173 protein-coding genes, 2 tRNA genes, 1 other RNA gene, 1 pseudogene and 1 riboswitch (2 of these 178 cut by a window edge) are annotated in these 230,686 nt (G+C 34.1%); of the genes and pseudogenes, 90 read left to right on the top strand and 87 right to left on the bottom strand.

From position 1 onward, the window contains the following. From ACNRYB_RS21975 to ACNRYB_RS21950, 6 genes are all read left to right on the top strand, one after another. Nucleotides 1-1,160, top strand: the 3' portion of a protein-coding gene (locus ACNRYB_RS21975; RefSeq protein WP_473728756.1) for a PKD-like family lipoprotein. 361 nt of this gene lie to the left of the window's left edge; the window shows 1,160 of its 1,521 coding nt (coding positions 362-1,521); its start codon lies beyond the left edge, outside the window; its stop codon occupies nucleotides 1,158-1,160. 66 nt (nucleotides 1,161-1,226) lie between these two features. After that, on the top strand, nucleotides 1,227-2,099 hold the full coding sequence (locus tag ACNRYB_RS21970; protein WP_473728755.1) for a thioredoxin family protein: 873 nt from the start codon (nucleotides 1,227-1,229) through the stop codon (nucleotides 2,097-2,099). Nucleotides 2,100-2,104: 5 nt separating this feature from the next. Beyond that, the gene (locus ACNRYB_RS21965) at nucleotides 2,105-3,577 is read left to right on the top strand and encodes an aspartyl protease family protein (RefSeq protein ID WP_473728754.1); all 1,473 of its coding nucleotides are present in this window, start codon (nucleotides 2,105-2,107) and stop codon (nucleotides 3,575-3,577) included. 27 nt (nucleotides 3,578-3,604) lie between these two features. Beyond that, entirely contained in the window at nucleotides 3,605-4,987 is a 1,383-nt protein-coding gene (locus tag ACNRYB_RS21960; protein ID WP_473728753.1) for a TlpA family protein disulfide reductase, read from the top strand. An 11-nt stretch (nucleotides 4,988-4,998) separates the two neighbouring features. Next, complete coding sequence (locus ACNRYB_RS21955) at nucleotides 4,999-7,815, top strand: M16 family metallopeptidase (protein ID WP_473728752.1); 2,817 nt, start codon at nucleotides 4,999-5,001, stop codon at nucleotides 7,813-7,815. A 146-nt stretch (nucleotides 7,816-7,961) separates the two neighbouring features. Next, the gene (locus ACNRYB_RS21950) at nucleotides 7,962-10,007 is read left to right on the top strand and encodes a protein-disulfide reductase DsbD family protein (protein WP_473728751.1); all 2,046 of its coding nucleotides are present in this window, start codon (nucleotides 7,962-7,964) and stop codon (nucleotides 10,005-10,007) included. A gap of 445 nt (nucleotides 10,008-10,452) precedes the next feature. Here the strand turns inward: ACNRYB_RS21950 and ACNRYB_RS21945 are convergent, their stop codons facing one another. After that, nucleotides 10,453-10,911: a DUF1810 domain-containing protein gene (locus ACNRYB_RS21945; RefSeq protein ID WP_473728750.1), complete on the bottom strand. Its 459-nt coding sequence runs from the start codon at nucleotides 10,909-10,911 to the stop codon at nucleotides 10,453-10,455. Nucleotides 10,912-11,263: 352 nt separating this feature from the next. Here ACNRYB_RS21945 and ACNRYB_RS21940 point away from each other — a divergent pair, with 352 nt between their 5' ends. The 22 genes and pseudogenes from ACNRYB_RS21940 to ku form a co-directional block, all read left to right on the top strand. Next, nucleotides 11,264-11,668, top strand: a complete 405-nt coding sequence (locus ACNRYB_RS21940; protein ID WP_111363002.1) for a hypothetical protein — start codon at nucleotides 11,264-11,266, stop codon at nucleotides 11,666-11,668. A gap of 100 nt (nucleotides 11,669-11,768) precedes the next feature. Further along, complete coding sequence (locus ACNRYB_RS21935) at nucleotides 11,769-13,424, top strand: peptidase domain-containing ABC transporter (RefSeq protein ID WP_473728749.1); 1,656 nt, start codon at nucleotides 11,769-11,771, stop codon at nucleotides 13,422-13,424. Between the two features lie 2 nt (nucleotides 13,425-13,426). Then, on the top strand, nucleotides 13,427-14,779 hold the full coding sequence (locus ACNRYB_RS21930) for an HlyD family secretion protein (RefSeq protein WP_343707362.1): 1,353 nt from the start codon (nucleotides 13,427-13,429) through the stop codon (nucleotides 14,777-14,779). 1 nt (nucleotide 14,780) lies between these two features. After that, nucleotides 14,781-16,178: a TolC family protein gene (locus tag ACNRYB_RS21925; protein ID WP_129745396.1), complete on the top strand. Its 1,398-nt coding sequence runs from the start codon at nucleotides 14,781-14,783 to the stop codon at nucleotides 16,176-16,178. Between the two features lie 226 nt (nucleotides 16,179-16,404). Next, the gene (locus tag ACNRYB_RS21920) at nucleotides 16,405-17,208 is read left to right on the top strand and encodes a DUF2490 domain-containing protein (protein ID WP_473728748.1); all 804 of its coding nucleotides are present in this window, start codon (nucleotides 16,405-16,407) and stop codon (nucleotides 17,206-17,208) included. Between the two features lie 155 nt (nucleotides 17,209-17,363). Next, nucleotides 17,364-18,596, top strand: coding sequence for an ROK family transcriptional regulator (locus tag ACNRYB_RS21915; RefSeq protein ID WP_129745400.1), 1,233 nt, complete (start codon nucleotides 17,364-17,366; stop codon nucleotides 18,594-18,596). Between the two features lie 327 nt (nucleotides 18,597-18,923). Then, nucleotides 18,924-22,358: a SusC/RagA family TonB-linked outer membrane protein gene (locus ACNRYB_RS21910; protein WP_473728747.1), complete on the top strand. Its 3,435-nt coding sequence runs from the start codon at nucleotides 18,924-18,926 to the stop codon at nucleotides 22,356-22,358. 18 nt (nucleotides 22,359-22,376) lie between these two features. Continuing rightward, entirely contained in the window at nucleotides 22,377-23,837 is a 1,461-nt protein-coding gene (locus ACNRYB_RS21905; protein ID WP_473728746.1) for a RagB/SusD family nutrient uptake outer membrane protein, read from the top strand. A 100-nt stretch (nucleotides 23,838-23,937) separates the two neighbouring features. Further along, on the top strand, nucleotides 23,938-24,858 hold the full coding sequence (locus tag ACNRYB_RS21900; RefSeq protein WP_473728745.1) for a dihydrodipicolinate synthase family protein: 921 nt from the start codon (nucleotides 23,938-23,940) through the stop codon (nucleotides 24,856-24,858). Nucleotides 24,859-24,889: 31 nt separating this feature from the next. Continuing rightward, nucleotides 24,890-26,050 carry a galactose oxidase gene (locus ACNRYB_RS21895; RefSeq protein WP_473728744.1) on the top strand — a complete coding sequence of 387 codons (1,161 nt, stop codon included), beginning with the start codon at nucleotides 24,890-24,892 and terminating at the stop codon, nucleotides 26,048-26,050. A gap of 115 nt (nucleotides 26,051-26,165) precedes the next feature. Continuing rightward, entirely contained in the window at nucleotides 26,166-27,401 is a 1,236-nt protein-coding gene (locus ACNRYB_RS21890) for an MFS transporter (RefSeq protein ID WP_473728743.1), read from the top strand. Nucleotides 27,402-27,524: 123 nt separating this feature from the next. Continuing rightward, on the top strand, nucleotides 27,525-29,630 hold the full coding sequence (locus tag ACNRYB_RS21885; protein WP_473728742.1) for a GDSL-type esterase/lipase family protein: 2,106 nt from the start codon (nucleotides 27,525-27,527) through the stop codon (nucleotides 29,628-29,630). 117 nt (nucleotides 29,631-29,747) lie between these two features. Further along, entirely contained in the window at nucleotides 29,748-30,935 is a 1,188-nt protein-coding gene (locus tag ACNRYB_RS21880) for an AGE family epimerase/isomerase (protein WP_473728741.1), read from the top strand. A gap of 91 nt (nucleotides 30,936-31,026) precedes the next feature. Beyond that, nucleotides 31,027-34,236, top strand: a complete 3,210-nt coding sequence (locus ACNRYB_RS21875) for a LamG-like jellyroll fold domain-containing protein (protein WP_473728740.1) — start codon at nucleotides 31,027-31,029, stop codon at nucleotides 34,234-34,236. Nucleotides 34,237-34,244: 8 nt separating this feature from the next. Continuing rightward, nucleotides 34,245-35,363 (top strand): N-acetylglucosamine-6-phosphate deacetylase, encoded by a 1,119-nt coding sequence (gene nagA, locus ACNRYB_RS21870; protein ID WP_129745418.1) that lies wholly within the window; start codon nucleotides 34,245-34,247, stop codon nucleotides 35,361-35,363. A gap of 20 nt (nucleotides 35,364-35,383) precedes the next feature. Continuing rightward, a complete protein-coding gene (locus ACNRYB_RS21865) occupies nucleotides 35,384-36,292 on the top strand; it encodes a DMT family transporter (RefSeq protein ID WP_343707350.1) in 909 nt (302 codons plus the stop codon). A gap of 179 nt (nucleotides 36,293-36,471) precedes the next feature. Next, on the top strand, nucleotides 36,472-37,689 hold the full coding sequence (locus tag ACNRYB_RS21860) for a hypothetical protein (protein ID WP_473728739.1): 1,218 nt from the start codon (nucleotides 36,472-36,474) through the stop codon (nucleotides 37,687-37,689). Further along, nucleotides 37,680-38,708 carry an NHL repeat-containing protein gene (locus ACNRYB_RS21855; RefSeq protein WP_473728738.1) on the top strand — a complete coding sequence of 343 codons (1,029 nt, stop codon included), beginning with the start codon at nucleotides 37,680-37,682 and terminating at the stop codon, nucleotides 38,706-38,708. The genes ACNRYB_RS21860 and ACNRYB_RS21855 overlap by 10 nt, the downstream gene beginning before the upstream one ends. Nucleotides 38,709-39,052: 344 nt before the next feature. Beyond that, complete coding sequence (metN, locus tag ACNRYB_RS21850) at nucleotides 39,053-40,084, top strand: methionine ABC transporter ATP-binding protein MetN (protein WP_343707347.1); 1,032 nt, start codon at nucleotides 39,053-39,055, stop codon at nucleotides 40,082-40,084. After that, nucleotides 40,077-40,730, top strand: a complete 654-nt coding sequence (locus ACNRYB_RS21845; protein WP_473728737.1) for a methionine ABC transporter permease MetI — start codon at nucleotides 40,077-40,079, stop codon at nucleotides 40,728-40,730. Before metN ends, ACNRYB_RS21845 begins: the two co-directional genes overlap by 8 nt. Nucleotides 40,731-40,774: 44 nt before the next feature. Beyond that, entirely contained in the window at nucleotides 40,775-41,587 is an 813-nt protein-coding gene (metQ, locus tag ACNRYB_RS21840; protein ID WP_263521806.1) for a methionine ABC transporter substrate-binding lipoprotein MetQ, read from the top strand. 263 nt (nucleotides 41,588-41,850) lie between these two features. Next, nucleotides 41,851-42,543: pseudogene (ku, locus tag ACNRYB_RS21835) on the top strand (non-homologous end joining protein Ku); the annotation flags it as partial. 83 nt (nucleotides 42,544-42,626) lie between these two features. On the opposite strand, the gene ligD reads toward ku, so the two are convergent. Further along, on the bottom strand, nucleotides 42,627-45,188 hold the full coding sequence (gene ligD, locus ACNRYB_RS21830) for a DNA ligase D (RefSeq protein WP_473728736.1): 2,562 nt from the start codon (nucleotides 45,186-45,188) through the stop codon (nucleotides 42,627-42,629). Further along, on the bottom strand, nucleotides 45,175-45,657 hold the full coding sequence (locus tag ACNRYB_RS21825) for a hypothetical protein (protein ID WP_129745433.1): 483 nt from the start codon (nucleotides 45,655-45,657) through the stop codon (nucleotides 45,175-45,177). Before ACNRYB_RS21825 ends, ligD begins: the two co-directional genes overlap by 14 nt. 270 nt (nucleotides 45,658-45,927) lie before the next feature. Between ACNRYB_RS21825 and ACNRYB_RS21820 the strand changes: the two genes are divergently transcribed. Beyond that, complete coding sequence (locus ACNRYB_RS21820) at nucleotides 45,928-48,069, top strand: catalase (RefSeq protein WP_473728735.1); 2,142 nt, start codon at nucleotides 45,928-45,930, stop codon at nucleotides 48,067-48,069. A 53-nt stretch (nucleotides 48,070-48,122) separates the two neighbouring features. Here the strand turns inward: ACNRYB_RS21820 and ACNRYB_RS21815 are convergent, their stop codons facing one another. The 8 genes from ACNRYB_RS21815 to ACNRYB_RS21780 all read right to left on the bottom strand — a co-directional run bounded on the left by ACNRYB_RS21815 (nucleotide 48,123) and on the right by ACNRYB_RS21780 (nucleotide 64,155). Then, the gene (locus tag ACNRYB_RS21815) at nucleotides 48,123-49,613 is read right to left on the bottom strand and encodes an aminotransferase-like domain-containing protein (RefSeq protein ID WP_343707341.1); all 1,491 of its coding nucleotides are present in this window, start codon (nucleotides 49,611-49,613) and stop codon (nucleotides 48,123-48,125) included. 654 nt (nucleotides 49,614-50,267) lie between these two features. Then, nucleotides 50,268-51,539 carry an acyltransferase family protein gene (locus ACNRYB_RS21810; RefSeq protein ID WP_473728734.1) on the bottom strand — a complete coding sequence of 424 codons (1,272 nt, stop codon included), beginning with the start codon at nucleotides 51,537-51,539 and terminating at the stop codon, nucleotides 50,268-50,270. Nucleotides 51,540-51,613: 74 nt separating this feature from the next. Further along, nucleotides 51,614-54,610 carry a glycoside hydrolase family 3 N-terminal domain-containing protein gene (locus ACNRYB_RS21805; protein WP_473728733.1) on the bottom strand — a complete coding sequence of 999 codons (2,997 nt, stop codon included), beginning with the start codon at nucleotides 54,608-54,610 and terminating at the stop codon, nucleotides 51,614-51,616. Nucleotides 54,611-54,684: 74 nt separating this feature from the next. Beyond that, a complete protein-coding gene (locus tag ACNRYB_RS21800; RefSeq protein WP_473728732.1) occupies nucleotides 54,685-56,193 on the bottom strand; it encodes a sodium:solute symporter in 1,509 nt (502 codons plus the stop codon). Nucleotides 56,194-56,531: 338 nt separating this feature from the next. Continuing rightward, nucleotides 56,532-57,359 (bottom strand): N-acetylmuramic acid 6-phosphate etherase, encoded by an 828-nt coding sequence (murQ, locus tag ACNRYB_RS21795; RefSeq protein WP_129745446.1) that lies wholly within the window; start codon nucleotides 57,357-57,359, stop codon nucleotides 56,532-56,534. A gap of 300 nt (nucleotides 57,360-57,659) precedes the next feature. Then, a complete protein-coding gene (locus tag ACNRYB_RS21790) occupies nucleotides 57,660-58,862 on the bottom strand; it encodes an exo-beta-N-acetylmuramidase NamZ family protein (RefSeq protein ID WP_129745448.1) in 1,203 nt (400 codons plus the stop codon). Between the two features lie 241 nt (nucleotides 58,863-59,103). After that, a complete protein-coding gene (locus tag ACNRYB_RS21785; protein WP_129745449.1) occupies nucleotides 59,104-60,837 on the bottom strand; it encodes a RagB/SusD family nutrient uptake outer membrane protein in 1,734 nt (577 codons plus the stop codon). A gap of 33 nt (nucleotides 60,838-60,870) precedes the next feature. Next, a complete protein-coding gene (locus tag ACNRYB_RS21780) occupies nucleotides 60,871-64,155 on the bottom strand; it encodes a SusC/RagA family TonB-linked outer membrane protein (RefSeq protein WP_473728731.1) in 3,285 nt (1,094 codons plus the stop codon). A 225-nt stretch (nucleotides 64,156-64,380) separates the two neighbouring features. Between ACNRYB_RS21780 and ACNRYB_RS21775 the strand changes: the two genes are divergently transcribed. From ACNRYB_RS21775 to ACNRYB_RS21735, 9 genes are all read left to right on the top strand, one after another. Beyond that, nucleotides 64,381-65,154: a DeoR/GlpR family DNA-binding transcription regulator gene (locus tag ACNRYB_RS21775; protein ID WP_473728730.1), complete on the top strand. Its 774-nt coding sequence runs from the start codon at nucleotides 64,381-64,383 to the stop codon at nucleotides 65,152-65,154. A 328-nt stretch (nucleotides 65,155-65,482) separates the two neighbouring features. Beyond that, a complete protein-coding gene (locus tag ACNRYB_RS21770; protein ID WP_473728729.1) occupies nucleotides 65,483-68,398 on the top strand; it encodes an FAD-binding and (Fe-S)-binding domain-containing protein in 2,916 nt (971 codons plus the stop codon). 57 nt (nucleotides 68,399-68,455) lie between these two features. After that, complete coding sequence (locus ACNRYB_RS21765) at nucleotides 68,456-69,283, top strand: alpha/beta hydrolase (protein ID WP_473728728.1); 828 nt, start codon at nucleotides 68,456-68,458, stop codon at nucleotides 69,281-69,283. A gap of 171 nt (nucleotides 69,284-69,454) precedes the next feature. Next, entirely contained in the window at nucleotides 69,455-71,290 is a 1,836-nt protein-coding gene (locus ACNRYB_RS21760) for an outer membrane protein assembly factor BamB family protein (protein ID WP_473728727.1), read from the top strand. A 153-nt stretch (nucleotides 71,291-71,443) separates the two neighbouring features. Next, nucleotides 71,444-72,925 (top strand): glycoside hydrolase family 10-like protein, encoded by a 1,482-nt coding sequence (locus tag ACNRYB_RS21755; protein WP_473728726.1) that lies wholly within the window; start codon nucleotides 71,444-71,446, stop codon nucleotides 72,923-72,925. Between the two features lie 13 nt (nucleotides 72,926-72,938). After that, nucleotides 72,939-75,440: a beta-N-acetylhexosaminidase gene (locus tag ACNRYB_RS21750; protein ID WP_473728725.1), complete on the top strand. Its 2,502-nt coding sequence runs from the start codon at nucleotides 72,939-72,941 to the stop codon at nucleotides 75,438-75,440. Nucleotides 75,441-75,444: 4 nt separating this feature from the next. After that, nucleotides 75,445-76,749 (top strand): serine hydrolase domain-containing protein, encoded by a 1,305-nt coding sequence (locus ACNRYB_RS21745; protein WP_473728724.1) that lies wholly within the window; start codon nucleotides 75,445-75,447, stop codon nucleotides 76,747-76,749. A gap of 448 nt (nucleotides 76,750-77,197) precedes the next feature. Beyond that, nucleotides 77,198-79,060 (top strand): TonB-dependent receptor plug domain-containing protein, encoded by a 1,863-nt coding sequence (locus ACNRYB_RS21740; protein WP_473728723.1) that lies wholly within the window; start codon nucleotides 77,198-77,200, stop codon nucleotides 79,058-79,060. 251 nt (nucleotides 79,061-79,311) lie between these two features. After that, on the top strand, nucleotides 79,312-79,578 hold the full coding sequence (locus tag ACNRYB_RS21735; RefSeq protein WP_129745466.1) for a hypothetical protein: 267 nt from the start codon (nucleotides 79,312-79,314) through the stop codon (nucleotides 79,576-79,578). A 155-nt stretch (nucleotides 79,579-79,733) separates the two neighbouring features. On the opposite strand, the gene ACNRYB_RS21730 is transcribed toward ACNRYB_RS21735, so the two are convergent. After that, complete coding sequence (locus ACNRYB_RS21730; RefSeq protein WP_473728722.1) at nucleotides 79,734-81,314, bottom strand: FAD-dependent oxidoreductase; 1,581 nt, start codon at nucleotides 81,312-81,314, stop codon at nucleotides 79,734-79,736. Between the two features lie 187 nt (nucleotides 81,315-81,501). On the opposite strand from ACNRYB_RS21730, the gene ACNRYB_RS21725 reads away from it, so the two are divergent. The 13 genes from ACNRYB_RS21725 (at nucleotide 81,502) to ACNRYB_RS21665 (ending at nucleotide 97,914) form a co-directional block, all read left to right on the top strand. Next, nucleotides 81,502-81,792, top strand: a complete 291-nt coding sequence (locus ACNRYB_RS21725) for a hypothetical protein (RefSeq protein WP_343707323.1) — start codon at nucleotides 81,502-81,504, stop codon at nucleotides 81,790-81,792. Nucleotides 81,793-81,897: 105 nt separating this feature from the next. After that, nucleotides 81,898-82,101: a hypothetical protein gene (locus tag ACNRYB_RS21720; RefSeq protein ID WP_343707322.1), complete on the top strand. Its 204-nt coding sequence runs from the start codon at nucleotides 81,898-81,900 to the stop codon at nucleotides 82,099-82,101. Nucleotides 82,102-82,316: 215 nt separating this feature from the next. Continuing rightward, a complete protein-coding gene (locus tag ACNRYB_RS21715; RefSeq protein WP_473728721.1) occupies nucleotides 82,317-84,989 on the top strand; it encodes a PAS domain S-box protein in 2,673 nt (890 codons plus the stop codon). Between the two features lie 2 nt (nucleotides 84,990-84,991). Then, on the top strand, nucleotides 84,992-85,441 hold the full coding sequence (locus ACNRYB_RS21710; protein ID WP_129745476.1) for a response regulator: 450 nt from the start codon (nucleotides 84,992-84,994) through the stop codon (nucleotides 85,439-85,441). Between the two features lie 211 nt (nucleotides 85,442-85,652). Further along, nucleotides 85,653-85,753: riboswitch (SAM riboswitch) on the top strand. Between the two features lie 240 nt (nucleotides 85,754-85,993). Further along, nucleotides 85,994-86,983 carry a redoxin domain-containing protein gene (locus ACNRYB_RS21705; protein WP_473728720.1) on the top strand — a complete coding sequence of 330 codons (990 nt, stop codon included), beginning with the start codon at nucleotides 85,994-85,996 and terminating at the stop codon, nucleotides 86,981-86,983. A 94-nt stretch (nucleotides 86,984-87,077) separates the two neighbouring features. Beyond that, nucleotides 87,078-88,550: an aminotransferase class V-fold PLP-dependent enzyme gene (locus ACNRYB_RS21700; protein WP_473728719.1), complete on the top strand. Its 1,473-nt coding sequence runs from the start codon at nucleotides 87,078-87,080 to the stop codon at nucleotides 88,548-88,550. 604 nt (nucleotides 88,551-89,154) lie between these two features. Beyond that, entirely contained in the window at nucleotides 89,155-90,459 is a 1,305-nt protein-coding gene (locus ACNRYB_RS21695) for a TolC family protein (RefSeq protein WP_473728718.1), read from the top strand. A gap of 11 nt (nucleotides 90,460-90,470) precedes the next feature. After that, nucleotides 90,471-91,535: an HlyD family secretion protein gene (locus tag ACNRYB_RS21690; RefSeq protein ID WP_473728717.1), complete on the top strand. Its 1,065-nt coding sequence runs from the start codon at nucleotides 90,471-90,473 to the stop codon at nucleotides 91,533-91,535. Between the two features lie 3 nt (nucleotides 91,536-91,538). Beyond that, nucleotides 91,539-93,107, top strand: a complete 1,569-nt coding sequence (locus ACNRYB_RS21685; protein WP_473728716.1) for an efflux MFS transporter permease — start codon at nucleotides 91,539-91,541, stop codon at nucleotides 93,105-93,107. Between the two features lie 248 nt (nucleotides 93,108-93,355). Beyond that, on the top strand, nucleotides 93,356-94,060 hold the full coding sequence (locus tag ACNRYB_RS21680; RefSeq protein ID WP_473728715.1) for an ion channel: 705 nt from the start codon (nucleotides 93,356-93,358) through the stop codon (nucleotides 94,058-94,060). A 55-nt stretch (nucleotides 94,061-94,115) separates the two neighbouring features. Beyond that, on the top strand, nucleotides 94,116-95,207 hold the full coding sequence (locus ACNRYB_RS21675; RefSeq protein WP_473728714.1) for an AI-2E family transporter: 1,092 nt from the start codon (nucleotides 94,116-94,118) through the stop codon (nucleotides 95,205-95,207). A 261-nt stretch (nucleotides 95,208-95,468) separates the two neighbouring features. Further along, nucleotides 95,469-96,689 carry a DUF763 domain-containing protein gene (locus ACNRYB_RS21670; RefSeq protein ID WP_473728713.1) on the top strand — a complete coding sequence of 407 codons (1,221 nt, stop codon included), beginning with the start codon at nucleotides 95,469-95,471 and terminating at the stop codon, nucleotides 96,687-96,689. Between the two features lie 46 nt (nucleotides 96,690-96,735). After that, complete coding sequence (locus tag ACNRYB_RS21665; protein ID WP_473728712.1) at nucleotides 96,736-97,914, top strand: MFS transporter; 1,179 nt, start codon at nucleotides 96,736-96,738, stop codon at nucleotides 97,912-97,914. A gap of 12 nt (nucleotides 97,915-97,926) precedes the next feature. On the opposite strand, the gene ACNRYB_RS21660 is transcribed toward ACNRYB_RS21665, so the two are convergent. Continuing rightward, entirely contained in the window at nucleotides 97,927-98,391 is a 465-nt protein-coding gene (locus tag ACNRYB_RS21660) for a hypothetical protein (protein ID WP_473728711.1), read from the bottom strand. 11 nt (nucleotides 98,392-98,402) lie between these two features. Further along, nucleotides 98,403-98,693: a hypothetical protein gene (locus tag ACNRYB_RS21655; protein WP_473728710.1), complete on the bottom strand. Its 291-nt coding sequence runs from the start codon at nucleotides 98,691-98,693 to the stop codon at nucleotides 98,403-98,405. A 348-nt stretch (nucleotides 98,694-99,041) separates the two neighbouring features. Between ACNRYB_RS21655 and ACNRYB_RS21650 the strand changes: the two genes are divergently transcribed. The 6 genes from ACNRYB_RS21650 (at nucleotide 99,042) to ACNRYB_RS21625 (ending at nucleotide 109,115) form a co-directional block, all read left to right on the top strand. Beyond that, complete coding sequence (locus ACNRYB_RS21650; RefSeq protein ID WP_473728709.1) at nucleotides 99,042-99,608, top strand: RNA polymerase sigma factor; 567 nt, start codon at nucleotides 99,042-99,044, stop codon at nucleotides 99,606-99,608. A 200-nt stretch (nucleotides 99,609-99,808) separates the two neighbouring features. Next, a complete protein-coding gene (locus tag ACNRYB_RS21645) occupies nucleotides 99,809-100,960 on the top strand; it encodes a FecR family protein (RefSeq protein ID WP_473728708.1) in 1,152 nt (383 codons plus the stop codon). A gap of 136 nt (nucleotides 100,961-101,096) precedes the next feature. Further along, nucleotides 101,097-104,729, top strand: a complete 3,633-nt coding sequence (locus ACNRYB_RS21640) for a SusC/RagA family TonB-linked outer membrane protein (RefSeq protein WP_473728707.1) — start codon at nucleotides 101,097-101,099, stop codon at nucleotides 104,727-104,729. Nucleotides 104,730-104,731: 2 nt separating this feature from the next. After that, nucleotides 104,732-106,156: a RagB/SusD family nutrient uptake outer membrane protein gene (locus ACNRYB_RS21635; protein ID WP_343707303.1), complete on the top strand. Its 1,425-nt coding sequence runs from the start codon at nucleotides 104,732-104,734 to the stop codon at nucleotides 106,154-106,156. 5 nt (nucleotides 106,157-106,161) lie between these two features. Further along, entirely contained in the window at nucleotides 106,162-108,597 is a 2,436-nt protein-coding gene (locus tag ACNRYB_RS21630) for a zinc-dependent metalloprotease (RefSeq protein WP_473728706.1), read from the top strand. Next, nucleotides 108,594-109,115 carry a DUF3347 domain-containing protein gene (locus ACNRYB_RS21625; protein WP_473728705.1) on the top strand — a complete coding sequence of 174 codons (522 nt, stop codon included), beginning with the start codon at nucleotides 108,594-108,596 and terminating at the stop codon, nucleotides 109,113-109,115. Before ACNRYB_RS21630 ends, ACNRYB_RS21625 begins: the two co-directional genes overlap by 4 nt. Nucleotides 109,116-109,264: 149 nt before the next feature. On the opposite strand, the gene ssrA is transcribed toward ACNRYB_RS21625, so the two are convergent. Both ssrA and ACNRYB_RS21615 read right to left on the bottom strand, forming a co-directional pair. Further along, nucleotides 109,265-109,662: a transfer-messenger RNA gene (gene ssrA, locus ACNRYB_RS21620) on the bottom strand. A gap of 272 nt (nucleotides 109,663-109,934) precedes the next feature. Beyond that, nucleotides 109,935-111,137, bottom strand: a complete 1,203-nt coding sequence (locus ACNRYB_RS21615; protein WP_473728704.1) for a serine hydrolase domain-containing protein — start codon at nucleotides 111,135-111,137, stop codon at nucleotides 109,935-109,937. Between the two features lie 241 nt (nucleotides 111,138-111,378). Between ACNRYB_RS21615 and ACNRYB_RS21610 the strand changes: the two genes are divergently transcribed. Further along, nucleotides 111,379-112,581 carry an NAD(P)-dependent oxidoreductase gene (locus ACNRYB_RS21610; RefSeq protein WP_473728703.1) on the top strand — a complete coding sequence of 401 codons (1,203 nt, stop codon included), beginning with the start codon at nucleotides 111,379-111,381 and terminating at the stop codon, nucleotides 112,579-112,581. A 156-nt stretch (nucleotides 112,582-112,737) separates the two neighbouring features. On the opposite strand, the gene fumC is transcribed toward ACNRYB_RS21610, so the two are convergent. Beyond that, nucleotides 112,738-114,123 carry a class II fumarate hydratase gene (gene fumC, locus ACNRYB_RS21605; protein ID WP_473728702.1) on the bottom strand — a complete coding sequence of 462 codons (1,386 nt, stop codon included), beginning with the start codon at nucleotides 114,121-114,123 and terminating at the stop codon, nucleotides 112,738-112,740. A gap of 219 nt (nucleotides 114,124-114,342) precedes the next feature. Here fumC and ACNRYB_RS21600 point away from each other — a divergent pair, with 219 nt between their 5' ends. Next, the gene (locus ACNRYB_RS21600; RefSeq protein WP_008468464.1) at nucleotides 114,343-114,516 is read left to right on the top strand and encodes a hypothetical protein; all 174 of its coding nucleotides are present in this window, start codon (nucleotides 114,343-114,345) and stop codon (nucleotides 114,514-114,516) included. Between the two features lie 221 nt (nucleotides 114,517-114,737). Here ACNRYB_RS21600 and ACNRYB_RS21595 read toward each other — a convergent pair whose 3' ends face one another. Both ACNRYB_RS21595 and arsC read right to left on the bottom strand, forming a co-directional pair. Then, nucleotides 114,738-117,188 (bottom strand): TonB-dependent receptor, encoded by a 2,451-nt coding sequence (locus ACNRYB_RS21595; RefSeq protein ID WP_473728701.1) that lies wholly within the window; start codon nucleotides 117,186-117,188, stop codon nucleotides 114,738-114,740. Between the two features lie 91 nt (nucleotides 117,189-117,279). Continuing rightward, entirely contained in the window at nucleotides 117,280-117,624 is a 345-nt protein-coding gene (gene arsC, locus ACNRYB_RS21590; protein WP_129745517.1) for an arsenate reductase (glutaredoxin), read from the bottom strand. Between the two features lie 114 nt (nucleotides 117,625-117,738). On the opposite strand from arsC, the gene ACNRYB_RS21585 reads away from it, so the two are divergent. Together ACNRYB_RS21585 and ACNRYB_RS21580 are read left to right on the top strand one after the other, a co-directional pair. After that, nucleotides 117,739-118,671 carry a CPBP family intramembrane glutamic endopeptidase gene (locus tag ACNRYB_RS21585; protein WP_129745519.1) on the top strand — a complete coding sequence of 311 codons (933 nt, stop codon included), beginning with the start codon at nucleotides 117,739-117,741 and terminating at the stop codon, nucleotides 118,669-118,671. Nucleotides 118,672-118,675: 4 nt separating this feature from the next. Beyond that, entirely contained in the window at nucleotides 118,676-119,719 is a 1,044-nt protein-coding gene (locus ACNRYB_RS21580) for an AMP-binding protein (RefSeq protein ID WP_473728700.1), read from the top strand. A 383-nt stretch (nucleotides 119,720-120,102) separates the two neighbouring features. On the opposite strand, the gene ACNRYB_RS21575 is transcribed toward ACNRYB_RS21580, so the two are convergent. The 4 genes from ACNRYB_RS21575 to ACNRYB_RS21560 all read right to left on the bottom strand — a co-directional run bounded on the left by ACNRYB_RS21575 (nucleotide 120,103) and on the right by ACNRYB_RS21560 (nucleotide 125,409). Further along, nucleotides 120,103-121,317 carry an RsmB/NOP family class I SAM-dependent RNA methyltransferase gene (locus ACNRYB_RS21575; protein ID WP_129745523.1) on the bottom strand — a complete coding sequence of 405 codons (1,215 nt, stop codon included), beginning with the start codon at nucleotides 121,315-121,317 and terminating at the stop codon, nucleotides 120,103-120,105. A 136-nt stretch (nucleotides 121,318-121,453) separates the two neighbouring features. Then, complete coding sequence (locus ACNRYB_RS21570) at nucleotides 121,454-123,427, bottom strand: KUP/HAK/KT family potassium transporter (protein ID WP_129745525.1); 1,974 nt, start codon at nucleotides 123,425-123,427, stop codon at nucleotides 121,454-121,456. 133 nt (nucleotides 123,428-123,560) lie between these two features. Next, a complete protein-coding gene (locus ACNRYB_RS21565; RefSeq protein ID WP_473728699.1) occupies nucleotides 123,561-124,859 on the bottom strand; it encodes a hypothetical protein in 1,299 nt (432 codons plus the stop codon). A gap of 109 nt (nucleotides 124,860-124,968) precedes the next feature. After that, a complete protein-coding gene (locus ACNRYB_RS21560) occupies nucleotides 124,969-125,409 on the bottom strand; it encodes a hypothetical protein (RefSeq protein WP_473728698.1) in 441 nt (146 codons plus the stop codon). 121 nt (nucleotides 125,410-125,530) lie between these two features. Here ACNRYB_RS21560 and ACNRYB_RS21555 point away from each other — a divergent pair, with 121 nt between their 5' ends. Then, nucleotides 125,531-126,592: a WD40/YVTN/BNR-like repeat-containing protein gene (locus tag ACNRYB_RS21555; protein WP_473728697.1), complete on the top strand. Its 1,062-nt coding sequence runs from the start codon at nucleotides 125,531-125,533 to the stop codon at nucleotides 126,590-126,592. 71 nt (nucleotides 126,593-126,663) lie between these two features. Here ACNRYB_RS21555 and ACNRYB_RS21550 read toward each other — a convergent pair whose 3' ends face one another. The 4 genes from ACNRYB_RS21550 to ACNRYB_RS21535 form a co-directional block, all read right to left on the bottom strand. Further along, on the bottom strand, nucleotides 126,664-127,122 hold the full coding sequence (locus tag ACNRYB_RS21550) for a sensor of ECF-type sigma factor (protein ID WP_129745533.1): 459 nt from the start codon (nucleotides 127,120-127,122) through the stop codon (nucleotides 126,664-126,666). Between the two features lie 31 nt (nucleotides 127,123-127,153). After that, complete coding sequence (locus ACNRYB_RS21545; protein ID WP_129745535.1) at nucleotides 127,154-127,573, bottom strand: hypothetical protein; 420 nt, start codon at nucleotides 127,571-127,573, stop codon at nucleotides 127,154-127,156. A 33-nt stretch (nucleotides 127,574-127,606) separates the two neighbouring features. Beyond that, a complete protein-coding gene (locus ACNRYB_RS21540) occupies nucleotides 127,607-128,149 on the bottom strand; it encodes an RNA polymerase sigma factor (RefSeq protein ID WP_473728696.1) in 543 nt (180 codons plus the stop codon). A gap of 79 nt (nucleotides 128,150-128,228) precedes the next feature. Further along, nucleotides 128,229-129,422 carry an SRPBCC family protein gene (locus ACNRYB_RS21535; RefSeq protein ID WP_473728695.1) on the bottom strand — a complete coding sequence of 398 codons (1,194 nt, stop codon included), beginning with the start codon at nucleotides 129,420-129,422 and terminating at the stop codon, nucleotides 128,229-128,231. Nucleotides 129,423-129,841: 419 nt separating this feature from the next. Here ACNRYB_RS21535 and ACNRYB_RS21530 point away from each other — a divergent pair, with 419 nt between their 5' ends. Then, nucleotides 129,842-130,222 carry a pyrophosphohydrolase domain-containing protein gene (locus ACNRYB_RS21530; RefSeq protein WP_057116704.1) on the top strand — a complete coding sequence of 127 codons (381 nt, stop codon included), beginning with the start codon at nucleotides 129,842-129,844 and terminating at the stop codon, nucleotides 130,220-130,222. A 240-nt stretch (nucleotides 130,223-130,462) separates the two neighbouring features. On the opposite strand, the gene ACNRYB_RS21525 is transcribed toward ACNRYB_RS21530, so the two are convergent. Further along, nucleotides 130,463-131,533, bottom strand: a complete 1,071-nt coding sequence (locus ACNRYB_RS21525; RefSeq protein WP_473728694.1) for a branched-chain amino acid aminotransferase — start codon at nucleotides 131,531-131,533, stop codon at nucleotides 130,463-130,465. A gap of 309 nt (nucleotides 131,534-131,842) precedes the next feature. Here ACNRYB_RS21525 and mnmC2 point away from each other — a divergent pair, with 309 nt between their 5' ends. After that, complete coding sequence (gene mnmC2, locus ACNRYB_RS21520) at nucleotides 131,843-132,505, top strand: tRNA (5-methylaminomethyl-2-thiouridine)(34)-methyltransferase MnmC2 (protein ID WP_473728693.1); 663 nt, start codon at nucleotides 131,843-131,845, stop codon at nucleotides 132,503-132,505. Nucleotides 132,506-132,671: 166 nt separating this feature from the next. Continuing rightward, nucleotides 132,672-132,869 (top strand): hypothetical protein, encoded by a 198-nt coding sequence (locus ACNRYB_RS21515; protein ID WP_008468486.1) that lies wholly within the window; start codon nucleotides 132,672-132,674, stop codon nucleotides 132,867-132,869. 31 nt (nucleotides 132,870-132,900) lie between these two features. On the opposite strand, the gene ACNRYB_RS21510 is transcribed toward ACNRYB_RS21515, so the two are convergent. Then, nucleotides 132,901-133,845, bottom strand: coding sequence for a LysR substrate-binding domain-containing protein (locus ACNRYB_RS21510; protein WP_202003428.1), 945 nt, complete (start codon nucleotides 133,843-133,845; stop codon nucleotides 132,901-132,903). A 107-nt stretch (nucleotides 133,846-133,952) separates the two neighbouring features. Between ACNRYB_RS21510 and ACNRYB_RS21505 the strand changes: the two genes are divergently transcribed. The 4 genes from ACNRYB_RS21505 to can all read left to right on the top strand — a co-directional run bounded on the left by ACNRYB_RS21505 (nucleotide 133,953) and on the right by can (nucleotide 137,315). Further along, nucleotides 133,953-134,432: a Dps family protein gene (locus ACNRYB_RS21505; RefSeq protein WP_129745547.1), complete on the top strand. Its 480-nt coding sequence runs from the start codon at nucleotides 133,953-133,955 to the stop codon at nucleotides 134,430-134,432. Between the two features lie 122 nt (nucleotides 134,433-134,554). Beyond that, nucleotides 134,555-134,836 (top strand): hypothetical protein, encoded by a 282-nt coding sequence (locus ACNRYB_RS21500; RefSeq protein ID WP_473728692.1) that lies wholly within the window; start codon nucleotides 134,555-134,557, stop codon nucleotides 134,834-134,836. 82 nt (nucleotides 134,837-134,918) lie between these two features. Further along, nucleotides 134,919-136,565, top strand: a complete 1,647-nt coding sequence (locus ACNRYB_RS21495; protein WP_473728691.1) for a SulP family inorganic anion transporter — start codon at nucleotides 134,919-134,921, stop codon at nucleotides 136,563-136,565. Between the two features lie 114 nt (nucleotides 136,566-136,679). Next, nucleotides 136,680-137,315, top strand: coding sequence for a carbonate dehydratase (can, locus tag ACNRYB_RS21490; RefSeq protein WP_109194404.1), 636 nt, complete (start codon nucleotides 136,680-136,682; stop codon nucleotides 137,313-137,315). A 47-nt stretch (nucleotides 137,316-137,362) separates the two neighbouring features. On the opposite strand, the gene ACNRYB_RS21485 is transcribed toward can, so the two are convergent. Continuing rightward, on the bottom strand, nucleotides 137,363-138,565 hold the full coding sequence (locus tag ACNRYB_RS21485; protein ID WP_473728690.1) for an LETM1-related biofilm-associated protein: 1,203 nt from the start codon (nucleotides 138,563-138,565) through the stop codon (nucleotides 137,363-137,365). A gap of 109 nt (nucleotides 138,566-138,674) precedes the next feature. Continuing rightward, nucleotides 138,675-139,202 carry a superoxide dismutase family protein gene (locus ACNRYB_RS21480; RefSeq protein ID WP_008468500.1) on the bottom strand — a complete coding sequence of 176 codons (528 nt, stop codon included), beginning with the start codon at nucleotides 139,200-139,202 and terminating at the stop codon, nucleotides 138,675-138,677. Between the two features lie 213 nt (nucleotides 139,203-139,415). On the opposite strand from ACNRYB_RS21480, the gene ACNRYB_RS21475 reads away from it, so the two are divergent. From ACNRYB_RS21475 to ACNRYB_RS21460, 4 genes are all read left to right on the top strand, one after another. Beyond that, nucleotides 139,416-139,844 (top strand): META domain-containing protein, encoded by a 429-nt coding sequence (locus ACNRYB_RS21475; protein WP_473728689.1) that lies wholly within the window; start codon nucleotides 139,416-139,418, stop codon nucleotides 139,842-139,844. A gap of 4 nt (nucleotides 139,845-139,848) precedes the next feature. Further along, a complete protein-coding gene (locus ACNRYB_RS21470; protein WP_129745561.1) occupies nucleotides 139,849-140,367 on the top strand; it encodes a DUF4251 domain-containing protein in 519 nt (172 codons plus the stop codon). Nucleotides 140,368-140,408: 41 nt separating this feature from the next. Beyond that, nucleotides 140,409-141,323: a transporter gene (locus ACNRYB_RS21465; RefSeq protein WP_473728688.1), complete on the top strand. Its 915-nt coding sequence runs from the start codon at nucleotides 140,409-140,411 to the stop codon at nucleotides 141,321-141,323. Between the two features lie 82 nt (nucleotides 141,324-141,405). Next, nucleotides 141,406-141,897, top strand: a complete 492-nt coding sequence (locus ACNRYB_RS21460) for a hypothetical protein (protein ID WP_473728687.1) — start codon at nucleotides 141,406-141,408, stop codon at nucleotides 141,895-141,897. Between the two features lie 49 nt (nucleotides 141,898-141,946). Here ACNRYB_RS21460 and ACNRYB_RS21455 read toward each other — a convergent pair whose 3' ends face one another. From ACNRYB_RS21455 to ACNRYB_RS21420, 8 genes are all read right to left on the bottom strand, one after another. Continuing rightward, entirely contained in the window at nucleotides 141,947-143,041 is a 1,095-nt protein-coding gene (locus ACNRYB_RS21455; protein WP_473728686.1) for a glycoside hydrolase family 18 protein, read from the bottom strand. A 231-nt stretch (nucleotides 143,042-143,272) separates the two neighbouring features. Beyond that, nucleotides 143,273-145,078, bottom strand: a complete 1,806-nt coding sequence (locus ACNRYB_RS21450; RefSeq protein ID WP_473728685.1) for an acyl-CoA dehydrogenase family protein — start codon at nucleotides 145,076-145,078, stop codon at nucleotides 143,273-143,275. Nucleotides 145,079-145,126: 48 nt separating this feature from the next. Beyond that, nucleotides 145,127-145,477 (bottom strand): four helix bundle protein, encoded by a 351-nt coding sequence (locus tag ACNRYB_RS21445; protein WP_066033968.1) that lies wholly within the window; start codon nucleotides 145,475-145,477, stop codon nucleotides 145,127-145,129. A 128-nt stretch (nucleotides 145,478-145,605) separates the two neighbouring features. Further along, complete coding sequence (locus tag ACNRYB_RS21440; RefSeq protein ID WP_091133258.1) at nucleotides 145,606-146,787, bottom strand: thiolase family protein; 1,182 nt, start codon at nucleotides 146,785-146,787, stop codon at nucleotides 145,606-145,608. Nucleotides 146,788-146,890: 103 nt separating this feature from the next. After that, nucleotides 146,891-149,281 carry a 3-hydroxyacyl-CoA dehydrogenase NAD-binding domain-containing protein gene (locus tag ACNRYB_RS21435; RefSeq protein ID WP_473728684.1) on the bottom strand — a complete coding sequence of 797 codons (2,391 nt, stop codon included), beginning with the start codon at nucleotides 149,279-149,281 and terminating at the stop codon, nucleotides 146,891-146,893. Nucleotides 149,282-149,328: 47 nt separating this feature from the next. Then, a complete protein-coding gene (locus ACNRYB_RS21430; protein ID WP_008468520.1) occupies nucleotides 149,329-149,787 on the bottom strand; it encodes a MarR family winged helix-turn-helix transcriptional regulator in 459 nt (152 codons plus the stop codon). A gap of 221 nt (nucleotides 149,788-150,008) precedes the next feature. Further along, on the bottom strand, nucleotides 150,009-151,046 hold the full coding sequence (locus tag ACNRYB_RS21425; RefSeq protein WP_473728683.1) for a helix-turn-helix transcriptional regulator: 1,038 nt from the start codon (nucleotides 151,044-151,046) through the stop codon (nucleotides 150,009-150,011). A gap of 148 nt (nucleotides 151,047-151,194) precedes the next feature. Beyond that, on the bottom strand, nucleotides 151,195-151,809 hold the full coding sequence (locus ACNRYB_RS21420) for an HD domain-containing protein (RefSeq protein ID WP_473728682.1): 615 nt from the start codon (nucleotides 151,807-151,809) through the stop codon (nucleotides 151,195-151,197). Nucleotides 151,810-152,093: 284 nt separating this feature from the next. Here ACNRYB_RS21420 and ACNRYB_RS21415 point away from each other — a divergent pair. The 8 genes from ACNRYB_RS21415 to ACNRYB_RS21380 all read left to right on the top strand — a co-directional run bounded on the left by ACNRYB_RS21415 (nucleotide 152,094) and on the right by ACNRYB_RS21380 (nucleotide 164,445). Then, nucleotides 152,094-152,210 (top strand) — tRNA-OTHER (locus tag ACNRYB_RS21415). Between the two features lie 255 nt (nucleotides 152,211-152,465). Next, nucleotides 152,466-154,706 carry a hypothetical protein gene (locus tag ACNRYB_RS21410; protein WP_473728681.1) on the top strand — a complete coding sequence of 747 codons (2,241 nt, stop codon included), beginning with the start codon at nucleotides 152,466-152,468 and terminating at the stop codon, nucleotides 154,704-154,706. Nucleotides 154,707-154,931: 225 nt separating this feature from the next. Next, on the top strand, nucleotides 154,932-156,353 hold the full coding sequence (locus tag ACNRYB_RS21405) for an RtcB family protein (protein WP_473728680.1): 1,422 nt from the start codon (nucleotides 154,932-154,934) through the stop codon (nucleotides 156,351-156,353). Between the two features lie 263 nt (nucleotides 156,354-156,616). Next, nucleotides 156,617-157,414: a TatD family hydrolase gene (locus ACNRYB_RS21400; protein WP_473728679.1), complete on the top strand. Its 798-nt coding sequence runs from the start codon at nucleotides 156,617-156,619 to the stop codon at nucleotides 157,412-157,414. A 285-nt stretch (nucleotides 157,415-157,699) separates the two neighbouring features. Further along, nucleotides 157,700-161,227 carry an SIR2 family NAD-dependent protein deacylase gene (locus ACNRYB_RS21395; protein WP_473728678.1) on the top strand — a complete coding sequence of 1,176 codons (3,528 nt, stop codon included), beginning with the start codon at nucleotides 157,700-157,702 and terminating at the stop codon, nucleotides 161,225-161,227. A 255-nt stretch (nucleotides 161,228-161,482) separates the two neighbouring features. Continuing rightward, nucleotides 161,483-161,752 carry a hypothetical protein gene (locus tag ACNRYB_RS21390; protein ID WP_473728677.1) on the top strand — a complete coding sequence of 90 codons (270 nt, stop codon included), beginning with the start codon at nucleotides 161,483-161,485 and terminating at the stop codon, nucleotides 161,750-161,752. A gap of 1,331 nt (nucleotides 161,753-163,083) precedes the next feature. Beyond that, on the top strand, nucleotides 163,084-163,587 hold the full coding sequence (locus ACNRYB_RS21385; RefSeq protein ID WP_008468549.1) for a hypothetical protein: 504 nt from the start codon (nucleotides 163,084-163,086) through the stop codon (nucleotides 163,585-163,587). Nucleotides 163,588-163,899: 312 nt separating this feature from the next. Continuing rightward, nucleotides 163,900-164,445, top strand: coding sequence for a 3'-5' exonuclease (locus ACNRYB_RS21380; RefSeq protein WP_473728676.1), 546 nt, complete (start codon nucleotides 163,900-163,902; stop codon nucleotides 164,443-164,445). Nucleotides 164,446-164,451: 6 nt separating this feature from the next. Here ACNRYB_RS21380 and ACNRYB_RS21375 read toward each other — a convergent pair whose 3' ends face one another. The 7 genes from ACNRYB_RS21375 to ACNRYB_RS21345 form a co-directional block, all read right to left on the bottom strand. Next, complete coding sequence (locus ACNRYB_RS21375; RefSeq protein ID WP_473728675.1) at nucleotides 164,452-165,366, bottom strand: phytanoyl-CoA dioxygenase family protein; 915 nt, start codon at nucleotides 165,364-165,366, stop codon at nucleotides 164,452-164,454. A 141-nt stretch (nucleotides 165,367-165,507) separates the two neighbouring features. Continuing rightward, the gene (locus ACNRYB_RS21370; protein WP_473728674.1) at nucleotides 165,508-167,286 is read right to left on the bottom strand and encodes an AMP-dependent synthetase/ligase; all 1,779 of its coding nucleotides are present in this window, start codon (nucleotides 167,284-167,286) and stop codon (nucleotides 165,508-165,510) included. A gap of 178 nt (nucleotides 167,287-167,464) precedes the next feature. Continuing rightward, nucleotides 167,465-167,899, bottom strand: a complete 435-nt coding sequence (locus ACNRYB_RS21365) for a hypothetical protein (protein WP_473728673.1) — start codon at nucleotides 167,897-167,899, stop codon at nucleotides 167,465-167,467. A gap of 144 nt (nucleotides 167,900-168,043) precedes the next feature. After that, nucleotides 168,044-170,446 carry a TonB-dependent receptor domain-containing protein gene (locus ACNRYB_RS21360; protein WP_473728672.1) on the bottom strand — a complete coding sequence of 801 codons (2,403 nt, stop codon included), beginning with the start codon at nucleotides 170,444-170,446 and terminating at the stop codon, nucleotides 168,044-168,046. 282 nt (nucleotides 170,447-170,728) lie between these two features. Further along, complete coding sequence (purL, locus tag ACNRYB_RS21355) at nucleotides 170,729-174,382, bottom strand: phosphoribosylformylglycinamidine synthase (RefSeq protein WP_473728671.1); 3,654 nt, start codon at nucleotides 174,380-174,382, stop codon at nucleotides 170,729-170,731. A 386-nt stretch (nucleotides 174,383-174,768) separates the two neighbouring features. Next, nucleotides 174,769-176,613, bottom strand: coding sequence for an endonuclease (locus ACNRYB_RS21350; RefSeq protein ID WP_473728670.1), 1,845 nt, complete (start codon nucleotides 176,611-176,613; stop codon nucleotides 174,769-174,771). Nucleotides 176,614-176,934: 321 nt separating this feature from the next. Continuing rightward, nucleotides 176,935-178,443, bottom strand: a complete 1,509-nt coding sequence (locus ACNRYB_RS21345; protein ID WP_473728669.1) for a hypothetical protein — start codon at nucleotides 178,441-178,443, stop codon at nucleotides 176,935-176,937. 249 nt (nucleotides 178,444-178,692) lie between these two features. Between ACNRYB_RS21345 and ACNRYB_RS21340 the strand changes: the two genes are divergently transcribed. The 4 genes from ACNRYB_RS21340 (at nucleotide 178,693) to ACNRYB_RS21325 (ending at nucleotide 181,230) form a co-directional block, all read left to right on the top strand. Then, nucleotides 178,693-179,124 (top strand): PaaI family thioesterase, encoded by a 432-nt coding sequence (locus ACNRYB_RS21340; RefSeq protein ID WP_012026684.1) that lies wholly within the window; start codon nucleotides 178,693-178,695, stop codon nucleotides 179,122-179,124. A gap of 3 nt (nucleotides 179,125-179,127) precedes the next feature. After that, nucleotides 179,128-180,207: a chorismate-binding protein gene (locus ACNRYB_RS21335; RefSeq protein ID WP_473728668.1), complete on the top strand. Its 1,080-nt coding sequence runs from the start codon at nucleotides 179,128-179,130 to the stop codon at nucleotides 180,205-180,207. 153 nt (nucleotides 180,208-180,360) lie between these two features. Further along, on the top strand, nucleotides 180,361-181,077 hold the full coding sequence (gene bshB1 / locus ACNRYB_RS21330; protein WP_473728667.1) for a bacillithiol biosynthesis deacetylase BshB1: 717 nt from the start codon (nucleotides 180,361-180,363) through the stop codon (nucleotides 181,075-181,077). A gap of 79 nt (nucleotides 181,078-181,156) precedes the next feature. Beyond that, nucleotides 181,157-181,230: transfer RNA gene (locus ACNRYB_RS21325), tRNA-His, on the top strand. Between the two features lie 448 nt (nucleotides 181,231-181,678). Here the strand turns inward: ACNRYB_RS21325 and ypfJ are convergent. The 8 genes from ypfJ to ACNRYB_RS21285 form a co-directional block, all read right to left on the bottom strand. Continuing rightward, entirely contained in the window at nucleotides 181,679-182,533 is an 855-nt protein-coding gene (gene ypfJ / locus ACNRYB_RS21320) for a KPN_02809 family neutral zinc metallopeptidase (RefSeq protein ID WP_119792196.1), read from the bottom strand. 141 nt (nucleotides 182,534-182,674) lie between these two features. Further along, nucleotides 182,675-186,733, bottom strand: coding sequence for a PAS domain S-box protein (locus ACNRYB_RS21315; protein WP_473728666.1), 4,059 nt, complete (start codon nucleotides 186,731-186,733; stop codon nucleotides 182,675-182,677). Between the two features lie 90 nt (nucleotides 186,734-186,823). Continuing rightward, the gene (locus ACNRYB_RS21310) at nucleotides 186,824-187,621 is read right to left on the bottom strand and encodes a hypothetical protein (protein WP_473728665.1); all 798 of its coding nucleotides are present in this window, start codon (nucleotides 187,619-187,621) and stop codon (nucleotides 186,824-186,826) included. A 120-nt stretch (nucleotides 187,622-187,741) separates the two neighbouring features. After that, nucleotides 187,742-189,070: an aldehyde dehydrogenase gene (locus tag ACNRYB_RS21305; protein WP_473728664.1), complete on the bottom strand. Its 1,329-nt coding sequence runs from the start codon at nucleotides 189,068-189,070 to the stop codon at nucleotides 187,742-187,744. Nucleotides 189,071-189,145: 75 nt separating this feature from the next. Further along, the gene (locus ACNRYB_RS21300; protein WP_473728663.1) at nucleotides 189,146-189,835 is read right to left on the bottom strand and encodes an RluA family pseudouridine synthase; all 690 of its coding nucleotides are present in this window, start codon (nucleotides 189,833-189,835) and stop codon (nucleotides 189,146-189,148) included. Nucleotides 189,836-190,022: 187 nt separating this feature from the next. Continuing rightward, nucleotides 190,023-190,841: a 3-methyl-2-oxobutanoate hydroxymethyltransferase gene (gene panB, locus ACNRYB_RS21295; protein WP_066033997.1), complete on the bottom strand. Its 819-nt coding sequence runs from the start codon at nucleotides 190,839-190,841 to the stop codon at nucleotides 190,023-190,025. Between the two features lie 50 nt (nucleotides 190,842-190,891). Next, complete coding sequence (locus ACNRYB_RS21290) at nucleotides 190,892-192,085, bottom strand: SH3 domain-containing protein (protein WP_473728662.1); 1,194 nt, start codon at nucleotides 192,083-192,085, stop codon at nucleotides 190,892-190,894. 108 nt (nucleotides 192,086-192,193) lie between these two features. Further along, nucleotides 192,194-193,621, bottom strand: coding sequence for an L-serine ammonia-lyase (locus tag ACNRYB_RS21285; protein ID WP_473728661.1), 1,428 nt, complete (start codon nucleotides 193,619-193,621; stop codon nucleotides 192,194-192,196). 296 nt (nucleotides 193,622-193,917) lie between these two features. On the opposite strand from ACNRYB_RS21285, the gene ACNRYB_RS21280 reads away from it, so the two are divergent. From ACNRYB_RS21280 to ACNRYB_RS21270, 3 genes are read left to right on the top strand one after another with little or no spacing between them, the layout of a single operon-like run. After that, the gene (locus tag ACNRYB_RS21280; protein WP_129745611.1) at nucleotides 193,918-196,065 is read left to right on the top strand and encodes a cation:proton antiporter; all 2,148 of its coding nucleotides are present in this window, start codon (nucleotides 193,918-193,920) and stop codon (nucleotides 196,063-196,065) included. Nucleotides 196,066-196,080: 15 nt separating this feature from the next. Beyond that, complete coding sequence (locus tag ACNRYB_RS21275; RefSeq protein WP_473728660.1) at nucleotides 196,081-196,512, top strand: SMI1/KNR4 family protein; 432 nt, start codon at nucleotides 196,081-196,083, stop codon at nucleotides 196,510-196,512. 11 nt (nucleotides 196,513-196,523) lie between these two features. After that, complete coding sequence (locus ACNRYB_RS21270; protein WP_473728659.1) at nucleotides 196,524-196,886, top strand: VOC family protein; 363 nt, start codon at nucleotides 196,524-196,526, stop codon at nucleotides 196,884-196,886. Nucleotides 196,887-196,993: 107 nt separating this feature from the next. Here ACNRYB_RS21270 and ACNRYB_RS21265 read toward each other — a convergent pair whose 3' ends face one another. The 33 genes from ACNRYB_RS21265 to truA all read right to left on the bottom strand — a co-directional run bounded on the left by ACNRYB_RS21265 (nucleotide 196,994) and on the right by truA (nucleotide 227,902). Continuing rightward, complete coding sequence (locus ACNRYB_RS21265; protein ID WP_473728658.1) at nucleotides 196,994-197,677, bottom strand: 2'-5' RNA ligase family protein; 684 nt, start codon at nucleotides 197,675-197,677, stop codon at nucleotides 196,994-196,996. 9 nt (nucleotides 197,678-197,686) lie between these two features. Further along, nucleotides 197,687-198,586 carry a TlpA family protein disulfide reductase gene (locus tag ACNRYB_RS21260; RefSeq protein ID WP_129745615.1) on the bottom strand — a complete coding sequence of 300 codons (900 nt, stop codon included), beginning with the start codon at nucleotides 198,584-198,586 and terminating at the stop codon, nucleotides 197,687-197,689. A 42-nt stretch (nucleotides 198,587-198,628) separates the two neighbouring features. Then, nucleotides 198,629-198,997: an iron chaperone gene (locus ACNRYB_RS21255; protein WP_129745616.1), complete on the bottom strand. Its 369-nt coding sequence runs from the start codon at nucleotides 198,995-198,997 to the stop codon at nucleotides 198,629-198,631. Nucleotides 198,998-199,261: 264 nt separating this feature from the next. Then, the gene (locus ACNRYB_RS21250; protein WP_473728657.1) at nucleotides 199,262-199,729 is read right to left on the bottom strand and encodes an SRPBCC family protein; all 468 of its coding nucleotides are present in this window, start codon (nucleotides 199,727-199,729) and stop codon (nucleotides 199,262-199,264) included. Between the two features lie 124 nt (nucleotides 199,730-199,853). Continuing rightward, nucleotides 199,854-200,435 (bottom strand): LOG family protein, encoded by a 582-nt coding sequence (locus tag ACNRYB_RS21245; protein ID WP_473728656.1) that lies wholly within the window; start codon nucleotides 200,433-200,435, stop codon nucleotides 199,854-199,856. Between the two features lie 89 nt (nucleotides 200,436-200,524). Then, nucleotides 200,525-201,052 (bottom strand): GNAT family N-acetyltransferase, encoded by a 528-nt coding sequence (locus ACNRYB_RS21240; RefSeq protein ID WP_473728655.1) that lies wholly within the window; start codon nucleotides 201,050-201,052, stop codon nucleotides 200,525-200,527. 105 nt (nucleotides 201,053-201,157) lie between these two features. After that, entirely contained in the window at nucleotides 201,158-202,282 is a 1,125-nt protein-coding gene (locus tag ACNRYB_RS21235) for a lactonase family protein (RefSeq protein WP_473728654.1), read from the bottom strand. A 120-nt stretch (nucleotides 202,283-202,402) separates the two neighbouring features. Beyond that, nucleotides 202,403-203,506, bottom strand: a complete 1,104-nt coding sequence (locus ACNRYB_RS21230; RefSeq protein WP_473728653.1) for an MBL fold metallo-hydrolase — start codon at nucleotides 203,504-203,506, stop codon at nucleotides 202,403-202,405. Nucleotide 203,507: 1 nt separating this feature from the next. Continuing rightward, nucleotides 203,508-203,930: a DUF1801 domain-containing protein gene (locus ACNRYB_RS21225; protein WP_473728652.1), complete on the bottom strand. Its 423-nt coding sequence runs from the start codon at nucleotides 203,928-203,930 to the stop codon at nucleotides 203,508-203,510. Further along, complete coding sequence (locus ACNRYB_RS21220; protein WP_473728651.1) at nucleotides 203,917-204,969, bottom strand: serine hydrolase domain-containing protein; 1,053 nt, start codon at nucleotides 204,967-204,969, stop codon at nucleotides 203,917-203,919. The genes ACNRYB_RS21225 and ACNRYB_RS21220 overlap by 14 nt, the downstream gene beginning before the upstream one ends. Nucleotides 204,970-205,085: 116 nt before the next feature. Continuing rightward, nucleotides 205,086-205,454, bottom strand: coding sequence for a nuclear transport factor 2 family protein (locus ACNRYB_RS21215; protein WP_129745623.1), 369 nt, complete (start codon nucleotides 205,452-205,454; stop codon nucleotides 205,086-205,088). A 79-nt stretch (nucleotides 205,455-205,533) separates the two neighbouring features. Beyond that, complete coding sequence (locus ACNRYB_RS21210) at nucleotides 205,534-205,746, bottom strand: ArsR family transcriptional regulator (RefSeq protein WP_129745624.1); 213 nt, start codon at nucleotides 205,744-205,746, stop codon at nucleotides 205,534-205,536. Nucleotides 205,747-205,753: 7 nt separating this feature from the next. Then, nucleotides 205,754-206,170: a hypothetical protein gene (locus tag ACNRYB_RS21205; RefSeq protein WP_129745625.1), complete on the bottom strand. Its 417-nt coding sequence runs from the start codon at nucleotides 206,168-206,170 to the stop codon at nucleotides 205,754-205,756. Nucleotides 206,171-206,205: 35 nt separating this feature from the next. Continuing rightward, entirely contained in the window at nucleotides 206,206-206,694 is a 489-nt protein-coding gene (locus ACNRYB_RS21200; RefSeq protein WP_129745626.1) for an SRPBCC family protein, read from the bottom strand. A gap of 101 nt (nucleotides 206,695-206,795) precedes the next feature. Further along, on the bottom strand, nucleotides 206,796-207,239 hold the full coding sequence (locus ACNRYB_RS21195) for a hypothetical protein (protein WP_129745627.1): 444 nt from the start codon (nucleotides 207,237-207,239) through the stop codon (nucleotides 206,796-206,798). Nucleotides 207,240-207,262: 23 nt separating this feature from the next. Next, nucleotides 207,263-207,856, bottom strand: a complete 594-nt coding sequence (locus ACNRYB_RS21190; protein WP_473728650.1) for an NAD(P)H-dependent oxidoreductase — start codon at nucleotides 207,854-207,856, stop codon at nucleotides 207,263-207,265. 78 nt (nucleotides 207,857-207,934) lie between these two features. Further along, nucleotides 207,935-208,141 (bottom strand): helix-turn-helix domain-containing protein, encoded by a 207-nt coding sequence (locus tag ACNRYB_RS21185; protein ID WP_008468622.1) that lies wholly within the window; start codon nucleotides 208,139-208,141, stop codon nucleotides 207,935-207,937. Nucleotides 208,142-208,151: 10 nt separating this feature from the next. Next, entirely contained in the window at nucleotides 208,152-208,694 is a 543-nt protein-coding gene (locus ACNRYB_RS21180; RefSeq protein ID WP_129745629.1) for a DUF2975 domain-containing protein, read from the bottom strand. A gap of 205 nt (nucleotides 208,695-208,899) precedes the next feature. After that, on the bottom strand, nucleotides 208,900-209,283 hold the full coding sequence (locus ACNRYB_RS21175; protein WP_129745630.1) for a YdeI/OmpD-associated family protein: 384 nt from the start codon (nucleotides 209,281-209,283) through the stop codon (nucleotides 208,900-208,902). Nucleotides 209,284-209,392: 109 nt separating this feature from the next. After that, a complete protein-coding gene (locus ACNRYB_RS21170; RefSeq protein ID WP_207214053.1) occupies nucleotides 209,393-210,124 on the bottom strand; it encodes a DUF2625 domain-containing protein in 732 nt (243 codons plus the stop codon). A gap of 12 nt (nucleotides 210,125-210,136) precedes the next feature. After that, nucleotides 210,137-210,535, bottom strand: a complete 399-nt coding sequence (locus ACNRYB_RS21165) for a DUF1801 domain-containing protein (RefSeq protein ID WP_129745632.1) — start codon at nucleotides 210,533-210,535, stop codon at nucleotides 210,137-210,139. Between the two features lie 17 nt (nucleotides 210,536-210,552). Beyond that, nucleotides 210,553-210,987 (bottom strand): GNAT family N-acetyltransferase, encoded by a 435-nt coding sequence (locus tag ACNRYB_RS21160; protein ID WP_129745633.1) that lies wholly within the window; start codon nucleotides 210,985-210,987, stop codon nucleotides 210,553-210,555. A 94-nt stretch (nucleotides 210,988-211,081) separates the two neighbouring features. Then, nucleotides 211,082-211,588 carry a TPM domain-containing protein gene (locus ACNRYB_RS21155; protein ID WP_129745634.1) on the bottom strand — a complete coding sequence of 169 codons (507 nt, stop codon included), beginning with the start codon at nucleotides 211,586-211,588 and terminating at the stop codon, nucleotides 211,082-211,084. Between the two features lie 152 nt (nucleotides 211,589-211,740). Further along, on the bottom strand, nucleotides 211,741-212,490 hold the full coding sequence (locus ACNRYB_RS21150; protein ID WP_473728649.1) for a YegJ family protein: 750 nt from the start codon (nucleotides 212,488-212,490) through the stop codon (nucleotides 211,741-211,743). Between the two features lie 164 nt (nucleotides 212,491-212,654). Further along, nucleotides 212,655-214,043, bottom strand: coding sequence for a dihydrolipoyl dehydrogenase (gene lpdA, locus ACNRYB_RS21145; RefSeq protein ID WP_073416603.1), 1,389 nt, complete (start codon nucleotides 214,041-214,043; stop codon nucleotides 212,655-212,657). A gap of 536 nt (nucleotides 214,044-214,579) precedes the next feature. Continuing rightward, a complete protein-coding gene (locus ACNRYB_RS21140; protein WP_343707197.1) occupies nucleotides 214,580-215,164 on the bottom strand; it encodes an NUMOD4 domain-containing protein in 585 nt (194 codons plus the stop codon). A gap of 225 nt (nucleotides 215,165-215,389) precedes the next feature. Continuing rightward, nucleotides 215,390-216,154: a LytR/AlgR family response regulator transcription factor gene (locus ACNRYB_RS21135; RefSeq protein WP_473728648.1), complete on the bottom strand. Its 765-nt coding sequence runs from the start codon at nucleotides 216,152-216,154 to the stop codon at nucleotides 215,390-215,392. Nucleotides 216,155-216,302: 148 nt separating this feature from the next. Then, the gene (locus ACNRYB_RS21130; protein WP_473728647.1) at nucleotides 216,303-217,622 is read right to left on the bottom strand and encodes a RagB/SusD family nutrient uptake outer membrane protein; all 1,320 of its coding nucleotides are present in this window, start codon (nucleotides 217,620-217,622) and stop codon (nucleotides 216,303-216,305) included. Nucleotides 217,623-217,635: 13 nt separating this feature from the next. After that, nucleotides 217,636-220,974: a SusC/RagA family TonB-linked outer membrane protein gene (locus tag ACNRYB_RS21125; RefSeq protein WP_473728646.1), complete on the bottom strand. Its 3,339-nt coding sequence runs from the start codon at nucleotides 220,972-220,974 to the stop codon at nucleotides 217,636-217,638. Nucleotides 220,975-220,990: 16 nt separating this feature from the next. Further along, nucleotides 220,991-223,588 (bottom strand): zinc-dependent metalloprotease, encoded by a 2,598-nt coding sequence (locus ACNRYB_RS21120; RefSeq protein WP_473728645.1) that lies wholly within the window; start codon nucleotides 223,586-223,588, stop codon nucleotides 220,991-220,993. A gap of 86 nt (nucleotides 223,589-223,674) precedes the next feature. Next, complete coding sequence (locus tag ACNRYB_RS21115; protein WP_473728644.1) at nucleotides 223,675-225,246, bottom strand: sensor histidine kinase; 1,572 nt, start codon at nucleotides 225,244-225,246, stop codon at nucleotides 223,675-223,677. A 16-nt stretch (nucleotides 225,247-225,262) separates the two neighbouring features. Further along, nucleotides 225,263-227,017: an ABC transporter ATP-binding protein gene (locus ACNRYB_RS21110; protein WP_473728643.1), complete on the bottom strand. Its 1,755-nt coding sequence runs from the start codon at nucleotides 227,015-227,017 to the stop codon at nucleotides 225,263-225,265. 150 nt (nucleotides 227,018-227,167) lie between these two features. Continuing rightward, nucleotides 227,168-227,902: a tRNA pseudouridine(38-40) synthase TruA gene (gene truA / locus ACNRYB_RS21105; RefSeq protein ID WP_473728642.1), complete on the bottom strand. Its 735-nt coding sequence runs from the start codon at nucleotides 227,900-227,902 to the stop codon at nucleotides 227,168-227,170. A gap of 502 nt (nucleotides 227,903-228,404) precedes the next feature. On the opposite strand from truA, the gene ACNRYB_RS21100 reads away from it, so the two are divergent. Then, nucleotides 228,405-230,318 (top strand): SPFH domain-containing protein, encoded by a 1,914-nt coding sequence (locus ACNRYB_RS21100; protein ID WP_473728641.1) that lies wholly within the window; start codon nucleotides 228,405-228,407, stop codon nucleotides 230,316-230,318. A 180-nt stretch (nucleotides 230,319-230,498) separates the two neighbouring features. After that, nucleotides 230,499-230,686, top strand: partial view of a metallophosphoesterase family protein gene (locus ACNRYB_RS21095; RefSeq protein WP_473728640.1) — the 5' portion only. It continues 307 nt past the right edge of the window; only the first 188 of its 495 coding nucleotides appear in the window; it begins with the start codon at nucleotides 230,499-230,501; its stop codon lies beyond the right edge, outside the window.

Genomic DNA, 230,686 nt, shown 5'->3' with positions numbered 1-230,686 from the left:
AGTTTTTAATTACTGACAAAGTTACTGGAGTTACAAAGAAACAGGACTATTTTACATTAAATGTAGTTTCGGCTATTTATGAAGGCTGGCTTGTGGTAGGTGATGTTGATGGAAAAGCAAGATTAGATATGGTTTCTATACTACCAAACGGAACGACACGTGTTATTACAGATGTTTTAGACGCTGCAGGTTCAGCTCTAAAATTAAGTGGTAAAGCTGTCGATGTAGAATGTTTTGGCTCAGCCCTTGCCACTTCTACTGCTTATGGAATTTATGTAACCTCTACAGAAACTGGTACAGCAAGATTAGAACCAGACTCTTTTGCTTGGACACAATCTCAAAATATTGCGTACGAAAGTGTTGGTGGTGCTTTTGATACCAATTTTGGTGTTGATTTTATGAAATCTGCTGGCCCTGCAGAAAACATTATTTACAGCAAAGGAAATGTGTATAGTTACATAAAAGTGCAGCAAGTTAGATATGGTTTGCCAAACAATATCTTGGATACAGAAACAAAACCTTTTTATGCGGCGCCTTTTATAGCGGAGAATCAGGGATACGGTGGTCCTCCAGTTTTATTTGATAAAGATTTGCGTCGTTTTGTTCGTATGAATGTAGTAAAAGGAAATTGTTCTATAATGCCTCCAGTTGTTGGTTCTCCAACTGTTTTGGATTGGAACAATACCAATTGCGATCTAGTGTTTATGACTACATCAGCTTACAATTCCTATGAAAATTTTGCGGTCTTAAGAAATATTACAACAGGTAAATTTCATTTGTTGAGATTTAATAAAGCTTTTGCGCAAACGTATTATAAAGAAATCTTGAATGCTCCAGATTTTGATAAAGCGACCAAATTTGCTGTAAGTCCAGATTCTGGTTATTTGTTTTATGCAGTTGGAGGAAAACTATATGAGTATGATAATGGAACTCAGTCTGCAAAATTAATGCTGGACAAAGGAAGTGAAGAAATCACTTATCTGGATTGTAATGCAAGAGCCAATAAATTATACAATAAAAAATTAATTGTTGGAAGTTACAATGGTTCAGTAGGAAAACTAGAATTATTTACTGTTCCTCCTGTAAATGGAGATTTGGTACTTGATTATAGTTATTCAGGATTGTGTAAAATTGTTGATGTTGCATACCGTGCTAGATAATTAAAGATTGATAACTCAAAGCCGAATGAATTTTTAAAATTCATTCGGCTGAATAACCCACATTTTATGAAACGATTTATTAAAATCGCAAGCGCAGTTTTGCTGCTTGCCTGTCCATCTATTGCCTTAAAAGCACAAGCGCAATCCACTCAAGAAAGTTGGGAACAAGCTAAAAAACAGGCGCAAACAGAGAAAAAAATAATCTTTGTCGATTTGTATTTCACAGGATGCATGCCATGCGCACAAATGGATAAAGAAGTATTTCCTGATCCGAAAGTTGCGGCAATTTTAAGCGCTGATTTTGTCACTTTCAAATCAGATATTTTGAAAGAAGAAATCGGTAAAAAGTTATGCATGAAATATGGCGTTACTGGTTTTCCAACTTTTTTATTGATGAATTCTGAAGGGAAAATTATTGATATCGAATCAGGATTTAAAAGCGTAGAACAGCTGACAGCTTTGCTTCAAAGCGCTAAAGATTCAGCTAAAAAAGGAATTTTCAAAAAATACACTGCGCAAATTCAAGAAAAAGACTATCCTGATTTTTATAAAGACGCTTATTTGAACGGAAAAAGAAATGTTTCTTTTGAAACTGCCGATGCTTATTTAAAAGCGCAGCCTTCGTTAACGGCCGAAGTTCCCTTTGTTATCATAAGTGGTTTAAGAATTGGACGCCAATACGATGATTTTTATTTAAAAAATGTAAAACAGTTGTATAAAGATTATGGTTCTGGAAGTGTTTCAAATCATGTATTTACGATTCTACAGCGCAAGAAAAAAGAGTTTGAAAAAACGAATGATTTAGCTTCTTTCAAAAAACTTATAGAAGAAATGAAACCATTTTATTCAACAGAAGAATACACAAAATATGAAGGCATTTTATTGAAAGATTTTGGAGTAGAAAAAGTGGTAGTTAATCCGTCGGCTTCACACAAGTAATCGAAATGAAAAAGATAGTATTCTTTTTAATATTGATTTCTGGTTGTGCGATTCATGCTCAAAACAGCATTCAGAAATCTATTAAAACTTTCGAAAAAGCTTTTCAGAATAAAAGTTATGCGGAGATTAAAGATCTTTTGGCGCCGCAATTTACTGTTGGCGTTGGAGATTCTTCTTCAAACGAATTTTATTTGAACGGAATTTTCAAAGCATTTCCGGCTTTAGATTCTATTCAGGTTGGAAAATCTGTGGCGATTAAAAATGAAACTTTTGTCTTGGTAGATTTTTGTTTTAATGGAAAAGAAAAAAAGCCGTCTCAAATTGTTTTCAATTCAGAAAATAAAATGTTGTACGTGACTTTTTTCGATGGTTTATATAAAGTGGATCGACATGCAGCAGTAAAAGAAGTAGCGAGCATTCCGTTTGAAATTATCGAAAACGGAATCGCCATTAAAATAAAACTGAACAAAGCCGATCGCGAATTTTTAATGCTTTTTGATACTGGCGCGGACGGAATGGCGCTCAATCCGGACAGCGCCTACAAAGCTGGTGTTGTAGTAACCAAAAGCAAATCGGCTTCTGTAGTTGGCGGAAGTCAGCAAGTGCAGTATTCGGCAGATAACACCATTTATATTGGCGATCAAGTTCTAAAGAATCAAGGTTTGGTTATTTTTCCAAAACATGGAGTTTACGACGGATTATTTGGTGCAAACTTGTTGAGAAATTTTATCACGTCGGTCAATTTTGATACGATGACGATTGACTTGTACAATTTTGGAAATTTTAATTATTTGGGAAAAGCAAAACCACTGGTTTTTGATTATAAATCGGGACTTCCGGTAGTAAAAATGAATCTGACTTTTGAAGATAAAAAAACAGTCGAAGGCAGTTTCACTTTTGATACTGGGGCTGGTTACGATCTTATAGCTTACGGACCTTTCAATCATAAAAACAATCTAGAAGCAAGTCTAAAAACCGAATACAACTCTGTCAATTTCAGTTTAGGAAAACAAACCAAAATTGTCGGCGGCGCCATTCCAAATGTTGCAATCAACGGAAACAATTTTCCAAACGTAACAATTGCTTTGCAGGAATATGACGAAGCCAATAAAAACTGGGCTTTCGCCGATGGTTCTCTTGGAATTGATCTGATCAAGCGATTCAATTTTACAATCAATTTATTAGATAAAACGGTTTATCTGGAACCTAACAAAAATTTCAAAAAGACGTCTTCTTTCTTTTTAAGCGGACTTGATTTGGATTTTGACGAAAACCAAAACCTTCTGATAAAGAGAATTATAGATCAGGAAAATGAGGATTTGAAAAAAGTCAAAATTGGAGCAAAAGTTACACAGATTAACGATTTTGAAGCTAAAGATTTATTAAGTCCTGAAAATCTTAAAAAGCTAAAAGAAACTAAAGAAAGCAAAGATTTTATTATAGAACAAGGCGATCAATCTATGAGAATTTCAATTTAAAACTATCAACCAAAAAACAAAGAAACAATGAAAAAACACATTTTTTATTTCATTTTGACCTTCATCACGGTTCAAATGAGTTTTGCTGCAAACCTTTCAGAATATGCAGTTATTAGAGGAACAATCGCGATTCCAGATTTAAAAACAAAAGAAATTACGCTTTACAATGTCGAAGATGGAAAGCCAGTCGTTGCTGCTACCGCAAAAGTCAATTCGTTGGGGGAATTCGGCTTTATGACACCAGTTTCAGCTGCTGGCTTTTATTATGTAGATTACGGGCAATTTAAAAGCAGAAACCAGTTAATTCGTTTGTATTTAGAACCTAAACTAGACTTAAATCTGGTAATCAATAAAACAAATTACGTTTTAAGCGGAAAGAATATCGGAGAAAATGCTTTGGTGCAAAAAGCAAATGAAATCTACAACGAATTTGCACCATTTGCACGTTTGGGTGAAAATGTATCGTATGTAGAATTTTATCCGTTCATTGATAAAGGTCTTGCTAAAGCAGATGAATTTTCAAAATCAATTAAAACCAAAGATGCGAATTTCAATAAACTATTAAAATTGGCCGTCGCAACAGATGTTGAAGAACTGACGTATACTTTTTTCAGAATGCCAAGATCTGTGTTTCCAGACAAAGACGATCGTCCGGCAGTGATTAAAACTTGGATGGCAGACAAGAAGTTTACAGATCCAGATTTGTTAAAATTAGCGAATGGAGTTTCTTTGATGACCAATTATTTTTTCTATGTAAGCATTAATGGCAGTGAAAAACCAAAACGTTTAGATTTAACAGAATCAATTACTCATATTACAGATCCAGCTTTAAAAGACGCGTATCTTCGTGAAGAAGTGGCAACTTCAAGAATGAAAATTGAAGAATACGAAAAAATTGCACCAAGCATTAAACCTTTTATGATTTCTGACGCGAGTAAAGCATTTTTATTAGAATATGAAAAAGTATTGCATAAAAATGTGGGTCAAAAAGGGTTGGATTTTACTTATAAAGACATCAACGATAAACCAGTTTCGTTTTCAGATTTTAAAGGTAAATTTGTGTACATCGATTTGTGGGCGACTTGGTGCGGACCTTGTAAAGCAGAGATTCCACACATGAAAAAAATCGAGGAAGATTATCACGGAAAAAATATCGTTTTTGTAAGTCTTTCATTGGATAAACCAAAAGACGCACAAAAATGGAAAGATTTTGTTACTAAAGAACAATTAAAAGGGATTCAGTTAATGGCAGACAAAGATTTTGGTTCTGATGTAGCTAAAAATTACGATGTAAATGCGATTCCGAGATTTTTATTGTTTGATACAAAAGGAAATATTATCAATGCCGATGCGCTTCGTCCGTCAAATCCAGAGTTGAGAGTGCAACTGGATAAATTATTGAAAGGTTAATTAATAGCTTTATGAAATACAGCAAAAAAATATCAGTTTTACTTCTTTTTATCGGAAGTTTGACTTTCGCGCAAGCGCAAAACTTTAAAGCAACAGATCCAATTGCAGTCAACCAAAAAATAAAAAAAGGAGTTCTGCCAAACGGAATGACGTATTATATTTATCCGACAGAGGTCAATAAAAATACGGCAAGCTATTATATCATTCAGAATGTAGGTTCGATTTTAGAAAACGATCAGCAAAAAGGTCTGGCGCATTTCCTAGAACACATGGCGTTTAACGGAACGAAAAATTTTGAAGGAAAAGGAATCCTGAATACGCTTCAAAAACAAGGAGCCGTTTTCGGAAAAAATATCAATGCGTACACAAGCACAGACGAAACCGTTTACAACTTAGACAATATTCCGTCAAAAGATGGCGGAGTTGTCGATACCTGTTTATTGGTTTTGCACGATTGGTCAAATTTTTTATCGCTGACGAATGATGAAATTGATGCCGAACGCGGTGTAATTACCGAAGAATGGCGTACAAGACAAAACGCAAGAGCGAGAATTTACAATCAATTAGCGCCTTATTATTACAACAATTCACTTTATGCAGAACGTATGCCAATTGGTGATATGGATATTGTAAAGAACTTTAAATATCAAGTTCTAAAAGATTTTTATAAAGATTGGTATCGTCCAGATTTGCAAGCAATCGCAATTGTTGGAGATATTAATGCTGATGAAATCGAAGCAAAAATCAAAAAACTTTTTGCAGATATTCCGACACCTGTGAATCCTAAAAAGCGTTTTGAAATTGCTATTCCAGAAAAAGTAGAACCAACTTTTAAACTGGCTTTAGATAAAGAAATTTCGGCTTCAAATATTAGTTATATGATTCGTCATACGGCCGAAAAATCAACGAATGATTATGCAGAATTAGAGAAATCGACACAAAGAAGTCTTGCTTTTTCTATCTTAAATAATCGTTTGGCAGAAATGGCGCAGAAACAAGAATGCCCTTTTAAAAGTGCATCAATCGGATATCAAAACTATACGCGTTTGAATGATATGTGGATTTTGAACGTTTCTCCGAAACCAGAAAAACAAGCTGAAGCTTTTGCGATGGTAATGAACGAATGGGTTCGTGCGTATAAATTTGGTTTTTCTAAAGGAGAAATCGAAAGAGCCATTACAGAAAATATCTCGAGTTATGAAAACTATTTAGACAAACTAAATGAGATTCCGCATAAACAAGTTATCGGAATGGTAAAAGACGATTATTTGAATCACGAAGTAATTGCCGACCCAAAAGCAGAATTTGAAATGGTAAAAAGCATTTTGAAAAATGTGGACACGAAAATTCTTCAAGAGCAAATCAGTAAATTATATACAGCGCAAAATCGTGTGGTAGCGGTTACAGGTGTAGAAAACGAAAATAATTTAACGCAAGAAAAAGCTTTTGATATTATTCAGAAAGCAGAAAACGATGCATCGTTACAGCCTTATGTGGATACTTTTGAAGGAAAAACACTTTTAGGAAACCTAAAAATTAATTCTGGAAAAATTGTTTCGGAGAAAAAAGAAACTGCAATCGATGCAACCACTTTTGTCTTGAGCAATGGCGTAAAAGTGCATTACAAATTTGCCGATAAAAACAAAAAAGAAGTGGAGCTTAAAGCTGAAAGTTTTGGAGGAACTTCATTGTACGAACCGCAAGATCTTCCGTCAATTGGGCGTACTACAACTTTAGCAATGATGTCTGGAGTTGGCGAACTTTCGAATGTTGATTTAGATAAAGTTTTAAAAGGAAAAATTGCCAATTCTTCTGTAAGCATTAGTTCGCTTAAAGAAACCGTTTCAGGTTCTGCAAACGTAAAAGATATTGAAACGATGATGCAATTGGTTCATTTGCGTTTTGTACAGCCAAGATTTGATAATCAGATGTATGCGCTGTTAAAGCAAAGATTACAAAATTCGCTTAAAAATAGAGCAAATGATATCAATGCAAAAATGGACGACAGTTTAACAGCTGTGGTTTATGGAAAAAACAACCCAAGAGTACAGCCATTCAATCAAAAATATATCGACGATTTATCTTTTGATAAAATGAAAGCTTTCTATCTGGATCGTTTTGCAGATGTTTCAAATTTTGAATTTTATATTGTTGGAGATGTTTCGCCAGAAGTTTTAAAACCATTATTAGAAAAATATATCGCTAGTATAAATGGAATTAAACGTAAGGAAAAATTCAAAACACAAGTTCCGAAATGGACATCAAATAAAATTGATAAAGATGTTTTCATCAAAATGGAAACTCCAAAAAGTTCTGTTCGAATTGCATTTTCTAAAGAGTACGCTTTTAATCAAAAAAATAGGATTCTAACTTCTTATTTGGCTGATATATTAACCTTGCGTTATACTGAAAGTCTGCGTGAAAAAGAAGGAGGAACTTACGGCGCGCATGTAAATGCAAATGTTGATAAACTTCCAATTTCTAAAGTAAATCTTCAGGTTAATTTTGATTGCGATGCGGATAAAGTCGAACATTTGCTGCCAATTGTCTATCAGGAAATTGATAAAATCAAGAAAGGAGAAATTGCTGCTGAAGACATTGAGAAAACAAGAACAAATTATTTAAAATCGAGAGAAGACAGCAAAAACTTCAACAGTTATAGCATGAACTTGATTTATAATTATTTTGAGAATGCTTACGATATGAATGATCCTGCAACTTACATTGACATTGTAAAAAGCATTACTGCAAAAGACATTCAAGAATTTGCCAATTCATTTTTGAACAAAGCAGATTCGTATGAAGTCGTTTTCAAACCATTAAAATAATCTGACCCAATTTTTATTTAATAGAGTTTAATTTGTATTTCCCTATCAAATAGTTATTTTGAATTAGTAAGCAATTTAGTTTGTATAGCGGATTACTTGGAGGGTTGTTTTTTGCTATTCAACCCTCTTTCTAAAGATTTTTACCCATGAAAAAGAATATTTTTTTACTGGGCTTTTTCCTGCTGTTTTCCATATTCGTAAAGGCTCAGATATACAATCCCATAAAATGGAAAACCAGTGTCGAGAAAATTTCTGATACTGAATACGAATTGCAGGCAAAAGCCATTATAGAATCGGGCTGGCATTTATACAGTCAGGAAGTTTCTGACGGAGGACCGATTCCAACTCATTTTAATTTTATAAAAAGCGCAGATTTTCAGTTAACTGATGCTGTAAAAGAAGAAAAAGGAAAAACGGTTAACGATCCTGTTTTCAAGATGCAGATTAAGTTTTTTGAAAAAGAAACCACTTTTAGACAACGCGTTAAAATACTTTCAGCAAAACCTTTCAAAATCAAAGCTGAGGTTGAATTTATGGTTTGCAATGATGAAAATTGTCTTCCGCCAAGTTCAGACGAATTGGAGTTTACTGTTAGCCCTTCCGCGAAAGCGAAAACTTTAATAGAAGCTGCTGTAAAAGAAGAAACAAAAACAGAAACAATAGATTCTTCGGTTACTGAAATAAAAGAAAAAACAGAAGAAATTGTTCCTGCAGAAATTGTAAATACGCCTAAAAAAGAAATTAAAAAAAGTGAGCCGAAAACCGAATCGAGAAGTTTATGGACGATTTTTTTATTGTCGTTTTTCTCTGGATTTGCTGCATTGCTAACGCCTTGTGTTTTTCCGATGATTCCGATGACGGTGAGTTTTTTTACCAAACAAAGTAAAACCAAATCGCAAGGAATTAGAAAAGCCGTTTTTTACGGAATCGCCATTATTGCCATTTATATTTTTTTGGGAGCCGTTGTAACTTGGGCTTTTGGAGCAGATTCGCTTAATGCGCTTTCTACAAACGTTTGGTTTAATCTGATTTTTTTTGTGCTTTTAATGATTTTTGCTTTTTCGTTTTTAGGAGCTTTCGAAATCATGCTTCCAAATGCATGGGCAAACAAAGTCGATTCGCAAGCTGATAGAGGCGGAATTGTCGGAATATTATTTATGGCTTTGGCTTTGGCAATCGTATCATTTTCGTGCACAGGACCAATCGTAGGAACTTTATTGGTAGAAGCGGCTTCGCGAGGCGGAATTGCACCTTTTGTCGGAATGTTTGGTTTTTCTCTGGCTTTGGCTTTGCCATTTACATTATTTGCCGCTTTTCCGGGCTGGCTGAATTCGCTTCCAAAATCAGGCGGATGGTTAAATTCTGTAAAAGTATTTTTAGGATTTTTGGAAATGGCTTTGGCGTTTAAATTTTTATCTAATGCCGATTTGGTTCTGCAATTGCATTGGCTGGAAAGAGAAACTTTTCTAGCAATTTGGATTGCCATTTTCGGAACGCTTGCTTTTTATTTGTTCGGAAAAATTCAGCTGCCGCATGATAGTCCGGTTTCGAATATTAGTGTTGGCAGATTAGGATTGGGCGTTTTAGTTTTGGCTTTTACCATTTATCTAATTCCGGGCATTTGGGGCGCTCCGCTTAAAATGATCAGTGGTTTTCCTCCGCCAATGCATTATAGTGAAATTCCGAACGGATTGAATAATTCCGCTTCAAAAGAAATAACTCAAAATCTTCCAGAAGGAGCAGAGCTTGGGCCTCATAATATTATGGCTTTTACCGATTATGATTTAGGAATGAAATATGCCAAAAAAATAGGAAAACCTGTTATGATAGATTTTACAGGTCATGCCTGCATAAACTGCCGAAAAATGGAAGATAATGTTTGGTCTGATGAAAAGGTTCAGAAAATCTTAAAAGGCGATTTGGTTTTAATTTCACTTTATGTAGATGATAAAAGAGAACTGAATGCGAGCGAGCAGATTACTTCTCAGATAACTGGTAAAAAATTAAAATATATAGGTCAGAAATGGAGCGAATTCCAAACGCTCACGTATAAAACTAATGCACAGCCATTTTATGTTTTGGTAGATCATAATGGAGAAACGCTCAACGAAACTTCAGCTTATAATCCAGATATCGAAGAATATTTGAATTGGTTGAAAAAAGGCGTTTCAAATTTTGAGAAAAGTTCGTAATCATAATTTCTACCTTTATTTTATATTTATATGTTCCGTAGGAATATTTCATCGGTAGAAAAATATATTATGATCGATATTTAACGTTCCTAAGGAACGTAAACGTAATTGTTCTTTATTACCGACGAGACATTCCTACGGAATGATTACATATGATTTTATAAAAAAAAGCGGTTATTTCAATTTGAAATAACCGCTTTTTTTAGAGTTCTAAGAATATTAAGAAAGCACTGTGTCTGGCAGAAGAGTTTTTTTTGCCACAGATTAAATTGATTTTCACAGATTTTTTTTAGTTGCCACGAATTACACGAATTAACGCGAATCGGTTTTAATTCGAAGCTAAAAAATAATCTTTTTAATCCTTGAAATCTGTGGCAGAAAAAATCAAATTGTCTGCATGCAATTTTAATTCGTGACAATTTGTGAAATCCGTGGCAAAAAAATATTAAGAAAGCACTGTGTCTGGCAGAACACTAGTTTTTTGTGTAAAATTTAATGTCAGTTGATCCAAATGACCATAGAAAAAAGTATCTAAAACTTCCTGAAAAACAGGATGCGCATTTTCTACCTGCACAAATAAGCTCATAGAAGAATGCAGTTTTCTTGCGCCAAGTTCTCCTAAAATACCTTCAGCAGATTTCTTTTTTAAGGTAAGGAGAAGTTTAGAAATCTCAATTAAATGTTTCGATAAAATAGGATGATTTAAAAATTCAGTTGCTTCTTTAAGATCAGCAACGGCATAATAATCAGAAAGAGCACTTTTACCAAGTCCTTTGATCTGCGGAAAAATAAACCACATCCAATGTGTTTCTTTTTTACCTCTTTTTATTTCAGATAATGCGGTCAGATAAAGTTTATTTTGCGCATCTAAAAATCGGGTCAAATCATTTTTTGCGTAAGTCATCTCTTGATTCTGTATTAAATGGTTTGTAAATCTAATTTGTTTAATCGGTAACACAGGTAATATATTTTTTAAAGAATTGTATCAAATTTTCGAATACCAAAAGTAGGATGCCTGTAGCGTTTTGAGTTATAGAATTGTAGTTGGTCTTTACATAATTCCGATAGCCTGTAAGAATGCCTTGTTAATATAATTTTAAAGTTTTGAATGATTCTAAATTCTAATGTTATTTTAATGTTCCAGAAAAAAATTGGCTCTAACTTGCGCGCTCAGAAAAAATGTAATAAACGCCTTAAATCACTGGGATCTTGAATCAAAATAATGTGATTTAGTTAAACTTTCTGCCTTTTAGAGTATGTTGAATAAAATTAAAAATAGCTTTTTATGTAAATGCCTTCAGGCGTTACTAGTCGGCTATTTTCTAATTAGCAGTTTAAACATTTCTAATAGTGTTGGAAGAATCTTAAGCGATAACGCTGAAACTTATACCGTAAAAGGCATTACCTGCAACTTCTTGAAAAAAATCTTCAAATGTGATGGAGTTCCAGAAGAACTGGAAGACTACAAAACAAAAGATACTAAAACAGCCAAATTAGCAAAAGGAATTCCTTTAATGGAATATTTAGTTTCATCAGAATCACTGATGCCTAATTTTTATTTTTTAATAGAATCTGAAGGGAAAAAATATATCGATAATACAATCTTCTCATTTGGGTTTCATGGTAAAATAGATATACCGCCTCCTCGGTTAAATTCATAAATACTTGTTTTTTAAGGATTAGGATAAAATCTTAATCTATAAATGCGGTTTTTGCCGTATATTTATTCTATGTAATAATCTTGTATTTATACTTACATTCATGACACCATTCAAACGATTTTACAACTTATTGCAGCTAGATAAGCGCGATGTGTATCAAATTATCTTCTATGCTGCGTTTGCAGGGTTAGTAAATCTTTCTCTGCCTTTGGGAATCCAAGCCATTATTAATTTTATTCAAAGCGGACAGCTGAGCGTTTCCTGGATCGTTCTAGTGATTCTAGTTACGGTTGGAGTAGGTTTCGGAGGAATTCTGACCATCCTTCAGCTGCGTATTGTCGAGAATTTGCAACAGCGAATTTTTGTACGCTCTTCATTTGAATTTGCCTACAGAATGCCTTTAATTAAATTTAAAGAAATGTACTCAGAGTATGCTCCAGAAAAAGCCAATCGCTTTTTTGATACGCTGATGGTACAAAAAGGCACGGCAAAACTTTTATTAGATTTCTGTACAGCATTCCTTCAAGTCGGTCTGGGAATCATTTTATTAGTGCTTTACCATTCTTTCTTCATGGTTATCGGACTTCTTTTTATTGTCATATTATATGTCATTTTTAAATTTTCGTACAGAGACGGTTTAGAAACCAGTTTGAACGAATCGAAATTTAAATATAAAGTGGCGGCGTGGCTTCAGGAAATTGCACGCAATAGAGAAAGTTTCCGCAGAAAAGGCGCTTTCGAATATGCTTTGGACAGAAATGATGGCTACGTAACCAACTACGTCAATTACCGCGAAAAGCACTTTCAGGTAATGAAAAAACAATATATTCAGCTTACTATTTTTAAGGTAATTGTTACTGCTGCCTTATTATCTATCGGTGGTTTTCTGGTAATTCACCACCAAATGAACATAGGGCAGTTCGTAGCAGCTGAAATCGTAATTGTATTATTGATCAACTCAGTAGAAAAAATCATTTTCGGACTGGAATCTTTCTATGACGTTTTGACTTCTGTTGAAAAAATCGGTCAAGTGACTGATATGGAGACTTCTTGCATTCCTGAGACTTCTGACAAAACAGAAAAAGGAATCAATATTGAGACAGAAAGCATTAGTTACAATTACCCAGGACACAATAAAAAATCGCTTAAGAATATCAATTTGAAAATTTCTCAAGGCGAAAAAATTATTCTTACCGGAACAAATGGTGCAGGAAAAAGTACTTTACTGAGACTTCTTTCGGGTGTTTTAGAGCCAGAAAGCGGTGCTATGTATGTTACAGATAATTACATGAATCGCCTTAACGAAGATACCTACAGAGCGCAAGCGGGAACATACTTGCAGGGCGATACGCTTTTTGCAGGGACTATTCGTGAAAATATAGTTTTTGGAAACGAGGAACTAAATAGTGATGATTTAAAATGGGCTTTAGATAATGTTGGTCTTACGCCGTACATTAAAACTTTTGAGAACGGACTGGAGAATCAAATTCATCCAGGAGGTCGTGAACTTTCTGCTTCTGATGTTCAAAAAATTCTTTTGGCAAGAAGTATTGTGGGTAAACCAAATATCTTATTCTTAGAAGATCCAGTTGATAAAATGGACGAAATTACTTCGAGTAAAATTGTTGATTTTTTACTTTCTGATGAAAACGATTGGACAGTTATTGTTACTTCTAAAAATGATGTTTGGAAAAGCAAATGCAGTCGTATGATTACGATTGATGACGGAAAAATTATTAACGACATAAAGCTTTAATCATGCTCAACTTATCTAAAGACAATAACGTACTTATAACGCCGGGCAAATACAAATCGATTACAAGTGTTGCTCGCAGACCACATTACGAAATTTTAAACAAAGTCATAATCGGGTTTTTAATATTTTCGGTATTATGCCTTTTTTTACCTTGGACTCAAAATATTTCGGGAACAGGTTCTGTCACCACTTTAAAACCAGATCAAAGACCGCAAACGGTTCATAATGCCATTGCAGGACGTATTGAAAAATGGTTTGTAAAAGAAGGTGATTATGTAAAAAAAGGAGATACCATACTTTACATTTCGGAGATTAAAGAAGATTATCTGGATCCTAATTTGGTTGACAATACCAAACAGCAAGTAGATGCCAAAAAAATGGCTGTAGAATCGTATGGCGATAAAGTAAATTCTCTTGATGTTCAGGCACAATCGCTTAATACAGAAAGACAATTGAAACTGCAGCAGGCGCAAAACAAAATTCGCCAAGCACAACTTAAAATAAAAAGCGACAGTATGGATTTAGTTGCGGTAAAAACACAGCTTCGAATTGCAAAAACACAGTTTGACCGTTCGACTGCTTTAAACAAAGAAGGATTAAAACCGCTTACAGATGTCGAGCAGAAAAGATTAAAACTGCAAGAATCGGAAGCGTATGTGATTACGCAGGAAAATAAATTGCTAAGCAGTAAAAACGAGTTGATAAACGCAAAAGTAGAAATTAATAGGATTACTGCTGAGTATGCTGAAAAGATTTCGAAATCAAGAAGTGATAAGTTTACAGCTTTAAGCACACAATACGACACAGAAGCTCAGGTTAATAAACTGGAAAATCAATATACCAATTACAGACTTAGAAATGGGTTGTATTACATTACAGCGCCACAAAGCGGTTATGTAAACCGTGCTTTATTGGCTGGTCTTGGAGAAACTATCAAAGAAGGAACTCCAGTTGTAAGCATCATGCCGTCTAAATATGATATTGCGGTTGAAACGTATGTAGATCCAATCGATTTACCATTGGTTCACAGAGGCGCAAAAGTTCGTGTTTGGTTTGATGGTTGGCCTAGAATCGTATTCTCAGGATGGCCAGGCTTATCTTACGGAACTTATGGCGGAAAAGTGGTAGCGATAGAAAACTTCATTAGTCCGAATGGGAAATACAGAATTTTAGTTTCGCCAGATGGAGAAGACCGTCATTGGCCAAAAGAATTGAGTATTGGTGCTGGGGCACAAAGTATTGCATTATTAGAAACCGTTTCGGTTTGGTACGAGATTTGGCGAAATCTAAATGGTTTCCCACCAAATTATTATAACTCAGGAGAAAAAGAAGCAAAAGGAAAGGAGAAAAAGTAAAATGAGAAATCTTGTAAAATTGTTTTCTTTCTTAATACTATTTTGTTTTTCTACAGTACGCAGCCAGAATTTTAATCAAGAGGAGCTTACTTTTGTTGAATACTTGGGATATGTAAAAAAATATCATCCGCTGGTAAAACAAGCCAATCTTGAAGTGACAAATGCTCAAGCAAAATTGATGTTGGCGCGTGGCGGATTTGACCCAAAAATTGAAGTAGATTACAATAAGAAAGAATTTAAAGGCACAGAATACTATTCGTTATTAAACAGCAGTTTCAAAATTCCGACTTGGTACGGGATTGAGGTAAAAGCTGGTTTTGATGATACAAATGGGGAATATTATAATCCGCAGAACAAGACTCCAGAAGCAGGTTTAACTTCGCTTGGAATTAACGTTGCTTTGGGACAGGGAATGTTCATTAACCAGAGAATGGCTGATGTTCGCGAAGGAAAACTTAATGTGAAACTAAGCGATGCACAGCGTAAATTGAGAGCAATTGAAGTTTTATACCAAGCAAGTGAGGCTTATTTTGAATGGAGAAAAAGCTATAACGAAGCCGAATTATATAAAAATTATTTAGGTTTTGCGAGCACTCGTTTTCAAGGAGTTAAAAAACTAATTGCAGCTGGTGATGCTCCTGCAATTGATAGTGTTGAAGCTAAAATTACAGTACGAAACAGAGAACTGAATGTTGAGAACGGAAATTTAAAATTAGCGAAAGCAAAATTGAAACTAGCTAATTTTTTATGGATTGAAAATGTTCCTGTTGAGTTGGGAGATTTAGTAAAACCAGAGCAAAATCTAATTCAGACCATTGAGGAAACTTTAAGAACAGATGCTATGATGGTTGATGTTGAATCGTTAGACTCGCATCCGAAAATTCAGTCTTTGGAAACGAAAATGGATATTCTGGAAGTCAATCGCCAATTGAAAGCCAATTCGTTGCTTCCAAAAATAAATGTAGGTTACAACTATATTTCAGAACCTAATTATTGGAATAATTTCAACGCTGATGATTATAAGTTTAATATCGATTTCAGTTTCCCGATTTTTTTAAGAAAAGAACGCGGAAGCTTAAAAATGGCAAAACTGAAAATTCAGGATATGCAGTTTGATATTGGTCAGCAGCGATTAGAACTTAAAAATAAAATCAAAGCACAGCAAACGGAAATTGCTTCTTTAAGAAAACAGAAAGTTGTAATTGATAATCTTGTAAAAGATTATATGACAATGCTGAATTCAGAAGAGAAATTATTTTCGTTTGGAGAAAGTTCGATTTTCTTAATCAATTCAAGAGAAAATAATTTGGTTAGCGCTAAATTGTCGCAAATAAGTTTAGAGAATCAGTTTTATCTCTCGAATGCCGAATTGTACAAAATATTGGCCAATCCAGATTAATTTAAAAAAATATGTAGCCTGTACCTGTCTGCATTATATTAGTTTTCAGAATTTAAATTTTAAAAAGCTTTAGATATTTTTCTAAAGCTTTTTTGTTTTTGGAAAATATTAAAAAGCGGTTTCATGTTATAATATGAAACCGCTTTTTTGAATCGCTAAATGCTTCTTTCTTTAAATTTGATAGAGTTTTTCTATTTCGCGGCCCTTAATTTAATATTGACCGAATATGAATTTATTTAAAAGAAGTTTTCTCTTATTCTGTTGCATCTTCTTATCACAGATTCTGAAAGCACAGGATGCGCCTTATACAATGGGATTTATTCCTGCATCTATAAGCGAAGTTGACGTTGCATTTCCGTTAATAGAAAAATGGCATTTGAGCGGACAGGCAGATTTGCAGCTTGTTACTCAAGGCGCTTACACAAACGGAAATCCGTTTGAATACACACAGCGTAAAGTAATAAGACCTTGGATTATATATTCTGGTTTTAAAAACATGAAACTTTGGTTAGGATACGCGCACAATCAGAAATATGCCATTGAAGAAGCGGGCAATTACAAAACCTTAGAAAACAGAATCATTGTTATGGGAACGTATACCCAAGAAATGCCGAAAGGATCTCTCTTTGAACAAGTGCGTTTTGAAACTAAATTTTTTGATGATAGAAACGGAAATCCACAGACGATTCCTAGATTAAGAGCCCGTTTTGGAGTCAATCATTATTTGAGGCAAAGTAAAGAGAAGCCAATTTTTCTGGCACCAAATATTGGGTATTATACTGAATTGATGCTGAAGTTTGCTTCTAAAGATTATGCCGAAGAAAATTTTGATATTTTCAGATTATCGGTTTATTATACTGCCGGAATTACACCAAATATTCACTTCTTAGCAGGCGTAATCGGGCAAATGCAATTACGAACAAACGGAACTCAGTTTGATGTTTACTACGGACCAATGGTTTCAGTAAAATATAGTGTAAAACCTAAAGAACGCGAAACTTTTGATAGCGTTGATGGCGGGGCGGATTAATTGCTTGTGTCTCTTTGATTTTTTTAGGCAATCTTTCTTTTGCAGATTTTTAAAAACTCTTTTTAATATTTTAAAATAATTTAATATTAAAAGCTTAATTTTTATGCTGATTTAAAAAATAATTTAAATTTGTTGTGAACCAAATAAGGAAAGCAATGAGTTTAAAAGATTTATTAGATAATAGTAAAGACAAAAGTTTATCCGAACAAAAATGGCATTTGCTTAGGCAGTCTATTATAAAACGTCTACTATCAGGCGGAAATTCGACTATTGCAGAATTGAGCGCCGAACTGCAGTCCAGTGTGCCTACAGTAACCAAAGCAGTCAACGAATTATTGACCGAAGGCTATGTTGTTGATTTAGGAAAAATAACAAATAGTGGAGGGAGAAGGCCTTCGTTGTTTAGTATAAATCCAACATGCGCCTACTTTTTAGGTGTTGAAGTTGGTTTAACAAGTATGTCTATTGGCCTTCAAAATATAAAGAATGAACTGGTAAGTATTGAGCTAGGAACTTCTTTTGCTTTAGAAAACACACAAGAATCACTTCTCAAATTCTGTAATTTAATTAATTCCTTTATCGAAGATAGCTCTGTCGAAAAGAGAATGATTGTAGGAGTCTGCATCAACTTTTCTGGGCGTATTAACTCGATGGAAGGTTTTAGTTATAATTATTTCTTTAGCGAAAACCGACCTCTAACGGAAATTATATCGGAACAATTGAATCTTCCTGTTCACTTAGAAAATGATACTCGTGCAATGGCTTTTGGCGAATATTGCGAAGGAGTTGTTGACGACGAACAAAACATCATTTTTGTCAATTACAGTTGGGGAGTTGCAATTGGAATGATTACAGATGGAAAACTTTATTACGGAAAATCAGGATATTCGGGGGAGTTTGGACATAGTACGATTTTTAATAATGAAATTATGTGCCAATGCGGAAAACTAGGCTGTTTGGAAACCGAAATCTCAGGTTGGTCTTTAATTAATCAATTTAAAGAGGCAATAAAAGACGGTAAGCAATCTAAAGTAGTCTTGGATGAAAATTCACCTGTCTTACAGCATCATGCAATTATTTCTGGAGCTGTAAATTTGGAAGATACACTTTGCGTAGATCTTGTAACACAGCAAAGTGAAAAAATGGGACGTTACTTGTCTATCTTATTAAACATATTCAACCCTGATCTTTTAGTCATTGGAGGAGATTTCGCACAACTTGGCGATTATGCACTTCTGCCAATACAATCTGCTTTAAAAAAATATTCGCTTGGTTTAGTAAACCGTGATATGAAGCTCAAAAAGTCTGCATTAGGGCGCCGAGCGGGTGTTATTGGCGCTTGCTGTGTGATCAAAGAAAAGCTATTATTTCCTTTGATTAATAATTGATTTAAGAATTGTACTTATAGTTATTAAAATAATTTAATAACTAATATTGTTATTTTAAAATATTTTATATCTTTACAAAATAATAATAAAATATTTAAATAAAGTTTACATCTAATGTTTAGCGATTAGCTGTCAAAAAAAAACTTTAGAATTAAGATTTGATGTTCAAAACCAAACTAACCATTTGGATAAAAATATTGTTTTTTGATCATAAAAAAAGCCAGTCAATGCTGTGAACATTGCTGGCTTGTTCTTCATAAGAACGGTGATTTAGGAATAAATAAATTGACCTTAACAAAGTTTTATTAACCAAACCATTACAAAAGTATGAAATTATTGCCTAAAAGTAAGCCTAAAAATTTTAGGTTTACTCCTAAACACGTAAAAGTTATTAAACTTACGTCTACGTTACTTTTAGCTTTTACTATGCAATTAGCATCTGCTAAAACAGAAAAAAGTGTTGTGTTTACGGATAAAAATGTAAAAAAGAACAACCCAGTTCAGAAGAAAGTTACTGGAAGAGTGACTAACGAAAAAGGAGAATCTCTTCCAGGTGTAAATATTGTTGCAAAAGGAACCAGTGTAAGTACTCAAACCGATTTTGACGGAAATTTTGCTTTTGAAGTTCCTGATAACGCTACCACTTTAATCGTAACATATATTGGATTACAAGATCAGGAAGTTGCTATTACAGGAAGTCCATTAAATATTGTCTTAAAAGAGATAGGACAGCAAATGAATGAGGTAATCGTAGTAGGATATGGAGCTCAAAACAGAAGAACTTTAAGTACAGCAGTTTCTAAATTAGATAAAAAAGTACTAGAAAATGTACCTTACTCAAACGTTACGCAGTCTTTACAAGGAAGCGTTACAGGTTTGGTGGTTAAAACTTCATCAGGACAGCCAGGAAAAGCTTCAAATGTAATTGTTCGTGGAGGTACTTCAATTGATAATCCGTCGGGAGCAACTCCTTTATATATTGTTGATGGGGTAATCAGAAGTCAGATTGATGATATTAACTCTTTGGATATCGCTTCACTTCAGGTGCTTAAAGATGCTGCAGCAACTTCTATTTATGGTGCACGAGCTTCTAATGGTGTAATCATTGTAACCACAAATACAGGTAAGGCAGGAAAATTAAAAGTTACTTATAATGTTTCAACTCAAAACAGTAGAATTGGCAAAAAATACAATTTTATGGATGGAGGCGATTACATTAAAATGCAGCGCCTTGGATTATATAATGCAGCCGAACTTGCTGGTCTTTCTACAACAACGGGTATCGCGCGTTTAGGGCAATTGACTGGTGCAACACCTGCAGGTACAGGGAATAATCTAGAGAATAATACTCCGTTTGCTACTTTATTAAAATCTAATTTATCTGCAGAAACCATAAGTACGCTTCAGGCAAAGGGTTGGCAGGAAATCGCAGATCCTTTAAATGCGAACAATACTATTATGTATAAGAGCACCGATTGGAATGATATTTTATTTCAGGATGCCATAACGCAAAGCCATACACTTGGATTTAGTGGAGGAACAGACACTGGCGTATTCGATTTGAGTTTAGGATATTTAAAAGGTGATGGTATTACGATATTCACAGGATACCAAAGGTTTACAAGTAAATTAAACGCTTCTTTAAAAGTGGCAGATAATTTTACAATTAATGGTCGTGTTTTATTTTCTAAAGCAAGCAACAATCAGGTTGTGGCAAACAGTGTGGTTTTCAATAGATATTTAGGAAACTCGCCAACTACAAAACTATATTTAGAAGACGGAACTTTAGCTCCAGGACAAAATAACATTAACGGAAATCCATTGTACCAGATGGGGAAAGTTAAAGGGAAAAATGAAAACGATAAGCTTCAGATGGGCGTAGATGGTGAATTAAGACTTGCAAAAGATTTTACTTTCACACCAGCTATTTCGTTATACAGCGAAAATCAAAATGATAATACTTTTCAGCAGGCATTTTTAAGCGGAAGCAGTGGTTTGGTTGATAATACAAGAACTGCAACAAGATTGAGCAATCAAACGTATCAAGTGCAATACGAAGGTGTTTTTGCTTATAAAAAAGGATGGGATAATATTGGTGATTTTGATGCCAAATTGGGAGTTTCAAAATACGATAGAACTATTAAATATTTTAACGCCTCAGGAAAAGGAAGCCCTTCAGATTTAGCGCAGACTTTAGATTCGTCTCCAATTCCGGTTTCTGTTTACAGCAACAATACAAAATTGGTTTTAAATAGTGTTTTTGGGCGTGTTAATTACGATTATAAAAACAGATATTTTGCAACAGCTTCATTTCGTTATGACGGTTCTTCAAGTTTAGGACCAGACAATAGATATGGATTTTTTCCTGGGATTTCGGCAGGATGGAATATGCAGGAAGAGAAATTCTGGGCTAACACAATGCCAAAATTCTTTTCTTCTCTTAAACTTCGTGGAAGTTATGGTGTAAACGGAAACTTAGGAACTTTAGGTGATTTCCAGGCTGGAGGATTATATGCAGGAACTACAAACGGACTTCCAAATAGTTATAATGGACAATCGGCTATTATCAACTCTCAAATTGCAAACCCAGGTTTAAAATGGGAACAATCTGAAACGATAAACGGTGGTTTTGATATCGGATTGAATGAAGATAAAATTAGAATCATCGGAGATTTCTACAACAAATTGACATCAGACTTATTGACGAATCTGACATTGCCTTCAAATAGTGGTTTCTCAACTGTTTTGACCAATTTAGGAGGATTAAGAAGTAAAGGTTTTGAGCTGGAAGTACAGGCAAATATTTACAATCAAAATGATTGGAAAGTAAATGTTGGAGCAAACGTGTCGCACAATACCAATACAATCGAAAAACTTCCATTTAATGGAAATGGAAACAATAGAATTGGAGGAACAGAGATTTGGGATAAGAAAAGCGGGAAATATGTTTATGTAGGCGGTTTGCAAGAAGGACAGAAAATAGGAAATTTCTACGCTCACAAACAGCTATACATTCTTTCGACTCAGGCTGAAGCAGATGCTTACAATGCAAAAGTCCATGATACTTATGTTACTAAAACTGCTGCAAATGGCGGTAATCCTGAAGGGAAAAAATTTGCAGGAGATGCGGTTTTTGAAGATACAGACAATAACGGAATCATTGATAGTCGAGACAGACAATATATGGGGAATATGTTCCCGACATTCGTAGGAGGTTTCAATTTTGATACTTCGTACAAAGGTTTCTCTTTAACAGTTAGAACAGATTATTCTTTAGGAGCAACTATTTACAACGAAGCAAGAGCACGTTTCCTAGGTCAGTTTCAAGGTAACTACGGATTATTGGCAGAAAGCGCGCAAGCATGGCAGAAAGAAGGAGATATCACAGATGTTCCTCGCTACCGTTGGGCAGACCAAACAAACCAGAACAACTTATTCAGATCTGAAGCAAGTGGAGCGGCTTACAATACCAACATGTTTCAAGGTAACAGCCGTTACTACGAAAGCGGAGATTATTTATGCATAAGAGAAATTACGTTCAGTTATAGTTTTCCAAAAACACTTATCGAAAAAGCAAGTTTAACATCACTTCGTCTGTACGTTACAGGAAGTAATTTATACTACTTCACAAAATACAAAGGATTAAGCCCAGAGGTACAAGGTATTGACGGAGGATCTAGTTTAGGATTAAACGCAGCTGGTTCTACAGGAACTTACCCAGTGCCTAGAAACATTATTCTTGGTTTAAATATCAGTTTGTAAATTTTTAATTAAAAAATCATGAAAAAGAAATTTCTTTTATACACAATACTTTTTTCAAGTCTCGCTCTTTTTAATTCTTGTCAGGATGATTTAGAATTAACATCTGATAGTGTTATTACGGCCGATAGTTTCTGGAAAACAGAAGATGATGCCAAAGCAGGGGTAAACGGAATGTATGTTAACTTTAGAATCCAAACACAGCAAAATTATTATTTGCTGGGTGGAGCAAGAAGTGCTGAAATCACGGGAGGAGTTCAGTCTCCTTTAACATTGGCAAATTATTACAACAACAACCTTACGCCACAAAATATAGATGTAGATTGGGCTGGTTTATATACAGTAATTCATTCGGCAAATTTGGTTTTAAAATATGTACCGCAAATTACATTTAGTCCATCAACAGTAAAAGAACAGAAAAGATATATTGCTCAAGCGTACACAATGCGAGCGTTATGTTACTTCATTATGGCACGCTCGTGGGGAGGTGTGCCAATTGTAACAGAACCAACAGAAAATACCAATCAGTCGCAATATATAATTCCGCGAAATACGATTGAAGAAACATTTACATTTATAAAATCAGATATTGATAAGGCAATCGCCAATTTTCCAGATTCAAATAATAATAAAACGCAATTGGCTCTTCCGTCAGTTTACGCCTTAAAAGCAGAGGTGAATTTATGGACAGCAAAACAATTAAACGGAGGAACAGCAGATTTAAATACAGCTTTAACAGCAATAAATGCAATTCCGGGAACACCGACTTTAATGCCTAGTTTCAAAGATGTTTTTGCTTTTGATAAAAAAGGGAATGCCGAAGTGCTTTTTGCAGTTCGTTATTCATTAGCCGATTTAACATCATCGTTATTAGATAACTGGAATCAGTTTATGTTTGTTGGGCCAAGTGATTTTGCACCATTAACATCAGCCCAAGCAACAGCAGTTTTCGGCACATTAGGAACAGGTTCAGGAAATGCTGGTATTTCGAGAGTACAGCCAGACATTACAAGATTCAATTTTGCAGCTACAGATACCAGAAAAGACGCGACGTATTTAACTTTATATAACGGTACAACTCCAGTAGTTACAGGTTTGGTAAAATACAACGGAACTGTAGACGGAACAATCAGAAGATTTGTGAGTGATATTATTATTTACCGTTGGGCGGATATTTTATTAATGAAAGCAGAGATTAAAAATGCTTTAGGTCAGGATCCAACCACAGAAATGAATCAGGTAATGAAAAGAGCAGATGCATCGGCTTCATTTACAAATGATACTCCGGCAGCAAATGACGATGTGATTTTAAGAGAGCGTTTAAAAGAAATGGCCTTTGAAGGAAAATCATGGTGGGACATTGTTCGTTTTAATAAAACAAGCATAGTTCCGTCAATGGCAGGAAAACAAGTATTGTTTCCAATTTCTCAAAATACAATCAATTTCAATCCTAAAATTGTTCAGAACCCAGGGTACAATTAATCTAAAAAAGACAAAAAATAAATAAAACTAAAAGTTTAAAAATCAGACTGGAAATGTGAAAAATTTTCAGTCTGATAAAACTAAAATTAAAACAAAAGTCATGAAAATCGAACATTTACAAGGTCTTATTTCTGCTCCATTTACTCCATTTGACGAAAGCGGAAAATTGGATGTAAGCTTGATTCCAGCTTATTATACTTTTCTAAAAAGAAATGGCGTAACAGGAGCATTTATAATTGGCTCTACCGGCGAAGGGGTTTCTATGTCATTAGAAGAGAAAAAAACGGTTGCAAAAGCTTGGGCAGACTGCTCCAATCATGATGCTGACTTTAAAGTAATGGTTTTCTTGGGCGGAACTTGCTTAACAGATTGTATCGAGCTGGCAAAATATTCGTATGAAATTGGCTTATATGCAGTTTCAATCACAGCTCCGTTTTACTTTAAACCTGGAAACGTTGACACGCTTGCAGAAATTTGTATCAAAGTAGGAGAAAGTGTTCCAAACATGCCTTTGTATTATTACCATATTCCAGTTTTAACCGGAGTTAATATTCCGATGTTTGATTTGGTTAGAGCTTTAGACGGAAAACTGCCAAATTTTGCCGGAGTAAAGTATACGCATGAAGATTTTATGGATTTCCAAAGTTGTATGAGTTATGCTGATGGAAAATTTGATATGCTTTGGGGACGTGACGAAAATATGCTATCAGCATTGGTTTTAGGGGCAAAAGGTGCAGTTGGAAGTACTTTTAATTATGCTGCTCCATTGTACTACGATCTAATTGATGCTTTTAATAATAATGATTTAATGAAAGCCAGAAAGTTACAGCAGAAGTCAATTGATATGATTCGTTTCTTAGGAAAGTATGGCGGAATTTCAGTTGGAAAAGCCTACATGAAATTGGTTGGACATAATTTAGGCGAATTCAGATTGCCAGTCAAAAACATGACTGCAGCACAATTTGAATTGTTCAAAAAAGATGTAGAAGGTTTATATTTCGACGAATTTAAATCAAAATAATACGTTTCGTTTTCGGCTAAAACAAACAACTATGAATCATTTTTTTTCTTTTTCAATCCTTATTATTTCAATTATGTCAGCAACAGTTGGTCTTTCGCAACAAAAAAATATTTCAAAAATCGAATGGGAAAAAGCAACGCAGCTTCAAAATGCTGATGGTAGTATTTCCTTGGGTTTTGCAGGACCAATTAATGGTGTTAATAATGATGTTCTGATTGTAGCCGGAGGAGCCAATTTTCAAGATAAAATGCCTTGGGAAGGAGGGAAGAAACATTATTCAAAAGAAATTCATGTTTTAGAAAAAAATGAAAAAACGTTTCAATGGAATAAAAAATCAATAGCAGAATTAACAGAACCAATTGCGTATTGTGGAAATGTTTCAACCAGTTTAGGAATTGTTTATGTAGGCGGCGAAAATGAAAATGGTTTATCAAACAAAGCACATATTTTAAATTGGAATTTTGGTAAAAATGAAATCGAAATAAAAGCATTACCCGATTTTCCAATCCACATAACCAATATTGCTCTTGTAAATGTAAGCAATGTAGTATATGCAATTGGCGGCGATGAAGCCACAAAAAGTTCTGACTTGGTTTTTAGTATAGATTTAAATAAAACAAAATTAGAATGGAAATCAGAACCAAAATTGCCTTTTGCATTAGCAAATTCGGTAGCAGTGGTTCAGAATGAAGTCATTTATGTACTTGGAGGAAGAACCAAAACAGCTTCTGGAATAAGCGATTTGCACAACACAACATTGGCTTTCAACCTGAAAAAACAAATTTGGGAAACTAAAGCAGTTATAACAGATGGAAACAAAACAACCAATTTTTCAGCAGGAGCAGGAGTCGCTTTTGGGAAAAACTATATCATTATTACGGGAGGAGATAACGGAGAAACATTTCATAAAATAGAAACCTATTTATCTCAAATTTCAAAGACAGCTTCAGAAGAAGAAAAGGCAAAATTAATTGCCGAAAAAAATATCTTAAATACAACACATCAAGGATTTTACAATGCTATTTTATTGTACGATACTTTAAAAAATAAATGGACAAAAATTGGTGAATTGCCATTTCTGGCTCATGTAACAACAACAGCAGTACTTTGGAACGATAAAATTGTTTTATCAAATGGAGAAATAAAACCTGGAATTCGTACACCAGATATTATGATTGGAACTGTAGAATAAAAATAAAAATCTAAGTTAATTAAGTTAAGTTGCTTAGAAACCTGATAGGTTTTTAAAACCTGTCAGGTTTAATTAAAGATTGCTAATAAAAAACCAAAAATCAACCAAAACCAAAATGAAAAACTCTAAATATTATCCTTGGCTCGTAGTCGCGTTACTTTGGATTGTAGCTTTATTAAACTACATGGACAGGCAAATGCTCGCAACCATGAGACCATCAATGGAAAATGACATTCCGGAATTGGTTTCAGGTGAAAATTTTGGACGTCTGATGGCAGTTTTCCTTTGGATTTACGCTTTGATGAGTCCAGTATCTGGAATTATCGCTGATAAATTAAACAGAAAATGGCTGATTATCGGGAGTTTATTCGTTTGGTCTGCCGTAACGTATGCAATGGGATATGCTAAAACTTACGATGAAATTTATTGGTTAAGAGCCATTATGGGCGTGAGCGAAGCTTTATACATTCCGGCAGGATTATCATTAATTGCCGATTATCATCAGCAGAAAACAAGATCGCTTGCCATTGGTATTCACATGACGGGACTTTATGTGGGTTCTGCTTTGGGAGGTTTTGGGGCTACAATTGCAGCACGTTATTCTTGGCATTCGACTTTTCATCACTTTGGAATTATCGGTGTGGTTTATTCTATTAGTTTGGTTTTCTTTTTGTACGAGAAAAAGACAAAGGTTTTTGATCCTGAATTTAACAAAACCCATGCAAAAGCTCCTTTGCTAAAAGGTCTGACGTTATTATTTACCAATATTTCTTTTTGGGTAATTCTGTTCTATTTTGCCATTATAAGTTTACCGGGATGGGCAACTAAAAACTGGCTTCCAACGCTATTCTCGGACAATTTAGGAATTTCTATGGATCAGGCTGGACCTTTGGCAACCATTACAATTTCATTTTCTTCCTTGCTTGGAGTTGTATTTGGCGGAATTTTATCGGACAAATGGGTTCAAAAAAATATAAAAGGAAGAATTTATACCAGCGCGATTGGTTTAAGCTTGACCATTCCCGCACTATTATTGATCGGATTTGGGCATTCCTTGTTTCACGTGGTTGGCGCAGTTCTGTGTTTTGGTATAGGATACGGAATGTTTGATGCAAATAATATGCCCATAATCTGTCAATTTGTTTCTTCAAAATATCGAGCGACGGCTTATGGTATTTTAAACATGACGGGGGTTGGCTGTGGCGCATTGGTCACCTCCTTGTTAGGGAAATCAGCCGATGCTGGCAACTTGGGTTATGGTTTTTCTTTGATGGCCGGTATCGTCCTGATTGCCCTTATTACGCAAATTAGCTTTTTGCGCCCTAAAGTAAATGATTTTGAAGGAGCTTAAGTCAAAGTAGCCTTTTTTGAAAATTAGATTGTTAGTTGCTTTTTTGGTTTTTATAAGCCCGGGCGGAGCCATGCCGTTTCGCTCGGCTCATAACACCTTAATTTTAGTATGATGTAAAGAAGAATGAGAACACAAAAACAAAATTTACTACTGCTTATAACAGCATTTTTTGCCTTATTTCATATTGGAATTAATGCGCAGCAGATTGCTGTTAAAGTAGCCTGTATTGGAGATTCTGTTACAGCTGGTTATCTTTTGGCCAATCCGAAATCAGAATCGTATCCTTCGCAATTGCAGGTTTTGATGGGAAGTCAATATGAAGTGAAAAATTTTGGTTACAGCGGTGCAACTCTTTTAAAAAAAGGAAGTAAGCCTTATTATAAAACTAAAGAATGCTCTGATGCCATTGCGTATCAGCCGGATATTGCGATTATCCATTTGGGACTAAATGATACCGATCCGAGAAACTGGCCGAATTACAAAGACGATTTTAATGCCGATTATTCTTGGCTGATTGATGCATTAAGAAAACTGAATCCGAAGGTGAAAATTTACATCTGCAGAATGACTCCGATTTTCAATGAACATCCTCGTTTTAAATCAGGAACAAGAGATTGGTTCTGGCAGATTCAGGAACATATTAGCGAAATTGCTAAAGCAAATAAAGTTCATTTGATTGATCTTCACGAAAAATTATACCATCGTCCAGACCTTTTCCCAGATGCTTTACATCCAACAAAAGAAGGAGCAAAGATTTTAGCACAAACGGTTTACGAGAATGTTACGCAAGATTTTGGAGGATTGAAATTGCCTGCTGTTTTTACTAATAATATGGTTTTGCAACGAAATCAACCAATTGTCATTTATGGAAAAGCAAATGGGGGAGAAAAAGTGGAAGTGAGTTTTGATAAGCAAAAAATAACAGTTTCAGCAAATGAATACGGAAAATGGAAAGCTGTTTTTTCTGCTATGAAATCGGGAGAAATACAGCAGATTTCGATTTCAACTTCCAATCAAAATATCACTTTAAAAAATATTCTAGTTGGAGATGTCTGGTTTTGTTCGGGACAATCAAATATGGCTTTTCCTTTGAAAAAAGCAGAAAATGGAATTTCCGAATTAAAAAAAGCGGCAGTAAATACAAAACTTCGATTATTCAATTTTGAAGTGATTCAGGAAACCGATGAAAAAGCTTGGGATTCTCTCACTTTAGAAAAAGCAAATCAATTAAAATACTTCTTAGGAAACTGGAAAATTTGTGATTCGATAAGTGCAAAAGATTTTTCGGCAGTGGCTTATTATTTTGGACAAAATATTGTTCAGGAAGAAAACGTGCCAATTGGTTTAATTCAAGTTGCAGTTGGCGGTTCACCAATTGAATCTTGGATCGATCGATATACTTTAGAACATGATGATAAAGAAGTGGATGTATTGACCAACTGGCGAAAATCTGATTTTTTAATGCCTTGGGTTCGATCTCGTGCTGACGAAAATCTAAAAAATGCTGTAAATCCAAAACAGCGCCATCCTTACGATCTTTGTTACAATTATGAAGCTGGAGTTTCGCAGTTTACCGATTTTCCAATTAAAGGAATTTTATGGTATCAAGGAGAAAGCAATGCACATAATATCGAATTATACGAACATTCATTGCCTGAATTAGCCGAAAGCTGGCGGAAAGCATGGGGAATTTCATTACCGTTTTATTTTGTGCAGCTGTCAAGCATAAACCGTCCGTCTTGGGCATTGTTTAGAGATGCACAAAATAGAATCCAGAAAAAGATTCCAAATAGCGCGATGGCAGTCAGTATGGATTTTGGCGACGAAACTAATGTGCATCCGATAAAAAAAGAACCCATCGGAGATCGATTAGCATTGCTGGCCTTAAAATATACCTACGGAAAAAAAATAACTGCCGAAGGGCCAATACCAATAAAAGCCATTCAAAAAGGAGATGTTATTCTGGTTTCTTTTTCAAATGCAAAACAGCTATTTACAGCAGATAAAAAAGAAGTAATCGGATTTGAATTAGTAACCGATAAAGGAATTCGGATTGAAAGTAAAGCTGCAATTGTAAAAGATCAAGTGCAGATTAGCATTCCGAATGACGAGAAAATAAAAGAAATTTTATACGCGTATAAACCTTTCACGACAGCAAATCTGGTAAACGAAGCCAATCTTCCATGTTCCACTTTTAGGCTAGAACTGGATTCTGCGCACCAAAACTAGAAAGCATCTCTCACACTATATTTTTTCTTTAGATGAACTGAATTTACATCTAAAGCGATTTCACCTATCAACATAACAAAACCTGAATTGAATTTCAGGTGTAAAAACATATATAAAATGAGCTATTCAAAAACTGATTTAATAGAATTAAAAGAGTTTTATCAGAATCAATTATTAAATAATACAGTTCCATTTTGGTTTCCGCGTTCAATAGATACTGAGCATGGTGGTTACTTACTGATGCGGAACCAAACTGGAGATTTAATAGATACCGATAAATCAGTTTGGTTTCAAGGACGTACTTCTTGGCTTTTGTCTACACTTTACAATACAATTGAGCAAAAAAAAGAATGGCTCGATGGCGCAAAATCTGGAATCGATTTTATAAACAAACATTGTTTTGATAAAGATGGAAGAATGTTTTTTCATGTCACACAAGATGGAAGTCCGATACGCAAACGCCGTTATTACTTTTCTGAAACTTTTGCAGTAATTGCTTTGAGTGCTTACGCAAAAGCGAGCGGAGATGAAGCGGCTGCAGAACAAGCACGTCATCTTTTTGGAGAATGTATCAAATATACCACAACTCCAGGTTTGTTAGAACCAAAATATACCAATGTAAGACCTTCAAAAGGAATTGGTTCGCCAATGATTATGATCAATACAGCGCAGCAATTAAGAGAAAATATTGGCGACCTGCGTTGTAATGAATGGATTATGAAATGGATAGTCGAAATAGAAAATGACTTCGTAAAACACGATATAAAATGTGTGATGGAACAAGTCGCTCCAGATGGTTCTATAATTGATCATATTGACGGAAGAACATTAAATCCGGGACATGCTATAGAAGGCGCGTGGTTTATTCTGCACGAAGCAAAATACAGAAATAATGATCCGCATTTAATTGAATTAGGGTGTAAAATGCTCGATTATATGTGGGAACGTGGCTGGGACAAAGAACACGGAGGAATTCTATATTTCCTTGATGTTTACGGAAATCCTGTTCAGGAATATTGGCAGGACATGAAGTTCTGGTGGCCGCATAATGAAGTTATTATAGCAACCTTATTGGCTTATACCATGACCGGAAATGAGAAATATGCCAAATGGCATAAAATGATTCACGATTACTCGTACAGTAAATTTCATGATAAAGAAAATGGCGAATGGTTTGGCTATTTGCACAGAGATGGCAGCGTAGCACAAACGGCAAAAGGGAATCTTTATAAAGGGCCGTTTCATTTGCCAAGACAAGAGTGGTATTGTACTCAAATATTACAGGAATATCTAGAAAACAATTAAAATCCGTTTCTCCTGATTATCCGCCGATCCATCAAGTTTTTAGATCCTATTTTTTGCTTATTAACCAATTTATAACCAAATATTAAAAACTATGAAAAATGTATTACTCTATTTTTGTTTGTGTTTGATGTGTTTATGCAATATAAATACAAAAGCACAAAGCGGTAAGGTTTTAAACCTTGATGGAACTTCGGCTTATATGACAGTAGCGGATCATCCTGATTTAGATTTTGGCTCCGGTCAGAATAAAACTATTACCTGCTGGATTAAAACCACAACCAATACCGGAACTCCAAGAATCTTTGCCAAAAGAAATGGCACGTCGGGAAATGGCTATGAGTTTTGGACAGGAAACGGCAGCAACGCTGGAAAATTTGCTATGAATGCAAGCGGAACAGGAACACCGGCAAATATTAGTACAGCAGGATATTCCGCTAATTCAATTGCTGACGGAACTTGGCATCATGTTGCTTTGGTTATTGATGCTTCGAGTAACAGAACTATCTACGGATATCTTGATGGAGTTTTAGCCAATACTGGAAAAACATTTACTTCTGTAACTTCTGATTTTTCTAATGCCGTAAACTTTGTAATCGGTGCAACTTCAGACGCTTCCAATAGCTACAAATGGGCAGGACAAATCGATAATGTTAGAATCTGGAATAAAGCCATGACAGCAATAGAATTGCAGGCAGATATGACTGCAGTTGTAAATGCGCCCACAACAGATCTTTTGGCAGCATGGAATTTTGAAAACGTGACAGGAACTTCAGTTCCAGATGTTTCGGGAAATAACCATCCGGGAACTCTGGTTGGAACAGTTACATTTTCAAATGCTTTTCCGATGGTTTTAAATTTAGATGGAATAAATGATTATATGCTTGTTGCGAATCATATCGATTTTAATTTAGCTGCGGGACAAAATTTAACCATAACCTGCAAAATCAAAACAACAGATTTTGGAAAACGTATTTTAAGCAAACGTCCAAATGGATCAGGAATTGGATATGAATTTATCAATAATACTTCGGCAGGAGGAGGACAGTTTGGAGTAAACTTAACAACAAGTGCTGGAGCGGCAGGACCTCCTTACGGAACTTCGAATATCGCTAATAATGTTTGGCATCATTTAGCAATGGTTGTAGATGTTGCTACAACAAGCTGTAAAATTTACGTGGATGGCGTTTTACAGCAAACTAAAACATCCACAAATATTGGAGGAACCAATACGGTTTCCAATACTGGAGATCTATTTTTTGGAACTTTAAGCAATTTTGCCTCATACATGAATGCACAAATCGATGATATTCGTTTTTGGAGCAAAGCCATGACAGCGGCTGAAGTGGTAACAGATAAAACAGCCGTCATTACAGGATCAGAAACGAGTTTACTCGCCGCTTGGGATTTTGAAAACGTAAGTGGCACAAATGTTCCAGATATTGCAGGAAATAATCATCCTGGGACTTTAATGAACGGAGCATCGGTAATTGCACAGACAAACGAAATGCAGATTAATTCTATTTCATTAGTACAAACGGAATTGCCAACAGGTTTAGGCGATACAGATCAGAGAATTATAGCGGTAAAAGCTTCGGTTTCGGGTAATTTAAATCCGTTGACCGTAAGTGCTTTAAAGTTTACGATGTCAGGAACTACAAATGTTTCAGATGTTACGAATATTAAAATCTATTCGAGTGGCAGTACATCGATTTTCAATCCGATAACGGCGACTTTGTTTGCAACAGTTTCTCCGTCAAGCGGAAATCTTACTGCGAATGGCTCAAAAGCATTAGTTTCCGGAGATAATTATTTTTGGATTACTTATGATATTTCAGCCAGTGCAACAGAAGGAAATTTACTAGATGCAACTTGCGAATCAATAATTGCAAATGGAGTTACCTACAATACAACATCCAATACAATAGCAGGAAATAGAGTGATTTTGTTAGCTAATACACTTTTATTTACTCCTGGCGATGCAGGTTCTGCAAGTTATCGTATTCCAGCAATCATCACTGCTGCCGATGGTTCGCTGGTAACGGTAACAGACAAAAGATGGAACGGAGCAGGCGATTTAGCCGCCAAAATAGATCCAGTTGTTCGAAGAAGTACAGATAACGGAAAAACTTGGTCTTCACCACTTACAATTGCCAATTTTGGATCGGCAACAGGAGCAGGTGATGCAGCTTTGGTTTTAGACAAAACCACTGGCGAATTGTTATGTTTGGTTTCAGCAGATAAAGGTTTTTTTGCTTCAACAAACGCAGCGCCTGCAAAAGTTTTGGTAATTCACAGTACCGATAACGGAGTAACTTGGGGAACGCCAGTTGATATTACCAGTCAGATTTACGGACCAAACCCAAATTGGAAAGGATTATTTGTAGCTTCAGGAAGAGCACATCAATTGCGTGACGGAAAAATTGTTGCCGCAATTGCTGTGAGAGAAAATGTTTCAGGAACAGAGCGCATTAGCAATTATATGATTACGAGTGCAGATCACGGCGTAACTTGGACAGCATCAACAGGAAGAGCAGAATTAGATGGTGATGAAGCTAAAGTCGTAGAATTAAATAACGGGAATATTATGATGAGCATAAGAAATCCTGGAACACGTCGTTTTAATATTTCGACAGATAAAGGTGCAACGTGGGGAACGGCTTATAATCAAACGAGCATTACAGATCCAAATTGCGACGGCGATTTTATTCGTTATACTTCTACGCTTGACGGTTATGATAAAAATAGATTATTACATTCGATTCCGTTTGCCAGCAGCCGTAAAAATGTGAGCGTACAAATGAGTATCGACGAAGGAACAACTTGGAGCTCACCAAAAACTATTTTTGCAGGAGCATCGGCTTATTCCAGTTTAACGATCTTACCAGACGGAACAATCGGAATTTATTATGAAAATGGAGAAAGTTCAACTTATCAAATGTATTTTGTGCGTTTCAGTTTAAACTGGCTGACAAATGGAGCTGATACTTTTTTGCCTCCCAGTTCTTTATCAGCAAAAAAAGCAAAAAAAGCGGTTGAAATAGTTGAAGTTGAGAATCAAAAGTTTAGTGTTGAGGTGAGCCCGAATCCAGTAAAAGATTTTGTAAAAGTTAAAGTAAATAATGCTTCAGGAGCAACAAACATCAAATTATTTGATTTATCCGGAAAATTAATCCGATCTACCTCTGTAAATTTGAACGAAAAAGAAATTTCATTTTCATTAGCAGATCAGCCACAGGGCATCTATCTGTTAAATGTAAAGGATGCAAAAACTTCAATTAGCAGTAAAATAATAAAGAAATAAACTAAAAAATGAAACAAGCGATTGTAAATGCTGTTGTGCACACAGGCGACGAAATAATTGAAAATGGAGTTGTGATTATAGAAAACGGAAAAATTATTTCGGTGCAAGAAGAAATTCCAAATGGTATTGAAAAAATTGATTTGGGAGGAAACCATCTTTCAGCAGGATTTATAGATATTCAGATCAATGGTGGAGAAAGACTTTATTTCAGCCAGACTCCAAACGAGGAAACGATTCAGGATATTTATGATGCAAGTCTGAAATACGGCACAACGCATGTTTTACCTTGTTTGATATCTTCTTCAAAAGAAACCATTTTAGAGGGAATTGAAGCGGTTCGTTCTTATATGAAAAAACACAATAATGGCGTTATCGGAATGCATTTAGAAGGACCATTTTTAAATCCTTTACGACGTGGTGCGCACAGTATTGATCAGGTTAGAAAACCAACTGACGAAGAGCTGGACGAAATTATCGAAAAAGGAAAAGATATCATCAAAGTAATTACAATCGCTCCGGAATGTTTTACAGAAGAACAGTTAAATAAATTGATTGAAAGTGGTATTACCATTTCAATCGGACATTCGACTATTTCGCACAAAGAAGCACAACCTTATTTTGCAAAAGGAATCAATCTGGTAACACATTTGTTTAATGCCATGACACAGTTTGGGCATCGTGAACCAGGTTTGGTTGGAGCCGTTTTTGAAAACGAAGATGTTTATGCTCCAGTTATTCTAGACGGCGCACATTGTGATTATGCCGCGGCAAGAGTGGCATATAAATTAAAAAAAGATAAATTCTTTCTAATAAGCGATGCAACATTTTTAGGCCGAAAAGTAGCCAATTTTAAGTGGGATAATTTTGATGCGCATTTAGAAAATGGTTTTTACAGAAATGAAGATGGCAACCTGGCAGGAGCAACAATATCAATGGCAGAGGCAGTGCAAAATGCTTATAACCATCTGCATGTATCTGCAGATGAAGCAATAAAAATGGCTTCTACAAGAGTAGCTTCTGCTATTGGCATGCAAGATAGAGTTGGAAAAATTAAATCAGGTTTTCCTGCCAGTTTTGTCAAATTCAATGCAGATTTAAGCGAAATAGAAACACTTAATTTCTCTTAAACAGATTCATTTATTTTATAATGATTAAAGAAAAAAAGCTTCCAATTTTAAGTCGATTAAAAGAATGGAAAATCATTTTTATTGGAATAATTTTCGCCTTTTTGTGGGCATCTGCGTCCACAGCGACAAAAATCGGACTTCATTCTGCACAGCCTTTTGTGATTTCTATTTTTAGATTTTTAATTGCTGGAAGCATTATGCTTGGTATTTCACATATTATAATGGCAAAACGTCTGCCTCAAAAAAAAGAGTGGATTCAGATCAGCATTTATGGTCTGCTGAATATCACTTTTTATTTAGGGCTGTATGTTATTGCTATGCAAAAAGTATCCGCTGGTTTAGGGAGTTTAGCAGTAGCAACTAATCCGGTTTTTATTGTTTTGATTTCTGCAGTTTGGTTATCTCATAAAATCAATTTTAAAAGTATAATCAGTTTAGTGCTTTGTTTTACGGGTGTTTTTTTAGCGGCCTACCCTTTATTACAAAGCAGCTTTGCAACTCCCAGCGGAATACTCATTTTAATTGTCAGTATGATTGCCTATTCTTTAGGAACTATTTATTACTCGAAACAAGAATGGAGCGGATTACATATTTTAACAATCAACGGATGGCAGACCATAATTGGTGCCGTATTTCTGCTTCCTACTTTAGTACTGACTTACGAATCTGATAAAAATACTTTTAATGCAGATTTTTGGTTTTCGACTGCATGGCTAGCAATTGCAGTTTCTATTGGAGCCATTCAATTTTGGCTGTACCTTTTAAAAATTAATCCTTTAAAAGCTTCTTACTGGCTTTTTCTGTGCCCGATATTTGGATTTTTAATCGCCTTTTTTGTCGTCGATGAGCCGTTGACTTTATATACGTTTTTTGGAGTTACTTTAGTTATAATAGGATTATACATCACTCTTTCAACAAAAGAAGATTAAAAAGAAAAAGCATGAAACACCACATAATCATCTAACAAACTAAACATTAAATACTTTTTATTTATAAAAAACTATTTTTAATATATTTCTAAAATCATACTTTTCTTTCAATAACCTTGTTTTTAAGAATCATATTTATAGTTTTGCACCATATTTTAACCCCCAAACCTACTTACTTAATGATGAGAAAAAAAACTCACTTTTTTGTATTTGCCCTATTGGCAAGTATTCTTTTGGGCTGTAGTGACGATGCCGATTCGTACAAGCCAAATTATCTTCCGACTATTGACGCAATAGCTTTACCTGCAGAAAATAAGCCCATGACTATGTTTGAAGATGACGAAAGTCCTTCAAAAATGTATGACAAAACAGACCGATGGTTTCGAGTAAACGAACCGCTTCAAGTTATCCAGAAAGGAAAAGACTCTGTACAGATTTCTTTGTATTCTCCAGTTGGACTTACAAATGTGAAGATTTACGCGAAATTGCCAAATTATGATAAAAAGTTTGTGCTTTACACTTTTTCTAAAATACCGGCTTTTCATCGTTCATTTCATAAAATTCCACTAACCGATCAGAAAAACGATTATTTATTAGAAACAGGAAATACAGTAACGATAGATAAAATTGAAGGATTTTCTTCTGGTGCCATTCAATTTTCTGTAGAGTCGGACGACCCTTTATTTCAAAAATTCAAAAAAATAAAATCAAATCATTTAGTTCAGTTTCATGATGGTTACCATATTAATGAATTGGGCAAATTTCTTCCAATGAATCCAGCTTTAGCAAAAGAAGCCATAACAATGATTATCAATTATTCTTATGCTTTGAGCCATCCAATGTATTACAGCACATTTACCAATTTTGACAAATACAAACAAGAACAGGCAGCTGCAGCTGGAACAGGAATAAACGGAGCTTTGAACTGGCACGGAAATGCTGATGATGTTGACGGTGTTTACGATTATTATTCGAAAGAGGAAATCGAAAAAATATACTGGAATTATCTAGATAAGAGAACTCTTTGGATGGCAATGGTTGGAGGAGATTCTGCTTGGGGCGGAGGAAATCTAGCATCGCAATGGGAATCTGGTTATGTAACTGGACATTGGGTTGGAGAAATGTCGGTTTGGTCGCACGAATATTCACATCATATTGGTTTTAGCCATAGCAGTAATCTCGCAAATAGTGGAGAAGGCGGAGGCCAGCAGGAAATGTTGACGGAATTTTATAAGTATTTGATTTATTTAAATGATCTTCCTTTTACAGATCCAGACGTTTTGAAAACGTATGAAAAAACAGCTTACGTAAAAGGAACTTATAAAAAACCAGTGTTTAAAATTAATCCGAAAAATCCATTTTTAGTCAAATATAAAGGTGAAGGAAAATGGAATTAAAATATAAATTACACATGAAACATATTCTGCCCCTAATTCTAGCATTTTGTTTGTTTACAAATTGCAGTAAAGACGACGCAGCATCTAAAGATTATACGTATTATTATCCAACAGATGAAGCTTCTATTACTAACGAAAATATTCCAGGAAGCACAGAAGCTTTTGATCCGAAGGGAATTGCCATTTCAAAAGAGAAACTCTATGTGGTGAACGGGAATGTTTTGGAAGTTTTTAATGCTGTGACATTAGCACACATCAAAACGATAAAAGAATACACAAAAGGAACTACAGCCATTCCGTTGGTTAGTCTTACATCTGTTTCTGTTGACAACGGCCGTATCTATGTAGGTAGTACAGAATCTAGATTATTTGTTTTTGATGAAACTACAAATGCCGGAATCAGTACGGTTGGAAACGGACAATGGTGGCAGACTTTTGTACACGTTTTTGGTGTGGTAGCAAAAGACGGATTGATATTTGTTAAAGAAAAAGAAAAAAGCATAAAAGTTTTTGAAGCTTCTCAAATTACCGAGACAAGCGATTGGAACTTAAAACCTATTGCCAAACTAAATACTCTTAACGGATATACCGAACTATATTCAATGGATGTTTTAGACGGAAACTTGGTTGTGGGCGGAAGAGATGCAAAAAGTTATCTGCAATATAATATTGCCAACATTAAAGCAAACGCTAAAAATTCATTAACAACTCCTATTGAGCCAGAAAAAGTGCAATTTGTAGACATAAAACCAATTTCAGTATCTTTCAGTAAAGATTTTGCCGTTACGTCAGAAAATGTTGGAAGCGTGTCTTACTTAAAATTATATCCAAAAGCGGAATTTATTAAGATGAACTACAAAGCAGTTCTAAGTGTTTCTGATATTTTAGGACAGAATGCATTTGGAACAATTGTAAGCACTGCACAGCTTGATGATCGCATTTTCTTATCTGATAACACAAATAAGAAAATCAGAGTGATAAAACTAAACAAATCTACAATCGCAGAACAAAACAACTAGTTTTAAATACCAATATTTTAAAATCCAAATTCCAAACTAATTGGAATTTGGATTTTTTTTTGAATTGAAATAAGATTTGGGATTTTAAAATAACCTACTAAATTGATAGGGAAATAAAAGTTTTAACGATTTATAGGTTAAAATTGAAAATAACTATTTAAATTTGCAGTCGCTATGAAGAAAGAGAACCAGAAAATGAATAATTATTATCGTTGCAGTATGATGTACTGTGCTGCTGTAATGGTGTTTATTGATCTGGCTTAATATATAAAATGATAAAATTTATTTCGAAAGAGCCTTTCAACTAATTTATGAAAGGCTTTCTTGTTTTTAAACCGTAAAGAATGATTGAATTAAAAAATGTAACCAAAACGTTTCATCAGAAAGACAGAATTGTTGCTGCTTTATCTGATGTCTCTTTAAAGGTTCCTGAGGGAAAAATTTTTGGTGTAATTGGAACTTCCGGAGCGGGAAAAAGTACGCTTATTCGTTGCGTGAACTTGCTGGAAAGACCAACTTCTGGCGAAATTATCGTTGATGGCAAATCTTTAATGCAATTATCAAACGCTGAATTGGCGATTGAAAGAAGACAAATCGGAATGATTTTTCAGCATTTTAATCTGCTTTCTTCAAGAACAGTTTTCGATAATGTGGCTTTTCCGCTAGAATTGACTGGAACTTCCAAAAGCGAAATCAAAACGCGTGTTTTAGAATTATTGCAATTGGTTGGTTTGGCAGAAAAGGCAAACGATTATCCTGCAAGTCTTTCGGGAGGACAAAAACAAAGAGTTGCCATTGCAAGAACTTTAGCCAATAATCCGAAAGTGCTTTTGTCTGATGAAGCTACAAGCGCGCTAGATCCTGCAACAACAAGATCGATTTTGAACTTATTGAAAGACATCAACAAACGACTAAATATTACTGTTTTGCTGATTACGCACCAAATGGAAGTGGTAAAATCGATTTGTGATGAAGTCGCAGTTATCAGTCACGGAAAATTGATAGAGCAGGGAAGTGTGGGTGAAATCTTTGCAGATCCGAAACATGAATTGACAAAAGAATTTATTTCTTCTTCGCTTCATATTGAAATTCCGTCTGTTTATCAGGAAAAATTGCAGAAAGAAGACAACGGAAATTTGAATCCGTTATTGAAATTGGAAATGACAGGAAAATCGGTTAACGAACCTGTTATCTCAGAAGTTTCAAGACTTTTTGATACCGATTTCAAAATTGTAAGTGCACAAATGGATCAGGCTGGCGAGGTTAATTTTGGCGTAATGCTGATTGAACTTTCAGGGAAACGCGAAAATTACGATGCGGCGATTCAATATTTTAATTCAAAACACATTAAAACAGAAATTTTAGGTTATGTCTGATTCTCTTATAGATTTATTGTTAAAAGGAACATGGGAAACCATTGTTATGACTTTTGTATCGGGCTTTTTTGGTTTTTTATTAGGATTGCCAACAGGAATTTTACTGTTTTTAACCCGTAAAAATCAAATTTTGGAACAGCCTGTTTTAAATAGAACATTATCGGTTGTAGTGAACGTTTTTCGTTCTATTCCATTTATTATTTTGATCGTTTGGATGATTCCGTTTACACGCGCTATTGTTGGCACTTCAATTGGCGTTAGTGCGGCTTTGGTTCCGTTAAGCATTGGTGCAGCACCATTTATTGCCCGTTTGGTAGAAAACAGTTTGTTGAGCCTTCCGTCTGGATTAATCGAAGCAGCAAGAGCATTGGGCGCAACTCCTTTGCAAATTGTGTACAAAGTATTACTGCCAGAAGCTTTACCTTCTTTAATCAACGCAGCTTCAATTACCTTAATTACCCTTGTCGGATATTCTGCAATGGGCGGAGCTGTTGGAGCAGGAGGTTTAGGACAAGTTGGTTATCAGTACGGATATATTGGTTACGATGCTGTGACAATGAATTCGGTTTTGTCTTTATTGGTCATCTTGGTATTCGCGATTCAGTTTGCGGGAGACAGATTATCAAAACGATTTGATCATAGATAATCAAATTAAAAATTTAGAATTAAAAATTAAAAAATAGAACAATCATGAAATTAAATATTTTAAAAACTGCCGGGATATTTGCTTTGTCTTTTGTTTTGGTTAATTGCGGAAACAAAAAAAATAACGATCCTCATTTTATAAAAGTGGGAGTGGCTTCTGGACCAGAATTAAAAGTGGCTGAAGCAGCTAAAAAAGTGGCAAAAGAAAAATTCGGATTGGAAGTAGAATTGGTTTCTTTCAACGATTACGTAATTCCAAACGAAGCTTTAAGCCAAGGTGATATCGATGCCAATGCTTTTCAGCACAAACCATATTTGGATGAGCAATCAAAACAAAGAGGTTACAAATTGGCTATTATCGGAAATACCTTTGTTTACCCAATTGCTGGATATTCTAAAAAAATAAAAAGCCTTTCTGAATTGAAAAACGAAAGCACGATTATTATTCCAAATGATCCAACAAACGGTGGACGTTCATTATTGCTTTTACAGAAAAACGGATTATTGAAACTTAAAGATGGCGTTGGTTTGTTGCCAAAAGTAACAGACATCGTGAGCAATCCTAAAAACTTAAAAATTTTAGAATTAGAAGCGCCTCAATTGCCAAGAGCTTTAGACGACCAAAATGTTTCTATCGCTATTATCAACAATACTTTTGCTTCTGCAGCTGGATTGGTTCCATCTCGTGACGCTTTGTTTGTTGAAGATAAAGATTCACCTTATGTGAATTTGGTAGTAAGCCGTGAAGACAATAAAAACGAAGAAAAAGTAAAACAGTTTTTACAAGCTTTTCAATCTCCAGAAGTTGAAAAAGCAGCTGAGCAAGAATTTAAAGGCGGAGCTGTAAAAGGCTGGTAATTTTTTTTAAGTTATGAATTATGAGTTATGAATTATGAGTGTTGCCTCACTTGTAATTCATAGCTCATTTTTTTGTGCTATGCGCATACATATTCAAACATAGCCCTGTGGTTTCAACCATGGGAACACATGGATAAAATTCAAAACTCATAATTCATAACTCATAATTCATAATTCACAATTATATAAAACAAACTGTTGATTTTGTAAGGCTTACGTTTTTTTGTTTAACTAAATTAGAGTTCAATTTTAATACAAAAGCCATGAGATCAATTTGGACAGGTTCGGTAAGTTTTGGATTAATTAATATTCCAATAAAAATGTTTTCGGCGGTGCAGGAAAGCAGTTTGGATATGGATATGCTTGACGCGAAAGATCAAGCGAATATAAAGTTTAAACGCGTCAATGAAAATACGGGAAAAGAAGTAGATTTTGCCAATATCGTAAAAGGATATAATCTGGATGGAAAATATATTATTCTGGAAGATTCCGATTTTGAAGCGGCAGATGCCATTAAAACCAAAACAATCGATATTGAAAGTTTTGCTTTCGAAAAAGAAATTCAAAGTATTTATTACGAACAGCCGTATTATCTTGAACCCGATAAAGGCGCAATGAATGCGTACGGATTACTTCGCGATGCGCTTGAAGCTTCAGGAAAAGTAGGCGTTACGAGATTTGTTTTAAGAAACAAAGAAAGTTTGGCGATTTTAAAACCATACAAAAATGTCATTGTTTTAAATAGAATTCGTTTTGAACAGGAAATTCGAAGTACAGCGGAATTGAAACTGCCGCCAATGTCCAAAAAATCAACAAAAGAAATGGATATGGCAGAAAAACTAATCGATCAGCTGACGGAGAAATTTGATATTTCTGGTTTTAAAGACGAATATACCGCCAAGCTTTTGGACATCATTAAAAAGAAAGCCAAAGGAAAACCGCAAAAAGCGGCTCCAAAATTAAAAGTCGTGCACAAACAAAGCGACGATTTAATGGAAATGCTAAAAGCAAGTTTAGAAAACAAAAAGAAAAAATCGTCTTAACCGTTTTGGCTATTTTCTAGTTTATGAATAATCTTCTTAATATTTGCACCTTTAGATAAAACAGGTTTCCACAAATCGCCTTTTTTCTCAAAACGGCTTAATACATTTTTGATGGTAAATTGCGACGGATGCAGTTTTTCGTTCACTTCGCTCCATTCTAAAGGTGTAGAAACTGTTGCACCAGGTTTTGGACGAACAGAGTAAGGCGCCGCCAAAGTTTGTCCGCGTCGGTTTTGCAAAAAATCAATATACAATTTGTTGTTTCTTTTTTTAATGCTTCTGTCAACCGTTGTAATATCTGGAAGTCTGGATTGCACTTCTTTGGCAATCAATTCGCCTAGAATTTTAATGGAATCATAATCATATTTAGCGCCAAGCGGAATATAAATATGAAGTCCAGAAGCTCCGGAAGTTTTGCACAAACATTCCGTTTCCAATTCATCTAAAACTTGTTTTACGACCAAAGCGGTTTGAACGACTTGTTTAAAATCATCTTTCGCAGGATCTAAATCGATAACCAGCCAGTCAGGATTCTGAATGTGTTTGATGGTCGAATTCCACGGATTCATTTCAATACAGCCCAAATTTGCCATATAAAGCAAGGTCTCTTTATTGTTGCAAATAAGATAATCAATATCGGCATTGTTTGATTCTGAGAAAACTTTTTTGGTTTTAAGCCACTTCGGAATTTTATCGACATCAACATCTTTCTGGTAGAAACTTGGCGAGTCAATTCCGTTCGGGAAACGGTTCATTGATTCTGGACGGTCTTTTAGATACGGAAGAATGAGTTCTGAAACTTCATCATAATAATGAACAATATTACCTTTTGTAATGCCGTCTTTAGGAAAATATACTTTGTTCTGATTCGTCAGATGCAATACCGTTTTTCCGACTTTTAGATCGTAATCGTTTTCTGTTTTTTTCTTTTTATTTTCTGGTGTAATTGTCATTTCATCTAAATTAAATTGAGCGGTACTATCATTTCTAAAAGACAAAAAAACATCTTCAGCTTTTTTGTCTATTCTTGTTCCGAGATAAACAGGATGTCGCAAATGCTGGTCTTGCGTCCATTCTGAAAATTTAACCTGACAAACCACTTTTGGCTTTACCAATTGAATTTTATCTCGAATTGGGATTTTTTCGTCAAGCAGAGATTTGTCAATGAAATAAGGTTCTAATTGAGTATAAAGATCTTTTAAAACAGTTTCTGTAAAACCTGTTCCGCATTTTCCAATATATTGCAGTTTTTTGCCATCATACTGTCCGAGAAGAATAGCGCCGAAATATTTCCTCGAGTTTTTAGGTTCGGTAATTCCGATTATGATAGCTTCTTCTTCGTTTGCAGTTTTTATTTTGAGCCAGTTTGTACTTCTTCGATTGATTGTATAAGTGCTGTCGGCTCTTTTGGCTATTATACCTTCGGTTTTATTTCTAACCGCTTTTTCAAACTGTTTAATTCCGTCTCCAACAGTATGTTCAGAATAAAAAACACTAGAAAAAAGATATTTATTGAAGAGAATTTTCAGGAGTTCTTTTCGTTCCAAAAGCGATAATTCTGTAATCAGATTTCCATCCAAATTCAATAAATCAAAAACATAATATTTAAGATTTCCTATTCCCGTTTTCATGTAGTTTTGAAGCAATTGGAAATCGGCTCTTCCACCATCATTTTCCACGACAATTTCGCCATCGAGAACTACAGTATGATCTATTTGTTTTAATTCGTCGGCAATGGGTTTGAAATTCGCATTAAAAGAAATTTCGTTTCTGCTGAATAAATCTACATTTTGGGCGTTAATAACCGCAATAGTTCTATAACCGTCATATTTATTTTCAAAAATCCATTCGTCATCATCAAAAGGCTTTTCTCTTACACTAGCAAGCATTGGTTTTATAAATTCAGCTATTTCAACTTTTGGATTGGACTTTTTTTTTACGGTTTTTTTCTCAGCTGTTTTTTCTTTTGTTTTTGAAGTCAGTTTTTCAGATTTTTCTATTAGCTGTTCCAAACTTCTTTTAGAAATAACCGATTTGTCTTTTTCTAAAATATCTTCAGTAGAAGCATATTTATCATTTTTCTTGATTAAAAGCCAAGCATTTTCCTGTTTTCCGTGAAGTTTGACTAATGAAAATTCGCCTTTCAGTTTTTTGCCTTTTAGAACAAAACTCAAACGTCCTTTTGCCAGATCGCTTAATAATTGTTTTTCGTCAGAAGCTGTTTTTTCGTCAGAAGTATACGTTCCGTTGTCCCAGACAATTACATTTCCAGCGCCATAATTTCCTTCTGGAATTGTGCCTTCAAAATCTTTATAACTGTACGGATGATCTTCGACCATCATGGCGAGACGTTTTACTTCGGGATCCATTGACGGACCTTTTGGCACTGCCCAGCTTTTTAAAACGCCATCCATTTCTAACCTAAAATCATAATGAAGATGCGACGCGGCATGTTTCTGCACAACAAAAATCAGTTCGCTAGCCGATTTTTCTATCTTTCCTTTCGGTTCTCGGGTTTGTTTAAAATCTCTTTTCTGATTGTATTTAGACAGTGACATAAGCTTTTAAAAGAATTATAATGGTTAATATAATAGAGTAAAGTACTGTTGCCGTTACCGCAAAAATAATATGGGCAAAGAACAGCTGAATGTAATAACCTTTAAAGTCAATTGGGGGTTGATGGTCGGTCATTTTAAAAATAACTATCCAGCTGAGTATTCCAATTACACCACTGATAACGCCTAATATAAGTGCACTGAGTGGCGAAATTGGTAAAATATTCTTTACCCATACCATATGATATCCCATAACAAATAGAAAACCAATAATGTAATGTATCAGCCATCCCCAAGTTTTCTGGGATTTTTCTGAAAGGCTGATTTTTGTTTTTCTTAAAGCAAAACTCAATAAAACAGGTTCTTTATACAATTCTCTAAAATTTTCAGACATGGCATAACTAAACCAAGTCATGGCCGATGTCGCCCCAATAGCAACTAAAATTAATTGTACAATGATGAAAAAAATCATAGTCCTTTTTATTGATTAAAACTCTATTTCAAAGTTAGTTTTAGAAAGTTCTTTTTCGTTATAGGATTACTGATTTGTAATTATATAATTATCAGTAAAGTGCTGATTTTCATTTTAGTTGTCATTAGAATGTTATAATCCTTATGGTTAATTGTATAATTTTTAACCTGAAAAGCGCCCTAAATTTGTTGACCTATTTTAGAGAAATGTCTCACAAACCAAAATAGAATTTATTAGTTCATGGAATGATAAATGTAAAATCAACAAAAAATGAAAAATTCGAAGAAAACAAACCAAGACAATTCTGATGGCAAACAGAATGATTTAGAATTTAATAAATCAAGTGCTGAGAATGAGTTTTTAACTACCAATCAAGGAGTTAAGATAAATGATAACAACAATTCTTTAAAATCTGGAGAAAGAGGGCCATCTCTTTTAGAAGATTTCATATTGCGAGAAAAAATTACGCATTTTGATCACGAAAGAATTCCAGAGCGTATTGTTCACGCAAGAGGTTCTGGTGCTCATGGATATTTTGAATTGTATAAGACAATGGAAAAATATACTAAGGCAGGTTTCTTAAACGACACCAGTATTAAGACACCTGTTTTTGTTCGTTTTTCTACTGTAGCTGGTTCACGAGGCTCTACAGATTTAGCTCGAGATGTTCGCGGTTTTGCTGTAAAGTTTTACACTCAGGAAGGGGTTTTTGATTTGGTTGGAAATAATATGCCCGTATTTTTTATTCAGGATGCCATGAAATTTCCAGATTTAATTCATGCCGTAAAAGCAGAACCGCATAATGAAATTCCGCAGGCCGCTTCTGCACATGATACCTTTTGGGATTTTATTTCTCTAATGCCCGAATCGATGCACATGATTATGTGGGTAATGAGCGATAGAGCGATTCCGAGAAGTTTAAGAATGATGGAAGGCTTTGGAGTTCATACTTTTAGATTTGTAAATGATAAAAATGAATCGCATTTTGTAAAATTTCATTGGAAGCCAAAATTAGGTACACACGGAGTTGCATGGGATGAAGCACAGAAAATATCAGGGAAAAATTCAGATTTTCATAAACAGGATTTATGGGAAGCCATAGAAGCAGGAAATTTTCCAGAATGGGAATTGGGTGTGCAGATTATTCCTGAAAGCGACGAGCATAAATTTGATTTTGATCTTCTTGACCCGACAAAATTAGTTCCAGAAGAATTGGTTCCCGTAACCATTATCGGGAAAATGGTTTTGAATAAAAATCCAGACAATTTTTTTGCAGAAACAGAACAGGTGGCTTTTCATCCAGGGCACATTGTTCCGGGAATTGATTTTTCAAATGATCCTTTATTGCAAGGAAGGTTATTTTCTTATACCGATACGCAATTATCAAGATTAGGAAGTCCAAACTTTCATGAAATTCCAATTAATAGAACCATTGCACCAATGCACAACAATCAGCGCGACGGACATATGCGCCAAGAAATTGCAACTGGAAAAGTAAGTTATCATCCAAATTCTTTAGGTGGCGGATGCCCATTTCAAGCCAAAATGGATCAAGGTGGATTTGTGAGTTTTAATGAACGTGTTGACGCTCATAAAGTACGAGCAAGAAGCACCAGTTTTTCAGATCATTTTAGTCAGGCCGCACTGTTTTATAATAGCCAGACACCTATAGAACAAGGTCATATTGTGAGTGCCTTGTCTTTTGAATTGGGGAAAGTAGAAACCGTGTCGATTAGAGAAAGAATGCTCGGACTTTTAAATCAGGTAAATGCTGATTTGGCAGCAAAGGTTGCTAAAAATTTAGGAATTCCAGTTCCAAAAAATATTGAAAAACCAATTAATCATGGAGTTGGAGCAGATGATGAAGGAAATCAAGAACCTTCAAAAGCAAAACCAAATATAGGGAGTTCTGATGCTTTGAGTATGCTTAAAAATCCAACTGTTTCAGATACAATTGTGACAAGACAAATAGCTTTTTTATGTGCTGACGGTGTAAGTGCCGATTCAATAAAAGTAATGAAAACAGCTTTGCAAAATGCTGGTGCAAAAGCGGTTATTATAGCACCGCATTTAGGAACCATTGTTTCACAAGAGGGAACGGAAATTTTGGTGGACCAAACTTATAAAATTGCTGCTTCTGTACTTTTTGATGGGGTCTTTATTCCAGCTGGAAAAGGAATTGCCGATCTTTCAAAAATCAAAGAAGTAAAAGAGTTTTTAAATGATTCATACTATCATTGTAAATTTATTGCGGCTGAAGCCGAAGGAGTGCAGATTATTAAAAACAACAGCGATATAAATAAAGATCCTGGAGTTTTGATGAGCGAAAATAACTCAGATAAAAACTTAAGCGTTTCTTTTATAAAAGCTTTGGGAAGACATCGTTTTTGGGAAAGAGAAAAAAGTTTGTAATACAAAAAAATTGGCTGTCGCAAAAGACAGCCTTTTTTGTTTCCAATAAGCAATTATTTCTCTAGAATAATTGCCAAACTCTCACTCAAAATAGAAACCGCTTTTTCCATTTCTTCTTTTTCCAAATGCCCAAATCCTAAACGAGTTGCGGTAAGATTTTTGGTTTGGTATAAAATGGTCTTTGGAAGAAATAAACCTTGTTTAGAACATTCTTTTTGAAATTGAATCAGATTAAAATGATCTAGCCATTCAACCCAAATGGCCAATCCTCTTGGTGGCACTTTAAAGTTGATTTTGCCTTTTAGCTTTTCGTTTAAAAGTGACACAAAATAATCGCGGCGTTCTTTATAGGTTTTTTTATTTTTTTTAGAAAGCCGATGCACTTCGCCTTCTGTAATCCATTCGGTTAAAACTTGTTCCTTTATGACATCAATTCTAGGTTCGAGAATGTTCTGATGTTTTTCTAGTTCTTTAATGAATTCTGCAGGAGCGGCCACAAAACCATAGCTAAATCCTGACGGAAGAGATCTTCCAAAAGAACCGATATAAACCACTTTTTGGTTGGAATCGAAAGCGGCTAAAGGCAGAACTGGATTATTGTCGTAATGAAAATCAAAATCGTAATCGTCTTCTAAAATCACAAATCCGTATTGATTGGCCAAATCCAGAACTTCGATTCTTTTTTTAGCGCTAAGCGAAATTGTGGTTGGATAATGATAATTAGAAGTCAGATATAAAACCCTGATTTTTGATGTTTCGCAAATTTCTTTTAGTTTTTTGGTGTCAATTCCGTCTTCATTTACCGGAATAGAAATAATCTGCGCTCCCGTATTGGTCAGTGTCATATTGGACATATAATAACCTGGGGAAGCTACAACGACTTTATCTTTTGGAGAAATAAGCACTTTGGTAACCAAATACAAAGCAATTTCATGACTGCTTGCCGTAAGAAGATTGGAAGTAGAAATACGGATTCCGCGAGTTAAATTTAAATAATTAGAAAAATGAGTTTTAAAATTCAAATGTGAACGAAGTTCTATTTGTTCGTAGGTTTTAGATGTTTTCCTTCTTTTTAATTTAGAAACATACAATCTGGCCAGAACATCGGTTTGAACCAATCTTAAATCGGGCATTCCGTCATTAAATTGATACGGCAGATTACTGATTTCAATCGGACTTTCGAGAATAGTAGAACGCTGAAAACTAAAGCCAATATTTTCTTGAGAGGCATTTTGTTCTTTTGAAAAAGCAAATTCAGCTTTGTTTTTTTGCTTTTGCTGCGATAAAATAAAAGTTCCTTTATTTGGAAGTGTTTCAATCCAACCTTGCGATTCTAAATCTTGAAAGGCTTTGATTAAAGTGTTTCGGTTAACAGAAAGCACTTTGCATAAAATTCTTGTGCCGGGAAGTTTGGTGCCTTCAGGAAGAAAACCAGTTTGAATGGCTTTGATGAACTCAAAAACAAGCTGCAGATAAATAGCAGTGCTTTCTTCTGGTTTTAGCTGAATGAAGCTTTTAAAAGGAATTTCAACCGGACTATCCATAATTTATAAACTGACACTTTTGTTGGTACGGCAAGATACTGCTTTTCTTAAAATTTTTAGGAAAAAAGAAAAGTGATCTTTACATAAGTGTTAGAACGATGACCAAATCAAACTATTAAGTCCGGCTGAAATTATTTAATTCATTCCGTAGGAATGTCTCGTCGGTAGAATTAAATTTGAATTGCAGTTATAAGTTCCGTAGGAACGTTTGATTTATAAAACAGAACCCTGTTGCATAAAATCAGGTGTTCCTCTGGAACACGATGCAAAATGGTATATTCTTTTTCTACCGATCAGATATTCCTACGGAATATTAAATTGTAACTCGTTGTGGTAATTCATTGTAATTTTAATTACACTTTAAAAATCAGTTTTTTTTGTAGATTTTCTTTTGCTCAGTTTATGCCAATTACGTTTTGTATATTCTCAGAAACAATTCATTCCGTAGGAATGTTTCGTAGGTAGAATCAATTTGTAATTGCCGTTTATCGTTCCGTAGGAACGTTTGATCAATAAAACAGCGTTCCATCTCTATGAAATCATATGTTCCTACGGAACACATTGGAAATCGAAAATATTTTCTTTTTCTACCGACCAAATATTCCTACGGAATATTAAATTGTAACTCGTTGTGGTAATTCATTGTAATTTTAATTACACTTTAAAAATCAGTTTCTTTTTGTAGAAAATCCACAAGATAAACGACCAGAAAACAGCATAAGACAAGGCGTAAGCAAGTGATGCATTTAACGGGTTTTCAAAACAAGGAACAATTCCATGATTATAAATATAGGCTTGAAGACCAATTTCTTCGCCAGCTTTTTCAGGATCTGCTACTTTTATCACGCTCAAAACTCTCGGAATTATTCCAGAAAAGAAAAACACAATCATTGGGTTTACTCCCCAAATCAGGAATAATTTTGTCCATTTTTTATGCCCTTTAATATCAATTATGTAATACAATAATGTTAAACATAACGTTGCAATTCCAGCTGTATATAAAACATAAGAACTTGTCCAAAGTGATTTATTAATAGGGAAGAAGATGTTCCAAATTAATCCTCCAATTACCAAAGCAGTTCCTGCAATTGCTGTCTTTTTTACGATTTCCATTTTATCAACAGATAAGTTTAAAAGTTGGCCAATGTACATTCCTAAAATTCCTGTTCCAATTGCTGGCAAAGTGCTTAAAATTCCTTCTGGATCCCAAGTTTTAGACGATGCCCATAAATGACCGTTCAAAAGTGTATCGTCTATCCAAGCAGCAAGATTGGTTCCTTTGTCAAAATTGGCTGGGCCAAATCCGGGAACGGGAACAAAAGCCATTACGAGCCAATATCCAATTAAAAGCGTGGCTAAAACTAAAAGCTGTGTTTTTAAATTAGTCTTTAAATATAAAATTGAAGTAAAGAAATACACAATTGCAATTCGCTGTAAAACGCCTGGAATTCTCGTGTCTTCAAAATGCTCAAGTCCGCTAAATGATAATGAGATAAGGATTAAAAATACGCCAACGGCAAGAATAGTTTTGACTTTCATGGAAAAGTTTCCTAAAAGGGCATAAGCAACCGCAAAGGCAATTATCAATCTTAATCCTAATAACGGAATTCCTTCTAAACCAAACAAATGGATTCTGCTGAAAACGCTTAAAAATAATCCTAGACAGAAAATTCGAAGCGAGCGGACTAAAATTTTATTGAAACCACTTCCGTCAAAATGTTTTACAGGCATTGCAAACGGAATTGCGGTTCCCATTATGAATACAAAAAACGGGAAAACTAAGTCAGTAGGCGTACAGCCATGCCATTCAGCATGTTCTAAAGGCGGATAAATAGATGACCAGCTTCCCGGATTATTGACAATCGTCATTAAGAGAATGGTAAATCCTCTGAAGACATCGAGTGAAGTTAAACGTTCTTTTGTCATTGGGTTTGATAGTTTAGATGGTTATATTTTTTTTTAAAGATGAAAGATGAAAGAAGCAAGACTTTTGTCTTAAATTATTTTATAATTGCATCTTGAATGATTTGTTGAATTTCTTCTCGGATTTTTCCTTTTGCTAATTTATTTTCGTCATTTACTACTTCTGGATAGGTTCTGTTGGATAAGAATACGTACACAATTTCGGTTTCTGGGTCTGCCCACGCCATATTTCCTGTAAAACCTGTGTGACCGAAACTTGATTCAGAAACACAATCGCAAGTTGGTCCGCCTTTGTGTACTCTTTTGTCAAATCCTAAACCTCTTAGAACGCCTTGATTTTTGTAGTAGCAAGTATTAAAAGCATCAAAAGTTTGTGGAGAAAAATATTGAATGCCGCCGTAATTTCCTTTTTGTAAAAACAGCTGCATCATTTTGGCAACATCCATCGCATTAGAAAAAATTCCCGCGTGACCAGCTACTCCGCCTTCCATAGCTGCGGCCATGTCGTGTACATAACCTTGAATTACCTGATGTCTGAAATAGTTATCAATTTCAGTTGGGGCAATATTGCTCTTGTCAAATCTGTCCAACGGATTATAAAGCGTATTGGTCATTCCTAATGTGCTGTAGAAATTTTCTTTGCTCAGTTCTTCCAGTTTTTTATGTGTTTTTCTTTCTAAATATTCTTTTAAAATGATAAAAGTAAAGTCGCTGTATTTGTATTCTTTTTTTAGCGCTACAGGACTTTCTGCAATGATTTTCATAATGGTATCATGATAATCGTTTCGAATGTAAAGGTTCTCAGCAACTTTTGTTGTAAAACCGGTTTCGGCTACTTTACGATAATATTTTTCAGAAGGCTGATTATTGCTGTCTAAAGTTGCTTTGTAAAAAGGAATCCACGCTTGAAGTCCTGCAAAATGATTTAGCAGATCTTTGAAAGTGATGTTTTCTTTGTTGGTTTTAGCAAAGAGTGGCAACATATCTTTCAGTTTCGTGTCCAGTTCTACTTTGTTTTTATCATACAATTGCATCACATTTGGCAATGTTGAAATCATTTTTGAAATCGAAGCAACATCATATAAATCGGTATCAGTGACTTTTTTTCCATTATCATAAGTCTGCGCTCCGTAAGATTTCTGAAAAATTACATTTCCTTTTCTAGCAACCAAAACCTGCATTCCTGGAGTCATTTTTCCGTCAATTGTTTTTTGTGCTACGGCGTCAATTTTTGATAAAATTGCTGGGTTCATTCCAGCATTTTCTGGAGCTGTAAAGGCCAGACGATTTAGTTTTTCTGTAGTTAAACCATCATTGACATGGAAAGCATCATTGATGGAAACAGGCAATTTCCCTTTAGCTTCAATCGCTCCAAAAATTAATTCTGCTGAAACCACTTGACTAATATCTGAGTTCTGGTAAGAAACCACTAAGCCTTCGATATCATCAAAATTTGAAATGGATAGAAGCGAATATGGTTTTGCAAAAATGTCTAAAATTACTTTGTTGTGTTTGGCAATTTCTTTCAGCCAAAGCATTTCTTGCAGAGTAAATTCTTGTTTTTCCCAAGCTTTATTTACTTTGTGATAACTGATAATAACCTTGTCGAATTTTTTCAATTCTTTGTTCAGACTGTCAAGATTGGTGTCTTTAACTTCTGTGATTTCGGTATATTTTTTAAGCGTAGAAATAAATGTGCTGTTGGTATCTTCACCCAGTTTTATGTAGGCAATTTTTTCACTTAAATCTTTTATCGGAAGAATTTCTTTTTCGTTTTTTAGAACTGTAATTGCATTTTCATACAGTTTATAATGCAAAGCATCATTTTGCGTTGGATTTAAATCATTGTATAAATTGTTTAAATCAATCGGCTTGTATTTGTTTAGTCCCGCTTTGTATTTAAAATGAAGAATTTTTTTAACAGAATGTGCTAATCTTTCTTCAGTAATCACTTTTTCGTTGTACGCTACTTCCAATTTCTGAAACGCAACTGGTACATTTTCTGGACAAAGTAAAATATCATTTCCAGCCAAAATAACTGCGATTTCCAAATCTCCAGGACCTTTAAAATTGGCTGCGCCTTTCATCGCCAGACCATCCGTAAAAATCAATCCGTTGAAACCTAATTCTTTTTGAAGCAGATTGGTCACCACATTATAAGAAGCCGAAGATGGACAGTTTGCCTGTGATTCTAAACTCGGAATATTAAGATGCGCTACCATTACAGAAGCCAAACCTTCATCGAATAATTTTTTGTACGGATATAATTCGACTAATTCTAGACGATCTTTAGAAAAATTAACGGTAGGCAAGGCGTGGTGCGAATCGGTTGAGGTGTCTCCGTGTCCCGGAAAATGTTTTCCTGTGCAGAAAACGCCATTTCCTTGAATTCCTTTCATTAAAGCAATCGCTTTTTCGCTCACATTAACTTTATCTTCACCAAAAGAACGGTTTCCGATAATTGGATTTTTAGGATTGGTATTAATATCCAAAACAGGAGCAAAATTAAAATGAACGCCGATTCGCTTGTTTTCGGCTGCCATATTTCTTCCCACATTTTCAATTAAATTTAAATCCTGAATCGCGCCTAAAGTCATATTCCACGGATAACGGTATGTTGAGTCTAAACGCATTGCCAATCCCCATTCGGCATCGATTCCGATCATTAAAGGCACTTTTGCTTTTGATTGGTACAAGTTGGTTAATTTCGCTTGACGAACTGGTCCGCCTTGAAAGAAAATAACGTTTCCTATTTTATAATCTTCAATCAGTTTACTAATCTGATTAACGTGTACAGAATCTTTGTTGGAATAAGCCGAAACCATAAACAATTGCCCAATTTTTTCCTGCACAGTCATTTTGTTATAAATGCTGTCAACCCAAGCCGTTTCTTGATCAGAATCTTTGAAAAAAGTCTTTTTCTCTGAAGTATTTTTTGGTACGTAAACAACATTGTCTTTTAAAGGAATATCCTTTTTGTCATCTGTTGCTCCATTATTTTTTTTGGATGCGCAATTGGTAATTAAAAATATAAAAGCGGCGTATAAGCTAATTTTTATGAATGGATTTTTCATATCATTTTTTTTAAGAATCAATTTGAATTTAATGCTCTTAGACTCAAATTGATTCATCAATAGTAATAACTGAATTAGAAACTTATTTCTTTTTCACTGCGTGAACTGGTAATAAATAATCCTAAATAAGTAATTAATCCGTTTAGTATAATTAATTCATTATCAAAAACATATCCTGCAAATAAAACTTTAGAATACTCATTGATGAAATAGGTAAACAACGGTGAAAGAAAACAGATAAACGGAACGAGTTTGTCATTTACATGTCTTGATTTTTGAAACAAACCAAAAGCGTATAATCCTAATAATGGTCCGTAAGTGTAGGAAGCTACCTTAAAGATCATTCCTACTACCGAACTGTCATTGATGGAGTTAAAAATTAGGATGATAAAAAAGACTAAAACTGAAAAACTGACATGAACTAAATGTCTAATTTTTACGGTGTTTTTCTTATGGCTGTTTTCTGCTTTGTCCATTCCTAAAAAGTCAACACAAAAAGAAGTTGTTAAGGCTGTTAGGGCAGAATCTGTGGTTGCAAAAGTTGCAGCAATAATTCCTAGTAAAAATACAATTGCAGGAACAAGCGCTAAGTGATTTAAGGCAATTTCAGGAAAAAGTAAATCGGTTCTTGGTTTTCCTGTAACTAAATCGGTTGGAACAGCAATTCCGTTTTTGTTTGCATAAATATATAATAAGGCTCCAACGCTCAAAAAGAAAATATTGATGATGACAAATATTCCTGTAAAAGTGAACATGTTTTTTTGCGCTTCACCAATGTTTTTACAGCTTAGGTTCTTTTGCATTAAATCTTGATCAAGACCCGTCATGGCAATGGTTACGAACATTCCGCCAAGGATTTGTTTTACAAAATGGAATTTACTTCCCATGAAATCATCAAAGAAAAAAATCTTAGAATAATTGCTGTTTTTTACTTCTTCAAATGCGCTGATGGCACCTAAATCCATTCGGTCGCAGATGAAATAAATGGTTAGGAAAACAGAAGTTACTAGAAAGAAAGTCTGTAAAGTATCGGTAATAATAATCGTTTTCAATCCGCCTCTATAAGTGTAAGAGAAGATTAGCAACAGCGAAATTAAAACAGTAAACGCAAAAGGAATATGATAAAAATCGAACACAAAACGCTGTAAAACAATTACAACCAAATACAATCTGAAAGCAGAACTTATTGTACGGCTGATTAAGAAAATAGAAGCTGCTGTTTTATAGCTGAAAAAGCCCATTCTTTGCTCAATGTATCCATAAATCGAAGTCAAATTCATTCGATAATATAGAGGCAGTAAAAGCTTTGTAATGACAATAAATCCAAGTGCATTCCCCAAAACAAACTGAAAATACTTAAATTGTTCACCGCTTGGTGCTCCAACTTCTCCAGGAACAGAAATAAAGGTTACTCCAGAAAGAGCCGTTCCAATCATTCCGAATGCCACTAAATACCATTTTGAATTTTTATTGGCTGTAAAAAATGCTTCATTTCCGCTGTCTTTCTTACTGACTCTGTGGGATATATAGAATAATGTTCCGAAATAAATGATAATAAGGAGAAGGATGGTACTTGGTGTCATTTTATAGTTTTGGTGATTTTTGGTTTTTATAAATTATTTAAAGCCATTGGCTGCAATTATTTTAACACATAGAAACATAGTTTTTCAAAATTTTAAAAAGCCGTTTCACTAATTCTAAGTAAACATAGGCTAACCTATGTGTGGAAACTAGTTTCTTTTATTTCCTTTTTTTACACAAAAATCTATGTTTCTATGTGTTAAATAACAAAAAACTATTTCTTAATTAGACCTAACAGTTTTTTAAAACCAGTTAGGTCTTCGTTAAAAACTCCAAAAAATGAATTTATTCAGCTTTTGAATTTGTATAAATCTATAAAAAGATTTTGATAGTGTGGTTTTTAGTTTTCCTGATTTTTGCTGTGAGCCAATAGAACAGCTCTTACGCTTTTATGTTTATGCAATAATTCTTCGGCAACTTCATATTCAATAGCAAGTTCTTCCATAATCATCTTGATGCCTCGTTTTACCAATTTTTCGTTAGACAATTGCATGTCAACCATTTTGTTGCCTTTTACTTTTCCTAACTTGATCATTACCGAGGTAGAAATCATGTTCAAGGTTAGTTTTTGAGCTGTTCCTGCTTTCATTCTAGTACTTCCAGTTAAGAATTCAGGCCCCACGATCAATTCAATCGGGTAATCAGCTTCTTGAGCAATTAATCCGTTGCTGATACAAGAAATACTTCCCGTTTTAATATTGTGTTCTTTAGCTTTTTTAAGTGCTCCTAAAACATATGGTGTGTTTCCAGAAGCAGCAATTCCGATGATCATATCTAAGCTTGAAATTTCGAATTTTGCTAAATCTTTCCATGCTTGTTCCGTATCATCTTCGGCATTTTCTACTGCTTTTCTGATTGCAGTGTCGCCACCAGCAATAATTCCGATAATCATATCATGCGAAACACCAAAAGTTGGAGGACATTCTGATGCATCTAAAATTCCGATTCTGCCAGAAGTTCCAGCTCCGATATAAAATAATCTTCCGCCCAATTGCATTTTTTTTACAATGGCTTTAACCAGTTTCTCTATTTTAGGAATTTGCTCTTCAATAATATGCGGAACTTTTTTGTCTTCTGTATTAATGTTTGTAAGAAGTTCTTTCACGCTCATTTGATCCAAGTCTTTGTACAAAGATTCTTGTTCAGTTTCAGGATTTTTATTTTTCATTTTTCTTTTTTTTTGATTTTTGATCCTAAAATTTTTCAATTTCAGGATCTCTATTTTTACATTAATAGTTTGCTGTTTCTGTCTGGAATGGAATTTAATTTTAAAACATAGAAACACAGGTTTGATTTTTATTTAAAAAGGTAACCAATCTTTAAAAAGAAAACCAAAGAGAACTACATTTCTGCCATAGCAATATATATGTGTGTATGTTTATGCTAATGAAACGCTTTTTTGTAAGTCTATCAAAGTCTATGTTTCTATTGTTTAAAAATTAATTTTAAGGGAACTGAATTAGAAATGTTATTTATAAATCAGATATTTTGTTCGCATTTTTTTGAAAGCTTCTAGGTCTTTTTGCCAAGTCTTTCTGATCTCACTTTCAGAAACACCACTTTCTATTTGCTGCTGCAGTTTTTTTGTTCCTGCGAGTTTGGTAAAAAATCCGTTAAAGAATTTTGTCTTGTCGCTGGTATTCTGGTACGCTTTAATAAGCCATTTCAATTCTAATTGCTTCAATCTTGGATAAGCGGTCAAATCTTCACCAAAACATTCTTTTCCGTTGTATAAAGGATCTTTTGCTCCAAAATTGGGTTTTGGAGTAAAACTGAAATTCGTTTTAGTTAAATATGGCGAACCGTAGATTTGAAATTGTTTTTCAGTTCCGCGTCCCATACTCACATTTGTTCCTTCAAAAAGGCATAAACTGGCGTACAGATTTATAGATTGATCATTTGGTAAATTCGGAGACGGTTTTACCAATAAACTGTATGGCATTGTTCTACTGTAGTCTACACAAGGAATAACGGTCAGTTTACATTGAACGCCATCTTTAAGCCATTTTTCACCATTTACCATTTGCGCATATTCGCCAATTGTCATTCCGTGCAGAAGCGGAATAGGGTGCATGCCGACAAAACTTGTAAATTCTTTTTCTAAAAGCGGTCCGTCTACGATAGAACCATTCGGATTTGGACGATCAAAAACAATAAGCGGAACGTTGTTTTCTGCACAAGCTTCCATTACATAATGTAAAGAAGAAATGTAGGTATAGAATCGTGCACCAACATCTTGCAGGTCAAAAATCATGACATCAATTCCAGATAACTGCGCTGGTTTTGGTTTTTTGTTATCACCGTAAAGTGAAATAATAGGCAAACCCGTTTTCGGATCTTTTCCGTCAACAATATGTTCGCCTGCATCGGCAGTTCCTCTAAATCCGTGTTCTGGAGCAAAAATGGTCTGAATAGCAATTTTTTTCTCCAGAAGGAAATCGACCACATGTGTTTTATTGGATAAAATTCCAGTTTGGTTGGTTACGATTCCAACTTTTTTATCTTTTAAAAGCGGTAAATATTTTTCGTAATTATCGGCTCCCGTTTTTATAACAGCGTTTTTGTTTTCTATTGAAATAACGGTTTTATTTGGCTGAATGACTGCCGAATATGACGTAGCATGAAACAGAAATGCTGTAACAAAAGCACTTTTTGCTATAAATTTTATCATTTTAATACAGTTATTAGTTAAAGACGAATTGGACTAATAAAATTAAGATTTTATCGGAGTATATGAATGTTTTAGGCAGATTTGGGGAATCTAAAAACTAACAAGATAACCTGCATGAATCAGGATTAATTTTTCTTTTTATTAGTCACAGTCTTCACAAAGAGTATTTAAAAATACTGCCTCCTAAAAGTCTCACGTAGGAGGCAGTATTATAAGATGTGGTTTTTCAGTGGTTACCGAATTACCAACCTGGATTTTGTTTTAATTCTACACCTTCTGCAGCGTATAAATTGATATCATTTGTTGGTATAGCACTTAAGTAATTTTTTGGCGAAACAAATGTTCTTGCAACACCAGCAGCATAAGGAATTACATATCCTTCTGCGTTTACTTTTGTTTTAGAATTAGTTCCTATTAGATCCACTATTTTAGCTCCTAAAGCAACATCAGGATTAGCATTTGTGTCTAAATAATCTCCTTTTTTCCAACGCATTAGATCTTCTTTTCTCATGGTAGTCCAGCTCATAAACTCGATTCTGCGCTCACGACGAATCTCCCATATAATTGGATTAACAATTCCTGAAATTTGTTCTAATGCTGCTGTTCTTTGCGGATCATCTATCTGTACGCCATTAGCAGATGCATTTACGCCATCTGTAGTCAAAGTTGCAATTCCAGCACGTGTGCGAACTTTATTAATAGATAAATTAAGATCTGCAGTAGTGATAGTTCCTAATTCTGCACAAGCTTCAGCATAGTTTAAATAAACTTCACTTAGTGTGAAAACTGGAGCGTCAATTTGATTTTGACCAATTGTGGTAACCTCTGTGCCTGTTGTAGCAGGATTGTTATATAATTGGAACACATAACCAGTAATAGATGTCAGACCAGTATAAGGTTTATCAGAATAAGCATAATCTACATTGCTAAATGCTTTAGCAAATCGAGGGTCTCTGTTGGCAAAGGTATTGGCAATAGTGTTATCGCCTAAATATTGAGTATTGCCAGCTTGTTTAATAGGTAGTCCATTAGTAGTTACATAACTTTGTGCTGCAAATTTTGTCAATCCGTTTTGAACAGTGGATGTATTAGTGTAGGCTTGGATTCCATTTCCTAAAACACCTTTTATGTATCTTTTTGTTAAGATTACTTCAGTATTTCCTAATAATTCGACAGAATTGTAAAGAGATTTCCAATCAGCGTTTAATTTGTAAGCGTTGTTATTCATTACGGCTAAAGAAGCTTCTTTTGCTTTCTGAAGATAAGCATTTCCATTTTGCCCTCCATTGTATTTTCTGTAAGTGCCTTCACTTAAACACACTCGGCTTAATAGAGCATAAGCAGTAAATTTATTAACAGTAACATTGCTGTCATCAACGTTTAGTAACATCGGAATTGCTTCTTCCAAATCTTTAATTACATTGTCAATAACTTCTGCTCTTGATAAAGCTGGCTTATATACTTTAGCATCATTTTGAACTAAATATTCATCTGTATAAGGAACATCGCCAAACTGCTGTGCTAAACGGAAATAAGTATGCGCTCTAAAGAATTTAGCAACACCTATGTAGTGATTTTTCTTTGTCTGATCCATTGGCACATTAGGTACTCTTGCAAGCATAAGATTGCAACGACGAACCAAAGTGTAGTATTCGTTCCAGTTTGCATTTGTTGCATTTGGAGCCGTTGGAAAGTTTGTAAAAACGTTATTAGCTAGGTTGTCATCTATTAACCCTGTTCCTGAATGGAAGTAGAAGTCAGCTGTAGTACCTGCATTATTTCCATAACCGTTAAAGGTATTGTAGTTCAACCAAGAGAATGTTTTTACGTTATTTTCTGAAGTCCAAAAATTGTCATCTGTAAAAACATCTTCAGGTGGTGTATCCAAAAAATCTGAACAGCTAACCGTTACACTTGCAATAGCAAATAAGGCAACTGTTAGTTTTATCCTAGAGTTTGTTATATATTTTCTCATTTTGATTAATTTTTTAATTTTTAAATACCTTTTTTAGAAAGCAAGTTGAATACCAAATGATATCGTTTTAGAATAAGGGAAAGTTCTTCCCCAAGCTGCTTCAGTTTCATTAATCTCAGGATCTACTGGCAATTTACTGCTTTTCCAAGTCGCTAAGTTTAAGCCAGAAACGTAAGGTCTAATTTTATCGATTCCGATTTTTTCGGTAATGCTTTTAGGAAAAGTGTATCCAATCGTTACTGACTTTAAGCGTAAATAAGACATGTCTAATAAATAACGTGACTGTGCCACAAAGTTGTTAGATCCAGGCGCATAAGTTCCAAAAGCGTTTCCAGCATGGTTAGGGTACGGATTAGGGAAATAAGCATCTGTGTTTTCTGGTGTCCAGTAATCATTCTGGTTTACATACATAGCATCTGTTCTATTGTAGAATGGCAATACTAAATCAGAAGTCGCCCAGTATTCACGTTTACCCACTCCTTGAAAGAAAGCATCAATGTCAAATCCGTATAAAGCACTTCCTAAACGAATTCCATATTGGTAACGAGGAGTTGTATTACCAATAACTTTTAAATCTCCTGGTTTAAGAGCTGTTCCATCTCCTCTTGAGATTACACCATCACCATCTAAATCTTTATACATTACATCTCCAGCGCCAAATTTAAAAGCACCTGTTCTAATATTTTTATAATCAACACCATTTATGATTAATCCAGTTGCATCAATTTGATCTGTAGTTTGAATCAAACGGTCTGTTTCCAATCCCCAGATTTCGCCAAGTTTTTGACCTGCGTAAAAAGATGAAGTAGAGATCAGTTTAGCAGAGTTGTTCCATTCTGTTACTTCAGTAGTATTGTCTGAAAGGGTAAGATCTGCATAAACACTAATGTTTTGGTTTATTTGTTTGTTGAAGTTAAGAGCAAGCTCCCAACCTTTTGTTCTTAAATTTCCTGAGTTTGTATTGGCAGCAGCCTGACCAAATGAACCTGGAAGTGTTTTACCTGGAGCCAACATTCCTTTAGTATCTCTTTGATAATAGTCAAAAGTTAATCCAAGCATATTGAAGATACGAATATCGATACCAATATCCTGAGTAGTTACTTTTTCCCAAGTCAAATTCGGATCAACATTTGATGGCTGATTCACAGTAGGAGGAATGGTTGTACCGCTTCCTATCCAATAAGGGTTGGGATTAGTAGTAACATTAGTCATAACAGGTAGAAAGGCATTGTTAGCAATATTCTGATTTCCAATTGAACCAACAGATCCTCTAATTTTCAAATCATTTAACCAGCTTTTTGTACCTTCCATGAAAGCTTCTTCCGAAATTCTGTATCCAACAGAAGCAGAAGGGAAGAATCCCCATTGCTCATCTGTAGGGAATTTTGACGAACCGTCATAACGTCCGTTTACTTCCAAAAGATATTTTCCTTTGTAGTCATAATTCACACGTGCAAAGAATCCAGCAATAGCATATCTTGATAAACCTGGATTTAAGATATCATTAGCCACAAGAGGTGCAGTAAATTGATCACCAATAGCTAAATTAAACTCTGGTTTGGTTTTGTCTAAGAGTGTATTTCTACGAGCATAAGTTCTTTCTTGATCGTACCACTCAGTGTTTAAACCTCCTAATACTTTAAAGTTATGGTTTTCACCCAATGTTTTAGTATAATTTGCATAAATATTGGCTACATTTCTAGTGTAAGATGTTTTGGCTTGTGCAACAAAATCGTTTGCAGTTTCCATAGATGTCGGTTTGCCCGCAACTAAGTCAGCAGCACTTGTCCACCAGTCCCAAAGTGGCACTTGACCACCATTCATTTTAAGGCTTGAAAAATTAGTATTGATACTATATTCTCCAATAAGATTAAAGTCTTTTGTAATTTGAGCAGTAAGTTTTCCGCTTATCCTCATATCATTTGACTTATTCTCATTTTGAGATGCATTTGCCATGTAACCTGGAGCATGTCTGAAGTAAGTCCCATTGTAAGTCCCGTATGGGAAATAAGATCCCCAACGCATGTAGTATCCAAAATAACCATTACCAGCAGTATCCACACCATTGTTATAGTAGTTAAAAGGAGAATCATATTCTTGGAAAGTTCCCAATACTTTAAAATCTCCAGTAAGCCAGTTTGTTAATTGAGTAGTCATACCCATATTAAGACTGAATCTTTTATTGGTTTCGGTATTAATTTTCATTACACCATCTTGATTAGCAAGACCTAACGAAACAATAAATGAGCTTTTTTCTCCCAAAGAACCTTGAGCTGATAAATTATGAAGCGTTTGTATAGAATTCTTTTTTAGCATTTCATCATGCGGATTCCAGATTCTATAAAAATATTCTCTGCCGCCAATCACGTCAAAATCCTCTCCTAAAATCATGTTTTTATCATTAGGATTTCTTGTAGCAGCATATTTTTCTTTCCAGTTAATAATACCCGGCAATAATGTCTTGTAGTTCATGCCAAAAGACTCTGGATTGGCGTTACCCGCTCTAGCTTGTGCCTCGATCATTGCAGGTAGCTCTACTGTAGGATCATTAAATTGAATCAACGAAATTGGGTTGCTAATACCAGTATTTACGCTATAAGCAAATCGTACTTTACCTTTTGCATTTTTACCGCTTTTAGTGGTAACCAATATAACTCCAAATGCCGCACGTGCACCATAAATAGAAGCAGAGGCTGCATCTTTAAGAACAGACATCGATTCTACATCTTCTGCATTTAATAAAGAAAGGTCACCTGGTACACCATCAACTAAAATAAGTGGAGATCCTGAAACCTCTCCGTTTACAATAGTTCCGGCTCCACGAATATTAATTTTTGATTGTTTACCGATACTACCTGAATTATAAGTAATATTAAGTCCTGGCGTAGTTCCCTGTAAACCTTTTGTAATATCTGTAACAGGAATGCTTCCTAAAGCTTTTTTAACATCAACTTTAGCAACTGCACCTGTAAGATTTACTTTCTTTTGCGAAGAGAATCCCACTACAACTACTTCATCTAACTTTGCGGCACTTTCTGCCATATCAATATTGATTTTCTGTTGTCCATCAACTTTCACTACTGCAGTTTCAAAACCCATGTAGCTAAAGCTAAGGCTTCGTCCAGGAGCAACACTAATGCTGTATTTTCCATCAAAATCTGTAGTTGTGCCATTTGATGTTCCTTGAATAAGGACACTAACTCCAGGAAGTGGAAAGCCATCCTTCTTGTTTTTTACAGTTCCAGTAACCGTTTTTGTTTGTCCAAATGCTGCTTGAATGCACAAAAACAACACTGAAATAAAGAGTAATTTTTTCATGATTAATCTGGTTTTTTATGGTTGTTGTTGAGCAAATATATTTAATTATTGCATATAAATGCATTTTTGCATGTTTTTTTTCTAAAAATAATTTAAAAAACGCAAAATAACGCATTTTTTAATGAAAAATAAGAATTGAATTTGTTTTGAAAATCTTACTAATGCATGATTTTGCAGTTTTTAAGGCTTTTTCTAATATGGAATGAAATATTTGATATATTTGTGATGAATTTTAACTTTTATAAAAACATGCTGAAAGCCGAAAGACATAAATATATAATGACTAAACTTATTGAAGACCAAAAAGTTGTTACAACAGATTTAGCTTTGGCTCTCGATTTGTCTGAAGATACAATAAGAAGAGATTTGAACGAATTGGATAGTAAAAAGCTGTTAGAGAAAGTATACGGCGGTGCGGTTCAAGTTAAAGAGAAATCTTCAAATGTATTTGATATAGCAATAGCTGCAGAAGAGCAGAAAAAGCAGATTGTGACAAAAGCATTGTCTCTACTTCATGATGATCAGGTTATTATAATGAGTGGAGGAAGCACCAATTTAGTTTTTGCAAAGTTAATTCCGGCCGATTTAAAAGCTACAATATATACATATAGTTTGCCAATAGCGATGCAATTGTCTCAGCATCCCAATATCGATTTGATTTTTATTGGAGGAAAAATGCAGAAAAATGCAATGGTAACCATTGGTATGGATGTGATTCAGGTCGTTTCTAAAATTAAGGCCGATATTTGCTTCATTGGCGCCAGCAGTATAAGTGTGAAACAAGGTCTTACAGAAGTGGGCTACGAAATTTCAATTGTGAAAAAAGCCATGATAGAAGCTTCTGATAGAGTAGTTTCCATGTTTTCTTCGGATAAATTGAATACTAAAATGCCTCACAGCGTATGTGATCTTAAGCAGCTCGATACTATCGTAACTGAATTAGATCCAGAAGATGAAAGACTAGATGAATATAGGAAATCTGGAGTGTTTATCTTATAATTTTAAATTTATCTAATATTAATTTTGCGTTTTGTTGCGTTATTTAAAATTTATTATGTTAAAAAACGCAAAATAATGTATTCGTATGCTTTTTGTATTTATATTTGTTAAAACTAATTTTTATTAGTCAGATATATTTATGAAAAATACACCTCAGTAGGCTTGTCATTTTTTGGCGCATTTAGGAAGTTCAAAGCTTTAAAATAGGAATTTTAATAAATATTGAGTTCTAATAGAATTTAGAATGTATTGTTTTTGTCAAATAGCTTTTTAGCGAAGTGCAGAAATAAGACATGTATTAAAAAAACAAAAGCAACAGAACCATTAAATGTCCGATTCTCTCCAACTACAAGAATTAGAAACTTCATTAGAAGGAAACCTTTTTTATGATGATCTTCATAAAAAAATATACGCCACAGACGCCTCTGCTTACAGAATTATGCCGCTTGCCGTGGCCATTCCGAAATCAGAAAATGATATTATCAATATTATTCGTTTTGCCTCAAAGAATAAGATTTCAATAACGCCAAGAACGGCTGGAACTTCTTTGGCAGGCCAAACCGTTGGTAGCGGAATCATTGTAGATGTTTCTAAGCATTTTAATAAAATTGTTTCTTTTGATCCTAAAAAGAAAACCATAACCGTTCAGCCAGGAGTAATTCGCGATGAACTGAATTTATATTTAAAACCGCACGGACTGTTTTTTGCTCCAACAACATCAACTACCAATAGATGTATGATTGGCGGAATGGTCGGAAATAATTCGTCAGGAACAACCTCAATTCGTTACGGAGTTACCCGAGATAAAATTGTAGAAATAAAAGCCGTTTTAAGCGACGGAACTACAGCAGTATTTAAAGATTTAACTTCTGAAGAATTTATCGAGAAAACCAAAGGAGATTCTTTAGAAAATAAAATTTACAAAACGATTTACGAAGAACTTTCGAACAAAGAAAATCAGGAAGAAATCCTAAAAGAATTTCCAAAACCAGAAATTCACAGAAGAAATACAGGTTACGCAATTGATGTTTTACTGAAATCGAAACTTTTTTCAGGAACAGAAGATACCGTCAATTTAGGGAAATTGCTTTGCGGAAGTGAAGGAACACTGGCATTTACAACAGAAATTACTTTAAAAGTAGACGACTTGCCACCAGTAAACAATATTATGGTGGTAGCGCATTTTCATACCATTCAAGAAAGTTTAGAAGCCGTTGTCACTGCAATGAAGCATCATTTATACACTTGCGAAATGATGGACGACACGATTTTAGACTGTACCAAAACCAATAGAGAACAGGCTAAAAATAGATTCTTTATTGTAGGCGAACCAAAAGCTGTTATCATGCTTGAAGTCGGATCGCATATTAGCATGGAAGATGCCGAATTGCAAGCCGATGCTTTGATTAAAGATCTTCAAATTAATGGTTTCGGATATGCCTTACCAAAAATCTATGGAGCGGATATTGACAAAGTAAACGAAGTTCGAAAAGCAGGTCTTGGGCTTTTAGGAAGTATCGTAGGAGATGATAAAGCAGCCGATTCTATTGAAGATACGGCCGTAGAATTAAGTGATCTTCCAAATTATATTGCCGATTTTGCAGCGATGATGGAAAGACATGGACAAAGTGCCATTTACTATGCGCACGCTGGAGCGGGAGAATTGCATTTGCGTCCGAAGATAAATTTGAAGACAAAAGAAGGATTACACCAATTTAGAAATTTATCTACCGAAGTGGCGCATTTGGTAAAAAAATATAGAGGCTCATTGAGCGGTGAACATGGAGACGGAATTCTGCGTGGAGAGTTTCTGCCATTTATGATTGGCGATAAAAACTATGAACTGCTGAAACGAATTAAAAAAGCATTTGATCCTGATACTATTTTGAATGTTGGGAAAATTGTAAATGCTTCTAAAATGGATGAAAACCTGCGTTTCGAAGCAGGAAGAGTTGAACCTGAAATAAAAACGATTCAGGATTTCTCCGACAGTTTAGGAGTTTTGCGTGCCGCAGAAAAATGCAACGGATCAGGCGATTGCAGAAAAATGCCTTCGGCGGGTGGAACTTTATGCCCGAGTTATCGTGCTACGAGAAATGAAAAAGATACTACACGAGCACGTGCCAACGCCCTAAGAGAGTATCTGACAAATTCTGAAAAAGAAAATAAATTCGATCACGAAGAATTATACAAAGTTTTCGAATTATGCGTGAGCTGTAAAGCTTGCGCGAGCGAATGTCCAAGTAATGTAGACGTAGCGACTTTAAAAGCTGAATTTTTATATCAATATCAAAAAGCAAACGGATTTTCTTTCCGAAATAAAATATTTGCTTTCAATTCGAAATTGAATGAATTGGGAAGTTTTGTGCCGTCTGTTACCAATTGGGTTTCCAATCTTTCATTCGTTAAAAAAAGAATGGGAATTGCGCCTGAAAGACAAGTACCGTTATTAGCTCCAAAAACATTTAGAAAATGGTATGAAAAGAACAAGAAACGTAACACAAACAGCTCTTTTGAGAATGGAAGTATTTATCTTTTTTGTGATGAATTTACCAATTATTACGATGTTTCAGTTGGAATTGATGCCTACGAACTCTTAACAGAACTAGGTTATAGAGTAATTGTAATCGATCATGAAGAAAGCGGAAGAGCTTTTATTTCAAAAGGTTTTCTGGAAGAAGCGCAAGAAATTGCCAATAAGAATGTCAATACCTTTAAAAATATAATTTCTGAAAATACACCTTTAGTCGGGATTGAACCTTCGGCTATATTGACTTTCAGAGATGAATACATTCGATTGGCTTTGGACAAAGAAAGCGCTGAAAAATTAGCTAAAAATACTTTTACGGTTGAGGAGTTTTTCAAAAGAGAAATCGGAAACGGAAAAATTCACGCAGATCAATTTTCTGAAAAAGAGAAAAATATCAAAATTCATGGGCATTGCCATCAAAAATCATTAAGCTCTGTTGAGGCTTCTTTTGCGATGCTGAATGTTCCTAAAAATAATAAAGTTACGATTTATAATTCGGGCTGCTGCGGAATGGCAGGTTCATTTGGTTATGAAAAAGAGCATTACGAAATCAGCATGAAGATGGGAGAAGATACTTTGTTTCCGAAAATCAGAGCTACAGAACCATCAACAGAAATTGCGGCTGCAGGAACCAGTTGCCGACATCAGATTTTTGACGGAACGAGCAGAAAAGCAATGCATCCCGTGACTATTTTGAAAGATTGTTTGAAATAATTTTTTGTATTTTCCCTGTGCTTTTCAGAAATATTATTTAAAAAAAAAACATCAATTATGAAAAAAACAATTTACTCAATCTTAGTATTGCTTTTCTTTTTTACGGCTAAAGCGGCTAAGGTTGATACATTACAGGTTTTTAGTCCTTCGATGCAGAAGAATATTAAAACTTGCGTAGTAGTTCCCGACAATTATAAAAAGAGCAAGAAAGCATTTCCGGTGGTTTATCTGCTTCATGGCTACAGCGGAAATTATGGTTCTTGGGCAAAAGATTTTAAGGAATTAGGAAAACAGGTGGATCAATACGGTTTTATAGTGGTTGGAGTAGACGGAAATTACTCAAGCTGGTATTTTGATAGTCCGATAGATCCAAGTTTTAAATATGAAACTTATGTAGTAAAAGAATTAGTTCCTTTTATAGATAAACAATACAGAACAGTTACAGACCGTACAGGAAGAGCCATTTCTGGTTTGAGCATGGGCGGACATGGCGCTTTGTACTTATCATTCAAACATCAAGATGTATTTGGCGCGGCAGGAAGTATGAGCGGAGGAGTAGATTTTCGTCCGTTTCCTGAAAATTGGGACATCAAAAAACGTTTAGGAACAATTACGGAACATCCAGAAAATTGGGATAAAAATACGGTTACCAATATGTTAGATTTGGTAAAGGACAATAAATTAAAACTGATTATTGACTGTGGAGTCGATGATTTCTTTATGACAGTAAACAGAGAGCTTCATGCAAAAATGCTGGCTCAAAAAATAAAGCACGATTATATTGAACGCCCAGGAGAGCACAATCTCAAATACTGGGAGAATTCATTAAAATATCAACTTTTGTTTTTTCATGATTTCTTCAACGAAAATATAAAAACAAAATAACGTTAAGTGCATTGCGAACTACCGATAATTTGTAATGCATAAATTTTGGTTGGTTATCCTAACAGGTTTTAAAAACCTGTTAGGTATTTTTTTGCCAAAGAATTACAACTAACATACCTTAAACGCCATTAGATTCTAAATAAATTATAGTTTAATTAAATAAAATTACCAATGAAAAATCTATTTTCCAGAATACTGCTAATTTTTGTAATCACAACAAGTTTTGCTCAAAATATAGAAAAATCAGAACAGATCAAATTTGTGCAGCTCACAGATTTACACGTTTCGGTAGGAAATGAAAATGATTTTTTGTTGCAAGATATTGTAAAAGAAATCAATAATTCAGATTTCGAATTTGCGGTTGTAACTGGTGATTTGACCAATAGAGGTGCCGATGACGAGTTAAAACAAGTTCATTCAATTCTATCTAAGTTGAAAATTCCGTATTACGTCATTTCAGGAAATCATGAAACTAACTGGAGCGAAAGCGCTGGCTTGACTTATAAAAAAATATTTGGTGAAGACCGTTTTGTGTTTTCAAAAGGTGATTATCTTTTCATCGGTTTTCCATGTGGACCTTATATGAAAATGGGTGATGGTTTTGTAAAACACGAAGATGTGCTTTGGCTTGATAAAACCCTAAAAGACAATCTTAAAAACAATAATAAAAAAGTATTGAATTTTGCTCATTATCCGTTAGATAACAGCGTGAGCAATTACAAAGAAGTGCTTTCTGTTTTAGAAAAATACCCAACCGTCGCTACTTTTTGCGGTCACGGACACACCTTACGCAAATATGATTTCTCTGGTTTGAGCGGTATAATGGGAACATCAATAACTTCTCTGGACGGAAAAACAAAAAGTTATAATCAAGTAATTATCAGTAGAGACAGTATCAGTATCTATCAAAAAGAAATAGATAAACCTGGAGTTTTTAAATTTTCGGTTCCGTCAAAACCTTCCAAAATTGTAATTCCTAAAGATAGTTTGGCAATGCAATCTCCTTACATAAAAGATATTGCCTCAATTTACAGCCTTCCAGCATTTGACAAAAAGAGTGTTTATTTTACGAATTCTATCGGCGAAATAAAATCTATAAACCTTAAAAACAAATCTTTAAATTGGAAAACCGAGACAGGAAATTCAATTTATTTTTCGCCAATCATCGTAAAAAATAATTTAGTTATCGGTACAATAGAAGGAAACCTAGTAGGATTTGACACACGATCTGGCAAACAAAAATGGACAATTCCTGTTGGCGGCGTTTTGGTAGGCTCACCAATAGCAGAAAATAATAAAATTTATACGGCGAGTTCTACAACATTTATTTGCGCAGATGCTGTGACTGGAAAAGTAATATGGCAGAATAATTTGCCAGCGTCCTATTCGCAGGGAACGCCGTTAATTCAAGGCGATAAAATAATTTTTGGAGTTTGGGATTCGTATGTGTATTGTCTGGATAAAAACACAGGAAAATTGATCTGGAAATGGAATAATGGCAACGACAAACAAATCCTTTATTCTGCTGGAAATGTCAATATGGTTTCAACAAAAAACCGACTTTACTTTGTGACTCCGCAACGTTTTCTGACCATTTTGGATATTGAAACAGGAAAAACACTTTTAAGAACTCAGAAATGGAAAATCAGGGAATCGATGGGAAAAAGTCAAGACGGGAAATGGTTTTATGGTAAAACAATGGACGGTTTACTTTTAAGATTGCCTCTTAGCGATGATCTTGAACTTACAGAAGAAAATCTGGTGAACCAAAGCAAAGTGCTAGATTTAAAACTTGGATACGAACACAATCCAGCAGCAATATTAGAAAACAGAAACAAAATATATGTAGGAAGCAGAAAAGGAGAAGTTTTGATTGTAGATGCTTCTAAATTTGAGATTATAAAGCAAATTAACCTAGGAAGTTCAAGCGTAAATGGTTTTACAATTGATGATAAAGGACAAGTCTGGGCATCACTTATAGAAGGCGGAATTTATTTATTAGAATAATATAGAGGCATTTATCCTAACAGGTTTTCAAAACCTGTTAGGTATTATATTAGAATGGAGCTCAAGTTCTAATTCTAACTTTGTATAAATATCAATTAGAAACCTAACAGGTTTTTAAACCTGTTAGGATGATCAACCAAAAAATACAACCTTATGAAAAGTCTAAAATTACTAATCCTAATAGTGCTGATTCAAACCAAAATTTTCAGTCAGCAGTCTCCAAAAAGAGAAATGCGAGCGGCGTGGATTTCTACAGTAGATAATATCGACTGGCCATCAAAACCAGGATTGTCAGATAAACAGATGAAAGCTGAAATGATTAGCATTTTAGATAATTTGCGATCGAATAATTTGAACACCGTAATTTTTCAAATTCGCCCAACAGCCGATGCCTATTACAAATCGACAAAAGAACCAGCATCGCATTGGATAACAGGAACTCAAGGTGTTGCTCCAGGTTTTGATCCGTTGCAGATGATGATTGATGAAGCAGGAAAACGTGGTATGAACGTGCACGTTTGGTTAAATCCCTATCGCGTTCAGAAAGATACAGTAAGAGATCTGCTTTCAAAAAATCACTTATATTTTAAAAGGCCAGACCTTTTTCTGACTTACGGAAAATCAAGATATTTTAATCCAGGTTTTAAAGAGACCAGAGATTTTGTGGCTTCTGTTGTGGGTGAAATCGTTAGAAATTATGATATTCAGGCCGTTCATATGGACGATTATTTTTATCCGTATAAAATTGAAGGTCAAGAATTTCCTGATGATAAAGCTTTCGCTAAAGAACCGCGCCAGTTTAAAGACAAAGACGATTGGAGAAGAGACAATGTCGATTTAATTATCAAACAAATAAGAGATACTATAATAGCCAATAAACCTGAAGTAGAATTCGGAATTTCGCCTTTTGGAGTATGGCGAAATATTGCCAAAGATTCGCAAGGTTCTAATACAAGAGCAGGTGCAACCAATTATGATGATTTATATGCGAATATTTTAAAATGGCAAAAAGAAAACTGGATTGATTATGTAACGCCTCAATTGTACTGGCACATTGGTTTTGACCGAGCCAATTTTGAAGTTTTGGCAAAATGGTGGGCAGAACATAAATATGGAGCAAATGTTTACGTTGGTCACGGCGATTACAAAATTTCTAATGCAGCTAAAGAACCAGAATGGAGAAGTCCCGATCAAATCGTGAAACAGATTGAAATGATTCGTAAAATGCCTCAAATAGATGGTTCTATGCATTTTACTGCTTCTACTTTTCTGAAAAAAGGAGATACACTTAGAAATCCTCTTCTTCAAAAAGAATACAAATACATTGCTTTAACTCCAGAAGCAAACAGAATTACGAGATTAAAACCAGAACCGCCAACAAATGCTGTGATTGCCAAAAAAGGCGATAAAGCGGTTTTAACATGGAAAGCGGCATTAAATGACAAGAAATATGTGATTTACAGATTTCCAAAAGGAAAAATAACCGATTTTTCAAATCCTCTGAATATTTATTATGTGACAACGGCTCTAAAACTAGAAGTGCCAAATGCCGGTTTGGAAAACTTCGTTTATGCGCTTACCGCTTTGAGTCAGACCCAGACAGAAAGCAGTCCGATTGAATTTTCAACAAAATAAAATATAAAAAGAAATGAGAAAAAGTATTCTTCTATTAGCCCTATTTCTAAGTTCGCTTAGTTTTGTACAAGCCCAAAAATTAGACCTAATTCCGAAACCTGTATCAGTTCAGCAAAGCGCGGGACAGTTTGTTTTGCCTTCGCCATTAAAGATTGTTGTAGACAAAAAAATAAAAAACAGCGCCGATTATATTTCAGCAAGTATTTCAAAAAATACAGGAATTAACCCAATTGTTTCGATTGGAAAAAAACACGGAAAAAATAACATTTCATTTCTAGTCGATAAGAAATTAGATCTTCCGAACGAAGGTTATCAATTGGAAATAAACCAAAGCGGAATTTTCGTAAAAGGAAAAACAGAGAAAGGAGTTTTAAACGGCTTCCAAACTTTGCTTCAAATCTATTCTGCAAAAGAAGTTAAAAAAGGAACTCTTCCGTTTGTGAAAATAGAAGATTATCCTCGTTTTGACTGGCGCGGAATGATGCTCGATTGTTCAAGACAATTTTTCGACAAACAAACTGTAAAAAATTATATCGATTGGTTGGCTGCTCATAAAATGAATGTTTTTCATTGGCATTTAACGGATGATAACGGCTGGAGAATCGAAATTAAATCGTTGCCAGATTTAACTTTAAAAGGCGCTTGGAGAGGTCCTGGCGAAGTTTTGCTTCCATCTTATGGTTCAGGAGACAAACGTTATGGAGGTTTTTATACACAGGAAGATATTAAAGAAGTCGTGGCTTATGCTGCCGATCGAGGTATTTCAGTAATACCAGAAATAGAAATTCCGGGACATTCGCGTGCTGTAACGGCTTCGTATCCAGAAGTGGGCTGTGCGATTACGCAGGAACTTAAAAGTGTTCAGGGCGAAGTAAAAAATGTTTGGTGTGTAGGACGTGAGGAAAACTATGATCTTTTGGATTCAATCATTAGAGAAGTTTCTGGATTATTTCCTTTTGAATATATTCATGTTGCAGGAGACGAAGTCAATCGTGCCAATTGGGAACATTGCCCAAAATGTCAAGCTTTAATGGCGAAAGAAGGATTTACAGATAGTTTTCAGCTTCAGAATTATTTCTTTAAAAGGGTTCAAAAAATTGTTGACAAATACCATAAAAAAACAGACGGCTGGAATGAAATCCTGAAAGGTGGAGAAATAGATCCAAAAACATTGATTTCTGCTTGGCAAGGAATTAGTTACGGAATTGAGTCGGCTAAAAAAGGATATAAAACCATCATGATGCCGGGACAATTTACGTATTATGATATGGCACAATCTGAAACAGAACGAGGCCATCGTTGGGCAGCGATTACTGATACAAAAAGAGCGTATTCGTTTGAACCTATTCCTGATGCAGACTTAACGCCAGAAGAACAAAAAAATATAATTGGAGTTCAAGGCGCTTTGTGGAGCGAATATTTAGATCGTCCTGCAAGAATTATGGAATACCAAAGTTATCCGAGAATCAGCGCTTTGTCTGAAATTGGATGGTCTAAAAAAGAAGATAAAAACTGGGATGATTTTTATGGAAGATTAACCAATAGCCATTTGAAAAGATTGGCAGATATGGGAATCGCTTTCAGAGATTTTCCTCCAACAGCCATTTATAAAAACGGAACAATCACTGTAACTCCACCTTATGAAGGCGCTGTTGTACGTTTTGACAAAGATGGAAATGAGCCAACAAGACAATCGCCTTTCTATACTGGACCAATTCAGACAAAAGATTACGAAAATTATATGTTCAGAGTTTTTTATAATGAATATTCAGCAAGTCCAGCAGTAAAAGCTGAAAAACTGCCTGTTGCTAATTGGGATACATCTAAAGCAGAAGTTTTGACAATTTCAGAAAATATCTCAGAACATGTTGATAAAAAAGGAATCTGGTATTTGACTTTTAATCCAACAGATGATGGAGCAAATGGAACAATTAAAAATGTTTCACTGTTTGAAAATGATAAGTTAGTGCAGACTTACGCAGATGAAAAAGCATTAAAATCAAAACCTCGTTTGAGATTTTTGATTGATAATTACAGTGAAAAAAATACGTACAGATTAGATTTTACAGTTGAAAATAAAGAAGATAAAAAGTCTGCAGCAAACGTAAAATTCACTTGTTCGCCTTATCAAGAACCAGAAGTTAAAGTTACTTCGTCGATGGCAGAAAATCCGAAGTTTCCAATTTCGAATCTGCAAGATTACAATGAAGAATCATACTTGCGTACTGATGTCGCCTGTAAAGATGGCGACTGGATTCTGTATACTTTTACGAATCCTGTAACTTCTTCTAAAATTGATGTTTTAACTGGAATTCCGCATCATCCGAGATTTATAATAAATAACGGTTTTGTAGAGTTTTCATATAATGGAACTGATTTTATAAAAGGCGATAATTTTGATTATGGAAACGCATCAATTTATCCAAAACAGCCTGTAAAAGCCGTTAGGATACAAATTACAGGAACCAATAATGAGCCTTTAATGGCAGGGCAGGACTTAAAAATTAATCCATAGTACTATGAAAAATATTGGTGAAAAAATTATAATGGTTTCCTTGATTTTTTTGGGAGCGAAAGGTTATTCTCAGAAAAAAGCAAAGCAATCTTTTGATCTAAAAAGAACTGAAGTTTACATCGATTCGATGATGACAAATGCACTTGAAAAAGGCTTTTTTCCTGGTGCTCAGATTATTGTTGGAACAGGAGCTTCTAACTTGATAACTAAAAATTATGGTTATCATGATTATGCTAAAAAGCAATTAGTAAAATCAGATGACGTTTTCGATTTGGCTTCGATGTCTAAAGTTTTAGGGGCAACGCTTGTAACAATGCGCTTGGTTGGAGACAATAAACTAAAACTTACAGATCAAGTTGGGGAAATTGTTCCGATGTACAAAAACACGGCCATTTCAGATTTAACACTTTTCGAACTGTTAACACACACTTCTGGATTAACGCCAAGTATCACTTTTTATCAAGCATTGCTTTCTACGCCAGATAATTCGCCTTTTTTAAGTAATCAAAAATCGGAGCAATATGTTGAGCCTTTTGATAATATGTTTGTCAACAAAAACATTGTTTACGATTCGAAATATCTTTCTTTTGAACCAAAGGAAAATTGGGTTCAGATTTATAAAAACATGTGGCTGAATCCTGAATTTTATCCATCGGTTTATGAAAGGATTGCGAAGGCAAATACAAATCCAAGAGGAAAATATTTGTACAGCGATTTAAACTTGCTTTTGGTGAAGCAAATGATTGAAATCAAAACAGGAAAAAAACTCGATCAGTTTACCAATGAAATTTATACGGAATTAGGCATTTCAAAAATTGGATATAATCCGTTAAAATGGACTTCGATAGATAATGTAATGCCAACGGAAGTAGATAATTTTTTCCGAAAAGATACTATAAAAGGTTATGTGCATGATGAAGCGGCAGCGATTTTTGGAGGCGTTTCTGGAAATGCAGGTTTGTTTGCTAATGCCGAATCGATAGCTATAATTTGTAAAATGCTTATGAATAATGGTAATTATAAAGGAAAACAGATTCTAAAACCTAATGTTGTAAAAGAGTTTACAAATTCGCCTCTTGCCAAAGAAGGCATTTACAGAGGTTTAGGTTTTGATAAAAGAAAACCAGACGAGTTTTTTACAAAAGACGATTTTGGGCATACGGGTTTTACAGGAACTTTTTTCTTTATGAATAGAAAGACAAATCGATTTTTAATTATTCTAACGAATCGTGTAAATCCAACAAGAACGAACAGATTAATGTACAAAGATGATTTTAGTGCTAAAATCTGGAGGCAAATTAATAAATAAAGTTTGCCACGAATTACACGAATTTCCACGAATTAATTTTCTCAATCTGTAAGGAAAGTTTAGCCACAGATTAAAAGGATTAAAAAGATTTTTTTTACATAAAATATGTAAAAAAAAGAATTAGTGAAAATTCGTGCAATTAGTGGCAAAATAAAAAAGAAATCTGTGATAATCCTTTTAATCTGTGGCGAAAAGTAAGCGTGGTCAAAAAACTAATAATCAGATTGAGGCTGGAATTTCAGAAGAAGAAATCAGAAATAATGGGAAAGAAAGTGTTGCATTAAAAAAATGCATGCTAAATATCTGATTTATAAGTAATATCTCTCAGTTTTGCTTGATTTTTGATCAAATCGAGCATAAATTCATCCGGACTAGGTGTAATTATAAAACTGGTATGCTTTGTTGGTACGGTAAGAGATTACTTTTGCCAAAAAAATAGTAAACCAAAATGAAAAAGATCTATTTTGCTGCCTTTGCAGTAATTTGTACCAATTTTTACGCACAGACAAAAAAGGATTCCATTAACCAAATGGATGAAGTTATTATTAATGAAGGCCGTTTTAACACGCCAATTTCTAAGCAAAACAGAAATGTATATGTTATTTCGAGCGAAACCATAAAAAAACTGCCAGGAAGAACATTACAGGAAGTACTACAATATGCCAACGGAGTCGATATCAGACAAAGAGGACCTTTTGGAACTCAAGCGGATATTAGTGTTGATGGAGGAAGTTTTGAGCAGACTGTTGTTCTGTTAAACGGAGCAAAAGTAATCGACTCGCAAACGGCTCATAATATGCTGAATCTTCCTCTTCCGGTTGAAGCAATCGAAAGAATCGAAGTAGTTCGCGGTCCGGCAGCAAGAATTTACGGAATCAACAGTTTAACAGGAGCTATTAACATTATTACAAAAAAGCCAACTGATTCTGGATTTTTAGTAAGCACTTATGCAGGTTCTAACTTCGAAAAAGACACTCAGGATACAGGTGATACTTTTTACGGAACAGGAGTTCAAGCGGGAGCTGTTTTAGGAAAAGAAAAACAACAGCATTTGCTTTTTGCTTCGCATGATAAAAGCAACGGTTACCGTTACAATACAGCTTTCGAAAACAATAAAATTTTCTATCAGGGAAATGTGCAGATCAATGATAAAAATGAAATCTTAGGTTCTGCAGGTTATATCAAAAACGGATTTGGAGCAAACGGATTTTACGCTGCACCAGGAGATAAAAATTCTACAGAAATTGTTCAGACTACATTCGCCAATCTTCAGTCCAATCATCAAATTACCGATAATTGGAAAATTATGCCGAGAATAACATATCGTTACAATTATGATGATTACCGTTATTTAGGAAATTCGAATTTAGCAGTTGGAAGAAGTCAGCATTATACTAATTCTATTGCAGGAGAATTGAATTCTACAGTTAAATTATCTAAAGGAGAAATTGGTTTTGGAGCGGAGTTTAGAAACGAAAACATTCATTCTTCAAATATTGGAGACCACGATCGCGAAAATGTTGGACTTTATGCAGAATACAGAAGAAGCTTTACTGAAAAACTGGATGTCAATATCGGAACGTATTTAAACTACAATTCAGATTATAAATGGCAGATTTATCCAGGAATCGACGCAAGTTATGCTATTACTGATGCATTTAAGATTATTGGAAATGTGGGAACAAGCCAAAGAATCCCGTCGTTTACAGATTTGTATTTGAAACAAACAGGTAATGTTGGAAATCCAGATTTAGATTCAGAAAATGCTTTTCAGAGCGAAATTGGATTTAAATACAACAAAAGAGCTTTAAGCTTGAATGCCAATTATTTCTACAGAAAAATTGACAATTACATTGATTGGATGCGTAATCTAACAACACAGCCTTGGCAGAGTCAGAACACAGGAGATTTAAATACAAACGGAATCAATTTGAGAGGAACTTATAGATTTGATTTTTCTAAAGATTCTAGATTGAATATTCTTTTAGGCTACACTTATTTAGATTCTGAATTCAAAACTATGCGTACAGAAACGTATTCAAAATATGCAATTTCTTCATTAAAACACCAAATTACCAATACGATAGATTACCAGTTTAAAAACTTATCTGTAATGTTTGCAACTCGTTTTAATGAAAGAATTACAGGACCATCTTATTGGGTAAATGATTTTAGAGTAAGTCAGGCAATTAATAAATTCACCATTTTCTTAGATGGACAAAACATATTTAATGCAACGTATTACGAAGTAGGAGCAGTACCACTGCCATCACGCTGGTTTACTTTGGGGGTTAAACTGGTAACTTTTTAAGGATAATTTTTTTCAGAACTTTAGATTGTTAGAAACAGCCTGTAAGCCTTGTGTTTGCGGGCTGTTTTGTTTCTAAATGAATTTAAAAGCAAATCTTTTCAAAAATGTTAATTTTTTTGTAATTGGGAAATCATATAAGCTTTTTTAAAAATGATATAATAATTTTATGGTTTAATTTGTTGAATTTTACTGAATTACGAATGAAATGATAATCAAGCTTTCAATTTTAAGAAAGTGTAAAATAGAAAAAAATGGATACAAAAAACGAACAAAACGATTTATTCCAAGAAGGAATTGATCGTACTCAGGAATCAAATTGGGATCCAATTTTAGGATATCATATGTATTTTCCGCATGAGGAAAGCATAGATGGAGATTTACAGGAAAGAAACGATGCTGTTCAAAAACCGAATACCGGAGATTGGGGAGATGATAGCGATTATGAAGAATTAAGGCATAAAAAGAGTTCTGATATGAATATTAGCACTTTTGGAAATGAAGGCACAAAAACGGATTGATTTTAAAGAATAAAGGCTAACTTGAATATAAGTTAGCCTTTACTTTTTTGAAACAGTTTAGATGAAATGAATGTTTTAATTTGGCAGCATATAAAAACATCTGCACAATTTTGTACAGATGTTTTCAAGCTAAAAAAAATGAAAAAGTGGAGGTATTATTTTATATGAAGATTGCTTAAATTGCTTTCAGCGGGACCATTCAATACCGTGCCGTCGGTGGCAAATCTTGAACCATGACATGGACAGTCAAAAGATTTTTCGTCTGAATTCCATTGTACAATGCAGCCTAAATGCGGACAAACAGCAGAAAAAGCATGGAGTGTTTTGTCGTAATCTCGGTAAACTGCTACTTTTCTTAATCCGAAAGAAAGAATACCGCCATCTCCAGGTTCTAAATCGGCAGTATTGTCAAGATCAGATCCTGAAATCCAGTCAAGATATTGTGAGGCCATATTTCCAGCCTCTTTCATATAATCGCTAATTGCTTTAAATGTAATTCGCGACGGACTGTACAAATCCTGCCATTTATTGTCGATTCCCTGAATCATATCAGAAATAAGCATAGCGCCAATGGTAGCGTGCGTCATTCCGTTTCCAGAATCTCCAGTAATTATAAATACATTTTGATCGCCAGGATTTCGACCAAGAAAACCCAGAGAATCAAAAGGTTCCATAACTTGTCCGGACCATTTATAACTGATTTCGTCTAGTAGAGGGAAATATCTTTTAGCCCAGATTTCCAATCGTTCATAACGTGAAAATGCAGAAATTCCTTCCTCATCAGCTTGTCCTGTTTTATGGTCTTCACCGCCAACAATTAGCAGATCGTATTCATCATCAAAATTTTGCAGTCGTACATAATGATAAGGCTGTGCTACCCATTTGGATTCTGGATCACCTGTATCCCACCATAAGGCATGCGGTAAACTGTCCTTCGGAATTTTTCCGCCAATAACATATGTTCTGTAAGCATGCTGTTTGGTATGCATAGTCAAAACATCATTAATTGGCGTATTGGTCGCTACAACAATATATTCAGCAGAAAAATTAAAACCATTTACGGTTGCACCTTTTTCGGTTATATTTTCGGCATGAGCTTCGGTATAAATGATTCCTCCTAGTTCAATTATGGCTTTTGAAAGTCCTTTTAAATACTGCAAAACATGAAATTGCGCCTGATTTTTAAATGCGAGACATCTCTGATCTTCTGCTTCTGCCAATGAAGGAGTATGATTTAAAAGAACTGTTTCTAATCCTGCATTTTGAGTAGCTTCAAACTCTTTATCGAGATTTTTTTCCTTATCATTCGGATGCAGAAACAAATAACCATTAACTCTTTCAAAATCACAGTCAATGTTTAAATCAGTTACTATTTTTTCAATTTCATCAATAGCTGCAGAATGGCTTTCGGCGGCAAGTTTTGCATTTTCTTTCCCAAAAGTACTCTCAAGATAATAATATCGGTCATCTAATGCGCAAGTTAAATGCGCTGTAGTTCGTCCTGTTTCTCCGCTTCCTATGAAACCGTCTTCTGCCAGAACCACTTTTTTACCTGCTTTCAAAAGTTTATATGCAGTTGTAAGTCCGGCAATACCGCCTCCTATAATTAGAACTTCTGTTTTGATATCCTGAGTAGGTTTTTCAAAAGCAATTATATCGGTAGAATCAATCCAGAATGAGACATTATCGCCAGAAGTGATGCTGCCTTCATTTATATTTTGATTTGAATTTTCCATTTTTATTGGTCCTTTTATGTAATACATTCATATCAAAGCTACTAAGTAAAAATCAGAGGTCAATTACAGTTTTATTTCTAAAATTTTATAGGATTTCCAGTGTGATTTTATATAAGAATTATAGTGAATGCTGTAAGTGTAAATGTTTGAATATTAGTTTATTGCTTAAAATTTAAAATGTATGATCATGAAAAAACTAAAAATTTTGATTCTTATCTGTTTAATAGCAGTGTTAAGTTCGTGTAAAAACAATAACGATGGTTATAGTGATGAAATAGAAACCAGTACAACACCTCTTGATACTGGAACCTCAATAAAAGATACCGCAAAGAGTATGGAAGCAAAACAGAGTACTGCCGGAACAGGAACTGGACCCAGTGCGAGTGCAGAAGATGGAGCAACTTACACGAGTGAATCGGGAGTTCAGAAAGATAGCGTGAGAATAAAAAATGACAGTGTTAAAAAGAAAAAGAAATAACTGCATTATGTAACAAGTGCTAAAAATTGTGTAAAGAATACATTTCTAGAAAGAAGTATTTTTATAAAAATTAAAATTTGATAATATTCATTAAAAATTATAATTATGAAAACGCAAATAATAACTAAAGTGGCTTTCTTGATTCTTCTGGCAGGATTAGCATTTTCTTGTAAAAAGAATGAAAGCACTACAATTGATTCGCATGAAAATGATAGCATTCAAAATACTATGGATACTGTAGGGCCAGAAGTTGATACTATCGGCATAGATACAACAGCTACAGTTAAAACCGATTCTATCAAGCAATAATTGTTGTCATACATGGAAAAAAAAAGCTGAACCTTACGGATTCGGCTTTTTTTGATGTTATGCCAAGGAAATAAAGATGATTTTTTACTTAAAAATCATTTTAAAGAATGTTTAAAGTAAATGCGTTTTTATTTATATTTGAGAAAGAATTTAACAAATTTGACTTTATTTTGTAAGTTAAGCAGCATTAGAAATTATTTTCACTCAGCAAGATAATGGAGTTAATAAATAATTTAGACCTTTTTAAAACTGTTTTTAATGCTGCGCCAAATGGTATTGCAGTTTTAAAATCTTTGTATGATACCAAAAATAGGATCGAAGATTTTTCAGTAGTGTTGCTTAACAATTACCTTATAAACTGGACTAATAATGAAGACTACAAAGGAAAAAGGTTCAGTGAAGTTTTTTCCAAAATAGAAGGAAAAACGATTCTCGAAAATTTTATTGAAACTTTGGAGACAGGTATTCCTGCTAATTTTGAACATTGGTATCGTAATGAAACCGTAAAACATTGTTTTAGATTTACGGCCGTGAACCAAGGCGAATTGTTGGTGATTACGATGGAAGATATCACCGAAAAGAAACAAGCAGAAACAGCTTTGAACGAGGCATTGGTCGATGCAGAAAAACAAAAAAGACTTTACGATTCCATAATAAACAGCACACCCGATCTTGTGTATGTATTTGATCTCGATTATAAATTTACTTATGCAAACAAAGCTTTGCTAAACATGTGGGGCAAATCGGCAGAAGAAGCTATTGGACGCGGATTAAGAGAAAATGGTTATGAAGATTGGCATGCCGAAATGCACGAACATGAAATCGATACTGTAGTTGCAGAAAAAAAATCTATTAGAGGAACTGTTTCTTTTCCGCATGCGGAACTGGGAAGAAGAATTTACGACTATATTTTTGTTCCTGTTTTTAATGAAAACAGAGAAGTGGAACTTGTTGTTGGAACGACAAGAGATATTACAGAAAGCAAACAGGCAGAAGAAAAACTGCAGCAAAGCGAAAGCCGTTTTCGTAAAATGATTCATCAGACGCCAGCTCCAACTTTAGTGCTAAAAGGCGATGATCTCATTATTGAGCAGATAAATAAACATATGCTGCAAATGATTGGACGTGGTGAGGAAATTATTGGTATGAGATTGATTGATGTGCTGCCAGAACTTGAAGGCCAATATGTGTGGGAACAGGTTTTAAAGGTTTATAATGAAGGAATCCCTTTTGACCAAAGCGAGGTGCTTGTGCCACATAATAGAACTGGAGAAGTAAAAAACTATTATTATAACTTAACGTACCGCCCATTAATTGAAGAAGATCAGATAACGGGAATGATACAGGTAGCAGTCGATGTTACGGAACAAGTTGAGGCTCGTCAGAAAATGGAAAAAAGCGAAAATCGTTTTAGAGCTTTGGTCAATGCTTCATCTGATTTGGTTTACCGAATGGATTCTGATTGGATGGTTATGCATAGCCTTGAAGGTGGAGGAAGACTTTCTGGGACTGGAGGACATAGCATTAATTGGCTGGATAAATTTGTGCATCCTAGCGATTTGAATCAGGCAGTTCATCTTATTTCTAAATCTATAGTAGAAAAAAGCATTTTTGAAATGGAGCATAGGATTATAAAAGAAGATGATTCTGTAAGATGGGTATTTTCAAGAGTGGTTCCTATATTAGATGAAAACGAAAAGATTGTAGAGTGGTTTGGCGCCGCGAGTGATATTACTTCACAAAAAGAACTTCAAAATGTTATAGCAGAAAGTGAAGAGAAATTTAGGCAGCTTGCAGATCTTGTGCCTCAAATTATTTGGACTGCTCAGCCAGATGGGTTTATAGATTATTATAATAGCCGTTGGTATGAATATACGGGGTTTAGCGAACACGAATTTGGAGATTCCAGTTGGGTTCCAGCGCTCCATCATGACGATGTTTACGATGTTTTGCGAACTTGGTACCAAAGTGTTCATGCGGGATCTTCCTATCAGATAGAATTTCGTTTAAAAAATGGAAGTACAGGAGAATACCGCTGGTTTTTAAGTAAAGCACTTCCCATTAGAGATAAAGAAGGAATAATCACCAATTGGTTTGGTACCTGCACCGATATTCATGAGCAAAAATCGATTACAGAAAAGTTAGAAATTCTGGTGGCAGATCGAACCAAAGAATTGCAACGTTCCAATGATGATTTACAGCAATTTGCTCATGTCGCTTCTCACGATTTAAAAGAGCCTGTTAGAAAAATAAAGACATTTGTAAGTCGATTAGAAGATCATCTTGAAAATCAGTTAGACGAATCGGCGACGAGATATATAGAAAGAATTCATGTAGCGGCAGATCGCATGTTTACTATGATTGACGGCGTACTTGCGTATTCAAAAATCAATGCCGACTCGCAAAAAGCAACAATCGTTAATCTCAATGAAGTGATTAGAAATATAGAAGCCGATCTTGAAATTTCGCTTCAAACAACAGGCGGAAGTATTTACTATCAAGAACTTCCTGTTATTGAAGGTGCTTCTGTGTTGCTTTATCAATTATTTTATAACCTGATAAACAATTCTATTAAATTTGCTAAAGAAAACATTCCGCCACAGATTACCATTAATGCAAAAGAGCAATTTGAAGACGGTAAAAGAATAGCTGTAATTAGTGTAGAAGACAACGGAATTGGATTTGACCTCGATCAGACAGGACGCATTTTTGAAACTTTTACCCGATTAAATTCTAAAGATCGTTATGAAGGAACAGGTTTAGGGTTGTCTCTTTGCAAAAAAATAGCAGAACGTCACGGAGGAAATATTACCGCAACTGGAATTGCTGATAAAGGAGCTGTTTTTATTATAACACTTCCATTTGAACAGAAAGAAAAAGACATTTGATTATGAGTAAGAAGATAATTTTATTAGCCGATGATGATAGGGATGATGCAGAAATGTTTTGCGAAGCGTTGGCTGATATAAATGAAAGTATTATTTGTCATTGTGCAGAAAATGGAGATCAAGCATTGAAAATGCTAAAAAGTCAAGACAAAACTCCTGAAATTGTCTTCTTAGATTTAAATATGCCTATTATGAATGGCTGGGAATGTTTAAAACAATTAAAATCAGAGGAACGTTACAAAAATATTCCCGTGATTATGATTTCTACTTCTTCACATAAAAATGATATGGAAGCAGCCGGAAACCTTGGGGCATTCTGTTATTTTGTGAAACCAAATAATTTTAACGATTTAAAGCAAGTGCTCGGATTAATTGCTTCTAACCTCGAAAACGGATTTAAAAAACCGCTTTCAGATCTGGAAAAGAATAAATATCTGCATATATTCCATTAGAATTTTAAAATGCATTCTGGCTTTTGAATTAAAAAACGTATGAATTTATTTTGAAAAAGAATAAAAATATGTTTTTTAATTATTTGATTATAAGTGTTTTATTGGTTTTTGGAAGGGGGTCTAAAAAATAAATTTAAAAAAAAACAATTTTAAACTTGACTAATTCGGTAGGATTAATATATATTTGTATCGAAGAAAATTTATAACATGATACTTATCCAGAAAGACTGAGGGAATAGGCCCAATGAAGTCTTAGCAACCTGTTGCCGAATAAGGTGCTAAATCCTTCCGCTAAATGCGGGCAGATAAGAAAGATTTCTCCGTAAATCTGTTTAAGATCATCCAATTAAATCTTAATTAAAATGAAAGCAGAATCTATTTTATACGCAGGTTATGAGCTCTTGAATTCCATTTTTGAAGAAAACGCTTTTGCTTTTTTCTGAATGCGAAAACAATAGTTTACACCAGATTCTCTTTATAAAATAAAATACTGCCAATGACTTCTGACATTGGCCTGAAATTCTTTTGTCTAATCTTAAAACTAAAAATAAAATGAAAAAAATACTATTAGGTTTTGCTTTATATCTTGGGGCTCTTCAAACTCAGGCTCAGGAAAATAATTTACAATTGAAAGGAACGGTTGCAGATACCGTAGCGCAATACGTTTACTTGCAGAAGTTTCACAATAAGATGTTTACCACGATTGATTCGGCAAAAGTAAAAGACGGAAATTTTAGTTTTAAAACGAAAGTAAAAACACCAGATTTATACGGATTAAGCGTAAATACAGAAAGCTCTCCATTGTATATTTTTCTAGAAAAAAATCCGATTACAGTAAAACTGAGTCCGAAGAAATATTACACAACATCTGTGGTTGAAGGTTCTGCTTCTCAGGATTTGTTTGAAGCCTACAAAAAGAGCAAAGATGTGGAAATCAGTAAATTCATAACAGAAAATCCAAAATCTATTGTTTCTGCTTATGTATTGTACAGAAACTGGTCTTATAGATTAACACCTGAACAGATTACACAAAATATTGCTTTGCTAGATAAAAGTCTTCAAAGTACCACTTACGTGAAAGAATTAAAAGAACTGGCTATTGTTTTAGACGGATTATCGGTAGGTAAAAAAGCCCCAGATTTTACAGCTAATGATCCGGAAGGAAAGCCAGTTCGTCTTTATGATAACTTAAAAGGCTATACTTTGATTGATTTTTGGGCCTCATGGTGTGGACCTTGCCGAAGAGAAAATCCGAATATTGTAGCGGCTTACAAAGAGTTTCACGACAAAGGATTCAACATTGTGGCAATCTCTCTTGATAAAAAGAAAGAAAACTGGCTTAAAGGAATTAAAGACGATAATTTAACCTGGACACATGTTTCTGATTTGCTTTTCTGGAACAGCGCTGTTGCCAAATTATATGGTGTAAGAGCCATTCCAGGAAACTATTTGGTGGATCCTAAAGGGGTAATCGTTGCGAAAAACCTGTATGGAGAAGAATTACAATCTACATTGAAAAGACTTTTAGAAAATAAAATTTAAAAAAGAAAAGCACAATCTTGTTTTTCAGATGAATGATAAGATTGATAAGAAATACAAATAATACAATATTAGTTAATTTTAAAATGACAAGGATATGAATGCTATTGAGTCAACAACAAAACCAACAGAACCTGAGTGTTACTTTTCTAAATTTAGAGAAAATACAGTAGGAATTGATCATACTTTCGAATCGGTTTACGGAGAACAAAATCTAGTTTATGCAGACTGGGTTGCCAGCGGAAGATTATACGCTCCAATCGAAGAGATAATGCTCAATAAAATTGGTCCAATGATTGCCAATACGCATTCACTTTCAAGTCAGACAGGAAAAACTTCTACTTATGCCTATCAGCATGCTAGAGATATTATTAAAAAATCGGTTAATGCCAACGAATCGGATGTTTTGGTAACTACCGGAAGCGGTATGACAGCAGCTTTGTCAAAATTGCAGCGTATCATGGCGCTTCGAACAAAAGCTGAAGAAGATAGACCAGTGGTTTTCATCACACACATGGAGCATCATTCCAATCAGGTTTCTTGGTATGAAACGAATGCAGAAGTGGTTATTCTGCCACCTGATGAAAATAATTTGGTTGACCCAAAAGCTCTTTCGTCAGCAATAAAAAAATATGCTGAAAGAAGCTTAAAAATAGGTTCATTTACAGCTTGTTCAAATGTTACGGGAATTATTACGCCTTATCACGAATTGGCCAAAATCATGCATCAAAACGGCGGACTTTGTTTTGTTGATTTTGCAGCTTCGGCGCCGTATGTTAAAATTGATATGCATCCAGAAGACCCAGAAGAACAATTGGATGCGATTTTCTTTTCTCCACATAAATTTTTAGGAGGCCCTGGAACTTGCGGAATTCTGGTTTTTAACGAAAAATTATACCAATCTGATTTTCCAGATAATCCAGGTGGAGGAAATGTAAAATGGACCAATCCGTTAGGGAAATATTGTTACAGCGATGTGATAGAAGTTAGAGAAGATGGCGGAACTCCAGGATTTCTACAAGTTATTAGAACGGCATTGGCTTTAGAATTGAAAGAGCAGATGGGAGTGGAGAATATCAAAAATCGAGAAAAAGAATTGCTTGATCTTTGTTTTTCGAGACTTCAAAAAATACAAGGTTTATCCATTTTAGGGGATTTAAAATCAGAGCGAATTGGTTGTGTGTCTTTCATTATTGAAGATATTCATTATAATTTGATTGTTAGGTTGCTAAATGACCGTTTCGGAATTCAAGTTCGTGGCGGATGGTCATGCGCGAGCACTTATGCGCATTATCTCTTCAATATTAATGAAAAGAAATCGGCAGAAATTACAAATGAATTATTGCAGCGAAATCAGACCAATAAACCGGGTTGGGTTCGTTTGTCATTGCATCCAATTACAACCAATGAAGAACTTTTTTATATCTGTGATGCGATTGAAAAAGTGGCTCTAAATTATAAAAAGTGGAAAAAAGATTATGTATATAATTCGGTTTCAAATGAATTTGAAAATCCCGAAATTAAAGATACCATCGCAAGAGAAGTAAATGAATGGTTTAAGTTAGATTAGTTAGTAGTAAACCTAACAGGTTTTGAGAATCTGTTAGGTTTTTAGTATAAAGTCCAGATTCTGTTTGAGAAAGATTTTGAAATGATAGTCCTAAAAAGATAGCCAAACTGATTAATGCACTAAACTCATACTTTGTAATACATCATTATTATTTCTGGCAAAATTAGTTTTGTTCTAATGATAAATACACTTTCGCCATGCATTCAATGGTCTATTTTAATGGATGCTGTAAAATTGAAATAAATTATACGCCGATAACTATATTTTGATTTCTTTCAAAAATTGCAATGATCTATCTGATTGTTGCAATTTTTTTTGCTTTAAAATAAGCCTTAAAGCCTTGAAAATTGTTCCATTTTATAAATTGGAACAATTTTGAGTGTTTATACTCTAAAGTGTTGAATAATAATTGTTTAAATTTATATCAAAATAATTATTGCAAAGAACAATTTCAGAGTTTACGCCGTGACTTTTTTATAGAAAGATTTCAAGTTTTACCGAAAGGTTTGTTGAAGAATATTGATTACAAATTCCCAAAAATTAAAAATTAAATCAATATAATCGGATGTGTTATTGGCAATTAAGAGTTTCAAATTTAAAACATTTGACTCTTGTCTTATTGTGCTGCTGTAACTTCAATTTTGCTCAGCAGGATACCAGCAGTCTTGCATCTGCAAAAAAAATAAGACTCGATGAAGCAATTTTATTAGGAATTAAAAATAACCGGCAATTAAAACTGGCAAATGCTGATTTGGCTATTGCTAACGAAAATGTCGGTCAGGCAAAAATTGCAAAAGCACCAAGAATAAGCTTAAATGGCGGATACAATTATATTGGAGATCCTAAACTCTATGAAGGATTCTATGCCAGAAATGTTACTGTAGATTATTACGATCATCAGGCTTTTGCCAATATTATTTCTTCACTTCCAATTTACGCAGGAAATGCCATTAATACCAGAATTAATCAGCAGGAATTAATCAGTGAAATGCAGGAATCTGCTGTAAAAATGACCGAAGCCGATGTCAAAAATGCCATTACAGAACAGTATTTTACACTTGAGAAATTGTATCGCCAGATTGAGGTTACGAAACAGAATATTATCAATACCGATATTCGAATAAATCAGTTGAAATCGCGTGTAAAAAACGGTCAGAATCTGACAAGTGATCTTCTGAGAACTGAGTTACAGCAGTCTAATTTTAAAGTTTCGGTTTTTAGAAGTACTAACACCATTCAACTCATCAGCAATTATCTGGATATATTAATCGGTTTCCCAACCAATACAATTCTGAAACCTGAAGTGACAGAAAGTATGATTCCGACAGAAAATATGAACCTGCAGGAAAGTTTAGAAGAAGCTTTTCAAAACAGAGAAGAAATAAAGCGGGCAGGAATAAGAATCAAATTATCTGAATCTTCGCTGAGTTTGACCAAAAGCGGATTTAAGCCCAATTTAAACGCAAATCTTATTCTGAATACAGAATATCCGGCGCAATGGCCCAATTATGTAAACATTCTCAATTATTGGGCGGCGGGACTTTCTTTAAACTGGGATATTTCGAGTTTTTATAATTTGAAACATCGTATAAGTGGTGACAAACTGGAAATTGATAAAAGCAATATAGCTCTGGAAGTCACCAAAGATCAGATTACTACAGAAGTAAAAAATGCATTTGTCAGATATGCTGAAAGCAAAGAAAACATCAAAACCTACAAAAAAGATGTCGAGCTTTCGATGAGCAATTATAAAATTGTAAAAAGCCGATATGATAACGATTTTGCATTAATCAGCGAAATTGTAGATGCAGAATTACAGCTAAATAACTCCAGAATTTCACTTGTAAACGCCAATTTAGATTTAATCATTCAATATTACTCACTTCAATATGCAATGGGCAAACTTTAAAATTTCTTGTTATGAGCGAAGCAGATACACAAAATGGAGCAGTTCAGAAAAGTGAAAAAAAGAGAAACAGCATTCTCACTGTCCTTTCTTTTGTTTTTTTAATTGCAGGAGGATTGTGGATTTTAAGTTTATTCTTTGATTTCAGTTCTTATGAAACTACAAATAATGCTCAGGTAGAAGCTTACATCAATAATGTTGCTGCACGTGCAACAGGACATATAAAAGAAATACGTTTTGAAGCCAATCAGCAGGTGCATAAAGGCGACACATTGGTTGTTTTAGACGATTCAGAATATATCATCAAAGTCAAACAGGCAGAAGCAGATCTGGCTATAGCCGAAGGAAATCTGCATTCGCTGCAGCAAAATATAACTACTTCGGTTTCTAATCAAGCTTCGGGAAAAGAAAAGCTGGCTGGTGATTTGGCAAGTTTAGAAAAAGCGCAAAAAGATTACCAGCGTTTCAAGAATATGTATGCCGATTCGGCTGTGACGCGAAACCAATACGATCAGGTTATTTCTAAATTAAAATCGGAAGAAGCGTATGTTAAGGCAGGAAGAAAAGGTCTCGAAGCAAGCAGTTCGATTACCAAACAGAGTTCGATTAATCTCGAAGCAGCTATGGCAACCGTTGCCAGAAAAAGAGCCGATCTCGATGCGGCAAAATTGCATTTGTCTTATACGGTTATTATGGCTCCAGCAGACGGTTTTGTTGGTGAACGAAATTTGTCTATTGGCGAATTAATTAATGCCAATCAGACCATTGCGACAATTGTACTCACAGAAAAATTATGGATTTCAGCGAATTTTAAAGAAACTCAAATCGAGAAAATAAAGCAAGGACAAGAAGTAACCATAACGATTGATGCCTTGGACGGAAAAGAATTTAAAGGAAAAGTGGCTGGTTTTTCTCCAGCTACGGGAGCCAAATTCTCAATGGTTGAACCCGATAATTCGACTGGAAATTTTGTAAAAATCACACAGCGTATTCCAGTTAAAATTGAATTTGAAACTCCAACAAAAGAGCTTCAGGAAGTAAGACCGGGAATGAATGTAACTGTTGAAGTAAAAAAATAAAAGATGTTTGCGGGAAAAAAAAGGAGCGTTTTTACATTGGCAGGATTGTATATCCTGACGATTCCTTTTTTTAACGGACTCAATGTTACAACTTATGATAATTCGCAGATATTAGGACATTTCGGACCTTCTACGACGGCTTTTAGTTATGCGGTTTATATTCCCATTTTTGTCATGTTGGCTTTTTTGCCTTTAGGCTTGAAATTAGGAAAACAAATTAAAGTTCGCACCATGATTTTATCCGTTTCATTTTTGTCACTGTTGTTCAATACTGCATCCTTGTTTGCGCCTACTATTGCTTGGTTTGTTTTATGCCGTTCGCTTTTGGCAATGGTTTCCATTATCGGAATATTTGCTTCGATGGTGCCTATTTTATTAAAGTATAATCCTGCTCTCAATATGGCTTTGATGTACGGAATTTTTCAATTCATTCAAAAAGGAAGTCAGCATTTGTACCAATATTTAGGAGCGCATTTTGTGAGTTTTCATAATTGGACGTTTGGAATTTATTTCCTGAATGTCAACTTTTTAATCTGTATTATTCTGGCTTGGTATTTCTATAAAGCAGATGTTGCTCCTCTGAAAACCAAATTTCAATTTGATTGGCGAGGCTGGATTATTCTGATTTTATTTTTTACGATTATCCTTTTTTTATGTGCCGAAGGACAAACCAGAAATTGGTTTAGCGATCCTAAAATAATGCTTGCTTCAGCAGTTTTATTGATTACAATTGGCATTTATCTCCTGCATGTTCGTTTTACCGCAGAACCATTGATTAATCCTGATGTTTACAAATTTAAGAATGTGATTCCAGGTGCATTTTTGATGTTTTATATCGGAATAATGAACGGAACAGGAAGTGTCGTAACAGGTTATATGACCAACATTTTAGGTTTTGATCCTGTTTTGGGAGCAGTAACGCATCTTTCACTTTTGATTGGGTTATGCATCTCGATTCCGCTTTCGACTTATCTTTTATACAAGCGCATTTATCTGGCAACGATTTGGGTAATTGGTTTTGCCTGCTACGGAATGTCTCACATTATTCTTTTTTTCAGATTTTATCCAGGAATCGACGCGTCCGATTTTTATCTGCCATTAATTTTTAAAGGGTTAGGAATGGGATTTCTTTTTCCTGTTTCGCTACTTTACATTTCTGAGGGAATTCCGCCGTTTCTGAGCACATCGCGCATGATGACTGGAATTATTGCTCAGGCTGTTTTTGCTTCTTTGCTGGGAAGCGCAGTTTTGGGAACTTTTATTTCTAATATGAATATACAGCATAAAACAGGTTTAAGTCAGCAGCTTAGTCCGATAAACAAACAAGCTGAACAGCAACTGGAAGATTCGAAAAGGCAATTTTTATATATGGGTTTATCAGATGCGGAAGCACAGAAAAAAGCCGAAAAAAGCCTTTCTAATCAAACTTCGCAAGCCTCAATATTATTAGCCTATAAAGATATTTATCTCGTCATGTCGGCAGTCTGTTTTCTGCCCATTTTTATTATAATGATTTTCAAACTTTGGCGTAGACCTATTGGAAGAGTAGAAGTGGAGCCGATACCGATTTGAGAGTGAGGAAGATAAAAGAAGCAAGAGTAAAGACTTGAGAAGAAAGAAGCAAGAGTAAAGACTTGAGAAGAAAGAAGTAAGAGTAAAGAAGTAAGAGTAAAGAAGCAAGAGTAAAGAAGTAAGAACATAGAAAATAGAACATAGAATTTTTTCCGAGGTTTTGGAATTGGAATTCGGAATTTAGCTTTTGGAATTTGCCTTTAGGTTTTGGAATTGGAATTTGGAATTTAGTAATTGGAATTTATATTATGATAGTAAAAAAAGATCGTTTTTTATATCGCTTTTGGACTCAAGAAAAAGGGCTCAGCGGCATGCTGATATTACTGTTTATCATGCATTTTATTGTTATTCCTTTTTTTGGCAGTTACACGCGTTTTGTGGTTGCTGTCAATATATTTTGGATGCTGTTTCTTTTTGCAGGAATTGTGGCATTATCAAAACATAAAAAACAAGCGATTAGTCTTTCAATAATTCCTATTCTGTTTCTTATCATTCAATGGATTAATTATTTGAATCACAATGTCTTTATCCTATTTGCCGACCTGATTTTCTCAATCGCGCTCATGCTTCTTCTTATTGCTTTGGTTTTGATAAAAGTTTTAGAACCTGGTCCAGTCACTACTTACCGCATTATAGGATCTATTGTTGTATATATGCTATTGGTTCATTTTTGGTCAACCCTTTATTTATTTCTTTTTGAACATATTGAAGGTGCTTTTCAGATAACCGAATCGAAATTTACAAGCAATAGCGATTTGGCTAGTTTTATGTATTTCAGTTATATCTGCATTACTTCAACAGGTTTTGGAGAAATCGTCCCTCTTCATCCTTTGGCTCGTTCTTTAGTTCAGATTGAGGTACTTGTAGGTGTTTTGTACCCCGTTATCTTAATTGGAAGGCTGGTTTCAGATGCCAAGTTTGCTTTTCCTAATAGAGGTAAGAAACAAGAATAATTATCAATTAACAATTTGCTATTAAAAATAACTAATCATATAAAAAGCTATAATCATGAAAACAACTTATTCAAATAAAAAGAAAGAACTCTTTGATACTATTTTGCAGTTATTTTTCATATTCCTCCTTGTTGGGTTTTGTCTTAAATTGCTGTTGCCTTTTTTTATGCCTATTCTTTGGGCTGTAATATTGTCTGTTGTATTTTACCCATTTTTTAATTCGCTGCAGCGAATACTAAAAGGACGCAAAGCATTGGCATCGGTTGTTATTACTGTTTTGATTATTGCCATTATGGTGTTGCCATTAATTTATTTTTTGAAAGCGGCAACGGGAAATTTTTTAGAGCTGAAAGACAGCTTTGAAGCGGGAACACTAAAAATTACTCCACCGGGAGCTTCTATAAAAGAATGGCCCATAATTGGGAAACCTCTTTATGAGTTTTTATTGTCTTTGTCAACAGATCTCGAGCAAAGTGTCATAAAATATCAAGATCAGATAAGGGAATTATCATCTAAAATTATGGCCAGTATTTTGAGTTCTGGTGCTGCATTTCTTCAGTTTATTTTATCGGTTATTATTGCTGGTGTTTTATTAGTGTCTCCAGGCGGTAAAGCTTTCTTTATGAAATTCCTTAAAAAAATAGCAGGAAATGAGGCCGAAGAAATTATGAAAATTTCCGTTTCCACTATTTATCAAGTAGTAAAAGGTATTTTGGGAGTTGCCGTTATTCAGACTATTATTCAGGCCGTTGGATTGTTTATGGCAGACATTCCGTATGCAGGAATCCTGACTTTGATCTGTCTGATATTTTCTATTTTGCAGATTGGACCCATTATAATTAATATTGGGGTTATCATTTATCTTTTTTCGACTGGAGATTCTGGTTATGCGATTTTCTGGACCGTGTTTTTTATCATCAGCGGATTATCAGATAATGTTTTAAAACCGCTGTTATTAGGAAAAGGCGCGCTTGTGCCAATGCTTGTTATTTTTCTAGGTGTAATTGGCGGTTTCATCATGTCAGGTTTCATAGGATTATTTGTCGGACCAATTGTGTTTTCAATAGGATATAAACTGTTTGTGGCTTGGCTGGATGATAATCCCGAACCTGTTGAAGAACCTGCGGATGATATTGAGATTGTTTAGTGGTTGATTGTTGATGTGTTTTTGCATAGCCCCTAGTTTTAACTAAGGGTTTTCGCAATTGTCGATAAAGAAGGCTTTAGCCAAATTAAAATCGAATATCGTTACTATTTAGGCTAAAGCCTTTTTTGTGTAAATTTTGTGTACCTCCATCTAAAGATGGAGGCAATTGATTATTTGCAAAGTTTTACGCTTGAATTAACAATTCACAATTTATAATTCACAATTAAATAAAGTATTTTTGCAGGATTATAATTCCAGCAAATGAAACGTTCCGGCACGGCAGATCTTCCTTTACATTATGGACATGTTCCATTATGGCTTGCTGAGCGAATGTCTAAGCTAGGTTTAGCCATTGTGGAAACGATTGCTATGGAATTTTCTACTGCTGAAGTTATAAGCAAATTAAGCAATCCGTTTTGGTTTCAAAGTTTTGGAGCCGTTATGGGAATGGATTGGCATTCGTCTGGAATTACAACTTCGGTTCTTGGAGCTTTAAAAAAGTCAGTTAATCCGCATTCAAAAGAACTCGGAATTTATATCTGCGGAGGCAAAGGAAAACATTCTATGGCAACCCCACAGGAACTTTTATTCGTTGGCGAAAAAACAGGTCTCGACGGAATTAATCTTGCAAGCTGTAGCAGACTAACGGCAAAAGTGGACAATACTGCCATTCAGGACGGATTTCAATTGTATCAGCATAATTTTATTGTCGATAATAAAGGACAATGGGCTGTTATTCAGCAGGGAATGAATCCGAATTCTCGAACTGCTAGAAGATATCATTGGCATTCGCAAGATTTAAAGTCTTTTATAAATGAACCACACACTTTTATTTATGGCGAAAATCAAGGCGCAATTTTAAATCTTACGGCCAATGCTGCAACAAAATCTCGAGAAGGTATTTTAGAATTGGTAAAAGAATCTCCAGTTAAAATCATAAAAGAAATGCAGCATCTTTCTATGCCCGCGCATCATGATGTGAGAATGGAAGATGTGAATATGAAAAGATTGGGCGCCATGCTTTGGGCTACTCACGAAAATAAACCAGAAGATTTTGAAGAATTACTGCTTTTAAAAGGAATGGGACCAAGAGCTTTGCAATCTTTAGCTTTGGTAAGCGAAATCATTTACGGAACTCCAACAAGATTTGAAGATCCAGCCCGTTTTTCATTTGCTCATGGCGGCAAAGATGGACATCCGTTTCCTGTTCCCGTTAAAATCTACGATGAAACTATCGATACGTTGCAAAGAGCGATTAATCGTGCCAAAATCGGCAATAGTGATAAACTGAGTGCCATTCAGAAACTATCTGAGATTTCGCGGAAAGCAGAAGAAAGTTTTACCCCAAATTCCAATTTTGATGCTCTTATCCAAAGAGAAAGAGAGGAATCTTATAAATATGGTGGAAAAACTGTTTTTGGAGATGCTAAACCTCCTAAAAAGAAACCTATAAACCCAAACAATCAGCTGGAATTATTCTAAAAAATTATAATTTTCTATCAGCCTTTAGTTATATAAAAATCCAATAATGTCACAAAACGAAAAATCAATTTATACCTTACAATTCATTTTACTTTGCTTGAGTTCTCTATTATTTTCATCAAGTTTTAATATGATGATTCCTGAACTTCCAAATTATTTAAGCAGTCTTGGAGGGGCAGAATACAAAGGACTTATCATCTCACTTTTTACATTGACGGCAGCAATTTCGCGTCCTTTCAGCGGTAAGCTTACTGATAAATGGGGACGTGTTCCTGTTATGGCAATAGGGTCTTCGGTTTGTGTGGTATGCGGATTTTTGTATCCAATTTTGAGTTCTGTTTCAGGGTTTTTGCTTTTGCGTTTGGTTCATGGTTTTTCAACAGGATTTAAACCAACTTCGACATCGGCTTATGTGGCAGATATTATTCCGCAGCACAGATGGGGAGAAGCGCTCGGAATGCATGGATTGTGTTTTAGTATCGGAGGTGCATTAGGGCCAGCGCTAGGAAGTATGATTGTAAATAATTATGGAATGAACGTAATGTTTTACTGTTCATCTTTTCTAGCTTTCTTTTCAATTATTATCGTAATGAATATGAAAGAAACCCTTGCTACAAAAGAAAAACTGAATAGATCAATGTTTATTATTGGCCGAAATGATATTGTAGATAAAAATGTTTTTCCGGCAGGAATTATTACTTTTCTTTCGTACACTGCTTTCGGAATTATTCTGACCTTAATTCCAGACTGGAGTGAGCATGTTGGAGCAACAAATAAAGGGATATTTTTTACTGCTTTTACAGTCGCTTCGGTTATGGTTCGTTTTGCAGCAGGAAAAGTTTCAGATAGACACGGACGACCAAAGGTTATTATGGCTGGATTGATCATCACTTCGATTGCTCTTTTTATAATAAGCGCGGGAAGAGATATCAATATGTTATTAGTCGGAGCCGGAATTTACGGAGTCGGTACTGGTATTTTGTCGCCAGCAATTAGTGCTTGGACTATTGACATGAGCAATCCTGAACATAGAGGAAAAGCGGTTGCCACAATGTATATTTCAATGGAACTCGGAATTGGTTCTGGGGCTCTTTTAGGAGGAACTTATTACAACGATCAAATCCAACGCATCCCGCAAATTATTAGATTTGATATCTTGGTGCTAATTCTTGGGATTGTATATCTTACATATTGGGCAAGAAATAAAAAGAGAATTAAAGCATAATTTTATAAAGCATTATTCTTTCTGAATGTCTAGTTCTACTTTAAAATTGCCATAGTAAGGATTGTCAGCCATTAAAGAATGCCCAATTACCAAAATATGAGTTCCTTTTTGTTTGAGCGGAATTTTCAAGTCCATTCCAAAAGGGCCATCTGAGGTTTTATCAGGAAAAATAATTTGATTAAATCGGATGTTTCCTTTTCCTGTATCTGGAATAATTTGAGCGTTTAATTCGCCCAAATCTTCATTTTTAAATTGAACATATACTTTTGAATTTAAAGAATCTAAATGGCCTTCAGCTGAAAATGCGTTTGCTTCATTCTTAAAATTCATAGCGATAGTATCGCCTATTTGTTTATTTTCCTGTTTTTCTTCTTTTTGAACAACAGGTTTTGGCGACTCAGAAGAAGGTTTATTGTTTTCCTTTTGCTGACATGAAAAAACGAAAAACGAAATTAGAAGCAGAGACAAATTTTTCATCGCAGTATTTTTTAGCTTAACATTTCAAAACTTCCAGGCGTTTCTTCATTCTCGTCATATTCGCCTGCAGGTTTTTCAGTCAAATCTTCTTCTTCCTCCCAATCATTTTCATCATACTCTGAATGGAAATCATATTCAAGATTATCTTCCAATTCTCCCAGTTCTAAATTATAATGATTTGAAGCTGCTAGCCTGCTGCTATAATCGCCTTCCAGATAATCGTCATAATTCAATAATAGCTGTTCCTCATAAGAATTCATTTCAAATCCAAATTCTTCTGACATGTAATTTTCTGATCTCATATAATAAGTTTTAATGGATGAATAATCATATCTAATTTTCTAATTAGATTATTCTAAAATTACAGACTTGGGGCACTAGCTGTCTTATATAATTTTCTTGCAGTATTGTCAAATTTTCATTTATCATTAAATTTAATCATAAAAAAGCAAAAGGCAAAAAAATCAAAACATAAACTCCTTTTTTTAAACTATAATACTGTAGTTCAATATTATTAAGATTAATCATATTGAAATTTATTCAAAAATATCTACGAAATCCTTTGCGCTTTTTAAAACTTAATAATGTTTTGGCTTTTAACATAAAAATTGTTTAATATTGCGTTTTTGATCCTTACTTTTTAATAATTAATGTCTGTTTATAGCAAATATGCTGATCATATTCTATTAAATCTTCTTAAAGAGGATGATCAATTGGCCTATACAGAAATCTTCGAAAGGTATTCGCGAATTCTTGTCAATCATGCTTATAAAATGCTTGGCAGTCATGATGAGGCAAACGATGCTGTTCAGGAAGTTTTTTTATACATCTGGAACAAACGTCATGAACTTGCTGTTACAGGATCTCTCTCTTCTTATTTATACAAAGCCGTAAAAAATAGAATTCTTAACCATATTGCTCACGAAAAAGTGGTTTCTCGTTATGCCGATTCTATTTCAAATTTTATTGAAAACGAGTATGTTTTCGCAGATTCTAAACTGAGAGAAAAAGAATTAGAAGCAATAATTGCCAAAGAAATTGCTTTGCTTCCTGAAAAAATGCGAGAAGTATTTCTGCTAAGAAAAGTAGAAGAGCTTTCGTATGACGAAATTTCAAATCAATTAAACATAACGGATAAAACAGCAAAACAACAGGTTTACAATTCTGTAAAAATTCTGCGTGAGAAGCTAAAAACCGCACTTAATGTTTTTGTCTGATAATATTATCACAAATTTTTCGATAACTTTTTTTGCTCCAGTTTTTGTGTAATTTGTTCATTTACAGAGAAATGATTTCTGTTGCTTTTAATCTGTTAACCATAAAATAATATTTTTTTAATTTTTTTTTGTCATTGGCTATGACAAAACCCATTTCTAACTGTCTTATTTAAAACGGGACAAAATTTCGTGTTGCACTTATGAATGAATCAGAAATCTTAGCATTGCTGCAAAAATACCAAGAAGGAACTTTATCTAATGAAGATAAGGATAAACTTGAAGCATGGTATTTACACAAAGCTTCCAATAGTAAAAGTCAGCTTAGTGAGTATGAGCTAGAAGATAGTTACGAACATTTGAAAGCGAAGCTGCCATTGGCGCAAGGAGCAAAAGTGGTTCGTCTGTGGCCACGTGTGGCGGTTGCTGCATCAATTGCTGTTTTATTGGGAACTGGAATTTTCTATTTTTCAAAATCTGAGTCGGGAGTACAGCAAGAAAGCATTCAGGTTGCAGAAAAGCAAAAAGAAATTGCTCCGGGCGGAAATAAGGGAATTTTAACTTTATCAAACGGAAAGCAAATTATACTTTCAGATATATCTTCAAAAGATATCATTGCTAAAGAAGGCGAGGAGGATGAAGTAACTATTAAAATGGATGCAAATGGAGTAATTACTTATGTAATAAATCCGAATGCCGATTCTTCAAAAGAGGATGGCAATTCATTCAACACACTTTCAACACCAACTGGCGGACAATATAATATTGTTTTGGCCGACGGAACAAAAGTATTTCTTAACGCAGTTTCGTCGATTAAATACCCAACTCAATTTAGTGGAGATCAAAGAATCGTAGAATTAGATGGTGAAGCTTATTTTGAAGTCGCCAAAAATAAAAACAAGCCATTTATAGTAAAATCAGATAATCAGACTATAGAAGTGCTTGGGACTCATTTTAATGTACATGCTTATGACAACGAATCTGTTGTGAAAACTACTTTGTTGGAAGGAAGCGTAGCAGTTACAGTTAAAAATCAAAAGGCAATTTTGAAGCCAGGCCAACAATCTAATATTTCTAATGGAAGCAGTAAAATTGCAGTTAAAGAAGTTGATACCGAAGCGGCAATTGCTTGGAAAAATGGCCGATTTAAATTTGATAATGCTGATTTGAAATCGGTAATGAAACAGCTTGAACGCTGGTACGGAATTAAAGTAGAATATCGCGGCGATGTCTCTGATGTGAGATTTAACGGAGGTACATTTAGAAATAAAAATTTATCTGAAGTATTAAAAGTACTTGAGTTGAGTAATATAAAATTTAAGGTTGAAGGAAAGACGATTATTGTTTATCCCTAACTCTTAAGTTTAACCGATTATATTGAGCCTATAAACTAAAAAACCAGAGGCAGTTGCGATGCTTCTGGTTGTTATAAAAGTTTATAGCCAATATAAGTTGTCCACCTATTGTTTAACTATAACCAAATGTAAATGTATGAAATTAAATTTACAACCAAAAAAACCTTACAAAAAACTTAAAAAAAAGATTCCGAACGTTAGTTTTCTTGCTTTGTTAAGTGTGCTGTTTACTTTGTTCAGCAGTTATAAGAGCCAAGCCCAGACTATTACAATCAATTTTAAAGACGCTTCTCTTGAGACCGTGTTGAAAGAAGTGGCCAAACAGACTAACTATGAAGTTTTCTACACTCAGAAATTGCTGAAAGATGCTAAACCGGTTACGATTAATGTTAAAAATTCTTCTTTAAATGAAACTTTAAATCAAGTTTTTAGAAATCAGAATTTAAAGTTCAATCTTGCGAACCAAACCATTGTTGTTAGTGCAGGAAAAGAAAAGACGGAGAGCTTGGGAAACGAACTAATTCGCGTAAGCGGAAAAATTACCAACAATAAAAATGAGCCATTTCCAGGCGTTACAGTAACCCTTTCTGGCACAAATAGAACTAGTATTACCGATTTTGATGGTGGTTTTGTCTTTGAAAATGTACCTGCGAGCGGAATTTTAGAATGTTCGGGATTAACTATTGAAACAAAGTCGATTGCTATTAATGGCCGAAATGTACTAACTATTATCGTTGAAGACAAAGTGGCTGCCATGAAAGAAGTTGTGGTAACGGGTTTTCAGACCATTGCCAGAAGCAATTTTACTGGTGCTATTGGTAAAGTTGATGAAAAGGTGTTAAACGAAAATATTAATGGCAATTTATCGAGTGCGCTTGAAGGCCGTGTCGCTGGTTTGATGTTTCAAAAAAATCCAAACGGACTTGGATCTGATCAGCCCATATTAAGAGGTATCGGTACTTTTTCTGCAGATGTTGGCTACAGTCCGCTAGTAGTAATAGATGGTTTGCCAACTGAATTGACATTGGATGAAATTAATCCGTATGATATTGAAAGTGTTGATGTTCTTAAAGATGCGGCTGCAGCTTCTATCTATGGTTCAAGAGCGGCAAATGGTATTATTGTATTAACTACCAAAAAAGGAAATGGTAAGTTGAAAGTGACGGTAAACTCAGATTTCTTTATTTCAGATAAACCAAATTTGAGAGATATGAACTATGCCTCGACAAGTGATCTGATTGATTTTGAGCAGGCGGTTTACAATAGAGAAAGAGCAAGATTTGCTGATACTGCAACCATGTTTAGCAGTTACGGAGATATTGGAAACAGCAGTACAAAATATTACAGTCCTCTTTATCAATTAAACAGAAATCTGGAAGAGGGAAAAATCGATAATGCTACTTATAACAGTACTCTTGCACAATGGAGAAAGAATGATTATAATAAAGATTATCGCGATAATGTTTGGCAAAATGAATTTAGACAGCGTTACAATATTGCATTTTCGGGAAGCACAAGCAAACAGAATACGTATGTGTCTCTTAATTATGATGAATCTAAAAATCGTATAAAATATAATACTGGACGTGCATTCAATCTTTACGCAAAAAGTAGTTTCCAGATAAACAATTGGTTAAATGCAACATTTGGAGTAAATGGAACCTACAGTAATGATGATGTTACAGAATATGATCTTGGCAATTACGACATTCAAAAGCGATACGAACGTATTACAGATGATAATGGAAATTTAGTGCAATCTTCATTTGCATCAATTAAAGATGGATTTACCTCTAGTGGTGCTCTTAATCCGGCTATGGTTGAAAAACTATCAGGTTTAAGCGGTTTTAAATCTTTTAATTTTAATGTTTTAGATGCGCTTAAAGAAGGTATTGAGGAGCAAAATTCATTAAGTCTAAGAACTTTCGCTAACGTAAAAGCTAAATTATGGAAAGGTCTAAGTTTTAATACGCAATTTCAATATGAAGTAAGAAAAAATGATAGAGAACAATATCATGATGTCAATTCTTATAGAATGCGTTATGCTATCAATGCATTAACGGGCTATAATCCAACTACAAATGCATACACTTACGTTGATGGCTTTTCTACAGGAGGAAGATACAAACAGGCAAGCAGTCAGGCAAGTAATTATTCTTTTAGAAATCAATTAGATTTTAATCAAGAGTTTGCAGAAGGCAAGCACTCAGTTAATGCATTAGTTGGTACAGAAATGCGTGAAACTTTTGTTCCAAGAATCATAGAACAACTTCGATATGGATATGATCCTGTTACGCTTACTTCTGCAGTATTAAACAATCTTGCACTTAGCCAAACGGGAGTTTCTAGTTATATTTTTGGGAATAACAGAACACTTTCAGCGTTAGGCAGAACACAGCAAGAAATCCTTCATCGTTACTTTTCTATTTTTAGTACTGCGAGTTATACTTATTTATCAAAATACAACCTTACGGGAAGTTACCGAGTAGATAGAGCAGATTTGTTTGGAGTTGATCCAAAGTATAAAAACCGTCCATTATGGTCTGTAGGTTTAGGTTGGAATGTCAGCAATGAAGATTTCATGAAACAAGTTAAATGGCTAAGTATGTTAAAATTGAGATCGACTTATGGTATAAACGGAAATGTTGATCAAAATACAACACCTTATATTACTGCTACAAGAAGAAACGATAACCTGTATCAATCTTTACAATATACAAATATTACGGCTCAGCCAAATCCGATGTTAAGATGGGAAAAAACACAAAGTACCAATATTGGTGTAGATTATAGCTTATTTAGAGCTAAATTAAACGGTACGATTGATGTTTATCACAAATACAGTAGCGATTTATTGGCGACTACAGATCTTGATCCTACTGTTGGTGCTTTGTCAAGAAAAATCAATGCAGGAGCTCTATTAAATAAAGGTATCGAATTTAGTATTGGTTCTGAATGGTACAATAACGGTAATTTCCGCATTAATTCTAATTTAGTTTTTGCCCACAACAAGACAACCGTTAAAAAAGTAACAAGAGCTGAATCGACAGCATCGGTATATGTTTCTTCGCCAACCAATTTTTTTCTAGAAAATGAATTATTTAATAGCATGTATGCTTACCAATACGGAGGAACAGTAAATGGTTATCCTTACGTTTTGGATGAAAATGGAAATCCTTCTATAACTTTTGATGAAAATGGAAATCCAATTTCAACAAGCATCAAAACAATTACTAATGCTGATGCCCTAGTAAATGTGGGAACTTTAATGCCAACTTACACTGGTTCATTGTCACAGCGTTTTTCTTATAAACAGTTTGATTTAAATTTTCTGTTTGTTTTCTCAGGCGGAAATGTAATGCGTAAAGAAACCTTAGACATGAGTTCTGATGCCGTAAACCTTTCAGGTATCACAGATCGTTATACCGATACAAACAGAAACGGAAATACTCGTTTATATGTTGATTTTGATGAAAGCGTTAGAAATTACGCAGGAACTATCAGCAGCCAATGGAGAAACTCGACTGCAAATGTGGTAGATGGAGATTATATTAAATTGAGAAACATTTCTTTAGGGTATAATTTGCCAAAAACTTTTGCAAATAAAATGAAGATAGCTTCTGCAAAATTTACTTTTCAAATGAATAATATTTGGTATTGGAGTGCAGCTGGTAATCGTATTGATCCAGAGGTTTATAGTCTAAATTCTGGTACACGTAATTTACCATTGCCAAAAACGTATTTACTAGGTCTTAATCTTACTCTTTAAAAATGAAACAGATTTATATAATATTATTGTCTTTGATGATGTTAACGATTTCATCATGCGAAGAATACACTGAAATAACACCCAAAGGCGCTTTGGTGATCGAAACTCCTCAACAATTTCTTGAATTAGTTTCGCTGCCAAATAGAGGTTATCCAATCAATAACTTTCAATATTTGTCAGATGACCAATGGATGAGAGAAGCCAACGTAATAGGAAGAACTCCAAACATTGACATCATTAATTTTACTTTTGATGAAACTATAGACAGGGTTTCTTTATTCACAGCTTCAAGTTTTTATAATCAAGCTTATACTTATATTAATAGATGGAATACTGTTATTTCGTTGGTTGATGATAGTAAAGGAGATGAGAGCATAAAGCAACTAGCCAAAGCCGAAGCTAAAATTTATAGAGCGTACGATCATTTCTTATTAGTAAACACGTATGCTAAAGCATATGATCCGCAAACCGCTGCGACTGATGGAGGAATTTGTATCATGGATAAATTTGATCTGGAAGCGCAGCCTTCAAAATCTACTGTTGCCCAGGTTTACGATTTCATACAAAAAGATATAGAAGATGCTTTGCCATATCTGAAGGAAAAACCAATGGATGTTTATCACCCATCACTCGCATTTGCCTACGCATTTAAAGCTAAAGTTCATTTGTTTAAACGAGAAATTGCGGCGGCACAGGCTGCAGCAGAAAAATCATTGAGTTACAATAATCAGATATTTGATATGGTTGCTTACAATGCGAAAGGAGGGCCAACATCAGTGGCTGTTCCGGCAGCAGATAATATCGAGGTGTTAAGTTATATGTATATGACGGGTTATAATGAAATGAATTTTGCGCAGAGCTATATTATTAGCCCTGAATTGAGAACTTTATTTGGAACAAATGATGCTCGTTTTAATTTGTTTTTCAATTCTACTAGTACAACCAATTTAGATCAGGGTTCGAATACTGCTTATTGGGGAGTTCAATATACAAGGTTTTTTTATCCAACAGTTGGTATGAAGACAACTGAAGTATATTTGATGCTAGCAGAATGTTATGCCAGAGACAATAAATTAAATGAAGCAGTGGGAGTTTTAAATACTTTAAGAGCAAAACGTATTCTATCTGGCACAGTAAATTTAACCGTTCCTGCGACTAGAAAAGAAACTATGGAACTTGTGGTGAACGAACGCAGAAAAGAACTGCTTTTAGGATTTAATAGATTTTTTGATTTAAAGCGATTAAATACAGAAGCAGAATATGCAAAAACAATAACGAGAGTATTTCCAATCGTAAACAAAACAGTTCCTCAAAAAACTTATACATTACAGCCTAACTCAAGATTGTACATTATTCCGTTTCCTTTATCGGCACTGACAAAAAATCCAAAACTTACTTTAAATACAGACGAGAAAGTTCCGTTTTAATTTCAATGAAAAAGTTAATTATACTACTAACCGTGCTGTCCGTTTGGCAGCATGGTTTTGCTCAAACCCCAGAAAAAAAAGCCGATAGTACCAGTACACAGCCCAAAGGCATGCAGGCTTATAATAAAATAATCACTGATAAAGCAAAAAACAAATTAGGACTCTTTACCGTAAGTCAGGTCGATAGTAAATATTATTTTCAGATTCCAGATAGTTTGTTTAACCGATACATGCTGGTAGTAACAAGATATTTATCTACTCCAGAAGGAATGGGAGCTTTTGGAGGAGAAAAAGCCAACGAACAGACCATTTACTTTGAAAAAGGGGCAAATAATACTGTTTATATGAGATCACTTCAATATAAACAAGATGTGCGTTCGGCTGACTCAATGTTGGCAAAAGCATTGGCTGGAAGTAATGAAAATCCAATTGTAGGTGCTTTTCCGATCAAAACCACTAATCCAGATAACGGAAATACTGTTATTGATGTAACAGATGCATTCAAAAAAGATAATCCGATGTTTTCTTTGGAAAGCAAAGAGAAAACAGAAAAAAAACTGACTTCTCTTGCTGATGATAAATCTTTTATAGAAGCTATTGATACATATGCAATCAATATTGAAGTAAAAACCACAAAAACCTATACAAGCAGCACAGCAAGCAGCGGAAGCATAACTATTAGATTAAATACATCAATTGTATTATTGCCTAAAACACCAATGCGTAAACGTTTTTTTGATGAAAGAGTAGGTTTTTTTGCCAACAAATATGTTTTGTTTGATGATGATGAACAGCGTGCACAAAAGAAATTCATTATTCAGCGTTACCGTTTAGAGCCGAAAGAAAAAGACATTAAAAAGTATTTGAGAGGAGAACTTGTAGAACCAAAAAAACAGATTGTCTACTATATCGATCCAGCAACACCAAAAAAATGGAGACCATATTTAATTGCTGGAATCAACGACTGGCAAAAAGCTTTTGAGGCCGCTGGTTTTAAAAATGCAATTGTAGGGAAAGAATGGCCGGAAGACGATAAAACGATGAGTCTAGAAGATGCAAGGTATTCTTTAGTAAGGTATTACGCTTCTGAAACGCCAAATGCGTATGGGCCTCGTGTGAGCGATCCAAGAAGCGGTGAAATTATAGAAAGCCATGTTGGGTGGTATCATAATGTGATGAAATTAGTCCAGCGCTGGTATATGATTCAGGCTGGGCCTCTTGACGCAAGAGCAAGAAAAATGCATCTGGATGATGAATTAATGGGACAATTAATCCGTTTCGTCTCTTCGCATGAAATAGGTCACACTATTGGTCTACGCCATAATATGGGAGCGAGCAATGCTACCCCAGTAGAAAAACTTCGTGACAAAAAATGGGTAGAAGCCAATGGACATACCGTTTCTATTATGGATTACGCCCGCTTTAATTATGTGGCGCAGCCAGAAGATAACATTAGTCCAAAAGGAATTTATCCGCGCATCGGAAGCTACGACAAATGGGCAGTTCAATGGGGGTATGGTTATTATCCAAACGCTAAAGACGAATTTGAAGAAGAAAAGCTGTTAGCAAAACTGACTACAGATAGTTTGACAGCTAATCCTAAATTATGGTTTGGGGGAGAAGGTAAGGATGAAGATCCGCGCAGCCAAAGAGAAGATATCGGTGATGACGCAGTAAAGGCAAGTGACTACGGAATAAAAAATTTAAAGCGTGTTGTGCCAAATCTTATCGAATGGACCTATCAGCCTAATGATGCTTATGATAATTTATCGGATATGCACAAAGCGGTGGTATCGCAATATAGTATCTATCTGTACCATGTATTGAAATATATTGGCAATAATTATGTGACCAAAAGAACTGTAGATGAAAAAGGTGTTGTCTATCAGCAGATACCAAAAGCTAAAGTAAAAGCTGCTATTGACTACGTCGGAAGGCAATTGTTTGTAGCTCCGCTATGGATGTACCCACAGGAAATTGATCAGCTTATTTCTTTAAAAACGGCAGATCAAATTTCAGATCAGCAGAATCAGGTTTTAAATATGCTTTTAAGTTCTGGAATGCTGTACAATATCAGTCTTAAATCGATTCAGTTTGAAAATGCTTATACAGTTCCTGAATTTCTAAATGATTTACAGCAAACAGTTTGGGTGAAATTTACAGGCGATGAAAAACAAGATTTTTACAGAAGAAGTTTACAGCGTGGTTATATTGAAAAACTAGGCATATTGCTTTTGCCGAAAGAAACAGAACCAGGTAAAGCTTTAAATGCAGCTCAGCGAAGCGATATAAGGCTCTACGGAAAACAGCATCTTATAAAATTAAGAACCGATGTTACAAAGCTTATGGATGCTTCAACAGGATTTAATAAAGATCATTTCGAAAACATTTTAATCGAAATCGATAAAATCGTTAATAAATTAGATAAAACCGCAATATGAAAAAAATATTAGTTATAGCATTTATTTGCTTAAGTACTTTGGCTCAAGCACAATTAACATCAAAAGAAGAAGTGACTCCAGAATTGGTGCAAAAAAGAGAAGAGCAAAAGAAAGAAATTACAAAGAGTTATTTGGCTTTAAAAAATAGCTTAATACTTTCGGATAGCCTTGTTGCCGTTAAAAGTGCTATAGCTTTGACGAATTCTTTAAAAAACTTCAAGTTTAAAAAGTTAACGTTGGAACAAATGAACATTGCTACAATTTCAAGAAAAGAAATTATAGAATTGGCTAATCAGATTGCCGCGACAAAAAACATTAATAAACAGCGCAAGATTTTTGAGACTCTTTCAGTAAAATATTGGGATCAAGCTTCAAAGTTTAAAGCAGCAGATGAAACATTATATTTACAAGTCTGCCCAATGACTGGTGCAGTTTGGACAAGCGATAGTAAAGAAATCAAAAATCCGTACTATCCAAAAAATATGCTTACCTGTGGTGAAGTAAAAGCAAGCTTATAGTTTTTTTAATTTGAATTAGTTTGATAAATGCGGTTTTCTAAAGAGGCCGTATTTGTCGTTTAAAATAATGAATGCCATTGTTATAGTTAAAACTATTGTAGAAACAATTAAAAAAAGAAAGCCTGTAAACATTGAGTTTACAGGCTTTTTTGTGGAGTCGCCGGGAATCGAACCCGGGTCCAAACAAGCAACTAAAGAGCTTTCTACACGCTTATTTCCTGATTGGATTTTCGATGTTGAGCTAGGCCAGAAACAACCACCCAACACTTATCTTCTTAAATTTCGAAATCCACCCGAAGCTAATGGAAATCTAGGTTTATTTTTACGGTTCCCCTGAACGGAACGCCACAAACCAAGGCTTTCCAGGAGAATCCAGCTTCTCTACCTTGTAGAGACGTGGCGTAATCTTACTATGATTCGGATTATGCAGCTAAAGCGTAATTATTTTCGCCGTGTAAAAGTTCGAGATCTTATATTTACGAGCAAGGTCTCAATGCTCGACGTGCTTACTGTTCAATTCGACTTGCTGTCAAAACCAGTCGACCCCAAAAAATAAGTCTGCAAATTTAGAGTATTTGAAATTACTTTCTGCTAAAATTTTAAAAAAAATATTAGTCCAAAGTTCAAAGTCGGAAAGTCTAAAGCTGGACATCGAAACTTGAAAGTTATAAAGTTTTTAAAATCAAAAGCTTACTTTCTTTTGCTCCTTTTTATTGCACCTCAATTAGTATATTAAAAGACAAAGTCAAAATAGACAACAACTTTAAGACTTTGGACTTTCGACTTTGGGCTTTGGACTTTATGACTTTACAACTATTTTTACTCTTCGTCTTTAAAATTAAAAGGGTAATCTCCAAAAATCGGAGCTAGTTTGCGAACAGCATAAGTGTTTCTTGTCATCTTATTAGACAAGGCAATAATCGTTACGCCTTCTTTCATCAAAGTAATGTAAGATGAGGTATTTCCGTGCCACCAGCCGTTATGGAAATAGAAATTTTGTCCTGTTTCCCAATTAATCATTCGAATTCCAAGACCGTAATTTTTAGTTCCTTTACGTTCGTTGCTGTAACCGGTATAAACTTGTTTCAACAATTCAGGCTTTAAGAAATCAGGCGATTGTCTGGCACGATCAAATTTTAAAAGATCTCGTGCAGTAGAAAATACGTTTTTATCGCCATAGACATTATCCAAATAATCAAAACCGATTTCTACACCATTGCCTTTATAAGAAGGAACAATTTTCTTTCTGTCTTTATCGTCATCAAAAACATAAGTATGAGTCATTCCAAGAGGTTTAAAAATCATTTCAGACATGGCTTCTTTATAACTTAAACCTGTAATTTTTTCAATAATCAGAGCCAGCATTGCATAATTGGTATTGCAGTAGCTAAAACGTGTTCCAGTTCTAGATTCTAATCCAATATCTTTTGTAGCCAGAATGTTTAAAATATCTTTATTGGTTAATTGATTATGTCTGTCCCAAATCGATTTGTCGCGATCTGTGAAATAGGCATAATTACGCATTCCTGTGCGATGATCCAATAACATTCTGATGGTGCATTCCTCGTAAGGGAAGGTTTTTAAAATTGTATTTACTTTTTGATCTAAGTCAATTTTGCCTGCGTTTACCAGTTTTAAAACCGCTGTAGCGGTCAACACTTTGCTCACAGAAGCAATTTGTACAGGTGTCTCAGGAGTTATTTTGGTCCCTTCATTTTTATTGGCAAAACCATTATATTTTTCAAATAAAATCTGTCCATTTTTGGCGACTAAGAAGCTTCCATTCATGGTATTATTTGGCCAATTTTTGTTGTAAAAGTGATTTATTCTGCCGACAACCGAATTTTTATAAGCCTGTGAAACTTTCGGTTCAGCTCCTAACGGCTTCATTTTAGGTAAGGTATCTTCGACTGTCTGAGTTGTATCTGTTGCTGTTGTTTTGTTTTGACCACAAGAACTTAAAACAAGCATTGAAAAAAGTAATTGTGGTATCTTTGTCTTTTTAAGGAAAATCATTTGCATCGTTCTTTAAAAACAAATATATCGAATTCAATTTTGTTGTATTCTTGGTTCTGAGGCTTTATTTTGTGTTTTTTAACATTTTATTAAGAAAAGTGAATTTTAGTCGGTTGTTTTTCAGCTTTTAACGGTTTTAAAACATTCTAAATAGAATTTTTGAAACAAAATTTTAACTAAATTTGTTATATTTGAAACAAATATGTTTTAAAAAGTTATATTATTAAAAACTAAAAAACCACATTAAATGAAATTTGGAATCATAAAAGAGAGAAAAAACCCGCCAGATAGAAGAGTTGTTTTTTCTCCAAATGAATTGGCAAGGATGAAACAACTTTATCATGATGCATCTGTAAAAGTTGAAAGTTCAGATATCAGAATATTTTCTGATGATGATTATAAAAATATGGGAATTACCGTTACTGATGACGTATCTGATTGTGATGTTTTATTCGGTGTAAAAGAAGTTCCTGTAGACGATTTGATTCCAAACAAGTCTTATTTCTTTTTTTCTCATACAATTAAAAAACAGCCTCATAATAGAAAATTACTTCAGGCGATTTTAGAAAAAAATATCGATTTATACGATCATGAAACGATTGTAAACGAACACGATCATCGTTTAATTGGTTTTGGAAAATATGCCGGAATGGTTGGCGTTTATAACGGAATTCGGGCATTTGGAATTAAATTTGAATTGTTTAAACTTCCAAAAGCAGAATCGCTTTCTGGAAAAGAAGATTTGATAAAGCATTTAAAACGCATTACAATGCCAGCTTTAAAATTTGTAGTTACGGGAACTGGAAAGGTTGGGAGCGGAGCAAAAGAAATTTTGGATGCCATAAAAGTGAAAGAAATTACGATTGATAATTATTTGACAAAAAAATATGCTCAGGCAGTTTATGTGCAGCTGGATGTTTTAGAATATAACAAAAGAAAAGACGGACAAGTTTTAGATTTTGTAGATTTTGTTAAGCATCCGGAAGAGTATGAATCTGATTTTGAGAGATTCACAAAAGTTTCTGATATTTATTTTGCAGGGCATTTTCATGCCAATAATGCGCCGATGATTTTAACGAAAGAAATGCTGAATGCAAGCGACTGCAAATTGAAAGTTGTGGCCGATATTTCTTGTGATGTTAATGGGCCAATTGCCTGTACAGTTCGCTCATCAACGATCGAAGATCCTTTGTATGGATATTTTCCATTAGAAGATCGTGAAGTTGATCTTTTTCACCCAGCAGCTGTTGCAGTAATGGCTGTAGATAATTTGCCATGCGAAATTCCAAAAGATGCTAGCGAAGGTTTCGGTGAACAATTTATGGAACACGTAATTCCAGCTTTTTTCAACGGGGATAAAGATGGAATCTTAAAACGCGCCAAAATCACTGAAAATGGAAAACTAACAGAAAGATTCAGTTATTTGCAGGATTATGTAGACGGTAAATAAGTTATGAGTTTTGAGTTTTGAATTATGAGTTTTAGCCGACTTTGTAGATAAAATAAAAGGAGAAACATTTATGTTTCTCCTTTTATTATTTACGTTAGAGTAAAAACTCATAACTCATAATTCATAACTCATAATTCATAATTCATAATTCATAACTCAAACCATATCCTCAGGTTTTACCCAAGCATCAAAATCTTCTGGAGTTACATAACCAAGACGAACGGCTTCTTCTTTTAAAGTAGTTCCGTTTTTGTGAGCGGTTTGAGCTATTTCTGCGGCTTTGTAATAGCCTATTTTAGTGTTTAACGCCGTAACGAGCATTAACGAATTATCAACTAATTCTTTGATGCGTTTGTGATTTGGTTCGATTCCTTGAGCACAATGTTCGTCAAAAGAAACACAAGCATCGCCCAGCAATTGTGCTGATTGTAAAAAGTTTGCAGCCATTACAGGTTTGAAAACATTCAGTTCATAATGTCCTTGCATACCGCCAACAGCAATTGCCATATCATTTCCTATAACTTGTGCGCAAACCATGGTTAAAGCTTCACATTGTGTTGGGTTTACTTTTCCTGGCATGATAGAAGAACCTGGCTCATTTTCCGGAATATGGATTTCGCCAATTCCAGATCTTGGCCCCGAAGCTAGCATTCTAACATCATTAGCAATTTTGTTTAATGAAACAGCCAATTGTTTTAAAGCTCCATGTGTTTCTACAATGGCATCGTGCGCTGCAAGTGCCTCAAACTTATTTTCAGCAGTTACAAAAGGATGGTTTGTAAATTTTGCAATATATTCTGCGACTTTTACATCATATCCTTTCGGAGTGTTTAGCCCAGTTCCGACTGCAGTTCCTCCTAAAGCAATTTCAGACAAATGAGCTAAAGTGTTTTTTAATGCTTTTAATCCGAAGGCTAATTGCGCTGCGTAACCTGAAATTTCCTGACCAAGAGTTAATGGTGTCGCATCCATTAAGTGTGTGCGCCCGATTTTAACAACATCTTTAAATTCGGTTGCTTTTTTGGTTAAAGTAGCATGAAGTTTTTCTACTCCAGGAATGGTAGTTTCAACAACCATTTTGTAAGCCGCAATATGCATTCCAGTTGGGAAAGTGTCATTTGAAGATTGTGATTTATTGACATCGTCATTGGCTTTTATAAATTGTTCGCCTTCACCAATTTCAAAACCTTTAAGAACTTGAGCGCGATTGGCAATTACCTCGTTAACATTCATGTTGCTTTGCGTTCCAGAACCTGTTTGCCAGATTACAAGCGGAAACTGATCGTCTAGTTTACCTTCAAGGATTTCGTCGCATACGGCTGCAATGGCATCTCTTTTTTCGATTGGCAGCACACCTAAATCGTAATTGGCATAAGCAGCTGCTTTTTTGAGATAGGCAAAACCTTCTATGATTTCTTTTGGCATAGATGCCGCTGGTCCGATTTTGAAATTGTTTCTAGATCGTTCTGTTTGTGCACCCCAATATTTATCGGCTGGGACTTGAACTTCGCCCATGGTGTCTTTTTCTATTCTGTATTTCATTATGTTGTATGTAAAAATGTTATTCGTAAAATGTGAAATGTTTAGATGAAATTCATCTGAGCTCTTTTAGAGAAAGGGATTGTATGTTCTAAAAAAGCTTATTTAAAATGAGTATAAATATACGGATAAATGTTATTTAACGAAAATTGATTTAGTTTTTATTGCTGAGAAAAAATATATACGCTACATTTGTCGTAACATTCAAAAATTCCGGAAAACATGTTTGAATTTTCACAGTACTTAGGTTTTTTACTTTTCTTAACCATACTAACTATAGGGTTTTGGTTAATGTTTTTCTTGGTAGGTTTCTTATCTTATTGGGTAACAGGAGCTAGCTGGGAAATGATCAAAGAGAAAAGAGCCAGAAAAAGACAAGAAGAACAATCTATTTAATTTTAGATTGATGTCATAAAAAAAGAACCTTTGGGTTCTTTTTTTTGTGCCAAAAAAAAGGAAATTCCAATATCAAAAAATCTAAATTCCAATTTAATAAGTTTATTTAAGCCCGATTGGTTTTTAAAACCTGTCGGGTTTCCTTATAAATAGAAAATTCCAAATCCCAATGATAAAATTGGAATTTGGAATTTTTTATCCACATTGGAATTTAAAAGATTTTATCCAGGAAAATCTCCGCCGCCGTCTCCACCGCCATCATTTCTTGGTTGTGCATTTTTATCTCTCTCACTCTTTGGTTTATTGAAACGGTAAGTGAATGATAAATTGAACTGACGTTTACGGAATTGAAATTCGCTATATGAATTTACATCATCTAAATACGTATACGATCTCATTTTTCGTGAATTGAATACGTCGCTAATGTTGAAAGCAATAGTTCCTTTATCTTTCATAACATCTTTACTGAAAGCGGTATTCATTCCGAATTGGCCTAAGTTTTTACCTTGAGCTGTTTTTTGTTCTCCGTTATACATTGCTGTCAACTGCCAGTCAATTTTGTACGGAAGTGTAACTTTAGAGTTTACTCTTGCAAACCAAGAATTAGCCTGATTGTCTAAATTTTGAACAATCTCATTTCCTTGCGTATCTGTATAACTATGTTCTCCTGTTGTTTTTACATTAAAGAAGTTGAAGTTACTGTTTAATTTCCACCATTTGTATGGAGTGTAATTAAATGTAAATTCAAAACCAAATTTTTGCTCTTTTCCTAAGTTGATAGGCTGGCTTTTAATTACAGGAATTCCGTTAACTTGATCACCTGTAGGAGATCGCACAAAGCTGAAAACGTCTTTTGTGTCTTCAAAGTATGCAGATGTATTAAAGGTTACCTTATCCCATTTTTTGATATAGCCAATGTCGTATTTGTCTGTTAAAGAAGGATCTAGATCCGGGTTTCCTTGAAAGATATTGACATTGCTAGCGTAGTTTACCGCGGGGTTCATGAAACGTCCTCTAGGTCTAGTTAGACGTTTGCTATAACTTGCAGTGAAGTTGCTTTGATCTGAGATTTCATAACTAATAAATGCACTCGGAAATAAGTTGTTGTATTTTTTAGTGTTGAAATCGCTGTTGTCTAATAAGTTAACGTGAATATCTGTGTCTTCCCATCTTAAACCAAATAAATAAGAGAATTTATTTACTTTAAAGCCATATTGCGTGTAAAGCGCATTGATGTTTTCTTTGTATTCTAAAGTATTAGATAAGTTCGGATCTTTTGCTCCGCCATTTTCGGTTACATAATATTCATTGTTTAGATCGCCGAAACTTCCTTTATAACCTGCTTCAAACTGACCTCCTTTCCCTAAAGGCAATACATAATCTGCTTGAAAAAGAACTTGCTTTTGTATCTGATCGTTTAGGGTGTTATTGAAATTTGGTGAAGCTGTAATTTCACTAAAGCTGTCATCTGTATTTCTTGAAATCGAAAGGTCTGCAGTAAGTTTGTGTCCCTTATCGTTGAAATTTTTAATCAAATTAGAAGTATATTCAAAGTTTTCGCTTCCAGTATCTGCATTATTTAAACGATATGTTGTTCCAGTGTAATTATGGGCAGCATCGTAGTTGTAATAATTGATCAAATCTCTATCATCACCGCTATTTTTTTGGTAATTGATGGCGTTTGTCCAGAATGTAGATGGCGTTATAGTCCATTCAACACCAGCTCTTCCATTAAAACCTTTTCTAAGACGTTTTGTATCGCGGTCTTCATCTAAGAAACTTTTTGTTGTGCCATCTGGATTTAAATATTCAGAATTTGTTTGGCCAGCTCCTTCTGTAGTTCTGTAGTTATACCCTGCAGTTGTAAAATAGTTTAACTTTTCAGTTTTATAATTTAAGTTGGCACTTAATCCATACGTTTCCGGTAAACCTGTTGAAGCAATAAAAGTTCCGTTGAAACCTTGATTTTTTCCTTTTTTAAGGATGATATTGATAATTCCAGAACCACCTTCAGCGTCATAACGTGCTGATGGGTTTGTAATTACTTCTACTTTGTCAATTGCATCCGCTGGAAGCTGTCTTAAAGCTTCTGCAATATTTATAGCTTGTGAAGGTCTTCCGTCAATTAAAATACGAATGTTGTCGCTTCCTCTTAAACTTACATTTCCTTCTGTATCAACAGAAACGGAGGGTACATTGTCTAAAACATCGCTTACGCTTCCGCCTTTTACAATCATATCTTGACCAACGTTGTAAACTTTTTTGTCCAGTTTAATTTCTACAGTCGATTTTTCAGCACGCACGACAACTTCGTTTAATTGCGCGGCATCTTCAGATAGGTTTACAACACCTAAATTAGTATCGCCTTGAATGCTTTTTTGTTTAATTTCAGTTGATTTGAACGAAATAAACTCCACTTTTATATCATAAGTTCCGGGTGCAACCGCAACTTCAAATTCTCCTTTCGGGTTCGTAATACCTCCAGCAACAACTTTTGTGTCATTTGGAGCAGTAAGTGAAATTGTAGCATACTCTAAAGGTTGTTTGCTTACTTTCTCGAAAACTTTTCCGGTGACTTTTACTTTGGGTCTGCCTCCGGAACCTTGTTGAGAGTAATTGTAAAAACTTGTAAACAAGAATACAAGTAATACGGCAAATTTGATTTTTTTCATTTTCTGGTTTTCTTTTTCTCTTTAGACGCCAAATGTAGTTTTTGGTTTAAAGAGAAAAATCACAAAAAAATGTTAATAGGGTATTTTAGAATCAATCTAAAAAAGAAGCAACCAATTCTGGGTCTCGGCCAATTATAGCTTTTCCGTCTTTTACAACAATCGGGCGTTCGATTAAAATTGGGTTTTCTACCATGGCATTTATAATCTCGTCATCGCTCAGAGCTTTTCCTTTAAAATTTTCAATCCAAATTTTTTCCTTAGTTCTAACGAGTTGGATTGGCTCTAAATTTAGTTGGCCTAATAATGTTTTTAATTGGTCAAAAGATGGAGTTTCAGTTAAGTAAGGTATGATTTCAAAATCTTGTTTTGATTTTTCAATAAAAGCAAGGCAATTTCTTGATTTTCCGCATCTCGGATTATGGTAAATTTGTATCATTTTCTTATATTTAAACGTTGCAATATTCGTACAATAAAATGGGATATTTTAGCAATGTCAAAAGTAAGATTAACTTATCGAATTTAAATTCTCATTTTTTAAAATTTTAAATTTATGTTTTTAGAACAAGGCATTAAACCTGAAAATAAGTTTTGGAAATATCTTTTAGGATCAGTATTTATTATTTCAGCATCTTTTATAGGGCAAATTCCAATTACGGCAGCTGTATTTTATAAAACATTTACCGAACATAAAGTTTTTCCGACGACAAACGAAGGGATTATGAAAATGTTTGAATCTAATACAACTCTTTTTCTGGTAATGGTTTCTTTTGTTTTTGCTTTTGCAGGAATTTATTTTGTAGTAAAATACATTCATCATCAAACTCTTTTGTCGGTGACAACTTCAAGAGCTAAAGTAGATTGGAAGAGAATTTGGTTTTCTTTCTTTTTATGGGCTTTTTTTTCGCTGTTGAGCTTTTTATTTGTTTATCTAAGATCACCAGAGCAATTTATGTTACAGTTTAAATTGGTTCCTTTTTTAATATTAGCGCTTTTAGGATGCATTTTAATTCCAATTCAGACCAGCACAGAAGAGTATGTTTTTAGAGGATATTTAATGCAAGGATTTGCCAATTTATCTCAAAACAGATGGTTTCCGCTTCTGATGACTTCTGTAATATTTGGCTCCATGCACTGGGCAAATCCGGAAGTTGTTAAAATGGGAAATATTATTATGATTTATTATATAGGAACGGGATTGTTTCTAGGTGTAATAACGCTAATGGATGAGGGAATGGAATTGGCACTTGGATTTCATGCTGCAAACAATCTTGTTGGAGCATTATTGGTGACCTCAGATTGGACCGTTTTTCAAACAAATTCTATTTTTAAAGATCTTTCAGAACCCTCAGCGGGAATAGATGTAATTCTTCCAGTTTTTGTCATTTATCCTATTTTACTTTTTATTTTTAGTAAAAAATATGGCTGGACAAATTGGAAAGATAAGCTAACAGGAAAAATTAGTAATGTCGAATTAAATGCTTAAGAATATGCAAAACTTAACTCAAGATAACGTTCACAATTATTTCAAACTAAACGGATACCATTTAAACGCAAAAGATTTGTGCCGTGTGGCTTATAGTTACATAAAAGAAGGCGATGCGTACGAACAGTCAATAGGAGAGTTTTTCTTGGATTGGTTTGATAAAAAAGACTATATCGAAATGACAACTTCTGGAACAACAGGTCTTCCAAAATTAGTCAGATTAAAAAAACAGGCTATGATTCAATCAGCATTGGCAACTGGCGATTTTTTTGATTTGGAACCTGGGAATAAAGCTTTATTATGTCTTCCAACACAATTTATTGCTGGAAAAATGATGCTGGTAAGAAGTTTAATTTTAGGTCTAGAATTGGATGTGGTTTCGCCAAGTCTTCATCCGCTCGAATTAAATACGACTACGTACGATTTTGTTGCGATGGTGCCACTTCAAGTTCAAAATTCTATAGAAGGACTTTCAAAAGTTCGTAAATTAATTATTGGAGGAGCAAAATTAGATTCGGCTCTTGAAGAAAAGCTTTTGCCACTAAAAACAGAAATCTATGAAACATATGGAATGACCGAAACGATTACGCATATTGCAGCAAAACGTTTGGGAGATTCTGTTTTTTCGATTCTTCCAAATGTAAAAATTTCTCAAGATGATCGCCAATGCTTGGTTATTAATGTCGCTTCTATTTCAGATGAGCCAATTGTAACCAATGATTTGGTAGAATTAGTCAATGAACAGCAATTTAAATTTTTAGGACGAATTGATAACGTAATCAATAGTGGAGGAGTAAAGCTGATTCCAGAACAGATAGAATCTAAACTAATCGGGAAAATTGCCAATAGATTTTTTGTAACAGGACTTCCTGATACTACTTTAGGAGAAAAATTAGTTTTGGTTATCGAAGGCGAAAAACAAGAATTTGAACCTAATTTTTTTGATGTTTTAGGAAAGTATGAAAAGCCAAAAGAAATAGTTTTCGTTTCAAAATTTAAAGAAAATGAAAATGGAAAGTTGTTGCGAAAACCTACCCTTCAGGATTAAAATTCCAATATTTAAAATTGCTTCGCCTGTTCGCTAACGCTCGGGTGCAAATTCCAATGCTGTGCGTTTAGAACTTTGTCAAAGTTTTAAACTTTGACAAAGTTGGCAAGTGGAGTTCCAAGCTGGAACGCAAAAATAAATTTCAAGTTTTCGCAATCTTGTCATTTCGACGTAAGGAGAAATCTTCACAAGTAGCTCCGCTCCAATAGGCAAATCTTTGTGGAGTTTCTAACGAAGATTTCTCCTTACGTCGAAATGACAAAACAGTGGGAATAATTGTTTGAAGAGTAGAAAAAAAATAAAAAATCCCAAATTTCAATAACTCAGATTGAAATTTGGGATTTTAAATATTAAGCAATTCCAAGGCTGGAATTTGGAATTTCCTATTTTTTACGTTCCATAAGAGCCATATAGAATCCATCAAAACCAGATTCTGAAGCTAACATTTTACGATCTTCAATAAAAGTAAATTGTTTTCCGATTTCTGTTTTTAAGAATTTCTCTACCTGCTCTTGGTTTTCTGATGGAAGAACTGAACAAGTTGCATAAACTAATTTTCCGCCTGGTTTTACAATTTTAGAATAGCTTTCTAAAACCTCGCTCTGAACTTTACGAATGTTGTCGATAAATTCAGGTTGTAATTTCCATTTTGAATCAGGGTTTCTTTTCAAAACTCCTAATCCGCTACAAGGCGCATCAATTAAAACACGATCAGCTTTTTCGTGTAATTTTTTAATCACTTTTGTACTGTCGATAATGCGGTATTCGATATTAAAAGCGCCATTTCTTTTAGCTCTTAATTTCAATTGCTTCAATTTACTTTCGTATAAGTCCATTGCAATCAATTGTCCTTTATTTTCCATTAAAGAAGCCATGTGCAATGTTTTTCCTCCGGCTCCCGCGCAAGTATCCACGACACGCATTCCAGGTTTTACGTCCAAAAATCCTGCAACTAACTGAGAGTTAGCATCTTGAACTTCGAAAAGTCCTTGTTTAAAAGCGTCTGTCAAAAATACGTTTGCTCTTTCTTTTAAAACAAGAGCATCTGGCTGGTCTTTTAAATATTCAGTTTCAATATTTAAATCCATTAAAGTATTGCGAAGACTTTCTTTTGTGCCTTTTAAAGTATTGGTTCTAAGAATAACTTTCGCTGGCTGATTTTGCGCAGCAATTTCTTTTGCCCAAACTTTCTCACCAAGTTCTTTTACGCCCAATTCATCCATCCAATCTGGAATAGATTCTTTGATGGCTCTGGTTTTAGATAATTCGTCAAAACGGCCTTTGATTTTTCTTTCAGGAGTTCCTTCCAATTGTCTCCAATCTGGAATAGGATAACCGCGTAAAACAGCCCAAACAGCAAACATTCTCCATAGATTGTCTCTGTCATAAGGTTCTTTTACTTCGGCAATTTCTGCGTATAATCGTTTCCATCGAACAATTTCATATATGGTTTCAGCAACAAACTTCCTGTCAGAACTTCCCCAACGTTTGTCTTTTTTTAAGGCTCTAGCTACCACTTTATCTGCATATTCTCCTTCGTTGAAAATGGCATTTAAAGAGTCAATGGTAGTATAAACTAAATTTCTGTGTAATCTCATTTCTATAATTTGAGTTGCAAAGGTACTATTAATTGATTGAAAGTTAAATTTTTAATACTGAATCTTAATCTAACTCGTATTAAAAGAAAAAAACACTCCAAATTAGAGTGTTTTTTTTGAATTATTTAAAAGCCTATTATTTTGTAATACGCGTTAATCCAATATTTTCTGGAGCGTGAAGCACCATCGGGAATTTTTCTATTTTAACAGAGCTGCTGTCCAGACCGAAAGCTCTTTCTTCAGACAAACTCAGTTTTTTGATGAAGAAGTAAGAATTCATGATAATGTTTTCATGCCATCTTAAATCGTTGTCATTTGATAAGAATTTCTCAGACAATACAAATTTGAAATCTCCAATAATATTATTTTTATTTAAAGATTCGTAACGGCTCGTAATATCTACTTCGCCTCGTTTTACCATATCTTTGATAACTTCTCTAAACATCAAATTGATTTTGGTTGGCTCTCTAAAACCTAAGTTGAAATCAATTCTATAAATATCGTCTTTAGCAATTTCAGTTACTTTATATTGCGTTTTGTAAGGTTCAGTCAAAATATTTACGTGAACAAACCAATAAATATCGGCTCTTTTCGGGCGTTTTTGAAGGATAGAATAGATGATTTTTTCCTCCAATTCGTCAACGCGATTTGCATTGGTCATATAAACCAAATGCGTAGCATATTTCGGAATAGATAGATCTTGGCTTAATTCTACTAAAACTTGTTTGTAATCGTCAACTTTAACCACTTTAGTGTAGTTTTTGTTGATTTTCTTAGCCAAATACCAGATTGTCATTACAGAAATGAGCAAACTCGCGATGATTAAGGTTACATAACCGCCTTCTGCAAATTTGGTGATATTGGCAAAAAGGAAACTGAACTCAATCAATAAATAAATAGTGATCAACGGCACCATAAAGTACAGTTTTACACGTTTCATGATTAAGTAGTAATTCAATAATATGGTAGTCATGATCATACACAAAATAATGGCAAGACCATACGCATGTTCCATATTTCCTGATTTCTCGAAATGTAAAACAATTCCAACACAGCCAAAAAACAATAGCCAGTTGATTGACGGAATGTATAATTGACCTTTTACTTCTGTTGGATATTTGATTTTTACTTTTGGCCAGAAGTTCAGACGCATTGCCTCGTTAATCAATGTAAACGAACCCGAGATAAGTGCTTGTGAAGCAATTACGGCAGCAAGGGTTGCAACTACAATTCCGAATGGTAAAAACCAATGTGGCATGATTAAGTAAAACGGATTTCCATTTTCTCCTCCTAATTGTTGTAGAGTGCTTCCTTCGTGGTGAATTAAGTAAGCTGCTTGTCCAAAATAGTTTAAGACTAAAGTGGTTTTTACAAAAATCCAACTGATTCTGATGTTTTTTCTTCCACAATGCCCCATGTCAGAATATAAAGCCTCAGCTCCAGTTGTACATAAGAATACGAAACCAAGAACAAAGAAACCATCAGGATGTATCGATAATAAATGATAAGCGTAATAAGGATTAATTGCTTTAATTACTTCAGGATAATTCAATACTTGAATGGCTCCTAAAGTACCAAGCATTGCGAACCAGATTAACATCATTGGAGCAAAGAATTTGCCGACCAATTTAGTTCCGAACTGCTGAATGGTGAATAAAACGAATAAAATTGTAATTACGATATACACAATAGTTTGTGTCTGCATCGTAGGGTAGAATGCCCTAATTCCTTCTACAGCAGAAGAAATCGAAATAGGCGGGGTAATAATTCCATCTGCGAGCAGTGCACTACCACCAATAATCGCGGGCACAATAAGCCATTGAATTTTTGTTTTCTTGACTAATGCATATAAGGCAAAAATTCCTCCTTCGCCGTGGTTGTCTGCACTTAAAGTAATAAGTACATATTTAATTGTAGTTTGTAATGTCAGTGTCCAAAACACACAAGAAATACCTCCTAAAACAATATCAGCATTTATCGTGTGATCGCCCAAAATAGCCTTCATTACATACAATGGAGAAGTACCAATATCTCCATAAATAATCCCTAAAGTAATTAATAAACCCCCAATAGACAACTTACTATGTAAGTTTTTATGCGATGCGCTCATGTATAATTTTATAAAAAGACGGTTGCAAATTTACTGTTTTAAAACAAATTAGTGGCAATTATAATTAAAAAGATAAAAAAAAGCACAATCGTAAAATTGTGCTTACTTTTTTGATTATTATTTATTTCAAAAATTAACCTCGTCTTCCATTTCCTCTTGAACTTGAACCATTGTCTCTTTGGCTTTGTCCACCTCTAGATTCTTGGTTTCCTCTAGAAGATTCTTGGCTCATTCGTGGAGATTCTGAACGCTGGCTTTGCTGTGGTCTAGCAGAGTAATCTCTATTTGAATTGCTAGATTGGTTTTCAGAATAGCTTCTTGAACTTCTCTCTGTTCTTGGAGCAGATGCTTCACGATTAGAATATCCTCTTGATGTATTAGAAGTATTTTGGATTCCGTAATCCCCTCTTTGAGTGTTTTGCACTCTAACACTGTTTTCAACTCTTTGAGAATTATAGCCGTTATTTGAATAACCGCCACGATTTGTGTTTCTTTCTGTGTTTACACTTTCAGTACTTCTGCCTGTAGAATTATAATCTCTATTAGTATTGTTGCTTCTGTCAACAGATGATCTGTTTGTAGCATTTCTGTTTTCAGCATATGTTCTGTTAGAAATACCATTGTCAGATGTTGTTCTTCCTGTATAATTTCTGTTTGTGTTGTATGTATTTCTATTAGCTTCTCTGCTCGCTACACGTCTTTGGTCTAATTCATATCTATTAGATGTGTTGGCATGTCTTTCAGCAAAGCTGTAGTTTGGACGCATTCTTTCGTAACCATAAGTACGTCTTGTTTCATAGATTGCTGGAGCTCTGTAACTTCTTCTTACATTCACATAGTTGTATGTATTGTGTACATTGATGCAAACATTAATGTTGTTTCTGTATCTGTAAACAGGATAAGGTCTCCATGCGCTATAATATGTTGGGTAATAACCCCAATACCAAGTTGAATAATAAGGTCTATAATTGGTTACCCAAAATGAAGTATAAATAACAGGAACAACACTATAGACAGGCTCGTAAATATAATTTGCTCCATACAAGTATGAGTTTCCAACAATTTGAACACTTACTTTATTGTAATTGTCTCTTTCTACGTCTATTGTAGCAACGTCTTGGTAAACATCACGATCTAAAACCGCTTGGATAATAACAACATGAGTTCTGTTTTCAACACTTTCGATTACACGAAGATAGTCTACTTCGTCATCACCGTTAAGGTCAAGATTTGATATTTGATATTTTGGATCATTTAAACGTCTTTCAAAATCTTGGAGGTTAGCTGATTCTCCAAACATCGAAGCAACAGCTCTTAAGTCTAAGTTATCGCTTATATCTGAGTTTTTTGCATAAACTGTAGCTCCAGCTTGGGCTTGGCAAGAACTAATTCCTAATGCAAATAGGGCTAGTAAAAGTATTTTCGCTTTCATGATAAAATCATATTGAAGATTAATATTCTGAGATATCCAATTACTGTGCCATAAAATACATGTAACATGATTTTGACGTTTAGTCTTTGATTATCAAATTGTTTTTTTGTTATCGTCTATGAAGAAATACATCTAAAACTGTAAAGACAAAAGGAATAATAATATCTTTTGCTCGAATTCCGGAATCATTACTGCAGCCAGTATTTCTTGAATTCATTATGATATTAATGGTCGCCACGTCTTCGAATATATTTGGTTTTATTTCCGATTGAATAATTATGATTTTTATATTGTTTTGAATTTTTTCTGAAACTCTTAAATAGTCAACCTTTCCATCATGGTTTAAATCTAAGTTGGAGATTCTCTCATCTGGATAGTTTAATCTTGTTTCGAAATCTGCAGCGTCTATAGATTGAGAAAATATCAAGGAAACGGCGTTTAAATCTAAATTTTCTTCTACATAAGAGTTTTTAGGATATACATTAACTTTTTGAGCAATGAGGGAATTTACTAAGAGTATAAATATTCCTGTAAATAGTATATTTTTCATATTTTACTTGTTAAATATTTTATTTGTAAGAAAACAACTATCGTGCCAGAAAAGAATGCAGAATGATTTTGATATTTTATAAATAATCGTATTTTAGCGTTAACCAAATTTTAAATTTCCTATGAAAAAACTCTCTTTATTTTGTGTTATTTTTATTTTATTGATGTCTTTTAAGACATTTAATTATAAAACCGACGTTGTTTATAATAATGGTTTTACATCAATGACAATAGATACATTGTTTAAAGACAGAATTAGTATTAGAGCAATTCTTATTGATAAAAATAAAGTTTGGTACGGAGCTGATAATTCTCGTTTTGGGTATTATGATTTGGATAAAAAAGAAAAATTTGAAGAGCATATTTATCGTGATACACTTAAATTAGAATTTAGAAGTATTGCGCAAACTTCAAAAGATATTTTTTTATTGAGTGTGGCAAATCCTGCACTTCTTTATTCAGTTTCTAAAAAAGACCGCAAAGTTAAATTGGTCTATAAAGAAGTTAATCCGAAGGTTTTTTACGATAGCATGCAGTTTTGGAATGATAAGGAAGGAATTGCAATTGGTGATCCAACAGAAGATACATTCTCAATTATTGTTACTCGTGACGGTGGAGAAACGTGGACAAAACTGCTTTCTGATAAATTGCCAACAAATAGTACTGGAGAAGCAGCTTTTGCAGCCAGCAATACCAATATAGTTATAAAAGGAAACGATACATGGCTGGTTTCGGGCGGAAAAAAAGCGCGTGTTTTTTATTCTCCAGATAAAGCAAAAACATGGAAAGTTGTAGAAACTCCTATCGTACAGGGAAAACAAATGACAGGAATTTTTACTGCCGATTTTTACGATTCTAAGCAAGGTTTCATTGCAGGAGGAGATTATGATCTGCCTAATAATAAAGCCAATAATAAAGCTTTCACAAAAGATGGCGGTAAGACTTGGCAATTAATTGGTCAGAATATGGGATTTGGTTATGCATCATGTGTGCAATATGTTCCAGGAGGTAATGGGAGAGAAATTGTTTGTGTAGGTTCTGAAGGAATTCAATATTCTCAAAATGGAGGAGAAAACTGGATGCAGCTTTCTACAGATAACAGATTTTTTACTATTCGATTTGTGAATAGAAATACTGCAATCGCAGCTGGACATAATAAAGTAGTTCGATTGAATTTTAAATAAAAAAATAAGAACCCTAAATAATAAAGTAAGTATTATTATATAGGGTTCTTATCGCTGTTGTTTTGTTAAGCTTAATCTTTATTGGCTTTGTCTCGGTATTGTTGCAATAATTTTCGGTTAAAATCGTCTTCAGATTTTTTAAGTAGGAGTATTTTCTTTGCAGGAAGTACTTTCTTTAGACTATTCATATACTTTTCGCGAAGCTGATATATTTCCTTATCCGTGCTTTCAATTTGAGATAATAGTGTTGCTGCTTCTTTATCTGAAAGATTTTTAAGATTGTCATCTTTTAGCTGTCTCAGATAAGTTTTCATTTTTAAATACTTCAATTCATATTGCTTATCGTCATAAGCGTTGTAAATTGGCCAGAATTTTTCGGCTTCGGTAGAAGTTAGTTCTAATTCTGTCGTTAAAAATGACACTTTAAAAGCTTTAATTTTTTCTCGCTTTTCATCAATTTTTCCATTTTGTGCAAAAAATGAAAAACTTATCAGAAATAGCAATAGCGGTAAAATGTTCTTTATTTTCATTGTTAAGCTAAGTTGTTGAGTTAAGTTTGATTTAATTTTGTTCTGAAATTAAGTGTTCTAGGTTTGGACTCGTTGCCAAAATGTCTTCTAAGGTTTCGTCTTCCAAAGTAACGTCGTTGCCTAATTTTTCTATATCACTGTCGTCTAATTTTTGAATCAAATCGTATTGGCTTATGTTGGAGTGATACGATAAATAATTTTCTAATGTAGCTTCGTCAAGTTCGTTTGAATTTGCTCTATAATTATTTATGATAGGAATTAATAATGCAAAGCCAACCACTGCAGCGGCCACTGTCCAAATTGTTTTTTTACGTTTGTAAAAAGGAATTACTTTAACTTCTTTTTCATTTAATTTCTGTAAAACCTTTTCTGAAAAATCATCAAAATAGTTTTCCGGAGTTTTAAATCCAGATTTTATTTTGGGTTCGTTTTCTAATTTAAATGTTTTCATAATATTTATAAGACATTTTTTGTTACAAAAGGTTTAATTTGATGTAACATATAATTCGATTTTTTTTACTGCGTGATGATAAGATGCTTTAAGAGCACCGACAGATGTTCCTAAAATATCTGCAATTTCTTCATATTTTAACTCTTCAAAGTATTTCATTTTGAAAACTAATTGTTGTTTCTCCGGAAGCGTTACAATTGCTTTTTGAAGTTTGATTTGAATTTCATCTCCGTCAAAATAAAGATCGGCTTTTAAATTGTCAATCGTTTTATTTTGCAGATCTTCAGACGAAATGCCGCTCAGTTTTGCTTTTTGCGATAAAAAAGTCAAAGCTTCGTTAGTAGCAATACGATACATCCAGGAAAACAGTTTACTTTCTCCTTTAAAGTTTTTAAGATTTTGAAAGACTTTTACAAAAGTGTTCTGTAAAACATCGTCGGCATCATCATGATTCAAAACAATGTTTCGAATATGAGAATACAAAGGTTTCTGATAATCAGACAAGAGTTTTTGAAACGCAACATTTTGCGTTTCAGGGGTTAATAATTGTTTTATAAATTCTTTCTCGCCTATCAAACTTTTTGTTTTGTAAACTTACTTTAATAGAAGTTAGACAGAATTTAAAGCAAAAGGTTTAATATGCTTTTGAAATTATTTAAAATTCTGAGTCTTCTTCTTGTGCGGGTGTTTGTGCAGGAGCTGGAGTTGGCGCAGCTGGTTTGCGTTTTACAGGCTCTGTACGTGGCTGTTCAGTACGTGGCTCGCTTGTAGTTTCGCCAGTATTTTCTGGAGCATAAACAGGATCGGTTACAACAGAAGCAGGAACTACTTTTGGTTTTATTGGGAAATAAATCTCAGTTACCAATTTAGAAGAAGCTTTCACATCCAATTTGCTTAATGTCAAGATTTCAAGATGCGACCAGCTTAAATCTGGAATAATCTTTTGATTGTTGATATAAGCTGTTGTTTTTGCAATAGCTTCATTTCTATGAGAGTAATCTCCGTTTAGAGTTGTTTTTACGGCATCAAAACCATTTAATTTTCCTGCTAAAATATCGCTTCCTGAACTTGTTGAAATCTCTTTATTGATTGGCAGACAGATTGAAATCTTTGCTAAACCAGTTTTAGTGTCGTAAGTATGATAAATAATAAACGGTTTTCCCACCGCAGACAATCCATTTGTTTCGCTAAAGTGAATAAGCTTCGGAATTACAATTCTCGCATTTTTGCTTACTTTGGCAATTTCGCTAGTAAAAGTCTGTTTGATATAAGGAGTTTCGGTTTTCTTTACCACTCCATCTACTGTAACAGCAAAAGTTTTGGTTTCGTAATCTAAGTTTTTGTCAATATTAGCTAAACTTTTTTCATAGATAGTTCCAATAACTCTATCTGAACCGCCATGAAGAGCAGTGTATATTTTAAATAGAAAACTCATAGTTCCTTTTCCTTTCCAAGTAACTTTTGTTTTTCCGTTCAAAGTATCTTTTAAAGTCCAATTTACATCGGCTTCGGTGCCATCAAACTGCATTTTTTGATCAATACTTTCGCCGTCTTTTGTTTTAAGGATAATAGAGTTTCCTTGTCCATCAGCGCCATCCCAATAAAATGTAGCGCCATTTCCGCTTGTTTTATTGGCATAAGTCATTTTGATAGAAGGATCTTCAACTGACCATGATTCAAAATCTTCGTAATTTCTAAAGTCGTTTAAGTAATTATAAACCGTTGCACGAGGCGAATTGATAACTTTACTTCTTTCTACAGAAAAATCTCCTTTCTGAGTAGCAACAAAAACAGTAAGAGCAACAAAGCTTAAAAGTGCAAAAAGAAATAAATACTTTAGAATTTTCATGGCAGATTAATTGGTTTCGGTAAAGTTATAAATTTTATTATGAGTCTTACTAATAACCCAGAATTATTAGGTTTTATTTTATTGCGACCAGAATAATTTATCTTTTTAGAAAGATTTTAATTACGAACAAAAGGACAATGAAAAGCAGAAAGGCAAGGAGTACTTTGTAATTTCCTTTATAAAAGACTTTGTGTAATTTCAAATCTTTTCGATAAGCAAATATCATAATGATTACAAAAGCGATAAAAAAACATACTCCAAATAGTATTTGTCCTTGACTAAACATAATTATAAAAATTTTTAGCAAATTTAGAGATTTGTAAACGATTTGCTGCTAAATTGCCTTTTCATTTCGTTCAATAAATTTTCAGATTTATTAGAAAGTGACTTAAATTAGCCAAAAAAAAGAAAACTACTATATGAAAAAACAACTTGACGCCGTAACCGAATTTCACACTGCTTTTAAAATTGGCCACAGTGCAACTCCAATTGCCGATGTGGGAGCAGAGAAAAAATTACTTCGTTACAATTTAATGAAGGAAGAAAATGAAGAATATTACGAAGCGGTTCAAAATAATGATTTGGTTGAAATTGCAGATGCACTTGGAGATATGATGTATATCTTGTGCGGGACTATTATTGAGCACGGACTTCAAGATAAAATTGAGGCTGTTTTTGATGAAATTCAGCGTAGTAATATGAGTAAATTAGGTGAAGACGGAAAACCTATCTATCGAGAAGACGGAAAAGTAATGAAAGGTCCAAATTATTTTAAACCTGATTTTTCTAAATTGTTGTAAAGAAGATTAAACGCAAAGAACGCTAAGTTTTTTTCTACAGTTCTTATAAAAAGGCAAAGTTCGCAAAGCTTTACGTTATTTTTGTCATTTCGACGAAAGAGACCCGAGCGATAGCGAACAGGCGAAGCAAATCTTCGCAAGTAACTCCGCAACGAGAAGCTAAAATTTAATAATAAAGGAAAAATGAAAAACCCGATAAACGTTGAATTTATCGGGTTTCTTTTTTAATATGGTTTTGGATTATTGAACTTTAACTGTCCATCCGTAAGTATCTTCAGAAAGTTTGTTTTGAAGACTAGTTAGTTTTTCTTTTAAGAAAGAAGCATACGAATTTTCGATTGGAGCCATTTCGAAGTATTCATCTTTATAAGAGAATCCTTTGATAACGCTAATTACTGCAGCAGTTCCCGCTCCGAAGATTTCTTTCAAAGATCCGTTTTTAGCAGCTTCTACCAATTCAGAAACAATTATTGGGCGAACTTCAACTTTTAATCCTTCTTTTTCAGCCATTGCAATCAAACTTTTTCTAGTAACACCATCTAAAATTCTTTCGCTTGTTGGAGCTGTCAATAAAGTATCGTTGATTCTGAAGAAAACGTTCATTGTTCCAGCTTCTTCTAGTTTTGTATGTGTTGCATCATCAGTCCAAATAACTTGTTGGAAACCATCTTTGTTTGCCAAGTTAGTTGGGTAAAACTGAGCAGCGTAGTTTCCGGCAGCTTTTGCAGCTCCGATTCCACCATTTGCAGCTCTACTGAAATGTTCGGCAATAATAACTTTTACTTCACCTCCATAATATGCTTTTGCAGGAGAAAGTAAAATCATAAATTTATATTCATCAGAAGGATTTGCGATAACTCCAGGACCTGTAGCAATCATAAAAGGACGAATGTACATACTAGCTCCGTTTCCTCTCTGTATCCATTCTTGATCAATTTTCAATAATTCATTTAAACCATCCATAAAAATAGATTCTGGAATTTCTGGCATTGCCATACGAACAGCAGAATTATTGAAACGTTTGTAATTTTCATCTGGTCTAAACAACCAAATGTCATTATTTTCGTCTTTATAAGCTTTCATTCCTTCAAAAATAGCTTGTCCGTAGTGGAAGACTTTTGAAGATGGATCCATCAAAATAGGAGCATAAGGCTTAATGACAGGATTTTGCCATTGCCCGTTTTTAAAATCGCATTCGAATAAATGGTCTGTAAATACAGCACCAAAACTTAAGTTGTCAAAATCTACCTCATTTATTTTTGTAGAAGTAGCTTTAATGATTTCAATTTTGCTCGTTTGAGTTGTACTCATAGTTATGTAAGTTTTTTGTGAGATATTTTTCACTATCAGAAATTCTAAAGTGATGATATCGTGTAAAATGGAATTTATTGAATGCAAAATTACGTAAAAATCTGTAAAATGCTTGGCGAAAATTCATTATTTACTCGTTTTGACTGAGATTTGTTTATCCTATAATAAACTCAAATATTTAATTGATTTTTATAAAGATTTTATGAAAAAAGTATCGTTTTTTAAGGCTTTACGCATTTGTTTTGACTAATTTTGAATATTAAAATGGCTTGAAAATCAATAAAAAGCCATTACTAAATTCTTAAAAAGGTGAAAAGAGAAATAATTAAAACGCTAGATGGCTCAACTACAATTCGTTTGCCAGAATGGGACGAATGCTATCATTCTAAACATGGTGCAATTCAGGAAGCGAAGCATGTTTTTATTAAAAACGGACTTTCATTATTTGATAATCCTATAAGTATATTAGAAATAGGTTTTGGAACTGGTTTGAATGCTTTTATCACGTATTTGGAAGCTATTAGAAAAAATCAGAAAATAGATTATGTTGGAGTAGAAGCGTATCCTGTTGATGCGGATGAAATCTTGGAGATGAATTATGCCGCTGAACTTGAGGCATTGGAATTTGAGAACATTTTTGAGAAAATGCATAAAAGTGAATGGAACGAAAAAGCAGAAATTTGCGATCTGTTCTCGTTAACCAAAAGGAAACAATTTTTTCACGAAATAAACGATTTTGAAATTTTTGATTTGATTTACTTTGACGCCTTCGGATATAGAGTGCAGCCGGAGCTTTGGAGTACTGAGATCTTTCAGAAAATGTACAATAGTCTAAAACCAAACGGCGTTTTGGTTACATACGCAGCTCGAGGAGTTGTTAAAAGAAGTATGATCGAAGTCGGATTTACAGTAGAAAAATTAACAGGACCTCCAGGAAAAAGAGAAATGTTTCGAGCTTTTAAAAAGGTTTAAATGAATAATTTAGAATAATTCTACATTGATTTATTTGTTTTAAGAAAACGTATTCGTTGCTAAAGTTTTTAAAAAAATAAGTTAAAAGTAATATTTATGTTGGTTATTTGTTTAAATTTGGTTCGAGTTTAAAAAAATAGATAACCCCCGAAAATCTTATTTTATTATGTCAAAAATGATGTTTGATTACACGAAATCAATACTTGAAAGAGTTAGTTTCGATCCGGTACTTTTCTGCAAAGAGTTAGAAAAAGCTATCAAAACACTGTTACCTTACGAAATGGAACAATTGCAGGAATGGTTACTGAATTTCGTTGTCGGAAAACCAGAATTAAAACAAAGTCTACAACTAATTAAAGTATAAAAAGAAAGGAGCCAAATTGGCTCCTTTTTTATTACGCTTTCTTTTGTAATGGACTGATGATTTGAACATTCTGAAAAACAATTGCGCCTTTTACAACGCCAGCAATTGTAGATCTGAGTGCATCAATGATTTGCATCTTTAATTCGCTCTTTGGGTAAATCAAACTTACCTCTCGAGCTGGTTTTGGTTCCTTAAAATTACGAAGTTTCAGTTTGTCGGATTCTTTTAAGTCTAGGGTGTGCAAGTACGGAAGTAACGTTGTACCAAGGCCTTCGTCTGCCAATTTAATTAAAGTTTCAAAACTTCCGCTTTGAATCTGGAAATTAGTCTGGTCGGCGTCTGAGACATTTTTGCACAAATTCAAAATACCGTCTCTAAAGCAGTGGCCGTCTTGTAAAAGCAGAATTTCATTCAAGTTTAAGTCGGCTACTTCAATTTCTTCTTTCTGGAAACTAGCATGATGCTCGGGAATGTAGGCTACAAATGGTTCGAAATACAATACGATTTCTTTGATTTTTTCGTCTTCAAGCGGAGTTGCGGCAATTGCAGCATCTAGATGTCCGTTTTTAAGTTTCAAAATAATTTCCTCTGTATTAAGCTCTTCAATTAAGAGTTTTACTTTTGGATATTTTTTAATGAAATTATTCAAGAACATTGGCAGAAGCGTAGGCATAATCGTTGGAATAATTCCTAAACGAAATTCTCCGCCAATAAAACCTTTTTGCTGTTCTACAATATCTTTTATACGATCAGCCTCGTTTACGATGTTTTTTGCTTGGCTGACAATTTTCTGTCCTATATCAGTAAGCTGAATCGGTTTTTTGCTTCTGTCGAAAATTAAAATATTAAGTTCTTCTTCAATTTTTTGTATTTGCATACTTAAAGTTGGCTGTGTTACGAAGCATTTTTCAGCAGCAAGAGTGAAGTTTTTATGCTCAGCAACCGCTAACACATATTGCAATTGAGTTATAGTCATGTTGATAGTAATTTGTGATGCAAAAATAAGAAAATATAATTTTTATTTATGTTTATTTTAGTAAAGTTACTCTAAATTTGTAGTAAATTAGTGTAAAAAATTAAATTATGAAGACAAATATTTTAGGATTACCTGTAAAAGAGTCAGAATTATTAGTAAAAGAATTGAATGTGTTATTGTCAAACTTTCAAGTGTATTACCAAAACTTGAGAGGAATTCACTGGAATATTCGCGGAAAGCGCTTCTTTGATTTACATGTAAAATTTGAAGAATTATATACAGATGCACAATTAAAAATAGATATGATCGCAGAAAGAGTACTAACAATAGGAGGAACGCCTTTGCATACTTTTGAAGATTATATTAAAAACAATAAATTGACGGTTGGAAAAAACATTTCTAACGATGAAAAAGCAGTTCAATTGATTGTTCACTCTTTATCAGATTTATTAAAAATTGAAAGAGAAATATTGAACAAATCTGGCGAAATTAATGATGAAGGTACCAATTCTATGATGAGTGACTTCATTGCTGAGCAGGAAAAAACAATTTGGATGATGAATGCTTGGTTAGAAGAATCATTATAAAATATTGGTTTTTAATAAAATAGAAGCAGAATGGAATGAAAATTGCATTCTGCTTTTTTGTTTATGTTAAATTTCTATAAAAATCTCTTTGATTTTATTTGTTTAACGCTATTTTTGCTTTGATGAAATTTGTAGCCCGCATATTATTATTCATATTCATTGCCTTCTTATCGACCCCAACAATTGTTCAGGCGTTAAAGAAAGGGAATAATACGGCTATATCTTTTAGCATTGCTGAAGAAGAAGTGCATAAAGAACTTAAAAATGTAGTTCACCCTACAATTCTTGAGCATGAAGTTTTACTTCCGGTTTACATCGAGAAAAAAACAATCATTTCTGAAAATATTGTCAAACTTGACAATATCTCTCCGAGCATATTTGCTCCACCGCCAAACGTAGCATAATACTTCCGATTATTTTGATCTTTATCCGCATTTCTATGAGATGTGGTAAATCTTTAATGAATAATTTTTTTAGTATTATATTATGACAAAAAAAATCAATCTTTTTGCCAACCTTAAATCTGATTTTGCTTCAGGTTTAGTGGTTTTCTTGGTGGCTCTTCCGTTGTGTTTAGGTATTGCAATGGCTTCTGGAGCACCATTATTTTCTGGAATTATCGCTGGTGTTGTGGGAGGTATCGTTGTAGGATATTTGAGCCAGTCACATATTAGCGTATCAGGTCCAGCTGCTGGGTTAACAGCTATCATTTTAACCGCTATTACCGATTTAGGTGCGTTCGATGTATTTTTAATGTCTGTTTTTATTGCTGGATTAATTCAATTAGCATTAGGATTTTTAAAAGCTGGAAGTATATCGAACTATTTCCCGACAAACGTAATTGAGGGAATGTTAGCGGGTATCGGAATTATTATCATCTTAAAGCAAATACCACACGCTTTTGGTTATGACGCAGATTTCGAAGGAGATCAAGCTTTTGTTCAAAATGATGGAAGTAATTCATTTTCATTTTTGTTTGATGTTTTAAATCATATTCACTTAGGAGCTGTTGTGGTTTCAGCAGTTTCATTGGTAATTTTATTGGCTTGGGATAAAGTTCCTTTCTTAAAAAGAATCAAACTAGTTCCAGGAGCCTTAGTTGCTGTTATTGCTGGAGTAGTTTTAAACGAAATATTTGTATCTACAGGAAGCACTTTGGCAATTGCGAAAGAACATTTGGTTTCTTTGCCAGTTCCAAAATCTTTTGAAGACTTTAAATCAATTATAATAATGCCAGACTTCACTGCTGTTACAAATCCGCAAGTTTGGGTGGTTGCTATTACAATTGCCATTGTCGCTTCTATTGAAACTCTTTTATGTATAGAGGCTTCAGATAGAATGGATGTGCAAAAACGTTATACTGATACCAATGTTGAACTTAAAGCTCAGGGAATTGGAAACGTAGTTAGCGCACTTTTAGGAGGACTTCCTATGACATCTGTTGTAGTACGTTCGTCAGCGAATAACAACGCAGGAGCAAAATCTAAAATGTCAACCATTATTCACGGTATACTTTTATTAATAAGTGTATTGTCTATACCGGCAATTCTAAACAAAATTCCATTGGCAACATTGGCTACTGTTTTGATTTTGGTCGGATATAAATTAGCAAAACCAGCAACCTTTATGCATTTCTGGGAAAAGGGGAAATACCAGTTTGTACCTTTCATCGCAACTTTGGTCTTTGTTGTTGCAACAGATTTGCTAAAAGGTGTTGCGTTGGGAATTATCATAAGTATCATTTTTGTTTTGAGAGGAAATTTAAAAAGAGCTTATATCTTTAAGAAAGAAGAATATGAGGATGGAGATATTATTCATATCGATTTAGCTCAGGAAGTTTCGTTCTTGAATAAAGCTGCCATTAAGCAAACTTTAAATGAAATTCCAGAAAACTCAAAAGTAATTATCAATGCTCATGATACCGAGTATATTGCTCATGATGTATTAGATTTGATTCGTGAATTTAAAGAAACCAGAGCAGTTGATGAAAACATCAAAGTGAAGCTTAAAGGGTTTAAAGAAGCTTACGAATTGGAAAATACGCCAGAAAACAGTAATCATGTTACGATTGAACATTATTATGATGTGGCAAAAAGAGAACTAGTTAAAAGAGAAGTTGTTAGAGAAGAATAATTAAATTTAGGTGTTTTTAAGACCAGAGAAATGTCAAAATTTAGGTAACTTTACATCAAGTTCATTTTTTGAGGCTATTAAAACTTAGAAATTACCACACAAAAAAATAAAAAAATGAGAAAATTTTATGAGCAGTTATTAGAAAATAATAAGAAGTGGGTTGAAACTTCATTGGCAAAAGACCCTAACTATTTTGCTGATTTGGCAAAAGGACAGCAGCCACCATTATTATGGATTGGATGTTCTGACAGCCGTGTTCCTGCGAACGAAATTGTTGGTGCGAAACCAGGTGAAGTTTTTGTACACAGAAACATTGCCAATATGGTTGTACACTCTGATATGAATATGCTAAGTGTATTAGATTATGCAGTTAACGTTTTGAAAATTAAGCATATTATCGTGTGCGGACATTATGGATGCGGTGGTGTAAAAGCAGCAATGGGACATCAGTCTGTTGGTATTATCGATAACTGGTTACGTCATATTAAAGATGAATATCGTCTTCATGATAAATATTTAAACTCAATTGAGAACGAAGAAGAGCGTTTTAATGCTTTTGTTGAAATCAATGCAAAAGAGCAGGTTTATAACTTAGCAAAAACGTCAATTGTTCAAAATGCTTGGAAAAACGGACAAGATTTAATGGTTCACGGATGGGTTTACGGTTTAAATTCAGGTTTTGTAACCGATTTGAATGTAACTATTAGCTCAAACGAAGAACTAGATTCAGTTTATCAATTAGATCTTTAATAGATAAGATAGAAATAAAAAATCGCCCTCAAAAAGGGCGATTTTTTTTATTCGTTTTCGTCTAAATTCTCATTAAATGCTGATGGAAGCATTGTTGGAATAAACTTGATTAATATCGGTAATAGTAAACTTCCTCCTGGAAGTAAGAATATTGTCAGCGAGGGAATGGTTTTACAAATGTCCAAAAGCTGTTTTTTTACTTTTTTCTTTTCCTTTGCATCCAAATCTCTTGTTGTAGAATAGGCAAGTAGAACCATTAATTCTTTGCTTTGAACAATTTCCTTAATTAATCTGTTTTTATTTCTAATAATAAGTTTAACAACGCTGTGCGTCATTTGGTCATAAAAATGCTTAACAGGATTTGAATAGTTGAAGTACGGAATCTTCTTTTTATGCGTAGTGATAAAAGTATTGGTTGTGTCCATGCTTTTTGTCACAAAATCATCTGGAACTCCCATTGTCGATCCTAAAGCATATAAGAAATACGATTCTTCATTTTCTATCACACCATCACTCCACAATGCCATTCCGGCCATGTCGATTAAGTAATATTGCTCCAATCTGTTTTTAAAGTAATCAAGATTCAAAGTTTCTAAAGTTTCAACCGTAACTTTTGAAAATTTTGAATAACGGATTGAAGCTTCAAAAAGTTTGATCAATAAATCGTCATGTTGTGATTTTACTGTTTTGGTTTTCAAAGCCAAACCAACAATTCCGAGAACTGTTTCTTCAATTCTTTTTAAATATTTTTCAGGAATTTCTCCGTGCTCTAAATATTGTCTGAAAGCCAAAACATCGATAAACAAAAGCGCATTGGTTACCAAATGCGAAAAGTTTTTACTGATAATACTGTCATTGGTTTGAACTCTCTGATCAATAATATTTTCCAGAGATAGAGAAGGAGTGTCTTTGGGCAATAAAATTTTAAACAAATTAAATCCCTCTGGATTCATTTGTTTGTAAAACGTTAAAACTTCAGAAATAAAATTTTTAGGTTCCGAATTTCTTTTCTCTAAACAAAAAACATGATAGAGCGCATTTAGTAAAGCTACTTTTGAAATTTCGGTTTTGAACCACCCTTTTATCGGAATTGGAACTTGTGAATCTATAGCAATAATATGGCCATAAATAAACCCTGTTTCTCTTACTTTATAGTAAAACGAATCTACAGTTTCAAAAGGAATAGCTTCTGAAAACTTCTGTTCACTAAAAAACTTATCGATCCAGCCTGGTGCAGATGGGTTAATCATTGACTTTATTTTGCTGATGCAAAGCTATGTCTTTTTCTTGTTTTAGGATTCATTTTAAAATGAAATAACCGCTAGATTTTGTTAAAAATAGCGGTTATTGAAGTTTTTCTTATTTAATGATTCCTGCGCAAGCAACTCTTCCTCCTGCATTTCCAGTTGGCTGAGTCGTAAAGTCGTCTGTTCCTGCATGTACGATTAAGCCTTTTCCAAGAACATCTTTGTTAGAATCTCCACATCCAACGCACCATTCGTCAGTAGTTAAAGTGATAGATCCGTTACCTTTTGCATCAGCGGTAAAGTTTCCGATATCACCTTTATGATATTCCCCAACTCCCCATTTTCCGTGTTTTTTGAATGTTGGATTCCAGTGTCCTCCAGCAGAACTTCCGTCTGCAGAGCTGCAATCTGCTTTTTCGTGAATATGGATAGCGTGCACTCCTGGCTCTAATCCTGTGATTTTTGCTGTGAAAGTTACTTTGCCATTTTTCTCAACAAAAGTAGCAGTTCCAGCTACTTTACTGTTGCTTTTTGGCTCTAATGCAACAGTCAGAGTTTTAGCGTCATTTGATTTGTTATTTGTTTTACAACCAATGATTAAGGCTGTAATTATAGCGAAAGAAACAATTAGTTTTTTCATATCTACGGGCATTTTTAATTAAAGATTAAGTAAATTTAACATAAAATAACGGAATTGATTAACTCTAAAAGTTAAAAAAAAGTCAAACTATACGTTATAATTTGATATTGATTGAGTTAAAAACCGAAAATATTGTTTAAATTCGTATAGGTTTTTAACGAATAATTTCTGAAAACCATTTATCTAATTCGCTCACATTTAATTCTTAATGTTATGATGAAAAAGATTTTTACCCTCGTTTTTTTTAGTTCGTTTTTAATTTCCTGCAAATGCGCAAAAACAGATGCCGTTTCTAAGCTTGATGGAACATGGGAATTAAATTATATTTCTGGTCCCCGAATTGCTTTTGATGGATTATATCCAAATAAGAAGCCAATCATAAATTTTGATACCAAAGCAAATCAGGTTTCTGGTAATGCGAGCTGTAATACATACTCAGGAAAGTTGGTTCTTGATGGCAACAAAATCGATTTTACGAAGCCAATGGCAGTAACCAAAATGATGTGTTTGGACGGATTGCAAGGTGAACAAACTTATTTGGGTACGCTTCAAAAAATAACTTCTTATGATATAACAGATGATGGTAAGACTTTAAACTTTATTTCTGGGGATATTGCCATGATGCGCTTCACTAAAAAATGATGTTATGAAAACTACAATGTCTATTTTGATGTTTTTGCTGAGTATTGCAAGTTTTTCGGTTTCTGCGCAAGAAAAAACAAAAAAAGAACTGAAACAAGAAAGAGAGCTAAAGAAACAAAACGAAATTAAAGCACTTATAGATAGTCAAAATTTTGTTTTTGAAGCTCAGAAAGCAACGCCTCAAGGCGGGAGATTAATTCAGCTGGACTATAATACTTATTTTTTAAAATTTAAAACTGACAGTACAACTTGTGATCTGCCTTTTTTCGGACGTGGGTATAATGTTGGATATAATGGCGATGGCGGAATTAAATTTGAAGGCAAACCTGAGAATGTCAAAGTTGAAACTAAAAAAAATAATACTATTCTAAAAGCGACTGTAAGAGGAAAGAGTGATGTTTATGACTTAATGTTCTCTATCTTTTATAACGGAAGCACAACACTTTCTGTGAGTAGTAATAATAGAGGTCCGATTAGTTATGATGGAATAATATATGCTCCTAAAACAGCAGAGAAACAATGATATAATTCAATATAAAACTTGTCACAAATTCGTCTGAATATATGGTAAGAATCTCTTTTTGGTTATTAAAGTGGCAGTTTTCGGTTTTGGTTTTCTTTTTTGGTCTGTTCACCTCATTTGGTCAGGATTTGGAACCTCGAGCGTATGCAAATGTTCCTAAAGGCTTAAATGTTATCGCTGCAGGTTATGTTTTTATGAATGGAAATGTGCTTACAGATCCTTCTTTACCCATAAAAGATTTTACACTTCAAAGCCACAATGTGGCTGTAAATTATATCAAAACTTTTGGATTGGCAGATAAATTGGCTCGTATACAGGTTGGACTGCCTTTTACTTTTATGGATGGATCTGCGGTAATCAGTGATCAGCTGGTTACTGGCTCAAGAACTGGTTTTGCAGATATGAAAGTTCGTTTTGGGATTAATTTGCTAGGTTCTCCTGCATTGGATAAATCTGAATTTAGAAGTTTTGAGCAAAAAACAATTCTTGGGGTCAGTTTGGTTACTTCAATCCCAACAGGAAGATATTATGGCGATAAACAAGTAAACATTGGAACAAACCGCTGGGCTTTTAAGCCAGAAATAGGGGTGTCGAAACGATTTGCTCATGTTTATGCAGAGGCATATGGCGGTGTGTGGTTTTATACGGATAATAATGATTATCTAGGAAAAAAATTAGAGCAAAAACCAACCTACAGCCTTCAGGGACATGCAAGCTATTATTTTAAAAACCAAATGTGGGTTGGCTTCAATACGACTTGGTTTTTTGGAGGTCGAACTATTACTGATGGAGTTTCAGATGATAGCCAGATTGATAACTGGCGTGTAGGAGGAACTTTTTCTACTCCAATTGCAAAAGGGCAGTCCATCAGATTTCAATATCATATTGGAGCTTATACCAACAACGGATTAAATTATTACGCGCTTTCAGCAGTTTACCAATATTCTTTTTTCTAGAAAGTGATTTGAGTTTAACGTGTTTAAAATCAGTATATTTGAGTATGCATATATTTTTAAAAACAAATTTAAAATTGAAACTATGAAAAAATTAGGACTTATTCTTATCATGGCGGCAGCCTCGTTTTCATCTTATGCGCAGTCTTCTTATAAAGAAGATTTGGAAGTAGTGCAAAGTGTTTATGGAAAATCTAAAAGTGAACTTGTAAAGCAGTACATGAATCTATCTGACGCGCAATCTGCAGCCTTTACTAAAGTTTATGATAATTATGAAACAGCCCGAAAAGCGTTAGGGCAGACCAAGTTTCAGCTGATAAATGATTATGCGGCAAATTATGAAACGCTAACCGATGCTAAAGCTGATCAATTGGCTAAAGCTACATTGAAAAACCATATTGATTATGAAAAGCTTTATTCTAAAACTTATAATCAGGCAAAAAAAGCAATAGGTTCAATAAATGCGGCAAAATTTATTCAACTTGAAGTTTATCTTCAGACTATAATTAGAAGTGAAATTTTAGAGGCCATTCCGTTTATTGGTGAAATGGATAAAAATAAGACTAAAACGATGTAAAATATTCGTCTAAAAAAAAACGGGAATCAATTTGATTCCCGTTTTTTTTTTATTTTTCAGTTTTAACTTTGTAAATCTCGTTTACCATTCCGTCACGGAAACTATCAAGAGTAAGCTCCCAGAACATAATACCGCCTAGTTTTTTTGCTTTTACATATTCCGCTTTAGCTCTTATAGATTTTAAATCATCTGATGTAGCAAAAGTTTTGGTTGATGCATTGTACCAATATGGTGCTTGAGCTTTTTCATCATAAAAATATTTCCAACCGTTAGCCTCTGTATATGTTGTAGCATAATTTTTAAAGTCGACACCTTGAAAGTGCTCTCCTGCTTGGTATAATCCGTTATTGATGTTTTCTACATTTTTCCATTGTCTGGTATAAAATGCGCCTCCAATTACTAATTTTTCAGCAGGAACACCTAGTTTCAATAAAAATTCAACGGCTCTATCTGTAGATTCTTCTTTCGGATTTGTGCTATATAATGGCGTATGGTGCCCTGTAACTTTTGAATATCCATTTACTAAATCGTAACTCATGATATTAATGCGGTTTACAAATGGAGCAACAGCTTTCCAATCTATAGATTCATCCAAGCATTTCTGGAAACCTCCTGCGGCAAAGCTTAATTCATATTTTTTACCTAAAGTGGAACGTAGTATTTTGATTAGTTCTGTAAAATTAGGTTTGTCGGCAGCTTGGTATAAATGCCCTGGAAGTCCTTCAATTGATGGATATTCCCAATCTAAGTCTAGACCGTCAATTTTAAAATAATCGCTTACTTCTTTTACAGATTTTGCAAATTTTAAGCGTCCTTCAGCAGTTGAAAATGCTTGAGAACAAGGTTCGCAACCTCCCCAACCTCCAAGAGATACAATAATTTTAAGTTGCGGATTTTTTGCTTTAAGCGAAACTAAATGCTTGATTGTGGTGGAATCTTTAGCAGAATCAACACTTAGTTTTCCATCTTTTAAGTGGCAAAAACTAAAAATAATCTGATTTAATTTTCCCACTTCATATTGGTCAATAAGTTGAGAATCGCCAGTATAATAGGCAATAATGTCCATTTTTTTATTTTTCTGCGCAAAAGAAGCTGTAATGCAAAAGCATAATAAAAATGATGCAATTAGGTTAATTTGTTTCATTATTTTGTTTTTTATAGTTTTTAGAACGTTAAATATACTGTAATACATTTGATGTTTAGCTATTTTGTTGGAGTTCAAAAGCTAATTTTAACAAATATTTTGCAAATAACTGCAAAAATATTGCGAAGCATAAGAAATATCTTTCGATAAGTATATTTGAAAAAATAAACCCGTGCAGTTTCGGACTTGCGCGGGTTTATAACAAATTAAAAGCTAAAAACTATTTTGAAATTAGAAGCAGTAAGTGTTTTCTGCTACTAATTTTGCTGCAATTTTTTCTCTAAGTGCCACAACATTTGGCAGGTTAGTATATTTAGTGAAACGTTTAAGTCCCATTAACATCATACGTTGTTCGTCACCTTCAGCGAAAGAAGCAATTCCTTCTTTTCCTTTTAAGTTTACAATATCAACAGCTTTGTACAAGTATAATTTTGCCATTGCAATTTGCTCTTGAACTTTATCTTCGCCTTCTTTTTTAGCCAATTTCTCAGTTCTAAGAATTGTACTTTCCGCCATGTAGATTTCGATTAAGATATCAGCAGCAGCCATTAATAACTGTTGATGAGAATCTAATTCTGGTCCGTATTTTTGAACAGCGCTTCCAGCAACCATTAAGAAAACCTTTTTCAAGTTAGCTACGATTACTTTTTCTTCAGAGAATAATTCAGAGTAGTCTGGAGTATCAAAAGATGGAATTCCCATTAATTCTTCCTGAACTTTCATTGCTGGTCCAAGTAAATCAACGTGTCCTTTCATTGCTTTTTTGATCAACATACCTACAGAAAGCATTCTGTTGATTTCGTTTGTACCTTCATAGATACGAGCGATACGAGCATCTCTCCAAGCACTTTCCATCGGAGTATCTTCAGAGAATCCCATTCCACCAAAAACCTGAATACCTTCGTCAGAACAGTTTTGAACGTCTTCAGAAACCGCTACTTTCAAGATAGAACACTCGATTGCATATTCTTCAACACCTTTCAACTCTGCTTCTTGATGAGAAGTTCCTTCTGCTTCACGAGCAGCGATTCTGTCTTCGATATCTTTTGCAGCACGGTAAGAAGCACTTTCTCCAGCGTAAGCATTTGTTGCCATTTCAGCTAATTTAGAACGGATAGCTCCAAAAGATGAAATAGAAGTATTGAACTGAATTCTTTCGTTAGCATATTTTACAGCTCCAGAAGTAACTCTTCTTTGAGCATCTAAACAAGCCGCAGCCAATTTAATACGACCAACATTCAAAGCGTTCATTGCAATTTTGAAACCGTTTCCTCTTTCAGACAACATGTTTTCAATCGGAACTTTTGTTTCGTTAAAGAAAACCTGACGAGTAGAAGAAGCACGGATTCCTAATTTATGCTCTTCTTCATTCATAGAAATTCCGTTTGAAGGATCATTTTCTACGATGAAACCTGTAATATTTTTGTCATCTCCAATTCTAGCAAAAACGATGAATAAGCTGCAGAAACCTGCATTCGAAATCCACATTTTTTGTCCTGTAATTAGATAATGAGTTCCGTCTTTGGATAAAACAGCTTTTGTTTTTCCTGAGTTTGCATCAGATCCTGCACCTGGCTCAGTTAAGCAATAAGCTCCAAACCATTCTCCAGAAGCCAATTTCGGAACGTATTTTTTCTTTTGTTCTTCAGTACCATAAAGGGTAATTGGCATAGTTCCAATTCCTGTATGCGCACCAAAAGCAGTTGAGAAAGAACCAGTTGCTCCAGAAATGTAGTCACAAACCAACATTGTGGAAACAAATCCCATTCCTAATCCGCCGTATTCTTCTGGAACAGCAACTCCAAGAAGTCCAAGCTCTCCAGCCTTACGCATAGAAGCTTCTGTATACGCATAATCTTTTTTCTCAAAACGATCTTTATGTGCCCATAATTCTTTGTCAACGAACTCTTTTACAGAGTCACGCATCATTAACTGCTCTTCTGAAAAATCTTCTGGTGTGAAGATATCCTCGCATTTTGTTTCTTTAACTAAAAACTGACCACCACGAGTCACGTTTTTTTCGATTGTATCTGCCATTTTGTTTTTGTTTTTTATAAAAGATGAAAGAAGCAAGAAGCAAGATTTTTAACCTAACTTATTTATGAAGCCTGTGGTCATCTTTTGAAATTCAATTATTTTGTTTTCTAATTTTTCAGTTTTTTCTTTTGTTAAATAGTCGTTTTGACAAGCTATTAACAATTGAGTTTGTAATTCAAATGACGAACCTAAACTAATATTCAAATAATGCTGAAAGTGTTTATTTCCTCTGTTTGAACCTTCTGCAATATTTGAAGGCATAGAAACAGAACATCGATTCATTTGACTTGTCAAACTATAGGTTTCTGATTTTGGAAAAGTGGCGGTTAGTTTATAGATATCATTTGTAATTTCCATAGCTAAAATCCAAATTTTCAAATTCTTGAAATTGTGTTTCATGTTTTTGAGGGCAAGATAAGAAGAAAAATTACAAGTAAGTTTTTTACTACTTTTTAAAAATCCATTTCAGACTAACTTTTCATCCCAAATAGAAAGTCTTTCCTCTTGCTTCTTTCCTCTAAAAAGTCTTATAAAACCTCGTAGATTCCAGCACTTCCTTGTCCAGTTCCCACACACATAGAAACGATTCCGTATTTGTTGCCCCTGCGTTTCATTTCGTCGAATAACTGTACAGAAAGTTTAGCTCCAGTACATCCAAGAGGGTGACCTAAAGAAATTGCTCCACCGTTTACGTTTACGATTTCAGGGTTAATATTCAATTCGCGAGTTACTGCTAAAGCTTGTGAAGCAAAAGCTTCGTTTAATTCAATTAACTCGATATCGTTCAATGTTAAACCAGCTTGTTTTAATGCTTTCGGAATTGCTTTCACAGGACCAATACCCATAATTCTTGGCTCAACGCCAGAAGAAGCAAAGTTTACCAAACGTGCGATCGGATCAAGGTTTAACTCTTTTACCATTTCTTCGCTCATGATTAAAACGAAGGCAGCACCGTCGCTCATTTGAGAAGAGTTACCGGCAGTTACACTTCCGTCAGCAGCGAAAACTGGTTTTAAACCTGCCAAAGCTTCTTTAGAAGTTCCGGCTCTTGGCCCTTCGTCTTTGTTTACAACGTATGATTTAGTTTCTTTTTTACCATTTTCATTGATGAAAGTCTGCTCAACAGTAATTGGAACGATTTGTTTGTCAAATTTACCTTCTGCTTGTGCTTTTAAGGCTTTCATATGAGAGTTGTAAGCAAACTCATCCTGATCTTCTCTAGAGATTTTATATTGGTTAGCAACCGCTTCAGCAGTTAAACCCATTCCCCAGTAGTAATCTTCGTGACCTGCAGCAGCAACTTTATAATCTGGAGTTGGTTTGTAACCTCCCATCGGAATATAACTCATACTTTCTGCACCACCTGCAATGATACAATCTGCCATTCCTGATTGGATTTTAGCAGTCGCCATTCCGATAGTTTCTAATCCAGATGCGCAATAACGGTTTACGGTAACACCAGGAACGTCTTCTACTTTCAATCCCATCAAAGAGATCAAACGTCCAACGTTCAGACCTTGTTCTGCTTCCGGCATGGCATTTCCTACCATAACGTCATCAATACGTTTTTTGTCAAAATTAGGCAGTTCATCCATCATAAACTGAATGGTTTCCGCAGCTAATTCATCAGGTCTTTTAAATCTAAAAACACCTTTTGGAGCTTTTCCAACTGCTGTTCTATATGCTTTTACTATATATGCTGTTTTCATTTGTTTTTGTTTTTTAAGATTGGTAGAAGAAAGATGCAAGAAGCAAGATTTCAAAACAGAGTTTTGTCTTTTCTCTTGCTTCTTTCTTCTTTTATCTATTTTTCTAGTTACGAAGCGGTTTTCCTTTAGTTAACATATATTGGATTCTCTCTAAAGTCTTACGCTCTGTACATAAACTCAAGAAAGCTTCACGTTCGATATCTAATAAATATTGTTCAGATACTAAAGTTGCTTCAGATAAATCACCACCAGCCATTACATAAGCCAGTTTGTTGGCGATTTTCTTATCGTGCTCAGAAATGTATTTTCCAGCTTGCATTTGATCCGTTCCAACTAAGAACATACCTAAAGCTTGTTTTCCAAGAACTTTAATATCGTTTCTTCTGATTGGTTGTGTATAACCAGCTTCAGCCATTAACAACGCATGTTTTTTAGCTTCAGCGATCTGACGATCTTTGTTTACTACGATAATGTCTTTTCCATGTTGAAGAAGTCCAGTATCAAAAGCTTCATAACCAGAAGTCGAAACTTTAGCCATTGCGATTGTCAAGAAATACTCTTGAAGAACATTTAATTCCACATCATTTTTACGGAATAAATCAGATGCTCTTAAAGTCATTTCTTTAGATCCACCACCACCAGGGATAACTCCAACACCGAATTCAACTAATCCCATGTAAGTTTCGGCAGCAGCAACTACTTTATCAGCGTGTAAGCTCATTTCGCATCCACCTCCAAAAGTCATTCCGTGAGGCGCAACCACAACTGGAATTGAAGAATAACGAACACGCATCATAGTATCTTGGAACAATTTAATTGCCATGTTCAATTCGTCGTATTCCTGCTCAACCGCCATCATGAAAATCATTCCGATATTAGCTCCAACAGAGAAATTCGCTGCTTGATTACCAATAACTAAACCTTGGTGTTCTTTTTCTGCTAATTCAATTGCTTTATTGATTGCCGAAAGAACGTCGCCACCAATTGTATTCATTTTAGATTGGAATTCTAAGTTTAAGATTCCGTCTCCTAAATCTTGGATAATTGCTCCGCTGTTGCTCCAAACTTTTTTGCTTTCGCGAATGTTGTTTAGAATAATGAATGAATCTTGTCCTGGAACTTTTACTTGAGATTTTGTTGGAATGTTATAGAAATAAGTTGCTCCTTCTTTTACAGAATAGAAACTTTTGCTTCCAGAAGCCAACATTTCGTTTACCCATGCAGCAGGCTCTAAACCTTCTGCTTTCATGATTTCAATTCCTTTTTCAACACCAATAGCATCCCAGATTTCGAATGGACCATTTTCCCACCCAAAACCAGCTTTCATAGCGTCGTCAATTTTGTAGAATTCGTCTGTGATTTCAGGAACTCTGTTTGAAACATAAGCAAACATTCCAGCAAAGCTTTTACGGTAGAATTCTCCCGCTTTGTCTGTTCCTTTTACTAAAACTTTAAAACGATTAATAGGTTTATCGATAGTTTTAGTTAATTCTAAAGTTGCAAAATTTGCTTTTTTTGCAGCTCTATATTCTAATGTATTTAAGTCTAAAGAAAGAATATCTTTATCTACTTTTTTGTAGAAACCTTGTCCAGTTTTGCTTCCTAACCAGTTATTTTCCATCATTTTGTTGATGAAATCCGGAAGTTTGAACAATTCGTGTTGTTCGTCGTTCGGGCAGTTTTCGTAAATACCATTGGCAACGTGTACCAAAGTATCCAAACCAACAACGTCAACTGTACGGAAAGTAGCCGATTTTGGACGACCAATTACTGGTCCTGTCAATTTATCAACTTCTTCAATTGTTAATCCCATTTCTTTAACTAAGTGGAATAAACTTTGGATTCCGTAAATACCAATTCTGTTTCCAATAAACGCCGGAGTATCTTTAGCAACAACCGAAGTTTTTCCTAAGAATTTAGATCCGTATTCGTTTAAGAAATCCAATACTTCAGTAGAAGTTTTTGGACCAGGAATAATTTCAAATAATTTTAAGTAACGCGCAGGGTTAAAAAAGTGAGTTCCGCAGAAGTGCTGTTGAAAATCTTCGCTTCTTCCTTCACTCATAAAGTGAATTGGAATACCAGAAGTATTAGAAGTAACCAAAGTTCCCGGTTTACGGAATTTCTCGATTTGTTCAAAAACTAATTTCTTAATGTCTAAACGCTCCACAACAACCTCGATAATCCAGTCAACATTGGCAATTTTTGCCATATCATCTGTTGTATTTCCAGTCGTAATTCTATTTGCGAATTTCTGACTGTAAATAGGAGATGGTTTTGATTTTAATGAATTCGCCAAATGTTCGTTTACCACACGGTTGCGAACGGCTTTACTTTCAAGTGTTAATCCTTTTTTAGCTTCAGCTTCGGTCAGTTCACGCGGTACAATGTCCAAAAGTAAAACTTCGACACCAATGTTAGCAAAATGACAAGCTATACCTGAACCCATAATTCCGGATCCAATTACAGCAACTTTTTTAATTGTGCGTTTCATATTTGTTATTATTTGTTTTTTTACAGAATAAGGGCTATCAAAATTGATTACTTTTCTTCTGTGTTTTCTGTTTGATTAAATATGTTTTTATCGTGAATCAGTTCGTTGATGATTTCAGAAACTTCGATAAAATGATTCAGCTTTTCTTCTGAGACATGCTTTCTAACGGTTTCATTAAACTTTAGAACTGTATTTTTAGATAAATCTCTTTTTTCTTTTCCAAATTCGGTCAGATAGATTAGAACACCTCTACCGTCACTTGGATTTTTCTTGCGAACAATCAAACCTTTTTCTTCCATAGATTTTAAGGTTCTTGTTAAGCTTGTGGCTTCCATTCCCATTCTTGGGCCGAGAGCCGTTGACGGAGTTCCTTCTTCCTTGTCCATACTTAAAAGAGCAAATCCTGTTGCCATTGTTGCATCGTATTTAGCAGCTTCTTCATTATACATTCTTGAAACAGCTTGCCATGTTGCTCTCAAAATATAATCTATCGTTTTGTCTTTCATAGGTAACTATATCGATTTCAAATATAATTAAAAAATACTATGCATGCATATAATTTTTTAATAATTTTTTGGTTAGTTATAAAATATCCCTGATTTAGAGGGTTTTGGTTGTTTATTTTAAGTGTAATATACTATTCTTTTTTTAGATTTTAACATTTTTAATGCTGTAAAAATCCTTTTTTAGTTTTTAAAACGCATTTAATTCTGTATTCTGTAAAAAATTATGCATTTATTTCAGTTGCTCTTTCTGAATCATAGCGGGAAATAGCATCCTGAAGCATCTTTTTCATGCGATTTCTAAGACCTTCTGGCCTTAAAATCTCTAAACAGCTTCCAAAACCTAACAGAAGACGCTCCATTTCATAATTTGGTATTACATATATATGTATAATAATACTGCCGTCTTCATTTTCTTTGATTAATCGCTGAGAAGCATGCAAAGGTTTGGTAAGTACATATGGCGCATTTGAAGCATCGACCCATAATTCAATACGTCTTGCGTTTAATCCTGAATTTACTGTAACGCCAATTACATCTTTATAATAAATGTCAGCATCAAAATCTTCTTCTAAATATGGGTGGTTAAAATCGTAGTCAATAGAAAGGATTCTGTCCAAAGCTAAATTGGTAATCGGTTGTGACGCTTTTTTCTTTCCGATTAAAAACCAGCGATTGTTGAATTCTTTTAATATAAAAGGATGAAAATGAAATTTTGTTTCCTCAGCAGATTTAAAAGATTTATAAGTAATAATGAGCACCATTTTTTTGATAATTGCCTGATAGATTTCATCCAGATAATGCAATCCTTTTAGTTTTTCATTTTTATCCAGATAAATTACAGGTTTGGTATGCGATTTCTCAGCATAGATTTTATCTTCCAAACGTTGTAAAATATCTGATACATCATTAAATAGAGAGAAATCTTTAAATTGTTTCAGCATCGAAACGGTTTCTGTCAAAACATTCATATCAGTTTCCGTAAGCGGAATATCGGTTATCGAAAAATCTTCGTCTTCATATTTATAATACTTTTTATCGTAAACCACGATTGGCGCATTATAACCCAATTTTTCACTTCGCATCACCTGAATATCCATTTGGATTGTTCGTTTGCTGATAGGGTTCTGACGGTCTTCATATTCAAATAAAGCTTCAGAACATTCTTCGATTAAATCTTCTAAAGTCCATTGTCTATATTTATTTTGAAGACATTTGTCGATGGTTTTGTACCGAATTAAGGCGTTTTTGTTTTGTGACATTGGTTGCGTTGTTTAAACGTAGAGACGCAATTCATTGCGTCTAAACATTGTGGATATTCGTTGTAGATATTCGTTTTGGAAAATCATTGGCTGTGCGTTCTAACACATTGTCGATATATTGGTTTTGTAGACGCAATGAATTGCGTCTCTACGTTAATAATGAAATCTCTTTTTCAATATTAATTCTTGCTTTTTCTTCATATAAATTCCTAAACTCATTGGTTTGAAAAATGAAATCGTTTTCCAAAAAATGCTTCAACGCTTTCGCGCGTCCAGGTTTGTATAGAAAATCAGGGTAAATGCGGTATTCTTTTCTAATTTGTTCAAAATAGATTTGATAATCTTCCCAATCTTTAGCCAGGATTTTCAAATCAAAATCGATTAGCCAATTAATATCTTCAATTGCATTTTGCTGATGCTGTTGTGTTGCGCAGATCGCATCAAAAACTAATTGTTTATTTAGGATGCTATTTTCAGATAGAATTGACAAAGCATATTCAGCACTTTTGAGTTCGTTATCTTTTTTGGATGCCGAATAAATAAAATCATGATAAAAAATCGAAAATAATATTTCATCTGGTTTTTGAAGTTTGTCTTTGTAAATTTCAAAACTATCAACCATTTCTTTTAAATGCGTGAGATTATGATAATATCTTGATTTTTTGGAATATGCCTTTTCTAAATCCAACCAGTTTTGCTGAATTTCATTTGCTGAAAAGCCAATATTTAAGAGTAAATCAGAATAAATTTCTTTTAAATTCATCTTGTTTTTTACTCAAATTTAAAATTCTTTTTTTACTGCGCAAAATAATTGCGTAGTAGTTTTGAAATCTTTGCTCAAGAAATAAAACAAGCAGTATTTCTTAAAAATGAAACAAAAATTATACTACGCAAAATAACTGCGCACTAGTTTTAAAATCTTTGTTCAGAAATAAAAACAAACGTTCATAGAAATAAAAGAATAAAATAGGTCAAGTTTGAGTTACTTCGAAAACACTTTCCACGTACACACTTACACCATTACCTTTTTATTTTTCAATCATAATTGGGGCAGTAGCTCAGTGGTAGAGCAGGTAGTTTTGAAATTATCAATAAAAGGTCAATCAAAATTTACTTCTTACACTTTTAATGTCCGTGTCGTGGGTTCGAATCCCACCTGCTCCACAATTAATGGTCAATTAAAACTTACTTCTTTAGGTTCGACTCCTAACTTCCGAAAGGAGGTTGCTGGTTATTAAGTTTTAAAATTATCATTAATAAAACCGAGGGTCAAGATTAACTTACTTCTTTCGCGGTAGCCCGCTCCATTTTAGCTTAGTTAATCAATTATCGTCAAATTTCAGGTCAAGTGTTTCTTACTTCAAATCTTTTGGGTAGAACTAGAAGCACAATTATCTAAATTTTAAAAATTAAAAAAAAATGAAAACAAAAGAATTATTAAAAATCAGTTTACGCCAAAATGCCATTTTCGTTCCGTCAGAAATGATTGCGAATGATGTTAAAAATTTATCAGGAACAACATCCGTTTTGTTGGCCAATGTTTCAAAACTTGGATTTACATTTTCTGAGTCATTGCTTCATGCTTTAAACAATGTAAACCCAAAATATAAAATCGAGGTTTTAGAAGTTTTGAGAGAAGTTCTGGGAACTGATAAAAACTGGACTCCATTGGTAAAAGAATGGAATGTTCCAACAAACGAATCTGTTGTAGATCACATCATCACTTTTTTCGGAAATATTTTCCAGACTAAAAACGGAACTAAATTACAATGCGGTCATATTATCCCAGATAATACTTTTCCATTAGAAAAATACAATGGTTGTCCGTTCTGCGGAACTCCGTTTGAATTTGGAAAACTGGAAAATATTGGACAAGGAAGCAAATTGAAAATGTTGGAATTGTGGACAGAAAAAGATTTAAATGATTTCTATATATCGTTATTGCAATCTAAAACCGCTTTAGACGCTACTCAGGTAGATAGTTTAAAAATGACAATGCAGTATTTGCCTTTGCCAAAAACGGATGTTGCAATGAAGGAAACTTTAATGCTAGTGATTGATCTTTTGATCGAAAATGGTAAAGAAGCCGAAGCGTCTCAGTTTTTGAAAACGCCAACAGATATCTTGCGATACTTGTGGTATAAAAACACAGGAATGCTTCAGATTATTGAGCCAAAAACGATTATCAAAAGAACATCAAAAAATGCACAGCATTTCCATAATGTTTTGGATACAAGCGTTCAGGCGAGAATTGCGTCTCAAAAAGATTTGAAACTAAAATATTCCCGAAAAGAATGTTTAATGGTGGCAAATTGGTTGAACAATATGAATATGGAAGTTGAAGCTATGTGCGAAACGATGCATCCAAAAAGAGGAATGTGGGTTCGTTTTATCCGAGCGTTGCGTTTGGCAGAATATAGCAAAAGAAAAGGGTTTGAGAAATTGAACTTTTTAATGGATGTATTCTACAACCAAGTCTATGATGTTTGGCAAAGCAAAGTAGATTCGTCTAGATTAAAATTTGATGCCGATAAAACATTTGCTTTATTGAAACAGCGTCCAGGATTATTTGCACGTTCGTTATTTTCGAATATGCTTTGGTTTGGAGCAGAAGAAACTATTGCTCATTTTGAGGAAATTATCGATAAAGTTCCGGCTCGATTGGTGTTTACATTAAATATGTATGCTCAAAATTATTTTGATAAAAACATGCAGAGAAGTGTGAAACCTTTGGGCGGAACAAACAAACGAATTGAAGCGAATGCTTTATTGAAGTTGTACGAAGATTTTCAGTTGGAAGAAATGAAAGCTAAAATCGAAGAATTGTGTCTTTTGGCCATGAAAAAACGATTTGCTAAAATTGAGAACACGAATAAAACAATCTATATCGATCCGCAATTGTTTAACATTCCGGTTTCTATAGGAGACCGAAGCGAAACCGTTCAGGATTTGCCAGTTGCTTTAATGGGAACACGTTTCCCAGTTGAAGGAAACGAAGTGCGATTGTTTATGCAGTGGGGTAAAGATTTGCCAGCGCAACATTTGGATATGGATTTGAGTTGTCATATTGCCTACGAAGATCGTTCGGATATTTGTTCTTTCAGCCGATTGACGACTACAGGTTGTCAGCATAGTGGAGATATCCGAAGCATTCCGAATAAAATTGGAACTGCCGAATATATCAACATCAACATCGACGAATTAGCAAAAGCCAAAGCTAAATTTGTAACTTTTACTTGCAACGCGTACAGCAACGGAAGTATTACGCCAAATCTAGTTGTAGGTTGGATGAACAGCAAACACCCGATGAAAATTTCGGAGAAAACTGGTGTAGCATACGATCCGTCGTGTGTAGATCATCAGGTTCGTGTGACGCAGAATGTTGCCAAAGGTTTGGTTTTTGGAGTGTTGGATGTAGCCAAAAGAGAAATCGTTTGGTTAGAGATGACTTTCGGAGGTCAGGTTGTAGGAGGTTTGGATTTTAAAGGCGTTCAGGCGTTGTTGTCAAAACTAAACAGCAAATTGAATATTGGTAATTTGTTACAACTAAAAGCGGAAGCTCAAGGTTTGACAATCACTGAAAATGAAATTGCCGATGAGGTTTATACAGCGCAATGGGCGATGAACCCAGCGGTTGTTACACAATTGTTGGTGGATTAAGTTGCAAAGGTTCATAGTAACAAAGTGACAAAGGTTTTAATATTTCACGCAGATTTTACAGATTTTAGCAGATTAGCGCAGATTATTTATCAAAAAAAAACTTTTAGATCTGCTTAAATCTGCAAAATCTGCGTGAAACAAAATCTACGCAAAATAACTGCGCAGCAGTACAAAACCTTTGCACCTATGAACCTCTGGCACTTTGTCCCTTAAAAAAGAAAAAAAATGAAAACACAAATAAACGGTACAGATATATTAGAATTAGGATTCCCAGAAGGAAAAATAATTGGGATTGCCTTAAAAATAAACAGCAAAAGAAACGGATTCACAAGAGACGAAATGATCACAAATTTCAAGAACGTCTTAGAAGCTCCAGAAAACTATATAGACGATAAAATCTTCAGCAAATTGGCTGTAGCTTTAATCGAAAAATCGAATGAAAAACCAGAAGATTTCATTGCTTTAAATCAGAATCCGAATGCGTATTCGGCTTACGGATTGGATCATATCGAAGACGGAGCCAGAAAACAAATGGAAGTTGCCATGAAACTGCCTATTACGGTTGCTGGAGCTTTAATGCCAGACGCGCACCAAGGTTACGGATTGCCGATTGGTGGAGTTCTTGCCACAAAAAATGCCATTATTCCGTATGGTGTTGGAGTTGATATTGGATGTAGAATGGCGTTGTCGGTTTATGATATTCCAGAAGATTTTTACTTTGAAAATGAAGCTAAATTCAAAAAAGAATTAATCGCCAATTCAATTTTTGGAGCAGGTCACGGATTTCACGGTCAGTACAAATCAGATCATGCGGTTTTGGAAAACGAAACTTTTAATATGAATCCGTTTGTGAAGAACTTGAAAGATAAAGCCTGGTCACAATTAGGTTCTTCGGGTGGTGGAAATCACTTTGTGGAATTCGGAATCATGGAATTTGCTCAAGACGATGCGGTTTTAAATATTCCAAAAGGAAAATATGTCGCTTTGTTAACGCATTCTGGTTCACGTGGAATGGGAGCAACCATTGCTGGACATTATACTAAAATTGCCAAAAACGAGTGCAGACTTCCAGAAGTGGCAAAAAACTTAGCGTATTTAGATATGAATTCGCAATTAGGTCAGGAATATTGGCTGGCGATGAATTTGGCGGGAGATTACGCTTCGGCTTGTCACGAGATTATCCATAACAAAATGGAACGCGCTTTAGGTGCGACGATTTTAGCCAAAGTCGAAAATCACCATAATTTCGCTTGGAAAGAAATCTGGAACGGCGAAGAAGTGATTGTGCATAGAAAAGGCGCAACTCCAGCTGGAAAAGGCGTTATGGGAATCATTCCGGGAAGTATGACCGCGCCGGGATTTTTGGTGAGAGGAAAAGGCGAGGAGAACGCCATTAATTCGGCTTCGCATGGAGCAGGAAGACAAATGAGCAGAACCCAAGCCATAAAAAACATCACACAAACCGAAATGAAATCGATCTTGAGAGATCATGGCGTTACGCTTATCGGAGCAGGCCTTGACGAAGCCCCAATGGCGTATAAAGATATCAATCAGGTGATGGAAGCGCAGAAAGATTTGGTAGATGTTGTGGCGAAGTTTACACCGAAATTGGTTAGAATGGCTGATGATGGAAGCCGTGAAGACTAAGAAGAAGCAAGAAGCAAGAGGCAAGACTAAGGAGAAGCAAGAAGAAAGAAGAAAGATATGACTGTTTTGTCTTTTGTTTCTTTTCTGCACAAAATTTAAAAATTAAAAAAGTAGACAAATAAGAAAGAGCCAAGAGGAAAGATGAGAAAGTCTTGCCTCTTGCTTCTTTTCTCTGCAAAATCTTAAAAGAAAAAATAATCGGTTCAGAGAGAAAAATAACTTAGCATCTTAGCCTCTCAGAACCTTAGCAACTTTTAAAAAATATGAATTACATAGACATAGGAATTAATTTAACCAACAAACAATTCCAAAACGACATAGACGATGTCGTACAAGACGCGCTCGACGCCGACGTATCGCAAATGATACTCACAGGCACCAGCGTACGAAATAGCGAAGAATCGGCAAAGATTGCGAGGCAGTATCCGGGCGTGTTGTACGCTACGGCGGGTATACATCCGCATGATGCGAAGAGTTTCGATGCGCAGAGTATTTCGAAACTCAGGAAATTATTAGAACTGAAACACGTAGTTTCGGTTGGCGAATGCGGACTCGATTTTGATCGTGATTTTTCGCCCCGAAACAAACAGGAAGAATGTTACAAAGCCCAGCTCGAATTGGCGATTGAAGTACAGAAACCGTTGTTTTTGCACGAAAGAAGCGCTTTTAGTTCGTTTATGAATATCACAAAAGACTATCTGCCGAAACTGCCAAAAGCCGTTGTGCATTGTTTTACGGGAACGTTGCAAGAAGCCAAAACCTATCTCGATAACGGATTCTATCTCGGTTTTACGGGAGCGATTTCAGATGCCAAACGTTTCAACCATTTAAAAGAAGTCATTCAGTACGTACCGCTCGACCGAATAATGATTGAAACCGATGCGCCGTTTATGCTTCCTAAAAATGTCCCGAACAGTCTCTTGAAGAAATACCACGAGCGCCGTTGCGAACCTGCTTTTCTGCCGTATGTTGCCGGAACAATTGCACAGTTTAAAGGGATTACTTTAGCTAAAGTGGCGGAGGAAACGACTAGGAATTCTAAAAGCTTTTTTGGGATTTAGTTTTGTTTTCCTAAAAGGTTTTAGAAACCTGTTAGGTATTTATTTGTTGGCTTTTAAATCAGGGGTTTGTACTTGGTTTGAAGGCTTTTTGTTTTTTATATATTTGATTAAATAAAATTATTAATATTGTGGAAAACCGTAAAACATCTTGTGAAATTTTACACATCTTTGATTATTAAATTACAATGAAAAACAATGTAATTTTATATAAAAAACACTAACAAATTGTAAAAAAAATAAGGTTTTTGATTTTTTTTGCAGACATAATATAGTTAATCTAATAAAATGAATATACATAACGATTTAAAAAGAGCAATTTCAGAGAATAAATTAATATTATTTGCAGGTGCGGGATTATCAAGAAGTTTAGGATTACCTAATTGGAATGAAATGGTTATTCGCACAATTGAATTAATAAATAAACCTACTCTTAATCCATTTGTAGAGATTTTGAGAAATGGAGAAACTATGTCTGCAATGGATGTTCTTGAATTTTTAAAAAATGAAGAAAGAGAAATTCGTTCATTTATTAGAAATGAATTCGGGGTAGATTCTGAAAAAGATTTATCACTTCACAAAAAGTTTTTAGAATTAACAAACGGAAAAATTATTACAACGAATTATGATAATAGTTTTGAATTGGCATCAAATAACAAGATATTTCCAACAAATCCAACTTCTAAGTATAACATAAATGAGGTAAATAGAGATAATAAACCATTCATATTAAAATTACATGGAAGCTATTTAGAACCAGATAATTGTATTGTTTTTAAAGATGATTATACTAACTTATATTCTGAAAAAAACGAGCAAGCTGCTCCAGAGAAATTAAAATTACTGTTTTCTGAATTTACATTTTTGTTTGTTGGATTTAGTTTTAACGACCCTGATATTAATACGATTTTTTCTAGATTAGATAAAGTTTTTGGAGGATTCAATAAACATTTTATTGTAACAAATGAACCACAAAATTTTAAGAATTATTCTTTTCTAGAACCTATTACGATTGTTAATTATAATGAGATTCCAACAATAGTTGATGAATTTATAAACTTTAAGAAAGAAAATGAGGTTTCGGTGTCCGCGTCAGCTTTACCAATAAAAAATGAAAAATTTAAGAGAGATAAAAGAATAGCAGTATTATTTCCAAATCCTCTTGATATTGATTTTAGTACAGAAATAAAAAATGTCTTAAATCATATAGAAGAAATAAACGCTGATTTTTTTGTTGGAACTTTAAACATTCGAACATTACAGCAGATTGAAGATTATGATTTATTAATAATTATTTCTAAAGTATTTAAAAAGAAAATTTATATAGAAGATGAAAATTTTAGAAGTGATACTATTCATTTGAAGGATTTGTGTGATAATATTCCAAATGACAATATCCCAATTCTTTTAATAACAAATGAAAAAATAGCTATAGAGGTTAACTACTCCATAATCAATATTTCATGTTTTAAAAACGATGTAATAAAAAGATTTCTTTTTAAAATAAAAAGCAAAATTTTTTTATTTAGTGACACAAATATTACATCAAATGAATTATTATGGAATGATTTAGATATAGAAAAAGGAAATGCAAGAAAATATTCCATTTATGGTAATGATAGGGATTTAGATATAGGAAAAAAATGTTTATCAGAAGTTGTAGGTAGAATTGAAGAGCAAATAAGTATAGTAAATAGATTGTTAAGTATCATATCGTCAAATAAAATACTAAATATTAAAGCTTCAGGAGGTATTGGAAAAACTACTTTAGTGAAAAAAATTAGTTACGAATTATATAACAGAGGATTTTATAAACAAGGAGTAAATTTTAAATCTTGTGAGAGCATAAAATCATTTAATGATTTTGAAAACTTACTAGTTGAGGGGTTTAATCTTGCAAACATTTTAAATTTTAAGGAGTATTTAAGAGAAAATTATAGCAATAAAAAAATTGATTTACTCGTAATTCTTGATAATTTTGAAACAGTTGCTAATAATCTTTCAAATGAAGAGTTTATCAATGTTATTGAATTGCTAAAGTTCTCATCTGACTATGCAAACATTGTTATCACATCTAGAGAAAGAATAAGTAATGAAGATTTTGAAGATGTTTATACTCTAACACAAATGATTACTGATGATGCACTCGTGTTGTTTCAAAAGTTTTATCAAAAAAAGAAATTTGTAGATAACGAGCTAAGAATTTTGCGAGAAGAAATTTTAGAGGATTTATTAGCTAACAATCCATTGGCAATTAAATTAGTTACAACATCTCGTTCTATAATCAATATTCTAGATTTAAAAAAACAAATTCAAGACCATTTTTTTGAGAGTATAAATGAGGAATATTCCGATGTTTTTAAAAATAATGCGGATCTTAATATTGAGCGAACAAAGTCAATTTACCAATCAATTAATTATTCATATAATTCTTTAAATACTAAACAAAAACTTGCTTTTGAGTTGCTTAGTTTATTCCCAGACGGAATTAGTTTAACTAGTTTTAAAAAATGCTTTAAAAATAATAAATCATTAAATCAAATTAGTGACACAGAATTAAAGCAATTAGAAAACAAATCACTTTTAGAAAATTATAATGGTGTTTTACAGTTACAACCAATCATTAGAAGATTTGCTGATTATCAATTTAATAGACATAAAGATAATAGGCAAAAATATTGTGTTGATGCTTATGATTATAATTGTTTTGTAATTGAGTTTCTTGATTTAGTTAGTAAAAAAAGATCATTCTCTGATGCACTAAAATTATTTGTAAATGTAAAAAATAATATGATTAAGGTATTGGATTATATTCCAGATATTAAAATTGATAAAAATTCAAGTGTAGATAATAAAGAATATCTACTTAATTATGCATACAAATTGGAAGACTATTTGACAAGTGAAAATAATTTTTTAGATTTTAAAAATAAACTAGACAATCTTGTTGACTTTTTTTCTGATGTCGATGGTGCTAATGAAATGATAGAAGTTCTAAATTTGAGAATAATTTATTATAAACAAGAATTTGACAATTCTTATCAAGAACTTTCTAAATTACTTCCTGTGGAAAAAATCTTGCTTCGTGATTTTGAAAATGAAAATGAGATTGAGCGAAGATGGAAAAATATGGTTAGTCATATTCATGGTATGGAAGGTCATACATTATTGTTTATTCAAGCATTAATGATAAATAAAGATTATACTTATGATTTATTTGGTTTGTATCATTACCTAGGTTTAGAAGATATTAATGTTATTAAAAATGTTGATTCATTCTACTATTTTGAATATGAATTGAGGAACAATAAACTTAATGTTTATGAACTAGAAAAACATATTTCTGATTTGTATATGGAACAGCATTTACAAATTATGCAATGCACTTATACTCTATCCAAATTTAAGAGAGTGGATAACAGTTCAATTAAAAAGTTAGTAGTGACTAATCCATACACTCTCGGATTGAAAGAGTTAATGTTTGCTTTTAGTGCAGAAGAAACTGTCATTAAAATTGAACATTTTGAAAAAGCGTTAAGTAATTTATTTCATATAAAATATTATTATTTAGAAGCGTTGTATTATTATGCTTTGTATCTAAAAGAAATTAAAAGTGATGAGTATGATGTTAAAATTGAGGAAGGATTGAAATTGTCCAGAAATTTTAAATATCAGTATTTAGATTATCTTTTCACAAATATTGATAATTCAAATAAATTAAATTATGATTTTAATTATGATTATTACGAATTAGATGGGTTGGAAGAATTTGTTATAAAAAATATTCAAGAGTGGAATTCAATTTCTCTGGATTAGATTTAAGGAAATAATATATAACAATTTTTCGGTTTCATATATTTTAATAAAAAGTAAGTTATTTCTTTCTTTTTGAAATAAAAGTATATCTTTGCGATGCAAAACAATCAAAGGAGAAATCCTTAAAAACTTTTTTTTAAGTTAACATAAACGAATACCTCGTCATGGTGAAGGAGCAGGAAACTGTCCTAAATCATTCCTTTGAATGTTTTGCACACCTAAAGCGAGGTATTCGCGTATCTAAAATTTTCTATTATGCAAAAAGAAAATCAAAAACCAACACATCGTGATGTAGTGCCATCCGTAATTAATTTCCTTTCAGACGAATTGTTTGAGGGAGATTACAAAGAACAGCCCCTGTATTTGCAGGAAATCTTCGAGCTTTTAATGCATACAGAGTTTGGCGACGATATCAATTTAAGGCAAAAAATACTGAGCTGTTTAAGAACCAGCCGAAATCTGGCAGAAACCTTATCGCCATTTTCAGAGAAACAGATTTATAAGGCTTGTGCTAGTAATAGATAAGTCTTTCAATAAAAACAAAAATCCCGACAATACCAATTGTCGGGATTTTGTTATAAAAAATATATTTTCAGTATGTTTTGTTAAATTAATCTAAAATATACTACATTTGTATCTGTAATTAATAATAGAAAAAAATACATATGAAATATTCATCAAGCCAATTTTTTGAACCTTTAGCGGGAAATTTTCCAGCTAATAGCTCAGGATGCGTATGTATTTTTATGAAATTATGATCTAGAATTTAGAGTCAAACTCATCATAGAATAGAAAAGCGTCCTCATTTTAGGACGCTTTTTTTGTTTTAAAGCTTTTCGATTTCGCTTAAAAAGCACTTCGATTTTGCTCAGTGTGACAAAAGTGAACAACAAAATGATAAAGAAAACAAACCAGAACTAAAAAAACTAAAAAAATATTTAACCAAAATGTTTAATGATTAATAAAAATAGAGAGATATAGTCTTGGAAAGTAATCTGATGAGTAACAGTCATTTGATACAAAAGTGAGATCTGCACCAGTTTGCGGACAGGAATTTCTTTACTTTTATTTTGGGTTTAACTAATTGATAATCAGAAAATTATTCTTAAAAAATATTTGGAAATATGAATTTTTCCATCATATCTTTGCCAAACAAATTTGAAACAAAGCGTTTCAGAAAACAACAACAACAACAATTAAAAAATAAATAAAATGAGTTTTAAATTATACATACACAACCCAGGATTAGTAGCCGCGGCTTCGGACCGTGAATGCTTTTACATGTCGGTGCATCAATATAGGCAATAGGATAGTTATATCGTATTTGTTATGAAGCACCTTTAATCGGGTGCTTTTTTTGTGACTATTTGTTAGCCACGAAGGCACAAAGGCGCTAAGATTTAAGAAAAGATAAAAAAGAAAAACTTTGTGTCTTAGCGCCTTAGCGGCAAGAGAAAGAAATACGCAAAATAACTGCGCAGAACAATTGTAATATTTGTTCATGAAAGAATAAAAATGAAGTAAAAAATAGGAACCGTTAGTAGTAAGTGCTAACAGTTTAAGTTTAACAATAAAAAATTTAAGGATGAATCAAGAAATAGGATTTACGTCGGGCCATAGTGGTCAAACAGATAAACTCGAGACAAGTGAACTGTCGTTTGCCTCAATTAAAAAGAAAGATTTGGAACTGATTAACCTATGGAAGGAGAGGGTGAATTTTAGGGAAATTATATATATCATTTAGAGATATTTCTCTCTGGTAAAGCAAGGGTGCTTTTTAACTTTTGTGATATTGGATTTCCCAGAAAACCTTCGATTTCCTGAGATTCCCATGAATTGCAAAAAAAAAAAATGCCATGCAAAACAATACACTAGAAAAATACAAAAAAGCAATTAGAAAAAAATACGAGATAGAAAAAGAAGGTAAATACTTTGATTATTTGTACAAGCCTTCTCGTGGAAAACTTCGTGATTTGTGCTGGTTGATTTTCGAAAACAACCCAACAAAGGATGACTTGAACGTTTTCAGCAACCTTTTGGGCTTAGATTTCGATCATAGTAAAAAGAATAAGTTTAAGGAGAAAAAGGATAAGTTCAGACCTATCGAAACTTTCTTCAAAGGAGAGACAGATCCGTCAAACATTGATGCTATAAACATGGCAGCTATTTTGGTTGATTTTGAACCACGTCCTTTCAAAAAGTTCTACGAAATGTCTAAAACTGAAGAAATAAAACCAGTTAAACGGATTGAGAAAGCTAAAGCAGTTCTTGAAAAAAAGAAATCTGCTAAAAAGGAAAAGCATGAAAAGAAGTCTAAGAAAAGAAACTTCTTTCTAGATTTCAAAAGCATGTTTTTCTAAGGGTTTTGCCACGAAGGCGCTAGGACACAAAGTTTTTAGCCATAGATTAAAGGATTAAAAAGATTAAAAAAAAATCTGCGAGATCTGCTGAATCTGCGAGAAACAAATCTTAGCGTTGCTTTGCGTAAACCTTAGCGCTTCTTGCGGTTAAAAAATCTAGCAAAGTCGCAAAGTCGCAAAGTTTTTAGCCACAGATTATAAGGATTAAAAAGATTATTAAAAAAAAAATCTGCTTCAATCTGTTAGATCTGCGTGAAACAAATCTGAGCGCTCTTTGTAGTTAAAAAAAGCAATTATTAAAAAATTAAAAAAATGAAAACAACAGATAAAATTATTATTATCGATTTAGAAGCCACATGTTGGCAAGGCGCAGTCCCGAGGGGACAGCAGAATGAAATTATTGAAATCGGATTGGCAGTTTTAGACACTCAAACGGGCGATATCTCAAAGAACAAGGGGATTTTGATAAAACCACAACGTTCTCATGTTAGTCCGTTTTGTATTGAACTGACGACTATTACCCAAGATTTACTCGATAAAAACGGAGTGAGTTTTGAAGAGGCTGTTGATTTGCTAATCGACGAATACAATCCCGATTTGTACACTTGGGCAAGTTACGGGCAGTACGATTTGAATATGCTGACGAAGCAATGTAAATCGTTTGGTATTCCGTATCCGATGGGAGAGGAGCATATCAATGTAAAAGAGCATTTTGCCGAAAAGTTTGGCTTGGTTAAACCAACAGGAATGAACGGCGCGCTTGCATTGCTGAATATTCCGTTAGAAGGAACACACCACCGCGGAATTGACGATGCTAAAAACATCGCTAAAATCTTGCATTGGTGTCTGAAAAACTAGAATGGTTTAAATCCACTCTCCAGCTGCATTATAATCATCTGGAAGATAAGTGAGATATTGAACCATTCGCGGTTTTTCACCTTTATTTGGTGTCGCACAATGCGGAAGCGCTTGATGCCAAATGATAAAATCTCCTGCTTGCCCGATAATTGGTTTCGACTGCAGTGTCTGCAAAGCTTTTTCTCTCGGATTCTCCTGAGGTTTAAGTTCATCAAGCCACTGATTAATTTGGTTATGAAAACCCGGAACGCAATGAAAAGCGCCATCATCTGGTCCGCAATCGGTTAAATAAAGCAAGCCCTGAAGGCCAAAACTCAAAGGCTTTTTCAAACTCATATCCCAATGAAGCGGACTTCCCAGAAAATTAAAATTCTCTGTTTCAGGCGGATTAAAACTTACCTTATCAATCGTTTTGTATATTTTAGTGGTTTTATAAAGCTGTTCATACGCTTTTTTTACCCTTGGAGAAAAACGGTTCCGATTTAAAGTTTCATGATCAGAAAAATTAAGCATGAGACCTTTTAGATCTTCATGGCTTTCGTACCAGTTTTCTTTGTTATTAGGATCCATATTTAGATATTCCCAAATGGCTTTTTGAGTGTCTTGGCAGTCTTCTTTAGAAATGGCGTTTTTGACTACCACATAGCCGTTTTGGTTCCAGAATTCTAAATCTTCTTCAGATAAAACATCGTCGGTTAAATCTTCGGGTTCAAGTGCTATATCACGTTTTCGGCTATTGATCCAGTTTTTAAAAGATTCATAATCTGGCTTTTCAAAATATAAAAATTGTAAAGTATCTTCCATACCAATACCCAACTGATACAAGGTTTTGATTTCGTTGTTCCAGTTGGTTTTACTTAGATCAGCATTTTGAGAATCAACAGTACGTTTCCATAATTGTTCGAGGGTATTCCAAGGCATAGCTTTTCAATTGTAGAAGATAAAGCTAAAATAAGGCATTTATGGCTTGCTATTGAAAGTAAAAATACCTGTTTTTTGATACTAAAAAAGGCTGTCTTAATTAAGACAGCCTTTTTCGTTTGGTTATATTATTTTGATTTATTAATTATTCCCGTAGATTTTAGCGTAAAGATCTTTATAAATTTCTTTAATGATTTTACGTTTTAGTTTTAAAGTTGGAGTAAGCTGTCCGCCATCAATAGACCAAACATCTGGAGTAAGTTCAAAACGTTTTACTTGTTCCCAGTGTCCGAATTTTTTGTTGATGCTTTCCACTTCTTCATCAATACGTTTAATTACTTCTGGATTTGCACTAATTTCTGCATCAGAACTTCCTAAAGTAATTTTGTGGATTTTTGCCCATTCTTTTACGAATTCAAAGTTTGGCTGAATAAAAGCTCCAGGCATTTTCTCGCCTTCACCAACTACCATAATCTGCTCAATAAAACGAGATTGTTTCATAGCATTTTCGATCATTTGTGGAGCAATATATTTACCTCCTGAAGTTTTGAACATTTCTTTTTTACGATCTGTAATTTTTAAGAAACCTTCGCTGTCAATTTCTCCAATATCTCCTGTATGGAAATAACCATCAATTACAGCTTCAGCAGTTTTCTCTGGATCTTTATAATAGCCTAACATTACGTTTGGCCCTTTTAATAGAATTTCTCCGTCTTCTGCAATTTTAACTTCAAGATTACGAATTGGTTTTCCAACGGTTCCAATTTTAAATCCTCTGTTTCTTTGGTCGTTTACAGCAATTACTGGAGAAGTTTCCGTTAAACCGTAACCTTCCATAACTGGAATTTCTGCCGCAGCAAAAACTCTTGTCAAACGTGGCTGTAAGGCAGCACTTCCAGAAACCATCAAGTCTAAATTTCCGCCCAAACCTTCTTTCCATTTACTGAAAATCAATTTGCGTGCAATTTTTAACTGAAATTCATACCAAGCACCGTTTGCTCCGTATGGTTCATATTTTAAACCTAGATCGATAGCCCAGAAAAACAGTTTTTTCTTGATTCCTGTCAATTCAGCTCCCTTGGCATAAATTTTATCGTAAACTTTCTCTAAAAGTCTTGGTACAGCTGTAATTACAGTTGGACGAACTTCTTTTAAGTTATCACTGATTTTGTCAATAGATTCTCCAAAATAAACCGAAACGCCATAATATTGATAGATGTACAAAATCATTCTTTCAAAAATATGGCAAATAGGCAAGAAGCTTAATGCCGTACTTTTTCCTGGATCAAACGGAATTCTTGGCGAGCTGTCTAAAACATTCGACACAATATTTTTGTGCGAAAGCATAACGCCTTTTGGTCTTCCTGTGGTTCCAGATGTATAAATAATTGTGGCTAAATCGTCAGTTTTAATGCTGTCTTTTCTGGCTTCAACTTCGCTTTGATTGCTATTGTCTTCACCTAAAATCAATAAATCTGACCAATGTTTGCATCCCGCAATTTCATTAAAAGAATAAACCTCTTTTAAAGAAGGCACGTTGGCTTTTATTGCATTTACTTTCTGTAGAACTTCTTCATCAGAAACAAAGCAATAAATACTGCCGCTGTGGTTTAAAATATATTCGTAATCTTCTTCTGCAATTGTTGGATAAATAGGAACATTTTGCGCACCAGTCTGCAAAATACCAATATCCATTATATTCCACTCGGTACGGTTATTTGAACTAATTAAAGCAATTTTATCATCTTTCTGAACGCCCATACGCAATAATGCTCTCGAAATAGCATTTGCTTTTGCAATATATTCCTCGCTAGATGTTTTTTCCCAGACTCCATTTTTTTTGGTTGCAAGAGCAACTGGAAGGTTGTAAGTTTCTTGTTGATAATAGGGAAAATCAAAAAGGCGTGTGATTGAAACCATGTTTAATATATTGAATTTGATTGCAAATTAAATAAAATTTAGGTATGATTTTTTATTTAATGAAATTTTATGGGAAAATTTATAGAGACTATTAAAAATCAACGAAAACGTTTTCTTTTTGACAGGAATTTTTATCAAAAATGAAGAAATATTTAATGGCTAAGCAAATTTGTATAGGCTATTGAACGTTATAATCCACGTATTCTTTTACTCTTTCTCCCATTAAAAACATTTTTTTCTTGGCAAAATGTATCGAAAATTGAGAATAATACCATTCTTCACTGTCGTTTGGTCTATACCAGAAGGTGTAAGATGCGCTATTGAATCCTTCTTTGAATACAGGAACGCCTTCTTCTGTGCATTCTATTCCCCAATTGATTTTTTGTTTGCTTAAATCTTCAGCCTGAATAAAACCTGTTCCGTCTGGATTTAAAACTGTAATAGGCTGTTTTTGGTTTAGGGGAGCATAAGTTCCAGGAACTGGATAACCGATTGTAGTAGTAATGTATCGTTCCTTAGAATTGTGAGTAATTTGATCTACGTGAACTTGCGAATGTGATGTTGTAACAGTAAAGAATAAGCTGAAAATAAAAAGTAATTTTAAAAATTTCATTCTATGTAGGTTTAAGTGTTTTTGGGCTGAAAAAAATCTGTCGGGCTGATTTCTTTCGGCGAATATAATCCAATTTTTTAATAGAATTATAGCTTAAAAATACAAGAATGAAATTTTTACATTTTATTTGTTTTAGGTAAGTTTTTACTCCGTAGAAAACTGATTTTCGAGTAATTTTTCTTTAAAATCAGATCTGAAAGTGTAGGCAAAAGTAACCATCAGCGCACGCGTGTCTGATTTGTTGGTTCTGTGATTGCTAAACAATAGGGTATTGTTTTTATAACCGCTTTCTAAAGTGTTGAACATATCGGTGACAACCAAACCTAATCTAGCATTTCCTTTTCCTAATTTCTGTTGAAATCCCATATCAACATTATAAATCGGAATTCTTTTTCCTTGCGGAGTGGCAACAGCCGAATTATAATTTCCAATAATCTGAAGTTTTCCGCCTTTCCACGGAACAAAATTATTGATTACTTTTCCGTACCAGCTGAAAGCGCTGCTTACAACATCTTGTGCCTGCGGTAAATTGTCTGCATTGATGTTTTGCTGAAAAGCGGTCAAACTGATATTTGCGTCATAAAAGCCTACTGGTTTGAGAGTGAAAATGGTTTCTAAACCATACGTGACAGTGCTTCCAATGTTTTGTGGCTGAAGTAAAACCACTCCATTATCTAAAAGCTGTGCATATTGTCTAATGGCATCAGTTGCATTTCTGTAAAAGGCATTGGTGGAGAAAGAATAATTTTTCCAGTTTTTATTATAGCTCATTTCTGCAATATGAATGATCTCCGGTTTTAAGTACGGATTTCCTCCATGCGGATTCAATGCATCGGTAATATCAATAAACGGATTTAAATCATCGAGATCAGGACGATTAATTCGTTTGCTGTATCCTAATTTGATAAATTCATCAGATTTTAAATTCAACTGTAAAGAAGCCGACGGAAAGAATTTCAAGTAGTCATTGCTGAATCGGTCACTATTATTTTGTGTTGCTCCAGTATTGGAAACATTTTCTGCACGCAAACCTAAATTGTATTTCCATTTTGGGTTTTCGCTATCGCCAATATAAGAATTCATCAAACCGTAAACGGCATTTATCTGTTCGTTAAATTTAAAAGTATTACTCGCCAACGGATTTACGACATATTCTCCATTGATCATATCGGCGCTTTCAAAATCTGAATTAAAAAACCTGAAAGTTCCTTTGTAGCCCGTTTCTATAATCGATTTTTCTGAAACTGGAAAAGTATAATTTACAATTGCATTAGAAATATTTTGATTTTCGTAATTGTGCGTTCGCTGTAATTGAGCGTCGCCAATCTGCTGCTGATATTCATCGTAATTGTAAGTGTCAATATCGGTATTTTCTCTATGTTTCCCGAAAGAAGAAGTGATAGAGGTATTTAAATTTTTACGGTCATCATCAAATTTACGGTCATAAGTAAAAGCAAGTTCACCGACTTTTGAGCGTTCCAACTCTAAAGAATGTCTTCTATTATTTGAGAAAAACGCATTGGAACTTGTGTTAACCTGAGTATATAAAGTTTCATCATTGTCTTGAGTTTCAATATTTCCTAATGCTTCAAAAGAAAAGCTGTTTTTTTCATTTGGAGAAAAATCAATATTTAATTTCAAATTCTGCAGACCTTCAGTTCGTTCATCATTTCTATTTTGATGAATATAATGCTCATCATCAATGAAATAGTTTGTTCGGTCAGCATTTATTTTCTTCGTTCTTCCAGCAAAACGATTATCATATCCTAAACCAAAATTCCATTTTTCAGTTTTGTGATTGAAAAGAACAGAGCTATTGATTCTCCCTTTTGCTCCAAAACCTGCACCTAAAGCGACAGCGCCATTTGTACCGCTTAGATTGTTCTTTTTAAGTTTTATATTAATAATACCGCTTTCGGCATTGGCATCATATTTTGCTGTCGGACTTGTAATGACTTCAATGCTTTCAATACTGCTCGCCGCAATTTGATCCATGTTGGTAATGGCAGAATTTTTCCCGTTTATTAAAATCATGGGCGATTTCCCTCTTAAGGTAATTCCGCCTTCTGCATCAACTGCAACAGTCGGAATACTTTTTAGCATATCTGTAGCGGTTCCGCCAGTTTGCGAAATATTCGATGAAGCATTAAAAACAAAACCTTCATTTGTTTTCTGAATCTGTTTTTTCTGTGAGTTTACAACAACGGTATTAAGTTGGTTTGCATCTTCTTGCAAAGTAATTGTGCCAAGTGGAATTAGAGTGCCTGTATATTTTATTTTTTTGGTATTCGTTTTAAAGCCTATTAATTTAAACTGAAGCATATAATCTCCTGGAGTTATATTTTCTAAAGAGAAATTCCCTGAAACATCTGTTACGGCATAATTAGCAGTTTTTGTTGAGTCGGCAACATTTTTTAATATAACATCAACAAACTCTATTGGAGCTTTTCCGTCTGTGACTGTTCCGTGCAGCGAAGGGTTTTTTTGACCAAATGAGACATGGCTTATAATGAATAAAAGAATCGGAAGGTAAATTTTTTGTGTCATTTTTTTCATGAGACAAAGATATTTACCAATATGTTTATGCTTGCTTAAGCTGTCTTAAGATACTATTAAATTAATCTTAGAATAGTTTTAAATAGTTTTTTTACACAAAGTTTGTCATTCCGAGGAACGAGGAATCTCCGTAAGTAGCTCCATACAGAAAAGTTGCCAATCTTTGTGGAGTTTCTTGTGGAGATTCCTCGTTCCTCGGAATGACAAGATTGAGGGGAAGCTATAAAAAAAAGCGCCCGATAAATTCGGGCGCTTTTCATAAAAATATATTTCTTAGTTTTTCTCAATCCATTTTCTGGCATTAACAAAAGCTTCGTGCCAAGGTGTAACCTCGTCATTTCTGTCTTTTGGATAATGCGCCCAGTTCCATTGGAAAGTCGAACGCTCAATGTGAGGCATCATAACCAAATGTCTTCCTGTTTTGTCACACATCATAGCAGTGTTGTAATCTGAACCGTTAGGGTTTGCTGGATATCCTTCGTAAGCGTACTTAGAAACAATGTTGTATTGATCTTCTGCATAAGGTAATTTGAATTTACCTTCTCCGTGAGAAACCCAAACTCCTAAAGTGCTTCCAGCCAAAGTAGATAACATAACAGAGTTGTTTTCCTGAACTGTTACAGAAGTAAAGATACTTTCGTGTTTCTGGCTTTCATTATGGTGCATTTTTCCGTGAACTTCGTGCTCTGGATTAATTACTTCCAATTCCATAAACAATTGGCATCCGTTACAGATTCCGACAGAAAGCGTATCTTCTCTTTTGAAGAAATTATCTAAAGCTGTTTTTGCTTTTTCGTTGTATAAGAAAGCTCCAGCCCAACCTTTAGCAGAACCTAAAACGTCAGAGTTAGAGAATCCACCAACAGCTCCAATAAACTGAATATCTTCAAGCGTTTCACGACCAGAAATTAAGTCTGTCATGTGAACGTCTTTTACATCAAAACCTGCCAAGTACATAGCATTTGCCATTTCACGCTCAGAATTGCTTCCTTTTTCACGAATAATAGCCGCTTTTGGTCTTGGTTTAGAATTGTCGATTTCTGGTTTTTTTCCTGTAAAGTGTGCTGGGAAAGTATAATTTAAAACCTGATTTTTATAGTTTTCAAAACGTGCTTGAGCTCTTCCGTTTTTAGATTGTTTTTGATCCAATAAATAAGAAGTTTCAAACCAAACGTCTCTATAAGTTGGGATGTCCAATTTCCAATTTCCAACTTCTAAAGTAGCTGTAGAAGTTACAGAACCGATTTTGAAGAATTCGATGTTGTTTGCTTTTAATTTAGCTTCAACAGCAGAATCTGATTTAGCTTGGAATACAATTCCGATGTTTTCTGCGAAAAGGATTTTCAATAAGTCTTTTTCCGCGAAAGCACTGAAATCAATTTTAGCTCCAAGATTTACATCTGCAAAACACAATTCTAATAAAGTAGTGATTAAACCACCGCTTCCGATATCGTGACCTGCTAAAATTTGGTTTTCACCAATTAATTCTTGAATCGTATTAAATGCATTTTTGAAGAAAGAAGCGTCTTTAATTGTAGATGTTTCGTTTCCGATTGTATTTCTGATTTGTGCAAAAGATGAACCTCCAAGTTTGAAATCATCCTTAGACAAATTGATATAATAGATTGAATCTCCGTTCTTCTGTAAAACAGGCTCCACTACTTTTCTAATATCGGTACAGTTTCCAGCAGCCGAAATAATAACTGTTCCAGGAGCAATTACTTCGTCGTTTGGATATTTTTGTTTCATCGAAAGTGAATCTTTTCCTGTCGGAATATTGATTCCCAATTCGATTGCAAATTCTGAACAACCTTCAACAGCAGCATATAAACGAGCGTCTTCACCTTCGTTTTTACAAGCCCACATCCAGTTTGCAGATAATGAAATTCCTTTTAACTGGTCTTTAATTGGAGCCCAGATAATGTTTGATAATGATTCTGCAATAGCATTTCTAGATCCAGCAACCGGATCAATCAAAGCTGCAATAGGAGCGTGCCCGATAGAAGTTGCAATTCCTTCTTTTCCTAAATAATCCAAGGCCATAACGCCGACATTATTCAAAGGCAATTGTAACGGACCTGCATTTTGTTGTTTCGCCACTTTTCCTCCAACACAACGGTCAACTTTGTTTGTTAACCAGTCTTTTGAAGCAACAGCCTCTAAACGTAAAACGTCTTTTAAATAGTTTTCGAAATCTGCAGCGTTGTAAGCAACTTCAGCATATTTTCTATCAACTGTATTATCAGTCATAACCGTTTTTGGAGAACTTCCGAAGAAATCTTCTAAAGCATAATCCATCGGTTTTGAACCGTTAGTTTTTGATTGGAAAGTAAAACGATGATCTCCCGTTACATCTCCAACCTGATACATTGGAGAACGCTCTCTGTCAGCAATTCTTTGTAAGGTATCGATATCTTTTTGGCCAATAACTAATCCCATTCTTTCTTGAGATTCGTTACCGATAATTTCTTTTGCAGAAAGTGTTGGATCTCCAATAGGCAATTTGTCTAAATCGATCAAACCTCCAGTTTCTTCAACTAACTCAGAAAGACAGTTTAAGTGTCCTCCGGCTCCATGATCGTGAATAGAAACAATTGGGTTATTGTCGCTTTCTACTAAACCACGAATCGCGTTTGCAGCACGTTTTTGCATTTCTGGATTTGAACGCTGAATCGCATTTAATTCGATTCCTGAACCGAAAGCTCCTGTATCTGCAGAAGAAACCGCAGCACCACCCATTCCGATTCTATAATTTTCACCTCCAAGAATTACGATTTTATCGCCTTCTTTTGGTTTGTGTTTGATAGATTGATCTAATTTTCCGTAACCAATTCCACCTGCTTGCATGATTACTTTATCGTAACCAATTTTACGGTTTTCTTCTTCGTGTTCGAAAGTTAAAACAGAACCTGTAATAAGCGGCTGACCGAATTTATTTCCGAAATCAGAAGCTCCGTTTGAAGCTTTGATTAAGATATCCATTGGCGTTTGGTACAACCATTTTCTTTCTTCAACAGCATTTTCCCATTTTCTGTCATCGTTCAAACGAGAATATGAAGTCATGTAAACTGCAGTTCCAGCTAATGGCAAAGATCCTTGACCTCCAGCCAAACGGTCACGAATTTCTCCTCCAGATCCTGTTGCAGCACCGTTGAAAGGCTCCACTGTTGTTGGGAAATTGTGTGTTTCTGCTTTTAATGAGATTACAGAATCGAATTCTTTTATTTCGTAAAAATCAGGTTTATCAGCCGATTTTGGTGCAAATTGCTGCACTTTTGGTCCTTTTACAAAAGCAACGTTGTCTTTATAAGCAGAAACAATATCGTTAGGATTTTCCTGAGATGTTTTTTTGATTAATTTGAAAAGAGAAGTTTCTTTTTCTTCTCCGTCGATTACAAATGTTCCGTTGAAAATTTTGTGACGGCAGTGCTCTGAGTTTGCTTGTGAGAAAGCAAAAATCTCTGAGTCAGTTAATTTTCTTCCTAGTTTAGTTGAAAGATTGTTTAAGTAATCAACTTCTTCTTCGCTTAAAGCCAAACCTTCTACTTTATTGTAAGCAGCTATATCATCAATTTCTAGAATTGGTTCTGGCTGAATGTTGATAGTGAAGATTTCTTGATCTAATTCGTTGAATTTTTGAGAAAGCATTGGATCAAAATCCGTGAAATCTTCCGTTGCTGGATGAAATTCTTCGATTCTGATAATGCCAGAAATACCCATGTTTTGAGTAATTTCTACAGCATTTGTACTCCAAGGTGTGATCATAGTGGCACGTGGACCAACAAAAAATCCTGTCAATGCAGATTTTTCGATCTTGTTTGCGTCGGCAAAAAGCCAGTTTAATTTTGAAATGTCTTGAGCTGAAATTTCGTTTTGCGTTTGTACGGCAAAAACAGTTTTGCTTTGGTTTTCAAAGAAATGGATCATTTGTGTAGTTTGTTGTATTGAGCTGCAAATTTAATGTAAATAAATAGTAAGCGCAAATTTGAAAACCATCTCTTTTCAAAAAAAATGAAATTGCTTTTTTCTTGCATTTTTTCTACCAAAAAGACGCAATATCAAGAGGTTTCGGTCTTTCGCGAAATTTAATGTTTTATTAAAATTTCTTTTTTGATATGTTCTGTAATATTAAACTTTTAGAAAGGAAAAAATCAAAAATAAAACGGCATAATTTCGATGCTTACACTTCAGCAGATTTGCAAAATTTACGAAATGTAGAGAGTGATGAAAAACACGTTTCTAAAGAAAAATCTTTCACGAATTATGAAAAAAGCGGCAATTTGCCGCTTTTTTAGTTGATGAAAATCTAATTTTTAATTAATAATGACCTTTTTAAAAGCTGTTTTTTCTCCTTTTATAATTTTAATAATATAGATTCCTGTTGAAAGATTATGTACCGAAACTTCTGGAGAAGTCGTATTTTGTTTTTCGAAAACTTTCTGACCAGAGAATGAGAAAATTTCAACGGAATAAGGATTATCTACATTGCCTGGATTAATATCGAAATTTCCATTCGAAGGATTTGGATAAATTACAATTTCATCGGTAATAACTTTTTCTTCGATTTCAGCAGTCTGAACCATTTTGCTTGCTAAGTTATTGCAAGTGTCTTGAGAGTATGAATCCCATTGTGCACTTAAATTGAATGTCGTGCTTGGAGAAGTCACAGTAGATTTTCTTCTTAACGTAACATCTATGGCAAAATTGGCTGTTCCGCCATTGAAAGTTCCAATGATATCAATTAAAACACCGTTTTTGAATAAACCTACAGCATCATTTCCGTTAAAAGTAAGTTCGGTTGCAGTTGTTGAAATATTAGCAGCACTTGTAGAAAAACAGCTTGATGACATAGAACTGTTTACAATTACAAATTTACTTCCAGTTGCTAAAGTGCCGCTTAAAGCTAATCCTGTGCTCCAAGAGCCCGCTCCGTTTGTTTGTTTTTTAATTGTATAAGCCGATAAATTAACAGAAGCTCCTGTATTGTTTGCAATTTCTAAAGCTTTATTGTTTCCAGAACCTTCAATGTATTCAGAGAAAAGTAGGTCGGTTGCTGTTCCTGTTCCGCTGCTGTTGGTTGTAACTGAAATGGTATTGCTTGATGCAGAAGTATTTCCAGCAGCATCTTTTGCTTTTACATAAATAGAATAAGCCGTTGAAGCAGTCAAACCTGTAATTGTTGCAGTTGTACTAGAAACCGTTGTTTTTAAAACACTATTGGCATAAACATCATAACCTGTAACGGCTACATTATCTGTAGAAGCTGTCCACGAAAGTGAAATTGAAGTTGCTGTTGTAGATGTCGAAGCCAAACTTGTTGGCGCTGTTGGTGCTTGTGTATCTCCAGAAGGAGTTCCGCCCCAAATTTGATTTACATATTCTGGATGATCAATAAACGGATTTCGATTGTTTTGTCTTGCATAAACGGCATTGTTTCTAGCAATTTCTCTTGCGCTCACAGGATCTTGCGCGTGCCAAGCCAAAAGCATATTTAAGAAAGCTGTTGTGAAAACTTGGTTGCTTGTACCATTAAACATAGCATAAGAATAACCCGCAACAGTATTTTCGTATCGTGTTGCAAAGTAGAAATACATTCTAGCAATATCACCTTTAAAATCATTGATTGGTTCGAAAACTATTCCTGAATATCCAGAAACGGCACTTGATCCTAATTTGCTTCCGTTTTGTGAAGTGTAGGTTGCAGAGTTTACATTTCCGTGCGGATAATTAGAACGAATTCCATTTACTTTTCCATCGGTTGGAGTTATGAAATGAGCATCGGCAACCATTGGCGACTGTTCATTAAAAACCGACTGTGGAATAATATGTTCTCTATTGTAGCAATCGCCTTCAACAGAATAACTTCCGCATCTTTGAGTGGTTCCCGTTGTGTAAGTGTATGGATCTGTTCCTGATGGATTTTCAGAATACATATCTAATATGGTTCCGTCGTTTTCATAGAAATTATCAACATCAGAAGTTTGATAAGTGGTGTACAATCCAGCATAACCGTTATCGGTATGGCCTTTTATAATATTATACAATTGAGTTTTTAAAGTGTAGCCCGTTCCCGTTGCAGTGCTGTAATATCCTGACGGAATTTGGGCAAAACCAATTGCAGTAAACATCAATAACAGTAAAAAGTAGTTTTTCTTCATAAGTAATAGTTTTAAGATTTGGTTGAGAAAACTATTTTAAAAACTTGATTATTAAGTTTTTAAAAATGTGTTGTAACAAATCTACTATTTTTATGAAAGCAATACGTTAAGTGATGTTTAATTTTAGATATATTTTCTTACGAGGTATTTTTTGCCACGAAGGCACTAAGGCGCAAAGTTATTTTTTAGAATTTCTTTGTCAAGTTTTCTCGCAAAGTCGCGAAGTCGCAAAGATTTTGTTTTGCTTAAAATTAAACTTTGCGACTTCGCGACTTTGCGAGATTAAAAACTTTGTGTCTTAGTGCCTTCGTGGCAAAACCATTATTTAGGGAAATCCTGACTCTGATAAGCACCCAAATCTGGAGGAGAAGTTCTCGTAATTCCTAAAATGTCTGTTGGAATTATATAGGCTTGATTCCCTTTCGCGAAAGCGGCAGAAGTTTTATCGATATTGAATTTATTCTGAGAAACATTATAGAACTTCGGATTCTCATTTAGAATAATATTGTTATAATGTTCGGTATCGGTTTTGAATTGATAATCAGGATTTGTTGTTGAACTGCTGAACTTTAAGAGGCAATTGTTTAATTGATAAACAAATGGCGCATTAGCATTTTTACTCAAATTAAATTCGTTTGTATTTGAACCGTAAATAATGCAATTGTTAAAAGTAGCCTGCGTTAACGGGTTCGTTTCTGGCGTTGCTCCAGCAAAAGAATTGCTTAAGCTCACGGAAAATTGTGAAGCTGTAGGCCAGCTGTTGTTGAAAGTGCAATGTGTAAATTTATAATTTCCGCCATAAACGCATGATAGACTGGATAATCCAGCATAATTAATCACTAGATTTTCTCCGACAATTTGAGCATTTTGAGCTAAAATTCCGTACTCAGCGCAATTGTAAATTTGCGAATTTTTAATTTCGATAGTATTTGAACTTCTAAGATCTAAACCAATACTAGCATTTTTCAGTGTCAAATGATTAATCGAATGATTGGCGCTTCCTTTTTCAAAAATAATCGATTTCCATTGTGCAGGAATATCAGAATAAAGCGATTCTAAACGATCGCCTTCAAAAACAACTTCGTTTTCTAGTTTGTCTGTTGTAGAAGCTGTTCCATTTATTTCAAGAGAAGCATTTTTTCCAACATACAATCCAGAATTAGCGTGAAAATGAACTTTTGCGCCAGCTTCAAAAATCACGGTTTTATCTTCTGGAACTCCAGCGTAACCGTAAATAACATACGGTTTGTCATTTGTAAAAAGAAGCTCATTTCCGTTTGTAGGATCACTTTCGTTTAAATAAAATCCGTCAACATCTTTGCCGTCAATTTTAATTTTTTCTTTCGTGCCGTCAGGATTTTGATTCGGATATAAAAAAACAGCGTCTTGAATCAAAGTAACCAGTGCCACTTCTTGCAGATTGGCTCCGCTGTCAAATTGGATTTCGTCAGTATATAAAAAATCTGAAGGATTTGCATCTGTAATATCGGCTGTGGTTTCTATAAAAATGTATAAACTGTCTTTTGCTAAAAGCGTAACATTTTGAAAAACTTTCCCGTTGTTGCCCGTCATTCCGTCAACAGTCATTCTGTATTTAGAATTCAATCCTTTTTTGAATTGCACAATCGGAATCGAAATGTCATTTTTACTCTGGTTGTACACTTTTAATTGATACGTGCTTGAGCCTATATTTTTAAAAACAGTATCTAAATAAACGGTGTCTTTTGAAAATTTCAAATCTCCAGAACTGGCAACAGTGTCAAAATCAGTTCGGCAGGAACTAAAAGTTATAATTATTCCGAAAATGAAGAGTGCAAAGTATTGACGCATTTAAATAGTTTTTTTGCCACAGATTAAGAGGATTAAAATGATTTTGCACAATGCAGAAAAAATAATCTGTGTAAATCTGTGTAATCTGTGGCAAAAGAAAAAATATTCTGAAGCCAAAGATTGGTTTTGATTGTTTTTGTAAAAATAACAAAAAACCTACAGGTTTGAAGTTGATTTTTAATTTTAGAATCCGATTTTTCGATTTGTGTCTTATCTTTCTTTAATTTTACGTTTTTAAAGTTTATTTTAATGAATTATACAAAAGAGCAGATTTTAGCGCGCTGTAATGAGTTTTCTAAAAACACATTAATGGAAACGCTGAAAATTGAATATATCGACGCCGGAGAAGATTTTTTAACCGCAAAAATGCCTGTAAATCCAAGCGTTCATCAACCAATGGGATTATTGCACGGAGGCGCTTCTGTAGCTTTGGCAGAAAGTGTTGGAAGTGCAGCTTCTTTCTTTTTTATCAATCCGAAAGAACAGGAGGTAAGAGGCATTGAAATCTCGGCAAATCATCTAAAAAGTATTCGTGAAGGTTATGTTTTTGGCACTGCCAGAATTATTCACAAAGGCAGAAGTCTTCATCTTTGGGAAATTAAAATTACCGATGAAGAAGGTAATTTGGTTTCGCTTTGCAAATTGACGAATATGGTTTTGGATAGAAAGAAAAGTGAATAGATTATGAATGCATTTTTCTTAAAAATTAAAAATCATAAAGAACAGAATCTACCTTTTGTACTTTACTCAAAACCCAATTCAGAAAATTATGTTGGGATTTTACAGCGAAATAATAATTTAAATACGGTTTCTGATTACAGTGAAAAAGGATTTGTTTTTGCTTCTTTTGATGAAAAACAAATAATCCTGATTCCAGAAAACGAATCTGAAATTATTACTGCCAAAAAAGAATCAACTTCATTTGAACCAATCGAAATTGATGATTTGAGTTTTGATCAAGAAGCCAAATTTCAATATGAATATTTAGTTGCACAGGGAATTCAAGCTATTAAAAATGAAGAATTCAAAAAAGTGGTTTTATCACGAAGTGAAGAAGTGCCTTTATCTGAATTTGATTTTATTGAAATTTTTCAGCACTTGGTTCAGCTATATCCTGCAACTTTCTGTTATTGTTTTTTTCACCCGAAAATCGGACTTTGGATGGGAGCAACGCCAGAAAAACTGCTAAAAGCTAACGGAAATGTTTTTGAAACGATGGCTTTAGCAGGAACGCAAAAAGATAATCAGGAAACCGAAATTGTTTGGCAGCAAAAAGAAAAAGACGAGCAGCAATTTGTGACTGATTTTATTGTGAAAAGGCTTCGAGAATTTACCGCTTCGGTTGTGGTTTCTGAACCTTACAGTTTAAAGGCGGGATCGATTTGGCATATTAAAACGGACATTTCAGGTGTTTTAAAAGATAATTCAACTTTAGAAGAAGTAATTGATACTTTGCATCCTACGCCAGCCGTTTGCGGACTTCCGAAAAAGAAATCGAAAGCCTTTATTTTAGAAAACGAAAATTACGATAGAACTTTTTACACAGGTTTTTTAGGTGAATTAAACAGCACATTTGCAGGAAATAATGCAAGTTCTGATTTATTTGTAAATTTACGATGCATGCAGATTCAGGAAGATAAAGCGATTCTTTATATGGGTTGCGGCATTACCAAAGAAAGCATTCCCGAAAAAGAATGGGAAGAAAGCGTGAATAAATCAATGACGATGAAAAGAGTCTTGAGAGTTATGAGTTATGAGTTATGAGTTTTCAGCTGTGTGTCTCCTCTGAGCGAAGTCGGAATTCACATGTCACCCTGAGCGGAGTCGAAGGGCACAAAGAGCTTCGACTCCGCTCAGCCTGACAACTTGAAAACAATCTAAAACCTGAAACCTGAAACAAAACAAACAAAAACAAAAATGAAATTAGACATATTAGCCTTTGGCGCACATCCAGACGACGTAGAATTAGGTTGTGCTGGAACAATTTTAAAAGAAGTATCACTTGGTAAAAAAGTGGGTATTGTAGATTTAACTCGTGGTGAGTTGGGAACTCGTGGAACTGCGGAAATTAGAGATCAGGAAGCAAAAGATGCTGCTAAGATTTTAGGAGTTCTAGTGCGAGAAAATTTACGCATGCGTGATGGTTTTTTTGTAAATGACGAAAAGCATCAATTAGAAGTCATTAAAATGATTCGTAAATATAAACCTGAGATTGTTTTATGCAATGCAATTGACGATCGCCACATTGATCACGGAAGAGGAAGCAAACTCGTTTCTGATGCTTGTTTTCTTTCGGGTTTAATGAAAATCGAAACTTCATTAGATGGAAAGGCACAAGAAGCTTGGAGGCCAAAAGTAGTGTATCATTATATTCAATGGAAAAATATTACTCCAGACTTCGTTGTGGATATTACAGGATTTGAAGAAAAGAAAGTAGAAGCGATTATGGCTTATAAAACCCAATTTTATGATCCAAATTCAAATGAACCTGCAACGCCAATTACGAGTAAAAACTTTTTTGAAAGCCTAAATTATCGTGCAAAAGACCTAGGAAGACTAGTTGGGAAAGATTTTGCTGAAGGTTTTACAGTTGAAAGGTGTTTGGCTGTCAATAGCTTAGAAAATTTGATGTAATTTTTATAAAAATTTTTCATTTTTTTCTTTGCAGAACTCAACCTTTGTTCTATATTTGCACTCGCTAAGCAGAAAAATGGTGGTTGTAGCTCAGCTGGTTAGAGTAGCGGTTTGTGGTGCCGCGGGTCGCCGGTTCGAACCCGGTCAGCCACCCAGATAGAAAGCCTTGAAGAAATTCAAGGCTTTTTTTGTGCGTTTAATTTTGTGAACCATATAAGGTATGTAAGATCATTTTAGAGCAAGACTGGAAATTTTAAGTTTAAAAAGAGGAAGGCTTCAAAATTTTTTAATATCTAAAATTACGATACATTTTAATTCCAAAATATAAATTTCAAATATAGCCCGTGGTTTCAACCACGGGAACATTCGCATATGTAATGGCATGGATTGCGCAATCGTTGCGTTCCAGCGGTTGAAACCGCTGGCTATATTTTCATATGCTGGTGGATAATTTAAAGGAAAGGAATATGAAATCACTTTTGTGATTTCTGGTTCTTAATGTGATGAGAGATTGAAATTTGGAATTTTAGAATATTGGAAATTAAAAAAGCACAACTGTTAAGTTGTGCTTTTCTTGTGGTTATTATATTTGGTTTATGTATTATCGAATTTCTTCAAATGTAGTACCTTGACTAATATCTCCAGTTTTAAAGCCTTTTTTGAACCAGTACATTCTTTGTTCTGATGTTCCGTGTGTAAAAGAATCAGGAACAACATGTCCTTGCATCTTGCTTTGAATGGCATCGTCTCCAACAGCATTTGCTGCGCTTAAAGCTTCTTCAATATCTCCAACATCAAGATCTTTCTGGTTATCATGTGCCCAAACGCCAGCATAAAAATCAGCTTGTAATTCTAAGGCTACAGATAATTTATTGGCTTCGGCGTCGCTTTTTCCTTGCTGCATTTGACGCATTTTAGAAGACGTTCCTAATAAGGTTTGAATATGATGACCAATTTCATGCGCGATAACGTATGCAATCGCAAAATCGCCTCCTTTTGCACCAAATTTGGTTTTTAGTTCTTCAAAAAAAGCCAAGTCCATATATACTTTGCGATCAGCGGGACAGTAAAAAGGTCCAGAGGCAGATGATGCGCCTCCACATGCAGTTTGCGTGGAGTTTTTAAATAAGACTAATTTTGGTTTTTCGTAAGTCATTCCATGTTCTGCGAAAATTTTAGTCCATGTGTCTTCATTATAAGCCAGCATGGTCTTTACAAATGCTCCCATTTCCTCATCCTCCTTGCTTAAAGGAGCTGCAGCTTCTGTCTGTTGACCTTGACCGCCTTGCATTTGTTCTAAAATAGGCGCTATTTGCTGACCAGTTTCACCGCCAAAAAGATTGAGCAGTAAAACGATGATTCCGATAACTCCACCGCCAATTATTGCTTTACCTCCGCCGGAAATTGATCTTCTGTCTTCGACATTATCACTTTGTCTTCTGCCTTGCCATTTCATATTGAATTGTTTTTTAACGTTGTACGAATTTATAGATTTTTTATGATAAATTTTAGAGTTAAGACATTTATGTTTAGTTTTCGGACTCAGTTTCACTCTCCGCAAATAGGTGTGGCTGAAAACTGCGACTCCGGCTAAAAACTAAAAATTACCTAGCCATTTAATTAAAGCTTCTTCTACACTTCCTTTCATAATTGGTTTAGAAATGTAATCGTCCATTCCGGCAGAAATACATTTGTTGCGTTCTTCTTTTTCTGCACCTGCGGTAACGGCAATTATTGGAACATCTCGTCCTTTTTTAGTATTTCTGATAGCTTTGGCAGTTTCATAACCATTCATAATGGGCATCTGAATATCCATAAAAATTATGGTTGGATTAATTTGTTCAAATTGCTGAATAGCTTCGTATCCATTTTCGCATTCATAGATATAAGCATTATTGTAAAGGTTTTTTATGATGGTTTTTAGAAGGAGCATATTTACCTTGTTATCTTCAACAATTAAAAAGGTAATATTGTTGCCATTTGTTTCAATTTCCTGGTCATCTAAATCAATGTTTAAACTTTTGAGTTCAGCATTATATTTATCATTAATGCTTTGATTGCTTGTTTTTAAATTTAAATCAAAGAAAAAAGTACTTCCTTCATCAATTTTGCTTTCAAGCTGTAAACGACTTTCCATTAAAGCGAGAAGCTGATTGGATATGGTTAATCCAAGTCCAGTTCCTCCAAATTTCCTTGTAGTAGAACTATCTTCCTGCGAAAAGGCTTTGAAAATTTTCTGCTGATTTTTTTCTAAAATACCAATTCCGGTGTCAATTACAGCAAAGCGAATTACACAGTTATTGTTATGTTTTTTTTCCAAAACAGAAACATTTAGTTTTATAGAACCTTCAATTGTAAATTTGACCGCATTAGAAAGCAGATTAATTAAAATCTGTTTAAGGCGGACAATATCTGTCCAGATATATTTAGGGACTTCAGGATCTATATTTAACTCGAGTTCGAGATTTTTTTTGTTGGATTCGTAAATAATTAAATCAAAAACTTGTCCTAAGATTTTTTTGAGATCGTATAAATCAATAAAGAGCTCCAATTTTCCAGCCTCAATTTTTGAGAAATCTAAAATGTCATTTATAATTTCAAGAAGAGAATGAGCCGATTGATTAATTGTGGTCATGTATTTTTCTTGAATTTCCTCTAAATCTGTTTTCATTAATAAATGTGTAAAACCAATAATTCCATTTAGAGGAGTTCTGATTTCGTGCGACATATTGGCTAAAAAGTCAGATTTTGATTTGTTTGCTGCTTCGGCTAGCTGTTTGGCTTTTATGGCGTCTTCGATTTCTTTTTTGCTTGTAATGTCAAAATAAATTCCGCCGACAAATTCAATTTCATCATCTCGCTTAATTACATCTCCAAATTCTTCTATCCAAATATATTCTCCGCTTTTGCGCTTAATGCGATACACATTATGCAATGGCATTCCGTTTTGGAGATTATCGATCTGATTGTTAATTACTTCTTCTTTATCTTCAGGATGAATTAACGATAGAAAAGATAAATTATTTTCTATAAATTCAGATTTTGAATATCCTGTAAGGTTTAAAACTTCGTCGTTTAAGAATATTTTGGTCGAAAAAGCATCAAATTTTGATAAATAAACTGTTCCTGGAATGTTATTGGCAATCAGCTTGAATTTTTCTTCGCTTTCAATGATTTTAGTCTCGTTTCGGTTTCTTTCTAATGCAGATGAAATATTATTTGCTAACACCTGAAAGATATTAATTTCGTCTTCAGACCATTTTCTTTCTCTAGTACAGTCGTCAAATCCAATAAAACCGGTAAAAATATCATTAATGTAAAGTGGTAAAATTAAGATAGATTGAATTTCATTATCGATTAGAAGTTTTTTGAAAAAGCCTTCATTAAGATTTCGGGTTAACGTATTTAAAATTTTTCTCTGCGCCGCAACATCATAAATCTCTTTTAAATTTTCTTCAGTCATATGGCGTAGAGGCGTTATCTGATGTGTTACACCTTCGCGTGACCACTTGTATTTTTGGCTAACAGTATTGTAAATTGCATCTTTTTCGTAATAATACATATGATCTACTTTGGCCGCTTTTCCAATAATATTATACGTTTCCTCAAACATTTGATGAGTAGTTTTGCTAAGCAGGAATTTTTCTGTGCATAGAGAAAGCGCAGATAAAAGCTGGCTTTTAAGTTCTAACTTTCTTTCGGCCTCTAAACGCATTTGAGATGAAATGGCAAGCGAAATGACATCTGAAATCGTTCTTGCATAATTAATGTCTTCATTATCCCATTCTCGTTTCTGTTCGGTGCTTTCAAAACAAGCTACACCTGCTAATTGCCCTGTTAAAAAAATAGGCACATCAAGCATTGACTTAATGTTGTTTTTTGTAAAGTAGATCTTTTGAAATTCAGATGTTTCCAGTTTATTGAATACGTCTGGAGCATTAATAATTGCTTTGTTGTTTAATGTTTCAAAATAGATAGGATACGACTCTTTGTTTAAAATGTTTTTATCGTTTAAACTTTGATTGTCAAGACTATAAAGGTTTTTGCAGGTGATTAAATCATTGTCGTATTTCCAAAAACTTACTCTATTTACTTCGCTTATAGAAGCCGCTTCTTTTAGTATTAAATCAATAACTGTATTTAAATCGTCATATTTGCTAAAGTCTGTCGTAGATAATTTTTTGGTTGAGGTATTATAGGCTTCAATTTTTTTAAGACGTCTTTTTTTCTCGTTTTCGATGTTCTTTTTTTCGGTAATATCTCTTGCAATTCCAGAAAAACCAATTGTTAAACCTGAATCATTTTTGCGAACGATAATTTTTTGCGAAATCCATATTTCATCGCCATTTTTCTTTAGAATTGGAATTTCGATAATTGGATAATTGTTTTCATTAATCACTAGATTTTCGTAGAAATCTACGGCACTAGTGATGTAATGTTCATGAATGAAATTGGAATAATGTTTTTTAATGATTTCATTTTCGGTATAGCCAAGAGTAGCAAATCCAAATTCATTTATAAAAGTAAAATAACCTTCGGCATCAATTTCAAAAATGATGTCGGTTGCAGTCTGAATTAAGTTTTTGTATTGATCCTGAACGATAACCTGTTCTGTAACATCCTGCCCGATACTGATGATTAAATTGTCTGAGAACTTTTTATCTTTCCATTGAATGTATTTATATTCACCATTTCCGGCTTTTAATTTTCTAATGTAAAGCTTGTTATCTGGATTTTCAGCAGGATTTAATTTTCTAAAAAAATCGGAATCTTCAGTTAGTTCCCAAAATTTTAATCCCATTACCTCGTCAGGCAGATATCCTAAAATAGGGGTTATGGTTTCGCTGCAAAAAAGAATTTCTCCTTTTTGATTGGATGCGATCGTAAGGGAATTTCCCTTATGTACAATTTCATTTGCAAATCTAAAATTGTCTCGATTGTTTAATAAAACAGCATATTTTACTTGATTAATAATGAAAATCAAAATGCAGAAATTAAGCAGTAAAATAGAAGATTTTATTGGAATAAGATGAAATGCTAAGGTGGCAATTAAGAAGCTAAATGTTAAACCAACAAAAAGCCAGTAGATTTTTATGGGTTTAAGGATGTTGTAAGAAAAGAAAAAAGAAATCAGGAAGACAATGATTGGTACAACATCATTTGTTAAAGTGACAATATTGTAAGCGACATAACTGATATAAATGAAAAAACAAGAAATAAAAATCTGCTGGATTTTATCTCTCATCCATTTGATTTTGTCTATTATCATGTAAATAACTAGAACAAAAACACCAATTAGGACATTTACAAGCAATAGGCTTTTTGGCCTAATCTTGAATATTTCATTTATGATTTCGATAAGAATTACTGCAATACCAAAAAATAGAATATAAAGCTGGTACTCTTTACTAACCGTATCTTGCTCTTTCTTCTTTTCGATGAAATATCCAATTTTTGCTTTGATTCTGAAAAACTGATAAATGAGAAGCGAAAGAAAGGCAAAAAGCGATAATCCTAAAACAGCAAGTTTATGATTATTGTAGTAAATGATATCGGAATTGAATACATACCATCCAGTCATAATTGATTCGAAGGCGCTTCCGGTAGCGGAAATTCCTGAAATAACCGAATTGAAAAAACTACAGTTTGCGGCCATAGAATTTGGGGTATGTTGGTTAAGTAAATAGCGTTTTGAAAATTCTTAAAAAGAAGTGGTTAGGTTCTCTGCAATTAAGAATTTTCTATTTTAATCTACATTGTATTTTCCAATTGAATCAATTGAATCATCTTCTTCAGATTGTGTTCCAAAAATCGCAAAATAGGTTGCATAAATCATAGAGCTGTTAAAAACAACTGTAAAAATGATTCCGACACAACAGCCGATAAAACCAACCATTGAACCAAGAAAACCTATGATAAAAAAGGCAAATATGTTTAGCGGATTTTTAGTAACGATAATAATGCTAGATTTTATAGCGTCAATTGCACTAAGATTTCCAAAAACAATTAATGGAATTGATAAGTACATGAAGTAGGAAACGGTAAATGAAATTATGTTTCCAACAAATAAAACTCCTGAACTTTCCACTAAATTAGCAAGAGCTGTTCCTATCAAGGCAGGAATAAAAGCAGCTACAAAAATTTGTCCAAAATACGGGGTTTTATAATAAGTAAAAATAGTTGAAACATTAAATTCTACATCTTTATCTGCTGAATATGCCATCTTAAGAAAACCTGCGCCAAAAGGAGCTGTAATTCCTGCAACTACAGAGACAGCAACGGTTTGTATAATAAGTTCGATAGCAGTGAATTGTTGATTTTCTAGGTTCTCGATGAAATCTCTTGATATGGCTTGTGCTCCAAAATAAGCAATCATTATACCCATAAAAGCCATAGCGGCAATAATCGAAAATACTAAGATGATAAGCCCTGAGTAAAGTGCTATTTTTTTATAGTTTTCGAAAGCGTGATTAAAAACTGTAGCAAAATCAAGGGAATAGCCATTTTTCTTAATGTCCTCAATTTGGTTAAGTGTAGATTTCATTTTTATGTAAAATTGTTTTATAGACTTGTAATATTTGAAAGGTATCTTGACGTAAATATAATATTTTTAATCAATTCCGTATAAAAATCTACAAAACATTCCGAAATGTTTTTAACTGATTTATAGCCAGTCTAAAATACGTTTTATGGAAGCCAATTTATCTTTGTAAGGCGCGTAGCGCATAGGAAGATCGAGCCAATTTCCTTTTTTGACAATTGCTTTATGATGAGAGAATGTATCGAAGCTTCGTTTACCATGATAAGCGCCGATCCCGCTATGGCCAACACCGCCAAAAGGCAGTCTGTTATTAGAAAAATGAACAACAGTATCGTTGATGCATCCGCCTCCAAAGGAGTATTTCGAAATTAATTTCTTTGTAAACGAATTATTTTCGCTAAAAATATAAAATGAAAGAGGTTTCTCATAACGGCTAACGATCTTATCAATGTCGCTTTCATTTTCGTAAACCAAAATAGGCAAAATAGGACCAAAAATTTCTTCTTTCATAACTGGGCTGTCCAAATCCGGTTCTTCAAGAAGTGTTGGTGAAATATAGAGTTTGTTGGCGTCACTTTCTCCTCCAAACAAAACATGCTCATCCTGAATCATACTGGTTAATCTGTACCAGTTTTTTGTGTTTATAATTCGAGCAAAGTCAGGAGATTTATCAATTTTCTTTCCGTAAGCTTTAATGATTTCTTCAATTAAATAAGAAATAAAATTGACCTTCATGTTTTTCTGAATCAGAATGTAATCGGGCGCAATGCAAGTCTGCCCAGCATTAATAAATTTTCCCCAGACTATTCGTTTTGCAGCTAGTTTTAAATTGGCAGTTTCATCAACAATGCAAGGATTTTTTCCTCCCAATTCGAGAGTCACGGGAGTTAAATTTTCTGCAGCAGCTTTCGCAACAATTTTTCCGACAGCAACACTTCCTGTAAAAAAGATATAATCCCAGCGTTGTGCCAGCAGTTTGTTAGAAACTTCAATACCGCCTTCGTAAACTTCAACATGATTCACATGAAATGTTTTTTCTATAATTTTAGCAATTATAGCTGAGGTGTGTGGTGTAAGTTCCGATGGTTTTAAAACCACCCTGTTTCCGGCAGCAACTGCAGCTATAAGAGGGCATAAAGCAAGCTGAAAAGGATAATTCCAAGGAGCAATGATCAATACCTCTCCATATGGTTCTTTATAAATGTAATCGCTAGAAGGGAAGTTGAGAACTGATGGAAAAACGCGTTCAGGTTTTGCCCATTTATTAATGTTTTTGATAACATCTTTCAGTTCTGAAATGACATAATTGGTTTCGGTCAAAACAGCCTCGAACTCTGGTTTTTTAAAGTCGTCGTATAAAGATTTTACGATTAAATCTTCACTTTTCTGAATATTATACAATAACTTTTTTAGAGTTTCCTTTCGATATCCGATGCTACTTTTATAATCCATTTTCCGATTAACTTGAATTTTCTCTCTGCAAGTTAATTTATAAAATTTAAAATTTTAACAAATAAATCATAAAAATCATACAGCGTTCCAAATAGGATCGTCAGGAGTAGGGGCGATAATGGTAATATTTTCTTTAGAAACAGGATGTACAAAAGTTAGTTTTCTAGCATGAAGATGAATTCCGCCATCAGGATTGCTTCGGTCTGCGCCATATTTTAAATCTCCTTTTATGGGCGAACCAATGGCACTCAACTGAGCACGAATCTGATGATGACGACCTGTATGCAAATTGATTTCCAGCGCCGTATAATTTTGAAGTTCTTTAATTATGGTATAATCTAAACTAGCTAATTTGCTATCAGGAACTTCTTTTAAATGCGCTTTTGAAGTGTTGTTTTTTTCGTTTCTTTTTAAATAATGAACCAATTTCGCTTTCGCTTCTTTGGGTTTATTTTTGACAACCGCCCAATATGTTTTTTTAGTCTCACGATTGCTAAACAATTCATTCATTCGAGACAAAGCTTTGCTAGTTCGAGCAAAAACCACAATTCCAGTTGTAGGACGGTCCAAACGGTGAATTACACCCAAGAAAACATCTCCAGGTTTGTTGTATTTTTCTTTAATATATTCCCTCACAACATCAGACAAAGGTTTGTCGCCCGTTTTATCGCCTTGCACAATATCGCCTACACGCTTATTAACCACAATGATGTGATTGTCTTCATGTAAAATTTGGAGATTGTCTTTGGTAGAAATAATTTTCATTTTGACCTACAATTTAAATTGAAAAAAGTTTGGCTAAAGCCTAATGGGACTTTAAAAATAAACCTCCAGTTAAAACTGGAGGCTATTTAGTTTTATTTTTTTGAAAACCCTTGAACCTTTGTCACTTTGCTTCTTTGCACCTAAAAACTCAGTTTCTTAGAATCTTAGCAACTTAGAACCTCAAAAATTAATATTGTTCACTAGCATTCGGAAAATCACTAGACTTAACATCTGCAGCATATTGGCTGATTGCTTTTGTCATTTCTTCGTAAAGATTTAAGTAACGACGCAAGAAACGCGGACTGAATTCATTATTCATTCCTAACATATCATGAATTACCAAAACTTGACCGTCGACACCGCCTCCAGCACCAATCCCGATAACAGGAATAGAAATACTGTCTGCTACTTTTTTAGCAAGAGCTGCTGGGATTTTTTCCAAAACGACAGCAAAACATCCTACTTTTTCAAGCATTTGAGCATCTTCAATTAATTTCTCAGCTTCTTCTTCTTCTTTAGCGCGAACAGTATAAGTCCCGAATTTATAGATAGATTGAGGAGTTAATCCCAAATGTCCCATAACTGGAATTCCGGCATTTAATATTTTTTTGATAGACTCTTTAATTTCTTTTCCGCCTTCCAATTTCACAGCATGCGCACCACTTTCTTTCATGATTCTGATAGAAGAACGTAAAGCTTCTTTTGAATCTGACTGATAACTTCCGAAAGGCAAGTCAACTACAACCAAACCTCTTTCTACAGCGCGAACTACAGAAGAAGCATGATAAATCATCTGATCTAAAGTAATAGGCAGAGTAGTTTCGTGACCAGCCATTACGTTTGATGCCGAATCACCAACTAAAATTACGTCGACACCAGCGGTATCAACAATTTTCGCCATTGTATAATCATACGCAGTCAGCATAGAGATTTTTTCTCCATTGCTTTTCATTTCAATTAATGACTTTGTTGTGATTCTTTTATAATCTTTTTTTGCTACTGACATTTTATTGTTTTTTGATAATGTAAAAGTATTGAATAATTGTAAAATGGGAATCAGCAATAATAGAATATTTCGACAGAAAGTAGTTTTCCGTCTTTAAATTCTAATCGGAATTGACTGTCTTCCATTATGATACTGTAAATATGTGGCGATTTTAGAGAAGCTTCAATATAAGTTCCATATTTTTCAATGAAAGCTTTTTCAGACAGCGTATGATCTAAAATAGCGTTTTGATTTATAATAAATTTGTTGTTTTCGTTGATAAAAACTTTAATGATTTCTCCTTGATTTTGTTTTTCATCAACAGAAACTTCCAAATCTGGATAGTAATAGAATAAGTCACTTAAGTAAATGCCACATTCGTCTGAAATCTGAGCTTTTTTAGTTGGATTTCCCATGGTTTTAATCAAATCAGTTTTAGAAATAGTTACCGATTTTGTTTTAAAACCTTTTAAAGAATAATGGGATTTTTGAGTAAAGGCGATAATCTGTTCTGATAATTTATGATTAGCAAGCCCTTTGGCTAAGGCCATATTTAATTCCGTTTCTGCTAATAATTTTGGATCGTTGATTTGCTTTACAACTTCATAATATCTTTGATATGCTGGTGTAAGTTTAGCATATTCGCCGTTCCAAGCCAATTCTACAATTCTTTCGCTAACTGTTTTACGTTCGTTAAGCGCGTTTACGTCCAGTTTATCGAAATCTTTCAATAAAGCATCAAAGTTTGGTCTAGGGCCAAGAAATTTTCTCAGTGTATATTTAGAATATTCTTCGTTAAAACTTCCACTGATATTTACCCATTCCTCAGGATTTACCGGAAGATAATTTACTGCAACAGGATCTCCTGTAAATAAAATTTCTCTGATTTTTGAACTTTTATCGGGCAAAGCTCTTGCTTTCAGTCCAGCGGCAAGAACAAAAAGATGATTGCCACCGTAGTAAGCATCACCTCCTTCCAAAATAGGGTTTTTAGGATCTTTAATTTTTACATCTTTTGCATTCAGGCTTTTTGCTATATATTTTTCTTGAATATAACCTTCGTTTAAATTATCAGCTTGTATTCTGTACCAGCCATTTTGATTTTCAGATAATAAGCGAACTTCTGCTCCATATTTAAAATACCCTAAAAAATCGGCAGATGCATTCGGAGAAATAAATAATCTTGTATCAGAATTTAAAAAATAACGTTCTTGCGAATGAAGTAAAATAGAACAGAAAAAGAGTAAGAAGTAAAGTTTTTTCATGAATATTTCTAGATTTTTTTGCCACAAATTCCACAAATTCCACAAATTGGCACAAATTTATAAGAGAATAATTCGTGGCAATTTGTGGAATTAGTGGCAACTTAAATTTTAGCAGTCAGCCATGTTTACGGCAACTGCAAGACCTCCTTCAGAAGTTTCTTTGTATTTTGAATTCATATCTTTTGCCGTTTCCCACATTGTGTTAATCACTTTGTCTAAAGGAACTTTAGCATTTTTTGAATCCGTTTCTAAGGCCAATTCAGCAGCATTTATCGCTTTAATGGCGCCCATTGTATTTCTTTCGATGCAAGGAATCTGAACCAAACCGCCAATAGGATCGCAGGTTAAACCTAAATGATGTTCCATTGCGATTTCGGCTGCCATAAGAACCTGAGCAGGAGTTCCGCCCATCAATTCGCATAAAGCTCCCGCTGCCATTGCAGAAGAAACGCCAATTTCAGCTTGACATCCGCCCATTGCTGCAGAAATAGTAGATCCTTTTTTGAAGATACTTCCAATTTCTCCTGCAACCATCAAAAATTGTTTGATTTCTTTTTCGCCAGCATTATGGTTTTCGATCACCATATAATACATTAAAACGGCCGGAATTACTCCTGAACTTCCATTTGTAGGCGCCGTAACAACACGTCCAAGAGAAGCGTTTACTTCATTCACGGCAAGTGCAAAACAGCTTACCCATTTTAGAATCTGGCGAAATTTAACCTCAGTTTTTCTAATTTCTTCCAACCAGCTTTGCGGATCAGTATAATTAGATAATCCGATTAGATTTTGGTGCATGTCAAAAGCCCTTCTTCTTACGTGAAGTCCGCCAGGAAGAATACCTTCAGAGTGACAGCCAATGTACATGCATTCCAGCATAGTATTCCAGATACGCATTAATTCAGAATGCACTTCTGCTTCTGGACGCATCGAAATTTCATTTTGATATACAATTTCAGAAATTGATTTGTTTTCTGTAATCGTATAATTCAACAATTCAGCTGCGTTTTGAATCGGGTAAGGAAATGCACATTTTATAGCTTTTTTTTCTTTAGCATTGGTACGTTCTTCTTTTACAACAAATCCGCCTCCGATAGAATAAAAAGTAGATTCATATTCAGAATCGTCAGATTTGTAAGCCGTAAATTTCAAACCATTGGCATGAAACGGAAGAAAGTCTTTATTGAAAACAATGTCTTGAAGAAAAAAGAACGGAATCACTTTTTGGTTGCCCAAATTGATTTCGTTTGTAGTTTCGATTTTTTTAATAATTCCCGCGATATCTTCAACAGGAATATATTCAGGATCTTGTCCGCTCAAGCCGAGCATTACGGCAAGATCTGTTGCGTGGCCTTTTCCAGTTAAAGAAAGCGAGCCATATAAGTCGACTTTTACTCTAGTAATGTCGTCTAAAATTGCTTCGTCTTTGAGCTCTTCAAGAAAACGTTCGGCAGCACGCCAAGGACCTAAAGTATGTGAGCTTGAAGGGCCAACGCCAATTTTAAGCATATCAAAAACAGAGATACATTCTTCCATTGTTCAATTTTTGTTAAGACAAAGATAATCGAATAATGCAATTATGATTATTTTTTGATTGTTAATCTTGCGTATTTGTTAAAAATAATATTAAAATTTAATAATTCGGCAACGAAATAAATTTAAAACCTTAATATGCACTTTAAGTAAAAAGTTCGCTATTTTTAGGTATTTTTGTAAAAGAACGAGTGCTAAAAAATACTCGATTCTTCAATATTAATACTTCATGGATTTTGTTTGAATTCTGAAAATGTCTTTTTACAAATTATAATGCCACAAGAAGATAAAGTTACCATATGATAGAATTTTTCAGACATCTATTACAAGAATTCGAATTACCTTTAAGCAACCCCGTATTGATCTTTTCGTTAATACTTTTTATTATTCTGCTTTCGCCGATTTTGCTTAAAAAGATTAATATTCCGGGAATTATTGGACTAATTATTTCTGGAGTTATTATCGGTCCGCACGGTTTAAATATTCTGGCAAAAAGCTCTGCAGTCGATCTATTTTCGACAATTGGACTTCTTTACATTATGTTTATCGCAGGATTAGAATTGGATATGAATGAGTTTAAAGCCAATCGAAATAAGAGTTTGCTCTTTGGTTTTTTTACCTTCATTCTGCCGCTTTCAATTGGTTTTCCAGTTTGTTTCTATTTACTTCAATACGATTTTAATGCAAGTTTCTTAACGGCCAGTATGTTTGCAACACACACATTGGTTGCGTATCCGATTGTAAGTAAACTGGGAATTGCCAAAAATCAGGCGGTTGCAATTACTGTGGGAGGAACAATTTTAACTGATACAGCGGTTTTGATTATTTTGGCCGTAATTATGGGAAGCGCTCAAGGAAGTTTAAATCAAGCTTTCTGGATCAAATTGACTATATCGTTAGCTATTTTTTCTGCCATAATGTTTTTACTTATTCCAAGAATTGCTAAATGGTTTTTTAAGAAATTAGAGAGTGAAAAACATGCGCATTACATCTTTGTGCTTTCTGTGGTTTTCTTTGCAGCTTTTTTGGCCGAAGTAGCAGGAGTAGAGCCTATCATTGGCGCGTTCGTTGCAGGTTTGGCATTAAATCCTTTAATTCCCCATTCTTCAGCATTAATGAATAGAATTGAGTTTATTGGAAATTCATTATTCATTCCGTTTTTTCTGATTTCAGTAGGAATGTTAGTTGATGTCAGCGTTATTTTAAGCGGACCAACAGCTTTAATCGTAGCTGGAACTTTGAGTGTTGTGGCGATATTTGGAAAATGGATTGCTGCATTTTTTACTCAAATTGTCTTTAAATATACCAGAACTGAAAGACAGCTTATTTTTGGGTTGAGCAGTGCGCACGCGGCAGCAACTTTAGCCGTGATTTTGGTGGGTTATAAAGCTAAAATTTTAGACGAAAATATCTTAAACGGAACCATTATTCTAATCCTGATTACTTGTATTGTGGCTTCGTTTGCAACTGAAAAAGCCGCTAAGAAAATTGCAATCTGCGAAGAAGAGTTTTCTCATGAAGATGCTGGAAGGGATCAAATTTTAGACGAGCATATTCTGATTCCGCTGGCTAAGACTTCTGCTGCAGCAAGTTTATTGGATTTTGCTCTTTTGATAAAAGATAAAAAATCGTCTAATCCCATTACTTTATTGACAATTGTACCGAATAATAATCAGGCGGAAAAAAATATTTTAAAGTACAGAAAAGCGGCCGATAAATTTGTTATTCAAGGTTCAGCTTCAGAAGTTAAAATCAATACCATTGCGAGAATTGACCACAATCCTGCGAGCGGAATTGCGAGAACTTCAAAAGAAATTATGTCAGATATTGTAATTGTCGGATGGCCGAGAAAAACAGGATTTATCGATAAAATTTTTGGAGAAAATGTAGATTCAATCATCAATAATGTTGATAAGAGTCTGTTTATCTGTAGATTTCAAAAGAATTTTATCGAAGAAAAAAGATTGGTTTTTATTTGTCCGCCATTTTCTGAAAGAGGCGTCGGTTTTCATTTACTGCTTCAGAAAATATGCCGTTTATCACAGGAATTGAGTATTCCGATTGTGCTTTATGCTGAATATAAAACTCACGAAACCATTCAGCAGATTGCTAATAATTTGAAATTAAATGCCAAATTAGGATTTAAAAATGTTTCTGATTGGGAAGATTTTGAAAGTATTTCAGACGAAATAAAACTAACCGATTTAGTCGTTTTCAATCTTTCTAGAAAAGGTTCTGTTTCATATCAGTCTATTTTTGATAAACTGCCGCAGAAATTTGAAAAATATTTCAACGATAACAATGTGATTTTAGTTTATCCGCAAGACGATAGAAAAGAAAGTTCAATGGATGCTTATGAAGATTTTACATCATCGCCTTTAGCAAAAGGAATCGAAGCCATAGAACAGATCGGGCGAGGTATTGGAAGTATTTTGAAGAAAGGATAACTCATTTATGGTTTTATGACAGAAGAATTAGAAGAGATTTTTAGGAAGTATGTTTTTCCAAAACGGGATGAAAATTCTTTAGTAGCAATTGAAGATATTCAGGAGCATTTAAAATTTGATCTTCCAGAAGACTATGTTTATTATGTTGAGAACTACTTAGGAATAGATCAGTTTATTGGAGTTGAGTTTATAAAACTTTGGAGTCTAGAAGAAATTATCGATGCAAATTTAGAATATCATATTTTTGAAAAACTGCCCCAAACAATCGCTATTGGCACAAATGGAAGTGGTGAGTTTATTGGAATTGAATTTGACGATGATAATTCTGTAAAAATTATTCTTTCTCCTTTTATTGATTTGAATTCTAAGTATCACGTCGAAATTGGAAAATCATTTACAGATTTTCTTGTTCGACTAGATAAGGGAATTGAATGGTTTCAAGATTAAAAACAAATGCTATGAATCACAAAATAAAATCAATCAGACCTTTTATTGGAGCTAAAAATTTCGAAATCTCAAGAAGCTTTTACCGCGATTTAGGCTTTGAAGAAACAGTTTTAGAATCTAATTTTTCAGTTTTTAAATCTGGAGAAATCGCTTTTTATCTTCAAGATTATTACGATAAAGGTTGGATTGAAAACACTATGGTTTTTGTAGAAGTTGATGATGTTGAGTGTTATTATCAAGAACTTTTGGTTCTAAATCTTCCTGAAAAATACGAAGGAGCAAAATTAACTCCGATAAAATATTTAGATTGGGGAAGCGAATGTTTTCTGCACGATCCAGCTGGAGTTTTATGGCATTTTGGGAAGTTCAAATAGGCAATATTTTTTGCCACGAATTGCACGAATTTCCACCAATTAGTATTCAAAATTATAGAGTAGATAAATTCGCGTAAATTTGTGAAATTAGTGGCAAGCAAAAAAAATCATCTCAATCCAAAATCACCCAAAACACGCGTTGAGCTTTTTCTTTGATACCAGTCATTATAAACCAATTCTAAATTTTTAACTTCAAATTCTCCAAAATCATAATCGCGGAAATTTTCTGCAATTTCAATCAGCTTTTTCGGATTTTGAAGTTTTTCTTGAAAACGCATTATAGTAGAATGTGCTGTTGAAATTTCATATCTGCTGTCTATAGATTGCTGTAATCCTGAATTTTTGAAATTTTCACGAAGTCTATTTCTAAGATTATTCAACGTTTCGTCACTTGGGAACCCCTGAATCATAATTGCCGATGGAGAAGCGGTTATGCCTTTGTAATGGATTCTGATTTTATCCACTTCAACAAGACTTCTGCAGATGATTTCAATATATTCGTTGGGAGAAATCTGATTCAAACTAAAGTTTTCTGAACAAGAAATAATAGACATTACAGTAATATGGATATCTGAATCTGGATAAAAATATTGCTCTGGTTCTGCTTTTTTTAATTCGTTAATGAAAGTTTGAATATTAGCTTTTATTTCATCATTTGGACGAATAAGCAAGGTAATTCCGAATCGGGAATCTGATTCATTTTTAAGTTCAGAATCAATAGAGTATTTTCCTGCCGAAATGATTTCAGAAGATGTTTTATAAAGCTGATTGTAGTGTTCGGTTAAATTCATTTATGTAGGTTATTCTGCTTCAAAAATAGATTTTAAAAGCTTTTGTAAATCATGTTTATTGTTTTCTCCGCCACCTTTCCATTTTCCGATAATAATACCATTTTTATCAATAAGAACCTTGTGAGGGATTCCGCTAACGAAATAATCGGTATCTATAGAACTGTTATTTTCTAAAATTGAAATGTGTTTCCAAGATTCGATTTTATCTTTTATAATGGCCTTTTTCCAAGCATCTGATTTTTCATCTTTTGTAATGCTTATAATTTCAAGACCTAGTGAATTATATTTTTTGTATAACTCTCTAATATACGGTAATTCTTCGCGGCAAGGAGCACACCAGCTCGCCCAGAAATCAATTAAAACATATCGTTTGTTTTTAAAATCGGCAAGCGAAATGGTTTTATTATCAATGTCTTTCAGATTAAAGTAGGGAGCAGGGCTTCCAACTTTGCTTTGTTTAAAATATTTTAGTTTCTCGGACATTTCTTGCCCTTTTTCAGAATTCCTTATTTCGGGCGTAAAATTTTCAAAAACTTCTACGAAAGTGTCATAAAAATTCATTCCAATAAAACGACTAACATGAATTCGTATAAGTTGTAAAGCACGGTATGAATTAGGATGATTTTTAGCAAAAGCAAAATCAAGTTTTAATTCTTCAATATCATTTTGATCCTTTGCATTTTCCAATTCATCTAAACGAAGGCTTAATTGATTTTTAATAATAGAGTCTTTTTCAATTTCAAATTTTGAATAAAGACCTTTTTGTAGTGTTACGATTGAATCGCGAACTTTTTTTGTGGGCTTGTGAAGTTCTAAGATTTCTTTTTCAATTGCAGCTTCGTCTTGAGCAAAACCCAAATAGCTTATAAAAAAGCTAAATAGTAAAAAAAGAATGTTTATTTTTTTCATTAAATAAGGCTTTGTAAATGATAAGAAAATAGAATCTAATAATTATTTCTCTTTTGCTTTTTCAAGATTTTCTTTTACCCTAAACTTAACAATTTTGGTAATTAAATCGTAAGGCATTGGATCTTTCAAAGGAAATTGAACAGAGCCTTTCCCTGATTTATATTTTGAAAGTTCTGTAGCAAAAGCTTCATGTCCGCTTGGCAAAGCATAAAGTCCGATATGATTTTTAAAAGCTGCAAAATAAACTACAATTCCGTTCTGCTCAAAAGCAGGCATCGAATAACTGATTTTCTCTTTAGCGTCAGGCGCCGCTTTCTGAATCGTCATACGAACTTTTTCTAGAACTTCCTGAACATCATTCGGAAATCCGCCAATGTATTCGTCTATATTTTCGGGTTTCTTTACTTCCATAGTTTTTTTGTTTGCTTCGCCAATTCGGCTAAAGCCTCGTGTCAGGTTTCACGTTTCAAGTTGACTTTCTTTGCGGTTAAATTTTTACCGCGAAGACTAAGCAAAATCTATATTTTAAGTTCGTAAAGCATAGTCTATAAAAACTTTGTCAAGACAAAGCTTTGTGAACTTTTTCATTTTAAATGACTCTCAAAAAAACTTAGCGTTCTTTACGTAAATCTTTGCGTGCTTTGTGGTAAAAAAAGACTTTGCGGTTCAATAAGATTAAGCAAGTCCTTTCGGAAAACGATCCAAAACCAGATTCAATCTTAAATTATGTTCTAAATAAGCTTTTGCTCCAGCTAAAACCAAAGTAAAGCCTTCAGTTGAGTTGCGAACCTGATCGATTATTTTATCTGTATCACCATGAAAACCAGAATTAGTAATACTAACAAAAGTTTCATTTTCGTTTAACGGACTAAAAACCCATTCGACCAATGTAATTTCGTCAGGATTTCCCCATTCGATTACAATTTTTTTATTTTCTTGAATGACAAGTGTCGTAACAGAAAGAGAGAAACCATACATTTCCCAAGTCCATTCGGTTTTTTGGTTTTCTTCTAATTTTCCTGATCCTTTTGTAAACCAAAATTTACTTGTGATCTGCGGATCAATAAAAGCCTGAAAAACTTCTGAAACAGGTTTTCTAATCAGCATTTCGGCCTTTGCAAATTTGTTGTTTTCTGTTTTCATTTTTTTTGAGGTTAGAAGTTGTTTGTTAAAGTTAGAAGGAAATGTAAATATAACTCTAAATTTTTTACTTCTAACTCTTCATTTTCAATTCATAACGAATGATTTTGAATTTATAATTCAGAATTTACAATTCTTCTTTATTAATCCATTTTACAACAGTTGGCGCGATATAGTTTTTCATTTTATACAGAAGATCTTCAATAGTTTCACCAACGATTAACATTTGTTGGTATTCACTTTTTAAGAAACCTTTTTCAACCATAATTTTAGTTAGTTGGATTAAAGAATCGTAAAAGCCGTTTATGTTAAGAATTGCAATAGGTTTCTTATGTAGACCCAATTGTTCCCAAGTCAGCATTTCAAAAAGTTCTTCTAAAGTTCCAAAACTTCCTGGTAACGCAATTACGCCATCACATAATTCATTCATTTTAGTTTTTCTTTCGTGCATACTTTCTACCAAAATCAATTCGGTTAAACCTAAATGCGCAATTTCTTTTGATCTCAGAAAGTTTGGAAGAACGCCAATTACTTTTCCTCCAGCATTTAAAGCTCCGTCTGCAACAGCGCCCATTAAACCTACATTTGCACCGCCGTAAACTAATTCTATATTTTGCTCAGCTAAAGTTTTTCCAACCAGACTTGCTTGTTCTTCGTAAATTTTTTCCGTACCAAAACTTGAAGCACAGAATACTGTTATTCTTTTCATTGTTTTATTTTTTTAAGAAGGGAAAGATGAAAGAAGCAAGACGATGTATTAAATTCAATATCTTTTCTCTTGCCTCTTTCTTCTTTCATTTATTCTTTTTTCTTCAACTCATATTCAAAATAAGGCACTTCTGCACCATTAATAGCAAATGTCAGCTCATTGATTTTTTCTGCTCCAAGTTTTAAAACGGCTTTTTGAGAACGGAAATTTTCTGCTCCGATGTGAAAAAGTACCGAATCAACATACTGAAATGCATAATCGATCATTAATTTTTTGTTTGATTTATTGTATGGGCCGCCCCAATATTTTCTTGTAATAAAAGTGTAACCAATTCCCACATTCGATTTTTCGGGATTGTAATCGTAAAAACTCGTTGTTCCCATAATTTCGCCAGTTTGTTTATCGAGAATTAAGAACGGACTTTTTGTAATTATAATATCAAAAAAAGTTTTAAAACCTTCTTTTGTGTATCGATCCTTAGCTGGATTTTGTTCCCAAATCAAAGGGTCGGAAGCGACTTCAAATAATGCTTCAAAATGTTTTTCTTCTAGCGGAATTAACTTTGTAATTTCGTTTTCTAAGAAATCGGGCTGTAAATTGAAGTTTGATATTTGCATTTTATGGTTTGCTTTTTTAGGATGATTAATTCTGTTTATGTTGCAAAAGTAAGAATAGTATTGTTATTTAATAGTATGTTTGCCTAAAAAATTCTTAGACAAATATCAAATACACTTAATATGTACACAAGAGACATTTTCCATTTTAACCTGTTTTCCTACTTTTTTAAGTAATCCAGTTTTAAAATCTCTTTTAAAAACCACAACATTCCCAGTTTGTACATTTGATGCAACTAAAAATTTCCCGCTTTCGTCAATGGCAAAAATTCGTGGATGTTTTCCTAAAGTAGATTGATAACCAATGTTTTTAAGAAATCCATTTTCATCAATAGAGAAAATGGCAATATTGTTTTCTTTGCCGCGATTTGTTGCATAAAGAAATTTGCCGTCAGGAGAAATGTGGATGTCAGAACTTTCAAAACCTTCTTTTATTTTTTCTGGATGTGTGGCAATGCGCTGAATTTTGTTTAAAATGCCATTTTCATAATTGTAAACGCTTATCTGTCCGGCCATTTCTTCAATGCAATATCCCCATTTTTGATTGGGATGAAAGGTAAAATGTCTTGGTCCAGCTTCTAAATCGGTTTTTGTAAATGGATTTTTAGTTTCCACTAAAGGCTTTTTCTGATTTTCATCAAAAGCATAACAGCGAATTTTATCGGCACCTAAATCGGGCAAAAACAAATAATCGCATTGTGGAGAAAATACTGCTGAGTGTACGTGAGATCTAGTTTGTCTATCTTTATTTACGCTTCCATCCATATATTGAAAATTCTGTGCAATCGAATCGATTTTACCGTTTTCCAGAAGTGGATATACCGAAACGCTGCCTTCTGTATAATTGGCGTTAGCAAGCCATTTCCCGTTTTTATGAACGCTGACATATACGGGATTTTCACCACCGCTTCTTTGGCTGTTTAAAAAAGTTAAAGTTTTTGCTGACGGATTAAATTCAAAACTGCTTACGCTTCCTGCATTTGGAGTTTTGGTATCAGTACAGGCATAAATATATTTTCCGTTTGGAGAAATGGTTAAATAAGACGGATTTACAATGTTTTTGACCGAAGTAAATTTGGTTAGTTTTCCACTCAATGTATCCAATTGATAAACCTGAATTGCTTCTGCCGATTTATCACGATTATAAGAGCCTAAAAAGACATAGGTATTTTGAGAAAAAATGTTGGTTGTTATGAGAAATAAAAGTGCTAAAAAAAATGTTTTGCTTTTCACGGTTTTTAAGTTTGTTTCAAGTTTCAGGTTTCAAGTTTTGCCTACATTGTCAGGCTGAGCGAAGTCGAAGTCTTAGTGCTAATTGGATGCCCTTCGACTCCGCTCAGGGTGACATAGCAATTAATTAACTCCTTTCCACCATTGTTTAAATTCCTGTTTGTCATTTTTTAATTCAACTGCTTCGCCTATCATTGGGGTAATTAACGGAGTCGGGTTTTCAGATAGATTATTTAATTCTGTTACTTTTATTAAAGGCTCATCCCATGAATGAAGCGATAATGAAAACTTAGAAGAATGCACTGGAAAAACTCTTTTGGCTTTTAGGTCTTTCATGGCTTTTATTACATCTTCTGGCATGTTGTGGATGTATTTCCATTTTTCATTGTATTGGCCATTATCAAGTAATGCAATATCAAAAGGGCCGTATTTTTCGCCAATTTCGGCAAAATGCGAATCGTAGCCACTGTCTCCGCCCAAATACATTTTGAAATTTTTGGTTTCCAGTATAAAAGAAGTCCAAAGCGTATTGCATCTTTTAAAGCTTCTGCCTGAAAAATGTCTTGATGGCGCGGTATGAAGCGTTAGATTTTCATCTAATTTGATGGTGCTGTACCAATCTTTTTCAATAATATTTTCTGATGGAAATCCCCAATATTCCAAATGCGAACCTACGCCAAGTGCGGTAATTATTTTTTTAGTTTTTAGTTTTAATTTTAAAATCGTGTCGTAATCCAAATGGTCATAATGATCGTGCGTAATCAATAAATAATCAATTTCTGGAAGATCGTCGGCCGTATAAATATCAGATCCTTTAAATGATTTTGTTGTACCAGGAATAGGAGAGGCGTTTCCGCTAAAAACAGGATCAATTAAAAAACGTTTTCCTTCCAGCTGAATAAAATAGGAAGAATGACCAAACCAAACTAAAATATCCTGATCTGAAGAAAGTTCCAATAAATTGGTTTTTATAGATGGAATCAAATCTGTTGGAATTTTTCTTTCTACCTTTTTAAAGAAAAATTCAAACAAAACTCCAGCCATACTTGCTCCTTCAGCTAAATCTGGAGTAAAGCTCTGATTTTCGAATTTCCCGTTTTTATACTGTGGTGAATTTTGAATTTGAATCAATCTTTCGCCAGAAGGCGCTTTTCCAAATTTAGGATGCTGAAGAAAATTATAGACGATAATGGCAATTAATGCTATAATGATTAAGGATGTAGTCATTTTATTTTGAGGGATATAATTTCTTAGTGTATTGTAATGAAAGTAAAATTATTTCTTTTAAGGTTTCGATATCAATATCAGCCAATTTCTTAATATAAATACAAGCTTTAGAAGAAGTGTGTTTTCCAAGTTTAGGTAATAGTACTTCTCTTTTTTCTTCTGGCAGATAAAAATAAACGGTCAGTGCTGTTTTTCTTGGCGAAAAACCGGCAAGCGGCGCATCTCCTTCATGTCCGCTTTCATATTTATAATGATAACTTCCAAAACCTATAATGCTAGGTCCCCACATTTTGGGCTCAAAACCTGTTATTTCGTGCATTATTTTTATAAGTTCAAAAGCGTCATTTCTTTTGACATCATTTTCAACAGCGTTAATAAAATCAGTAACGCTATTTTGAGTTTCTGTAGTTTTATTTTTTGCCATTATTTTTCTTTATTAAATCGCTTTTGAGCAAAAAGTTTTTGATTTTGAATTCGGTTATGTAAAACAAATCAGCATCTTCTGGCATCTGGTTTTCCATAGCAACGAAACTGATATCACTTTCAGGGAAATACAAATTTACAGAAGAAAAACCATCACCTAAGCCAGTGTGTCCTAGATATTTTATGTTTTCTTCTTCAATAATTCTAATTCCGTAACCATAAGGTTCTTTTTCTTTTCCAAAGAAATTGTGTTGCGAAAGAATTGTATTTTTAGTTAATAGCTGATAAGATTCTGGTTTCAGAATTTTTCCTTTATGAAGATTGTTGTTCCAAATCGCAAGATCTGAAACGGTAGAAATAATGCCATCTGCACCAAGGCTTTCGTCAGTAATTTGTCTGGTTTTAATAGGCTCCAGCTGATTTTTTGCATTAAAATAACCAGTAGCAAGATTTTGAGTTTTATCTGGAGAATAACAAAAAGTCTGATTCATTTTTAATTTCTTAAAAAGCGATTCGGCAACTTCTCTATAACTTTTTTTAGAGCTGAATGCTACAATTTTGGCAACCAAATTGAAACTTAAATTTCCATATTTATATTGCGTTCCAGGTTTAAAAACCAATGGTTTTTGTAAATCGACAATTCCGTGTGAATGGTTTAAAAGCTGATGGACCGTAACAGAATCTGCCCAAGTTTGCGTGAGTTCTGGCAGATACTTTTTAATTGGAGCATTCAAATCTATTTTTCCTTTTTCAACTTCCAATAAAAGCAAGGTCGCAGCAATTAATTTGCTGTTTGACATAATTTCAAACTTAGTGTCCATTTGTAAAGGCTTTTTTGTCTCGAAGTTTGAAAGACCTTCAACTTTGGAATACAATGTTTTTCCGTTTTGTGAAATTAAAACTGCACCATTAAATTTAGGATTAGAGTTTTGAAGTATACTATCAATACTTTTTTTATAATCCTCTTTTTTTTGAGCCGATGAATTGCATGAAGTAAAGATTAAAACTAATAGTAAGGAGATCTTAGTTATGAAGTTCATTTGTTTTTAATGGTGAATTGTTAATTGTAAATGGTGAAATGTAGTGAATGCGTTTAGTTGTTATTTATAGATTTAGTTTTTGAATTAATAATTTACCATTAATAATTCACAATTAACTAAAACATTCCATTTTGATTAATAGAATCTTTTGGTACAGGCTGTCCTAAATCCCAAAGTTCGATGATTTTATCTGAATCGAATTTGAGAATATGCACAACAGCAAACCCGATATCTGAAGGTGTCTGTTTGAGATGCGAATGCACGGCAACCAAATTTCCGTCTTCTAAAATATGATGGATTTTAAAAACTTTATTTGGGTTTGTTCTGGCAGACTCTTCCATAGCAAGCATCAATGTTTCTGCGTCACCTTTGAAGTAGGCGTTATGATGTTTGAAATTCTCTCCGACATATAATCGAAAACCTTCATGAGAATGTCCTTTAGCTGCCAGTTTCAGGAAGTTTTTAGCGATTTCTTTCTTAGTCATGATTCAGGATTTAAAAGTAAACTAAGATATGAAATTAAGCGCTACAAATTTTGCAGAAAAGAATCTAAAAATTATAAAATTAAATGTCTTCCGATTTTATTTTGCTAAGGTCTATGCCTAGTTTGGCAAACTCTTTTTCTCCCAATTCGGTAATATAAAAATGTTTGTCTGAAACATCATTTTTGGCAATCCATTTTTTGTCTGCGAATGTTTCGAAAAGCAATTCGCCTAGTTTGCCGCCAATATGACTGTAGCATTTTTTGGCTGGTTTTATAGTATTCTTGGTTTCCATTTTTCCTTTATATTTTCTTTTTTACAGCAATTTTAGAAGCCAGATAAGCAATTGGAAGGTAAGCAAAAACTAAATCGACAATGCTGAACCAAATTGGGGATGGAAGTGTAAAAACCATTGTGATGCCGCCAAATAAAAAGAAAGCTCCAATGACAAAAGCTAATTTTGTTTTGTGAGAAGCAGCAGATAATGCAGTTGTAAGTGCTCCAGCAAAAGTTCCGATGGCGTGGGCCAAAAATGGAAATAGAAAATGCTTTGGCTCAAATAAATGCATTGTAGCCTGTAGACCTTCTGTAGTGGTAACATCGGCACCATTTGGAGGCGGAATTATAGAACCGCTTATTAAAATGATACTCATGTTGACAATGCTTCCGATGACAAGACCTGCAATTACGGCCAAAGTATTTATAAAAATTGGGTTCATAATTTTCGTTTTTTATTGTAACGAATTTATGAAATTTATTCTTTTGATGATAAAGCCCTTTCTGTTTCTATTTGAGGTTTTCCAGTTGCATTGGGCTGCCCTTTTCCAGTTTCTATAAGTTTTTTTAAACTATTCTCAATATAGTTGCTCCAGCCAGCTTTGCAGACATCAAAACATTCATATTCTGGAACCAGACCAACATGTGTAAAAGTGAGTTTTGTTTTATTATTTTCTTTCGAAATTTCAAAAACAGCTTTAGTATTGGTCCATTCTGTGTCGTCTTTCGTAAAACTAAAATAGTTTTCCTCAATTAGCCAGACAATTTTCTGATTCTGAATGACTTCTGTCAATTTTATTTTACAGCGATGAACATCTTCGTAATGATATTTGAATTCGTCGCCTTGGTTTGCTGTTTTTCCTTCAATTTCTTCTGACCACCAGCCTTTAACGTTTTGTATGGCTTTAAAAACTTCTTCGGGTGATTGATTGACAATTATTGTTGTGGTAAAATCTTGAGCGCTCATAATTGATTGGATTTTAAATTAGTAAGGTAAAATTACAATCTAATAATCAATTGATTAAGGTGCTTAAAAGACAATTTTGAGGTGTATTTCGGACAGAAAAATTATCCAGCATTTTCGGTTAATAAGATAATGCTCATTATGATCCCGAAAAAAACAATAATGCTTAATAAACCAATCAAGGTAACTCGCCATCCGCCGAAAGTTTCACCTCCATTTTGAATATGTTTCTGAATGTCCTGTTCCTGAAATTTTTTCAAGAAATAAGAAGCAACAACTGAATAAAGAACTGGAAAAAGAATGCTTGGAAAGTTTTCGGGAATAATAAAAATAAGCCCAATAATTGCAATCATTGACAGGGCTGTAATAATCCATGTGTTTTTTGCTTTTTCAAAGTCGTTAAACGCTTTAAAATTTTCCGCTATGCAATAACCAGCAACTAGCGGACCAGCAAAAAATGTTCCTATTCTTATTGCTTTTTCTGAGTATATTTTTTCGGTTGGAATTTCTTCAAAAACTGATTTTTCTAAATTGCTTTCTGGTGTCATTTTTATTAGTAAATATTTGAAAATTATTGTGTTAGTTTGATTTTTTCTGGAATTTTATTAATCAGCTCAAAATGCTGTGCCATTACATTTTCGAGTTCTAAAGTTCCTCCCAAAATAATCATTTCTTTATTTGTGAAACGTTTTCCAAGTCTGTCATCCAGCATAATTTTCTCCATGCTTTGTGCGATTTCTATTTCTTGTAAAAAGTCATTCGGATGACCCGCAGTACAGATTACAAGTCCATACGGAATGGTTTTCATTTTTCTTGAAGTTTCATTTTGGCCGTATGCATATCCAACAGAATAAACACGGTCAAACCAGCCTTTCAGCTTTGCAGGACAATCGCTCCACCAAACTGGATAAAGGAAAATAATGCAATCTGCTTTTTCTATTTTTTCCTGTTCTGCTAAAACATCTGCTGGAATCGGAAGCTGTGTTTTGGCAAACCCTTCACGCTCGTATTCTGCTTCAGACATATCGCTAATGAAATTTGATGCGTATAAATCTGAGATTTCTACATTCCAATTTTCACTGCCTAAAGCTATTTTTAACTTTTCCAAGACCTGAAAAGTGTACGATTTTTTGCTCGGATGCGCGTAAATGATTAGAATATTCATTTTAGATTTTTTTAGATTTTCAACTATTTAAAAATCATATCTGATTTGTACGAAAATACAAATTAAATCAAAACAAAATTAATCTTCGGAGAATTCTAAAATATCGCCAGGCTGACAATCCAAAACTTTACAGATTGCTTCGAGTGTGCTGAAACGGATTGCTTTTGCTTTGCCCGTTTTTAAGATGGAAAGGTTTGATAATGTTAAGTCTACTTTTTCTGAAAGCTCATTTAATGACATTTTTCTCTTTGCCATCATGACGTCTAAATTTACTATAATGGGCATAATTTTTCGTTTAAATGGTTAAGTCTATTTCAGATTGAATTTCGATTCCTCTTTTAAAAATCTGTCCGACAACAAACATTACAATTGCCATAAAGATCCAAATGCTATGTCCTTCGAGATTAAGAGATTCTAAAGAAGGAAGTTTAACACCTTTTAGAATTAGCCAATTATTGAATTTGAAAGCCCAAAAAGAAAACAATCCAATTCCGAAGGCAAGATAAGAAAGATAAGATATAAAGCGCCCTGTTTCTGGAGTAAAAGGCTGTTCTATATTTAATTTTTTGTCATGAAGCATTTTTACAATCAGATAAAACATAATCGCTTTTAATATGGCTACAATACTGATAAAGCACATTTCTTGAATGTAAAAACTAGGACTGCTTTTGTACAAATCGAGTAAATCAAGGAAGCGGGCATTATAGGAATTTATAGTCATAGTGTAAATTCCATTAAAAAGATACATACCAGCTTCTACACATAAGCCAACAAAAATAATCCATGATAAGATGTTCAGGATTTTTAGAATCTGTGGTGTTCCAATTTTAATTTCCATGTTATTCAAGATTAAAAGTTATGCTGCTAAAATAATAAAAATTTATTGATAAACAATAAATAAATGGTTTTTATCAAAAAAAAAGCTCCAACATTAAATATGCTGGAGCTGTGTTTTCTTCTTTTATAATCTTTGTAAGGAAGCATTTTCCTTTCGCCTCTTAAAATGTTTTTATATTTAGAATACATGCCTTTTTCAAAACAGTCTATTCTGAATCGTCAATAATCCATTTTCCTTTTTCTTTTGCAATATCGATTAATTTCTGACCATGTTCAGTCATTAAATTTTGCTGAATCATACGTTCTGCTCTTTCGATATTAGGTTTGCTCCATTTGCTCGTTTTGGGATTTCGGTGAGAGAAAGTAAGGTAATAGCTTTCGCCGTCTCGTTTTTTGCAGAGGCTGTCAATCCATCCAAAACAAAGCGCTTCTTCGGTAGCTTCGATTAGATTTACACTTTGCGTTTTACTTTTTTTATGATACAAGATTAGCCAAACCGATTTTTCTGTTTGGCTATTTGCTTCAAGCCAGTTGCGCCAATCCTGTCTCGTTGGAGCATAAACAGCCAATTTCCCGTCTTTAGTTTCCATCTTTTTTATTTTTATTTTATAAAAGTAAAATACGGTTATGACAACAGTATGTCAGTAATAAAATTAAAAATAAAGTTTTGAAAAATAATACGTTATGTGTTTTAGTTTATTATTGGAGCTGTTTTCTTAAATCTAAATTGAGATTGTATTGCTCTTCAACAGGGATAATTTTTCTTTGTACTTTATTGATATCACTTCCTTCTTCTGACCATAGAAATGGATAAAAATTGAAAACCTGATCGCCTTGTAAAGCAATCACTTCTTTTTTCCAATCTTCCCATCGGCTGCCTTCGTAATATTTGTCGAGATTATTATTAAAACAGAATTCTAAAAATTGCGAATAAGTAATATCTAGTGGTTCATATTCTAAATTATCTGGAGCAAAATAATATATTTTTCCTAGATCTGTTCCAAATGCACCTCCGTTTAGCAAATAAAAACCACCTAGGGCATCGTCGGCAATTAAAAGATAGGAAGGCGTTTCTCCAAATTCTTTAAAAGATTTTCCTTTGTTCCAATCGGGAAGACTGCGATTTAATTTTGCGTTTCCAGAACCTAAAATTCTAATCCAGCCGTTGTCGATTAAAATTCCTCCAGTTTTATACACTATAGCGCCCATTGGCGAAGCGGTTGTTACTTGCGTGTGATACAAAGCGTCTTTTGCTTTTTGCGGATCTGCGGGAAGAATTTCAACTTTATTTTTAGCAGAAGCGGTCCATTCTTTTATTAATTTCCATCCAGAATCATTTTGATCGATAAGTTCGTTTACAGGTCGCATTTTTGTTTGTGAAAAGGTTAATGAGGTTAAAAAAGTCAAGGCGAATAGAGGGAAAAATTTCATTTGGTTTTTATGTTAATAGGGTTTGGTTAATAGTCGAATTAGAACTCCTTTGCGTTTTACAATGTTTTTGTAATCCCATTGAATTTCTTTGCTTTTTTGTAGCCAGCGTTTTAGGTCTTCTTCATTTATCTGGCTGGCGTTTGTATAGCGCATTTCGGCTGCTTTAAACGAACCTTCGTTTTGGAGTTTTTCTTCTTCAAAAGATTGTCCGCTCCAGAATAGCAGTCTTATGGAATCTTTTAATTTGCTGTAACCTACAATTGGGTTTCCGTCTAGAAACCAAACAGGATGGGCATGCCAGATTTTGTTTTCGGCTTCAGCTAAGTTTTTATGTATAATTCTATAAAGAAGATCGCAGATTTCTTTGTTTTCTGCCGTTTGAGAATCGTTGTAATCCTGAATCTGGTTCATATCTTTAGCATTTTAGGTTATTCTATCTCTTTTGTTAGTTCAAATAAAATATAAGTTCCGTTGCTTGAATGCCCTCTCGATTTTTCTGTAAATCCTTTTTTGATGTAAAATTCAATGGCTTTGCTATTGCTTATAAGGCATTTTAAAGTAATTGGAAACACTGTCTTCTTTATGCAAGCTTTTAATAATTCTGTGCCAATGTTTTTTCCCTGATGTTTAGTGTCAACGTAAAGATGATGGATAAAATTGTTAGGCATCCAGATCGAGATAAATCCAACAGGAATATCATCAATAAGAGCGGCCAGAATATATTCACCTTGAGTTTGCTTGTCAAAATCTTCTAATCTAAATTCTGATAAGTTTTGTTCTGTAAATGTTCTTTTTCTTTCATCTAGAAATAATTGTCTTAAATGCTGCAAATCGATATTTCTAGATTCTATTATAGTTGCCATTTATAATTTAAAATTAACCAGAATAAGACATTTATTAAGGTGAGACAAGATAAATAAAAAAATCCGACTTGCTTATGCAAATCGGATGTTGATTTTATGGTTGAAGCTTTTTCATAAATTCATTTGATGCCAGTTCCAAAGCTTTATAATAGTTTCCTTTTTTAAGTTCGGGAACAGAATAGGTACCAATTATGTTTTGTGTATCTTCAGTGCTTAACTTGTATTTTATAAAATCGACACTTATCACTTGAATTTGCCTTAATTTTTTACTTAAGATGATTAAAAGAGTAGGGTCTAACCGAGGATCTTTTGACAGAAATTTATCCAATTCCAATGTATATTCTTCCAGCGACTGAAATGGTGCGTAAGAAGGAGTTGTGATAACAACAATTTTATAAAGATATTTCTTTTCGAAACCATTTAATGTAGTATTCAAAGACTGAAGTTCGGCTGGTGCCAATATTTTTTCGAAGTCATTAACACAGTCTGTAGATCCTGAGAAAGAGTTTTTTAATTGAGAAGCAAAATCAGTATCATTTTTTGTTTGGGCAGATAGTAGGACTGAAGATAACAGTACCAGCGTAAAGAATAATTTTTTCATTCTATGGCAGTTTAGATTTGGTGCAGCAAAAGTAGCATATTCTTTATTTTAAACAGATGAAAAATAGAATAGTTTTGGTTTCGAAATGAAAAATATTAGGTTTTCTAAAAATAAGAATCCGATTTGTGAAAACAGATCGGATTTTATTTTTTTTATTGTAATATAGGCAATAAATGATCCCATTTTAATTCCTTGGCAAAATCAAAAGCAGTTTTGCCAGTTTGGGTTTTTGCATTTTTGTCTGCTCCAGATTCGAGTAAGACTTCTACAGAAGTCTGGTTTCCTGCAATTGTTTCACGATGCAGAAAAGTATATCCTAATTCGTCTTGGCTGGATATTTCTTCAGGATTATTGGCAACGAATTCAATAAGACTTTCTTTCATGTTTTTGCTCATTGGGTGTTCGATAAGATTTTCAGGTTTTTCTTTTTGCTCATTTACAATCAGAATATCATTAAAATCGCCAAAATCTAATCCCCAAGCTTCATCGTGAGATTCTCTTTCTTCTTCGTTCATTTCAGAACGCATAGCCTGTATTGTAAATGCGCCATAAGTGTGTCCATTAATGGCAAATAACCAGTCACTGATTTGATTTATCGGAATAGCAATTTCGTCTCCGTTATTTACATTCGTTAATTCGTTCGGATCGTTTACTAAAATTCCGTATATAGTTTCGCCGTCAAAGTTTACGTCGTTAATCCACATGTGTTCTACGATAGTTTCGTTGTCTATTTCTTGTGTAAAAGCTAGTTTTACGCATGCAACGTCCAATCCTGGAATTATTCTTCTGTATTCCCAAGAAATTTCTCTCCAGAAGTATTTAAACGTTTCTTGAGCTCTTTTGTAAGCTTCAATCATTTTAGGGTTTTCCCCGTCGGCGTAGAATATTTTTATTTCTTCCATAAAAATGAACATTTAAAAATGATTGATAAAAGTAATCTTTTTATTACTTTAGAAGAAGTGATATTTAATGATTTTTATATTCAATAATAAAAAAAATCCGACTTGCTTTCACAAATCGGATTTTATAAATTGAGAATTATATATAACCGTAAAACGGTATATTTTTACAAGTGAATTACTTCGCCGTAAGCATCAGCAACAGCTTCCATAACAGCCTCGCTCATTGTTGGGTGAGGGTGGATAGATTTAAGAATTTCGTGACCAGTAGTTTCTAGTTTACGCGCTACAACTGCCTCGGCAATCATATCTGTAACACCAGCACCAATCATGTGGCATCCTAACCATTCTCCGTATTTAGCATCGAAAATTACTTTTACGAATCCGTCAGCATTTCCGGCAGCTTTTGCTTTTCCAGAAGCTGAGAATGGGAATTTACCAATTTTTAATTCGTAACCTTTTTCTTTTGCTTGTTTTTCTGTTAAACCAACAGAAGCGATTTCTGGAGTTGCGTAAGTACAACCAGGAACGTTTCCGTAATCGATTGGATCTACATGAAGACCTTTAATTTTCTCAACGCAGTTGATTCCTTCAGCAGAAGCTACGTGCGCTAAAGCTTGACCTGGAGTAACGTCTCCAATTGCGTAGTATCCTGGAATATTAGTTTCGTTGTAAGCGTTTACTAAGATTTTATCTCTGTCAACAGCAATGCCAACTTCTTCTAATCCGATGTTTTCAATGTTTGTTTTGATTCCAACTGCAGAAAGTACGATATCAGCTTCAAGAACTTCTTCTCCTTTTGCAGTTTTAACGAATGCTTTAACTCCAGCTCCAGTTGTATCAATACGCTCAACAGAAGAGTTCGTCATTACTTTAATTCCTGATTTTTTCAAAGAACGCTCAAATTGTTTTGAAATATCTTCGTCTTCTACAGGAACAACGTTTGGCATAAATTCTACGATAGTTACATCTGTTCCCATTGAGTTGTAGAAGTGAGCGAACTCAACTCCAATTGCTCCAGAACCAACAATAATCATAGATTTTGGCTGTGTTGGCAAAGTCATTGCCTGACGGTATCCAATTACTTTTACACCATCTTGAGGTAAGTTTGGCAACTCGCGAGAGCGAGCACCAGTTGCGATGATAATGTGATCAGCGCTATATTCTGTAACTTTATTGTCTTTATCAGTAACGTCAAGTTTTTTTCCTGGTTTTAGTTTTCCAAAACCTTCAATAACGTCAATTTTGTTTTTTTTCATTAAGAATTGAACTCCTTTGCTCATTCCTTCAGCAACACCACGGCTGCGTTGAATAACAGCAGGGAAATCTTTATCAAATTCAGAAACTTTCAATCCGTAGTCAGAAGCGTGCTTAAGGTAATCAAAAACTTGAGCAGATTTTAAAAGCGCTTTTGTTGGGATACATCCCCAGTTAAGGCAAACTCCTCCAAGATTTTCTTTTTCTACTACAGCTGTTTTAAAGCCTAATTGTGAAGCTCTAATCGCTGTTACATATCCTCCAGGACCACTTCCTAAAACAATAACGTCGTATTTCATTTTTTTTGCTTTTAGTATTAACTATCGAAAATGAAGTTTATATTTCCGAAACTCATCTTTCGATTTCTTCTTTTGTTATTTGTGATTGCGAATTTAAGGATTTATTTTATATGAACACCTGAAATTTTGTTTTTAAAGGCAGAGATTTTGGTCTTTTCACAGAAACCGAATGAATTGTGAATTGTAAATTGTGAATTATGAAGTGTTTTTTGTGATTTTGACGATAAATCTGAAAAATTTACATGATTATTGAGTGTTACTCTCAACGAGCCAAAAAGCTTTGTTTGTAGGCTTCGACTCCGCTCAGCCTGACAGTGTTTTGTTTTTGCACATAATAAATAAGCCACAGATTATTAGGATTAAAATGATTTTTTTTTAAATCTGTGTTAATCTGTGTAATCTGTGGCTTTTATAATTTTTTATTCAGATGGAAAGACTTCGCGTGGGCTTCGACTCCGCTCAGCCTGACAATCGTAGATACAATTAAAAATTAGAACTAAGTTGACATTTTGCATTTTACAACTCATAATTCATAATTAAATTTTAACGTGTCCCCAGTTTTCTCCGCTGGCAATTCTTCTGATCTGCATTTCGCTTACGCCAAATTGTTTTGCGATCATTTTAAGACGTGTTTTTTGTTCAGGTCTTGCAAGGATTTTTTTGATTAACATCACTTTTGTTGTGGTTAATTTTCTTCCGTCTGCTTTGAGATTGTGTTCTATTAAGTTCTTTTTTGCCTGAATAACGCGAGGGCTTTTACGACTATGCGCCATCATCTCTTGTTTGGTTGCCCAACGCAGATTGCTTACATCATCGTTTGCTCTGTTGTAATCTAAATGCAGAACGTACGTTTGATCTTCGGATTCTTTAGGGATAAAATATTGAGCGACTAGTTTGTATAAAAATAGGTATTTATTAACGATTTTATCGTCTTTTTTTACCTTAAAACGGAAAGTTGGATATCCGTCGCTTAAGCCGCCTTTTAAGATGCGTCCGTTTTCAATATTGTCGGTAAAACTTATTAATCTTCCTCTGTTAGAAATGGCGTATCTTAATTGTAATGAGGCATTTATTTCTATTTCTTTGAATTTTTCATCAGGATAAAATCTATTTTGTGGCATTGTCTTTTACATTTGATTTCTATATTCTCAAAGATAAATAATAAACCAAAAATTTCAGCTATCTTGCTGATTGTGAAAGGGCAATTTTATGATTTCTATAACGGTAATTTAACGTTTTGACGTCTTTTTGATAGTTTTTAGTCGGATTTTAAATCACAATTTATCAAAAATGCAGTTTTCTTGCTTTTTGATTTTACATGATTTTATAGCTAAATAATTGTTAAATTACTGATCTAGCCAGTTTTTGAAATTATTAATTTCCTTTTTACTAATGAAAATTGCATCAGAATCGGCTGCTGGAACATTTAAAATCAATTCAACTTTCTGATTGGAGTGTTTTACAACTTCTTTTATACTGTTTCGCGTCACAATATATTTTCGGTTTATTTTAAAGAAATGAAACGGATCAAGACTGTTTATAATTTCTGTTAAGGTACTATTGTACAAATAGCTGTTTCCTGATTTTACATGAATAAAAAGATGCTTTCCAGTCGCAGTAAAGTAAGTGATTTCACTTTCGTTAATAGAAATCAGCTTATAACCGTGATTTACCAAAAAATGGCGCTGGATTTTATTGGTTTCAGGATTTTCTATTGCCACTAAAGATTGAAGCGTAGAATTGCTGTTAAAGCTATCTTTTATTTTTTTGAATTTCTGAAGTGCTTCCAATAATTCTTCTTCTTCAAATGGTTTTAAAAGATAGTCGATTGTAAAATGTTTGAAAACCGAAATGGCATAAGAATCGTAAGCGGTTACAAAAATAACAGGGCAGGAGATATCTGCTTTTTCAAAAATTTCTAGACTTTTTCCGTCACCCAAATGAATGTCCATAAAAGCAAGATCGACTTTGTTTTCGCTAAAAAATGCTACGGCTTCTTTTACCGATTTTAAAACGCTGATTGCTTCAATCGATAAAATATCCTGCTGTTCTAAAATAGATTTTAGATAGCTAGAAGCAAGATATTCGTCTTCGACAATGGCAATTTTCATTTTGCAGACATTTGTAATCAGTTATGATGCAAAGATAAATTCAGGAATTCTTATACGCAATAAAGAGAGCATTTTGTTGTGCTGATTTTATAAAAAAAAGGCCTAGCTGTAAAAACTAGACCTTTTAAAAAAAAACAATTAGGTAAAATTATAGATTGGGATTGTTCAATCTCGCGTTTGCTGGATAAATTATAGTATAACGCGGATCATTTTGTATTAAAGTGCTTTCAACACTCATATATTTATGAACGATTTGTTTTTGAGTTGTTCTTCTTAAGTCAAACCAACGGTGACCTTCGACAGCAAATTCTCTGTGTCTTTCTTCGTAAATGAAGTTTGCCAAATCTGTAGCATTCATTGCATTAACTTCACCTTCTAACTGTGTATATCCAGTCGCAGAATATCTATTTTTGATGAAGTTTAAAACAATTGCTCTAGCATCATTAATGTTATTTAGTTTTAACAGCGTTTCAGCTTTTGTTAAATACAATTCTGAAGTTCTGAAAGATGACTTTTGATTGTCATTTCCTCCTTTTAGAATTCTGAAACGGCTTCCGCTAGCTGAGAAATAAAGCGGGAAACGTAAATCTGTTGTTTTGTTATATGCTGCAATTAAATCGGCAGAAGCAAATGAAGCTCTTTGAAGACCAATTATATAACCGTCTTCTAGCGCTAAAATTGATTCTTTTCCGTCAAATTTGGTAGCTAAAACAGGAGTTGCTTTTAAGTCAATTAATGTATTGTTGATTTCTAAAGCTTTGTTGGCCGCATCTAATGATTTTTGCCATTGCTGCTGATACAAATACACACGACTTTCTAAACTGAATAAAGCTGCTTTTGAGAAACGGTAATTTAATCCTTTAGGCTGTGTGCTAATGTTAATTAATTTTTCAGCTTCTTTAGTGTCAGAGATAATCTGATTGTAAACAGTTTCTACACTTTGTGGTACAAAAACTTGTTCTAAGTCAATTTCTAAAGCTAACGGAATTCCTTTGTCTGTGCCTGCAGTTGCAGCATTGTAAGGTTTTGCAAAAAGATTAACCAAATCAAAGTTTGCCATTGCTCTCAACGCATAAGCTTCTCCCAATAATTGGTCTTTTGCTGCAGATTCCTCAAGTTTTTTTGAAGCTTCATTTATAACTACATTCGTGTAAAAAATAACATTGTACAAATCTTGATAGTGAAACTCTAATGTGCTTTTATCAGGATTTGCATCTTTCCATAGATACACATCTTTATAAATAGAAACTTCACTGTTATCTTCATTCATTACCAATTCGTCTGTACGAACAGCAGACAATGATTTGTGCTCTGGATATGAAGCATATCCTTTTGTTAGAACTGCACGAAATTCATCCAACGATTCTGGAATCACTTTGCCGATAGGCGTTATGTCCAAGTAATCATCGCAGCTGCTAAGTGCAATAGCGGCAACGAATAATGTTATATATTTTGAGAATTTTTTCATCTTTTTTAGTTTTTTAGAAAGTAACATTAAGTCCTACAGTAAATGATCTAGGAACTGGTTGCGCATAAATGTTTCCGTAAGTTTCAGGGTCAAAATATCCTTTGTAATCTGAACTGATTACAAATAAATTTCTTGCTTCAAGATTTAAACGAATGCTTTGAATATTGATTTGATCTGTAAATGTTCTTGGGAATGTATATCCAAAACGAACACTGCTTAATCTCATATAGCTCATTTCGCTAACCCAAGTATCTAGGTAATTATAAGTATTGATTTGATTTGCTCCAGAAAACCAGCTGTATGCCATCCAAGAATCTCCAGTACCAGAATCTTTACTCGTAATACCAGGTAAGTTAGATGAAGTGTTTGTTGGCGACCAAGCATTTAAAATATCAGTTGTATAATTCTGTCCTCTGTCTACTATTGTTCCATTGTAAGGAGGTGTTTTGGTAACAGTTTGTTTGATATTGAATGATGCTGCGATCGTAAGATCAAAATTGCTAATCTTAAACGTGTTTGTAAAACCTCCAGTAAATTTAGGATCTCTATCTCCTAGATAAACAAATAGATCTCTAAATTCAGCAGGCGTTAAACTTGATTGTGTAATTTCTCCTGGTAAAAAATCAGCGTAAGGATCAAATAAGCCAAAGAAAGTTTGTGCGTTTACTGTCTCTCCTTTTTTGTTTACAAATAATGGATAACCGTTTTCATCAATTCCGTTTGTTTTAAATCCAAAAACAGCATTTACAGCATGACCTTCTTGGTTTGGCAAATAGCTATTATCTCTTATTTCTAAACGGTCAATGTTACTTTTGTTATGAGCAAAATTAATTGTGGTATTCCATTTAAAATTAGGACGGTCTATGTTTTTTGTAGCCAAGGCAATTTCATAACCTTTGTTGCTTACTTGCGCCCAATTCATATTGGTAAATTCAAAACCATTTTCTAAAGGAAGCGCTTTCATACCAATTAAATCGGTACTTTTTCTTCCGTAGAAATCTGTTACAATGCTAATACGGTTGTTAAACACGCCAAGATCAAAACCTAAGTTTGTGTTTTCTGTTTTTTCCCAACGCAATTTACTATTTGGAGGGGTTGTAACTTCAATTATAGGTTCTGTCTGTCCTGGTAAAATGGTAGTAGTTTTATTTTCTCCAACTACATAAGGAGAAGTGTTTTTGTCAATATTACCTTGTAAACCGTAAGAAGCACGAAGTCTTAAGTTAGAAATCGTTTTACTGTCTTTTAAGAAATCTTCTTGAGACACTAACCAAGATCCAGATGTTGACCAAAGCGGTAAGTATTTATATTTAGGGTCTACACCAAATAAGTCAGATCCATCATAACGAACGCTTCCGTAGAAACTATATTTTCTATTATAAGTATATGCTGCTGTTGCAAAAAATGATGCAAAGGCATTTTCTTTTTCTGTTTTTATGAATGTTTTGTAAATCGCATCATTAACAGAATTCGAGTTAGGGAAAATAATTTGTTGTGTTGTCAAATTCTTTTCGTCAAAACCAAAACCTCTTGTAAGGATAGAAGTGTTTTTATTTCTTCTTAATTCATTACCAACCATTACTTCAATTTCGTGTTTTTCTCCTAAAAGTTTAGAATAGTTCACCATTGTTTTTAAGTTGTACTGAAAAAAGTCTGTGTTGGTATTTTGAATAATACCGCCTTCAGGAAGGAAATATTTTTGAACTCCTCCAGAAAAATAGCTTGTTTTTTCTTTTTGCTTTCTAGTATAAAAAGTTTCCTTGCCAGCAAATTTTTCGCTAGACGAATTATCAAGCTGTAAACCTAATTGGCTTGATACTTTCAAATCTTTTGTGATTTTATACTCAGCATCAAATAATGCTTTTATAGCTCTTGTTTTTAAATCGTAAGAAGTATTGTTTCTTTCTTCTAAGAAATTAAAAGGAAGTTTAATGTCAGAATATGAAGCAATATCTGGATCGTATTTATAACTTCCATCTACATTATATGGAGTTAAATACGGGTTCACATTTCTTGAATAGTTTGCTGGGTTTGTAAAACCATCGGTATCTGTTACATAAGAAGTAGTTTTACTGTCTGAACCAAAAATACCAATACCTACTTTAAATTTGTCGGTAATATCGTAGCTATTTTTTAAAGTTAAATTGTAACGTTTAAGACCAGTTCCAATTGTTGTTCCTTTTTCATCATAATATCCTAGAGAGAAATAGTAGTCAGATCTTTCGCTACCTCCAGATAAACTTAATCCGTGTTGTGTGTTAATGGCAGCTTGGTATAATAAGTTGCCCCAGTTGGTATTGATTCCTCTTAAGTTATTGATTGATTGCTGTGTTTGTGGACTCAAAGAAGAGAATCCACCGGCTCTGTATGCGTCTAATTCATTCGCTCCATTCAGGATACGAGCAACATCTCCACCGGTGTCTCTGTAAGTCAAATCTGCACGGCTAGCCATATTCAATTCAAGATCAACTTTCTGATTAGAATTCATCAAATTTAATTTTGAAAATTCTGGTCTCTGTGTGATAAAAGTATTGGTATTGAAGCTAACAGTCATTTTACCGCTTCTTCCTTTTTTAGTTGTAACAACGATTACACCGTTTGCAGCGCGTGCACCATAAATAGCTGTAGCGGCAGCATCTTTTAAGATGGTAATGTCTTTAATGTCGTCTGGATTTAAACCAGCGATAGAGTAGTTGTTTAATACGTCAATATTGTCTTTGTCATAATTCTTTGGCACATCGTTGCTCTCTAATGGAAGTCCGTCTAAAACCCATAGCGGATCTTGAGTTCCATTTAAAGAAGCCGTACCTCTAATTCTGATTTTTGCAGCAGCTCCTGGCGCTCCTGATGGAGTAGTAACAGCAACTCCGGCAACTTGTCCAACTAATAATTGGTCAATACTAGAAACACCTGTCTGCTGAATTGAAGCCATATCTACTTTTGTAATAGCAGATGTCAGCTTTCTTTTTTCAATTTTTTGATAACCTGTTACGACAACTTCTTGAAGTTTTGCGGTTTCAGAAGTTAATGCAATAGTATAGTCTTTTTGAGCAGATAATTCAAGGGTGTATGATTTGTATCCCATAAAAGTAACTCTCAAAGTAGTAACGTTTTTTGCGATTTTCAAGGTGAATTTACCATCAAAATCTGATGTAGTTCCAATTGCTTCGCTATGGATAATACCTGCCATAGCGGTTTTGTTTGAAATGGAATTATTTTCAACGAAGATTGATGCACCAGGAATTGGTGAAGAATCTGTCGCATCTTGAACGATTCCCGTAATGGTTCGGGTTTCCTGCGAGTATCCTGCGATGGCCAGGAGCAGCAGTAAGGCTTGTAAAATTTTCTTCATGTTTTTGGGTTGTGTATTAAAAGGTTGTATTATTTAGGGCTTTTTCGATTCGTTGGATCAAATCGCGGTAATGGTTTTGGGTAGATTGGTCTCCTGTACTTTTTTTAGTTTTTAATAATTGAAGGATTTTATTTAGTTCTCCTTTTTTATCAGAAGTCACCTCTGTAACTCTTTTTAAAGAAGATTGATTAATGTTTCTCGCCATGTGTGCATCGTCTAGAGAGTTACACAAATGAGGCATATTTAAAGTCTGCTGAATATCGATTAATTTTTTTGCATCTGTTTTTTCAAACAATTTGTTAGTCGAAACAACCAAAACATCTACATAATTCTTTTGCGTCATACGTTCCAGAATCGATAATGATTTATTAGCAATTGTTCCTGCAAAAACACTTTGATGCATTTTTTTAAACAAATCATTTACGGTAAAAACTGGATCTTTGGTTTTGTTGCGCTGATACAATTCGTTTTCAGTCATTCGAAGCAGACGATCATCGTTCAATAAATCATACATAATGCTATATTGCAATTCTCTCGAAAGTGTATACGGAGTATATTCGTATGGACCAAGCGGAGAATCCTTCAGCGGGTTTGTTTTGTCCAAAATGTCATTAAAGAATAACCATTGCGGAATTGTAATTACATTTTTAGCCAGATAATCTGCTGCTCTTTTTTGCATCGCTGCAGGAACAGGAATGTAGCTTTGTTTGTTGTCGCCGTGAACGGTTGTATTCAAATAAACACCGCCAATATTGTTCATTACATGTCGGTTGTACATTTGCCATTGACCGATGGTTCCAATGTATAATTTTCCAGTTTCATAATACGACTGATCTTTATCGTAAGTCCAGTTCAAAATATTATCTACAACACGTTTTAAGTTTTTCAAACCGTATTCGCTTGCTTTAACAGCATCATTTCCTAAATCTTCAGACTGTGAACGCGGATCGATAATATTTTCCTGCTGCTCTCCATAAAAATAAATGGGGTCATCTTGATGTTTTGTAATTAAGGCGTTTAGTTTTGTTGTTTCGTTGTCGTTAGGCGAGTACCATCTGTAACCCCATTCAATAGCATATTTATCATATTCTCCAATTTTCGGAGTAATAACCGTTACGTTGTCTTCTGGTTGTGCTACATAATTGTAACGAGCATAATCCATAATTGATGGTGCAGTTCCGCCCATTTTTGCTGTGAAATCTTTAGAACGCAATGATTCTACATCATAAGCAAAAGAAGAACCCATATTATGTTTTAAACCAAAAGTATGACCTACTTCGTGAGACGAAACAAAACGAATTGCCTCTCCCATATGTTCGTCACTAAATTTATTTCCTCTAGCTTTCGGGTCAATTGGCCCAGTCTGAATACGCATCCAGCTTTGAAGCGAAGTCATTACATTATGCCACCAGATAATATCTGCTTCGATAATTTCACCGCTTCTTGGGTCAACTACAGAAGGTCCCATAGCGTTTGATTTTGGAGATGCAGCATACGTAATTACAGAATAACGTACATCATCAATATCAAAATCCAAATCTTTATCAGTAGGTTCTTTTGCAATAATAGCGTTTTTGAAACCCGCTTTTTCAAAAGCTGCCTGCCAATCGTGTACTCCATCAATAATGTATTTTCTCCATTGTTTTGGAGTTGAAGGATCGATGTAATAAACGATTGGTTTTTTCGGCTCTACTAATTCACCTTTTAAATATCTTTCTTCGTCTTCTTTTTTTGGTTCTAATCTCCAACGAGTAATAAGTTCTTTTTCAACCATTGCCTGTTGCGCATCTGTGAAATACCAATGTTTTTCAGAAAAGAATCCAATTCTATTATCAGAAAAACGAGGTTTCATTGGCACTTTATCCAATAACACAATATTGCTTGTTACACCAAGTGTTACTGATAATGCTGGTCCGCCTTCACTTACAGAAGTAGTCAGTTGCGACTTTACAACAATATTTTTTGGAAAAGGTTTTACGCCTTCTATATAAGAAAGATCAGATTTTACAGAACCGCCAAACCCAATGTTGCTCAAAACATCATTGAAGCTTTTTTGCTTTCCGTCAAAAATCTTATTTACTTTAATCACAACAGAAGTCGAATCGTTGTTTTTGGTCTCAATATCAAAAACTTCAATAATAGATTCTGCAAAATTATTTTGAACCGACTGTGTAATCGCATCTTCTTTTGGTGAAGAAACTTTCGGGACATACGATTTTACCCAGACTTTCTTCGCAATTGTATCTTTATAAAAACTAATGACTTTGTTTTCATAATTCATTCCTTTGTTTAAACCGGTTTCATTTACTTGAAAAGGAACTTGAGATAATTTGTTTACAACTAAAAATTCTCTTTGGAACAAACTGTCTTGAATTTCAAAATAAACATCAGTTTTAACTTGAATAACATTAAACAGTCCTTTTTTGACAGAACCTTTTTTTACAAGGTCATCGTATTTTTTACCTTTTTTAGAATCGGTAGAATCTTTTTTAATTTCAGTTGCAGTCTCTTTTTTGTCTTTCTTCTTTTTTTGAGAATGAACAGTAAGTGACGATAATAGTAATAAGGATATGCAAAATAATATCAAATTATGCAGGAATGATTTTTCCTTCATCAGATGTTAAGTTTAGGTTAATTTTCGATCCGAAACTATTTTATTTTAGTTCAGGAAAAAAACAAAAAGGAGTGAGTGGCTTTTTTTTAGGAGTGAATGGATATTAATGGAAGAATACAAACAAAATAGCCATCTTTTTCTGATGTCTTAAATTCTGTTTTTAAATAATAATTGTAAATACTCTTTAGGTAATTTAACCCAAATTTAGTACTTGGTTCAGCAGTCAATTTCTTTTGTAGCGTATTGCTGATAATTACCTGATCTTCTGTAATCAGGATTTTTGTAGTAAGTGGACTTTCCTGTGTGGCTGTATTATGCTTAATAGCATTTTCTACCACAATCTGAAAAGCAAGATAGGGGATGTGTTTGTTTAATGCCGCTTCGTTTTCAATTTCGATAGAAAAGAATAATTCTTCTTTAAAACGAGTTTGCTGCAAAAAAATATATTTTTCGATAAATAATAATTCGTCCTTCAAAGGAACAATGTTCTTTTCTGGCGGATCAATTAAATAGCGATAAATACGAGATAGGTTTAAAGTAAATTTCTGCGCAACTTTAATATCACTCCCAATTAGCATAAAAAGCGAATTGAGCGAATTAAATAAAAAATGCGGATTTATCTGCTCTTTCAGTTGCTGTAGCTGAATAAGAGCTTTTTCTTTGATGATTTTTTCATTCTCAACCAAGAGTTTGTTTTTCTCTTGTATGACAATTCCTTTTTCTCTGTAAGCGCGTCTGTTAGCATAAGAGAAAAGATAAAATATCAAAAGTAGCATTATAGTCGTAATCGAATACGTTAAAGTCGAATACCTTTTAATGACTGCTACATTTTCATCAACAAAAATTTTAGGAAAATTGACGCAGATAAACCAGTTAGAATTTTTAACATCTAGTTTTTGTGTATAACGAATCACATCTAGTTTTAAAAACTCAGACATGGTAATTCTTTTTGCAAAATCTTCATTCTTCTTGAAAATTGTATCAGAAGAAACAAATGACGAAATTTTAAAAATGTTTTTTCCAATAAAAGCAGCTTCGGGATGGTAAACGCATGTTCCTTTTTTGTCAAAAACAAAAGCGTAGTTGGAAGCCGTTTTGTCTATTTTAGAAAAATAAGTATGAAGCAATCTCAGATTAATGTCATAACCATATTTTACAACCGTATTATCATTAGAAACTAGTCTGAAAAAAATGCGCCAAACCAATTCTTTTCCCTGACGGACAACGATGCTAATGTGTTTTGCGTTTTTATTTTGAAGCAGAAAAGTTTTTAGATCATTTTTGGTTTCATTAGAAATGTCTTTTTTGCCGTATTGAATCGGATTTTCATTAATCTGAAACCAATTGTTTTCAACTAATCTGTTGTTGGCTTGGAGCAGCGACATAAGCTGCAAGTTATTCTGGAGATTCGCTGGACTACTTATTTCTAAAACATGCTGAATTTTTTTCTCCTGCTCCAGAAACTTAGAAAATTCCTCAGACATGAACTCCTGTTTTTTAACTAACGTTCTTAGAGAGGCATCATCATTGGCTTTTTCGGTCAAATCAGTAATCAGATTACTTAGAATGTAAACAGCCGAAACCGTGATGAGAATCGATGCAATAACGTATATTAAAAAAGCACGTCTAGAAGTAATATTTTTTATTCTAAATTTCAAAAAGCAACATCATGACTTAGTTTGCCACAGCAAATTGCGAGTCATATAAATTTTTATAGTAACCATCAGTTTTAAGTAATAATTCCTGATGCGTTCCTTGTTCAACAATCAATCCCTTGTCCATCACCACAATTTTATCTGCATTTACAATTGTTGCTAATCTATGTGCAATAATAATAGAAGTTCTTCCTTTTGTAATCGTTTCCGTTGCACGCTGAATCATTTCTTCAGAATACGTATCGATCGAAGAAGTGGCTTCATCCAAAATTAAAATACTTGGATTACTCACATAAGAACGTAAAAAAGCAATAAGCTGGCGCTGACCTGAAGAAAGCATAACGCCTCGCTCTTTTACATCAAAATCATAATTGTCTGGAAGATTCATAATAAAATCATGAACACCAATTTTCTTTGCCGCATCAATTACTTTATCTCTTGTAATTGCTGGATTATGCAAAGTAATATTGTTGTAAATTGTATCGGCAAACAAAAACACATCTTGTAAAACAACAGCGATTTGTTTTCTTAAAGAAGCCAAAGTGTAGTTTTCGATATTTTCTCCATCAATGCAGATTGTTCCGCTATTGATTTCGTAAAAACGATTTAATAGGTTAATAATCGTTGATTTTCCTGCTCCTGTAGAACCCACAATGGCAACAGTTTGCCCAGCTGAAACCGACAAATCAATTCCTTTTATGACTTCTTCCTCTGGAATATAGCTGAAACGAACATCTTTAAATTCGATGCTTCCATTAAAAACAGGCGCTTCAATTGTTCCTGTATCTTGAATATGATCTTGCGTATCGATAATATCAAAAACACGATTGGCAGCAATCATTCCTAACTGCATCTCATTAAATTTATCTGCAATTTGTCTTAACGGATTAAAAAGCATTCCGATAAACATCGTGTAAGAAAACAAATCTCCAAAAGTCGTAAAATGATCACCGTTCAAAATTCTGAAACCGCCATAAACCACGACCAAACCTAAAGTAATAGAAGAAATAATATCGGCGATAGGGAAGAAGATAGAGTTGTACAAAATAGTCTTAATCCAAGCAACTCTATGTTTGTTGTTGATTTCTTTAAAGTTTTCGGCTTCGATTTTTTCGCGGTTAAAAAGCTGAACGATTTTCATTCCCGTTACGCGTTCCTGAACAAACGAGTTCATGTTGGCAATCTGAGTTCTTACTTCCTCAAAAGCTACCTGCATTTTGCGTTGGAAAATTCTCGTTACATAAACCAAAATTGGCATAGCAATTACCACAATCCAAGTCAGTTTCCAGTTCATGTAAAACATAAAAATCAAAACCACAACCATTTTCATCAAATCGCTTATGATCATAAACAGACCCTGACTGAAAATACGAGCAATCGATTCAATATCCGAAACGGCGCGCGTAACCAGTTGCCCAACCGGAACCAGATCAAAATACTTCATTCTAAAACTCAGAATATGCTGAAAAAGTTTGGTTCTAATATCTTTTACAATGTCTTGACCGAGCCAGTTTGCCCAATACACAAAGTAAAACTGAGAAAAGACCTCCATAAGCAAAACCACTCCCATCAAAATGATGTACAGCAGCAATCCCATTTTATCATGAGTTTTGATGTAACCGTCGACTGTTTCTTTAAGCAAGTAAGGACGAAGCGCGGCAAAAATAGATAGCGAAATGGCAAAAATAATTACGCCGTAATAACGCCATTTATAAGGGCGGGTATATTTTAAAATTCGTTTGAATAATCCTGTGTCGAATGCTTTTGCTTTCATTTATTTTTAGGAGCTGTTTCCTGCTTTCCGTTACAAGTTTTTTTCAAAAATATGTTTTTGTTTAATTTTTATAAAGCTTCCGTTGGTCGCTCCATAAAAATTACAAAAACTATATTTTTTTCAAAAAGCTTTTCACTGCAATCAGGGCTATTAAATGTAATCGTAATAAATATTGGTCAAATATAAACCATGTGCTGGGACAGAAAACCCTGCTTTTTCTCTGTTTTTGCTGGCAATAATATTTTCAAAATCCTCCAGCGTGATTTTGTGCAATCCTATATTAATCAAAGTTCCCACAATGGAACGAACCATATTTCTTAAAAACCGATTTGCCGAAATGGTAAAAATCAGTTTTCCGTTTTCTTGTTTCCAGAACGCCTCAAAAATCGTGCAATCAAATGTGCTGACATCAGTATTCACTTTTGAAAAACACTGAAAATCGGTATGCTTCAATAATAATTGCGCCGCATCATTCATTAAACCTACATCAAGTTTCTGTGTCACATACCAGCTCAGTTCCTGTAAAAACGGATTCTTAACCGTATTGATATGATATTCATACGTTCGTTTAGTTGCGTCAAATCGGCAATGTGCATCATCGTGAACCAATATAATATCAAAAATCGCAATGTCTTTTGGCAAATACGAATTCAGTTTATAAACCAAAACCGGAATGTCTAAAGTCTTTTCTGTATCAAAGTGTCCGTACATTTCGCTCGCATGAACACCAGTATCTGTTCTTCCAGCACCCATAATGCTGATAGTTTCATTTAATAAAACCGAAAAAGCCTTATTTAAAGTTTCTTGAACTGAAGAAGCATTTGGCTGAATTTGCCAGCCATGATAGTGTGTTCCGTTGTAAGCGAATTGAATAAAATATCTCACTGTTGAGGTTCAAAGGTTCAAAGGCACAAAGGTACAAAGGTTTTTTTAAACGATGCTAAGATTCTGAGGTACTAAGGTTCTAAGTTTTTTCTTTTTTAGGAACAAAGGTTCAAAGTTGCAAAGAGGCAAAGGTTTTTTTAAAGATACTAAGATTCTGAGATGCTAAGGATCGTCAGATTGGAAAATTGTACTTATATATAGGTATGCTACTTTCGGTATATTTTTAAACTAATAAACACCTATTTTGATAAAATCTAAAAACAAAAACTTAGTCCCGTAGCATCTTAGCGTCTCAGAACCTTTGTTAAAATCCTTTGAAAACCAAAATGCAAATCACAGTTTGTTCTGCTAAAAATCGTGTCGGAAATTGAGAATTCCAACGATTTAATTAAAAACATTTTACAGCGTTTTTAGTCAGAAAAATCTAAATGTTAAATTTTGAAATTTTTCATTTTAACATTTCATATTTCTCCTATGTTTGTATCACTAAAAAACAAAAACCATGAATGAAATTACCTCTTATTGGTGGATACTTTTAATTGTATTTGCCATTCTTTTTTACAAATTTATTTTGCGCGTTTTCTTCGGAATGGTAATCGTTCCTGAAGATAAAATTGGTTTGGTAACCAAAAAGTTTGTTTTGTTTGGCGCAGACAAATCATTACCCGATGGTCGAATTATCGCAACAAAAGGCGAAGCGGGCTATCAAGCCAAAACACTTGCTCCAGGATTATATTGGGGAATGTGGATTTGGCAGTATTCAATTGATATGACTAGTTTCACGTTAATTCCGGAAGGAAAAATTGGACTAGTTCTTAGTAAAGATGGAAAAGAAATTCCGACGGGAAGAATCTTAGCCAGAAAAGTAGAAAGTGACAACTTTCAAGATGCAACAGCATTTTTAGACAACGGAGGACAAAAAGGGCGTCAGACTGCTTTTATTACAACAGGATCGTATCGTATCAATACGTTTTTGTTTGAGATCATAATTACAGATCAAATCAAGATCTACGAAAACATGATTGGGATTGTTACAGCGCTAGATGGTGAACCAATTCCGCAAGGGCAAATTGCTGGTAAATTTGTTGATAATCACAACAATTTTCAGGATTTTGATAAATTTCTTGAACATGGCGGAAACCGTGGTTTACAGCCTCAGGTGATGTTAGCGGGTTCTTACTACATCAATACATGGGGAATTTTAATTGAGCAAAACCCAATGACAGACGTGCCAATTGGTTACGTTGGTGTTGTGATTTCTTATATTGGAGAAGATGGACAAGACGTTACGGGTGACACTTTTAAACACGGAAATATTGTTTCAAAAGGGCAGCGCGGTGTTTGGATGGAGCCTTTCGGACCAGGAAAGTATGCTTTGAATAAGTACACAACTAAACTAGAACCTGTTCCAACAACAAATTTGGTTTTAAACTGGGCCAATGCAAGAAGTGAATCGCATGATTTAGATAAAAACCTTTCTACAATTACAGTTCGTTCAAAAGACGGTTTCCCATTCAATCTTGATGTTGCGCAAATTATTCACGTTCCAGCAGCCGAAGCGCCAAAAGTAATTGCACGTTTTGGTAGTATGAACAACTTGGTTTCTCAGGTTTTAGAGCCAACAATTGGTAACTATTTCAGGAATTCAGCTCAAGACAGTGATGTGATTTCATTTTTGACTACAAGAAAAGAACGTCAAGAATCGGCTAAAAACCATATTAAATTAGTTCTTGATGAATATAACGTAAATGCAGTAGATACCTTAATTGGAGATATTGTTCCGCCAGATTCGTTAATGAAAACTTTGACAGACAGAAAATTGGCAGAAGAAGAGCAGAAAACATATCAAACCCAAAAATTGGCGCAAGAACAGCGTCAGGGAATGGAAAAAGAAACCGCAATTGCAGATATGCAGAAAGAAATTGTACGAGCTTCGCAAAGTGTTGAAATCGCACAGCGTACCGCAGATGCAACGGTTAAGAAAGCAGAAGGAGATGCAACAAGTTTAAAACTGAATGTAAATGCAGAAGCAGAAGCTACAAAAATGCGTGCAAATGCTGAAGCCGAAGCTACAAAAGCAAGAGCAGGAGCCCAAGCCGAAGCAACAAGATTGAACGCTAGCGCAGAAGCTGAAAAAATCTCAAAAACTGGTTTGGCTGAAGCAGAGAAAATTATGGCGATTGGTAAATCTACTGCAGAAGCATACCAATTGCAAGTTAGTGCAATGGGTGGAGATAACTTTACTCGTTATAAAGTAACCGAAGAAATTGGTAAAGGAAATATCAAAGTAATTCCAGATGTCTTAATTTCAGGAAACGGTGGCTCTGATGGTTCAATCAGTGGTTTGTTAGGGTTGAAATTAATGGAAATGATGGACACTAAAGAATTAAAAGAAGGAAAAAATCCTAAGAAGTAATAATCATTTAATAATTAAAATGTTAGAAATCCGATTTGCGAAAGTAAATCGGATTTTTTTGTTTGAAAGGAAGTATATAACTGTATTAGAAAAACTCGGAATCTTAGCAACTCAGAATCTTAGCGTCTTTTAAAAAAACCTTATTATCTTAGCAACTCAGAACCTTAGCCCCTTAAAAGAATGACAAAAATCCTGTTACTTTCAGATACTCACAGTCATATTGATGATACAATTTTAAAATATGTTGCTCAGGCAGATGAAGTATGGCATGCTGGAGATATTGGAGATTTGACGGTTACCGATATCATTAAAAAACTAAAACCTTTAAGAGCGGTTTACGGAAATATTGACGATGCAAAAGCAAGGTT

It is taken from the genome of Flavobacterium sp. CR10, from assembly GCF_055814415.1.
Note: the sequence above shows the minus strand (reverse complement) of the source record. Positions and strands in the feature narration are given on the sequence as shown.

Excerpts from the sequence above, each read along its gene's own strand:
- ACNRYB_RS21385 (WP_008468549.1), top strand. The coding sequence starts at position 163,084 with ATGCAAAACAATACACTAGAAAAATACAAAAAAGCAATTAGAAAAAAA.
- ACNRYB_RS21125 (WP_473728646.1), bottom strand. The coding sequence starts at position 220,974 with ATGAAGAAAATTTTACAAGCCTTACTGCTGCTCCTGGCCATCGCAGGA.
- ACNRYB_RS21260 (WP_129745615.1), bottom strand. The coding sequence starts at position 198,586 with ATGAAAAAAATAAACATTCTTTTTTTACTATTTAGCTTTTTTATAAGC.
- ACNRYB_RS21800 (WP_473728732.1), bottom strand. The coding sequence starts at position 56,193 with ATGACACCAAGTACCATCCTTCTCCTTATTATCATTTATTTCGGAACA.
- ACNRYB_RS21430 (WP_008468520.1), bottom strand. The coding sequence starts at position 149,787 with ATGAAAGACAAAACGATAGATTATATTTTGAGAGCAACATGGCAAGCT.
- ACNRYB_RS21775 (WP_473728730.1), top strand. The coding sequence starts at position 64,381 with ATGAATTTTAACTTTTATAAAAACATGCTGAAAGCCGAAAGACATAAA.
- ACNRYB_RS21810 (WP_473728734.1), bottom strand. The coding sequence starts at position 51,539 with ATGACAAAAGAACGTTTAACTTCACTCGATGTCTTCAGAGGATTTACC.
- ACNRYB_RS21135 (WP_473728648.1), bottom strand. The coding sequence starts at position 216,154 with ATGAAAATTGCCATTGTCGAAGACGAATATCTTGCTTCTAGCTATCTA.
- ACNRYB_RS21700 (WP_473728719.1), top strand. The coding sequence starts at position 87,078 with ATGAATGCTATTGAGTCAACAACAAAACCAACAGAACCTGAGTGTTAC.
- ACNRYB_RS21225 (WP_473728652.1), bottom strand. The coding sequence starts at position 203,930 with ATGGCAAAAAATAAAACTACAGAAACTCAAAATAGCGTTACTGATTTT.
- ACNRYB_RS21580 (WP_473728700.1), top strand. The coding sequence starts at position 118,676 with ATGCAAAACTTAACTCAAGATAACGTTCACAATTATTTCAAACTAAAC.
- ACNRYB_RS21505 (WP_129745547.1), top strand. The coding sequence starts at position 133,953 with ATGAAGACAAATATTTTAGGATTACCTGTAAAAGAGTCAGAATTATTA.
- ACNRYB_RS21480 (WP_008468500.1), bottom strand. The coding sequence starts at position 139,202 with ATGAAAAAACTAATTGTTTCTTTCGCTATAATTACAGCCTTAATCATT.
- ACNRYB_RS21675 (WP_473728714.1), top strand. The coding sequence starts at position 94,116 with ATGAAAACAACTTATTCAAATAAAAAGAAAGAACTCTTTGATACTATT.
- ACNRYB_RS21310 (WP_473728665.1), bottom strand. The coding sequence starts at position 187,621 with ATGAAATCTACACTTAACCAAATTGAGGACATTAAGAAAAATGGCTAT.
- ACNRYB_RS21360 (WP_473728672.1), bottom strand. The coding sequence starts at position 170,446 with ATGACACAAAAAATTTACCTTCCGATTCTTTTATTCATTATAAGCCAT.
- ACNRYB_RS21345 (WP_473728669.1), bottom strand. The coding sequence starts at position 178,443 with ATGCGTCAATACTTTGCACTCTTCATTTTCGGAATAATTATAACTTTT.
- ACNRYB_RS21205 (WP_129745625.1), bottom strand. The coding sequence starts at position 206,170 with ATGAACCCAATTTTTATAAATACTTTGGCCGTAATTGCAGGTCTTGTC.
- ACNRYB_RS21140 (WP_343707197.1), bottom strand. The coding sequence starts at position 215,164 with ATGCCACAAAATAGATTTTATCCTGATGAAAAATTCAAAGAAATAGAA.
- ACNRYB_RS21340 (WP_012026684.1), top strand. The coding sequence starts at position 178,693 with ATGAATTATACAAAAGAGCAGATTTTAGCGCGCTGTAATGAGTTTTCT.
- ACNRYB_RS21690 (WP_473728717.1), top strand. The coding sequence starts at position 90,471 with ATGAGCGAAGCAGATACACAAAATGGAGCAGTTCAGAAAAGTGAAAAA.
- ligD (WP_473728736.1), bottom strand. The coding sequence starts at position 45,188 with ATGTCACTGTCTAAATACAATCAGAAAAGAGATTTTAAACAAACCCGA.
- ACNRYB_RS21535 (WP_473728695.1), bottom strand. The coding sequence starts at position 129,422 with ATGAAAATTCTAAAGTATTTATTTCTTTTTGCACTTTTAAGCTTTGTT.
- ACNRYB_RS21780 (WP_473728731.1), bottom strand. The coding sequence starts at position 64,155 with ATGAAAAAATTACTCTTTATTTCAGTGTTGTTTTTGTGCATTCAAGCA.
- ACNRYB_RS21395 (WP_473728678.1), top strand. The coding sequence starts at position 157,700 with ATGAATATACATAACGATTTAAAAAGAGCAATTTCAGAGAATAAATTA.
- ACNRYB_RS21230 (WP_473728653.1), bottom strand. The coding sequence starts at position 203,506 with ATGACTACATCCTTAATCATTATAGCATTAATTGCCATTATCGTCTAT.
- ACNRYB_RS21710 (WP_129745476.1), top strand. The coding sequence starts at position 84,992 with ATGAGTAAGAAGATAATTTTATTAGCCGATGATGATAGGGATGATGCA.
- murQ (WP_129745446.1), bottom strand. The coding sequence starts at position 57,359 with ATGAAAAATAAAAATCCTGAAACTGAACAAGAATCTTTGTACAAAGAC.
- ACNRYB_RS21365 (WP_473728673.1), bottom strand. The coding sequence starts at position 167,899 with ATGAAATTTTTAAAATTACTTTTTATTTTCAGCTTATTCTTTACTGTT.
- ACNRYB_RS21130 (WP_473728647.1), bottom strand. The coding sequence starts at position 217,622 with ATGAAAAAATTCTCAAAATATATAACATTATTCGTTGCCGCTATTGCA.
- ACNRYB_RS21370 (WP_473728674.1), bottom strand. The coding sequence starts at position 167,286 with ATGGTTTCAATCACACGCCTTTTTGATTTTCCCTATTATCAACAAGAA.
- ACNRYB_RS21770 (WP_473728729.1), top strand. The coding sequence starts at position 65,483 with ATGTCCGATTCTCTCCAACTACAAGAATTAGAAACTTCATTAGAAGGA.
- ACNRYB_RS21805 (WP_473728733.1), bottom strand. The coding sequence starts at position 54,610 with ATGAAAAATCCATTCATAAAAATTAGCTTATACGCCGCTTTTATATTT.
- ACNRYB_RS21715 (WP_473728721.1), top strand. The coding sequence starts at position 82,317 with ATGGAGTTAATAAATAATTTAGACCTTTTTAAAACTGTTTTTAATGCT.
- ACNRYB_RS21285 (WP_473728661.1), bottom strand. The coding sequence starts at position 193,621 with ATGGAAGAATGTATCTCTGTTTTTGATATGCTTAAAATTGGCGTTGGC.
- ACNRYB_RS21895 (WP_473728744.1), top strand. The coding sequence starts at position 24,890 with ATGAATCATTTTTTTTCTTTTTCAATCCTTATTATTTCAATTATGTCA.
- ACNRYB_RS21655 (WP_473728710.1), bottom strand. The coding sequence starts at position 98,693 with ATGAGATCAGAAAATTACATGTCAGAAGAATTTGGATTTGAAATGAAT.
- ACNRYB_RS21410 (WP_473728681.1), top strand. The coding sequence starts at position 152,466 with ATGAAAACAAAAGAATTATTAAAAATCAGTTTACGCCAAAATGCCATT.
- ACNRYB_RS21300 (WP_473728663.1), bottom strand. The coding sequence starts at position 189,835 with ATGAAAATTATTTCTACCAAAGACAATCTCCAAATTTTACATGAAGAC.
- ACNRYB_RS21470 (WP_129745561.1), top strand. The coding sequence starts at position 139,849 with ATGAAAACTACAATGTCTATTTTGATGTTTTTGCTGAGTATTGCAAGT.
- ACNRYB_RS21435 (WP_473728684.1), bottom strand. The coding sequence starts at position 149,281 with ATGAAACGCACAATTAAAAAAGTTGCTGTAATTGGATCCGGAATTATG.
- ACNRYB_RS21570 (WP_129745525.1), bottom strand. The coding sequence starts at position 123,427 with ATGAGCGCATCGCATAAAAACTTACATAGTAAGTTGTCTATTGGGGGT.
- ACNRYB_RS21725 (WP_343707323.1), top strand. The coding sequence starts at position 81,502 with ATGAAAAAACTAAAAATTTTGATTCTTATCTGTTTAATAGCAGTGTTA.
- ACNRYB_RS21900 (WP_473728745.1), top strand. The coding sequence starts at position 23,938 with ATGAAAATCGAACATTTACAAGGTCTTATTTCTGCTCCATTTACTCCA.
- ACNRYB_RS21635 (WP_343707303.1), top strand. The coding sequence starts at position 104,732 with ATGAAACAGATTTATATAATATTATTGTCTTTGATGATGTTAACGATT.
- ACNRYB_RS21150 (WP_473728649.1), bottom strand. The coding sequence starts at position 212,490 with ATGGAAGAAATAAAAATATTCTACGCCGACGGGGAAAACCCTAAAATG.
- ACNRYB_RS21100 (WP_473728641.1), top strand. The coding sequence starts at position 228,405 with ATGAATGAAATTACCTCTTATTGGTGGATACTTTTAATTGTATTTGCC.
- ACNRYB_RS21890 (WP_473728743.1), top strand. The coding sequence starts at position 26,166 with ATGAAAAACTCTAAATATTATCCTTGGCTCGTAGTCGCGTTACTTTGG.
- ACNRYB_RS21735 (WP_129745466.1), top strand. The coding sequence starts at position 79,312 with ATGGATACAAAAAACGAACAAAACGATTTATTCCAAGAAGGAATTGAT.
- ACNRYB_RS21950 (WP_473728751.1), top strand. The coding sequence starts at position 7,962 with ATGAAAAAGAATATTTTTTTACTGGGCTTTTTCCTGCTGTTTTCCATA.
- ACNRYB_RS21745 (WP_473728724.1), top strand. The coding sequence starts at position 75,445 with ATGAAAAATATTGGTGAAAAAATTATAATGGTTTCCTTGATTTTTTTG.
- ACNRYB_RS21885 (WP_473728742.1), top strand. The coding sequence starts at position 27,525 with ATGAGAACACAAAAACAAAATTTACTACTGCTTATAACAGCATTTTTT.
- ACNRYB_RS21740 (WP_473728723.1), top strand. The coding sequence starts at position 77,198 with ATGAAAAAGATCTATTTTGCTGCCTTTGCAGTAATTTGTACCAATTTT.
- can (WP_109194404.1), top strand. The coding sequence starts at position 136,680 with ATGAGAAAATTTTATGAGCAGTTATTAGAAAATAATAAGAAGTGGGTT.
- ACNRYB_RS21375 (WP_473728675.1), bottom strand. The coding sequence starts at position 165,366 with ATGCCTTGGAATACCCTCGAACAATTATGGAAACGTACTGTTGATTCT.
- ACNRYB_RS21560 (WP_473728698.1), bottom strand. The coding sequence starts at position 125,409 with ATGAAAAATATACTATTTACAGGAATATTTATACTCTTAGTAAATTCC.
- ACNRYB_RS21425 (WP_473728683.1), bottom strand. The coding sequence starts at position 151,046 with ATGTCACAAAACAAAAACGCCTTAATTCGGTACAAAACCATCGACAAA.
- ACNRYB_RS21160 (WP_129745633.1), bottom strand. The coding sequence starts at position 210,987 with ATGGCAACTATAATAGAATCTAGAAATATCGATTTGCAGCATTTAAGA.
- metN (WP_343707347.1), top strand. The coding sequence starts at position 39,053 with ATGATTGAATTAAAAAATGTAACCAAAACGTTTCATCAGAAAGACAGA.
- ACNRYB_RS21825 (WP_129745433.1), bottom strand. The coding sequence starts at position 45,657 with ATGATTTTTTTCATCATTGTACAATTAATTTTAGTTGCTATTGGGGCG.
- ACNRYB_RS21210 (WP_129745624.1), bottom strand. The coding sequence starts at position 205,746 with ATGGAAACCAAGAATACTATAAAACCAGCCAAAAAATGCTACAGTCAT.
- ACNRYB_RS21485 (WP_473728690.1), bottom strand. The coding sequence starts at position 138,565 with ATGATTAACCCATCTGCACCAGGCTGGATCGATAAGTTTTTTAGTGAA.
- ACNRYB_RS21250 (WP_473728657.1), bottom strand. The coding sequence starts at position 199,729 with ATGAAAACAGAAAACAACAAATTTGCAAAGGCCGAAATGCTGATTAGA.
- ACNRYB_RS21200 (WP_129745626.1), bottom strand. The coding sequence starts at position 206,694 with ATGAGCGCTCAAGATTTTACCACAACAATAATTGTCAATCAATCACCC.
- ACNRYB_RS21820 (WP_473728735.1), top strand. The coding sequence starts at position 45,928 with ATGAAAAATTCGAAGAAAACAAACCAAGACAATTCTGATGGCAAACAG.
- ACNRYB_RS21790 (WP_129745448.1), bottom strand. The coding sequence starts at position 58,862 with ATGATAAAATTTATAGCAAAAAGTGCTTTTGTTACAGCATTTCTGTTT.
- fumC (WP_473728702.1), bottom strand. The coding sequence starts at position 114,123 with ATGAAATACAGAATAGAAAAAGACACCATGGGCGAAGTTCAAGTCCCA.
- ACNRYB_RS21550 (WP_129745533.1), bottom strand. The coding sequence starts at position 127,122 with ATGAAAATAAAGAACATTTTACCGCTATTGCTATTTCTGATAAGTTTT.
- ACNRYB_RS21110 (WP_473728643.1), bottom strand. The coding sequence starts at position 227,017 with ATGAAAGCAAAAGCATTCGACACAGGATTATTCAAACGAATTTTAAAA.
- ACNRYB_RS21585 (WP_129745519.1), top strand. The coding sequence starts at position 117,739 with ATGTTTTTAGAACAAGGCATTAAACCTGAAAATAAGTTTTGGAAATAT.
- ACNRYB_RS21785 (WP_129745449.1), bottom strand. The coding sequence starts at position 60,837 with ATGAGAAAATATATAACAAACTCTAGGATAAAACTAACAGTTGCCTTA.
- ACNRYB_RS21760 (WP_473728727.1), top strand. The coding sequence starts at position 69,455 with ATGAAAAATCTATTTTCCAGAATACTGCTAATTTTTGTAATCACAACA.
- ACNRYB_RS21705 (WP_473728720.1), top strand. The coding sequence starts at position 85,994 with ATGAAAAAAATACTATTAGGTTTTGCTTTATATCTTGGGGCTCTTCAA.
- ACNRYB_RS21290 (WP_473728662.1), bottom strand. The coding sequence starts at position 192,085 with ATGAAAAAACTTTACTTCTTACTCTTTTTCTGTTCTATTTTACTTCAT.
- ACNRYB_RS21155 (WP_129745634.1), bottom strand. The coding sequence starts at position 211,588 with ATGAAAAAATTATTCTTTACGCTGGTACTGTTATCTTCAGTCCTACTA.
- ACNRYB_RS21545 (WP_129745535.1), bottom strand. The coding sequence starts at position 127,573 with ATGAAAACATTTAAATTAGAAAACGAACCCAAAATAAAATCTGGATTT.
- ACNRYB_RS21615 (WP_473728704.1), bottom strand. The coding sequence starts at position 111,137 with ATGCAAATGATTTTCCTTAAAAAGACAAAGATACCACAATTACTTTTT.
- ACNRYB_RS21185 (WP_008468622.1), bottom strand. The coding sequence starts at position 208,141 with ATGCCCATTATAGTAAATTTAGACGTCATGATGGCAAAGAGAAAAATG.
- ACNRYB_RS21450 (WP_473728685.1), bottom strand. The coding sequence starts at position 145,078 with ATGGCAGATACAATCGAAAAAAACGTGACTCGTGGTGGTCAGTTTTTA.
- arsC (WP_129745517.1), bottom strand. The coding sequence starts at position 117,624 with ATGATACAAATTTACCATAATCCGAGATGCGGAAAATCAAGAAATTGC.
- ACNRYB_RS21630 (WP_473728706.1), top strand. The coding sequence starts at position 106,162 with ATGAAAAAGTTAATTATACTACTAACCGTGCTGTCCGTTTGGCAGCAT.
- ACNRYB_RS21750 (WP_473728725.1), top strand. The coding sequence starts at position 72,939 with ATGAGAAAAAGTATTCTTCTATTAGCCCTATTTCTAAGTTCGCTTAGT.
- ACNRYB_RS21680 (WP_473728715.1), top strand. The coding sequence starts at position 93,356 with ATGATAGTAAAAAAAGATCGTTTTTTATATCGCTTTTGGACTCAAGAA.
- ACNRYB_RS21255 (WP_129745616.1), bottom strand. The coding sequence starts at position 198,997 with ATGGAAGTAAAGAAACCCGAAAATATAGACGAATACATTGGCGGATTT.
- ACNRYB_RS21495 (WP_473728691.1), top strand. The coding sequence starts at position 134,919 with ATGACAAAAAAAATCAATCTTTTTGCCAACCTTAAATCTGATTTTGCT.
- ypfJ (WP_119792196.1), bottom strand. The coding sequence starts at position 182,533 with ATGAAATGGCAAGGCAGAAGACAAAGTGATAATGTCGAAGACAGAAGA.
- ACNRYB_RS21970 (WP_473728755.1), top strand. The coding sequence starts at position 1,227 with ATGAAACGATTTATTAAAATCGCAAGCGCAGTTTTGCTGCTTGCCTGT.
- ACNRYB_RS21175 (WP_129745630.1), bottom strand. The coding sequence starts at position 209,283 with ATGGAAACTAAAGACGGGAAATTGGCTGTTTATGCTCCAACGAGACAG.
- ACNRYB_RS21380 (WP_473728676.1), top strand. The coding sequence starts at position 163,900 with ATGAAAACAACAGATAAAATTATTATTATCGATTTAGAAGCCACATGT.
- ACNRYB_RS21515 (WP_008468486.1), top strand. The coding sequence starts at position 132,672 with ATGTCAAAAATGATGTTTGATTACACGAAATCAATACTTGAAAGAGTT.
- ACNRYB_RS21755 (WP_473728726.1), top strand. The coding sequence starts at position 71,444 with ATGAAAAGTCTAAAATTACTAATCCTAATAGTGCTGATTCAAACCAAA.
- ACNRYB_RS21305 (WP_473728664.1), bottom strand. The coding sequence starts at position 189,070 with ATGGATTATAAAAGTAGCATCGGATATCGAAAGGAAACTCTAAAAAAG.
- ACNRYB_RS21945 (WP_473728750.1), bottom strand. The coding sequence starts at position 10,911 with ATGACTTACGCAAAAAATGATTTGACCCGATTTTTAGATGCGCAAAAT.
- ACNRYB_RS21460 (WP_473728687.1), top strand. The coding sequence starts at position 141,406 with ATGAAAAAATTAGGACTTATTCTTATCATGGCGGCAGCCTCGTTTTCA.
- ACNRYB_RS21265 (WP_473728658.1), bottom strand. The coding sequence starts at position 197,677 with ATGAATTTAACCGAACACTACAATCAGCTTTATAAAACATCTTCTGAA.
- ACNRYB_RS21665 (WP_473728712.1), top strand. The coding sequence starts at position 96,736 with ATGTCACAAAACGAAAAATCAATTTATACCTTACAATTCATTTTACTT.
- metQ (WP_263521806.1), top strand. The coding sequence starts at position 40,775 with ATGAAATTAAATATTTTAAAAACTGCCGGGATATTTGCTTTGTCTTTT.
- ACNRYB_RS21165 (WP_129745632.1), bottom strand. The coding sequence starts at position 210,535 with ATGAACCAGATTCAGGATTACAACGATTCTCAAACGGCAGAAAACAAA.
- ACNRYB_RS21815 (WP_343707341.1), bottom strand. The coding sequence starts at position 49,613 with ATGGATAGTCCGGTTGAAATTCCTTTTAAAAGCTTCATTCAGCTAAAA.
- ACNRYB_RS21525 (WP_473728694.1), bottom strand. The coding sequence starts at position 131,533 with ATGAGTACAACTCAAACGAGCAAAATTGAAATCATTAAAGCTACTTCT.
- ACNRYB_RS21920 (WP_473728748.1), top strand. The coding sequence starts at position 16,405 with ATGAATTTATTTAAAAGAAGTTTTCTCTTATTCTGTTGCATCTTCTTA.
- ACNRYB_RS21660 (WP_473728711.1), bottom strand. The coding sequence starts at position 98,391 with ATGAAAAATTTGTCTCTGCTTCTAATTTCGTTTTTCGTTTTTTCATGT.
- lpdA (WP_073416603.1), bottom strand. The coding sequence starts at position 214,043 with ATGAAATACGACGTTATTGTTTTAGGAAGTGGTCCTGGAGGATATGTA.
- ACNRYB_RS21595 (WP_473728701.1), bottom strand. The coding sequence starts at position 117,188 with ATGAAAAAAATCAAATTTGCCGTATTACTTGTATTCTTGTTTACAAGT.
- ACNRYB_RS21390 (WP_473728677.1), top strand. The coding sequence starts at position 161,483 with ATGCAAAAAGAAAATCAAAAACCAACACATCGTGATGTAGTGCCATCC.
- ACNRYB_RS21925 (WP_129745396.1), top strand. The coding sequence starts at position 14,781 with ATGAGAAATCTTGTAAAATTGTTTTCTTTCTTAATACTATTTTGTTTT.
- ACNRYB_RS21565 (WP_473728699.1), bottom strand. The coding sequence starts at position 124,859 with ATGAAAGCGAAAATACTTTTACTAGCCCTATTTGCATTAGGAATTAGT.
- ACNRYB_RS21170 (WP_207214053.1), bottom strand. The coding sequence starts at position 210,124 with ATGAAATTTTTCCCTCTATTCGCCTTGACTTTTTTAACCTCATTAACC.
- ACNRYB_RS21510 (WP_202003428.1), bottom strand. The coding sequence starts at position 133,845 with ATGACTATAACTCAATTGCAATATGTGTTAGCGGTTGCTGAGCATAAA.
- ACNRYB_RS21860 (WP_473728739.1), top strand. The coding sequence starts at position 36,472 with ATGATGAGAAAAAAAACTCACTTTTTTGTATTTGCCCTATTGGCAAGT.
- ACNRYB_RS21610 (WP_473728703.1), top strand. The coding sequence starts at position 111,379 with ATGAAATTTGGAATCATAAAAGAGAGAAAAAACCCGCCAGATAGAAGA.
- ACNRYB_RS21730 (WP_473728722.1), bottom strand. The coding sequence starts at position 81,314 with ATGGAAAATTCAAATCAAAATATAAATGAAGGCAGCATCACTTCTGGC.
- ACNRYB_RS21880 (WP_473728741.1), top strand. The coding sequence starts at position 29,748 with ATGAGCTATTCAAAAACTGATTTAATAGAATTAAAAGAGTTTTATCAG.
- ACNRYB_RS21965 (WP_473728754.1), top strand. The coding sequence starts at position 2,105 with ATGAAAAAGATAGTATTCTTTTTAATATTGATTTCTGGTTGTGCGATT.
- ACNRYB_RS21765 (WP_473728728.1), top strand. The coding sequence starts at position 68,456 with ATGAAAAAAACAATTTACTCAATCTTAGTATTGCTTTTCTTTTTTACG.
- ACNRYB_RS21500 (WP_473728692.1), top strand. The coding sequence starts at position 134,555 with ATGAAATTTGTAGCCCGCATATTATTATTCATATTCATTGCCTTCTTA.
- ACNRYB_RS21555 (WP_473728697.1), top strand. The coding sequence starts at position 125,531 with ATGAAAAAACTCTCTTTATTTTGTGTTATTTTTATTTTATTGATGTCT.
- ACNRYB_RS21600 (WP_008468464.1), top strand. The coding sequence starts at position 114,343 with ATGTTTGAATTTTCACAGTACTTAGGTTTTTTACTTTTCTTAACCATA.
- ACNRYB_RS21670 (WP_473728713.1), top strand. The coding sequence starts at position 95,469 with ATGAAACGTTCCGGCACGGCAGATCTTCCTTTACATTATGGACATGTT.
- ACNRYB_RS21190 (WP_473728650.1), bottom strand. The coding sequence starts at position 207,856 with ATGAATATTCTAATCATTTACGCGCATCCGAGCAAAAAATCGTACACT.
- ACNRYB_RS21930 (WP_343707362.1), top strand. The coding sequence starts at position 13,427 with ATGCTCAACTTATCTAAAGACAATAACGTACTTATAACGCCGGGCAAA.
- ACNRYB_RS21530 (WP_057116704.1), top strand. The coding sequence starts at position 129,842 with ATGAAAAAACAACTTGACGCCGTAACCGAATTTCACACTGCTTTTAAA.
- ACNRYB_RS21420 (WP_473728682.1), bottom strand. The coding sequence starts at position 151,809 with ATGAATTTAAAAGAAATTTATTCTGATTTACTCTTAAATATTGGCTTT.
- ACNRYB_RS21575 (WP_129745523.1), bottom strand. The coding sequence starts at position 121,317 with ATGAGATTACACAGAAATTTAGTTTATACTACCATTGACTCTTTAAAT.
- ACNRYB_RS21915 (WP_129745400.1), top strand. The coding sequence starts at position 17,364 with ATGAGTTTAAAAGATTTATTAGATAATAGTAAAGACAAAAGTTTATCC.
- nagA (WP_129745418.1), top strand. The coding sequence starts at position 34,245 with ATGAAACAAGCGATTGTAAATGCTGTTGTGCACACAGGCGACGAAATA.
- ACNRYB_RS21720 (WP_343707322.1), top strand. The coding sequence starts at position 81,898 with ATGAAAACGCAAATAATAACTAAAGTGGCTTTCTTGATTCTTCTGGCA.
- ACNRYB_RS21120 (WP_473728645.1), bottom strand. The coding sequence starts at position 223,588 with ATGAAGGAAAAATCATTCCTGCATAATTTGATATTATTTTGCATATCC.
- ACNRYB_RS21905 (WP_473728746.1), top strand. The coding sequence starts at position 22,377 with ATGAAAAAGAAATTTCTTTTATACACAATACTTTTTTCAAGTCTCGCT.
- ACNRYB_RS21955 (WP_473728752.1), top strand. The coding sequence starts at position 4,999 with ATGAAATACAGCAAAAAAATATCAGTTTTACTTCTTTTTATCGGAAGT.
- ACNRYB_RS21935 (WP_473728749.1), top strand. The coding sequence starts at position 11,769 with ATGACACCATTCAAACGATTTTACAACTTATTGCAGCTAGATAAGCGC.
- purL (WP_473728671.1), bottom strand. The coding sequence starts at position 174,382 with ATGATCCATTTCTTTGAAAACCAAAGCAAAACTGTTTTTGCCGTACAA.
- ACNRYB_RS21270 (WP_473728659.1), top strand. The coding sequence starts at position 196,524 with ATGAATCACAAAATAAAATCAATCAGACCTTTTATTGGAGCTAAAAAT.
- bshB1 (WP_473728667.1), top strand. The coding sequence starts at position 180,361 with ATGAAATTAGACATATTAGCCTTTGGCGCACATCCAGACGACGTAGAA.
- ACNRYB_RS21220 (WP_473728651.1), bottom strand. The coding sequence starts at position 204,969 with ATGAACTTCATAACTAAGATCTCCTTACTATTAGTTTTAATCTTTACT.
- ACNRYB_RS21400 (WP_473728679.1), top strand. The coding sequence starts at position 156,617 with ATGAATTACATAGACATAGGAATTAATTTAACCAACAAACAATTCCAA.
- ACNRYB_RS21280 (WP_129745611.1), top strand. The coding sequence starts at position 193,918 with ATGATAGAATTTTTCAGACATCTATTACAAGAATTCGAATTACCTTTA.
- ACNRYB_RS21865 (WP_343707350.1), top strand. The coding sequence starts at position 35,384 with ATGATTAAAGAAAAAAAGCTTCCAATTTTAAGTCGATTAAAAGAATGG.
- ACNRYB_RS21405 (WP_473728680.1), top strand. The coding sequence starts at position 154,932 with ATGAAAACACAAATAAACGGTACAGATATATTAGAATTAGGATTCCCA.
- ACNRYB_RS21875 (WP_473728740.1), top strand. The coding sequence starts at position 31,027 with ATGAAAAATGTATTACTCTATTTTTGTTTGTGTTTGATGTGTTTATGC.
- ACNRYB_RS21465 (WP_473728688.1), top strand. The coding sequence starts at position 140,409 with ATGGTAAGAATCTCTTTTTGGTTATTAAAGTGGCAGTTTTCGGTTTTG.
- ACNRYB_RS21650 (WP_473728709.1), top strand. The coding sequence starts at position 99,042 with ATGTCTGTTTATAGCAAATATGCTGATCATATTCTATTAAATCTTCTT.
- ACNRYB_RS21195 (WP_129745627.1), bottom strand. The coding sequence starts at position 207,239 with ATGACACCAGAAAGCAATTTAGAAAAATCAGTTTTTGAAGAAATTCCA.
- ACNRYB_RS21960 (WP_473728753.1), top strand. The coding sequence starts at position 3,605 with ATGAAAAAACACATTTTTTATTTCATTTTGACCTTCATCACGGTTCAA.
- ACNRYB_RS21940 (WP_111363002.1), top strand. The coding sequence starts at position 11,264 with ATGTTGAATAAAATTAAAAATAGCTTTTTATGTAAATGCCTTCAGGCG.
- ACNRYB_RS21350 (WP_473728670.1), bottom strand. The coding sequence starts at position 176,613 with ATGAAGAAAAACTACTTTTTACTGTTATTGATGTTTACTGCAATTGGT.
- ACNRYB_RS21215 (WP_129745623.1), bottom strand. The coding sequence starts at position 205,454 with ATGACTAAGAAAGAAATCGCTAAAAACTTCCTGAAACTGGCAGCTAAA.
- ACNRYB_RS21685 (WP_473728716.1), top strand. The coding sequence starts at position 91,539 with ATGTTTGCGGGAAAAAAAAGGAGCGTTTTTACATTGGCAGGATTGTAT.
- ACNRYB_RS21440 (WP_091133258.1), bottom strand. The coding sequence starts at position 146,787 with ATGAAAACAGCATATATAGTAAAAGCATATAGAACAGCAGTTGGAAAA.
- ACNRYB_RS21315 (WP_473728666.1), bottom strand. The coding sequence starts at position 186,733 with ATGGCCGCAAACTGTAGTTTTTTCAATTCGGTTATTTCAGGAATTTCC.
- ACNRYB_RS21645 (WP_473728708.1), top strand. The coding sequence starts at position 99,809 with ATGAATGAATCAGAAATCTTAGCATTGCTGCAAAAATACCAAGAAGGA.
- ACNRYB_RS21625 (WP_473728705.1), top strand. The coding sequence starts at position 108,594 with ATGAAAAAAATATTAGTTATAGCATTTATTTGCTTAAGTACTTTGGCT.
- ACNRYB_RS21455 (WP_473728686.1), bottom strand. The coding sequence starts at position 143,041 with ATGAAACAAATTAACCTAATTGCATCATTTTTATTATGCTTTTGCATT.
- ACNRYB_RS21475 (WP_473728689.1), top strand. The coding sequence starts at position 139,416 with ATGATGAAAAAGATTTTTACCCTCGTTTTTTTTAGTTCGTTTTTAATT.
- ACNRYB_RS21245 (WP_473728656.1), bottom strand. The coding sequence starts at position 200,435 with ATGAAAAGAATAACAGTATTCTGTGCTTCAAGTTTTGGTACGGAAAAA.
- ACNRYB_RS21445 (WP_066033968.1), bottom strand. The coding sequence starts at position 145,477 with ATGAAACACAATTTCAAGAATTTGAAAATTTGGATTTTAGCTATGGAA.
- ACNRYB_RS21240 (WP_473728655.1), bottom strand. The coding sequence starts at position 201,052 with ATGCAAATATCAAACTTCAATTTACAGCCCGATTTCTTAGAAAACGAA.
- ACNRYB_RS21335 (WP_473728668.1), top strand. The coding sequence starts at position 179,128 with ATGAATGCATTTTTCTTAAAAATTAAAAATCATAAAGAACAGAATCTA.
- ACNRYB_RS21855 (WP_473728738.1), top strand. The coding sequence starts at position 37,680 with ATGGAATTAAAATATAAATTACACATGAAACATATTCTGCCCCTAATT.
- panB (WP_066033997.1), bottom strand. The coding sequence starts at position 190,841 with ATGTCAGTAGCAAAAAAAGATTATAAAAGAATCACAACAAAGTCATTA.
- ACNRYB_RS21640 (WP_473728707.1), top strand. The coding sequence starts at position 101,097 with ATGAAATTAAATTTACAACCAAAAAAACCTTACAAAAAACTTAAAAAA.
- ACNRYB_RS21275 (WP_473728660.1), top strand. The coding sequence starts at position 196,081 with ATGACAGAAGAATTAGAAGAGATTTTTAGGAAGTATGTTTTTCCAAAA.
- ACNRYB_RS21845 (WP_473728737.1), top strand. The coding sequence starts at position 40,077 with ATGTCTGATTCTCTTATAGATTTATTGTTAAAAGGAACATGGGAAACC.
- ACNRYB_RS21180 (WP_129745629.1), bottom strand. The coding sequence starts at position 208,694 with ATGGAAATTAAAATTGGAACACCACAGATTCTAAAAATCCTGAACATC.
- ACNRYB_RS21910 (WP_473728747.1), top strand. The coding sequence starts at position 18,924 with ATGAAATTATTGCCTAAAAGTAAGCCTAAAAATTTTAGGTTTACTCCT.